Here is a 228,215-nt window from a genome sequence, read left to right as displayed (position 1 = left end):
TGCGGCGTCACGAGCCGAACCATGTCCTGCTACGTGCGACCCGCGCCGATGCGCGCACCGGCATGATCGATGTCGAGCGACTGGCCGAGTTTCTGCGCCGCGCGAAACAGGGTATCCGCCATCGCCGGCTTGATCGGGTATCGCCCCTGGCCGTGCCGATCCTGCTGGAAGTCGGGAAAGAGGCGGTCTACGGCGACGCAGAGGATCAGTTGTTCGACGAACTGGCCCAGGACCTGATCGACGAGGCAATGCACATGGACCCTCAGGGCGGACTTCCGCTATAACGGGCCATGTCCGTGGAAAGCCCGATTCTCCTGAATGGTGCGCGTCTGCATGCCCGGTCCGACGGTGCCCTGTACTGGCCGGATCGCGACACGCTGATCGTTGCCGACCTTCACCTTGAAAAGGGCTCCGCCTATGCATCGGTCACCGGCCAGATGCTGCCGCCCTATGACAGCCGTGCCACCCTGACGGCGTTGCGCGAAGCCATCGCAGCGGCAAGGCCGCGCCGGGTCATCTGCCTTGGTGACAGCTTTCACGACAGCGACGCGGCGCGGCGACTGACCGCGCAGGATCGCAATTGCCTTTCCGATCTGACCCAATCCACGGAATGGATCTGGATTGCGGGCAATCACGACCCCGCCCCGCCCGCGGAATTGGGCGGCACCGTCCAGGAAGAACTGGTCGACGGGCCACTGGTGTTTCGGCACGAAGCAGTACCGCAGGCCGGCGCCGGGGAGGTTTCCGGCCACTTTCACCCCAAGGCGTCGATTGAGACCCGCGCCAGACGCCTGTCCGCGCGGTGTTTCGTCGAGGATGCCCGGCGCCTGATCCTGCCGTCGTTCGGCGCCTATACCGGGGGTCTGTCCGTCTGGAATCCGGCCATAGCCGATCTCTTTCCAAAGGGATTTTGTGTCCACCTTACCATGCGGCGCGGTGTCCTTCGGGTCCCACGATCCCGTCTGCGAAAGGTTGCCTGAACGGAAACGGGCCGAAATCTCTCGATTCCGGCCCGCTCCTGCCATCGGTAGATGTGGGGGGGAGGGGTCTACCGTAGACGACCGGTCGAACCGGTTCGTACACTCGATACGCCGCCCGATCTGAGCCGGATCACCGAAATGATCAAAAAAATTGCCGGTGGCGTCGTAATCCAAAATGCGGCGCCCGCGCGTACCGATTAGTGTGATGAAAAAATCTCGCCGACACATCGTTCGGTAAGCCCGTTTGGAAAGTGTATATGACCGGCCCAAGCCTCGTATGGTTTCGCAAGGACCTGCGCCTCTCTGACAACCCTGCTCTTCAGGCCGCCATTGCGCGCGGTGGACCCGTGGTCTGCGTGTTCATTCGCGATGAGGCGACAAGCGGTGCCCTTCCGGTCGGCGGGGCCGCCGCCTGGTGGCTTCACCACAGTCTTGCAGCACTGGCGGACGACATCGCTGCGCGTGGCGGAACGTTCATCCTGAAATCGGGCGAGCCCCCCACGATCATTCCCGACCTTTGCAGGGAATTCGACATCGAAGCCGTTTTCTGGAACCGATGCTACGAGCCCGAAGCGGTCGCCCGCGACATGAACCTGAAAACCGATCTGAAGGATCGCGGATTCTACGTCGAAAGCTTCAACGGCTCGCTGCTGCGCGAACCGTTGGAGGTCAAGACCAAGGCTGGCGGAGCCTATGGCGTCTTCACGCCTTTCTGGAAGGCCCTTTGCGCCATGGGCGACCCGCCCAGGCCGGTCGCGGCGCCGGACGTTCTACCAGGCCTGCCCACAGACAGGTCCGGGGACGACCTGGAAGACTGGTCGCTGCTGCCGACCAAGCCGGATTGGTCCGGCGGCCTTCAGGAAAGCTGGTCGCCGGGTGAGTCCGGGGCACGCGCGCGGCTGTCGGATTTTCTGGAATCCTCTGTCGCCCGATATGGCGACAGGCGGAACCGTCCCGACCTGGACGGCACGTCACGCCTCAGCCCGCATCTGGCCTTCGGTGAACTCAGCCCCCGGGAAATCTGGCACATTGCCCGCGACGCGGCCCACCGCGAGGGCGGCCAGGCCGAGTCCGGAATCTGGTCTTTCCTGCGTGAAATCGGCTGGCGGGACTTCAACCACAACCTGCTGTTCCACAATCCGGAAATGCCGGTGCGGAACTACAATGAAAAATTCGACGCCTTTCCCTGGCTGGACAATGAGGACGCGCTGAAACGCTGGCAGAAAGGCCGGACCGGCTATCCGATGGTCGACGCCGGCATGCGGGAGCTCTGGCATACCGGTTTCATACACAATCGTGTGCGGATGGTCGCGGCGTCCTTCCTGGTGAAGCACCTCTTGATCGATTGGCGGCACGGCGAGGCATGGTTCCGCGACACGCTGGTGGATGCGGACCTGGCCAACAATGTTGCGAACTGGCAATGGGTCGCGGGCTGCGGCGCCGACGCCGCCCCCTATTTCCGAATCTTCAACCCGATCGGACAGGGCGAAAAGTTCGACCCCGACGGGACCTATATCCGGCGCTGGATCCCGGAGATCGCTGCGCTGCCGGACAAATACCTGAATGAGCCCTGGACCGCGCCCGACAGCGTTCTGGACGAGGCCGGCATCGATCTGGGCCGGACCTATCCAAAGCCGATTGTCGAACACAAGCGTGCGCGGGAGAGGGCGTTGAGTGCATATGATGAAATCAAGGGGGCGGCCTGAAACATGAAAATCGCGGTAATCGGCAGTGGCGTTGCGGGCCTTGGATCGGCCTGGCTCCTGAACCGGCAGCATGACGTTACGGTTTATGAGCGCAACGGCTATGCCGGCGGACATTCCAACACCGTGGACGCCCCGACGCAGGACGGCGGGTCGATACCGGTCGACACCGGCTTCATCGTCTACAATGAACGAACCTACCCGAATCTCATCGGCCTGCTGGACACGCTGGGCGTCGAGCGTATCAAGACCGACATGTCCTTTGCGGTATCCGCGGATCAGGGTCGCCTGGAGTATGGCGGCAGCGATCTGCGTAGCCTGTTCGCGCAGAAGCGGAACATCGTCTCCCCCCGGTTCCTGCGCATGGTCCGGGACATCCTGCGCTTCTACAAGGCAGCACCCGATCTGCTGGCCGACGAAGGATGTGCCGCCCTGACGCTGGACGATCTGCTGAAACGCGACGGCTATTCCCAAAGCTTCATCGACGACCACCTTCTGCCGATGGCGGCCGCCATCTGGTCCTGTCCGGTCAGCACGATGGGCGCCTTCCCCGCCGCCAGTTTCATCCGCTTCTTCGACAATCACGGGCTGCTTCAGGTCAACGACCGGCCGCAATGGTGGACCGTCAGGAACGGCAGTCGAAGCTATGTTTCCCGACTGCGCGCCGACCTGCGGCGGGACATCTGCACCGGTTGCGGAGTCCGCGCCGTGCGACGCGGTCCGAACGGCGTGACCGTGCATCTTCAGGATGGGTCTCAGGCAGTCTATGACCGCGTCGTCTTCGCCTGTCACGGGGACGAGGCAGCCGCCCTGCTGGAGGGACAATCGGCACAGGAACAGTCGATCCTGTCCAGTTTCGGCTACCAGCGGAACCGTGCCGTCCTGCATAGCGATCCCGGCCAGATGCCGCTGCGCCGCAGGGTCTGGTCCAGCTGGAACTATCTGACGGAACGCGGCGGTGCACAGGACGAGAGCCGCGTTTCCGTCACCTACTGGATGAACAATCTGCAGTCCCTCGACCCGGCGCGTCCGCTTTTCGTGACCCTGAACCCCATTCAGGAGGTCCGGGCGGACCACATCGTGAGGGAGTTCGACTACGACCACCCGGTCTTCGATCACGGCGCCATGGCCGCCCAAACCCGCCTGCCCGACATCCAGGGTAGCGGCGGCGTGTGGTACTGCGGCAGCTATTGCGGTTACGGGTTCCACGAAGACGGTTTGGGATCCGCAGTGGCCGTCGCCCGCGCCTTGGGCGTCGATGCTCCCTGGGGTCATCATCCGGTCCATGCGATGCGCGCGGTCTCGCGCAGCGCCGATCCGCTGGGCGGAACGGCAGTTCGAGACATCATTGAGGCCGCAGCATGACCGCCATTCCGGACGCGACCCTCTATTTCGGCAAGGTGATGCACAAGCGCCTGAAGCCGGTCACGCACGAACTGACCTATTCGGTCTTTTCGGTGCTGGTCGACCCGGACCGATTGCCGGACATGGGCCGCGACCTTTCGCTCTTCGGTCACAATCGCTGGGCGCCGGTCAGCATTCACGACCGCGACTACGGTCATCGCGACGGATCGACGATTCGGTCCTGGGTCGAAGCCTCGTTATCGGCTCAAGGCATCGACCTGCAGGGCGGTCCGCTTCGACTGCTTACATTCCCGCGCCTCTGGGGCTATGCGTTCAATCCGCTGTCGCTGCATTTCTGTTATGATCGGGACGAGGTCCTGCGCGCAATCCTGTACGAGGTATCGAACACTTTCGGCGAATCCCACGGCTACCTGATCCCCGTCGACGGGCCGGGATCGGATGTCGTGCATCAGGAAACCCGCAAGGTGTTTCACGTCTCCCCCTTTATCGGGATGGATTGCCGGTATCGTTTCGCCGTGCGTCCGCCGGACGGGAAGCTGGCCGTGCAGATCCGCCAGTCCGATGCATCCGACTCGCCACTTCTGGTCGCCCGGCATACCGGCCGCGGCCGCGCCATGACAGACGGCGCCATTGCCACCGCTATCGCACGTCATCCGTTGATGACGGCAAAGGTCTTTGCCGGAATTCATTGGGAGGCCCTGCGGCTCTGGCTGAAGGGTGCGCGTTTCCATTCCAAACCGCCCCGTCCCGCGCAACATGTCACGCGATGACAGGTCCCCGAGTCAATTGACAGCGAAACATCCTGGTGATCCCATGACGCATATCGACCGCAGCACGGCCTTTACGGATATGGAAACCGATAATGGCTCCGGCCGGCTTTCCCTGGCCAGCAGACTGACCTTCGCGATTGCCGAGCGCATTCGCTTCGGAACGTTCGAAATCACGGTGCCCGAAGGCGTCACGCGCCGGTTCGGCGGTCAGGCGCCGGGCCCGGTCGGCCGTCTCTTCATCCGCAACAACCGGTTCATCCGACGCATGATACTGGGCGGCAATGTCGGTCTGGGTGAGAGCTATATGGACGGGGATTGGGACAGTCCCAATCTGGCGGATTTCCTGACCGTCGGCGCCATGAATTACGAGGCACTGGACGACACGTTGAACGGCAGTGCGATTTATCGGGCGTTCAACCGGCTGGTCCACAACCGCTTCAACGGCAATTCCCGGGAAGGCAGCCGCCGCAATATTGCGCATCACTACGATCTCGGGAACGATTTCTACGAGCGCTGGCTCGATCCCAGCATGACATACTCTTCGGCCCAGTATGCCGACCGCGCACCGGACCTCAGCAGCGCCCAGGCACTCAAATACGATCTGCTGGCGGATCGTCTGGATCTGGGACCGGAAGCGCGGATTCTCGAAATCGGATGCGGCTGGGGCGGATTCGCGGAGCGAGTCGCCAAGGAGCGCGGGGCGCATGTCACCGGCATCACGATTTCGCGCGAACAACACGATTACGCGAAGGCCCGGATGCAGCGGGAGGGGTTGAACGAGAAGGTCGATATCCGCCTGATCGACTACCGGGATCTGGAAGGCAAGTTCGACGGCATCGCTTCCATCGAGATGTTCGAGGCGGTTGGAGAGAAGTACTGGCCGGTCTTTTTCGACACGTTGCGCGAACGGCTGGTCGATGGTGGACGGGCGGCCCTGCAGATCATCTCGATCGGCGAGAAGCATTTCGACAATTACCGGCGCCGTCCCGACTTCATTCAGCGCTACATCTTCCCGGGCGGCATGCTGCCTTCCCCCACCGTGCTGCGGAAATGTGCGGAGCAATCCGGTCTGCGGCAGGTATCCAGCGAGGGCTTCGGGCTGTCCTATGCCCGAACGTTGGCGGAATGGAACATCCGCTTCCAGGACGCGTGGCAGGATATCCGCGAGCAGGGTTTCGACACCCGGTTCAAGCGCATGTGGGAGTACTATCTGGCCTATTGCGAGGCTGGATTCCGCGCCGACAATATCGATGTCAAACGCGTGACCCTGGCCCGCGCCTGACCGGGAGACCGCGCGATGTCGTCCGGAGAAGGCGGCCCGACAATCGGGCTTCGCACCCTCGTACTCTATGGTCTGCCGGGATTGCCGCTCGCGGCGGTCACGCTGCCGCTCTATATCCATATCCCCAATTTTTACGCCGTCGACCTTGGCCTCGGGCTGGGGCTGGTCGGGCTGGTCGTGCTGGCCATGCGGCTGTGGGATGTCGTCACGGATCCGCTGGTCGGCATCCTGTCCGACCGGATCGGCGGGCGCTACGGGCGCCGGCGCCTATGGGTCGCCATCGGGCTGCCTGTGGCGGTCATCGGCGGCTGGATGCTGTTCCGCCCCCCCTCGGATGCGGGTCTTCTCCATCTGCTGTTTGCCGGGATGGTTCTGCATCTGGGCTGGACGCTGGTCATGCTGCCCTATCAGGCCTGGGGCGCGGAGCTCACCGGCGACTATAATCAACGCAACCGCATCACCGCATGGCGGGAAGGCTTCGTCGTGATCGGCACGCTTGTGGCCGGCGGCCTTGTCGCCGCAGCCGGCTCTCCGGAAACCCGGGCCGAGGCTCTGGCGACGGTTGGACTTGTCCTGGCAATCGGGCTGCCGCTTGCGGTGGGACCCGCGCTCCTGCTACTCCCCGACCCCATCATCGTCCGATCCGGCGGCCCAACCGGACGGTCCGAATGGCGCGACGGTTTGCGTCGCATGGCCGGCAACAAACCGTTCATCCGGCTCCTGTTCGCCTGGATCCTGAACGGGATCGCCAATGGTCTGCCCGCGACACTGTTTCTTCTCTATGTGGGTGCGATTCTTGGCCAGCCGGAGCAATCCGGCCTCTTCCTTTCAACGTATTTCCTTGTAGCCATCGCGGGCCTGCCCCTCTGGCTGTGGCTGGCGGGAAAGATCGGCAAGCACCGAACCTGGTGTGTGGCCATGATCTGGGCCTGCGGCTGGTTCGCTCTGGCGCCCTTCCTGGGGCAGGGCGACTCGGTGGCCTACATGGCCTTGTGCATCGGCACCGGTCTGGCGTTGGGCGCCGACCTGGCCCTGCCGCCATCCATGCAGGCGGATGTCGTGGATGTCGACACGGCGCAGCAGGGCGGCCCGGCTCGGACCGGTGTGTACTTCGCCCTGTGGGGCATGGCCACGAAACTGGCCCTGGCGCTGGCCGTGGGAATTGCCTTTCCGCTGCTCGACGCGGCGGGGCTGGATACGGATGCGTCGGCAATTCCGGAAGGCGATGGGACCCTGGTCCTGGCGTTGCTCTACGGGGCGGTGCCGATTGCTTTCAAGCTGGCGGCGATCGCCCTGATGTGGCGGTTCCCGCTCAACGCCGAGACACAGGATGCCCTGCGCGTCCGCATTGAAGGGTCGGATGAATGAGAGCTGGAAAATCCACGGCAGCGATCCTGGCGTTGCTGACATTGATGGGATGTAGCGGGATGAAAATATCGGATTTCGAGAACCAAGAACCGAAATTTGAGCTGGAAACCTTCTTCGCGGGAACGACCGAGGCGTCGGGCATCTTCTACGACCGATTTGGGGATGTCCGCCGCCAGTTCATTGTCGATATCGAGGGTCGGGTCGACGGCGACCAGCTGACGCTCGTGGAAGATTTCACCTATGACGACGGCGAAACGGAACGCCGCATTTGGACCCTCACCCGCCTCGACGAGACACGGTACGAGGGCACTGCCGACGGCGTTGTCGGCAAGGCCCGAGGCCAGATCGCCGGAAACGCCTTCCATTGGGAGTACACGTTCGATCTGAAGATGAAGGACCGAACCCTGCGGGTGGTCTTCGATGACTGGATGTTCCTGCAGCCGAACGGTACGGTCATCAACCGCGCCACCATCTCCAAATGGGGGATCGAGCTGGGAACGGCCGTAATCTCTTTCAGCAAGACCGACGCGTTAAGCCAGGCCGGCGCGCCGCAAGTTGATCAGGCGTTGGTTACTCAGGCGGCGGAGTAGTGACCGCCAGGGCGGCGCGCATCCGGCGCACCGGCCAGCCCAGCACGGGCAGCCTGGCATAGAGCTGCGATGCGCTGTCCCAGTGGTCCAGATGGTGGCGCACCAACCTGTCGTCAGCGAAGAGAATTTCACTCATTCCCTGAAACTCCCACGCCTTGCCGTCCCGCCCCCTGGGCACAAACCGGAAGTGCCAGCGGATGTAGCCGGCGCGCTGCGAAGCGGCGACGTCCAGAATGTCGAAGCGCGCCTGCGTGCACCGTTCGGACATATCCACCAGTACCGCCCTCAGCCCTTCCCTGCCGGTCACATCACTGAACGGATCGGTGAAACGGATATCCGGCGCCGCCAGCGCGAGGAGCGGTTCGATGCCCTCCGGCATCGGGCTGGCAAATGCCTCGGCCCAGCGCCGGGTGCCGTCCAGCAGGAAGTTTTCCGTCATGTCAGTGGCCTGTCGCTTTCCGGATCAGTCGAAAATAGAGGCCGGCAGGCAGCAGCCGCAAGAGTTTGAGCTGCCATACGAAGCGACGCGGGAAGGCAATCTCGAACCGATCGCTCTTCAGGCCCTGGATGACCCGTTCGGCCGCGTCGTCAGGCTCCATCAGGTACGGCATCGGGAAATCGTTCTTGTCGGTCAACGGCGTGCGCACGAAACCGGGGCAGATGACCTGGACACGAACCCCGCGATGGCCGATCTCGGCCGCAAGGGATTCGGCCATCGCAATGACCCCCGCCTTGCTGGCGCAGTAGGCCGCAGCACGCGGCAGGCCGCGATAACCGGCAACGCTTGCCGTCAGGGCGAGGCGCCCGTGCCCACGGCCCAGAAACCGCTTCAGGACCGGTTCTATCCCGTTCGCCAAACCGGTGAGATTCAAATCGAAGACCCGGGCCGCAGCCGCGGAGTCGAACTCGTCCGCCGCCATCTCGGCATGGGTCCCCGCATTCAGGACGACCGTGTCCACCGGCCCCAGATCCTTCTCGATCCGGTCCAGCACGGAGGCATTCTCGTCACGATCCAGCACGTCCAGCGGATAGGCATGGATCGCGTCGTGTTCCGCCTCCAGTTCCGAAAGCTTGTCGCGAGACCGCGCGCTGATGGCCACGATCCAGCCCTCGCGCGCCGCGCGCCGGGCCACGGCCGCCCCGATCCCCATGCTCGCGCCGGTGATCCAGATGACACGTCTTTCGCTATCGCTCATTTCAGTTCCTTCAAGAATCGGGCTGCCGAGTCCGCGATGGCCGCGCGCTTGTCATCGGCCATACGGGACAGGGATTTGTACATCATTGCCATGCGCGGGTTGCCGGACAGGGTATCGGCGTGACGCTCCATGAAGTCCCAGTACAGGTAGTTGAAGGGACACGCGTCCTTTCCGGCAGGCTTCTTCGGGTCGAACCGGCATGCTGCGCAGTAGTCCGACATCCGGTCGATATATTTGCCGCTGGCGGCGTAGGGTTTCGACCCCATCTGCCCGCCATCCGCGAACAGGGCCATGCCATGGGTATTCGGCAGTTCCACCCATTCGTACGCATCGATATAGACGCATAGATACCATTCGCATACGGCCTTTGGCGTCAGCCCCGCCAGCAGCGCGAAGTTTCCGATCACCATAAGACGCTGTATGTGATGCGCGTATGCGTCACCCAGGGTCTGTCCGATGCACTGATGCAGGCAGTTCATCTCGGTTTCGGCGGTCCAGAAGAACTCCGGCAGCGGCCGCTTTGCATTGAGGAAGTTGCTCTCTGCATAATCCGGCATTTTCAGCCAGTAGAGACCCCGAACAAACTCCCGCCATCCCAGGATCTGGCGAATGAACCCTTCGACGGCATTCAACGGTGCTGCGCCGTCCTGCCATGCCTTCTCCGCCCGTCGGCACAGGTCCAGCGGATCCAGCAATCCGGCATTCAGATATTGCGACAGCAGGGAATGATACATCTGCGGCTCGCCGGTCAGCATGGCGTCCTGATAGTCGCCGAACAGGGCCAGCCGCTCCCGAATGAAGAAGTCGGCGCATCGCTCCGCATCCCCGGCGGACGTTCCGATCGTGAAGGGGTCCAGGGATCCATAGTGATCCGGGAAGCGGTCGCGGACCACGTCGATTACCGATTTCGTAATCTCGTCCGGCGCGATTTCAGGAACGGCCGGGGGTCGGAAAAGGCCGTCATCCGGCGGCTGACGGTTGTCCTTGTCGAAGTTCCACTGACCGCCTGCCGGCGATCCGTCATCCTGCATTAGAAGCCCGGTCCGCTTGCGCATTTCGCGATAGAAATACTCCATGCGAAGCTGCTTGCGTCCTTCGGCCCATTGCGCAAAGTCGCGGCGGCTGGCGATGAATCGCGTGTCCTCACGCGTTTCAAGCAATACCGGTCCAGACCAATCCGCGATCGCCTGCTGCAGGCGCCACTCCCCGCACTCGGTGGTAACCACGCGTTGAACGTCCAGGGCCGCGACGGCGCGCCTGAGCTCGCCTGGAATGCTGCCGCTGTTATCCGGGTCACCGAGCTGCACGTACCATACGCGAACACCGCGCTCGCGTAGCGTTTCGGCGAAATGACGCATTGCGGAGAACAGAAAGACGATCTTCTTGGGATGGTGCCGCACATAGGTCGCCTCTTCCGCTACCTCGGCCATCAGCACGACATCGTTTTCGACATCGATATCTTCCAGAGCCGACAGACCCGGCGACAGCTGATCGCCGAGAACCAGACGCAACGTCCCGCGCGCAGTCGACATGTCAGGCCAGCTGATACTCGAACTCGTCCCCCTTCAGCGGGAAGGACAGTTTTGTCCAGTTTCCGGCGCGATCGTACCAGAGACTGAGGGTCATATCGCCCCGGACATCGAAGCGGCGGGCGTCAACCTGGCCGGCGGCGGTTTCCACGGCCTGCCAGTCACCAGCATCGATCTGCACCTCGACGATCTCGCCGTCCTGGGTATTGATCATCCGGGGGCGGTTGACCGTTTCCGGGTTCCAATAGGTCGTGGGCAGGAGGGAAAGGTCGCCGGTCTCGTAATCGTCACCCCGGCTGCGGCTCACACGGATCACGTCGCCATCCCGCTCGGCCCTTATCCGGTAGGTGTCACCGTCGTCATCTGTTTCGGATTCGAAGCTTTGGAACGCGCCGTTCTGCCAGATTTCGCGATTTCGATGAGTGTACCGGTAAAGGATCAGCGGACCGATTCCGACTTCCAGCAATATATCGATATCGACCACCGTCCTTTCGCCCTCAGCCCGGATATCGATCTTGTGATGCCCGATCGGGTCGCCGTTGCGAAAGACCGCAAAGGTCCGATCGGCATCCGGCGTGGTCAGACCGGCCCGAGCGGCACCGATCCCGCCCGATAGGGCTAATCCGGTCAGGCCCAAAAGAATGGTGCGGCGATCAATTGCGGACGGCATGACTTACCCATGATTTGTGAATCGGTACACTGTGCGATACGCGGCGACGGTCACGGTGGATCATTGTGGGGGTCTGTCACCGATCTGTCCTGGCCGGTACACGCGGTGGCAACCATCAAAGAGTAGTGAGATTCAGTACACGTTCCCGATCTTCACAGGCAGGAAACAACCCGGATGGAACGGACGCGCGAACAGGCGATGGAAGACGCCGACGACATTCCCAGCAACCCGAGTGGCAACGAGACCTTCGACGCCATCAACATGCGACGGCTTTCCCGGCGGAGCATCCTGAAAGGCGCCCTGATGGCCGGAACGTCACTTGCCGTCGGCGGCCGATACGCCGCCGCCGACGCAGCGCTCGGCACCCCCTTCGATTTCCAGGAAATACGGCACGGCGTCGACGAAACCCACCATGTCGCACCGGGCCATGATGCGGACGTCCTGCTGCGCTGGGGTGATCCGCTGTTCCCGGATTCACCGGATTTCGACCCCCTCTTTCAAACCACCGAGGCGCAACGCCGACAGTTCGGCTACAATTGCGATTTCATCGGGATCGTTCCCTTGTCGACCGATCGCGCGGTTCTCTGCGTCAATCACGAATACACCAACGAGGAGCTGATGTTCCCGGGCCTCAGCCGCCAGGACAAGGCGGGGTTCGCGGACATGACCGCCCATCTGGTCGCCATTGAAATGGCCGCCCATGGCGGCACCATCGTTGAGATTGCACGCGGGGACGACGGCCGGTGGCGAGTCGATGTGGGGGGTAGGCTGAACCGGCGAATCACGGCGCAGACCCCGATGCGGCTGTCCGGGCCGGCGGCCGGCCATGACCGTGTCAGAACCAAGTCCGATCCGGCCGGCAGGACGGTTCTGGGGACGATCAACAACTGTGCCGGCGGGATCACCCCCTGGGGCACCTACCTTATGGCCGAGGAGAATTTCAACGGCTACTTCTGGGGTAAGGATGCAGCCGACGCCCATCCCGAAGCGGCGATCCTGAAACGCTATGGTGTGCCGGGGGAGTGGTATGCCTGGGGCCGGTTCGAGGACCGCTTCGACATTGCCAAAGAACCGAACGAGGCGAACCGTTTCGGCTGGGTGGTCGAGGTCGATGTGATGGACCCGACATCGATGCCGGTGAAGCGAACGGCGCTGGGCCGCTTCAAGCACGAGGGCGCCGAAACCATCGTCAGCGGCGACGGGCGTGTCGTCATCTATATGGGGGACGACCAGCGGTTCGACTATCTCTACCGGTTCGTCACCAAACACCCCTACGATCCGGAGAACCGAGCGGCCAACCGCGACCTTCTGGATGAAGGCATCCTGTCGGTTGCCCGGTTCAACGAAGACGGCTCGCTGGACTGGTTGCCGCTGGTCCACGGCACCGGCCCCCTGACCGCCGAGAACGGCTTCCGGGACCAGGGGGACGTGCTGATTTCCACCCGGCTGGCGGCGGATCTCCTGGGCCCACCAGGATGGATCGGCCCGAAGACGTGCAGGCCAACCCGCGGACCGGCAAGGTCTATGTGATGTTGACCAACAATACCAAGCGCGAACCGGATCAGGTCGACGGCCCCAACCCGCGGGCGGCGAATGCCTTCGGCCAGATCATCGAACTGACCCCGGCAGATGCCGACCATGGGTCCGGACGCGCTTTCTGGGATCTCCTGGTCGTATGCGGCAATCCGGCAGACTCGGAGGTTGGCGCAAAGTGGAATGCCGCCACCAGCGAGGATGGCTGGTTTGCCTCCCCGGACAATTGCACCGTCGATCCCGACGGCCGTCTGTGGATCAGCACCGATCAGGGCAGCGCCTGGGCCAGGTCCGGCACGGCTGATGGCCTCTGGGCGATGGAAACGGAAGGGCCGCGGCGCGGCACCGGACGCATGTTCTTTCGGGTGCCGATCGGCGCGGAACTGTGCGGACCCGCTTTCGCGCCGGACGGCAAGGCCCTGTTCGTGGCGGTCCAGCACCCGGCGTCAGACGGCACGAAGCACTTTCCCGGCTTTGAGCGCGCCTCCACCTTTGATGACCCTGCCACGCGCTGGCCGGATTTCCGGAACGGCATGCCCCCGCGCCCGTCCGTCGTTCAGATCACCCGACAGAACGGCGGAAAGGTCGGCGGGTAACCAGAGGCAGCGAAAAATCCGCGCGACATTCGCCGCGCGGCCTGCATTCTCTGGGAATCAAACTGGGGGCTATTCCGCCGCTTTGCGGGCGGTCAGCAGGTTCTCCGCCGGCAGATAATCCTCGATATTGACGGGATCGATCTGCGCAGGGTCCAGGAATTCCTCGGCATATTGTTTCCAGACCCCGGTCCGCAGGAACAGGTCGAACAGATCCGGATCGATATGCTGGTCCTGGCACATGAATTTCATGATCTTCAGCGACTCGCTGATCGTCTTCGCTTTCTTGTACGGCCGGTCGGCGGCGGTCAGCGCTTCGAAGATATCGGCAATCGCCATGATCCGCGCGGGGATCGACATGTCGGACTTCTTCAAGCCGCGCGGATACCCGGTCCCATCCATCTTTTCGTGGTGGCCGCCGGCATATTCCGGAACGCGCTTCATCTTCTTCGGGAAGGGCAGCTGTTCCAGCATCTTGATCGTCACGACGATATGGTCGTTGATCTTCTCCCGTTCCTCCGCGGTCACCGTACCGCGCCGGATCGATAGATTGTACAGCTCACCGGCATTGTAATTGCCGACCTTGTGTTCCGGCAGATCGCCGAGCAGCGGCTCGACAGCCGGCGGCGGCGGGGGCGGATTCTTCTCGACGCGCATCGCCTCGGGCGGACTCAGGCCCAGGGTCTTGTCGAAATGCCGCGTCCAGGTCTGTGCCCCGATCTCGTGCAGGCGTTCAATATCCTCGTCGTCCATGAACTCGCCGCCCACATTGGCGGTTGCCACAAAGGCGTATTCCTCGTTCAGGCGCGCGCAGTCGAACTCGAAATCCCGGTCGCAGGTATCCGGGTCCTCTCCCGCCAGCTTTCGCTTCAGGCAGGCGATCTCGGCATCCCGGCGCAGAACCTCGAACCGGGTTCTGATTTCATGAATCCGGTTGTAGATCGTCTCCAGCTTCGATGCCTTGTCGACGACATATTCGGGTGTCGTCACTTTGCCGCAATCGTGCAGCCACGCCGCCACATGCAGTTCGTACCACTGGTCGTCGTTCAGGTCGAAACCGGCGAAGATGCCTTCCTCGCTCTCACAGGCCGCCTTCGCCAAGAGCTTGGTGATCTCCGGCACGCGCTGGCAGTGACCGCCGGTATAGGGCGACTTGTCGTCAATCGACGCGGCGATCATCTCGATCAGCGAGTGCCACAGCATGCGCTGCTGCTGGATCAGCAACTGGTTCTCGAGCGCGACCGCCGCCTGGCTGGTCAAGGCCTCGATCATCGGCTGCATCGACGCGTCGAAGGAAACCGTATCGCCCTTCGGAGACCGCGCATTGATCAACTGCAGAACGCCGATAACCTCGCGTTCGGTATTGATCATCGGCACCGTCAGGAAGGATTGGGAGCGGTAGCCGGTGGTCTCGTCGAACTTCTTGGTGCCGGAGAAATCGAACTCCTCCGCCTCATAGGCGTCGGGTATATTGCTCGCCTCGGCCTGGTGATAGACCGCCGAGGCGACATTGTTCATGTTTTTCGACTGGTCTTCGCGATACAGCGGCACCGGGGGGAACGGGATCTTCTTCCCGGTCGTCCCGCCCATGGCGATGTTCAGCGTATCGTTCCGCATAATCTGGAAGGACAGCCCGGTCTCGTCCTCCGTGACCAGATACAGCGTTCCGCCATCGGCGTTGTAGATGGTCTTCGCCTCGAGGAGAATCATCTCCATGAGGCGGTCATGGTTGCGCTCCGAGGACAGGGCGATGCCCAACTCCACGAGACGATGGATCATCTTCTCGCCTGCGCGCCGGCCGAACGGCGAATACCGCCGGTCGTCGCTGTTGTCCTGGATCGCTTCGGATCCTTGGTCTAGGCCGGTCTCCATTGGTACCTGAATATTACCCATGCCGCGCGACGCCCGAACGCGGAATCCGTGCGTCTGAAAATGTTAACGCCTCAGTCTAGAGTGTTTCACGCCCTTACGGAAGCGTCGACATCGCCGATTCCATCAAACCATAGCGTCAGACGCCGATCGCGCCACCACTTTGTATCCGTCGGTGGATTTCGGTCCGGAGCTACTTGCTGGTCGCCACATAGACACCGTCCCAGTCCCGGGGCGGCGGATCGACCATGTACTCCGCAATACGGGCACCAAGCATGGCATAATAGCCGTCCATCGCCCCGGCCAGCCCGCCGGTGACCTGGCCCAGCAGATCCGTTGCCCTGGTCCAGTGCTGGCCGCGATAGGCATCCAGCAATTCTTCATGCCGCCGGGCGTGATCGACGAAATCCTGACCCTGCCGCATGTCTTTCCGGCCCAGCAACGTAAAGATCGTAACGGCCTCCACCTTGCCCTTCACCGCGATCCGGTCGAGCTCCAGCGTCGCGAAATCGGCCGCCGCTTCGGACTGGGTGTCCTCCCCGATGACAATGCCGACGCCATAGCCTTTCGATTGCCCTTCAAGTCGCGACGCCAGGTTGACCGCGTCGCCCAGCACCGAGTAGTCGAATCGCTGCTCGGATCCCATATTGCCGACAACGCATTCGCCGGTATTCAGGCCGATCCCGATATTGAGCGGCAGGAAGGGCACGCCGTCTGCCTCGGCTTCCCGACGCCGGGTCTCGTTCAGGTCATGAAGCGCCTCGAACATCGACAACGCCGCGTCGCACGCGATGCGGGGGTGCCCCGGAACATCCAGTGGCGCGTTCCAGAACGCCATGATGCAATCGCCCATATATTTGTCGATCGTCCCCTGCCGCTCCAGAATGCAGTTCGTCAACGGCGTCAGGAAGCGATTGATCAGGATCGTCAGCCCCTGCGGATTGCCCTTGAAGCTCTCCGAGATCGTCGTGAAACCGCGGACATCGCAGAACAGGAAGGTCAGGGTCCGGGTCTCGCCCCCCAGGGTCAGGCGTTCCGGTTGTTCGGCCAGTTGTTCCACCAGCGCCGGGGAAAGATACTGCGCGAAGGCGCCGCGCACCTGGCGCCGCTGCACTTCCTCACGAGTATACAGGATGACGGTGCCGGTAAGGTAGATCGCCAGGGATGACAGGCTGGGAAAGACCGGGTCGAAGAGCTGCAGTTCCTCCGTGAACCGGAACCAGGAGAAGTAGAACGCGCCTGCTACGCAGGTTGCGCCCAGAAGGGCGGATTTCGTCGCGCCCAGTTTCGGCATGGCTGCTATCAGGACAAGACCGAGGCCCAGGATGAAGGCGAGTTCGTAGAGAAACGCAATGCTGGGCCGCTGAAGATAGTGGTCGGCGATGATCTGTTCCGCGATCTCGGCATGAATTTCGACGCCCGGATACTGTGACTGCATCACCGTCGACCGCAAATCCAGCAGTCCCGCGGCGCTGGTGCCGACGAACACGATGCCACCCGCCACCATTGCCGGATCGAATTCCCCGGTCAGAACATCCTTGGCGGACAGATACCGTTGCGGCTTGTGACCGGTGGAATGCAGCCACAGGCGTCCGAACGCATCCGTCGGCACGGTCTTCGCGCCGACCTGGATATTGGCCAGACCCCTGACATTCCCCTGTTCCAGTAGTGAAACACCTTCCGTTCCGGCCGCCCGGACAATCATCGTCTCCACGCCCTGCACCGTGCGGAATGCCTCAACCACCAGAGAAGGATAGAGATTGGTCTCCTGACCATCGCCCTTGTCGAGCTGAAAGACGACCGGAACCCGGCGCACCAGACCATCCTGTTCCAGGCGCAGGCTGAACGTCCCGTTGCCCGATGCCGCCTGCTCGAAGATCGGCAGGTTTGTGACGGCACCGTCATAGACCGGTACCAGTTTCCGGCGCACATCGCCGGCGCTCAGGCCCTTGGTGGCGAAGGTGCCGCCGAATTTCGGGACATGCGGCAGTCGGCCGTCCTGGCTGAGGACGAAGCCGAGCACCACGGGATTGTAAGCCTGGAGGTATTGCGCGAAGGCCGCATCGAAGTCGGGCAGTTGCCGGACCTGTTCGATCAGATCGTCCGCCCCGGCCAGGACGGACCATTCCGCGGCGGCATTCGGCGGTGACATCCGATCCGGCTCGGCGAACACCACGTCGAAGGCGACGACGGCGGCGCCAGCCTGACGCAGATTCACGATGAGCTGCGCGATCTTGATACGCGACCAGGGCCATTGCCCCAGCGCCGTCAGGCTGTCTTCATCGATATCGACGATTCGAACCGGAATGTCGGCATCCGGCACATACTCGCGCGGATATTCCCGCTGCATTGTGTCGAATACGAAGAACTGAAGCTGTTCGAGCCAGGCCGGCTGGGTCGCCCGAACATAGAGCGCCGCTGCCAGAATCAGCAGCGGCGCCCAGATCGGTGAATATCGTCCGATATGTTTCATGGCAGCGCCGGGTTACGACCAATCCGGATCGAAGCCCGCTACATCCGATGGCTCAGTTCAGATTGCCGCTCCCCGACCCGGTTTGACCGCCTTCTGTCACGGAGACATTGATACCCGTACCGCCGGTGAACGCGACAGTCCCGCTGCAATTGGTACAGTTCAGTTGGCTGTCAGAGAACGACGCGCCTGTCGAAGAATCGTTCAACTGGGCTTCCTGTCCGCTGATCGTGCTGAAGGAACCACCGGGCATGTTGCTGCCGCTCAAACTCATATGCCGGGCACTGAAACTGATCGAAACGGACGCCGTCGCATTGGGCGCCGAGGCCATCCCGCTCAACGGTACGCTGGCGGATGCCGATCCGCTGCTGCCGAATATCCCGGCGAGATCGCTGAACGTTGTCGATTCGGATGACGGGCTTTCCGGGGCCGGCAGCGGCGTCGACGGGGCATTGCTCTCCAATTGAACCAGCACAACGTCTTTCCCGGCGCCAGAATTCTCGTTGGCATTGCTCAACTGAGTGGACTGACTGTCGCCGCCCTGTTGCTGTGACCCCTGTTGCTGTGATCCTTGCTGTTGCTGTCCGCGCCCGCCAAGGGATGCGGAGACCTGCTGGATGGCCCCAGGAGGCGCGATGAAGAAGACCGGCGGCTGTCCGGGAGTCGCCAGGACGGCACCGCCCGGGCGGTTCAGATCGACACTGCCGTCCGGAGAGCTGAAATTGAACGAGCCTGTATTCGAATTGGTCTGGGTCAGCGGCCCCGGACCGGCAAGCGCAGCAAAGATCACGGGCTGCCCCGGACCGGCGTTCAATTGCGGGGCCTGCCCGGGAAACTGTTGTTGTGCCTGATCCGGGCTCAACACCGCCGCGACGCCGATCGTGCCACGAATCCCGATCGTGCCGACGGGCAGTTTGATGGTCATGTTCTCCGGCGTGCCGTCGGAGATGTTGCCCGTGACGAACCGCATGACGCCCTTGCCCATCGACGCGGCCAACGACCCCTCGCCGGTTGCCGGATCATAGACGAACTCGTCGATGGTCATCTCGCTTTCCGGGCCGATCGTGAATACCGTTTCATCCAGCAGCAGGATCTGCATGCCGGAATCAACCCCGGACGAAATCTGATCCTGGAGAAAGATCGGCTCGGCGCTGACGATTTGCCGCCCGACCGCGTTCGACCGCGCCAGTTCGACCTGGCCGCGCACCGCAGCCGAGACCCCAGCCTGAGCAGCGTCCTGCGCCGCGGCAAGTCCGGAACAAAGGGTCGAACCGAGCAACGCGGTGATCAGGGACTTGGCAATGCGGTTCATGATGTCCTCCCGCCGATGGCCCGTTCGGCCAAATTCAGAAATCCAGCTTTCGGGTCAGCAAGACCGAGACGCGCCTGCTGTCATACTGAAAGTTCGTGATGTTCGAACGCACGAATTTGTACTCACCCGAGAACGCGATATTCGTGCCGTTCAGGAAGTCCTGGATCGAATCGTTGATGTTCACCGACCGCTGCAGATAGTCATCGCCAATCAGATCGACCAGCGGCATGCCGTAGGTCATGCGGGCACGGAACGGACGTTCGATGCGCCTTTCACCGCCGCCGCCGACGACCAGCACATCAGACGCCTTGTATTGGCGCACCCCCATCATCAGGCTGCTGAGCAGATAATGCTCGCCGCCCAAGAGCCAGGTGTGGCTCGCCTCGGCGCGATAGTCCTTATAGGAGTAAATGCGCGCACCGCCATTCGTCTGGTCCGGCGCGGCGGACTTGAACTCGGCCGTTCCGGTCAGGCGCAGATAGTGGTCGGGATCAACCCGCATCCCCGCCCCGGCCATGGTCGTGTACTTGTTTCCGGACCGAAGGGTCAGTGTGCCGAAATTCGGGGTATTGTGGTAATCCTCATCCTGGATGGTGAAGGACGCAAAAGTGTCCAGCCGCGGCAGTTCCTCGAGGCCGACAAGCCGGTGCTTGTGATCGACCCGAAGTTCGAGGCCCTCCGACTGATAGAATTTCGCCCAGTCCAGCCGCATGGTGCGCACGAATACACGGGGCGAGAAGGTCAAGGTCGGGAACCGCAGGCGCATACCCAGATCGAAGGTCGCCGCGTGAACGTCCAGGCGGCTCTGTTCCGTCAGGGTGTCGGCGTAGAGATCGACGCCGCCGAAGATTTCATGCTGGTTCTGGAACCCGGGATCATGCGTGAAATCGTAATTCATGATCGTCAGGATCCCGAGCATGCCTTTCTGGCGATCCTCGGTATTGTTGATCGATGCGCGGACGCCGGCCGCTTCCAGTTCGCCGGAGTGTGGCGCCGAGTTCCGGTTGGTATCGTAATAGGTCCCCAGACCAACCGTCACGGAATGCTTGGTGCGCTGCCGACGCCGCTCGATCTCCGCGAGGTAATCCTGAACCTGCGCCCGGACTTCCGTCGGGATGCCTTCGGCGCGCTCAACCGCGCGGAATTCGCGTTCCGCCTCGTCGATGCTGTCCAGTCGATACAGCGCCAGGGCATAATAGTACCGAACATCCAGCGCGTCCGGGGCGATCAGCAGAATACGTTCCAGCGTGGCGGCTGCGCCGCGCACATCCCCGCGATCGATCTGGGATCGGGCATAGCAGACGTTCAGCGATATGTTGTCCGGGTCAGACAGGATATCGGCGAAGGACACCGGCGGGCATTCCTCGGTCGCCAGGGCGCGGCTCGCCTCGCTCGCGGCGCGGATTGAGGATTCGAAATCCGCCTGACGCGTCTCGGCCTTCTCGACTTCCTGTTCGGGAGACACCTGCTGTGCGCCGGCTCCCTGGAGCAGAAGGAATGCACTCAGCGCGGCGCCCGTCGCGCCGACAACCGCCTTTTGAACAAACCGAGTGCCCATAAAGCTTCCCCCGTAACTCCCCACCGACGACACATACGCCGATCTGCAACTATAGCAAAACTATCAAGCGTCGCGCTTCAGACAAAGCATAAATGCCGGGATTCCGCGACCGGGAGCCCTTTTGTTGCAAAATTGCCCCAAACTCCCGAATGAGGGGCGTCGCGGTAGGGAAATACCCGCCGAACCAGGGGGGCTACAGCAGATTGATTCGCATGTTCTCACGCGCCACGATGGCGCCGGACCAGACTTCGCGTGCCTGAAGCTCCAGCGCCTCCATGAAGGCGTCGTCATGGGTCGGATCGTGATGGAAGATCGCCAGCATCCGGACATTGGCCGCGCGGCACAGACGGATGCCTTCCTCCCAGGTCGAATGCCCCCAGCCCACCTTTTCCGGGAACTCCTCCTCGGTATAGGTGCTGTCATAGATCACCAGATCCGCCCCCTCGATCAGGCCCAGAATGTTCTGATCGGGTTCGCCGGGGACATGTTCGGTATCGGTGACATAGCACACCGATTTTCCGCGATGTTCGATGCGATAGCCGGTCGCGCCGTTCGGATGGTTCAGCGGCGCCGTTCGCACGCGGACATTTTCCGACAGGTTGAAGGTATCACCGGCGCTGAAATCCGAGAAAGTCAGGGATCCGCGCATCGCTTCGAGCGGCACCGGGAAGAAGGGCTGCGCCATCTGGCCGGACAACACCTTGCGGATGCCACCCTGATCGGCCTCGACATGGCCGGCCATGATCTCGAAAGACCGGTCCGGCAGGAAGGCCGGGGTGAAGAAGGGGAAGCCATTGATATGATCCCAATGGGTGTGGGACAGCATCAGATGGGCGTGTTTCACGTCCTTTTTCAGCATCCACTGGCCGAGCGAGCGGATGCCGGTGCCGGCATCGAAGATGATCCGTTCCCCGCCGGCCGCGACTTCGATGCAGCTTGTATTGCCGCCGAAACCGATATGGCGCGGCGACGGACATGCTATGGATCCACGAACGCCCCAGAACTTAACCTTGAACGCCATTCCTAAACCTTTCTTCCGCCCCCGGCTTCAATCACGCACCGCCGCCCCAGCCTCATTCGCTTCATCGCATAAGAGCGATTTGAGCCAAATTTGTCTATTTTTTTAACCAAAATTCTTCCTGTCAGTTCAGAACTTTGGATAGAGACGCAGGGTAATGCGTTCATTCTTTTTCTGGTTGGCCGGGATCGGCTGCTGCGCCACGTCCCGGTTCGGCACTTTCGGTTCGGTATCCGCATATCCGGATGCGTTGAGCCATTTCGGCTGCATCCCCAGCTCTATAAAGGCACGGACGACCCGCGCCGCCTGGGCGGCGGACAGTTCCCAATTGCTCGGAAAACTGCCGTTGGCGGGCGGCAGGTCCGACGTGTGACCTTCGACATCGACGAAGAACACGTCATAGGGCGGCTCTTCCAGTTCGCGCCGAACGGCATCCAGAACGTCGACCGCCCCCGGCGTCAGAACCGTCGTTCCGGGTTCGAAGAAGTAACCGGCCGCGAAGTCGATGACCAACCCCTCGTCGTCAAAGCCGACATTCACCGCGTCCGGCGGGAACGTACTGGCCTCGGACATGACGGAGTTCATCTTGGCTTCCAGCGAGAAGATCGGCGTGTCCTTGTCCGTCGTCCCGCCGATCTTTTCGGCAATCCCGGCCTGAACCTGTTCGAAAACCGGCAGTTCGATTTTCGAGAAAGAGACAAGCATGACAAAGAACGCCATCAGCAGGGTGATGGCGTCCGCGTAGGTCACCATCCAGTCTTCGCCTTCATCATCGGAAGCCGCGGGGCTGGATCTGCGTCGTCTCGCCATCGTCTCGCTCCCCGTACCGCCGCAACCTAGGACTGCTTGTCGATGTCGAAGCGGATATTGGGGTCCAGGAAACTGTTCATTCGATCCGCAATATACCGAGGTGAGCGGCGTTCCGCGAGCATGACCAGCCCTTCCGTGATCAATTCGTGACGAAAGCGCTGTATCTGCTGCCGCTGCGTAAGCTTCGTAGAGGCCGGAATCAGGATCAACCGGGCGAACAGCACGCCGTAGAGCGTAGTGTTCAGCGCCACGGCCAGGCCGGTCCCCAGCGACTTGGGATCTTCACTGAGATTGGACAGCATGATGATCAGACCGACCAGGGTTCCGATCATGCCGAAGGCGGGCGCCGTCGCGCCCATGGCTTTCAGGATATTGGCCGGCACCATGTTGCGCTCGAAGGTCTTCTCCGCTGCGATCTCCATGGATTCGCGCAGTTCCTCGCCGGTATAGCCGCTCAGCAGGTTCTCGACGCCGAAACTGAGGAAATCGTCAGCCTCGATCTTGCCCATTTCCTGTTCCAGGCCGATCAGACCCTTCTGCTGCGCCAGATAGCCCCACTGAATGATGCGGCCGACTTCCTGATTGAGGATGTTTCGTCCGGCACGATGCACCGCGAACATGCTGAAGATCGCCCGCAGGGACAGCATGACATAGCGGTATTCCTGGCCCAGAAAGGTCGCGGCCAGCGTTCCACCAATGACCATGACCGCGCTGAACACGTCGACAAAGATGAAGTAATTGTCGGTGGAGGATACCACCGCAAATACGAACAGGCCGAAGGCCAGGATAAAAGCGAATAAGGTATTGATAGACATAGGCTGTGACTGACTCCCCCGTGAACTCAGCCTGATATCCGGGCTGCCACGCCCAAGCAAATGTGCGACAGTATGCGCGATTCGTTCGATGTCGACCGCAACTAGTTGGCCAACTATGGTCGCCGAATCTCTGAGAACACAAGAAAAGTCGCCCTTGCCGAGGGCAGGAGTTCACCTTGCGCCACCGACACCGCCGCAAATCCCGGTCCGCCCCGCCTCGCCCGGCCGACCCGATTGAACTGACCATCGACCGGATCGGCGCCCGCGGCGACGGTATCGCGGCCGGACTGGACGGGCCGATCTATGTCCCGGGAACCGTTCCCGGCGATCGGGTGGAAGCCATCCCCGGCCCGTCGAGAGGGGACGGCCGCGCCGCCACCCTGAAGGCGCTGCTGCAGGCCGGGCCCGGCCGGGTAGAGCCGGTCTGCCGCCACGCCGCCCATTGCGGCGGCTGTACATTACAGCATGCGTCGGATGCGCTGATTGCCGATCTGAAACGGGACCAGCTGGTCGAGGCACTGGCGCGCAAGAATCTGCCCGTCGATTGCGTCGAACCGACGCGGACGGTCCCGCCCGGTGCCCGTCGGCGCCTTCGGCTGACGGCGTTGCGGCTCTCCGGCCGGACCGTGCTGGGCTTCAACGAACGGGCCAGCAGCAAGGTGATCGATGTCCAGGAATGTCCCGTGGCGCGGCCGGAACTGACCGGCCTGCTGCCGGCCTTGCGGGATCTGGTCGGCGGACTCGGCTCCCTCGGCCGCGGCGCGGATCTTCAGCTCACGCTCAGCGACACCGGTATCGAAATCCTGCTGGTGCCCGCCGCCGGCGGCGACCCGTCCCTGGACGAACGCCAGACGCTCGTGGAATTCGCAGAGCTTCATGACATCGCCCGGATCGGCTGGGAAACCGAAGGCATTGCCGAGCCGCTGGCCGCACGCAGGACGCCGCGCACCGTCTTCGCGGGCGTGCCGGTGGACCTGCCGATCGGCGGTTTTCTGCAGCCCAGCCGCGAGGGTCAGGACATCCTGACCGATCTGGTGCTGTCGGGTGTCCCGGAAGGGGCGGACAGCGTCGCCGATCTGTATGCCGGCTGCGGCAGTTTCTCGATCCCTCTGTCCAGGCGCGGTGCCAATGTCGTCGCCGTCGAAGGGTCGGAACCCGCCGTCGCGGCGTTGCGGCGCGGCGCCGCCGGATTGCGCCTGCAGGCCGAATGCCGTGATTTGGCGCGCAATCCCCTGAGCGCCGCCGAACTGAACCGCTTTCAGGCTGTCGTCTTCGACCCGCCTCGCGCCGGGGCCGCGCCGCAGGCGGAAATGCTGGCCGCCAGCGACGTTGCGACAATTGTCGCCGTTTCCTGCAACCCCGCCACGCTGGCCCGCGACCTGCGCAGCCTGGTCGACGGCGGATATACCCTGACCAACGCCGTGCCGGTCGACCAGTTCACCTGGTCCGGCCATGTCGAAGCTGTCGCGGTGCTGAGCCGCGACGCCTAGAGCACGAAGGCCAGCAGGAAGGGCAGCGTCGCGAAACTGATCGCGGTGGAAACGACGACCAGGCCGGCAACTTCGGCAGGGCTGTTGTCGTAATACTGTGCGAAGAGATAGTTGAACACCGCGACCGGCATCGCCGACTGGATCAGAACCACACCCGCCGCCGGGCCGGTGAGGCCGAAAGCCCAGACCAGCAGGATCCCGACCGACAGGCCCCCGCCGATCCGGACACAGGACAGGATGACGGCCCGCCCGACCCCCTGCACCGTAAGACGGGCCAGCGAGACGCCGAGGAACAGCAGCATCAGGGGAATGGTGAACTGCCCAATCAACTGGACCGTGTTCGATACCCATTCCGGCAGGGTGGTATCCGTCCAAAGCAGCAGGATCGCCAAGGAGACGACGTAGATATGCGGCGACGACAAGGCCCGCTTGACCGACATGCCGCCCGCCGCGATCGAAATTCCCACCGTGAACTGCAGCAGGGCCGAGATCGTGAAATAGGCAATGCCCAAGGCCAGCCCGATATCGCCGAAGGCAAACAGGCAGAGCGGCAACCCCATATTGCCCGTATTGGGCAGCATGAGCGACGGCAGAAAGGCGCGAACGGGGTAACGTCCCGCCTTCAGCACCACAAACCCCATCGCCATTGCGGCCGCGTGAGCCAGAATCGCAATACCGGCGATCTGGCCCAGCAACGCGATATCGACGCCGGATTCCATCAGCGTCGAAAAGACGAGGCAGGGGCTGCCGACAAAGACGATGATCGGCGTGAACTGATTGGTATCCAGTGTTCGCCCGGCCTTGATCCAGGCAAACCCGATGCCGGCCGTCACGAAGACGGGGGCAAGGACCGCGAACAGATCAGCGAGCATTGCCGGGCCGGGTCAGACGCCGAGCTTGTCGCGGACGAGCGCGGCAACGTCTACTTCCGGCCGTGCGCCGTAATGCGAAATCACCTCCGCAGCCATGATGCCGCCAATCCGTGCGGAATCGGCGAGGCTGTGCCCCTGCGTATACCCGTAGAGGAAGCCCGCCGCGTATTGATCGCCGGCGCCGGTCGTATCGACCACCTTCTGCACCGGTTCGGCATCGACGACATGCACTTCGTCCCGTGAAATCACGACGGATCCCTTCTCGGAACGGGTCAGACAGGCGATGCGGCAATCCCGCCGGGCGTGCTGCAGGGCGTCGTCGAAATTCTCAGCCTGATACAGCGAGACGATTTCGTCCTCATTGGCGAACAGGATGTCGACGTGGTTTTTCACCAGCGTCAGGAAGGCATCGCGATGCCGGTCGACGCAGAAGCTGTCGCTGAGGGTCAGCGCGACTTCCCGGCCGGCCGCATGGGCGGCATCCGCCGCGGCGGCGAAGGCCTCTTTCGCAGCATCGCGGTCGAAAAGATAGCCTTCCAGATACACCACCTTGCCGGCTGCGATGGTGTCAGCGGTCACATCCGTGGCAGTGAAATCGGACGCCGTCCCGAGATAGGTCACCATGGTACGCTGAGCGTCCGGAGTGACCATCACCAGGCATTTTCCGGTACCGGGCCCTTCGACCGCCGGCGCCGCGACGAAGTCGACCCCGATGGCCTTCATGTCATGACGGAAGACGTCGCCGAACTGGTCGTCGCGGACCTTGCCGATATAGGCGCCCTTGCCGCCCAGCGCCGACAGTCCGGCCATGGTATTGCCGCAGGACCCGCCGGATCGTTCGATTCCGGGCGGCAGCGTATCGTAGAGAGCATCGGACTGGTCCCGTTCGACCAGGGTCATGCCGCCCTTCGCCATTCCTGCCGCGGCGATCGCATCGTCATCGACCTCGACCAGCACATCAACCAGCGCATTGCCGATTCCGACAACATCATACCGCGTTTCCGTCATGAATTTGGTCCTTTCCCGGGGGCTGTCCGCAATTTTCCTTCGGCCCGCTACTTAACCGCTGACCGGCGGACGGGCAATCCCGCAGGCCGTTTTCAGCCGCTCAGGAGCAGCACAATTGGCAAGCGACGAAACTCTTGGCAATGTTCGTGCTGAGGGCGAATCACGGAAACCGGAGCCGCGACAGGAATGCCGATCGACCTGAGCCAACTGAAAATCATGCTGGTCGAAGACGATCTGGCGATGCGGAATCTGATCAAGCAGCTCCTGCAGGCCTTCGAAGTCGGCCGTATCGAGGAGTTCAACAATGCGCAGGACGCCCTTCGGGAAATCACTGAAAGCAGACCGGACATCGTCATCGCGGACTGGATGATGGAACCGATGGACGGCCTGGCCTTTGCCCGCAACATCCGGATCCTGAAGAACAAGATCGTCCGCACCGTCCCCATCATCATGCTGACGGGGCATACCGAACGCCGCCGGGTCGAACAGGCGCGCGATTCCGGGGTGAACGAGTATCTTGCGAAACCGGTCTCCGCGAGCGCCATGTACGCACGCCTGCAGTCGGTCATCGAGCGGCCACGTGCCTTCATCGACACGCGGACCTATCACGGACCCGACCGGCGCCGGAAACAGATCACCCTGCCGGAAGGCATGGAGGACCGCCGGGGCCGCGCCGGCGATCGGAAAGGCGGGCCGACAGAGGGCATCGTGTTCGAAATCAGCGACGACGAGTGACCGGAAGACGGGCCACACGTACGACATTGGCGAGGTGGAAAGAGGCCTTTCCCAGGACAATGTCAAAAACCTGCTGAAGAGCGACAGGTCCGGCAACCAGCGGTTGACAGGGCCACGCGTGCTTCGTATCCGACCTGAGCGCGTCGCGCGTCGCGGTATCAATTCAATCGGGTGGGACCATCATGAAATCTGTGTTGAAAGGGATTTTTCTGGGCCTTGGGCTGCTCGCCCTCCAGGCCTGCGCCTTTGTCGATCAGGAAATCGAACTCGGCTACACGCCACAGGGATACGAGCCGAAGGGCAGCGGCACCGTCGTCGCCGCCGCACCGAAAGCCGCTTACACGAACGACCTCAATCCGGAAGGCCGGCTGATCATCGGCACCGTCAAGAACGGTTTCGGCGCCCGTACCGCGGACGTCGTGCCGGTTAACGACCCCGCGATCTGGATCGCCAATGCAATCGCCTCGGAGCTCGAGCTCGCCGGATACACCGTCGAGAAATCCGGAAGCACCGTAGTGGACGACGCCGCCCGCGCCATCGAAGTGAAGGTGACCAAGGTTTTCACCGACCAGGATACCGGCATGATGACGATCGGCGCCATTTCGACGCTGTTCTACGAGCTCACGGTGAAGTCGAACGGCGCCGTCGTCGCGACGATCCCGGTCACCTACAGCGCCGACATCTCGGAGCGCAGCCTCGTCGGCACCGGATCGCTGAAAGCCGCGGCCCTAAAAGAGGCGCTGGAGACATCGCTCTCCATCGCGATGCCGCAGGTGCTCGAAGCCCTACAGGACGCGCCGACGAGCTAAGCCGTTCACGGCAGCGGATAACGGAACGGCGCCCGAGAGATCCGGGCGCCGTTTTCGTTTCTGAGACACCGGTCCTAGCCCGGTACTCCCGCAGACCCTGCCCTGGATGCACGTTCCCAATCCGGGTGTCCCCAAGGCGAAGGCCGCCAGGGCCGCGTCGGCGACCGGAAAAACGGGCCGGCGAACGACATCGTACCCGAAATCAGCGGCGACCTGTGACCGGCCTCAATGCAGCATCAGTGTGAGGTAGAACACCACCGCCGACAGACACGCCGCTGCCGGAACGGTCACGACCCAGGCCGCGATGATGGTCAGGAAATGGGACCGTCGTACCAGCTTTCGATGTGCAATCTCGGCTGGCGGGGTCTCGACTTCCGGTTCCGACTGCGTATTGCGCTGTTCCATCTGCCGCCGCTTGCGGCTGCGCCGGGTATAGTATTCCCGGAAGAACCCGACGCCGAAGACGGCACCGACCGCGATATGGGTCGAACTGACCGGCAATCCGAGCCAGGACGCAATGATCACCGTGATGGCGGCCGACAGCGCCACGCAATAGGCCCGCATCGGGTTCATCTTTGTGATCTTCGCGCCGACCATCCGGATCAGTTTCGGGCCATAGAGGAACAGGCCGAGACTGATCCCGAAGGCACCGATCATCATGACCCAGCTGGGGATCGCGACCTTGCCGGCGATCGCACCGGCCTGCACGCTGTGCAGAACCGCGGCCAGGGGGCCGATCGCGTTGGCCACATCGTTGGCACCATGTGCGAAGGACAACAGTGCCGCGGCGCAGATCAGCGGAATCCGGAACAGGATGCGCAATGACTGGTTCCGGTTTTCCATGCCTTCCGACTGACGCCGGATGAGCGGTCGCATGGTCAGCCAGACCGCCAGGAAGGTGCCGCCGGAAACGGCCAGAATGGTCAGGTCATCCGGGCGCCAGATCCGCTTCAGCCCTTTGATGCACAGATACCAGGCAAAGGCCCCCGCCATGATCGCGACCAGCAGCGGCACCCAGCGGCGGGCCGCCGCGATCTTGTCGTCGCGATAGATGACATAGGTCTTCACGAAGGCCAGAAAGGCCGCCGCGATGATTCCCCCCAGCACCGGCGATATGACCCAGCTGGCGGCAATCGCCCCCATCGTGCCCCAATTGACCAGCTGGAAGCCGACGGCGGCGATGCCGGCCCCCATCACCCCGCCGACAACGGCGTGGGTCGTTGAAACCGGGGCCCCGATCCAGGTCGCGAGATTGACCCAGAGGGCAGACGACACCAGCGCGGCCACCATGGCCCAGACAAAGGTTTCGCTGTCCGGGACCAGGGACGGGTCGATGATGCCCTTGGAAATGGTGTTGACCACGTCGCCGCCCGCCAGCAGGGCGCCCGCGCTTTCGAAAATGGCCGCGATCGCCAGCGCGCCGACCATGGTCAACGCGCGGGCCCCGACCGCGGGCCCGACATTGTTCGCGACATCGTTCGCGCCGATGTTCAGCGCCATGTATCCGCCCAGGATCGCCGCGAAGACGACGATGGCGGCGTCGCTGGACACGCCGGAGACCGATCCCGCAATGACGCCGGACAGGCCGAGGAAGATGATCGCCACCCCGAGGGCCGCGTAACTTCCCGACACGGTTCGGGTCGCGGATTCCACGTGGACGATTTTTTCGAGGTCTTTGTCGAGAGAAACCTTAAGGCGCGCCATCCATCATACCTTCCGCCAGCGCCGTCAGGGCGCCGAAGCCGTTTTGCCGCAGCGCCGTGATCAGGGCCGCGAGTTTCTTGTCATCCACGCGTCGCGCGGCCTCTTCCAATGTGCACCAGCGCTGTTTGCGCTGCTTGCGCTCTTCCCAGGTCAGCCGCTGCTCCAGCACCAGCAACGGGTACACGACTGCCGATGCCGGCACCTCGTACCCGGCCGCCATCCGTTTCCTGTAGTCGAAATAGCCGATCGGTTCCGGGGCGATGACTCCGATCACGCCGGCTTCCTCTGCCGCTTCCTGGGCGGCCACGGCGCCGGTCGACCGGCCCTTGACCGGCCAGCCCTTGGGGATGATCCAGCGCTTGCGTTCGCGCGACGTGATCAACAGCACAAGGGGCTCGCCCCCCACGAAAACGAAGGGGAGCGAAGCGACTTGTTGTACAGATTTCGCCTGCAGCAGCATGAACCACCGATCGTCAGCCCTGTGCACGGGCATGCCCCGTCACAAAAGTGCAACAGTGTTTAACGCACGATTCGGATGAGTCAAAAAGGCAATGAAGACTTGCCCTGGAGTTCAGATGCCCCTCAGCCCGTGACGGGCTCGGCATAGAGGTCGTATTCGTCGGCTTCGCGAACTGCGACCCGGACGATGTCGCCCTGTTTCAGGCTTTCCGTGCCCGGACCTTCGACATGGACCAGACCGTCGATCTCCGGCGCGTCGGCATAGGAGCGCGCGGTGACGAATCCGTCCTCGTCCATTGCTTCGTCGACCAGGACGTCCAGCGTACGGCCGACCTTTTCCTGAAGCTTTTCGGCACTGATCTCCGCCTGGGCCGCCATGAAGCGGTTCCAGCGCTCTTCCTTGACCTCGTCCGGCACATGGTCCGGCAGATCATTGGCGGCGGCGCCGTCGACATTCTCGTATTTGAAGCAGCCGACGCGGTCCAACCGCGCTTCCTTCAACCAGTCCAGCAGGAACTGGAAATCCTCTTCCGTCTCGCCAGGGAAACCGACGATGAAGGTGGAGCGGATGGCGATATCCGGGCAGGTCTCACGCCAGGCATGAATGCGGCCCAGGGTCTTTTCCTGATGGGCCGGGCGGCGCATCAGGTTCAGGACCTTCTGGCTGGCATGCTGAAACGGAATGTCGAGATAGGGCAGGATCAATCCTTCCGCCATCAGCGGGATCAGCCGGTCGACATGCGGATAGGGATAGACGTAATGCAGCCGAACCCAGGCGCCCAACGACCCCAGTTCGCGGGACAGGGTCTCGATGTCGGCACGAACCTCGCGGCCGTTCCAGCGGCTTTCCGCCCCTTTCAGATCGATGCCGAAGGCCGATGTGTCCTGGCTGACGACCAGCAGTTCCTTGACCCCGGCCTTCACCAGGCGTTCGGCCTCGTACAGCACCTTGGCGGCCGGGCGGCTCACCAGCTTCCCGCGCATCGAGGGGATGATGCAGAATTTGCAGGCGTGATTGCAGCCTTCCGAAATCTTCAGATAGGCGTAATGACGCGGCGTCAGCTTCACGCCCTGCGGCGGAATCAGATCGAACTTCGGATCGTGCAGCGGCGGCAAGACATCATGTACTGCGCCAACCACCTGTTCATATTGCTGCGGGCCGCTGACCGACAGGACATTGGGGTGGACGGCCCGGATTGCCGCCTCGTCGGCCCCCATGCAGCCGGTCACCACGACACGGCCGTTTGCCGCCATGGCCTCGCCGATCGCCTCCAGCGATTCCGCCTTGGCGCTGTCGAGGAAACCGCAGGTATTCACCACGACAACGTCGGCGCCTTCATAGGAGGGCGACAGGTCGTAGCCCTCGGCCCGAAGGCTGGTCAGAATGCGTTCGGAATCAACCAGAGCCTTCGGACAGCCGAGGCTGACGAAGCCGACTTTTCCGGGTGTGACCCGGGTATCGGATTTGGGCGCAGTGGTCATGGCGGCGGGTCCTATCCCAGAATCGCCCGCCACTCAAGCGTCACCAGCGCCCGACCGATCACGATTCGCCGGCCTTGACCGTCCGGGCGGCCGCTTCCTTCTGCCGGGTATCCTTCGCCAGCTTGCGGCACACCGTGTAGAACACCGGGGTGAAGATCAGACCGAAGAAGGTCACGCCGACCATGCCGGAGAACACCGCGGTCCCCAGAACCTGGCGCATTTCCGCAGCCGCCCCGGTGGCGACCGCCATCGGTGTCACCCCCAGGATGAAGGCAAAGGCCGTCATCAGGATCGGCCGCAGGCGGGCCCGGGCGGCATCGGCGGCGGCTTCGAACCGGTTCATGCCTTCCTCTTCCGCCTGCTTGGCGAATTCGACGATCAGAATGGCGTTCTTGGCCGCCAGTCCGACCAGCACGACCAGCCCGATCTGAACCAGGATGTCATTGGACATGTCGCGCCAGGTGACGCCGTACATCGCTGCCAGCAGACACATCGGCACGATCAGGATCACCGCCAGGGGCAGCAGCCAGCTTTCATACTGTGCCGCCAGCAGCAGGAAGACGAACAGGACGGCCGCCGCGAAGACATAGATCGCGGTATCCCCGGCCTGCTTCTCCTGATAGGCCAGTTCCGTCCACTGATAGCTGAACCCGTCCGGCAGGACCTGATCCGCCAGCGCTTCCATCCGGACAATGGCCTCACCGGTGGAGACCCCGGGCACGGTCGCCCCCTGCACCGCGGCGCCAGGGAAAAGATTGTAGCGCGCGACGCGATACGGGCCCGTCCGGTCCTCAAGCTTCGCCAGGGCGGACAGCGGCACCATGTCGCCATCCAGGTTCCGGGTCCACAATTTCCCGATATCGGACGGATCGTCACGGAATTCCGCATCGGCCTGTACGCGCACACGGAAGGTGCGGCCGAACAGATTGATGTCGTTCACATAGGACGAGCCCAGGAACGTCTCCAGGGTCGAGAAGACACGTTCCAGTGGCACGTTCAGGATTTCCGCCTTATGCCGGTCGATATCGGCGTAGATCTTGGGCGTACGCGTATTGAAGAAGGTAAAGACCTGCGTCAGCCCCGGGTCGGCATTCGCGGCGCCCGCGAGCTGCTGTGCCGCGGCTTCCAGCGCCTCCGGCCCTCGCCCGCGCTGATCCAGCACATACATCTTGAACCCGCCCCCGGTGCCAATGCCCTGGATCGGCGGAGGCTTGATTACGAAAACGACCGCGTCCTGGACCTGCGAGGCGATCCCCCACATCTGACCGTAGATCGCGTTCGCGTCGATACCCTTTTCAATCCGCTCCTTGAACGGCAGCAGCGGGGTGAAGATCGCCGCGGCATTCGACGCATTGGTAAAGGTCGCCCCATCGAACCCCGCAAAGGCAACGGTATGGGAGATGCCGTCGATTCCACGCAGTTTCGTGCTGAGATCCTGGACCACCGTATCGGTTCGGCTCAAGGCGGCGCCGGACGGAGTCTGCACCACGACGATGAAGTAGCCCTGGTCCATTTCCGGCACGAAACCGCCCGGCGTCGTGCGGAAAATGTCGACCGCGGCGTAGATCAGGCCGCCATAGATGATCAACACGATGATCGGGATGCGCACCAGCTTGCCGACCATCGCGCCATAGCCGTTGGCCAGGGAATCGAAGCCCTTGTCGAACAGCCGGAAGAAGGCGTGCACGGGCCGCATGATCAGCGACGGCTTCTCCGAGGCATCCTCCTCCCGCAGCAGCAGCGCCGCCAGTGCCGGCGACAGGGTCAGCGACACGATCAGCGAGATCAGCGTCGAGGTCGCGATGGTGACCGCGAACTGGGCATAGAACTGCCCGGCGATTCCCGGGACGAAGGCGGTCGGGATGAAGACCGCCAGAAGGACAAGGGAAATCGCGATCAGCGCGGTCGAAACCTCGGTCATGGTCTGGCGCGCGGCCTCACGCGGCGACAGGCCCCGGCGCAGGTTCCGTTCCACATTCTCGACCACGACAATGGCGTCGTCGACGACAATCCCGATGGCCAGGACCATGGCAAAGAGCGACAGGCTGTTCAGCGAATAGCCGATCATCGCCATGACCAGGAAAGTGCCGATCAGCGAGACCGGGATCGCAACGATGGGGATGATCGCCGCACGCCAGGTCTTCAGGAACAGCACGATCACGATCACGACCAGTACGACCGCCTCGAAGATCGTCTCGACGACGGCGTCGATGGACTGTTCGATGAATTCCGTCGGGTTGTAGACGATGCTGTAAGCCATGCCCTTCGGGAAGGCCTCGCTCAATTCCTCGAAGCTCTGAATCACCGCATCCGACGTCGCGAGGGCGTTGCTGCCCGGGCGCTGGAAGATGGCGATGGCAACCGCCGGCTTTCCATCCAGATAGGAGTTGGTGGAATAGTCGTATCCACCAATTTCCACCCGGCCGATATCGCGCATCCGGGTGACGCTGCCGTCCTCCCCACGCTTGACGATGATCTTCTCGAATTCCTTCGGCTCGACCAGCCGCCCCTGGGTTTCGACGTTCAGGCGGAAATCGACCGCATTGGGCAGCGGTTCCTCCCCGACCACCCCGGCCGCCACCTGGACGTTCTGGTTCTGCACCGCGGCGATCACGTCCTCGACGATGAGGCCCAGCGACGCCATCCGTTCCGGATCCAGCCAGACCCGCATGGAATATTCCCGCGCACCGAAGATGCGCACGTCGCCGACACCGTCCAGGCGCGCGATCACGTCCTTCACCTGCAGGAAGGCGTAGTTGGAGATATAGAGCTGGTCCAGGGAGTCGTCCGGCGACAGCATATGGACGACCATCATCAGGTTCGGCGAATTCTTGCGCGTCGTGACGCCCAGATTGCGCACCGATTGCGGCAGGCGCGGCAGCGCGACCGCGACCCGGTTCTGCACCAGGACCTGCGCGGCATCCAGATCGGTGCCCAGTTCGAATGTCACCGTGATCGTGACATTTCCATCCCCGGTCGCCTGGGAGGTGAGGTAGAGCATGTTCTCCACCCCGTTGATTTCCTGCTCGATCGGGGCGGCGACGGTTTCGGCAACGGTTTCCGCCGACGCGCCCGGATAGCTGGCCGTGACCTGGATGGTCGGCGGCGCGACTTCCGGATACTGCGAGATCGGCAGACCCAGCATCGATATCCCGCCGAGCACGAGCAGCAGGATCGACAGGACCGCCGAGAAGATCGGCCGGTCGATAAAGAAATGCGAGATTTTCATTGTCGCTCAGCCTTACTGATCGCCGCCGGCGCCCTGAGGTTTCGGGAGCTCGATCCGGCCGTCCTGCGGCGCCACCGTCATGCCCGGGCGGGCCTTCTGGACACCGGAGATGATGATGCGGTGTTCCGGCGTCAGTCCGGAGCGGATGATGCGCAGCCCCAGTTCACGCGGGCCCAGGCGAACCGGTACCGCCTCGACGACATTGTCCTGATTGACCGCCAGAACCAGCTTCTGAGACTGGTCGCTGAGAATGATCGAATCCGGCACCAGAATCGCGTCATAGATCGGCGATCCCGGCAACCGAAGACGGCCGAACAGCCCGGGGGTGATGACCCCATCCGCATTCGGCACGACGGCACGCAGCCGGATCGTCCCCGTTCCGCGATTGACCGTGTTATCGACAAAGTCGATCGCCCCCGCGCGGGTCCAGTCATCCTCATCGGACAATTGCAGTTCGACCTGGACCGAGCCGTCGCGGGCCTGGGCCATGTCGCCCTTCAGCCGTGAGCGCTGGTAGCCCAGGTAATCGCGTTCGCTGAGTTCGAACGTGAAATACATGGGATCGATGGTAACGACACGGGTCAGTTCGGTCGGGTTGTTGTCGCCGATCACGAGGTCGCCGACATCGACGCGCGCATCCGAAATCCGCCCGGAAATCGGGGACCGAACCTCAGTGAATTCGACATCCAGCCGGGCCCGTGCCAGCGTGGCGCGCGCCGCCTGGACCGCGGCATCGGCAGACGCCTTTTCCTGTCGCGCCTGATCCAGCGTGGATTCCGAGATCGTCCGGCCGGAGACCAGTTTCTCGGATCTGTTCAGATTGTCCGTCGCGAGGCGCTGGGCCGCCTGTGCCGACACGAGAGCGGCATTGGCGGCGGCCACGTCGGCTTCATAGGTGCGCGGATCGATGGTGAACAGCAGCTGGCCCTTTTCGACCAGCTGCCCGTCGTCGAAGTGGATTTCCTGGACATAGCCGGTGACCCGCGCCCGGACAACGACATCCTCGACCGCCTCGAAACGGCCGGTGAACTCGTCCCATTCGATCAGCGGCTGGACCAGCGGCGCGGAAACCGTGACCGCTGGAGGTGGCGGCGCACCACCGCCGCCGCCCTGGCTCTGCTGGCTCGCATCGTCACAGGCCGTCGCCAATAGCAAGACGGCGGCCAAAGCCGCCATAGCCGTTTTCCCCATCGTCCTCGTCCTCTCGGAAACCGCGCTCAAAAAAGGAAGTAAACTAGATAGTGTCCTTTGCACTGCAAAAAAGACCCTCATCAAACTTTTCCCACGTTGTTAGTCCCTTGCGAACCGTCGGTTAGGGACGCACACTCGCGACCTTGTTGTTTGCACAGGTTTTTTTTGGGGGAGACGGCGCATGCCATCGCATTCGGTGGAAATCGACGGGGATCAGGCGTTCCGAGCGGAATCGGCCACCGGCCGCGGCCTGGACGGCACCTATTCCGGGGCCCTGAGTTTCCTGCGACGCAAGTATACGCGCGATCTGACGCATGCGGATGTCGCGGTTGTCGGCATTCCCTTCGACCTGGCGACCTCCTATCGGCCCGGTGCCCGGCTGGGCCCGCGCGCGATCCGGGCCGGATCGGTGCAACTGGCCGAACTGAAGGCGTTTCCCTTCGGCTTCGACCCGTTCGACACGCTGGCCGTGGTCGACTGGGGCGACGTCTATTTCGACTGGGGTTACGGCGTCGAGGCGCCCGACGTGATCACCAAGGACATTGCCGGTATCCTGGCCCAGGATACGGCCACCCTGTGTCTCGGCGGCGACCACTTCGTGACCTACCCGATCCTGCGGGCCTATGCGGAAAAGTACGGTCCGGTCCGGCTGGTCCATTTCGACGCGCATTGCGATACCTGGCCGGACGACGGCAAGCGTCTGGATCACGGATCGATGTTTGCGCGGGCCGCCAAGGAGGGCATCGTCATTCCCGAAAAATCCGTCCAGATCGGCCTGCGGACCTGGAATGACGACGATTACGGGTTTACCGAATTGAACGCACCCTGGGTTCACAAGAACGGCGTTCAGGCGGTGATCGATCGCACCTTGGAAATCGTCGGTACAGACGGACCGGCCTATATGACCTTCGATATCGACTGTCTGGACCCGGCCTTCGCGCCGGGCACCGGCACACCGGTGGCAGGCGGCCTGTCCAGCGCCCAGGCCCTGGAGATCGTTCGAAATCTGGGCGGCATAGACTGGGTCGGGGCGGATGTGGTTGAAGTTGCCCCCGCCTATGACAATGCCGAGATCACCGCCATCGCGGCAGCGACGATCGGGCATGACTGGCTGTGCCTTATGGCGCAGAAGAAGGCCGCCGGGTGACGGGCGCGCACCGACGGAAGGCGGGGTCGGCGGAAATGCCGTCGAAGGCACAGAAACTGCATGGCTTCGATCGGGAACCCGGTTAAAGTCCGATTGAACGATGAGCGGTCTGAAACATACCACGATCCTGATCGTCGAGGATCAGATGCAGATTCGGGGCCTGCTGGCCTCGGTCCTGAGGACTTTCGGCGTCGGGAACATCCTGCGGGCATCCAATGGGGCGGAGGCGATCGATCTTCTGCGCACCGTTTCGCGCGACCCGGCCGCGGCCGGGGCCAGCCGGGTCGACGCCATTCTGTCCGACTGGGTGATGCATCCGGTCGACGGCGCAATGTTGCTGCGCTGGGTGCGCAAGCACAAGGAATCGCCGAACCGTTTCCTGCCCTTCGTGATGATCACGGCATTTTCCGATCCGGCGCGCGTGCAGCTGGCCCGCGATCTCGGCGTGTCGGAATTCCTCAGCAAGCCGTTTTCGGCCCAATCGGTTGCGATCCATCTGATGGCGGCGCTGAAGGACAAGCGCCGTTATGTGAAGATCGGCAGCTTCTTCGGTCCCGACCGCCGCCGCCGTGAGGCCCTCAGCCCGGAAGAACGGCGCGATGCGGAGCAATCCGACGAGGCGAAGGGCGTCACCTTCTACGATCCGCCGCAGGATCTGCGACGACGCATGGCAAACGCCACGATCGACATTCAGAAGGTTCTGGACGTCCAGCGGGAGATGGACAACTGGGCCGAGGATTTCCGGGACTGGACGCTGGATTTCATCAAGCAGATCGACGCCGCGCTGGAGGCCTGCCGCGCATCGCAGACGGCCGACCGCCGCAAACCGTTCAATCGGATCAACTTCCTGGCCCACGAGATGCGCGGCCAGGGTGGAACATTCGGTTATCCGCTGGTCAGCCAGGTTGCCCGATCGCTGTTCGACCTGACGCTTCACAATCTGGACCGGTCGGATTCCTGCTGCGACCTGATCGGGGAGCATGTTCGCATCCTGAAGGCCGTCGTCCGGGACAAGATCAAGGGAGACGGCGGCATGATCGGGCGCGAGCTGCTGGATGAGTTGCAGCGCGCCAACGCAAAGTTCCTGCGCAATTCCGCCGGACTGCAATATGTCAGTCGCGATTTTCAGGAGGCCAACAAGCTGGCCCTGGAGGAGCGGGAAGAGTCGAAACTCAAACGTCCGGCGGCGAAGAAGCAGTTGCTTTCGTCCGACGTCGAGGATGTCGAGGTCGAGGTCCTCGACGAGGAATCGGACGCGCCGTCCGACAAGACCGGCGAAGAGCCCGACTGAACCCCGCGTTACAACATCCGTTTTCCAGCGACGCGGTTTTGTGCCATAATCCGTGTTGCGTTGCGAAACGGACAGGCCCTCGAGAAGCCCGACCGCCAGCGGCGCCGGGTCGGAAACGAGAAACGAGACCTTGAGCGGCCCGACGGGTCCAGGAGGGGCTTTATATGGATTGTGCACCGGGGGGACCGCGCGGACGCAACGCGCGTGTATTGATCTATTCCCACGACACATTCGGCCTGGGCCATCTGCGGCGATGTCGCGCAATCGCGCATCATCTGGTCGAAATGAACAAGGATCTGACGGTCCTCATCCTGACAGGATCGCCGATCATCGGCAGTTTCGATTTCCGCAGCCGCGTCGACTTCGTGCGCGTCCCCGGGGTCATCAAACTGCGCAATGGCGACTACACGCCGCTGCAGCTGCATATCGACATCGACGATACCCTGGCCTTGCGCGAATCCATCATTCGGCACACCGCCAGCATGTTCGATCCGGACCTCTTCATCGTCGACAAGGAACCGCTGGGCCTGCGTGGCGAGGTCGAGGAGACCCTCAAGATGCTGCAGGAACGCGGCGTTCCGACAGTTCTCGGTCTGCGCGACGTCATGGACGATCCGGACCTGCTGGAGCCGGAATGGGAACGCAAGAAGGCCATGCCGGCGCTGAAGGATCTGTATGACGACATATGGATTTATGGGCTGCCGCAGATTCATGACCCGCTGGCCGGCATTTCGGTTCCCGATTCCGTGCGCCGGAAGATGACTTACACCGGCTATCTGCGCCGCGAGGTGTCCGACGATGCCGTGGCGCATCAGACAGTGAAGATCCGCAGCCCCTATATCCTGGTGACGCCAGGCGGTGGCGGCGATGGCGAAATGATGGTCGACTGGGTCATCCGCGCCTATGAGGAAGACCGGCGACAGCCCTATCCGGCCCTGGTCGTGCTGGGACCGTTCATGCAGACCGATACGCAGGTCGAATTCATGGAACGCGCATCCCGACTGGACGATGTCGAGGTCATCACTTTCGACGCCCATATGGAAAGCCTGATGCAGAATGCCGTCGGTGTCGTCGCCATGGGCGGATACAACACGTTCTGCGAAATCATGAGCTTCGACAAGCGGGCGCTGATCGTGCCGCGCACCCGGCCGCGCAAGGAACAGTTCATCCGCGCCGCCCGGTTCCAGGAAATGGGACTTGTCTCCATGCTGGGTGACGAGGAAATGCCGGATACGCGGGCCATGGCCACGGCCTTGCGCCATCTGCCGCAGCAGCCGCGCCCGTCGGAAGTCGTGGTGCCCGGCCTGATGGACGGCCTCGACAATGTCGACCGCCTGACGCGGCGATGGATCAAGCGTCAGCGCCGCCCGCTGACCCTGGCCGAAAAGAGAGCCTGACCGGTTCATGTCCGATCCTGTCGCGTTCGTTCTTAAAGGCTATCCGCGCCTGTCCGAGACCTTTATCGCCCAGGAAATCCTGGGCCTGGAGCGCCGTGGGCTGGACATAAGGCTGGTGTCCCTGCGTCACCCCACCGACAAGGCGACGCATCCGATTCATCGCGAAATCCGGGCGCCGGTTCTGTATCTGCCGGAATACCTGCATCAGGAGCCGCTGCGCGTCCTGCGCGGTGTGCGCGCGGCGCGGCGAATGCCGGGCTATTCTGCAGCGCGGCAGGCCTGGCTGAGGGACTTGAAGCGCGACCCGACACGCAACCGGATCCGGCGCTGGGGCCAGGCCTGCGTCCTTGCCGAAGAACTGCCGCCGGGCGTCGGGCGCCTGCACTTCCATTTCCTGCACACCCCGGCCTCTGTCACGCGTTATGCCGCCATTCTGCGCGGCCTGCCGTGGAGTGGATCGGCCCATGCGAAGGATATCTGGACGTCGCCCGATTGGGAAATCCGCGAGAAGCTGGCGGAGATGGATTGGCTGGTAACCTGCACCGCCAGCGGCGCCGACCATTTGCGCGGGTTGGCCGACGATCCGGAACGGGTCGCGCTGCAGTATCACGGAATCGACCTCACACGCTTCGCGCCTCCTCCCTCCGACATAGGGTCAAAGGGCAGTCCCGTCACGATCCTGTCCGTCGGCCGCGCCGTTCCGAAAAAGGGCTATGACGACCTGATCGCCGCGCTGGCGGCGCTGCCGCAGGACCTCAACTGGCGTCTGGTCCATATCGGTGGCGGCGCCCTGCTGAAACAGTTGAAGGAACAGGCGCGCGACGCCGGTATCGGCGACCGCATCGACTGGCGGGGCGCCCTGCCTCAGGAGGCGGTGCTGGCCGCCCTGCGGTCGGCTGATGTTTTCGTCCTGGCAAGCAAGATTGCCGCCGACGGCGACCGGGACGGCCTGCCGAATGTGCTGATGGAAGCACAGAGCCAGGGTCTGGCGACGGTTGCGACAGCGGTCTCCGCCATTCCGGAACTGATCGACGCGGACCGGACCGGGCTTCTGGTACCACCGGGCGATCCCGATGCCCTGGCCCAGGCGCTGGAGCGGGTTCTGCGTGATCCGGACCTGCGCCGGGCACTGGGCCAGGCCGGCGCCGACCGTGTCCGGGCGCATTTCGATGCGGAGCGGGAGCTGGACAGCCTGGCGCGCCGTTTCGGACTGCCGGGGCCTGCGGATACCGAGGCATTGTGAAGGGGACAGCATGACCGATCATGTCGCCTTCTACGCCCCACTGAAACCGCCGAGCCATCCGACACCATCCGGAGACCGGCGATTTGCCAGGCTGCTGCTGCAGGCTCTGCGCCGGGCAGGGTTCGATGCCCGGACGGCCAGCACCCTGCGCAGCCGAAATCCCGACGGAGATACCGAGTTCCAACGGCGTCTGGAGAAACGGGCGGACACAATCGTCGACCGCCTGTTGCAGCGCTACCGCGACGATCGCCCGGCCGTCTGGCTCACCTATCACGTCTATTACAAGGCACCGGACCTTCTGGGACCGCCGGTCGCCAGGGCCCTGAACATCCCCTATGTCATTGCCGAAGCGAGCCGCGCGGCCCGGCGCGCCGATGGTCCCTGGCAACGCGGTCATGCACTGACCGATGAGGCGCTGAGACAGGCCGACCTCATTCTGCAGCCGAACCCGAAAGACCTGCCGGAGGTGACGGCGTTTCTGGGTCCGGGCGCCCCTGTCGTGCGCCTCCCGCCGTTTCTCGATGCCGGGCGCGAAACCCGGGAACGGCGGCACCGCGGGCGATACCGCTCGGAATTCGCAGCGCACTTCGGCCTGAACCCGGATCGGCCCTGGCTGATATCGACCGGCATGATGCGGCCCGGGGCCAAACGGGAATCCTACCGCGTTCTTGCCCGGGCGATCGGCACTCTGGACCGCCAGGACGTCCACTGGCTCATGGTCGGGGACGGCCCGGAACGGCCGGAAATCGAACGGGATTTCAGCGGCGACAGCCGCGTCCGGTTCACCGGCGCACTGCCTGCCCGGGCGTTATCGCAACTGAACGCGGCCGCGGACCTGTTTGTCTGGCCCGCCATCGACGAAGCCTTCGGCATGGCCCCGCTGGAAGCACAGGCCGCCGGCCTGCCGGTCGTGCTGGGCGATCGGCCCGGTACCCGCGCCATGGTTCGGCCGGACGAGACCGGACTGCTGACTCCCGAAGGCGATCCGGATGCCCTGCGACTGGCTGTCCGCAGCCTGCTCGACGCGCCGGAACGCCTTGCGGCAATGTCCGACGCGGCCCATCGTCATGTCATGGAGAACCACGATATCGCCGGGGCTGCAGAGCGCCTTCGGACATGTCTGCAGCCCTTGATCGACGGGCGGAACCGATGACCGCGCTGGTGGCCTTCATCCGTCACGGGCCGACGGGCTGGAACGGCGAGAAGCGGCTGCAGGGTCGCAGCGACCAGCCGTTGAGCGAGGCCGGGCGTGCAGCGGTCGCGACATGGCGACTGCCGCCCGACATCGCGGAGTTCGAGCCCCATTGCAGCCCGCTGCGCCGAACAGTGGAAACCGCCCGCATTCTGATGGACCGGGAGGTCGAGCGGGAACCCGCACTGATCGAAATGAGCTATGGTGACTGGGAAGGCCGCCGGCTGCCGGACCTTCGTGCCGAGTTGGGGTCGACGATGCAGGAGAACGAGGATCGCGGGCTGGATTTCACGCCGCCAGGGGGCGAGAGCCCGCGCATGGTACTGGACCGGGTAGCGCCCCTGCTCATCCGCTGGGGTCTGGAAGGACGCAACCGGATCGCCATCACCCACAAGGGGGTCATCCGCGCGGTCTATGCCGCGGCGGCGCAATGGAATATGACGGGTCGGGCCCCGGACAAGCTGCGCTGGGATGCTGCCCATATCTTCCGGATCGAGCCGGATTCCGCGATCCGAATCCACCACCTGAACCTTCCCCTGCAGCCTGATCCCCGGACCCCCTGACCCGCCATGGCCACCCGATCCGCCCCGAAACTGTTGTTCCATGTTCAGCACATGCTGGGCATCGGGCATCGCGTCCGGGCCGAACGTATCGCCTGCGCCTGCGCGGAGGCGGGGTTCGAGGTCACGTTGCTCGAAGGCGGGGTGGCGGGACAGGTCCCGGATGGCGAGGCGGATCGCCTGACGCGCATTCAACTTCCGCCGGCCCGGGCGGCGGATGCCGCATTCTCCGCCGTGATCGACGCCGATACGGACAGGCCGATCGATGATGCGTGGCGGGATCGGCGCGCCGCCGCGAGCCTGAACGCCCTTCGTGCAACGCGGCCGGACATTCTGCTGGTCGAGGGTTTCCCCTTCGCCCGCCGCGCCTTCCGGTTCGAACTGCTGCCGCTGATCGCGGAAGCCCATCGCATGGGGGCAAAGGCCGCCGTGTCGATCCGGGACATTCTGGTCGCCAGACCGGACCGCCTGAAGACCGCCCAGATTGCCGAAACCGCCCGCGAAAACTTCGATCGGGTTCTGATCCATGGCGACCCGACCTTCGCGCAACTGGCCGACAGCTTTACCGCCGCGCCCAGCCTGGCAGACCGCCTGATCTACACCGGAATCGTCTCTCCGCCGCTGGTCGCCGCCGGGAAGGATGGGCATGGCGAGGTCATCGTCTCGGCCGGCGGCGGCGCGACCGGCGGAGCGCTGATCCGCGCGGCCCTGGCCGCCAAACCCCGAACCGGGCTCGCCGACAGAACCTGGCGCATCCTGATCGGACCCAATCTGCCGCCGGAAGACCGGGTGGTTCTGGAAAACCCGCCACCGGGCATCGTCGCGGAACCGTCCCGGCCGGATTTTCCCAATCTGCTCGCCGTCGCCGCCCTCTCGATCAGCCAGGCTGGGTATAATACGGTGGCCGACCTGGCCGTGACGGGGTGCCCGGCGGTCCTGATTCCCTTCGCGGGTCCGACACGGCAGGAAACCGAACAACCGACCCGGGCCCGCCTGCTGGAGCGGGCCGGCCGCGCCGTCGCGGTTGCGGAGGCAGAGCTGACCCCCGAAAGTCTGGCCGATGCGGTGGACCGGGCGGCGGCCCTGCCGCGGCGCACGGATGCGCCGTACCGCACCGACGGTGCCAGACGCTCGGCCCAGATCCTGCTGGACCTCGTTCCGGAAGGCACACGAACATGACCGATGCACGCACACGCCTGCTGGAGGAGCTGGAAGCCTGGCGCGACCTGCCGCGCCCGCCGCGCCTGTGGTGGCGCGATGACGACGCGGTGCGGCCGACGGGGGCGCTGGGTCGATTGTTCAGCGCAGCGAACGGGCGCCCGCTGGCCCTGGCCGTCATTCCTGAAGGGTTGGAGAACGCTCTGGCCGGCGCGGTGCCCGACAATGTAACCGTCCTGCCGCACGGCTATGCACATCGGAACCACGAACCGGCGGACCGCAAAAAGGCGGAATTCGGTGCCGCCCGCGATCCGGAGGAAGCACGCCGGGAAATCCGCAGCGGCATTCACACCTTGTCCCAGGCATTTGACGGTGCCTTCTTTCCGCTGTTCGTGCCGCCCTGGAACCGGATTGCGCCGGAAGTAGCGGCACTGGCGACAGACATCGGTCTGGCCGGCCTGTCCACCTATAACGACCGGCCGCCCGGCGGCTCCGTGCCCAGCCTGAACACCCATGTCGACATCCTGGACTGGAAGCACAAGCGGCAAACCGGACAGGCCGCCTTTATCGGTGAGACTGCGGCCTTCGACCTTCTGACCGATGCGTTTCAACGGCGCCGCACGGCCGCCGAAGGGACTGACCCGGCCGAACCTGTGGGCCTTCTGACCCACCACCTGGAGCATGATGACGGGTGCTGGGACTTCCTGAGTGACATTGCGGAATGGGATGACTTCGAATGGGTAAGCGCGCGCAAGGGCCTGACGGCGCGATGAAAACGCTGCAATTCGACCGCGGCGCCCTGATCCGGGACGCCCTGCGCGGGATTGCCGGACTGGCGGCGACCGCGGGGCCGGCGCTGCTGGTGGAGGATATTCTGCGCCCGATAGAAATCGTCTGCTGGGGTCTGGCGGCGATTTTTGCGGTCTTTTTGCTGCGCACCGGCCTGCGCCACAAAACGGAAATCCATCTGTCGGAAGATGCGATCGCCGTATCCAACCCCCTGCGACGGCGCAGTCTGCAGTGGTCGGACCTGACCGCCGTCCGGCTGTCCTACTATGCATCGGCGCGGTCACGGCAGGGCAGCGGCATCCTGTCCCTGACCTTGCGGGGGAAGGGCACGAAAATCGTTGTCGAGTCTTCGCTCAGGGAGTTTGATAGGCTCGCGGAGTTCGTGGCGGGTCTGTGTACCCGGCAGGGCATCGACGTCGATCCCGCGACGATGCACAATTTCGAGGCAATGGGAGCGCCGATCCGACGGTAGTCAGGTCGCCCGGGGGAAGGATCGGCGGGAAGTAACTCACCGGGCGCGTTTGGGGGACGCTGGGTTATATGGCCGGGGATCTGCTGAAGGTCGAAGACCTACGGATCGGCTTCCGTCTTCTGGAGGGGTCGGTCGAGGCCGTGAAAGGCGTGTCCTTCCGTGTACCGCCGGGCGGAACGGTCGCGCTGGTCGGCGAATCCGGCTCCGGCAAATCGGTGGTCAGCCAGGCCATCATGGGCATCCTGCCGAAAATCTCCCAGATCACCGGCGGGTCGATCCTGTTCGACGACCCCAGAAAACCGGGCGGACCGATCGACATCGCCAAGCTGGATCGTGACGGTGCGGAGATGCGGGCAATCCGCGGCGGTCGAATATCGATCATCTTTCAGGAGCCGATGACGGCCCTGTCGCCGCTGCATACCGTCGGCAACCAGATCGGCGAGGCGGTGGAACTCCACCGCGATTGCAGCATGGCGGAAGTCCAGGACCTGAGCCGCGACATGCTGCGCATGGTCGGCTTCCCGGACCCCGACCGGGCCATGAAGACCTATCCGTTCGAACTGTCCGGCGGACTGCGTCAGCGCGCGATGATCGCGATGGCCCTGGTCTGCCACCCGGCGCTGCTGATCGCCGACGAGCCGACGACGGCCCTGGATGTGACGATCCAGGCCCAGATCCTGAAGCTGATGCGCGACCTGCAGAAGGAACTGGGCATGGCCGTCCTGATGATCACCCATGACCTTGGCGTGGTCGCGAACATGGCGGAGGAAATCGTCGTCATGTATCACGGCGAGGTCATGGAGCACGGGACCCTGGACCATATTTTCCGTGACCCGCGCCACCCCTATCTCAAGGCGCTGCTGCACGCCGTGCCGCGCTTCGACATGAAGCCCGGCGAGCGCTTGATTCCGATCCGCGAGATCGAGGCCAATGCCGACACCCTGCGCGAAGACCGGCCGGCCCGAAAGGTCGCCGATCCGAACAAGCCGATCCTCACCGTCCGCGACGTCACCAAGACATTCACGATCCGCAAGGGCGGCCTGATCGGCACCTCCACGCCGATCCGCGCCGTAGACGGCGTCTCCTTCGACGTGAAGCGCGGCGAATGCCTGGGCCTGGTCGGCGAAAGCGGTTGCGGTAAGACGACCCTGTCGAAAATTCTGATGCGCGCGCTGACGCCTGATAGCGGCGACGTCACCTATTACGACGGACAGACGGAGACCGACCTGCTGGACCTGACCGGCGGGGCCCTGTTCGATTTCCGACGAACGATGCAGTTCATTTTCCAGGACCCGTTCTCGTCGCTGAACCCGCGCATGACGGTGCTGGACATCCTGACCGAGCCGCTGTCCATCCACGGGGTCGGCACGATCGAAGAGCGGCGTCAGAAAGCCGCCACCTTGATGGAACTGGTCGGCCTGGATATGCGCCACCTGAAGCGCTATCCGCACAGCTTCTCCGGCGGCCAGCGGCAGCGTATCGGGATCGCGCGGGCACTGGCGCTGAACCCGGAAATCATCATCTGCGATGAGCCTGTTTCGGCCCTGGACGTATCGATCCAGGCCCAGATCTTGAATCTGTTGAAGGATCTGCAACGTGATCTGGGGCTGACCTATATCTTCATCAGCCACAACCTGGCGGTCGTCGACTATATCGCCGACCGGATCGCGGTGATGTGCCGCGGCCGGCTGGTCGAGATGGCGCCGCGTGAGGTGCTCTTCAAGAATCCGATGCATCCCTACACGCAGGGTCTGTTGCGGGCCGTGCCGGACCCCAATCCGGACCGGCAGCTGGATTTCGCCCGGCTGATGGACGAGAAGGCATCGAACCCGGCCCTCTGGCCCATGCCGTTCACCGATGACGGCAGCGTCGATGCCGTATTCCACGACCTCGGCGACGGCCATATCGTCCGGGCGCGGGAAGACGCCTCCTTCGGCAGGAGCGCCGCATGATGCCGCGAGTACTCTTCGCGCTGACCCTCGCCGCCCTTGCGGGATTTGCGCCCCCGTCCGCCGATGCGATGGACTATGTCGGCGCGCCGTCCCTGGATGCGGACGTCGCGGCGGGCAAGCTGCCGCCGGTCGAGGACCGCCTGCCGAAGGAACCGCTGGTCGTCGATCTGGAAGCACGGGGACAGACGGCGGGCCGGCATGGCGGCAATCTTGTCACACTGATGCACCGGTCCAAAGACACCCGCTACATGTATGTCTATGGCTATGCGCGGCTGGTGAAATACGATCTGGATTTCAATCTGGTTCCGGACATCCTCAAGGACTTTGAGGTATCCGACGGCGGCCGGACCTTCACGCTGCATCTGCGCGAGGGGCATCGCTGGTCCGACGGACACCCGTTCACCACGGAAGACTTCCTCTATTTCTGGGAGGACATGGCCCATAACGATGACCTTTTCGCGTCCGGCCCGCCATCGCACATGAAGATCATGGGGCATTATCCGAAGGTGGAAGCCCTGGACGAGACCACCATCCGCTATTCCTTCCCGGTACCGAATCCGGATTTCCTGCCCGGATTGGCCCAAGCACGGCCGAACCAGATCTACGCGCCGAAACACTATCTGAGCCAGTTTCACCCGAATTACGTCCCGATCGAGGACCTGCAGCGGGCGGCTGAGGAAGCGGGGCAACGGAACTGGGCGGCGGTCCATATCAAGGCGAACCGCTATTACCGGATGGAGGACAAGGAGCTGCCGACGCTGCAGCCCTGGTATGTCACCAATGAAGCCCCTGCCGACCGGTTCGTCTTCAAGCGCAACCCGTATTATCACAAGGTCGACCGAAACGGCCTTCAACTGCCCTATGCCGACGAGGTCATCTTCAACATTGCCGAGGAGAAGCTGATCTCCGGCAAATCCGCGACGGGGGATGTCGACTTTCAGGGGCGCTATCTGCGCTTCGACGATGTCACGCTGCTGAAGCGGAACGAAAAGGATCACGGATATTCGACCTTTCTCTGGCGCATCGCCAAAGGGTCGCATATGGCGCTCTATCCCAATCTGACCGCCAAGGACCCGGTCTTCCGGAAGCTGATCCGCGATGTCCGGTTCCGCCGCGCCCTGTCACTGGCCATCAACCGGCGCGAAATCAACCGGGTGATCTATTTCGGCCTGGCCCTGGAAGGCCAGAATACGATGCTCCCAAAGAGCCCGCTCTACCGCGAGGAATACCGCACGTCCTACGCCCAGTTCGACCTCAAGACCGCCAATGCCCTGCTGGACGAAATGGGCCTGAAGCGGCGCTGGGACGGCGCCCGGATCGGACCGGACGGGGAACCGGTCGAGATCATCGTGGAGACGGGCGGATCGACGGAGCAGGCGGACATCCTGGAACTGGTCGCCGACAGCTGGTGGGAACTGGGAATCAAGCTCTACATCAAGCCGCTGGGCAAGGAGACCCTGCGTCGGCGCATCTTCTCCGGCCAGACGCAGATGACGATCGAGTCCGGATTCGAGAACGGGCTGGCGACACCGGACATGGCGCCGCATGACCTCGCCCCCGTCACACAGGTCCAGTATCAGTGGTCGGAATGGGGCGAGTATTACGAGACCAACAAGACCGGCGGCGCGGCGCCGGATATGGAAATGGGCATCAATCTGATGAACCTTCGGCGCGACTGGTATCTGGCCGAGACCCGCGACGAGAGAGCGGAGATCTGGCACGAAATGCTGCAGATGCATGCCGACCAGTTGCCCACCATCGGCCTGATCGCCGGGGTGCTGCAGCCCATCGTGGTCGCCAACGGTCTGCGCAACCTGCCGGAAGAGGGGCTGTGGAACTGGGACCCCGGGGCCCATTTCGGGCTCTATGGTCTGGATTACGTGTATTGGGACAAGGACGCCGTGACCGCCCAGGCGGACCAGTAAGCGGACGCGGGAAGAGGGTTTACGCAGCATGTTGGATTACATCGTCCGCCGCCTTCTGGTCATGATCCCGACCCTGCTGGTCATCAGCATCCTGGTCTTCGTGATCATCCAGCTGCCACCCGGCGATTATCTGACCACGCTCATTCAGGAATATCAGGACCGCGGCGAGCAGATCGGCGAGGAGGTCCTGGCCTTCTACCGTGAGAATTACGGCTTCGGCGAACCGATGTGGAAGCAGTATCTGCTGTGGATGAAGGGCATCCTGCTGGAAGGCAATCTGGGCTATTCCTTCGAATATGAACTGCCCGTGTCCGAAGTTGTCGGCGACCGCATGTTCCTGACCATCCTGGTCAGCTTCGTGACCATCATCTTCGTCTATGTCGTCGCCTTCCCCATCGGCGTCTATTCCGCGGTCAACCAGTACTCACCGGGCGATTATGCCCTGACCTTCATCGGTTTCATCGGTCTGGCCACGCCGAACTTCCTGCTGGCGCTGATCCTGATGTATCTGGCCAATGAATGGACCGGCGCGTCGATCGGCGGTCTGGTGGATGACGATCTGCGCGACGCGCCGATGAGCTGGGAGAAATTCGTCAGCGTCCTGCAGCACCTTTGGGTTCCGGTCATCGTCATCGGCACGTCGGGCACGGCGGGCATGATCCGCCGGCTGCGCGCCAACCTGCTGGACGAGCTGCACAAGCAGTATGTCGTCACCGCCCGGGCCAAGGGCGTGCCGCCGAAAAAGGCGCTGTTCAAATACCCGTTGCGCATGGCGCTGAACCCGTTCATCGCCGATATCGGCAATCTGCTGCCCGAGATCATCTCCGGATCCGCCATCGTCTCGATCGTCCTCAGCCTGGAGACCACCGGGCCGATGCTGCTGCGGGCGCTCGAGACCCAGGACATGTATCTGGCCGGGTCCTTCCTGATGGTGCTGGCGCTGCTGACCGTACTGGGCAACCTGCTGTCCGATCTGGCGCTCGCGGCGCTCGACCCCCGGATACGACTGGGTGCGGAGGCGACGAAATGAGCGATACGCCGATGTCCGATTCCGCCCGAAAGCCCCTGGATCACTACGTCAACGAGGCGCCGTTCGATCCGCATTCCGCGACACGCCTGACCCCGGATCAGGAGAAGTTCTATCTGTCGTCCCAATGGCGGCTGATGTGGCTGAAGTTCCGGCGCCATAAGCTGGCGGTATGGAGCGGCATCTATCTGCTGCTGGTCTATTTTTCGATCCTGATTTCCGAGATGCTGGCGCCCTACAGTTTCACCCATCGCCATACCGATTACATCTATGCGCCGCCGCAGGAAGTCCGCCTGTTCCATGAGGGCGATTTTGTCGGACCCTTCGTCTATCCCTATGACGTGCGTCTGGATCTCGAGGAGTTGCGCTGGGTCTATACCGAAAACACGGCGGAACCGAAGCCGCTGCGCTTCTTCTGCACGCAGAACGACTATGATGGCGCGACCTATGAATACTGGGACGCCGTCGAGATGAGCTTTCACTTCGTCTGCCCGGCGGAAGGGTCGCATTTCTTCCTGCTGGGGACAGACAGGCTGGGCCGGGACATCCAGTCGCGCATCATCCAGGGCGCACGAATCTCACTGACGGTCGGGCTGATCGGGGTGACGATCAGCTTCCTGCTGGGCGTCACGCTGGGCGGGATCGCCGGCTATTTCGGCGGGTTTGCCGATTGGTGCGTGCAGCGCGCGATCGAGGTCATCCGGTCCTTCCCGTCCCTGCCGCTGTGGATGGCGCTTTCCGCCGCCATGCCCGTGAACTGGTCCCCCATCCTGGTCTTTCTCGGGATCACGGTAATCCTGGGCCTGCTGGACTGGCCCGGCCTGGCCCGTGCGGTGCGGTCCAAGCTGCTGTCCCTGCGGGAAGAGGATTTCGCGGTCGCCGCCCAGTTGATGGGCGCGAAGCCGAGCCGGATCATCGGCAAGCATCTGCTGCCCAGTTTCACCAGCCACCTGATCGCCTCGGTGACGCTGGCCGTGCCCAGCATGATCCTGGGCGAAACGGCGCTGAGTTTCCTGGGGCTCGGCCTCAAGCCGCCGATCACGAGCTGGGGCGTGTTGCTGAATGAGGCGCAGAACTTCAACGCCGTGGCGCTGTACCCCTGGCTGCTCTGGCCGGCCGTGCCGGTGATCATGGTGGTACTGGCCTTCCAGTTCCTGGGCGACGGCCTGCGCGATGCTGCAGATCCCTACAAGTAGCCCGCCCTAGGCCGACAGAAGGTCGATCACCTGCCGCAGGGCCGGATGGACCGGGCGTACAGAACGCAGGGTCAGCCATTGGCCGGTCGAAACCGTGAGGTCGAACAGACGCACCAGTTCGCCCTTGTCGATCAGCGGCGCGACCAGACAGTCGTGCCCCATCAGCACGCCGCCGCCCGACCGTGCCGCGTCCAGCGCCATGCTGTAGAGTGAATATTGCGGCCCTGTCACGGCGATGGGACGGTTCGGGCTGGCACCGCGCAGCCAGTTCGTCCAATCCGCCTGCCAGTGGCCGTCCCGCAGACAGGGCACCGTTGTCAGATCGTCGATTGTCGAGATCGACCGCGCGATGTCCGGGCTGCAAACCGGGTATATCCGGTCCTCGGCGAGTCTCACTTCATCCTCGCCCGGCGGCGTCTGCGAAAAGAACAGACTGACATCGAAAGCCTCCCGGATCAGGTTCGGCGGCTTCTCCAGCGCCGTTACGGAGATGACGAGATCCGGCAGGGCCCGGCGCAGCGACGGCAGGCGCGGCATCAACCAGCATTGCGCCAGGCTGGGCAGGGCCGCCACGGAAATCCTGGGCGTGCTGGCCCGGGCGCGCAGATGGCCGACCGCCTCCCCCAGCAGGTCGAAGGCGTCAGAGAACCGTCCGGCCGTCGCCAGCCCCAGATCGGTGAGCCGGACGCCCTGGCTGGTGCGCTGAAACAGCGGCTCCCCCAGCCAGTCTTCCAGTTTCTTGATCTGCTGCGCGACCGCGCCGGGTGTCACATTCAGTTCTTCCGCCGCCGCGGTGAATCCACCCAGGCGGGCTGATGCCTCGAAGGCGCGCAAGGCGTTCAGGGAGGGACCCCGAGGTCGAGGCGGTTGGATCGACATCATGCACCATAGATTTTCTATGCCGATTTTTATTTTATCTGCGTTGCAGCCATCCGGGAAGCGCGGCCATAGTCGCCCATCAAGTCATGCCGGTTCAGGAGGATGCCATGCCGATACTCGCCCAGCGCCAATGGGTGCCCGCCGATTGCGAGACCCGCGTCCAGTCCATCGCAACAGTCGCGTCCACGGCAGGATCCGCCGCCATCGACCACCGTCTGCATGCGCTGGCGGCGCAGAACCGGCAGATCCACGAGCGGGACTGCTTCAACCTGAACCCGGCGACGAATGTCATGAATCCCCGCGCGGAAGCCCTGCTATCGAGCGGCATCGGAAGTCGCCCGTCGCTCGGCTATCCCGGCGACAAATATGAGATGGGCCTGGAGGCGATCGAGGAGATCGAGGTCATCTGCGCCGAATTGGCGGCCGAGATCTTTCAGGCCCGTTTCGCCGAAATCCGCGTCGCATCCGGCGCGATGGGCAACCTTTACACCTTCATGGCCCTGTGCCGACCGGGCGACACCATTATCGCGCCTCCGGCCGATATCGGCGGCCACGTGACGCACCACGCTGACGGTTGTGCCGGGCTCTATGGCCTGAACACGATTCCGGCACCGGTCGCTGCCGATGGCTATACCGTCGACATCGAAGCCCTGCGGGATTTGGCGCTCAAGGAACGGCCGAGCCTGATCACCATCGGCGGCAGCCTGAACCTGGAACCGCATCCGGTACGCGAGATACGCGCCATTGCCGACGAGATCGGCGCGAAGGTCCTGTTCGACGCCGCCCATCAATGCGGCATCATCGCAGGGGGTGCCTGGCCGAACCCGCTGCAGGAGGGCGCGCATCTGATGACGATGAGCACCTATAAGAGTCTGGGCGGCCCGGCGGGCGGCCTGATCGTCACGAACGAGGCGGATATCGCCGAAGCGCTGGATCGCATCGCGTTCCCCGGTATGACGGCAAATTTCGATGCCGCAAAGTCGGCGGCCCTGGCGCTGAGCCTGCTGGACTGGCGTGATCATGGGACCGACTACGCGGCGGCCATGATCGCGCTCGCCAGCGCTCTGGCCCAGGGTCTGTCCGATCAGGGTGTGCCTGTGTTCAAGACAGCCAGGGGGTTCACAGGGTCGCACCAGTTCGCGGTGGAGGCCGCGCGGTTCGGCGGCGGTCAGGCCGCATCCCGGCATATCCGCAAAGCCGGATTCCTGGCCTGCGGCATCGGCCTTCCGCGCCCATCGGTCGACGGCGACATGAACGGATTGCGCATCGGCACGCCGGAACTCGTACGCTGGGGCGTTACGCCGAAGGATGTGCCTGACCTGGCCGATCTGCTGGCCCGGGCGCTGAGCAGCGACGATCCGGCAAGCCTCGCCGCGGAAACCGCTGCGCTGCGTGCCCGGTTCGACCGGCTGCACTACATCCGGGGCGCTACCGTCGGCTGAACGATTTCGGTCTCGATCTCCCGCCGCAGGGCGACGACTGCACTGCGCATCGGAATGGCAGGCGCGCGGACGACATAGGCCACATCGGGCGGTTCGGGCAGACCGGTTCGGGCCGGCACCATGTCCTGCCCGATATGACGCTCGTTCAACAGGGCGAGCCCCATGCCAGCGGAAACCGCACTGCGGACACCGCCGATGCTGGCGCATTCCAGCACGGTGCGCAGGCGATAGGGCGTCTCCGTCACAGCTTCATAGGCCCAGTGGCGGTAGAAGCAGTTGGGATCGAAGGAGATGAAGGGCAGCGGCGCATCCGGATTCGGATCGAAATCCCGCGAATGAACCCAAACCAGACGTTCCCGGTCCAGAACCATATCGTCCGGCAGGGTCTCGCGCGCAAAGATCTGCATGACGGCCAGATCGATGGCGGCATCCGCAATCTGCCGTGCCAGGGTCAGGCTCTGTGCCACATGGGTGCGGATATCGACCTTGGGGTGCAGATTGGCGAAGCGCGCCAGGATGCGTGACAGGCCCAGCGTCGTCGTATCTTCCGTCACGCCGAGGCGTATTTCCCCGGCGATCGACTTGCCGCTGAGCGCGGCCACGGCCTCGTCATGCAGTGCCAGTATCCGATCGGCATAGCCCAGCAGCCGCTCCCCGGCGTCGGTCAGGATCGGTGCGCCGGCCCGGCGTGTCAGAAGCTTGCAGGAAAGGCGTTCCTCCAGGCGAAGAATCTTGTGGCTGACGGCCGATTGGCTGAGCGCCAGTGCCGTGGCGGCGCGGGTGACCCCGCCATGGGCCGCCACCGCGGAAAGGGTCAACAGGCCGTCAATATCCACCTTGCTGCGCATAATCGTCCACCGCATGCCAAAAATCGATGAAGTCTATTCATTCATATCGTTTCTGTCATGAGATGTTTTCGAGTTACGTATGGGACGTTCCACTCAAGGAGGTCGCCATGTACTCGCTTGCTCACCAGAATGTCCTGATCGACGAATGCCGCATTGCCTGTGCCACCTATGGCGAGGGGGACCCGGTCATTCTGATCCACGGCACGCCGTCTTCGTCCCTGATCTGGCGGGAGGTCGTGCCGGTCCTGAACGCCGCCGGATACGCCGTTCATCTGTTCGATCTACTCGGCTTCGGCCTGTCGGAGCGCCCCTGGTCCCCTGCCGTGGACACCTCCGTTGCCGGGCAGGTTCCCATTCTGAGGGGCCTGATGGGCCATTGGGGTCTGGACCACGCCCATATCGTCGCCCATGACATCGGCGGCGCGGTGGCGCAGCGATTCACGCTGGAAAATCCCGACATGGTTCGCACCCTGACCCTGATCGATTCCGTCAGCTTCGATTCCTGGCCGTCGGAGCGAACCCGGCAACAGATGCGCGACGGTCTCGAGGCCTTGATCCGGAGCCCCGACATCGACCACCGCGCCCATTTCCGCGACTGGCTGCTGAGCACTGTCGTCGACAGAAAGAAGCTGAGCGACGGGCCGCTGGACGCCTATGTCGACATCATTTCCGGCATCATCGGCCAGGCCAGCCTGTTCGCCCACCAGGTCGGCCATTACGACCCTCGCTACACCGACGAACTGACGCCCGAGCTGCACCGGTTGGGCGACCGTCCGGTCCAGATCCTGTGGGGGGCGGAGGATGCCTGGCAAACAACCAATTGGGCGGAAAAGCTGCATGCCGCCATCCCGGGATCCGCCCTCCACATCATCCCTGATTGCGGCCACTTCGCCATGGAGGACCGGCCGGAAGAAATCGCCAGATTGATTGTCAGCTTCCTGCGCGAAGGTTCAGGCGCAAACGCCAGTCCCGCCGCGGGCCGCGCGTGAGCGGGTCGCCGCGACCTCCACGGCATTAACCATTCCCTAAACAGCGGCGGTTAGTCTTTCCACAGGGATATGATCTGTGGAGGGATGAGCGGTTTCCTGCTACATGCAGTATCGGGCAGCGGGGGCCGATCGACAGGCATTATGAAGAATCGCGACTACGAACGGATTCTTATCCTTGCAGCGGCCTATTTCGCCGCTGGCTATATCGGTCTGAAATTTCCCTATTTCGAAAGCACGGTCACCCTGATCTGGCCGCCTACCGGCATCGCCCTCGCGGCGTTGCTGTGCTGGGGCATGCGGGTCTGGCCCGGCGTCGCTATGGGCGCGTTCGCGGTGAATCTGACCACCGGCGTTCCACTGGAAACGGTCATCCTGATCAGCATCGGCAACACGCTGTGCGGCGCGACCGGTGCGTATCTCATCAGAGAGTTCTCAGCCGGCCGACACCTGAATTCCCTGAAATCCCTTGCCCTGTTCCTGGTGTTCGGGGTTGCGGCCAGCCCGCTTGTCAGTTCGTTGAACGGTGCGGCTACCATCAGCCTGACCCTGAGTGGCGACTGGTCGGGATTCCGGGACGTCTGGTGGGGGTGGTGGGTCGGCGATCTGATGGGCGTCCTGCTGTTTGCGCCCCCCTTGCTGCAGATTGCGAAGCAACCCTGGAAGGGGAAACCGCTCCATTGGCACGCGGAGCTGATGCTGCTCGCCCTCGGCGCCATCGCCCTGTCCGGTCTGGTCCACAGCACCGACATCCTCGCGCGGCAGGAATTCCTGTTCATCTTCGTGTCGGTTCCCTTCGCCCTGTGGGGGGCGCTGCGGTTTGGTGTTCTGGGCGCCGCCATCGTGAACTTGTGCGTCTCGACCGTCGCCATCGCGTTCCTGACCGTCGGCGCCAGTTTCTTTCTGCAGGGCGACCAGCAGGACAACCTGGTCAGATTCTACGGCTATTTCAGCGTCGTGGGCTGCGGCGGCCTGATCCTGGCGGGCGCGATCGAATCCCTGATGGCGCGTCAGGGAGCCGAGGCCGGCGACATTGTCTCCCGCAGGCTGACGCGGTTGCGCATTGCCTTCGCGATCACCGCCGGTGCCTTCGGTCTGGCCTTATCGATCGCCGCGGCAACGGTCACCCATGATCAACTGAATCGCACGACGCAGCTTGAATTTGAGCGGTTCGTGTTGTCATTCGAATCCAACCTTCGACTCACCCTGGAGGATTCGGTCGACCCGCTTTTCGCCATCAAATCGCTCTTCGAGAACCAGGACGACATGTCCAGCGAGACTTTCGACGCGATGGTCACGCCCTGGCTGTCGCGCAATGACACGCTTCTGGCTCTGGAATGGCTTCCCTCGGTCAGCAGCGCGGACAGGACGGCTTTCACCGCCGAAGTGCGAAGCGCGGAACGGCCGGATTTCGACATCCGGGAGAGACGTGAGGGGGCGCTGGTATCCGCCGCAGAGCGCCCGACCTATTATCCCGTTCGGTACGTGGTACCGCTGCGCGGTAACGAGGCGGTCGTCGGGTTCGACCTGGCATCCAGCCCCGAACGGTACGATGCCTTGCAGGCGGCCATCGCCTATGGCGATGCCGCCATGACCGAACCGATTCAGCTGGTGCAGGACGGCGGAACCAGGCTTGGCGTCCTGGTGATGCTGCCCGCCTACGGAGGCGATCTCGATCAGGTATTGGGGTTTGCCCTGGGGGTCTATCGTCTGGACGACCTCCTGAAGACCGTCCACCGGCGATCCGCCATTCCTGACGACGTCGCGATCCATGTCGTGGATGCGGGAGCGTCCGATGATCGCGCACAGATCTACTCCAGCACCGGGCTTGCGCCGAACCAGATCCGTCGCACCGCGGATCGGGTTGCTGAATCAGGCGGCGGCGCGACCGGGGAGCTATCCTTCGGGGCGCGGCGCTGGACCATCGTTGCGGAGCCGAACGCCGGATCCTTCAATCTGATCTGGCATTGGGAGCCCTGGGCGGTCCTGGTTTTCGGCAGCATTCTGAGCGGAATACTGGCCTTCTACCTGCTGTCGCTGACACGCACCGAGGCACAGATCGCGCGTCTGGTCGAAGAGCGCACCCAACTGCTGGAATCGACCAAGCGGGAAGCCGAGGAGGCGATGCGCCAGGCCAAGCTTGCGAGCCGGGCCAAGTCGGAATTTCTGGCCCATATGAGCCATGAGTTGCGCTCGCCCCTGAATGCAATCCTCGGATATGCGGATCTCCTCCTGAAGGGCCCGCCTCTGCACGAGGACCCGAAACGAACCCGGACCCATGTCGAGACGATCATGAGTTCGGGCCGTCATCTCCTCTCTCTGATCGGCGACATTCTCGACCTGTCAAAGATCGAGGCCGGTCAGATGTCGCTGGAGCGCATCGCCTTCGACCTGCGTCAGGTGATCGATGAACTGGTGTCCATCATGGCGCTTCCCGCCGATGAAAGGAACAACACCCTGAGGCTCGAGGTTCCGGACAACCTGCATCGCTGGGTCACCGGGGACCCGGTGCGCGTGCGTCAGGTCCTGATGAACTTCCTGTCGAATTCCGTGAAGTTCACCGACAACGGCACGACCGAGGTCCGGATCGCCCGCAAGAGCGAAGATGATCGCGAGATGCGCCTGCGCTTCTCGATCGTCGATGACGGAATCGGCATCCCTGCGGATAAACAAGCCGGAATCTTCGACGCCTTTTCCCAGGCCGATCTGTCGACGACGCGGCAATACGGCGGCAGCGGCCTCGGTCTCGCGATCAACAAGCAACTGGTCAAGGCGATGGGGGGCGAAATCGGCCTGTGGAGCAAGGAGGGGATCGGCAGTGAATTCTGGTTCGAGATCACGCTGCTCAAGGCCGAGCCGCAGGACCCGGAACAGGAGGCCGAAGACGAGGAAGAGCTGGACGTTCCGCCCATGTCTCTGCTGGTCGTCGAGGACATCGAGGTCAACCGCATCATGGCACAGATGATGCTGGAAAATGCCGGCCATCGCGTCGCGACCGCCGAAAACGGGGCGGTGGCTGTCGAGCAGGTCGAGAAGGATCAATTCGACGCCGTGCTGATGGATGTTCACATGCCGGTCATGGACGGGCTGGCCGCGACGGCTGCGATACGCCAGCTGGAAGACCCGGTCCGGCGCGCCGTCCCGATCATCGCCCTAACCGCCGACATCGCCAGTTCCAACATTCAGACCTGCCTCGATGCGGGTATGAACCATTACTGCCCCAAGCCCTTCAACATGAAAGCCCTGTCGAAAATCCTGCGCAATCTGGACAAGGCGGATAGCACGATCGATACGGCCCGGGTTACCGTTGATGTGCCTGACCCGAAGCCGGTCGCAAAGCCGGTTCCGGAACCTGTGGCGGATGCGGAACTGCCCCTGGTCGACCTGCCGCGATTCAACGAAGTCATGGCAGGTTCGGACGCACTCCTGACCATGTTTGCCCGGAAATCGCGCGAGATCATGGCCGAGATCGATGCGTCCCAAGGGGGCAACGGGGCCGAGTTTCCGGCGCAGGCGGTTCACTCCCTCAAAGGAATGTCAGCCAATATGGGATTCGCGCGACTGGCCGGCGCCTGCGCCGATCTGGAGGTGCGGGCAAAGGACCCCGCCGCCGACCCGGAACGGATTGCGAAAGACTTGACCGATCTGGGCCGGGTTCTGAAGAAAACTGTTCTGGCCGCGAAAGGCGCCATCGAAGACCGTTCGGCGGCGCCCTGACCTCTTCTAAAGCCGCAGTTTCTCGTTTCCGGCATCATAAACCGGATCGGCGAGAACCTTTGCCTTGCGGGCCTCCCCCAGAAGCCAGCAGGTCATTTCCGTTCCAGGCGCGGCATAGTCCGGCTGGACATAGGCGAAAGCGAGGCTCTTGCCGGTTCGGTGACCGTATCCGCCGGACGTGGTCAGACCGATCACCGTCTCCCCGACGGTAATCGCTTCCCCGCCGGTCGTATCGTTGTCGCCCGTTTCCAGTTCCAGATAGACGATCTTACCCTGGGCGCCGTCCTGCTTGCGCTGAAGCACCGCGGCCTTGCCGATGAAATCCTTGTCCAGCTTCACGAAGCGTTCGATATCCGCCTCGACCGGGGTGATCTCGTTGGTCAGTTCGGATCCCCAGCCCTTGTAACCCTTCTCCATGCGCATGGCGTTGACCGCATAAGTGCCGAAATGACCGATCCCGTCAGCCTGGCCCGCTGCCATCAGGGCCTCGTATACCGCCGGCATGCCCGCCATCGGGCAGTGCAGTTCCCAGCCCAACTCTCCGATATAGTTGACCCGCAGGGCCCGGACCGGAACACCGGCAATCTCGATCTCCTGCGCGGTCAGCCAGCGGAACCCGGCATTCGACAAATCCGCGTCGGTGACCCGCGCCAGCACGTCGCGCGATTTCGGCCCCGCAATGACCAGATTGCCGTAATCATCCGAAATGTTGGTGACGCTCACATCCTCGCCCGGCGCGACATGCTGGGTCAGCCAGTCCATATCGCGCACCTCCGCGGCGGCGGCGGACAGAACATAGTAGCGATCGTCGGCCAGCCGCGTCACCGTCGCCTCGCCCTCGATCACGCCATCGTCGTTCAGTATATGGGCCAGCGCGATCCCCCCGGTCTTGCGCGGCATGCGGTTGGCGAAGACGCGGTCCAGCATTGCGCCCGCGTCCCGGCCGGTGACATCGAACTTCGCAAAGGACGACAGATCGGCCAGCGCCACGCCTTCCGAAACCAGCCGGCACTCGGCCGCAACCGCGTCAAAGGCGTTGTTGTGGCGGAACCCGGCCTCTTCCTCCGTGCCGTCGGCGGAATAGTATTTCACCCGCTCCCAGCCGGAGGCGGTGGTGTAGAGGCCGCCAGCCCGTTTCAGCGTGTCGTAAAGCGACGACTTCCGTTTGCCCCGTCCCGCCGGACGTTCCTCGCCGGGCAGGTGCAGGATGTACATATGCTCGTAATCCTCGATCGACCGGGCACGGACATAATCTGCATCGGCCCACCGTCCGAAGCGGCGCGGGTCGAGCCCCGCCATGTTGATCTCGCTCTCGCCATGGACGATCCACTGCGCCAGATACTTGCCGCAACCGGCGCCCTGGGCGATCCCGATGGAAGAGCCGCAGCATTGCCAGAAATTGCGCAATCCACCGGTCGGCCCCAACAGTGGATTGGCATCCGGCGTATGCGGAATGGCGCCATGGACGACGCGCTTGATGCCGCTTTCGGCCCAGATGCCCATCCGCTCCAGGGTCCGTTCGATCCATGGGCTGATGCGGTCCAGCTCGTCGGTGAACAGTTCGTTCTCGCTTTCCCATTCGGGATGGCCGCCGCGATCGGCCCAGGCTTCCTCGGCTCCTTCCGTCTCGTAGATGCCGATCAGGCCTGACTTCTGCTCCTGCCGGTAATAGGCGGACGGATAGGGGTCGCGCATCACCGGCATTTCCGTATCCGATTCCAGGAATTCCCGGATCGGTTCGGTGACGATGTAGTGATGCTTCATATTCGTGATCGGCACGTCGGATCCGACCCACTGGTTGATCAGGCGGGCATAACAGCCGCCCGCATTGACGACATGCTCACAGGTCACGGTGCCCTTCTCGGTTACCACCTGCCATTCGCCGCTCGGCAATTGCTTCACGTCCAGCACGCGATTGTGACGTTCGATCTCCGCGCCCATGTCGCGCGCGCCCTTGGCCAGCGCGTTGCAGCAGCCGGCGGGATCCACATGACCGTCATCCAGGGTCCAGGCGGCGGCCAGCACCCCGGTCATATCGACATGCGGATTGATCTTCCGCGCCTCGTCCGGGCCGATGACCTGCATGCGGAATCCGATCAGCTTCGAAACCCCTTCAACCTTCTTGAAATAGTCCAGTTCCGCCTGATTGGTCGCGAACCGCAGCCCGCCACAGCCGTGCCAGGAGACATACTGCCCGGTCATCTCCTCCAGCCTGGGATAGAGCGTGTTCCCGTAATGATGGATCTTGGCCATGTTGTAATCGGCGATGAAACTGGGGCACTGCCCCGCCGCGTGCCAGGTGGAGCCGGAAGTCAGTTCGCCCTTTTCGATCAGCAGGCTGTCGGTCCAGCCCTCTTCCGCCAGATGATAAAGCAGGCCGCAGCCCATCATACCGCCGCCGATCACCACTACCCGCGCATGTTCCCGCATCGTCCGACTCGCCTCCACTTCCCGCCATGGGCTTATGATGCCCGGATGCTAGGAGATTGTGACGACGCCTGACAACAGTTGACGTCAACATCTCTAAGCCATTGATCTAATTTCTATATTCAAACCATCATGTGAGCTGGATTTACCAATGGGAAAACAGGTTTCATCCGCCGCGCCGAAACGGTTCGATCCTTGAAACCAGGCGCCGGAAGGCGCTTGGAAACCGGCCCACGATGCGGATAGAGTCTGCCCCTCAAGAACGGAATGCGCGGGGGAGACCATCATGAAATTCCGACCGACCTGCGGCGAGGCCATTGTCCGCCTGCTGGAAGATTATGGCGTCGACACGGTCTTCGGCATCCCGGGCGTCCACAATCTGGAGCTCTATCGCGGTTTTGCGGGCAGCAAGATCCGCCATGTCCTGCCCCGCCACGAACAGGGCGCCGGTTTCATGGCCGACGGCTATGCGCGGGTCACCGGCAGGCCCGGCGTCTGCTTCCTGATCACCGGCGCCGGCGTAACAAATTGCGCGACCCCAATGGGCCAGGCCTTCAGCGACAGTGTACCGTTGCTGGTGGTCAGCAGCGAAAATCCGCGTGACACCCTGGGCAAGGGCTATGGCTGCCTGCACGAGATCACGGATCAGGCGGCGGTAACCCGTCCGCTCTGCGCCTTTTCCGAGACACCCCGCGATCCCGAAGAAATCCCCGCGCTGGTCGAAAGGACCTTCAACGTCTTTGAATCCGCGCGTCCGCGCCCGGTTCATCTGTCGCTGCCGCTGGATATGCTGGCGGAGCGCACGCGGGACGATTGGCAGCCGCGCCGGCTTGCCGTCAAACCGGGCCCGGACCCGGAAAATATCGAGGAGGCCGCGACCCTGCTGTCCGAAGCGGCGCGCCCGTTGATCCTGGTCGGCGGCGGCGCGCGGGGCGCGGCGATCGAAATCACCCGCCTGGCGGAACGGCTGGACAGCCCCGTGGTCGGAACCGTCGCGGGCAAAGATGTCCTGCCGTCCAATCATCCGCTGTTCCTGGGCGGCCTGATGCTGTCCTCGATCGGCGAGCAGATCATCGCCGATGCCGACGTGGTCCTGGCCATCGGCACGGAACTGTCCGGCAACGACACCTATAACGACCAGTTCTCCCTGCCGGGGAAACTGATCCGTATCGACATCGACCCGTCGGAATTCGATCAGCGTTATCGAACCGCTGTTGCGATCCGGGCCGACGCGGGATTGGCGGCGGAGGCGCTGCTGAATGCGCTAGGACCGATGGCGGACGAGCGGGACGGCGCCGAACGGGCGGATTCCTACCGCAATGCCGATTTCTACGGTTTCCTGCCGGACCTGGAGCCCCGCCATATCACCGTGCTCAAACAGATCGAAGCGGCCCTGCCGGATGACGGCATCGTGGTCGGCGACATGACACAGGTGATTTACACCGCCATCGCCAAAATGACCCTGCCGCCGCGGGGACGATTTCTCTACCCCTCCGGCTACGGTACGCTGGGCTATGCCCTGCCCGCCGCGACGGGGGCCAAGATCGGCGCACCGGACCGCGCCGTGCTGGCCGTCGCGGGGGATAGCGGCTTCCTCTATACCGCGCCGGAAATGGCGGTCGCCGCGGAACTGGGCCTGAACCTCGTCGCCCTGGTCTGGAACAACCGTGCCCTGGGCCAGATCCGCGACGACATGGTGAACCGTGGTATCCAGACCGTCGGCGTCACGCCCGAGCCGCCGGATTTCGAAGCACTCGCCAAGGCCTTCCGCTGGTCCTATTCCCGCCCGGCCGCCGCGGAGAACATCGGCGCAGCCCTGAAAGAGGCCTTCGCGGCAAAAGGCCCGACGCTGGTCGAGGTTCAGGACGGGATACCGGGCCTCCCGGTCTGACCGACTCCCGTCCACCACAACGCGGTTTCATGAAGGTTCCTGCTTTCGCAGGAACATCAAGCCGGATTGCGGGGGGCGGACCAGGCGTCTCTGAATTCCCGGGCTTGCAAGAAAAGCCCAGATGAACGATATACCGCAGCAGGAAGGTCGGCGGCGGACGGGCGCCTCGCCAACCCGGTCAGGTCCGGAAGGAAGCAGCCGTAACGAGATTTCCGCCCGGGTCGCTTAACGTCGGCCTTCCGCCTTCCTCTCGCATCCCCAGAATCCGATCATCCGGCCTTCGGCACCGTCGCGGCGAAGCTAGGATAGGTCATGGCATTTTCCAGGACGCCCGACACATTCGCGTGCTTGCGCAGGACACGCGCCCCGGCCGGCAGCCGCTTCATGTAGTACAGGATCGGCCACAGGAAGAAATCGGCGGTCATCGGCGTGGCGCCCAGAAAATAGTTCTTTGCCGCGAATGCCTTGTCCAGAACGCCCAAGGCGTGATCGGCATCCTCCGAGGCGCGCTTCAGCTTTTCGGCATCCGGCTTCGTTCCGTTCATCCGGGCAATCACGCTCGGCAGGACAAGCCGCCGGATGACCGCCCGGTCGACATAGGACGCCACGACGCTGATCCACTGGTCGTTCAATGCCGATTCATACGGGTCTTCCGGCATGCATTTGCGGCCGCCGAAGACCGTGTCGATGTAGCGGCAGATCGCCGTCATCTCGAAGATTCGCTTTCCGTCATGTTCCAGGATCGGGATCTTCCGAAACGGATGCCGGTCGATATCGGGCGATGTGTGCATGTCCATCAGACCGGTCGCCCCCGCCATCGACAGATCGTACGGCACGCCCTTTTCCTGCAGCAGGATGCGGGTGGTCCAGACATAGGAGCTTTCCGGAATACCGAACAGGCGCAAGGTCATCTGATCCTCCTGGAACGCGGCAGACATGATGGGACTCGCATCATCTGATCCCAGATCATAATATGTTCAACATCATATTTTGGAGACGGCCCATGCCCTACGCCCCCGAACACCGACAACGCACCCGAAAGCGCATCCTGCATGCGGCCCGGCGCGAGATGAACCGGAAGGGCTATGGCGAGGCGAGCATCGATTCGATCATGGCGGAGGCCGGGCTGACGCGCGGCGGCTTTTACGGCCATTTCAAGGGCAAGGAGGACCTGTTCATCGAGGTTCTGGCCGATCTGGCGGACTCGCCGGTGGATATGACCCGCCGGATACCGTTTACCGGACTGGAGAATTTCGTCGACCGTTACCTGTCGACCGCCCATCGCGACCAGGTCGAGGACGGCTGCTCCGTGCCGCCGCTGTCGCCGGAAATTGCCCGGTCCGGGGACAAGGTGCGCGCCGCATTTTCGGACTTCATCGCCACCATTTCAGACCGCCTGGGCACCCTGATCGATGAGGGTGACAACGATTTGAACGAAGGGACGGCGGCGGACCGTGCCCTGTCCGCGCTGACCGCCTGCGTGGGTGGATTGGTGCTGAGCCGCGCCGTCGGCGACCCGGCCCTGTCGGACCGGATTCTTGCGGCTGCAAGACGCGCGGCAGTACGTGGCAGCACGCCGGGCTGACGGTATCGCGAACTGACCGTACCCCGGTGTTTCGCGGTTGTGCGGACGGGGCCGCCTTGCGAATATGGCGGCCATGACCGACGCGACCGACGATCCATCATACGACAGCGACGACAAGGCCGAAGGCCCGCCTCCGGGACCCGGTCTGGGTCTCGACGAGCCGGCTCAGCCGGCGGCGGCGAAGTCTGCGGCACCGTCCAGGAAGGACGGCGAGGCTTATCGCGTTCTGGCGCGGAAATACCGCCCGTCGAACTTTGCCGAACTGATCGGCCAGGAAGCCCTTGTCCGCACCCTGACCAATGCCATCGAGGCGGGGCGCATCGCCCAGGCCTTCATGCTGACCGGGGTGCGCGGCGTCGGCAAGACGACGACCGCGCGAATCGTCGCCAAGGCGCTGAACTGCGTGGGCCCGGATGGCACCGGCGGTCCGACGGTCAGCCCATGCGGCGTGTGTCAGCACTGCACGGCCATCGCCGGCGACCGCCATGTCGATGTCATCGAAATGGACGCCGCCAGCCGCACCGGGGTCGACGATATCCGCGAACTGATCGACGGGGTGCGCTATCGCCCGGTCTCGGCGCGTTACAAGGTCTACGTGCTCGACGAAGTGCACATGCTGTCGAAGAACGCGTTCAACGCGCTTCTGAAGACGCTGGAGGAACCGCCGGAGCATGTGAAATTCGTCTTTGCGACGACCGAAATCCGCAAGGTGCCCGTGACGGTCCTGTCCCGGTGTCAGCGCTTCGATCTGCGCCGTGTGCCGATCGATCAACTGGCGGCGCATTTCAAATCGGTGGCGGAACGCGAAGGCGTCGAGATCGAGGATGAGGCTCTGGGCATGGTGGCCCGGGCGGCGGACGGATCCGTCCGCGACGGATTGTCGATCCTGGATCAGGCCATCGCGCTGAGCGCCGGTACGGTGACGGGCGAGCGCGTCCGGGACATGCTGGGCCTCGCCGACCGCAGCCGGGTCTACGATCTCTTCGACGCCGCCATGAAGGGCGATGCACCGGGCGCGCTGGACCTGCTGGAGCAGCTTTACGGCGTCGGGGCGGACCCGGCAGTGGTGATCGAGGACCTGCTGGATGTCACGCATTTCCTGACCCGCGCGATCCTGGTGCCGGAGGCCCTGGACCGGCCGACGACGGCGGAGTTGGAGCGCACGCGCGGGCGCGAAATGGCCCAGGCCCTGTCGCTGCCCGTCCTGACCCGCGCCTGGCAGATGTTGCTGAAGGGGCTGGGCGAGGTGCGGGCCGCACCGTCACCGATCCAGGCGGCGGAAATGGTGGTCATTCGCCTGATCCACCTGGCGGACATGCCGACACCCGGCGATCTGATCGAGAAACTGAAGGATTTTCAGCCCGGCAGCGGCAGTGCCGGACCGGCCCCGGGCGGCGGTGGGGGTGGCGGCGGTGGTGGTGGGGCCCAGGCCTCGGCCATGCCCGGACCAACCCTCATTCGCGGCGGTGCCCAGCCGCAGCAGGCGGTGGAAACCGCCTATCACGCCGCGCCGCAAGCCGATCCGGCGGTCCTGAACGCGCCGAAAAGCTTCCTGGAGATCGTCGCGCTGTTCGAGGAAAAGCGCGAGCCGCGCCTGGCCACCCATCTGAAGCGTGACGTGCATCCCGTGCGCGTCGAGCCGGGCCGGTTGGAGTTCCGGCCGGGCCGCAATGCGCCGCGTGATCTGCATGGCGAACTGGGCAAGAAACTGTCCGACCTGACCGGCCTGCGCTGGATCGTCTCGATTTCCAACGAGGAAGGCGCCCCGACCCTGGCGGAGCAGGAAGCCCAGGCAGAGCAGGACCGGCGCAGCCAGGCCGAGAAGGACCCGTTGATCCAGGCGGTTAAAAAAGCCTTCCCCGGCGCCCAGATAACCCGTGTGACCGGCAATGAACCGGACCCGGCCGATCTGGCGGCCGAGGCCGCGGCAATGCCCGACGACGGCATGCCGATCGCGATGGACCCGGACGAGTATCCGGACGAGGAAGACGATCTGTAACCCAAGCGGGAAGCCATTCCCCAAGCAGAGGCAAGGAGCGATACCGCGATGAAGAATCTCGGTGCCATGATGAAGCAGGCCCAGGAAATGCAGACGCGCATGCAGGAGATGCAGGCGCAGATGGAGGATCTGGAAATTGAAGGCGGTTCCGGCGGAGGCCTGATCACCGTCACCGTCACCGGCAAGGGCGAAGTGCGCCGCCTGGCGATCGACCCGAGCCTGATCGTGCCGGAGGACAAGGAAGTTCTGGAAGACCTGATCGTCGCCGCGATCAACGACGCCAAAGCCAAGGCCGACGAAAAGATGCGCGAGGAAACCCAGAAGCTGATGGGTGGCATTCAGCTTCCGCCGGGCATGAAACTGCCGTTCTGATCTCCGCGTCCCCTGAGGGAGTCGCGTGGAAACAACGGAGATTCCTGCCTTCGCAGGAATGCGACAGTGAGGGGGCGATACCGATCCGGCGCCCCATCCCCGTGCTCCTGCGAAAGCAGGAGCCTTCATGGGGTAGGCGCCGGCGACAGGATAACGAAGATTCCTGCAGCCGCAGGACCGGGGTGAGACTTTATCCATGCAGGAAATCGAACGGGTCATCCAACTGCTCGCCCGCCTTCCGGGGCTGGGGCCGCGTTCCGCCCGCCGCGCCGCGCTTCTGCTGATCCGGCGCAAGGAAAGCCTGATGCAGCCGCTGGCCATGGCACTGGCGGAGGCCGCGGAGAAGATCCGGACCTGCCGGAGCTGCGGCAATCTGGATACGGCGGAGACCTGTTCGATCTGCCGCGACCCGGTTCGCGACGACGGGACGATCTGTGTCGTGGAACAGGTCGCGGACCTCTGGGCGCTGGAACGGACCGGCATTTTCCGCGGTCGCTATCACGTCCTGGGCGGTGTCCTGTCAGCCATTGACGGAGTCGGCCCGGAGGACCTCAATATCGCCACATTGCTGGATAGAGTGGGACCCGACAGATCGGTGACCGAAGTGATCCTGGCCATGAACCTGACCGTCGACGGGCAGACCACCGCCCATTACATCACCGAACGCCTGGAGCCGTCCGGCGTGAAGGTCAGCCGCCTGGCGCATGGTGTGCCGGTCGGCGGCGAGCTGGATTATCTGGATGACGGCACCCTGGCCACGGCCCTGAAATCGCGGCAGTCGGTCGGCACTCTGTAACAGTCGGACCCGAGGGAACGGATCACCTTGAAGAAGAAACTCTACTTCCTGGCCCAGATGGGGGCTCCGGGCCGGTACGATCCGGCGGTTTTCGCCAATCAGCCGGGCGGCGACAACGAGATTCACTGGTTCGAGCGTATGCTGGCGGATCTGAACCTGTCCGACCGCATTGCATTCGAGGGGCGCCGCATCTGCTATGGCGAACCGCTGCCGGATCCGGACGACGCCGACGCCATCGTTGTCGGCGGCAGTTTCCATTCCGTTCATGACAAACTGCCCTGGCAGATCGATTTGAAGAACTGGCTGACCGACCTGCGGCAAAGGGAAAACGGCCCGCCGGTCTTCGGCATATGCGGTGGTCACCAGATCATGGCCGTCGTGCATGGCGCGCCGGTCGAGATGCTGGCGGACGGCGCACGGGTCGGGACCTATCCGATCTCGCTGACCGATGCCGGGCGTTACAGCCCGCTGTTCGACGGAGTCGTGCCGCGCTTTCATTTCGGCAACGAGGAACATGTGCCCGTCATCCCCGCCGGCGCGGAGGTCCTGGCGACCGTTCCCGGCATGCCGGCCTGCGCCCTGGATTTCGGTCGCAACTGGATGTCGGTTCAGTTTCACCCGGAAGCGACGGCGGGCTGCATGACGGAATCCTGGGGCCCCAAGGCCCGGGAAATCGCCGATCACTATGCCCCGACGCCGGATTCACCGCTGCTGATATCAAATTTCCTGAAAGCCACGGGAGTATTGTGACGTGCCGCTGAAACACGGACTGCTGGCCGCCGCCCTGACCGTTTCCGCCGCGACGGGCGCTTACGCGCAGTCGGTTGCCGAGCCGGCGCCGGGCGCCGCGATTTCGGTCTATGCCGACGGCCTGTCGGTGATCCGCGAATCCCGCGCGGCAGACGTCCCTGCCGCCGGTGCCGGCATATCCCTGCCCGGCCTGCCGCAATCGCTCGACTGGTCGACACTGTCGGTTTCCATCGGCGGCACCCCGGCTGACAGCATTCACATCCGCCAGGACGACCTGTCACCGCAAAGCCTGCTGCGCCGGTCGATCGGCCGGGAGATCACCTGGCTGGTACCTGCGGGCGACAGCGGCGCGGAACGCGAGATTCGCGGCACCCTGGTCAACGTCGACGGCGGCATCGTCCTGAAGGTCGGCGACCGCTTCGAGGCAATGCCAGATGGCCGCCTGGCCCTGAAGGAATTGCCCGCCGGCATGACCGGCGGCCTGGAAGTGACGGCCGTGTCCGGTGCCACGGCGGGAAACCATCCCGTCTCGCTGGGCTATGTCGCGCCCAACCTCGCCTGGTCCGCCGATTACGAGGCGGTGCTGCTGCCCGACGAATCGGGGCTGGTGCTCAGCGGACAGTATCAGATCACCAACGGCACCGATGCCGGGTTCCAGGAAGCCGCGATCCGGCTCGTCGCCGGCGAAACGAACCGTGCCCAGGGCGGCCCGCGTCCGGAAATGATGGCCATGGCCACGATGGACAGCGCCGCATCGATGAAGTCCGCGCCGCGCGCCGCACCGCCGCAGCCGGCCAGTCTTGGCGACGTCCATGTCTATGACATTGACGGCCGCGTCGATCTGCCGGCGGGGGAGACGGTCCGTCGTGTGCTGCTGGCTCCGGTCGCTGTCCCGGCAGAGAAGATTTATCGCCTGTCCGGATCGGGGCTGGTGCATCCGGGCCAACCGATGCGGCTGCAGGACGGCCTGCGGCCCGAGGTCAACATCCGCTTCGAGAACGCCGAGGATGGACCGCTGGCGAAGATTCTGCCCGCCGGTCCGGTCCGCGTCTATGGCGCATTGGCCGAGGATTCGGAAGCTTCTCCGCGCGTCATCCTGGGTGAGGACCGGCTGTCCCATCTGCCGGTCGGCGGCGACGCGGAACTGCGTCTGGGCCGGGCCTTCGATGTCACGGCCGAGCGGCAGGTCGTCGATTACGAGACCACCGGTGTTGCGGAGCACCGCCACCTGCATCCCTATCGTGCCACCCATGAGATCACGCTGAAGAACGGCCGCGACGAGGCGGTGACGGTGGAGATGACCGAACATCTGTCGGCACAGAGCTGGGAGATCACGGACGCCAGTCTGACGCCCGAATCGCGCGATGCCGGCAGCGCCGTCTGGAACATCACCATTCCGGCAAAGGGTGAAACGGTGCTGCGCTATACCGTGCGGGTTCAACCGTAAGACCGCCTTTCGGCTCTTTTCGCGAGGGACCTGGACAATTAGTCTCGGCGCCATGACCAGCGGGACCGAAAATGCCCAAGTGACGCCGATGATGGCTCAGTATCTGAGCATCAAGGAAGCGCATCCGGATTGCCTTCTGTTTTACCGGATGGGCGATTTCTATGAATTGTTCTTCGACGACGCCAAGCAGGCGGCGGCATCGCTCGACATCGCGCTGACCAAGCGCGGCCAGCATCTGGGCGAGGCCATCCCGATGTGCGGTGTGCCGGTTCATGCGGCCGAAACCTATCTGTCGCGCCTGATCAAGAAAGGCCACCGGGTCGCCGTCTGCGAACAGACGGAAGACCCCGCCGAAGCCAAGAAGCGCGGGTCGAAATCCGTTGTCCGGCGTGAGATTGTCCGGGTCGTGACCCCGGGCACCCTGACCGAGGACACGCTGCTGGACGCGCGGTCGCACAATTATCTGGCGGCCCTGGCCCGCACCGGGGCCGACGGCTATGCCCTCGCCTGGTGCGACATGTCGACCGGCCAGCTGCTGTGCCAGCCGGTCACGGCGGCCGGCCTGGCCTCCGCCCTGTCCCGCATTGCGCCGGGCGAACTGGTCCTGGGTCAGAAACTGGTTGCCGAGGACAGTCGGTTCTACGAACTGTTCCGGGAATGGCAGGACCGCCTGACCCCGCTGCCGGACAGCCGATTCGATTCCGCCAATGCGGAACGGCGGCTGAAAGACGCTTTCGGTGTCGCGGCGCTGGACGCGTTCGGGGATTTCGACCGGGCGGAACTGGCTGCGCTGGGGGCGCTGGTCGAATATCTGGAACTGACCCAGGTCGGCAAGTTGCCGCGCCTGGAGCCGCCCCAGCGCCTGTCTGTCGGCGCGCTGATGGAGATCGATCCGGCGACCCGCCGCAATCTGGAAATCACCCGCACCCTGACCGGCGAGCGCACCGGCAGCCTGCTTTCCGCCGTCGACCGCACGGTGACAGGGCCCGGTGCACGCCTGCTTGCCAGTCGCCTGTCCGCGCCGTTGACCGATCCCATCGCCATCGGCGATCGGCATGACGCTGTTTCCTGGTTCCTGGAGCGTGCCGACCTGCGCGGCGATCTGCGTGAATCGCTGAAGGGGGCACCGGATCTGGAGCGGGCGCTCGGCCGTCTGACCATCGGACGCGGTGGGCCGCGCGATCTGGTCGCGCTGCGCACCGGTCTGGCGCTGACCGCGACATTGAAAACGATCCTGGCAGCCGACGATCCGGTGACGGAAATCGCCCGTGCCCTGGAGGATCTGGGCAATCACGACATCCTGGTCGAACGCTATACCCGCGCCCTGAAGGAAGAGGTGCCGCCCGTTGCCCGCGACGGCGGATTCGTCGCGCCCGGTTATGCGCCGGAACTGGACGAGCAGGTCACCCTGCGCGAGGAAGGTCGCCGCCTGATCGCCGATCTGGAGGCACGCTACCGCCAGGATACCGGCGTCGACGGGCTGAAGGTCAAGTACAACAATGTGCTGGGCTGGTTCGTCGAGGTCACAGCCAAGAATATGGAAAAGATCGGCGAGCCCTTCATTCACCGTCAGACCATGGCCAACGCGGTCCGCTATACGACGGTCGAACTGAACGAACTGGCGCGCAGGATCTCCGAAGCCGGCGACCGGGCCCAGGCCATCGAACTGGAAATCTTCGACGATCTGGTCGAAGAGGCACGGCAACGGGCGCGTGAGATCGGGCTGGCGGCGCGGGCCCTGGCGGCACTGGACCTCTATGCCGCCGCCGCCGACCTGGCCGATGCACGCGATTACCGCCGCCCCCAGGTCGACGCTTCCCTGTCCTTCGAGATCGAGGGCGGGCGTCACCCGGTGGTCGAAGCGGCCCTGGCCGCCCAGGCCGACGGGCAGAGCTTCGTCGCCAATGACTGCGATCTGGGCCGCGACAACCGGTTGTGGCTCGTCACCGGCCCGAACATGGCCGGTAAATCGACCTTCCTACGTCAGAACGCCCTGATCGCGATCCTGGCCCAGGCCGGGCTCTTCGTTCCGGCACGAAAGGCCCATATCGGCGCGGTCGACCGCCTGTTCAGCCGGGTCGGGGCGGCGGACGATCTGGCGCGCGGCCGGTCGACCTTCATGGTGGAGATGGTCGAGACCGCGACCATCTTGAATCAGGCGACCGACCGGTCGCTGGTCATTCTGGACGAGATCGGGCGCGGCACCGCGACCTTCGACGGGTTGTCCATCGCCTGGGCCTGCGTCGAGCATCTGCACGAGGCCGCCAAATCCCGCGCCCTGTTCGCGACCCATTATCACGAATTGACGGCGCTGGCGGAGCGGCTGCCCGCGCTCAGCCCGCATTGCATGCGGGTCAAGGAATGGGAGGGCCAGGTCGTCTTCCTGCACGAGGTCGCGGCCGGCGCCGCCGACCGATCCTACGGCATCCATGTCGCCAAGCTGGCCGGCCTGCCGCCCGCTGTGGTCACCCGCGCCGAAGAGGTCCTGCACGCCCTGGAAAAGGGTGAGCAATCCGGCGCCGTCACCCGTCTGGTCGACGATCTGCCCCTGTTCCGCGCCATGAGCCAACCGGTCCAGCCAATCGCCAGGGAAACCGGTCCAAGCGAGGTCGAGAAGGCCCTGGCCGCCATCAACCCGGACGACCTGACCCCGCGCGAGGCGTTGGATGCGCTCTATCGTCTGCGGGACCTGCTGCAGGATGGCTGAGGCCCGCCCTGTCAACCTCGCCCTGCAGGGCGGCGGCGCGCATGGGGCGTTTACCTGGGGCGTTCTCGACTATCTGCTGGAACACGGGCTGATCCGCATCGACGCGATCAGCGGCACGTCGGCCGGGGCGATGAACGCGGTCGTTCTGGCCTCCGGCTATGAAGCGGGCGGCGCCGACGGCGCGCGGCAGGCCCTCGCGGATTTCTGGGAAGGCGTTGCCGATGTCGGCCGCTGGTCGCCGATCCAGCGCACCTTGATCGACGTCTTCATGGGGCAGTGGAGCCTGGAGAATTCGCCCGGCTATCTGATGATGGATCTGCTGGGGCGGATCGCGTCGCCCTATGACACCAATCCGCTGAACATCAATCCGCTGCGCCCGCTGCTGGAAGAGCATGTCGATTTCGACCGAGTCCGGCGCTGCAGCAAGATGCAGTTGTTCCTGTCGGCAACGAATGTCGAAACCGGCCGTGTCAAGGTCTTCACCGGGGCGCGGATCGACGCCGATGTCGTCCTGGCCTCCGCCTGTCTGCCGTTCCTGTTCCAGGCGGTGGAGATCGACGGCGCGCCCTATTGGGATGGCGGCTATATGGGCAATCCGGTCCTGTTCCCGTTCTTCAATGCCTGCGCCACGAATGACGTGGTGATCGTCCAGATCAACCCGATCGAGCGCAAGGGCGTGCCGCGCAGCGCCCGGGAAATCCTGGACCGGGTCAACGAGATCACCTTCAACGCCAGCCTGCTGCGCGAGTTCCGCGCCATCGATTTCGTCGGACGCATGCTGGAGGAGGGGCGGCTGGACCCGGCGCGCTACAATCAGGTCCGGGTTCATATCATCGGGGATGCCCGCCTGCAGGAACTGGGCGCGTCGTCGAAACTGAACACCGAATGGCGTTTCCTGCAGCATCTTCGCGATATCGGGCGGGACGCCGCCGAAATCTGGACCGAGCGGGATTTGCCTTTCGTCGGGAAACGCGCCACGGTGGATCTGCGTGCCATGTTCCAGGGCGCGCGGGACAGCGCCTTCGAAACCGACGAGACACGCGACACATGATTGGCCGATATCTGAAACGCCGCCGGGAGTTCGCTCACGAACGGGAAGAAGGCAAGGACGAGGAATTGCATCCCGTCGCCAAGGCTGCCTGGCAGGGCTATGCGGACTATCGCAAGGAAATGGACCGTCGGCGCCAGATCCCGGCATGGCGCGACCTGTCGATCAAGACAATGGCGACGATCGCTGCAGTCCTGGTCGCCCTGTTGATGGCCGCGGACTATATCGCCAATCTACTGGGGTGACGGCGCCGCGGGCGCGGGTCTAAACTGCGCCGCGACGACGTAACCCGCCGTAAACCGAACGTCGAACAGGGGAACCAATGATGTTACGACCGTTTCTGGCCGCCGCTGCGATGGTGGTCGCGCTCTCCACCGGGCAAACCGCGATGGCACAGGATTTCGCACCGTTCCTGGGTCACTGGAAAGGGTCCGGAATCTCCGAGACGGAGGACAGCATCTATTTCGCGGTCACCGTGCGCGACATGGATGTCGTCATCGAAAAGGTCAGCGAGACCTCGTTTCGGCTGAGTTGGACCACGATCACCCGGGAATCCGGTGATCCGGACAATCCCGACATCAAGAAAAGCAGCGCCACCCTGGTCTTTGACGCGACCGGGCAGCCCGGGGTGTATCGCACGGCCGAGACCGGCGACCCCCTGAAATCGGAGCCGGTCTGGTGGAGCCGCGTCGAGGGGGATTCGCTGTTCACCTACATGCTGCGCATCCGCGAAGACGGCACCTGGCAGGTTCAGAAATACACCCGCACGGTTTCCGGCCAGGGCATGACCCTGACCTATCAGCGGATCACCGACGGCACCTCCGAAAGACAGGTGCGCGGCCGGTTGGTGAAACACGCCCAGTAGGACAGTCAGTCCTGGAACCAGGCCCGCCAGGCTGGTGAATCCGCGACGATGCGTGCGATACGCTGGTGTCCCGCATCGTCCGGATGCACGCCGTCCCCTGCATCCATGCCGGCGTCCCAGTCCGAATCCTCCGCCAGCATGTCGTGCAGATCGACATACGGGACACCGAGATCGGCGGCGGTTTCCCGATACGCTAGGTTCAGCGCCGCCGTACGCTCCCGGTCGAAAGTGTAGCGTACACCCGGGCCCGGCTGGATGGACGGCGGACTGCGCCGCACCGGCGTCATGCCGATCCACAGTGTTGGCTTCCAGGCCGCGGCCTCCCCGATCATCGTCCTGGCCGCCGCGACGGATTCATCATGCGGCACCCGTACGCCATCGCCGTTAAAGTCAGCGCAATCGTTCAATCCGAACATGAAGACCAGGCGCCCGGCGACATGGTCCGGCAGGCGCGGTCCAACCTCCGCCCGCCAGCGTCGCGCGATGTCCAGGGACGTCTCGGCCCGTATGCCCAGATTGTAGCAACTGATGTCATGGCCGCGTCGGGTGGTTTCCTCGGCGCTGAGATAGGACGGCCAGCCCCGGCAGCCCGCGTCACCGGTCCCGACCGTCACGCTGTCTCCCAGGAAACAGATTCTCACCACCGTCATCGGCTTGCCCCTCCCCTCTCTTTCAATCGTTCCAGCAGGGCCGCGCGATCTTCCATGAAGTCGCCCAGGACCCAATCCTCCTCAATCCGCCGCAAGGTCTCGCCGATGGCCGGGCCCGGTGCCATGCCGACCCCCAGCGCATCGCGACCGGACAGGGGGAATTCGGGCGGTATCCAGTCGGATGCGGCGCGGATCAGATTGTCCCAACGCCGGTCCCCGTCCCGCGCCCGGTTCAATAATGCGCGATCCCGGGCCAGTTCCGTCCCCAGGCGATAGACCCACCGGCGTGCCGCGGCCGGATCGCCGGGCGGCTCCATCGCCGCGGCCATTGCGGCCAACCGATCCCGCTGTCGCCCCGAAAGCTTGAGCCGGTCAGCGACGGCCGCCATGCCGTCGGACCCGACCGGACACAGCACCGCGAGGCGACGCACGGCATCCGGCCGCGGTTCCAGGCGGCACATCTCCGACAATGCGGGTACCGCGCCTGCCTCGGGCAGCCAGTAATCCAGAAATCCGCCTTCGATCAGCCCAGTCATCGTTTCGGCCGGCGCGGCGGCTTCAAGAAGGCGCAGCAGTTCCTTGGCGACACGTTCCGCCGAAAGGTCGCGCAGGCGGTCACGGAAACGACGACAGGCCGCCAGCCCATCCACATCATGCGACGACAGCCCCAACTGGGCATGGAATCGGAAGAACCGCAGGATGCGCAGATAGTCCTCGCGAATCCGCTCCGCCGGAGCTCCGATGAACCGCAGCCGCCCATTGCGAAGATCGTCCAGACCACCGTGGTAGTCCGACAGATCGCCGTGCCGGTCCGCGTAAAGCGCATTCATGGTGAAGTCACGGCGCAGGGAATCCGCGCGCCAATCCTGCGTGAAACGCACGACGGCGCGCCGACCGTCGGTTTCGACATCGCATCGAAGGCTAGTGACCTCGACAGTCCGGCTGGTCAGGACGGCAGTCACGGTGCCGTGGTCGATGCCCGTCGGTACGGATTTGATGCCGGCATCGTCCAATGCCCTGACGACCCCCTCCGGCGCCGCATCGACGGCCAGGTCGACATCATCGCTGGCACGTCCCAGCAAGGCATCCCGAACGCATCCACCGACAAAACGGGCGGTGATGCCGGATGCCTGCAGGGTGTCGATCAGGCGCCGAACCTCGGGCTCAGAGAACCAGGGCTGGGCCTGCAACAGGCCGCGCGGCGACGCAGGCTCCGTCATCATCGTCCCCGTCATTACGGTCCCCGTCAGTCCGGATCAGCGGGTTCCGGAATCGGTTCGAAATGCCCCGGCACGATTTCCCCGTCGACGATCTTGGCCGGAACCCAGCGTCCTTCCGGCAGCGGGTCCTTCTGAAAGAACAGGAAGACCAGAGCTCCGATGGCCAGCGTGCTGCCGGAAATGATCAGTTTCGACCAGGGAAAGGTCTGCCACGCCTCAAGGGGTTTACCGGATTCCTCGCGATCCTTCTTGCGGGACTGAAACCAGAACCAGACATAGTAGCAAAGGAACGGTGTCAGAAACGGCACCAGGATTGTCAGTATGGTTCTAACCATTGGCCCCTCTCAGATCGACGGCGCGGTCCGGTTCCGGCTGTGCGGCGCAGTCGAGAATATCGACAAGGCTGACGATCATGCCGGCGGTCGCCCCCCAGATGTAATAGTCGCCGAAGGGCATTGCGTAGAAACTGCGTGCCACCCCGGAAACCTTGCGTGAATGCCGTTGATGATTGGCCCGGTCCAACAGAAAGGCGAGGGGAACCTCAAAGATTTCCTCGACCTCGAACGGTTCCGGGCGCGGCTGGATCGGCGGTTGCAGGGCGCCGACGATGGGCGTGACCCGATAACCGGTCCGGGTGACATAGGAAGCCAGCCGCCCCAGCACCCGAACCCGGTCGCGCGGGATTGCGATTTCCTCTTCCGTCTCACGCAGGGCGGTTTCGATATCGTCCCGGTCACCGGGGTCGCGTCGGCCACCTGGAAAGGCAATCTGACCGGCGTGATCCTTCATTTGCGAGTTGCGTTTTGTCAGGATCACCGACAAGCCTTCGTCGCGCGGCACCAGAGGGATCAGCACGGAAGCCGGGATCAAGGTCTCGCGCAGCGGCCGCATATCGGGGTTCAGGTCCGAATCGCCACGCTCCGACCCGGGGGTCGAAGCGTCGATCAGGCATTGCGCTATTCGATCCAGATCCATTCCGGAAATCTCTCCCGACAGGTTCATTCCTGGGTAACCCGGCCCAGCGAAAAGCGGACCCCGGCGCTGGCGACCGTCAGTTCGGTCGCATCGCCATGATCGACCGACTCGGCCCGTTCGACCAGATCGTAAAACACCGGCCGCGCGATCAGGGCCTCCAGGCCGTCCCTCACTTCTATATAGGGCGACGGCTCGCCGGTTTCCGCATCGACGGACACTCGGATCGGATGCTCGGCGCCCGCGGTGACCCAATAATCCAGATTGGTCCGGAACCGCAGCACCGATCCCTGATCCGGGTCGACCTCCGCGACCATCTCAACCGCGACGAACGGTGCGTCCTCAACCTGGATTCGGCCCTTCTCCGCCGGCGTGACCAGCCAGAAATCACCGTTCTCATCGCGTTGCAGCACCGTGGCGAACAGCTGGCACAGCTTCTGCCGGCGAATCGGATCGCCCCGATAGGTCCAGGTCCCGTCCCGGCGGATCGCGATGTCGAAATCCACATAGCGGTCCGGCCAGGGAAACCCGGCCAGACCTTCGCCAGATTTCATCAACTCCTTGAGACTTTTGCGTGCCGGGGCTTGTTTCGACATCAAGCAGCCATCATCCTCTTGAATAGTATCCGCCGTGCCGTTTCGAGGCCGGAGCCGAGATCTGAAATACGGTCCGACGCACGGCCGCAACTGTCAACGTCGCCCCGACGGCGGCTTACATCAAGGGAGAGGTCGACCGTGACACAGGATATGGAGCGGATGACAGGCGCCGCCAAGCAGGCATCGATTGAAGCGAGCGCCCAGGACCTTGCCGCCGAGATGGAACAGGTCGGGGAGAAGCTGGGCGCCGTGCGCGCGCAGATCCGTCAGGTCTTTTTCGGCCAGGATCGGGTGGTGGACGAAGTTCTGACCACGTTGCTGGCCGGCGGGCACGGATTGCTGGTCGGCGTGCCCGGCCTCGGCAAGACGCTGCTGGTCGAAACGCTCAGCAAGGTTCTGGGTCTCGATTCACGTCGGGTCCAGTTCACCCCGGACCTGATGCCGGCCGATATTCTTGGATCCGAAGTGCTGGAGGTCGACGATTCCGGAAAGCGCAGTTTCCGCTTCGTGCCGGGCCCGGTCTTCACGCAGCTTCTGATGGGCGACGAGATCAACCGCGCCAGCCCGCGCACGCAATCGGCGTTGCTGCAGGCGATGCAGGAAAATACCGTCACCGTCGCCGGTCACCCCCACGCGTTGCCGTCACCGTTTCACGTGCTGGCGACCCAGAACCCTATCGAGCAGGAAGGAACTTACCCGCTGCCGGAGGCGCAGCTGGACCGATTCCTCTGTCAGATCGACATTCACTACCCGGATCTCGGTTCCGAACGCGAAATCGTCTTGAAGACCACCGGGGTCACGCTGGCGGGGGTGACCGAAAAACTGACCGCGGCCGAACTCAGCCATGCGCAAACTCTGACCCGCCGGATACCGGTCGGCGAGGCCGTGGTCGACGCCATCCTGCGCCTGGTGCGCAACGGGCGGCCGGAGTCGACCGAGCTGGATATCGTTCGGGAACGCGTCTCCTGGGGGCCCGGGCCCCGGGCCAGCCAGGCGCTGATGCTGGCCTGCCGCGCCCGCGCCCTGCTGCAGGGCCGTCTGGCCCCGTCCAGCGACGACATCGCGGCCCTGGCCAAACCGGTCCTGCGCCATCGCATGGCACTGAGCTTTGCCGCCCGCGCGGAAGGGCACGATATCGATCGCACGATCGATAGTCTTGTGGAGGCCAGCGTCTGAGCCGATGAGCGCCGCCACCCCGCCCACCACCACGCCGAATACCGGTGATACTCCGGCCCGGGTCGCCCGGGCGGAGGCCCTTGGTGAAGGGCTGCCGCCGCTGCTGATCGCCGCGGAACGGGTTGCCGCCACGGTGGCGCAGGGCGTGCACGGCCGTCGCCGCATCGGCACGGGCGAGACCTTCTGGCAATATCGGCTTCACGGCACCCACGATTCCGCCCATGCCGTCGATTGGCGTCGGTCCGCGCGCTCCGACGATCTGTTCGTGCGCGAGACGGAATGGGAGGCCTCGCAAAGCGTCTGGATGTGGTCGGACCGCAGTCCGTCGATGCATTACCGATCCCGGAAATCCCGCCCGACCAAAGGGGACCGCGCCACGCTGCTGCTGCTGGCGACCGCGGCGGCACTGCTGCGCGGCGGGGAGCGTATCGGGCTCCTTGGGCATGACAAGCGGGCCAGCGGCGGCCGAACCGGCCTGAAGAGATTGGCGGAGCGCTATCTGGCGCTCGGCGACCTGGATGCCGCCTTTCCGGCATCGGTCGACCTGCCGAAACACAGTCAGGGTGTCCTGATCAGCGACTTTCTGGCGCCGATAGACGTCTGGGAACGGCGTTTCGCGGAGTTTTCGCAACAATTCGTGGGCGGTCTTGCGGTGCAGGTTCTGGATCCGGCCGAGGAAACCCTGCCCTTCACCGGAAGAGCCCGTTTCCTGGGGCTGGAGGCCGAGGGCGAGTTCATGGCGGAGCGGGTCGAGACCCTGCGTCCAGATTACCGCAACCGGCTGGCCGCCCATCGCGACGCCCTGCGCCATGCCGCGCGTGCCGCCGGCTGGGATCTGCTGGTGCACCATACGGACAGGTCGGCGGAACAGGCCCTCATGTCGATCTATGTCGCACTCGCCAGGCAGGGAGGCTGATCCAGCATGCTGAGCCTTGGCCCTCTGGCCTTCACCGCACCCTGGCTGCTGCTCGGCCTGTTCGCCCTTCCACTACTCTGGTGGCTGCTGCGGTTGATGCCGCCGGCGCCCAGGCGCATTCCCTTCCCCGCCATCCGGCTGCTGTTCGGCCTGAAGGGGGAGGAAACCACACCGAAGGCGGCGCCCTGGTGGCTGACCATCCTGCGTCTTGCGATCGCGGCCCTGGTCGTCGTGACGGCGGCGCGGCCCGTGCTGAACCCGGACTGGTCGCTGACCGGAGCCGGCCCTGTGGTGCTCGTCATCGATGACGGATGGTCGGCCAGTCCGGCCTGGGACGCCCGGCTGGCTCGTGCCGAGGCGCTTCTCGACACGGCAGAACGTTCGGACCGCCCGGTCTTCCTGATCCTGGGCGCCCCGCCATCGGATGGTGAGCCGCTTGAAGCAGGACGCCTGCTGTCCGCCGAGGCCGCCCGTCGCATCGTGGCGGCGCTGGAGCCAAAGCCCTGGCCCGTCGACCGCGAGGCCATGACCGCCGCCGCGCGCCGCATCGCACAGGAAGGCGCGTCGGGTGATGTGTTCTGGCTGGCCGATGGGCTGCACTCCGAGAGGACGGCCGATTTTGCCGCCAGCCTGGGGCAGATCGGGTCGCCCACGGTGCTGATTCCGGACCTCTCGCTGGGACCGATGCTGATCGATCCGCCGCCGCGCGGAGAAACCGTGTTGAGCGCGACCCTGCGCCGGCCAGCGGCCAATGCGGAGACCCGGGTTGCCGTGGTCGGATACAGCGAAGACGGCCGCCCGCTGCTGCGGCAGGACGTGACGCTGGCGACCGGAGAGGCCGAAAAGACGGTCGCACTCGATCTGCCCACGGAGTTGCGTAACGATCTGGCCCGGCTGGTTCTGGAGAACCGCCAGGGGGCCGGGTCCGCGGCACTTCTGGATGAACGCTGGAGCCGACGCCCGATCGGTATCATTGCCGATATCGGCAGCCGCGAGGCCTTGCCGCTGCTGTCCGAAATATACTTTCTGGACCGCGCCCTGAAGCCGCTGGGGCAGGTTGACCGCGGCCCGACCGAAATCCTCCTGCGCCAGCAGCAGTCGGTCCTGCTGCTGCCGGATGAAACCGTACTGGAAACCGATGACTTCGGCCGGCTGAACGAGTGGATACAAGCCGGCGGCATGCTGATCCGCTTCGCCGGGCCGCGCCTGGCCTCCGAAGTCGACGACCCGCTGGTTCCCGTCGCCCTGCGCAGCGGCGGCCGGCAATTGTCCGGGGCGATGTTGTGGACCGAACCGGCACGCATCGGACGTGTCGCCGAGGACGGCCCCTTTGCCGGCATGGAGATTCCCGGGGATGTCGCGATCACGCGCCAGGTTCTGGCCGAGCCATCTCTGGAACTGGACCGAAAGACATGGATGCGCCTGGCAGATGACACGCCGCTGGTCACCGCCGACCGGCGCGGCGACGGCTGGCTGGTCCTGGTTCACACCACCGCGAATACCGAATGGTCCGACATGGCGATTTCCGGTCTGTTCGTCGACATGCTGGGCCGGTTGAGCAGTATGGGCCGCGGTGTCCGGGATGCCGCCGGCGACAAGGGCACCGCCGCCCCCTATCGCACGCTGGACGGCTTCGGGCGTCTGGGAGAACCTCAGAGTTCGGCCCGTCCGATCCATGTCGACAACCTGGACATTCTGACCGTTTCCCCCGCTGCACCGCCCGGTTTCTATGGCACGCAGAAAGTCCGGGTCGCGGTCAATCTGGGCGATCGCGTACCGGCCCTGGCGCCGATGGTGGACATTCCGGGCGGCACGGTGACGGCCGGGTTCGAGAAGCAGGAGGAACGACCGCTCGCCCCCTATCTGCTTTTGGCCGCACTGGCCCTGCTGCTGTTCGATACGGCTCTGACGGTCGTGCTCCGCGGATATTCGCTGACCGGATCGCGCGGGGTCACGACGGCTGTCGTCATGACGCTGGTTCTGATCGGCGGCGGTGTCGACCCTGCCGCCGCCCAGGACCCGGTCTCGGAAATCCCCGCCGGGGCCCGCGACACGGTGCTGGCCTATGTCCTGACCGGCGATCCGCAGGTCGATTCCGTCAGCGCCGCCGGCCTGCGCGGATTGAGCGACATCCTGCGTCAGCGCACCGCGGTGGAAACCGGCGATCCTGTCGGCGTCGACATCGACAGCGACGAACTCGCATTCTATCCGCTGCTGTACTGGCCGGTTCTGGAGGATGTCGGAACGGTCAGCGCACCGGCCGCCGATCGCCTGAACCGTTTCATGGCCGGGGGCGGTCTGATCCTGTTCGATACCCGCGACGGCCATCTGGCCGGCAGCCGTATCATGTCCGGATCCGGCGGCCTGCGCCGGTTGGCCGAACAGTTGAACGTGCCGCCCCTGGCAACCGTGCCGCCCGAACATGTCCTGACGCGCAGCTTCTACCTGATGCAGGATTTTCCCGGCCGCTGGGACGGGGGAACGGTCTGGGTCGAAACCGGTGCGTCGATCTCGAACGACGGTGTCTCGCCGGTGGTCGTCGGCGACGCGGACTGGGCCGCAGCCTGGGCGATCGACGAATTGGGCCGGCCGATGTTCCCGATCGGCGACGACGGACGCCAGCGCGAGATGGCCTACCGGTTCGGCGTCAACCTGGTGATGTACACGCTGACAGGGAACTACAAGGCGGACCAGGTTCATATCCCCTCCATTCTCGAACGGCTGGGGCAATAGACGATGAGCGGTTACGCAATCGACTTCGCACCCTATCTGCCGCTCTGGCTTCTGGCCTCCCTTGCCGGTGCCTTGGCGCTTGTCTTCGCCTACCTGGCGCTTCGCGGCATTCCGGGCACGGTGTTCCGCGCCGCCCTCGCCTTCCTGCTGCTGCTCGGCCTGGCCAATCCGTCGATCCTCGAGGAGCGTCGACGGCCGAACTCGGATGTCGCGCTTCTGATCGTCGATGAGACACCGTCCCAGGCAGCCGTCGGGCGCATCGCGCAGACCCGCGCGGCCGCGGACCGGATGGAGGAGGCGCTGACCCGATACGAAGGAGAACTGGAAGTCCGCCGGATCGTCCTGCGCCATGACAGCATTGCGGACGGCGCCGATGGGACCCTGGTCACCGCGGCCGCGCGCGAAGCCTTGGCCGACATTCCGGCACGGCGCTATGCCGGGGCGATCCTGATCACGGATGGCCAGGTCCATGACGCAGACTCCCTGTCGGATCTGCCGCCCGGGCCGCTGCATGCCCTGATCGCGGGAGAGCGCAACACCCCCGACCGCCGGCTGGTCGTGGTCGAAGCCCCCAGCTTCGGCGTCGTCGACGAACAGATCGAGACGATCATCCGGGTCGACGACCCGACGGCCGCCCCGGGCGATACGATACGCCCGACCCTGTCCGTCGACGGAAGCCCGCAGCGCATTACCCGCATTCCTTTCAACGAGGATGTGACCATCGGTCTGACGCTCAGCCATCGCGGCCCGTCGATCATCGAATTGAGCGTCCCGGAACTGCCGGGCGAACTGTCGGTCGACAACAACCGCACCGTCCTGTCGGTCAACGGCGTGCGCGATCGTCTGCGGGTGCTGCTGGTCAGCGGTCAGCCCCATCCGGGTGAGCGGACATGGCGCAACCTCCTCAAATCCGACCCGTCGGTGGATCTGGTCCATTTCACGATCCTGCGGCCGCCGGAGAAACAGGACGGCACACCAATCGACGAACTGTCCCTGATCGCCTTCCCGACCCGGGAACTGTTCGAAGTGAAACTGAACGACTTCGACTTGATCGTCTTCGACAGCTATCGCCGCCGCGGCGTTCTGCCTTCACTCTATCTCGGTAATATCGTCGACTATGTACATGATGGCGGGGCCCTTCTGGACGCGGCCGGACCGGGTTTCGCCGGGCCGTTCAGCCTGTACCGCACCCCGCTGGGCGATGTGCTGCCGCCGGAACCGCTGGGCACGGTCTCCGAACGCCCGTTCCAGCCGACAGTGACGGAACGCGGCCTGCGGCATCCGGTCACAGCCGGCCTGCCCGGCGGTCCGGATCGCAGCGCCGCCGCCACTACCGCCAGTTGGGGAAGCTGGCTGCGTCAGGTCGATGTCGCGCCCCGTTCCGGCGATGCCATCATGACCGGTCTGGACGGTCAGCCGCTGATCACGCTGGACCGGGTCGGCGACGGCCGCGTGGCGCAGGTCAGCAGCGACCATATCTGGCTGTGGGCCCGGGGATATGACGGCGGGGGACCGCATGCGGAGCTGCTGCGCCGCCTGGCCCATTGGCTGATGAAGGAACCGGAGCTTGAGGAAGAGGACTTGAAGGCGGTGGCCGATGGCGACCAGCTGGATATTCGGCTTCGCACCCTTGAACAGCGCGCGGAACAGCCGGTTGCCGAGGTCGTCCTGCCGGATGGTGAACGCCGCGCGGTGCCGCTGGAATCCCTGTCGAACGGGCTGTTTGCCGGGACACTGCCGCTGACGCAGAGCGGATTGTACGAAATCACCGAGGGCGAACGGACAGTCCGCACCGCGGCCGGCGCCCTGAATTCGCTGGAGCAGTCCGACCTTGTTTCCACGGCCGCGATACTGGAGGAACCCGTCTCCGAGAGCGGCGGTCGTCTGCACTGGCTCGCCGATGGCGAACCGCCTGCGATCCGGCGGGTCGAGCCCGGACGTCCGACCGGCGGATCGGGGTGGATCGGCCTGACCCGGAACGGCGACTATACCGTCACCGGTCTCGATACCGCACCACTTCTCCCGGGTTGGTTGCTGATGCTCGCGGCCGGGCTGCTTCTGTCCCTAGCGTGGTACCGCGAGGCCCGATAGTCCGTCCCATTGCGTACTTGACGCCGGTCAGCGCGAATATGACACTTTCGCTCACTTGAGATTGACCTCAGAGACCGGATCCCGTTGAAGACGAACTCCGCCCGGATGGATGACTCAGAGTCGGACCATCCTGAAACCAGTTCCGCCGCCAAGCCACTCGGCCCCGAAGCCCGGGCCGATTTCATGCTGGAGCGCGGACTGACCTATCTGAACCATGGTGCATTCGGCGCCTGCGCCCGACAGGTCATGGCATCGGCACATTCCTTCCGGGAACGCATCGAGGGCCAGCCATCCCGTTTCATGACGGCCGAGTTGACCCCCCTGCTTCGGGAGACCGCAGACCGGCTGGGCCGGTATATGGGCGCGCGGGGCGACGATATCGTCTTTCTGGACAATGCCACGACCGCGATCAACGCCGTCCTGCGGTCCCTGGTACTGTTTCCGGGCGACGACATCCTGACCACGTCCCAGACATATGGCGCGGTGATGCGTACGCTGGAATTCGTCTGCGATCGGGCCGAGGCGCGGCTGATTCCGGTTCATCTGGATTATCCGGCGGTCGATGCGGACAATGTGGTCGAAACCATCGTGGACGCGATCACGCCGCGGACCAAGCTGCTGGTAATCGACCATATCACGTCCAAGACGGCCTCCATCCTGCCGATCGCGGAGATCGCGGCGGAGTGCAGCGAACGTGGGATTCTGGTTCTGGTCGACGGCGCGCATGGGCCGGGCATGGTTGAGACCGACATCGAGACGATGGGCGTGACCTGGTATACCGGCAATTGTCACAAATGGGTCGGGGCGCCGCGTGGCGCGGCCTTCCTATGGACGGCACCGGAGCGGCAGGCCTACCTGCGGCCGACGACGATCAGCCATCACGTCTCCCAGGGCTACAACCCCGCCTTCGACTGGCCGGGCACGAAGGATTTCACCCCCTATCTGACGGTCCCGGCCGCGCTCGATTACCGCGCCGAATACGGCGAGGAGCGCCTGCGGACCTATTGCCGGAACCTGGCGATCGAAGCCGGGGCCCATCTGGCGCGGGAAATCGAAACCGCGGTCGGCGTCCCGCCGGAAATGACAGGGTTCATGACGACGGTCCGGCTGCCGCCGGCCTTCGGGCGAGCCACGCAGGACGCAGCGAATGCCATCCGCCTGAAACTGCGAAACGAGCATGACATCGAGGTCGACATCCAGGCCTTTGAGGGCACGTTGTGGATGCGTCTCTCTTTCTATGTCTATAACGAGATGGAGGACGTCGAGCGGCTGGCCCGGGCGCTGAAGTCGCTCCGCGCCGCCTGATCCGCACCCTTTTTCAGGCTACCAGGTAAATCCGGCGCTGAAATAGGCCGGCACCGCCCCGTGTTCCGCGCCCAGCGCGGCGACCGTTTCCGGCGTCGCCGGTTCCGGCAGGTCCGTTCGGTGAATGCCGCCGGTAATGAACAGCCCATCCATGCCCGCCCCCGCCGCACCGGCAATGTCGTGCGACAGGGAATCGCCGATCCCCAGTCCTGCACCATCACGGATGCCGGTTTCGGCCCGAATTGCATCATAGGCATCCCGGCCGGGCTTCCCATGCCAGCGGACGGACCCGCCCATCGCCTCGTACATCTCGGCAATCGCACCGGGGCAGATTTTCAGCGACCCGTCCGGCTGCACACTGACGCGGTCCGGATTGGCGCAGGTCAGCGGCAGGCCACGGTCGAGTGCCCGGCGCAGGACCGGCTCATACGCGGCCAGGGAATCCCGGTCCGTGCCGGCACAGAGAATGAAATCGGCTTCGTCCACACTGTCCACTTCCTGGCAGTCCGTTCCTTCGACAATGCCGCGATCGGCATCCCAGGCGAACATGAGGAATTTCGGTCCCAGCGCGGCGTAGAACGGATCGTTCTGGTCGCGCAGGCCGCGATGAACCTGTTCGCCGGAGGTGATGCACAGATCGTAAAGCCCACGGTCGAACCCGAGGGCCGCCAGCCGCTTGTAGCTTTCCGCCACCCGCTTGCCGGAATTGGACAGCAACGCCACAGGCGCCCCGGTTGCCTTGAGCCGCGTCAGGGCCTCGACGGCGCCGGGATGGGGCTTCGCGCCGTCGTGAAGCACGCCCCACTGGTCGACCACGAACAGGTCGTAATCGGCAGCAATGTCGGACAATCCGGAAATCGGTCGGGGAATCTGCATGTCGGTCATGCCGGGGCTATGCCCGCTCCCCAGCCGGCGGTCAAGCACCGGCGACGGATCAGGCGCCCGATGGTTCCTTGCTGAGACGCGGCTCCCCGAAAAGATAGCCCTGACCGAAGTCGATGTTGAAATCGAGCAGTTCGACCAGCGTCGCCTCGGTTTCGATCCGGTCGACGATCAGATCGATACCGCGCCCGTCCAGGTCCTGTTTCAGATTGCGCAGTTCCGCGGCTTCCGCGCCGCCCTTGTTGAGGCGCTGCAGGACCGTCTTCGCCTCGATCTTGATATAGGCGAAGTGCTTCTCTTCCAGCATGTCGAGGTCGAGGTCCAGATCACGCACCCCGTCCAGGGAAAACCGGTAGCCCAGGCCGCCCAGCCGCTCAAAGTCCGGCGCCAGGGAGGACAGATCACCCCCGATATCGGTCTGGGAGAATTCGAGGACGAGATTCGGGGCCAGTTCCGAATGCGATTCCATGTATTCTATGAAGTCGCGGAAAAATTCCCGGTCACTCAAGGTGTGCGGCGCGATGTTGCAGAAGAAGGCGGCGGAGAAATCCTTGCGCCGCAGCTTCCGCAGCAGCTGCACACAGCGGAACAGCAGCATGTTGTCGATGGCCGTCAGCAACCCGGCGGAACGCGCGACATCGATATAGCGGTCCGGCCCGATGATCTCGCCATCGGCGGCGCGGATGCGGCTGAAACATTCATAGAAGCGGCGCTTGCGCTGCGGCAGGCTGACAATCGGCTGCAGATAGAGGTCAACCTTGTCGGCGCGCAAGGCCTCCCGGATGGTGGTCAGCAGCGCCTCGTCTTCCTGCAGGGCCGGAACCCGTGCCGCCGCCGTGCCGCGCGCGCCGGCGCCGGATACGACGCGCAGGCCCCCGCGCAGGGCCCGGCCCAGGCCGCCACCGGCCACGGCATCCTCCTGCTCATCCTCGAAGGCCGGGATGTCAGCCCGCGATCGCCCGATGGTCGGTTCCCGTTTCGGCGGCGCTGATTTCAGCGAAACCGACTCCTCCGACAGCGACATGGGCGGCTTTTCGCGCCCGGAATAGAGCTGCTCAACCAGATTGTGCAGAACGCGGACTTCGGCGCTGGCCTCCCGCATCGTCCGGTCGGATGCGGCGGCGCGATCCGGTGGCGGCGGCCGGCGCTCCTTCGCCGGGCGCTGACGCGGCGCGCGGGCCGCGCCCCCTTCATCGTCCGACAAAGCCATGCGTTCCAGCAGCGAGCGGGCGTCCTCTTCGGCTTCGTGACGGGATCGGCGCGACGTTTCCTGCTGCGACGATGCCAGCGCATTGATCGCGGCAGTCATCCGTTCACCGCCACCGTCTTCCACCGCCTCGAACAGGCGACGGATTTCGTCGCGGGCCAGGATCAGCTCTTCCCGGTTCCGGTCCAGCGCCCGCTTCAGGAGCAACAGGCGTCGCATGGATTTCACCGAATCCTCCCGCCGCAGATAACTTTCCTGCAGCAGGGCACAGGCCAGGAAGAAGACCAGCGCGATCAGGAGTGACGCCACCGCGTCCACACCGGGGATCACGCGATGCGCCAGCACGCCGATCGCCGATGCCAGCGTCACGTAGCAGAAGAAAATCAGCATATGCCAAACGCGGCTCATTCGGCTGTCCCGGAAGGCGGCGGTGGCGATTCACGCCGCCGGAAAGATGAAACCTTTATTGCAGTTCCTGAGGGTAGCAAAAATCCAAACTCAAAACACGCCCTTCGATCCGGTTTCGCAACGATCCGGATGGCGATGCCCTAACCCCCTAAAACCACGTAACTTTTAGCGGCTGTCAGCCCCTACGGCATCGGCGATCCGCGCAAACCCGTCCCGTGCCAGCAATTGCGGCAGGTCACGGGTGATTCGCGCGACCAGCCCCGGCCCCTCGAAAACCAGCGCCGAATAAAGCTGCACCAGCGTCGCGCCCGCCCGGATCTTGGCATAGGCATCTTCCGCCGATGCGATACCCCCGACCCCGATCAGCGGCACCTTGCCCCCCGTCAGCGCATAGACCCGACGCAGGACGGCCGTGGACGGCTGAAACAAGGGACGACCGCTCAACCCGCCGGTTTCCCCGGCATGTGCCGACCGCAGATTGTCCGGCCGTGCAATCGTCGTATTGGAAACGATCAGCCCGCCGACCCCCGAATCCATCGCAACCTCCGCAATGTTCTCCAGATCGGCATCCGCCAGATCAGGGGCGATCTTCACCAGGATGGGCGGTACGCAATCCGCAGGATCGGCCGCCTTGCGAACCGCCGTCACCAGATCACGCAGATGGTCGGGCGATTGTAGCGCCCGGAGACCGGGCGTGTTCGGCGACGAGACATTGATCGTGATGTAATCCGCGTATTTCGACAGCGCGGCGCTGCAGGCGGCATAATCCGCCGCCGCATCCTCGCTTGTCTTGTTCTTGCCGAAATTGACGCCCAGCGGCCCGGGCAAGGATCGGCGCCGCAATTCATGCAATCGCGCCGCCGCGGCGGAGGCCCCCTTGTTGTTGAAGCCCATCCGGTTGATCACCGCCTGATCCGGCGAAAGCCTGAACAGCCGCGGCTTTGGGTTGCCGGACTGCGGCAGCGGGGTGATCGACCCGACCTCGACAAATCCGAATCCCATCCCGAACGCCCCGGGCACGACATCGGCGTCCTTGTCGAACCCGGCGGCCAGCCCGACCGGCGACTTGAAGGTCAGTCCGAAGGCTTCGACGGCGAGCCGGGGATCCGGCTGCGCCCGGACCCTGGGCCCCAGACCGCAGCGCAGCGCGCGTATGGTCAGGGCATGCGCGTTCTCGGCATCGAGACACCGCACCAGCGGCAGGACGAGATCATGCAGGCTCATTATCGTCCGGCAGCTCTGGGAACACATGCAGGCCGTTCTGATCGACGGGCAGCGCCGCCGCAAGCCGGACCGCCTCAATCGGCACCGTGCCATAGACATGCGGGAACAGCGCCCCGCCGCGGGATTCCTCCCACACCAGATCGTCGCCCAGTGGCGCCTCGTCAACGCCCAGAAGGACAAGGTCGGGTTCCCCCGCACGATGCTTGCGTGCGCTCTCCACAATCTGGGACGCGGTCGAGAAATGCAGGAAGCCGTCGCCCCGGTCCGCATCGAGTCCGCGGTAGATTCCGGATTGCTGCGCCGCCTGCCATGCCTGTTGTTTTGCAAGATGGTAGATCATGGCGCCACACTATGACCGCCGGTCTTCCCCCGCAAGTCGATGGCACGAGACCGCAGATTTTGCGTGGACCAGAAAACACATTAGTTCTTGACTTGTTCTCATTATTGGTTAAGCTACAGACATGAACAGGGCACAATTGTGCCTGCAATCCGGGACCCGGATCGATCGCCGGACAATCCCCGGATCCACACCCCCGAACCCCTTCACCGACAACCGTTCCGCCCCGCGCCGACCGGGCCGGTGTCGCATGCGTCACAATCGAACCAATCCCGCGCATTGACCGACACCCCCGTAACGGCGGGCGGAACGGCCGGCATTCCCGGCCGCCACACCGATTCCAGGTAGTCCCGCGAATACGGTCTGACAGGCGACAACCGGACCCGGCCCATCACCGCCATTTCCAGATTTCTCTGAAAGGAAACCAGACATGTCCACAACCGTGGAACAGTCCTTTTCCCGGCAGTTCGAGGCTGAAGTCCACCTCGCCTATCAGCGAATGGGATCGAAGCTTCGCAACACCGTGCGAACGAAGGACGGAATCAAGGGCAGTTCAACCACGTTCCAGAAGGTCGGCAAGGGCACAGCCTCGACCAAGGCGCGTCACGGCAAGGTCCCGGTCATGAACATCGACCACGTTCCGGTCGAGATCTCACTGCAGGACTACTATGCCGGTGACTGGGTGGACGCGCTCGACGAAATCAAGCTGCGCCATGACGAACGGTCCGTGGTGGCGAATGCCGGCGCCTATGCGCTGGGTCGCAAGACCGACGAGTTGCTGATCGCCGCAATGGAAACGACGCCGGCGTCCCAGGATTCCGAAGACGGCACCACCGGCCTGACCAAATCCAAGGTCCTGGAAGCCTTCGAAATGCTGGGCGCGCTGGACGTGCCCGATGACGGGCAGCGCTATGCCATCATCGGCTGGAAACAATGGAGCGACCTGCTGGATATCGAGGAGTTCGCCAATGCGGACTATGTCGGCAATGACGACCTGCCCTGGCGCGGTACGCAGGCGAAACGCTGGCTCGGCACGCTATGGATGCCGCATTCCGGCCTGGCCCTCTCTGCGGGCGTTCGCAACGGCTACTGGTATCACAAGACGGCCGTCGGCCATGCCATCGGTCAGGACGTGAAGGCGGACATTACCTGGCACGGCGACCGGGCCGCCCATTTCGTCAACCACATGATGAGCCAGGGCGCCGGTGTCATCGATCCCACAGGGATCGTCCGCCTGCCCTGCCTCGAATCCTGATCGAAAGGACGCCGTATCATGGCATTCAAATCCCAGGACCTGAGCGTCATCGCTTATGCGAACGGATTCACGCTCTGGCATTACACGACCTCCGACCCGGCGACGGAGGTCGACACGACCGGCTACTTCAACGACGCCGCGACGATGCTGCGGGTCGGTGACATGATCCTGGCCAATACCGACACGGATGGCGGTCTGTCCTCCGGCATTCTGCACATTTCGTCGAATGACGACGGCACGGTGGATGTCGACGACATGACCGGCGTCGGAACCGGCGATACCGACTGACACGCACGGACGAATTCATCCCTCCCAACTGGGGCCGCCGGAATACGGCGGCCCTATTCTTTTCTGGAGGCCGCAATGGCATTGAACAGCATCCAACTGGCGAGCCAGGCATTGATCAAGATCGGGGCTTCGCCGATCTCGGACTTCGACGAGGGCTCCGCGGAAAGTACCGTTGCGGCCACCCTCTACGGATCGACCCGCGACGCGCTGCTGTCCGCCCATCCCTGGAACTTCGCCACCGCCCAGCGACAACTGTCCCGGTTGGAGGCTGTGCCGGTCGCCGATTTCGAATGCGCCTATCAACTGCCGGCGGACTTTCTGCGGGCCTTGTCTGCCGGCAGCTCCGATCGCGGGCGTGGCATAGACTTCAGAATTCTGTCGCATCGGCTCCACACCAACGCACCGGCTGTTACGCTGACCTACATCTTCCGGCCACCGGAGAACGCCTTCCCGCCCTTTTTTGATGAAGCGCTGATTGCCAGGCTGGCAGCCGAATACTGCCTTCCGATCACTGAGAGCACCTCACGCGCGGATGCCTTGCACCAGCTTGCGGAAGAGCGTTTCCGGACGGCTCGGCTGATCGACGCGCAGCAGGACACACCACCGCGCATTGACGACTATACGCTGGTCGGAGTGCGCGGGTGATGGCACGGATCAAGTCGATCAAGACCAATTTCACGGCCGGCGAGATATCACCACATCTGCTCGGTCGCGGCGACCTGACCGCCTACCAGAACGGTGCCGCCAAGCTGCGGAACGTCCGCATCTTTCCGACGGGCGGGGTTACCCGCCGTGCCGGCTTGCGCTTCGTATCCCCCGCCACCGGCCCGGGTCGCCTTGTCTCGTTCGAGTTCAATACCGAACAGGTGTACCTCCTGCTCTTCACCGATTTTCTCGTCACCATATTCTCCAACGACACGAGGATCATTGATCTGTCCACCCCATGGTCGGTGGACCAACTGCCCAACCTTACCTGGACACAAAGCGCCGATACGCTGCTGCTGGTGCACCCCGACGTTCCACCCAAACGCCTGACGCGCAAGGGCGCACAGGAATGGACGTTGAGTGACTGGAAATTCTTCGAGAAGGATGGCCGGATCCATCAGCCCTACTATCGCTTCGCCGATGAGGAGATCACGCTTCAGCCCAGCGCCACCTCCGGCCAGATTACCCTGACGGCTTCGTCGGATGTGTTCGAGATAGGGCATGTCGGAACCCGGTTTCGACTGTCCGACCGGGAGGTCCGGATCGATACCGTCATCGATGCCCGGCAGGTGACTGCGACCACACAGGAATCGCTGAGCGGCACCGGTCCGCACAAGGATTGGGAAGAAGCGGCATTTTCGGCCGTTCGGGGCTATCCGGTGTCCTGTTGCTTTCATCAGGACCGGCTGGTCATCGGCGGCAGCCGGGAGCTGACCAACCGCCTGTGGCTGTCCAGATCCGCAGATCTGTTCAACTTCGATCTGGGTGAGGCGGACGACGACGAGGCGATCGAGTTCGCCATTCTGTCCGATCAGGTGAATGCGATCCGCGCCGTCTTTTCCGGCCGGCATCTGCAGGTCTTCACCTCCGGCGCGGAATGGATGGTTACCGGCGACCCGCTGACGCCGTCGGCCATTCAGTTGAAGCGGCAAACACGCGTCGGGTCACCGGTCCACCGCGCCATACCGCCGCGGGACGTCGACGGCGCAACGCTGTTCGTGTCGCGTAGCGGCAAGGAACTTCGCGAATTCCTGTTCACCGATGTGGAGCAGGCCTACCAGTCCAATGACCTGGCAGTATTGGCCGGCGAAATGCTGCGCGATCCGATCGACCAGGATTTCCACAAGAGCGAACGCATCATGTATCTGGTCAACGGCGACGGGACTCTCGCGCTCGTCACCGTCTTCCGACCGGAGAAAGTGACCGCGTGGTCGCTTATCACGACAGACGGCGCCTTCCTGTCCATCGCGGTCGTCGGCGAAGATGTCTATGCCCTGATCGACAGACATGGCCGACATTCGGTCGAACGGTTTGACGACACACTGCTGACGGACTGCGCGTTTGCCGGACGGGTCGGAGATGGAGAGCCCGGGCGGCGCGTTTGGGGTGATCTTCCGCATTTGAACGGCTGGGAAGTCGACATTATCGGCGACGGGATCGTACGGGGACGCGAAACCGTTGCAGGGGACCGGATCACACTGCCCGCCGCGGTTTCCCAAATCGAGATCGGATTGCCCTATAGCCATGAAGTGGAGCCGCTTCCCCCGTTCATCCAAGGGGCGACCGGGGTGAGCCAGGGGACCGCCTTCCGCCTTGTCCGCGCGACTTTCAGGCTGCTCGAAACCGGCGCACTGACCGTCGATACCGGTCACGGGCTGAAACCGCTGTCCTTCGAGACGTTCGGAAACACGCGCTTTGACGAACCGACCCGGCTGATCACCGGCGATCGGACCGTTCGGGCGATTGGCTGGCATCGCGGCGACCCCAAACCACTCTGGCGCATCGAACAGTCCATCCCCCTGCCCTGCACGTTGCTGTCCGTCCTGACAGAAATTTCGTCCAACGGCTGATTGAAAGAAGGAACAAGACATGGCCGCAGCTCCCGCTCTCGCCATTGCCTCTCTCGCACTATCCGCGGCACAGACCGTCGTCAGCGCGAAACAGGCCAGTGCCGGCCGCAAGGCACAGGCCGCGCGCATGGAACAACAGCAGAAACACGCCGCGCTGCAGCAGCGAATTGATGAACGGAATCTCGAGCGCCAGCGAAAACGCGATATCGGCGCCGCAAGGGCGCGCCTGTCCGCCTCGGGCAGCGGCACGTCCGGCGGATCGGGCGCGGCCGCCTTGCGGGGGCTGAATGTCGCCTACGACCAGCGTCTGTCCGACGGGCGTGCGTTGTACATGTCCGGCCGGGCTGCTTCCGACAGCCTTCTGGACGACAGGTATGGCGGCCTTCAGTCAATGCTCTCCACCGGGCAGCAGGCCGTCGGGATCGGTCAGCAGATCGTATCCATGAACGCCGATTAAGTCGCGGCCGTTGGGGTTTTCCATACTCAAAACCGAAATGGATATTCTCATGCAAGATTTGCCAGCCGGTGGCACCGCACCGCGCATCCAGTATGTCCAGACCGCGCCAGGCAGTCAGCGCGAGTTCGGATATCCGTTCAGGGTCCTGTCCGATACCGACATTCGTGTCGCCCAGGACAATTCAATGCTCGACCCGGGAGACTACTCCGTCAGCGGCATTGGCGACCCTAGCGGCGGCACTGTCACCCTGAACGGTGCCCCGCCAGTGGGGTCACGCATTACCGTGTGGCGGCAGATGCCGCTGGTATCCGGGAACGGATTCGCTTCCGGAACGGAGATTGGCGCACCGGCTCTGAACGAGGCCTTCGACCGGCTAGTCATGATGGCGCAGCAGGTCGCCGAGGACGCGTCCAACGCCGTCCGGCCCGCTCTCACCGATGTCATTCGCGATCTCACGCTTCCGCCCCTTGAAGAGCGGGCCGGCAAGTTCTTGAGTTTCGACTCTCAGGGGTGCCCGGAAACCGTCGCAGCACGCTACATTGGAAACCTTCAGAATTTCGGGCTGATCTATCTTGGCAGTCATGCAGGCACGAGTCCGCCGGAATTGAGGCTGAACGGAACCGCTCTCCGATCAGGGGACCTGTACTTCGATAGCGACGACGGGCTCATGAAGGTCTGGCGCGGCAATGAATGGGCTATCGCAGCGACGCCGGACCCAACACTTTTTCGGCACGATGGCAGTCTGTCCATGACCGGCGATCTTGATCTGGGCGGTCACAACATCGTCAATGCAGGTCTGATCGATGGCCGCAATATCGCAACCGATGGCACGATGCTCGATGCCCTCTCTAAGACCATCGCGGACTGGGAACTCGCCTCCCGGATCATCGCATTAAGGAACGCATGGGAAATCGCACGATTGCGCGGATTGACCGCCTACGCACTGTCGAACACATATCTGGATACATTTGAAGACCTGACCGGTCTCGAAACCGGACAAATGGCGATTCCGCCATCGGATGGAACCATCATCCATGGAACCGACGGCACGCTTCAGACAATGGCCGGAATCTGGGGGCCCGAACTTGCCTTCGATCGAAATTCCAGTGGTACCGGCATACAGGCGACCGGCGACGCCACTCAACTCCATGTCGGCAAGGACTGGGGCGATGGGCAGTCCCGAACCGTGACCCGGGTACGAGCATGGGGCGAGCCCACGGAGGGCGGTTTTGCTTCCCAGGCGGCAACCTGTGCCCTCGCCTTCCAGGGCTCTCAAACGGGCGCCTGGGCGGGGGAGGAGATCACGCTTTGGTCCGACCCCACCTTCGAAGATCCGGGTGGGGCACATGTCGAGTTTGACGTCGTCGATACCACCACGGCCTACCGGTTTCACCGGTTTCTGGTCGAAGAGACCCAGACCGCAACCAGTCTCCAGATCATGGAGCTGGAGCTCTTCGCGGGTCATCACGCGCCGTCAACGTCGACCGGCATTAGGCTTGTGGACGGTGAAGGCATTGCAAACGGGGATCCGCCGGCCTCAATCCTATCCACGGAATCCCATTGGCTTCCCCGCGCGGGTTTCGTCCATACCGGCGATTCCCTTGTGATCGACGCAGCTGTCGGTGCCATTCGAACGAAGCTGCCGTTGCGCGGCAATTTTGAACTGACCCTTTCCCTGGGAGCATCGGGCCCGGACCACCTTTGGCAAATCGGCCTCGTCGAGGACGGTGACATCGGGAACTTTGACCCGGCGCAGTCCTTCGGCGGGCTACCGATAGATTCTGGCGCCACCAGTGGATTGGGTGTTGAGAACGGCATCGCCGTTTCGGTTTCTCAGAACCACGTGCGCCTTCTTCGCATTGAACAGAACATCGTTCATGACGACGGGACCGCAGCGACCATCCTCTCGCAGGGAGATGAGGTCTCGGTGGTGCGGCACGGTGTTGAGGTCTCCGTCAAGGTGAACGGCATAGAAATACTCCAATGCGAAACGACGTTGTCCGCATGCTCCTACGGGATTCTTGGCTCACATACGACGCCGTGTGGATATGAAAGCATCGCCTGGAATCTGAACCACGACGATCCGATGACCCTGGTCTCGAAGGGGATTACCGCGGCAACGCCACCGGAGGAACTTCACATCCTGATCGAGGCGGATGGGGTGCATCGGGGCGAGAACAATCTGACACATTCAAACGACTTTCTGGCTTCCGCATGGAACAAGGCGGGCGCAACTGTGCAGGCACACGAGGACCCCGGCCTTGGCCATACAGTCTTTCGCATCGAAGAAACGGAAAGTCCTGGAGTGCATGCGATGATACGGATCGTCTCGATCGTTCCGGGACAAGTGCACACAGCCTCGCTTTTTGCCAAAGCAGCCGAAAGGACGAAACTGCGTCTCCTGTGGGGCAATCAATCCACAAGCCGATATGCCTACGCGATCTACGATCTCACAAACGGCACCGCCTCCAGTCCGGTAACTGTCGACACCGTCGGTGCCTTCAACGCCGAGATCCAGCCAGTCGGCAACGGATGGTACCGATGCGCGATTTCCGGAGAGCTCGACAGCGTCTCCGATCAGGGTCAGCTTAGTTGTTACCTGCTGAGGGAATCCAACTTTACGCACTATCCTGGAAACCCAACCATGGGTGCCGCCGTGTATGGCGCACAGCTCGAATCCGCCCCTTCTCCGGGTCCCTATTTCGAGACGACGGACACTGCGGTGGGGCCCCGTGTCGTGCTGGAACGAGACTTCCTACTCGAAGCCAGTCGCAACGATGGGTTAAGCTGGCAAACAGCGAGCTTGGCAAACAGTCCGGTACCGGCGTTCGATCGATTGATCGCACACTACGTTACGGATTTCTTCGCGGAACCCACAGGACAGACGGTCAGGTTGCGACTGTCGCTGGATCGACCTGAGCCCATACGCATCAATCGTTGGGCCGTTCAAGCGGACTGCCTACTGTCCATCAGCACATAACCACCATCATTCGGGGATATGTTCGCCATGTCGTCAGCATTCGAGGCGCCGGCCTCCTACCACGTGCAGTTCACGCAGCCGGTCGGGTCCAACAACCGGATCTTTCTGGCCGAGATACCGATCTTCAAAGCAAGCAGTATTCATGTCGCGGTCGGCCGTCGCCGACTTGGTGGAGATGAATACGAGATCGTAGAGGCCAATGCGGTCCGCACCGTTGTGAAACTCGCATTCATACCGCGCGCCGGCACCCTAATTACCATCTGGTCGCTCCCTGAGCTCGCTCGAAAGACCAACTTTCTGTCCGGTCAGCCCATCGTGGATCAGGCCGTTTCAACGGAAAGCGCTCAACTGGTAGCATCGATGGCATGCCTGAGCGAAATTCTGGGCAGATCGCTGCGGGTTCACGAGACCGATGCCCTGAGTTCCCAAAGAACCTTGCCTGACGCGCGCCAGAGGGCGGGCCGTTTACTGGCATTCGATTCCAATGGTGACCTGCAAGCGGAGGCAGGCGAACCCGGTGCGCCAATGCATCTGAGCAGTTCGGTCCTGCTCGACGAGACAACAGTGGGTTCATTTCCACAGACTCGTCCGGACGGAACGGCACTGACCGAAGGCGATCTGGTGCGCGACGCATCGGACGGTACGCTCCACGCCTACCACAGCACCGGCTGGGCACCGGTTTTCGCGGCCGCAAGCGACTATCTTTCAAGGTCGGGGGAGAATGCCTTGAGCGGAGCACTGAACCTCGGCGGAGGCGCCCTGACAGGTGTCGCGTCAATAGCCGGCAGGAAGGTTGCGGACGACGGTATCGTGCTGGAGTCGAGCGACCGCCTTTCGCGAAACTTCCTGTCGCGTCTCGCCGAGGTCACTGAGTGGAACAGTTGGAATCTGGAAAGTCTGATCGAATCCGGGCCCGGCAGTATCGCATCGCTCTACCTGGACGATTTCGACACCGTCGCGGGTGTGGCTTCGGGCATGCCGAGAAACCGGGCGATCTGGAACGGCCTGGATTGCGGCGACATAATCGTCCGCAATGCCGGCAGAGACGCGACGCAATCGGGATCGTCCAGCACGTTCCAGTTCATCGCGGCCAACGCGGAGCGGCGTTTCGGTCGCCTTTACGCAGAGATCACCCATCAAAAATCGAAGGCCGTTGCCTCAGCCCACACCTGGCATGGGATTCGGCTGGTCGGCACGACTGATGTGTTCGGCAATCCGCCGCCCAATGGGTATATTCTGTGCAGCAATGACGGCGGCCTCTTTGACGGTCGGGCTGAAGTGCCGCGTCCGGCGAGTTTTGCCGGCTCTTGGCCCCAGAATTACATCATGGATGATACGCGCGGTGCCGTGGCGGTGGATATTGATCGCGGTCTGGTGTGGTTGGGATTTGTCGATTCTTCCCTGACGACGTGGTGGCATGGAGGCGGAGACCCTGAAACCCGGCAGCACCCGAGCGCACGCTTTCAGCCGGGGACACCCGTGACGCTCGCGGGCGGATTGTGGGGCGGGGATGATTTTTCGATCCGCATCAACGCCGGTCAGGACCTGTTTCAGGGTTCGGTGCCGCTCGGTTTTCGGGATGGCTGGCACGACGGCGATGAGGACACTCTGTCTTCGGAACATGTCCTGCATGATGTCAGCAATGGAACCGTTGGGCCGGCACCTCGGCATACCGCCGTACTGGCTCCCTCCACCGACTGGACACAGACGCCGCGTTGGTACGGGTACAGGGATCCTGTCGTCCACGCGCGTTCCTATCTCGGCAGGCCAAGTTGGGTCATGGAAACCGGAGGGGGCGGCTCGCCCACAATGCTCCATTTTGCCTGGACCAACGAGGAGAACCTGAAACTTGTCAACGCGACGACAGTCGAGATCGAAACCACTGTCGCGGCCTCTCACATGACGTCGTCCGGTGCGGGTTACGGCACTCACATTCAGACAAGCTGGGTCGACAATCACGATACACCGAGCCACTTCATGGGACTTGGCGCGTATCTCCTGGGCGGGCGGGTCCAGGCGCTCTACCATCCCGGCACGTCGGTGAGCGACCCCTGCCCGAGCGTTACTTTGGAAGACGACACCTGGTATCGTTTGACCTGGCGTCTTTCAAAGGAACCGGGATTCACGGCCTCCGAGCAACATCTACAGTTCATGATCGACGGCGCCGTGGTGTGGAGCGGTACATTCAACGCCGATGCGAACCGGCCGGTGGAAAACGGTGTCTGGGCGGGATCGAATGACGGGCTGCAGCTCTTCCATCAACATGACGGCTATCCGTTCTGGACCAGTGCGGTCAGCACCTGGACCGTGCGGACCAGTTTCGACCCCGCATACCCGATGGTGCTGTATTCGCGGCGCATCGACTGTGCCGACATGCCGAGCCAGCTGCGGATCGCGGTTGACCTCGACAACTTGAGCGGTCTTCAGGAGAACGATGACTTCATCCTTTCCGTCAGCCGGAACGACGGCGGAGACTGGCAGGACTTGAACCTCCAGCGCAGCACGCACCTGGCACCGGATCGGTGGATCCTGAGCGCTGCGGCGGATCTTCTCGAGGCGCCGAACGGGGATCAGGTGCGCGTTCGGCTGAGGACAGTCAACGGCGTGTCCCCGATCCTGCACAGATGGCGCATTGCCGCCGATCAACCTTTCGTTTCATAAAGAACATATAGGATACAAAATGCCGTACATTGTGGAATCCAACGGTCCCGTCAGTGTCACACGACAGATCCGACTGGAAGCGGAACGGCGCATCGCCAAGGGTATCCTGGTAAACGGCCGGACCTTTCGGGCGGACGATGCCTCCACCCAGCGCATGGGGGAGGTGCTGCAATCCTTCCGGGATGGTTTGATCGATGCGGACGGTGCGACTTTCCGGACAGCGGCTGGAGACATTGTGACCCTCCGTTCTGTCGATGAGGCGCGGCGCGTTTTCGATGCGCAACGGCGCTACCGAACCGCCTGCCTCGCCAGTTCGGCAGCCCTGCAGCAAAACCCGCCGAAGGACATTCCAAACGACCGAAACTGGCCTGCTCCGGAGCGGGTCGATCTCTGACCGCGGTTCCTAAACCGGTTCAGCCATCCCCGCCCACGCGGGGTTTTTCTTTTCCGGCATCGCTCAATAACAAGGATAAAAGACAGTGCAGAAGTCATCTTCGAAACGCGGCCGGCCGCGTCGGGGCCGGGTTCGGAACATGCGATCCCGGCTCCTTCAGAAACTGCCGGCGATGCTGGATGCCGCGATTGAGGCCTATCAACGCATCGCCACCTGTCCCCCCTCTGACGACCCGAAGCTGTTCGCGGCCTCCCAGACCGGAGCCAAGGCAGCCTTGGCCCACATCGAGCAGATCATCGACCTCGCCGAAACCGCATTGAGGCAGGAAGACGCCCAGGCAGGGACCGATTCCGAGAGGATCGAGACCCTGTTGGGAACGGCGCGCAAAGCCTTGGAAGCGGATCGGAAGCAAACCTCGCAGGACGGCGGGAACAGGGCGGATGACTGACTGTACTTTCCCGGAGTTCGTCTGGATCTGGAACCGGCTTCAGGGCCGTGACCTGCCCCTTTTGCATCGACGGATCTGCGATTGGCTCGACCTGTGCTGGCGGCGCCAGGAGAGGCGGCTGCTGCTTCAGGCCTTTCGCGCTGCCGGCAAGTCGACCCTTGTCGGATTGTTCTGTGCCTGGCTGCTGCGCGTGGACCCGAACCTTCGCATTCTGGTTCTGGCCGCCGAACAGGACCTGGCCGGGCGCATGGTCCGAAATGTGAAACGCATCATCGAACGGCACCCTCTGACCGCCGGCCTGAAGCCGGAGCGTATCGATCAGTGGGCATCGGACAGATTCACCGTTCGCCGACCGCTCGAACAGCGCGATCCATCCATGCTGGCGCGCGGCATCGGCGCGAACCTGACCGGCAGCCGTGCCGACGTCATCATCTGCGACGATGTGGAGGTGCCCAATACCTGCGCCAGTGTCGCGAAACGGGTGGAACTGCGCACCCGGCTGGGAGAGGTCGATTATGTACTGACCCCGGACGGGACCATCCTCTTTGTCGGCACGCCGCACAGCCATTACACCATCTATGCCGCAGAGGTCCGGCCCGAATCCGGTGAAGAGACACCGTTCCTGGACGGCTATCACAGGCTGACCATCCCCATACTGTCCGAAACCGGGGAATCGGCCTGGCCGGAGCGATTCGACCACCGGAAGATCGATCAGCTGCGCCGCCGTCATGGTGAGGCAAAGTTCCAGAGCCAGATGATGCTGTGCCCGACAAACAGCACCGAGGCACGCCTGGATCCCGACCGGATGCGCGTCTATGACGGACCGACCGAGCTGATCGATCGAAACGGCGAGACCGTCCTCATGCTGGACGGGGTTCGAATGGTCTCCGCCTCGGCCTGGTGGGACCCGGCCTATGGCGCCTCATCCAGGACGGACTCGTCGGTCGTGGCCTGCGTCTTCACGGGCGAGGATGGCTGTTATCGGCTTCACCGGGTTCAGTACCTCCAGGTCGACCCGCAGGCGGCGCTGGATGAGGCCCGGCAGCAATGCCGCGCCGTCGCGCGTTTCATACGGCGCAATCATTTGCCGTCCGTCACCATCGAGACGAACGGGATCGGCCGGTTCCTGCCCGGCCTGCTGCGTCGGGCGCTGGATGAGGCGCAATTGGCCTGCGCCGTACTGGAACACCATTCGCGAGAGAACAAGGATACACGCATCCTCGCCGCCTTCGACGTCGTTCTATCCGCCGGGCAGATTGCCTGCCATCGCAGCGTTCTGACGACCCCCTTCCCCCTGGAAATGCGGGAGTGGCGCCCGGGTCTCACCAATCGGGATGACGGGCTGGATGCCGTCGCCGGCTGCCTGACCGCGGAACCGGTCCGCCTGCCGCGTACGCCGGCGATGCATGCCCGGCAACGCTGGCGCGGCAGCGGGTCGATCACGGCGGTCACCGACTTCGACGTCTGACCCTTACCCACTGAAAAAGGAAGCTGCCATGAACGGCACGTCGATCGACGTGATCTGGTGGATCACGGTCGTGGAGATTCCAGCCCTGACAGGGTTGTGGTGGCTGGTCTGGCGAACACGCCGCGACCAGGACATCGCCCTCGACCAGCACCGGCGGCGACTGGATGCCTCGGTGGCTCAGGCCCGCGAAGCGTTGGCCGCCTACAAGCTGGAAGTCGCCAAATCCTATGCCTCCACAAGTCAGCTCAAGGACCTGGAGGAACGCCTGACCGACCACCTGTTGCGCATCGAGTCCAAGCTTGATTCCCAAACCCTGACCGCAAGGAGACAACAATGACGGCATTCGATTCGCCGCCACAGATCGCCGCCCAGGAAACGGCGATCGACACCCTGGCCCGCACGATCTGGGGCGAGGCCCGGGCCGATTCGGTGCGCGGCAAGGAGGCCGTCGCCGCCGTGGTCATGAACCGGGTCAAACGGGCCCGCAGCCAGTTCGGATTCGACTGGTGGGGCGGCACGGTCGTTGAAGCCTGCCTCGGGCCGGACCAGTTCGACTGTTGGCGCAGGTCCCCGGAGGCGCGGCGCGACCTGATGAACGTTCGGCCCGACGATCCGGTATTCGCGGTCTGTCGCCGGATCGCCTGCCGGGCGGTCCGCGGTGCGTTGGTCGATCCGACATCCGGCGCGGTCCGCTATCACCGTGCGCATGAGATGCCCTGGTGGGCCCACGGTCTGGAGCCTACCGTTGTCATCGGGCGGCGGCTGTTCTATCGCGACCACCATGCAACCCCGAACGAAGACGAAACGGTCCAGGATATCTTGGATCCGGAGGTGCCGGCATGATCCCGATGCTGCTGGCCCAGATCGGGCTGCCGCTGCTGGTCAAGGCAGTGGGCGGGGCCCTGTCCGAATCCGGCAATCCGGTTGCGAAGGCCGCCGGCGCCGCCCTGACCGAGGTCGAGGCGGAAATCGGCGCCGGCCGGCTGTCCGGCACCGACCTGCAGGAAGCCAACCGCCACGTGGAACGGATCGCGGAACTGGCTGCCCAAACCGACCGGACCTGGTTGGAACAGGTCAACCGCACCATTCGGGCGGAGGCGCAAAGCGACGACCCCTATGTTCGCCGCATGCGACCGACCTTCGGCTATATCATGGCGCTTACCTGGGCGGCACAGATGGGCGCTGTCGCCTATGTGGTCGCCGTCGAGCCGGACAAGGCCGGCCCGGTCATCGCCGCCATCGCCTCCTTGGGCACGATCTGGACCGTCGGTCTCTCGGTTCTGGGCATCTATGTCTACAAGCGGTCGTCCGAAAAACTGTCCGGCCAGGGCGAAAGGCCCGGAATACTGACCGGGTTGATCCAGGGTCTGTCCGGCAGAACCCCGTCGAAGTGACTTTCACACCCGCCGCCCCTTTTCCTCCTGCAAGCCATGGGGCAATGTTCCGGCAACGAAAAAGCATGCCGAGCGCAGCCCATCGGGAGGACCTGGATGACGCACCCGTTCGAAACCGGATTGGACCGGAACGACGCCAATTACACGGCCTTGTCCCCGTTAAGCTTTCTGAAACGCGCCGCCAGGGTCTTTCCCGATGGCGAGGCAGTGGTTCACGGTCCGACCTCCTTCACATGGTCCCAAACGGAAGCGCGCTGCCGGCGTCTGGCCTCGGCCCTGGCACAGCGGGGTGTCGGAAAGGGCGATACGGTCGCGGTCATGGCACCGAATGTACCGGCGCTCTATGAAGCGCATTTCGGGGTTCTGATGTTGGGCGCGGTCCTGAATGCGCTGAATACCCGTCTGGACGCGTCCACCATCGCCTTCATTCTGAATCACGGCGAAGCCAAGGCCCTTATCACCGACCGGGAGTATGCCGACACCATCAGGGCCGCCCTGGCCGAGGCCGGGCGCGACATGCTGGTGATCGATATCGACGATCCATTGGCCGCCGCCCGGGGGGATGCGCTGGGCGAGATGGAGTACGAGGCCTTCTTGGAAACCGGCGATCCGGATTTCGACTACGGCCCGCCCGCCGACGAATGGCAGGCCGTCGCGCTGAACTATACCAGCGGCACGACCGGCAATCCGAAGGGTGTCGTCTACCACAGTCGCGGCGCCTATCTGCTGGCGCTGGGCAATGTCGTGACCTGGGGCATTAACGGCGCCGCGCGCTATCTTTGGACCCTGCCGATGTTCCATTGCAATGGCTGGTGCTTCCCCTGGACGCTCGCCGCCATTGCCGGAACCAGCGTCTGTCTGCGGCAGGTCAGCGGTGCCAACATTTTCAATGCGATCGCTGATCAGGGCGTCACCCATTTCTGCGGTGCGCCCATCGTGCTGGGCATGGTGATCAACGCCAGGCCGGAGGAACGGCGCGACCTGCCGCACAGGGTCGAGGTCATGACCGCCGCCGCGCCGCCGCCCGCCGCCGTGCTGCAGCGCATGGAAGAACAGGGCTTCCACATCACCCATGTCTACGGCCTGACCGAGGTTTACGGCCCCGCGGTGGTCTGTGACTGGCATTCGGAGTGGAACGACCTGCCGCCGGAGGAACGGGCCCGGCTGAAATCCCGCCAGGGCGTGAACTATCATGTGCTGGAGGATCTGATCGTCGCCAATCCCGAAACCCTGGAGCCTGTGCCGCAGGACGGCAAGACGATGGGCGAGGTCTTCTTCCGCGGCAATGTCGTCATGCGGGGCTATCTGAAGAACCCGAAGGCCACCGAAGAGGCCTTCCGTGGCGGCTGGTTCCATTCCGGGGATCTCGGGGTCTGGCATCCGGACGGCTATATCGAGCTGAAGGACCGGTCGAAGGACATCATCATTTCAGGCGGTGAGAACATCTCCACCATTGAGGTCGAGAACACGCTGTACAGTCACCCGAAAGTGCTGGAAGCCGCCGTGGTCGCGAAACCCGACGAGAAGTGGGGCGAAACGCCCTGCGCCTTCGTCACCCTGCGCGACGGCGAGGATGCGACGGCGGAAGAGATCATCGAATTTGCCCGCGAAAATCTGGCCCGGTTCAAATGTCCGCGCCATGTGGTCTTCGGCCCGCTGCCCAAGACATCGACCGGCAAGGTTCAGAAATTCGTGCTGCGCGACCGCGCCGCCGAGATTTAGGGGACGTCATGGAAAGTGTCCGCAACGAGCGCAGCGTCTTTCTGAACGGCGCCTTCGTCCCGGAAAGCCGGGCCCTGCTGTCCTTCCGGGATACCGGTTTCGTCTATGGCGATGCCGTCTTCGACACCGCGCGCACCTTCGAAGGGCGCCTGTTCCGGCTGAAGGAACATGTCGACCGGCTGTTCGACAGCCTGGCCTATTGCCGGATCGCCATCGACATGGACCGGCAGGACATCATCGAGGCTACCGAGGAACTGGTCCGCCGCAACCGCCCGCTGCTGCCACCGGGCGAGGATTACTGGGTGTCGCAGCGCATTTCGCGCGGTGTCATGCCGCTGGACGGGGAGCCGCCGATCCAGGACGGGCCGACAGTGCTGATCGAGTGCACGCCGCTGCCCTTGCGGGCCCGGGCGGCGATGTTCCGGGACGGGATCGAGGCGGTGATCGCACCGCTGAAGCGGGTACCGCCCGAGGCGCTGAGTCCCAACGCCAAGATCAACAACTACATGAATGCCATGCTGGCCCAGCGCGAAGTCACCGCCGTGCGGCCCGGCGCCTGGGCGCTGCAGCTCGACATCAACGGCAATCTGGCCGAGGGGATCGGCTGCAACGTTTTCTTCGTACGCAACGGCAAGGTTCATACCCCGCGAAGCGATTATATCCTGCCCGGGGTCTCACGCGGCGCGGTGATCGATCTGTGCCGAAACAACGGAATCCCGGTTGAAGAGCGCGATATCCCACTCCACGCCGCCACATCCGCGTCCGAGGCGTTCTTCACCTCGACCAGTCTTTGCGTCTGCCCGGTGCGCAGCCTGAACGGCCGGCCCTATCTGGGGTCCGCCGGGCCGGTGACGAAACGGATCATGGGGCTTTTTGCGGATCTTGTCGGTATGGACTATGTCGGCCAGTACCTGAACTTCCTGCGCGACGGGCCAACCCGGACCGGGTTCTGAGACCGTCGCGTCAGCTGCGCGCCAGCGCGCGCATCATTTCCGCGACCTTGGACTGCAGGCGATCATCGCCGATCCGCTGCCAGTCGCGCGCGACCTTGGACGCCTTGACGTTCAACGGACCTTCCTCCGGCACGGCCTCGACGTCCTGCAGGCGGCCCAGGCCTTCGAAGAAGGCCGACACCGGCACGTCCAGGACGTCGGCGATCTGAACCAGGCGCGACGATCCCATGCGATTGGTCCCGCGCTCGTATTTCTGAATCTGCTGGAAACTGACGCCTACCCGTTCGCCCAGCGCCTGCTGCGACAGGCCCTTGCGAATCCGGAATTCCCGGACCCGATTGCCGACGGTAACGTCTACAGGATGCGGCATGTTTTCTTACCCTCTATCTTCTCTTGCTCTGTCCGCATCAGCGCCCCTATGCGCGGCGTGCGGGACATGGCCCTTCCATCATTCGAATTGTCCGAATCGGGAGTTGCCCCATTCATTCAAGGATTCTGCAATTTTTCAAATTGAATTACTTTGAGCATCACGCCTTACAGGTTTGTTTACTCATAGTCGCAACAATCTAAAAATAGATATACTTTTTATGTAACCGCAGACTGACAACCTATACTGATGGAATCCTTATTCTTCACAAGTAACACAACGAATGCGACAGGTCGACAACTCGCAGAAGTCGCACAACCTTGCGTCTCTACTTGCCAGCAGTCGTCAGGGCCGGACAGACCTCTAAGATTGTTCGGTGCGACAAAATCGCAAGATTTCGATTGGGGTAATTTTCGGTCAAAAGAATGACCGCCTCCGCCGCATTCCGGGAAACCGGATGCGCAGACGCACTTCGTCACGGAGACACGGCGTCAGGTGCCGTGTCGACGGGAAAAGGATGGGCCGGGCCGCGCGGGGCGGCCCGGCGCTCACAGGGTCGGACTAGCCGCCGAGCGAATGCAATTCATCCTTGATTTGAAGCTTCTTCTTCTTCAGCGACAAGAGCTTCGCTTCGTCCGGCATCGGCCTGGAGGCTTCCGCCATCAGGTGCTGATCGATCTGAGCGTGCTTGGATTTCAGACTTTCGATGCGGTGGACGGTGCTCATTGCAATGAGTCTCCCTCAGTTTCCAACATGGCCTATCCGGTTCGGCCGCCAGACTGACGGCAGGACGAAGGCCCGATTGGGGAGACCAAGGCGTGCACGCAGAAAAGCGGTGAAGGCGATATGGATCGTCTCCAGCAGCTCAAGTCACGTGCGGATGGGTCGATCCTCCCTTTTACGCCTTGTTGCGTCTCTCGCGGTACCTCGCACGGCGTGCGAAGCGTCGGAACCTGCGCCCGACAAGGCCGCCCTTGCAGCAGAGACCTGAGTCAATGCCCTGGACGGGGCCGAACCGTTCCGGATCCCAGCCGTATCGCCGCCAGTCACAGCTGGCGGATTGCGGCGGCATCGCTATCTTCTAAGATACTATACCCAGTTTCGATGTGAAGGGTGAATCGATGGTGCAGCGCAAACTCGTGGTCGGAATCAGTGGCGCGTCCGGGGTGATCTATGGAATCCGGATGCTGGAAGCGCTGCGCGATGCCGGGGTGGAGACCCATCTGATCCTGTCCAAGGCCGCAGAGATGACCCTGGCCTATGAAACCGACCTGAAGCCGCGCGATCTGCGCGACATGGCGGATGTCTCCTATGCCATCGGCGATGTCGGCGCGCCCTGTGCCAGCGGGTCCTTCCCATCGGACGGCATGGTCGTCGCCCCCTGTTCGATGAAGTCGCTGGCCGAGATCGCCACCGGCGTCACGTCCTCCCTGATGGGCCGCGCCGCCGATGTCGTCCTGAAGGAGCGCCGCCGGCTGGTCCTGATGACGCGGGAAACGCCGCTGACGCTGGTGCATCTGCGCAACATGACGACCGTGACCGAAATGGGGGGCATCATCGCGCCGCCGGTGCCCGCCTTCTACGCACGGCCCGAAAGCCTGGACGCCGTGGTCGACCATTCGGTCGGCCGGGTGCTGGACCTGTTCGGGATCGACAGCGATCTGGTCCGCCGCTGGAAGACGGACGCGCCCGCCCGCGACGCCGCCGGCAGTTGAGCCTGACGCGCCCGCCGGGCCCTCACCCCTTGCCGAAGCCGGCCGGGATTTTGCCGCCGATGGCGCCGGTGATCGCGCGGGCAATGCGGTCGATCAGCCCGCCCAGTTCCGGCAGCCGGTCATCGGGAATGCGGGCCTGGGGTCCGGAGATCGAAATCGCCGCGACCGGTTCGGCATATTCGTTGAAGACAGGGGAGGCGACACAGCGCAGGCCCACGGCATGTTCCTCGTCATCGACCGCATAGGCGCGGGATCGCGCCCGGGCGATGTCCTCCATCAGGGCAACACCGTTGCGGACCGTCTTGTCGGTGTATTCCGCAAAAGTCAGGGATTTGATCTTCTCCCCCGCCGCATCGGGCGCCAGCCCGGCGAGGATCGCCTTTCCGACACCGGAGGCATGGAGCGGCGCGCGGCCCCCGGGGGGTGCCAGGGCCCGCATCATCTGGCGGCTTTCGACCTGGGAAAGGTAGATCGTTTCGCTGCCATCCGGGATCGCCAGATTGACCGATTCCCCGCTCTCCTCCATCGCCTTGTACATGAAGGGCCGGGCAATCCCGACCATGTCGCGGTTGCGCAGGAACCCGGTGCCGACGATGAAGGCCTGCACACCGGTGAACCACAGGCCGCGCTCCGCGTCCTGGGTGACGAAGCGACGGGATTCCAGTGTCTTGAGCAGCCGGTGCGCCGTCGACGGTGCCAGATCCGCCCGCTGTGCCAGGTCGCCCAGGGTCACGCCCTCGGCATGGGCGGCGACATCTTCCAGCAGCGACAGGGCGCGGCTGAGCGAACGCACCCCGCCGTCGCCCCCGCCGGAACCGTTGCCTTCCGCCGCGGGCCGTCCCCGCCGCCGAACCGGTTCCGCGTCAGCCTTGCGCATATCGTCGCCAAGATCAGTCATACCCGATCGCACCCCCGGCTCGTCTTCAGCGGTTATTTTTCCGCTGTATGGAAAATCTTCCTTCTGATTTGCCGCGTCGGGTGGGAATTTTCAAGCAATCATCGGTGTGCTTGATTATAGTGCACCGCAGTATTGATCAGGGGCGGGGATCACCGCCCGAATTTCAGGGAGTTCGCGCCGTTATGCGCCGTCAGCACCGTACCAAGATTGTCGCCACACTGGGCCCCGGAACCGGGGACGCCAAATCGATCGAGACCCTGTTCAACGCCGGCGCGGACGTGTTTCGCCTGAATTTCAGCCACGGCGCCCATGCCGAACACAAGGCGCGGCTGGATGCGATCCGGAATCTCGAGCGCAGCAGCGCCCGTCCGATTGCGGTGATGATGGATCTGCAGGGCCCGAAACTGCGCATCGGCACCTTCAAGGATGGCCCGATTGAACTGAAGGACGGCGCCAGGTTCCGTCTCGACCTGGACGAGACCGAGGGGGATGGCAATCGTGTCACGCTGCCGCATCCGGAAATTTTCCAGGCCCTGGAGAAGGGGGCGGACCTGCTGCTGGACGACGGCCGCATTCGCCTGACCGTGGAGCGCTGCGACGACAGTTCCGCCGATTGCTCGGTCGCGGTCGGCGGCCCGCTGTCCGAACGCAAGGGCGTGAATGTGCCCGGTGTCGTACTGCCGCTGTCGCCGCTGACCGAAAAGGACCGGGCCGATCTGGAATACGGGTTGAGCCTGGGTGTCGATTGGGTCGCGCTGAGTTTCGTGCAGCGGCCGGAGGATATCGAGGAAGCACGGGCCCTGATCCAGGGCAAGGCCGGCATTCTGGCCAAGCTGGAGAAGCCCGCCGCGATCGACAAGCTGGACGAGATCGTCGCCGCCGCGGACGCGCTGATGGTGGCGCGTGGGGACCTGGGTGTCGAAATGCCGCCGGAAGACGTTCCCGTGCAACAGCGCCGCATCATCGAGGCCTGCCGCCTGGCCGGGAAGCCCGTGGTCGTTGCCACCCAGATGCTGGATTCCATGGTCGAGCGCCCGGTGCCGACCCGCGCCGAAGCGTCGGATGTCGCCACGGCGGTCTATTCCGGTGCCGACGCGGTCATGCTGTCCGCCGAAACCGCGGTCGGCGAGTATGCCGAGGAGGCGGTTGCCATGATGAACCGCATCATCGAACGGGTTGAAAAGGACCCGGTCTACCGCAAGGGACTGGAGGCCCAGCGCCAGAAACCCCTGCCGACCACCGCCGATGCGGTTGCGACCGCGGCCGCCCAGATGGCGGCGACGCTGGAGGTCAATGCCATCGCGACCTATACGACATCGGGATCGACGACCCTGCGGGTTGCCCGCGAGCGTCCGCCCTCACCGATCCTGGGCCTGACCCCGCGTGACGACACCGCCCGCCGCCTGGCGCTGGTCTGGGGTGTCCATCCCGCGCGGGTGCCCGATGCCCAGGACCTGGACGACATGTCCGCCACCGCCACGCATCAGGCCAAGATCGACGGTTTCGGCGACGAGGGCGACCGCATCGTCATCACTGCCGGCGTCCCCTTCAGCACGCCCGGCAAGACCAATCTCTTGCGTATCGCCCGTATCGGCGGCGTGACCGAAACCGGCTAAACGCTGGCCGCCAGCATCCGCGCCTTCTGGACCCGCAATTCCACCGGATTGCGGGTCTTTTTCCGTTTTCGGGGAATTTCACTCGTTTATCGGGTATAGTGTCCAAATCATACCTTTGAGGAGAGGAGGGGGTCATGCCAGCACCATCCCATTATTTCGAGCGCCTGTGCGGCGTGCCGGTCCATTACGACCGCCTGCCGGTCGCCGAATATGGCAGCCTGGGCGTACCGCGCCGATTTTATGCAACGCCGGAGACGGAGGCGGCCCTGAATGCGCTGTTCGGGGAGGTCTTTGCCCTGGCGCCGCCGCGTTTCGGCGCGCCGGTGGCGATCCTGAGCGCCGGAGCCTATGTCGACAAGCCGGGCCAGCACGGCTTGGGAAAGGCCTTCGATCTGGACGGCATCCTGTGGCAGAACCGCCGATTCCTCACCAGTCAGCAGCGCCAGGACAAGGTGCTCTATCTCGGCATCCAGGCCTGTTGCCTGCGCCATTTCGGCACCGTTCTGGGCTACAACTACAACCCGGCGCATGAAGACCATCTGCATATCGATCTCGGCCGGCCGGTCGCGTTCCGGGAATCGAAATCGGTGACCTATTTCTATCAGGAGGTCCTGAATGCCTTCTTCGACAAGAACCTGTCGATCGACGGCGAATACGGCTCAGGCACCAACGACGCCCTGCGCGCCGCCCGCCAGAGCATGGGCCTGGGGTCGATCAGCAAGGTCGACAATTACCGCAGCTTCCTGGCCGGTATCGCCACGATCGTGAAGGACACCCTGGCGGTTCAGCCACAGACCGAACTGGTCTGACGGGGGCGCCCTACTCCGCCGCCTCCGCGTGCTGGTCGATGCGGGAGACCTTGGCCGCGCAGAACTTGAATTCGGGGATCTTCCCGAACGGGTCGAGCTGCGGGTTGGTCAGCATGTTGGCCGGGCCTTCGGCGAAGCAGAAGGGGATGAAGACCATGTCCTCGGTCACGTCCCGGTCGGCCCGCGCCTTCACCTTCACGGCGCCACGACGGGTATAGACCTCGACGTAATCCCCCGGCTTCACGCCGTTCTTCGCCATCCAGCGCGGGTGCAGATGAGCCACCGCTTCCGGCTCCAGCGTGTCCAGAACCGCGGCACGCCGTGTCATCGCGCCGGTATGCCAATGCTCCAGCAGGCGGCCGGTGGTCAGGACCATCGGATAATCCTCGTCCGGCAATTCCGCCGGCGGAACCAGATCGGTAGGTACCACCTTCACACGGCCCGATGCGGTCGGGAACCGTTCCGCGAAGATGATCTCGTGGCCCGGATGGGTCTCGTCATCGCAGGGATAGGTGACGGCGTTCTCGTTCTCCAGCCGGTCCCAGGTGATGCCGTTCAGCGACTGCATGATCTCGCCCATTTCGGCGAAGACATCCTTGGGGTGCGTGTAACTCCAGTCGAGGCCGAGGCCACGTGCGATTTCCTGAATCAGTTCCCAGTCCTGGCGCGCCTCGCCGGGCAGGGTCAGGGCCGGGCGGGCCAGCTGCACCTGACGGTTCGTATTGGTGAAGGTGCCCCATTTTTCCGCCTTGGCGGAGGCCGGGAAGACAACATCGGCGTGATAGCAGGTCTCGGTCAGGAAAATGTCCTGGACGACCAGATGTTCGAGCTTCGCCAGCGCCTCCCGGGCATGGCGGGCGTCCGGGTCCGACATGGCCGGGTTTTCGCCCATGACATACATGCCGGTGATCTCGTCCTCCAGGATGGCATGGACGATCTCGACCACCGTCAGGCCGCGGTTCGGGTCCAGCTTGGTGCCCCAGAAATTCTCGTACATCGTGCGGATCTCGTCCGCCTCGACCGATTTGTAGTCCGGATAGACCATCGGGATCAGGCCGGCATCGGACGCGCCCTGGACATTGTTCTGGCCGCGCAGCGGATGCAGGCCGGTGCCGGGCCTGCCGACCTGACCGGTGATGGCCGCCAGCGTGATCAGGCAGCGCGAATTGTCAGTGCCGTGGACATGCTGCGACACGCCCATGCCCCAGAAGATGATCGACTTCTCGGACCTGGCGTAGGTCCGCGCGACTTCGCGGATCGTCTCGGCATCAATGCCGCAGACCGGGGCCATGTCTTCCGGCGAGAAGCGCTTGGCGTTTTCCTTCACCGCCTCGTAATTGTCGACGCGGGCCTGCACGAACTGCTCGTCGACCAGGCCTTCCTCGATGATCGTGTGGATCATCGCGTTCAGCAGCGGCACGTCGCGGCCCGGCGTGAACTGCAGATGCTTCCAGGCATAGCGCGACAGGTTCTGGCCGCGCGGATCCATGATGATCAGTTTCGCGCCGCGCTTCGCCGCCTGTTTCAGATAGGTCGCCGCGACCGGGTGGTTCTGCGCCGGCCGCGCACCGATCACGATCATGCAGTCGGCATCATTGGCCGCCGTGAACGGGGCCGTCACCGCGCCGGAATTGACGCCTTCCATCAGCGCCGCGACCGAGGAGGCGTGGCACAGGCGCGTGCAGTGATCGACATTGTTGGTGCCGAAACCGGTGCGGACCAGTTTCTGGAACAGATAGGCTTCCTCGTTCGAGCCCTTGGCCGAACCGAAACCGGCCAGCGCCCTGCCGCCCTTTTCGTCGCGGATCTTCTTCAGGCCGCTGATCGCGACCTCCAGCGCCTCTTCCCAGGACGCCTCGCGGAAATGGGTCGACGGGTCCATCGGGTCGACCTCGGTATCCCAGGCCTTGCCGACGCCTTCCTTGCGGATCAGCGGCTTGGTCAGGCGCGCCGGGTGACTGGCATAGTCCATGCCGAAACGGCCCTTCACACAGAGCCGCTGCTGATTGGCCGGACCGTTCTTGCCCCGGACCTCGACGATCTTGTTGTCCTTCACATGAATCTCGGTCTGACAGCCGACGCCGCAGAATGGGCAGACGCTGTCGACGACCTTGTCGGCCTTGCCCAGATAGACCTGGTTCTCGTCGACCTTCAGGGCCGGCATCAGCGCCCCGGTCGGGCAGGCCTGGACACATTCGCCGCAGGCGACGCAGGTGCTTTCGCCCATCGGATCGTCGAAATCGAAGACGATCTTCGCCCCGTGGCCGCGATAGGCCATGCCGATGACGTCGTTGACCTGCACTTCGCGGCAGGCGCGGACGCACAGATTGCAGTGAATGCAGGCATCCAGATTGACGCGCATGGCCGGATGGCTGGCGTCGGTCGCCGGTGCGGCGCGGCGCGGGAAGCGCGACGTCTCGACATCCATCCGGTCGATCCAGGTCCAGAACTTGCTGTCGGTCTCATGGGCCTGCTCACGCTCCGGCTGGTCGGCCAGAAGCAGTTCGAACACCATGTCGCGCGACGCCTTGGCCCGTTCGGAGGCGGACCGGACCACCATGCCTTCGCTCGGCTTGCGGATGCAGGACGCGGCCAGGGTGCGTTCGCCCTCGATCTCAACCATGCAGGCGCGGCAATTGCCGTCGGCGCGATACCCCGGCTCCGGCTGCCAGCAGAGATGCGGAATCTCGACGCCCTCGCGCTGGGCAACCTGCCAGATGCTTTCGTCGCCATAAGCGGTCACGTCGCGGCCGTCGAGTTGGAAAGTGACGGTTTTCAACGCGGAATCGGGCATAATCGGTCCTCTGTCAGGCACAGGTGTCACATCGCGGAGACACAGTGTCACCGGACAGGCGGGTCCTGTCCAGCCGAGCCGCAGAGTGCCGCAGGGACGAACGGATTTATAGCCAATATGCGGCGTCGAGGGAGATAGGAGCGTCAAGCATCCCGGCGGCCGGTTAACGACCGCCGGTGCCCGGCACTCAGCTCTGCGGCTCCAGGGCGTAGCCGGCGGAGCGGACGGTGCGGATCACATCGGCCTCGCCGCCCTCGTTCAGCGCCTTGCGCAGGCGCCGGATATGCACGTCGACGGTGCGCAGTTCGACATAAACGTCGCGGCCCCAGACGGCGTCCAGCAATTGTTCCCGGCTGAAGACCCGGCCCGGATGCTCCATGAAATGGCGCAGCAGACGGTATTCGGTCGGGCCCAGCTTGATCTCGCGGCCGGCGCGATGAACGCGATGCGCGGCGAGGTCCATCTGCAGGTCCGCGACGCTCAGCGCCTCGTCCGACAGGGCCGGGCGCGACCGGCGCAGCAGCGCATGGACGCGGGCGGTCAGTTCGGCGGGCGAGAACGGCTTGGTGACGTAATCATCGGCACCGGAATCGAGGCCACGCACCGTATCCGCCTCCTCACCCCGCGCGGTCAGCAGGATGATCGGCAATTGCTTCGTCGCCGGTCGGCGGCGCAGTTGCCGGCAGACCTCGATGCCGGAAAGCTGCGGCAGCATCCAGTCCAGCAGGACCAGATCCGGCGGGTTTTCCTCGATCGCGACCAGCGCTTCCTCACCGTCGGAGACCGCATCGACCTCGAACCCCTGATGCTCGAGATTGTAGCGCAGCAGCGTGACGACCGCGGTTTCGTCTTCGACGATCAGAATCTTGGGCTTCATGCCGCTCATCGGTTTGACCCCTCCGTGATCCCGGATGGCATCAGGCATCGTTCTCATCCTTGTCGTCTCCGGCGTCATCATCATCGTCATCCGCACCGTCTTCGTCTTCCGGCCGCATCGTCGCATAATTGGAAGCATCGGCCTTCGGGCGGCGTTCGCTCAGCGGCACGCCCTCGACCTGGAAATGGATGGTCTCGGCGATGTTGGTGGCGTGGTCGCCGATCCGTTCCAGGTTCTTGGCGATGAACAGCAGATGGGTGCAGGGCGTAATGTGCCGCGGGTCTTCCATCATGTAGGTCAGCAATTCGCGGAACAGGCTGGTATAGAGCGCATCGACATCCTCGTCGGCCTCCCAGACCTCGATCGCCTTGTTGGTATCGCCCTGCAGATGGGCGTCCATGACGTCCTTCAGCATGGTCTGTACCGGACGGCCGATCCGCACCACGCCGCGCAGCAGCGGTTCCGACGGCATCTGGTTGAGGGCCAGCGCGCGCTTCGCGATGTTTTTCGCGTAATCGCCGATCCGTTCGATGTCCGACGATGTGCGCAGGGTCGCCACAATATAGCGCAGATCATTCGCCATCGGCTGGCGCAGAGCCAGCATCCGCACGACCAGACTCTCGATCTCGCGCTCCAGCGCGTCGATTTCCTTGTCGCCGTCCTTGACCGTCTTGGCCAGAGTGTTGTCGCGTTTTTCAATCGCCGTCAGCGCGTTCGCCAGCTGGCTTTCCGCCAGGCCGCCCATACGGGCCAGCAGCTTGGTCAGCTTGTTGAATTCCGCGTCGTAGGCGGCGACAATGTGGCCGTGAGAAACGTCTGCCATGGTTTTCGTACTTTCTTGCTGAAACCTGCCGGACCGCCCCGATGGCGCGCCCGCCCAGAATAACAGGATTCGTCGGTTATCAGCCGAAACGGCCGGTGATGTAGCCCTGGGTTCGCTCGTCTTTCGGGTTGGTGAAGATCTGTTCGGTTTCGCCGTATTCCACCAGAACGCCGAGGTGGAAGAAGGCCGTCTTCTGCGAGACGCGGGCGGCCTGCTGCATCGAGTGGGTGACGATGGCGATCGTGTAGTTCTCGCGCAGTTCGTGGATCAGATCCTCGATCTTCGCCGTGGCGATCGGGTCGAGGGCCGAGCACGGCTCATCCATCAGGATGACTTCCGGCGCGACCGCGATGGCACGCGCGATACAGAGGCGCTGCTGCTGGCCGCCCGACAGGCCGGTGCCCGGCGCGTCGAGGCGATCCTTCACCTCGTTCCACAGGCCGGCCTTCTGCAGCGAGGTCTCGACGACCTCGTCCATCTCCGCCTTGTTGCGGGTCAGGCCGTGAATGCGCGGACCGTAGGCGATGTTCTCGTAGATCGACTTCGGAAAGGGGTTCGGCTTCTGGAACACCATGCCGACCCGGGCGCGCAGATGCACGACATCGACGGCTTTGTCGTAGATGTTCTGGCCGTCCATGGTGATGTCGCCGGTCACACGGCAGATGTCGACCACGTCGTTCATCCGGTTCAGGCAGCGCAGGAAGGTCGACTTGCCGCAGCCCGACGGACCGATCAACGCCGTCACTTCCCGTTCCATGATGTCGATATTGACGTCGAACAGGGCCTGCTTCTCGCCGTAGAAAACGCAGACGTCCCGGCCCTTCACCTTCACTTCGCCGGTGCCGCTCCTGGCGGCCGCGCCGCCGAGATCGGACTCCATGCCGTTGGCGGGCTCGGCGACCGTGTCAGAAATATTCGAAGACATCATATCCTACCATTTTCTCTGAAAGCGTTGACGGAGCACGACAGCGATAAGGTTCATTGCGACCAGGAACCCGATCAGAACCAGGATCGCCGCGGAGGTTCTTGCGACGAAGCCGCGCTCAGGGCTGTCGGCCCAGATAAAGATCTGCGTCGGCAGGGCCGTCGCCGGATCCATGATCCCGCCGGGGTCGGAGGTGATGAAGGCGTTCATGCCGATCAGCAGCAGCGGTGCCGATTCCCCGAGCGCCTGGGCCAGCCCGATGATCGTGCCGGTCAGGATACCCGGCATCGCCAGCGGCAGCACGTGATGCATGATCACCTGCTGGTGCGAGGCGCCGATGCCGAACCCGCCTTCGCGGATCGACGGCGGCACGGCCTTCAGCGCGGCCCGGGTCGAGATGATGATGGTCGGCAGGGTCATCAGCGACAGTACCATGCCGCCGACCAGCGGTGCCGAACGGGGCAGGCCGAAGAACTGGATGAAGACCGCAAGGCCGAGCAGGCCGAACACCACGGACGGCACCGCGGCCAGATTGTTGATGTTGACTTCGATCAGGGCGGTCAGGCGGTTCTTCGGTGCGAATTCCTCAAGATAGACCGCGGCGGCAATGCCGACCGGGAAACTAATCAGGAAGCAGACCAGCAGCGCATAGAACGACCCGACGATCGCGCCGGACATCCCCGCCAGTTCCGGGAACCGGCTGTCGGCGGAGAAGAACAGGGTCCAGTTGAACGGCGTGCTGATCAGCCCCTTCTCGTCCAGGGTGTCCCACAGGCCGATCTGGAAATCGTTCACCTTCCGCTGTTCTTCCGGCACGTCGCGCGGAATGACGCCCTTGTGGAACTGATCGAACGCGTCGGAAACCGGCACCGTGACCGTGATGGTCCGGCCGATCAGGTCGGGATCGTCCAGCACCAGATCGCGGACCTGGTACTGCGCGCCGTTCGACGGGATCTGGTACATCGCGCGCTTGTCGTTGCGGGACTGCACCTCGGGGAACATGTCCTCGAAGGCACGCCGCACGACGACCCGGAAATTGCCCTGCTGGATCTCGTCCGGCTTCACCAGCTCGGGATCGATCGTGACTTCCAGATCGATATGCGTCTGGATGAAGGACGAGGCCCCGGTATAGAGCAGCGACGTGAACAGCACGCCCAGCATCAGGATCGCCAGCGCGATCGCACCGATGCCATAGGCCTGAAGCCGGATATTCGCGTTGCGCCGGCGCTGGTTGTGCTTCTTGCGGGCGCCGGCGACGCCAACATCGGAAACTTGAGTGGCCATTTCTGGATGCCCCCGGATCAATCGTATTTTTCGCGGTATTTGGACACGATGCGCAGCGCAATGACGTTCAGGCAGAGCGTGACCACGAAGAGCACGAGGCCGAGCGCGAAGGCGGCGAGCGTCTTCGGACTGTCGAACTCGGTGTCGCCGATCAGCAGCGTGACGATCTGCACCGTGACCGTAGTCACCGATTCGAACGGGTTGGCCGTGATCTTGGCAATCAGGCCGGCGGCCATCACCACGATCATCGTCTCGCCGATCGCCCGGCTTGCCGCCAGCAGGATCCCGCCGACAATCCCGGGCAGAGCCGCGGGCAGCAGCACCGACACAATGGTTTCCGCCTTGGTCGCGCCCAGGCCGTAAGAGCCTTCACGCATGGAATGCGGCACGGCGCTGATCGCGTCATCGGACAGCGACGAGACGAAGGGAATGATCATGATCCCCATCACCGCCCCCGCCGCCAGCGCGCTGTTCGGCGCAACGTCCAGCCCCATCCAGGCGCCGAAGGAGCGCAGCGCCGGAGCCACCGTCAGAACCGCGAAGAAGCCGTAAACGACCGTCGGGATCCCGGCCAGAATCTCCAGGATCGGCTTCACGACGGCCCGAACGCGGCTGGAGGCATATTCGGCCATATAGATGGCGCTCAGCAGGCCGATGGGCACCGCGACCAGCATGGCGATGATCGAGATCAGGATCGTGCCGACGAAGACCGGCACCGCACCGAAGGCGCCCTCGCCCGCGACCTGGTCCTCGCGCATGGCGATCTGCGGTTCCCAGCTGAGGCCGAAGAGGAATTCGTACCACGGCACCATCTGGAAGAAGCGGAATGCCTCGAACAGAAGCGACAGGATGATGCCGATCGTGGTCAGGATCGCGAAGACGGAGCACAGGACCATCGTCCACTTGACGATCCGCTCGACGCCGGTCCGCGCCCGGAAGTCTGAATGAAGGCGGCTGCGCGTCAGGCCGAGACCGACAATGGCGACAAAGGCGCAGGCCGCGACCATCGCCCAGTCCGCCAGCAGCTGCCAGCCGTTGAGGGCGCTTGCGGCGGCCCGGACATCGGGGCTGGGTTCCCCGAAGATCTGACCGGCGGCGACGGAGCGGACTTCACTGATCAGCAGTTCAAGCTGCGAGTCGCTGCGCCCGGCGAGAGCGGCTTCCGGAAAGGACGCCAGGATCATCGCATCCAGGATGTGCCCTTCCAGGGCGGCCCAGACGAGCAGCAGCAGGACGGCCGGGATCGCCGCCCAGAGGCCGACATAGGCCCCGTGATAACCGGGAAGCGAATTCAGCTGGGCCCCGCCGGCCGGCGCCAGCCGGCGCGCAGCACTCGAGGCCACGATATAGCCCAGCACCGCGAGCGCGACGATAACGATCAAGGAGATACCGAACATTTTGTCCCCCCGGAAGCCGATGTCGGCCGCATGCCGGACCATCGGAACCTGGTACGCATTTCACCGACGGGCACCGCACGCGCCCGATGGGGCGCGTGCGGCTTCCGAAGGTAACGGATGATTACGAGCCGTAGCGCGTCATCATCGCGCCGTCCATGACGGCCTTCTTCAGTTCTTCACGCTTGGCATCGTCGAGAGCGACCAGACCGCGCTCCTTCAGGTAGCCCGCCGAACCCATGGCGTTGTCGCTGACATATTCCGACAGGAATTCGTTCAGACCCGGGATCACACCGCGATGGGCGTTCTTCACGTAGAAGAACAGCGGACGCGACAGCGGGTAGGAACCATCGGCGATCGTGTCGAAATCCGGGGTGACGTCGTTGATCTGGATGCCCTGCAGCTTGTCCTGGTTTTCGTAAAGGAAGGAATAGCCGAAGATGCCGTAGGCGGTCGGATCGGCTTCCAGGCGCTGAACGATCAGGTTGTCGTTCTCACCGGCTTCGATGAACGGGCCGTCCTGACGCATGCGGTGGCATTTCGTCTTGGCTTCGTCCTTGCTCAGCGCGGCGTGTTCCGGCAGCTCTTCACAGCCGACTTCCATCGCCAGTTCGACGAAGGCGTCGCGCGTGCCGGAGGTCGGCGGCGGGCCGAAAACCTGGATGGCGACATTCGGCAGGTCCGGGTTGACGTCGGACCAGGTCTTGTTCGGGTTGGCAACCCACGCGCCGTCGACCGGAACTTCCGCGGCCAGCGCCAGGAACAGGTCCTTCTGGGAGACCGAGATCGCTTCGCCTTCGCGGGAGACCGCGATGGACAGGCCGTCATAGCCGATCAGGGCTTCGGTGATGCTGTCGACACCGTTTTCCATACAGGTCTTGAACTCGGACTCTTTCATGGCGCGCGACGCGCCGGTGATGTCCGGATGATCCGCGCCGACGCCGCCGCAGAAGATCTTCATGCCGCCACCGGTACCGGTGGATTCGACGACAGGCGCCGCGCTGCCGGTCTTCATGGCATATTCTTCAGCCACGGCCTGGGTGTACGGGAACACCGTCGACGAACCGACGATCCGGATCTGGTCGCGGGCCTGGGCGGCACCGGCAAACGCAACGGCACCAAGGGCGGCAACCGCGAGCGTCGTCTTGAAACCTTTCATGTCTTCACTCCATTCTGACTTCGGTCAGGATTAGTTCGGAAGTTTCCGTCGATGGGTAATGACGTCGTGAACTCCTACATGCCCCGGATGGTCTCGCGGCACATAACCACTCCTCGCTTCGCCTTCGGAATTGGCTTGCCGCACGCGAGCCCGTGCGCCTCCGCCCCCATGACGTTGCGGCTTCATTTAAAGACGAGTGCTGACGGTTTTGTGATGCCTGTAAGACGTTTTCGTTACATGAACGAAAATTGGTCTATACAATAATGTGTCATTCCGGAGGGCGACGCGCCCCCAAAGCGCTGGAATCATCGCCTGATCCCAGGGACTTATCCTCCGCGGCTTCGCGCCCTACCGCCACGGGCAGGGTGACGGAGAAGGTGGTGCCCTTGCCGATTTCGCTGGTCACATTCAGACGACCGCGGTGTCGGTTCAGAATGTGCTTCACGATCGCGAGCCCCAGTCCGGTCCCCCCCATTTCCCGCGAACGCGCGGCGTCCACCCGGTAGAACCGTTCGGTCAGACGCGGCAGGTGTTCCGGGGCGATACCGGCGCCGCGATCGATCACATCCACCGTCAGGCGCCGGGGGTCGCGCCGCCGGACACGCACCGTCACCCTTTCGCCCTTGGCACCGTATTTCAGGGCATTGTCCAGCAGGTTCTGGAAGACCTGGAACAACTGGTCGGAATCGCCGCGCACCGGCGGCAATGGTTCCTCCCAGTCGGTTTCGATCGTCACGCCCAGTTTTTCGGCCTTCTGAGACAGCATCTCGATCAGTCTTGTCAGCAGGCCGGGAAGCTGAACCTCGTCGCGCGGGCGACTGTGCTCGTCCATTTCGATCCGCGACAGGCTGAGCAGGTCGGAAATCAGCCGGAACATGCGTTCCGACTGTTCCTGCATGATTGCCAGGAACCGCTCATGGGCCTCCGGATCGCCCTTGGCCGGACCGCGCAGGGTTTCGATGAACCCGGTCAGGCTGGTCAGCGGGGTGCGCAGTTCGTGGCTGACATTGGCCACAAAGTCGACGCGCATCTGTTCCGACCGGCGCAGCGCCGTCACATCCTGAAAGTCGATCAGAATGACCGGCGCGTCCCGGCCCGCCGGCATGCCGGGGGGCGGGTCCACCGGCTCCACACGGACAATGAACTCGGTTTCGACCGGCACGGGCAGCTTCAGGTCGACCGATTGCGGTCCATGGCCCTCGATGGTGCGGTCGATCGCGCTCAGCAAGGCCGGGTCGCGCAGCCCGTCGGCGATGTCACGACCGGTCAGGTCGCTGTCGACCAGCGCATGCGCCACTGCATTGGCGCGCACCACCCGGCGGTCGCGATCCAGGAAGAAGATCGGGTGCGGCAGCGAGGAGACGATCCTGTCCGCCACTGCCGCCTTGTAGCTGAGGGCGTCGAGCTGGGCCTGGGCCTCGGCGGTCAGGCGGTTCAGCCGCCGCATGACGATCGTTTCCGCCGTCAGCCGCCGCCGTACCGCGATGCCCGCACCCAACAGAATCGCGGCGCCCAGAATGATCGCGGCATGCACCGGGATCACGCCCTTCGTCAGCATCAACGCCAGGACGAGCGCCGCCGGGGCCGTGGCCAGCAGTATCGATCTGATCCAGGATCCCGACATGGCGCACCCGCGTCCTAGGCGATGGCGTCGTGCGCAGCCAGTGCCGCCAGCGACACGAGGTCGCTGACGCTGGATCCCATCTGGGCGACCTGAACCGGATGGGCCAGACCGAGCATCAGCGGGCCGATCATCGTGCCGCCGCCCAGGCTCTGCAGCATGCGTGAGGCGATATGCGCGGAATTGATCCCCGGCATCACCAGCACATTAGCCGGGCCGCTGAGCCGGCAGAACGGATAGAGCCGCTGCATCAGATCATAGTCCAGCGCCGCGCTGGGCGAGATATCGCCGTCATATTCGAAGTCGACGCCTTCGGAATCCAGCAGGTCGACCGCATCGCGCACCCGTTTGCCGCCGGGCCGGTCCGGATTGCCGAAATTCGACGCATAGAGCATGCCGACGCGCGGCTCATGCCCCAGGCGGCGGGCATAGGCCGCGGCCTCCTTCGCAATCTCAGCCAGGGTGCGGCCATCCGGCAGCTCGTTGACCGAGGTATCCGCGATGAAGATCGTGCGGCCGCGGGCCACCATGATGGTCAGGCCCATCGCGGTATGGCCGTCGGCCACATCGATGACCTGGCGGATGCCGTCATAGGCGACATTGAAGGCCCGCGTCGCCCCGGTCACCACGGCATCGACCTTGCCCTTGGCCAGCATGCAGGCGGCGAAGACGTTGCGGTCCTGGTTCACCAGCCGCTGGCAGTCGCGGTGCAGATAGCCGGCGCGCTGAACCTTGGCATAGAGGTAGTCGGTATACTCTTCATTGTCGGAGCTGAGCCGCGCATTGTGGATCTCGAACTGGATCGACGCGTCCAGCCCCAGTTCCCGCGTGGTCTCGCGAATGCGGTCTTCGCGCCCGACCAGAACCGGCGTGCCATAGCCCGAGGTCTGGAACAGCGCGGCGGCGCGGATGACGCGCGGATCCTCGCCCTCGGCAAAGCAGACCCGCTGCGGGTTCTGGCGCACACGTTCGAAGATGAAATGCAGCATGTTGGCGGTCGGATCGAGCCGGGCCTTCAGCTCCTGGCGATAACCCTCCATGTCCATGATCGGACGGCGCGCGACCCCCGACTTCATCGCCGCCTCGGCGACCGCCGCAGGGACGCCGACGATCAGGCGCGGATCGAAGGGCACCGGAATGATGTAGTCCGGCCCGTATTGCAGCGCCTGCCCGCCATAGGCGTTGGCAACCTCATCCGGCACATCCTCGCGGGCCAGGCGCGCAATCGCTTCGGCCGCGGCGATCTTCATATCGTCATTGATCGTCGTCGCGCGGACATCCAGCGCGCCGCGAAAGATGTAGGGGAAGCCCAGGACGTTGTTGACCTGGTTCGGATAGTCGGACCGGCCGGTGGCGACGATCGCGTCGGGCCGCACCGATTTGGCGTCGTCCGGCGTGATTTCGGGATCGGGATTGGCCATGGCGAACAGGATCGGCTTGTCCGCCATTGTCTTGACCATTTCCGGGGTCACGGCGCCCTTGACCGACAGGCCGAAGAAGACATCGGCGCCGTCCAGCGCCTCCGCCAGGCTGCGTGCGTCGGTGACCGCGGCATGGGCGGATTTCCACTGGTTCATGCCTTCCTTGCGGCCCTGATAGATCACCCCTTTGGAATCGCACAGGATGACGTTGTCGGCCGGCATGCCCATCGCCTTGATCAGCTCGGTGCAGGCGATGGCCGCCGCACCGGCGCCGTTGACCACCAGCTTGGTGTCCCGGATGTCGCGCCCGGTCAGATGCAGCGCGTTGATCAGCCCCGCCGCCGCGATGATCGCGGTGCCGTGCTGATCGTCATGAAACACCGGAATATCCAGTTCCTCACGCAGGCGCTGCTCGATGATGAAGCATTCCGGGGCCTTGATATCCTCCAGGTTGATGCCGCCGAAGGACGGGCCCAGGAAACGCACGCAGTTCACGAATTCGTCGACATCCTCGGTCCCGACTTCCAGATCGATGGAATCGACATCGGCGAAGCGCTTGAACAGCACGGCCTTGCCTTCCATCACCGGCTTGGAGGCCAGCGCGCCGATATTGCCGAGGCCCAGCACCGCCGTGCCGTTGGAGATCACCGCGACCATGTTGCCGCGTGCGGTGTAGTCATAGGCCGTCACCGGGTCTTCCGCGATGCGCAGGCAGGGCGCCGCCACCCCCGGCGAATAAGCCAGGGACAGATCGCGCTGCGTCGTCAGAGGCTTGGTCGGCGCCAGTTCGATCTTGCCCGGCCGGCCCTGGGCATGGAACTGCAGCGCGTCCTCGTCGGTGATCTTCTTGTCGGCCATACTTCTCCTCCGGGGTTCTTCAGGGTAACCGTCCCCGCGAACCTTGTTCTGTTGTCGCAAACTATAGGTCTAGCATGTGAACGGGATTATGACAGTGTTTCCAATAAGGTTGCGGCAACCGTCTTTTCTTGGCCGTTGAAGCACCCTATCCTGCGGAACAGGGTTAATCGGACGATACAAGAGAAGACGAACGCTGGCGGGAAGAGGCAACGGTACGACATGGCGCAACAATCGGGCATGGCCAGCCAGGAATATCTGCTGCTGGACTACGCACAACGTCTGGAACGCCACCGCGACGGGCGGCGCGGCGTACATGTGCATCTGTCGCGCCTGAAGCCCCAGAACCGCCGCGAACACCATATCCGCATCGCCCTGAACACGCTGGATGATTTCGTCTCGACCTTTGAGGGTCAGTCCTTCCTGCTGGGCAACAACGACCTGATCTTCGTGGTCAAGGGCGCGACCCTGCAACAGATGGACGACGCGGTCATGCGGCTGCGCTATCTGTTCAGCGACGATCCGCTGACCCAGGCCGAGCCGGATTCCGATGAAGGCCACGGCCGATTCGCGACGCTCTACAACATTGAAGGCCAATACGCGAAGTTCATGGATCTGTGCGAGCGTGTCTTCGAGGAGGAACGCGCCCGCCAGAAACGCCTGCAGCAGATGGCCGAACAGTCAGGTGAGACATTCGAGGATGCGCGCCGGCCGCTGAAGCCGGAACAGCTGGGCCGGCTGGAGGAGTTTCTGGAACGCGCGGATCTGTCCAGCGTGTTCCGGCGCCAGGCGGTCAGCGTCGTCCACAAGCAGTCGCCGCCCAAGCCGATCTTCAACGAGTTGTTCATCTCGATCTTCGATCTGGCGAAGACGGTGCTGCCGGATGTCAACCTGGCCGCCAACCGCTGGCTGTTCCAGCATCTGACCCAGACGCTGGACCGGCGCGTGCTGAAGATGCTGGCCCGGGCCGACGACCGGACCCTGCATTCCTCCTTCTCGATCAACGTCAATGTCGGCACGCTGCTGGCGCCGGAATTCCTGGATTTCGATTCCAGCCTGCGCATGGGCAGTCGCGGCACGCTGGTGGTCGAACTGCAGCTGCTGGACATCCTGTCCGACTATTCCTCCTTCGTGTTCGCCCGCGATTTCGTTCGGGAGAAGGGCTATCGCATCTGTCTGGACGGCATCTCGCCGGAACTGACCCGGTTCGTCGACCGCCAGTTCATGGAGGTCGATCTGGTCAAGCTTTCGGCCGGGTCGGTCTTCGATTCCGGTGGCAGCCAGGAGCAGCGGGCGGAGATCGCGAAGCAGGTCGACCGGATCGGCAAGGGCCGCGTGATCCTGTCGCGCTGCGATAACGAGGCGATGGTACGGACCGGTCAGGGCATGGGTATCACCATGTTCCAGGGCCGCTATCTGGACGCCGTGCTGCAACAGATGTCCCGGTCCAAGAACGCGCCTGCTCCGCGCGCGGCGCGCCGCTAGACGGCCCGAAAATGGAACAGGTTGCCGCCTTCCTGGACACCCTGTCCGGGGTGATGCCCCAGACACTGCCGATTGCGCTGATCCTGGCACTGGGCATCCTGTTCGACGCCGTGATCGGCGATCCGCGCTGGTTCTACCGGCATGTCCCCCATCCCGTCGTGCTGATCGGCAAGCCCATCGGGTTCCTGGATCGTCGCCTCAACCGGGAGGGCCGCCCCGAAACCGACCGGATGATCCGCGGCGCCGTCACCGTCCTGTTCATCGTCGGAAGCGTCACCGGGATCGGCTGGGCACTGGCCGCCCTGTTCGCGGGCCATGCCTGGGGCTGGGTGGCGGAGGCCGTGGTCGTCGGGGTGTTTCTGGCGGCCCGCAGCCTGCACGATCATGTCCGCCGGGTCGGCAAGGCCCTGCGCAGCGACGGGCTGGAGGGCGGACGGCGCGAGATCGCCCATATCGTCAGCCGCGACCCGCGCAGTCTGGACCGCCATGGCGTCGTCCGGTCCGGCATCGAATCCCTGTCGGAGAATTTCAGCGACGGCGTCATCGCGCCGATCTGCTTCTATCTGGTCTTCGGCCTACCCGGCCTGCTGGCCTACAAGGCGATCAACACCCTGGACAGCATGATCGGCTACAAGACCGACCGTCACCGGGCCTTCGGTTTCGCCGCGGCACGGCTGGACGATATCGCGAACTGGGTGCCCGCCCGGATCAGCGGGCTGCTGCTCTGTCTCGCCGCCTGCTTCACGCCGACCGCCTATCCGCTGCAGGCCCTGCGCACAATGCTGCGCGAGGCGAAGAAGCATAAATCACCCAATGCCGGCTGGCCGGAGGCTGCGCTGGCCGGGGCGCTGGGAGTTGCGCTGGGCGGCCCGCGGACCTATCCGGGCGGTCAGGTCGTCGGCGTCTGGATCGGCGAGGAATTTCCGGCCCGCCTGGAACCGCGCGACATCGACCGCGCTCGCGCGCTTTACATCGTCGCCAATCTGCTGGTCTGGTTCGCGGCCCTGACGGGGGGCCTGGCGACGCTGCTATGACGGCAGCACGACGGTAAAGCGGGAGCCGTCCCCGGGCGCGCTGTCGACCTCGATCCGGCCGCCATGACATTCGACCAGCTCACGCGACAGACGCAGGCCGAGACCGGTTCCGGTCTCGCCCTCCGTCCCCGGCACCGACTGGGTCCGGTCCAGCGAAAACAGCTCGGCAACCGTCCCGGCATCCATCCCGATGCCGCTGTCGGTCACCGCTATCCGTGTCTCGCCATCCGACCGCAGCGCGGATATCCGCACCGTATCGCCGGATCGGGAGAATTTCAGGGCGTTGCTGACCAGATTGCGCAGCACCGTCTCGATCATCTTCCGGTCGGCCGTCAGCGACAGGGTTCCGGGCAGGTCGGTGACCAGATCGATCCCCTTCTGACGCGCGACCGGGGCGAACAGGTCGGTCACATCCGCGACCGAATCCGCCAGCGCATAGGGGTGCGGATCGCAGGACATCGCCCCCTGCTGCAACCGCGCCCAGGACAACAGGTTCTCCAGCAGCTTGTGCAGGTTCCCCGCCGCCGCGTGGATGTCGTCGCCATATTCCGCAATCTGGTCGCGTGACAGGGTCGCGATCTTCCGGCGCAGCAGATCCGACATGCCGATCAGGACGTTGAACGGGCCCATCAGGTCATGGGCGATGATTGAGAAGAAGCGGTCCTTCTGACCGTTCAGCTCCGCCAGCGCGTCATTGGTCTCCCGCAATTCACGGGTCCGCGCCTCGACCTCGCGTCTCAGTTCGGCCTCGGATCGCTCCAGTATGGTGCGTGCCTGCTGTTCCGCGGCCACCTTCTGACGCTGCAGCAGGCGGATCCGGTCGGCCAGCGCCAGCGCGAACAGCACCGCCTCGCCCAGCAGCCCGATCCAGGCGATGCGCAGGGTCAGATCGTTGGTCGGGGCCAGCCCGACGAAGCGCCCGATCAATAGCGCGACGGAGACGAACCAGACCGCCCAGGCCAGGGTGAAGATGCGGGCCGACTTCACGCCCCGCCACCACAGCATCGCGCCATAGACCGGCAGCATGGTCAGGACCAGACCGCCGATCATGACCGACTGCGCCGCCAACGCCCCTTCCCCCAGCAGATACAACACCGGCGGCAGCACGAAATACGCCATGACCAGGCGCAGCACCGTGTCGAAGCGCGGGGTCAGACGCCAAGTCTCCAGGAAGGTGCGGCTGAACTGAACCACCAGCATGAAGGCCAGGGCGGCAAACAGCGGCGCGCCGAACTCCCCCAGTCCGGGATAGTCTGGCCACAGGAAGCGGTTGCCGAATCCGGAGGCCGACGCAAAGGCCATCTGTGTGGCTGCGAAATAGGCCAGATACCAGAAATAGACCCGATCGCGGACAACCGCGAAGATCACGACATTATAGAGGAACAGCAGCCCGGCCCCGCCGGCAAACACACCCAGCAGCATCCAGATCGCGTGCTGCTTCTTCGAATAGGCCTTGGGCGACGACACCTGAAAATAGACGTCGATCCCGTCCCCGCGTTCATGATGAAGGCGGACATAGAGCGTGCTGGTTTGCCCCGGCCCGGTGGTCAGTGGCGCCGCGAAACCTTCGCCCGGCAGCGGCCGCCGGTCATAGGGCAGGCGGTCGCCCATCGCGATGTGGCGGACCGTTCCATCGTCGAGCCGGTGATAAAGGTCGACATAATCGGTCAGCGGAAAAGGGAAATTCATCACCCAGTCGACAGGGTCCGCGCCGCGATTGACGGCCTCGAACCGAACCCACCAGGCGGATCGGGTGATCCCCATGGAGGTTGACCGATCCCCGGCCGGCACGAACTGGCTATCCATGGACCCGTCCACGATGGCCTCGGCCGGCAGCATTGCATCCGGATCTTCCAGCAGGGCGGCGTGCCCCATCGGCGCCTGGACAGCCATGTCCCGCGATAACTGAAAGGGATCGGCCGCTGCGCCGGTTGCGAGAAAAAGCGCGATCAGCAGCGCAATCGCGCCGCCCGTCGCAGCCCTGAAGCCTGCCATTCCCCCCACCCCGCCTTGTGCCGTTCAGAGCCCGACCGCGGCTTCCTTTTCTGCCCGCAGCGCCTCGAGACGCAGCCGTTCGCGCTTGCCGATCCGTTCGCTTTCCGATTTCAGCTGCCCGCAGGCGGCCAGAATGTCCTGACCGCGCGTCTTGCGGATCGTCGCCACCGTCCCCGCGCGGTGCAGGATCGCCAGGAAGGCCTCGATCCGCGCCGGGTCGGAACAGTCGAATTCACTGCCCGGCCAGGGGTTGAACGGAATCAGGTTCACCTTGGACGGGATGCCCTCCATCAGGCGCAGCAGGGTGCGCGCGTCGGCATCGCTGTCGTTCACGCCTTTCAGCATGACATATTCCCAGGTCACCCGGCGCGACGTGGTCAGACCGGGATAGCCGCGCACCGCCTCCATCAGTTCGGCGATCGGGTATTTCCGGTTGATCGGAACCAGCCGGTCGCGCAGCTCGTCATTCACCGCATGCAGCGAGATCGCCAACGACAGGCCCAGCTCCGCGCCGACACGGCGGATATCCGGCACGACCCCCGAGGTCGAGAGCGTGATCTTGCGCCGTCCGATGGCAATGCCGTCACCGTCGGAGACCAGCCGCATCGCCGCCATGACATTGTCGGTGTTGTACAGCGGCTCGCCCATTCCCATCAGCACGATATTGCTGATCCGGCGGCCGGCCTCTTCCGTCTGGGCCCAGTCGCCCAGCGCGTCGCGCGCCAGCATCACCTGTCCGACGATATCGCCCGGCGTCAGATTCCGAACCAGCTTCTGGGTTCCGGTGTGGCAGAAGGCGCAGGTCAGGGAACAGCCAACCTGGGAGGAAATGCACAGCGTGCCGCGATCCGTTTCCGGGATGAAGACCATCTCGGCCTCGTTCCCGTCCTCATAGCGCAGCAGCCATTTTTCGGTGCCGTCCTTCGATTTCTGATGCATCGAGACCTTCGGCCGGTCGATGCGGCAGGTCTCCTCCAGCTTCGCACGGAACGCCTTGGACAGGTTGGTCATGTCCTCGAACCGCTGGGCGCCGCGATTGTAGATCCAGTGATACAGCTGCTTGGCGCGGAAGGCGGGCTCTCCCATATCCTTGACCAGCGCCGTCAGGCCATCGCGATCCAGCCCGATCAGGTTCGGGCGCGCATCGACCGCCGGCGCCAACTGGCCGCCGGGCATGAAATCCTGCAAGGATGCTGCATCACTCATAATCGAAATCCTGCACGTTTGCGGCAGGTCATACTCCCCCTGCCCCGGTCGTGTAAACTAACAGGCGCAAGAACCGAGGAGAAAACCTATGGCCTTCGAAGACTATAAAGCAGAAATCGCGCTGCTGCTGTCCCAGATCGACAACGATCCGGGGGATGAGCACGAAATCCACATGCGCCTGCACACACTGCTGAACACCCTGCGCGCCGAGGGCCTACCGATCCCCGACGACCTTCGCGATCTCGAAGACTATCTGGACCGGCAGTTCTCGACCGGCGGCTAGTTGACGTTACAGGCCGCGTTGATCGCGTTATTCGCCGCCGTGAAGCCGGACAGGGAATAGGTGTCAGTGGTCTTTGTCCCGCGCGCCGAGGTGCCGACAACGACCATGGTCGAGCCCGCGCGCATCGCACGGATCAGCTTCGGCTCGTCGTCACGCCAGGCATAGGCGCCTTCCCCGCTGGCATAGAGGCGGAACTTGCTGCCGCCGATCGTCACCTCGACCGTGCTGCCGTCCTTGATCGGATATCCCATGTGGAACCCGACCTCGCCGGTAGCCCCCTCCTTCGGACGGTGCATCACGAAGGCCCAGATGTCGCCGCGCTTGCTGTAATCGCCTTCGTCCTTCTGCGGCTGAGAGGCCATGGTGCATCGAGTGCCGCCGCTCTGCGTATAGCTGTAGGCCTGCCAGTCGTTGAACACACCAAGATCTTTGTGGTCCTGCGCCGAAGCGGGCAAGGTAGCCGAGAAACCGATTGTCGCCGGAACCAGCACCGTCGCCAGCCATTTCGCCACCGCGGTACGCATGGGATTCGCCATTGTCACCCTCGCACTCTGAGAACACTATGATAAGGATTGCGTCGGACCGTGCCCCAGAAATAGGACGATTTTTTGACGTTGCCAATGATCCGACGATGAATTCGCCCCGTATCCCCAAGCATGGAACAGGCCGTGCTGACAGTCCGCGACTCCGCCGCCCCGCATATTGCGGCGCGCGCCGCCCTGTCGATGGCCGACAGGACGCCCCCTCGCCGGGCCGGGCGACCGCCGATGACTGACACCGTCATCCCGGACGCCACGGACCTGGCAGCGATGATGCGACGTCTGGCGGAGGACGAGGACCGGGATGCCTTTGCCGCCCTGTTCGAATACTTCGCGCCGCGCATCAAGGCCTACATGATGCGCAGCGGATCGGACGACGTCGCGGCGGAGGAATTCGCCCAAGAGGCGATGTTGATGGTCTGGCGCCGGGCCTCGAGTTTCGATCCGTCCCAGGCGTCGGTTGCGACCTGGGTTTTCACGATCGCGCGGAACAAGCGCATCGACGCCTTCCGCCGGAACAACCGACCGGAACTCGATCCGGACGACCCGCTGCTGCAGCCGGCTGCCGAGCCGATGCAGGACGACAAGATGGAAGAAGACCAGGTTGCGGAAGCCATCCGTACCGCCATGGCGGATTTGCCGGCGGAACAGGTGCGGATGCTGCAGATGGCCTTCTATGAGGACAAGGCTCATAGCGAGATCGCCGAGGAAACCGGCCTTCCGCTGGGCACCGTGAAATCACGCCTGCGCCTCGCGATGGGCAAATTGAAGAATCTGCTAGGAGAGACTGACCTATGACGGCTGCTTTGACATCGGGGGGGGATATGTGGACGGCGGGACCGTCGCATCACCTTTCGGATGACATGCTGTTGGACTACGCGGCAGGTTCGCTGGACGAAGCGACAGGCCTGATCGTGGCGACGCATCTGACCTATTGTGCGGCATGCCGCAAGCGCGCGGCGCGCCTGGACGCGCTGGGCGGCGCGATGCTTCATGACGTTGCGCCGGCGGGCATGTCGCCGGGGGCGCTGAATGCGGTCATGGCGCGCCTTGACAAGGGCACGTCCGAAGGGTCTGCGCCGGTCCGGAAGGATGCCGCGCCGGCGAATGACAATCCCCAGGTGCCGGCGGTTCTCCGCCGGTATCTCGGCGGCGATCTGGATGGCGTGACCTGGAAGAATGTCGGAATGGGGGTCCAGACTTCGGAAATTGCGATCGCATCCCCGGCCAAGCGGGCCTTCCTGCTGCGCGTTCCGGCCGGAAAGGCCGTGCCGCACCATACCCATGCCGGCAACGAATACGTGCTGATCCTGCGCGGCGCCTATAATGATGAAATCGGGCGGTTTGCGCGCGGCGACATGGCGATCAGCGACGGATCGATTCGCCACCAGCCGGTGGCCGAGCCGGATGAAGACTGCATCTGTCTGGTCGTCGTCGACGCCCCGATCCGCCTGACCGGCCCTCTCGGAGCGATCCTGAACCTGTTCGTGAAAGTCTGACGGCGGGCGCGCAGATCGGCGGGGCTCGCGCGGCGGCGGGAGTCACCGTAAGCTTGGGTCATGTTGCGCGCCCTCACCCTCTTCCTCATCTGCCAGTTGCTCGGCGAAACCGTCGCGGTTCTGGCCGGCTGGCCGATTCCGGGCCCGGTGCTGGGCCTCGCCTTCCTGCTGGCCGGCCTTCTGAGTGTAAGGCAGGCGCCGGACTGGCTTCGCGACACGTCGTCCGGGCTGCTGAAGCATCTTTCCCTGCTCTTCGTACCGGCCAGCGTCGGACTGATACAGCATGCCGACCGCCTGCGGGTTGAGTGGCTGCCGCTGGCCGCTGCCGTCCTGATCAGCACGATCGCGGCCATCGCCGCCGGTGCCGTCGTCTTCGTCGCGGTCTCGCGGCTGACCGGAACCCCGGCCGAGGGCGAGGACCGCAAGACATGATCGCGTCGACGCAGGATATCTGGGTCTATCTGTCGGAAACCCCGCTGCTGTGGCTGACCGCCACGCTGATCGCCTATGGCATCGGCCATGTCGCCTTCATCCGCTCCGGCAGCAATCCGGCGGTCAATCCCGTTGCCATTGCCGCCGCCCTTCTGATCGCGCTGCTGGTGGTGACGGATACGGAGTACGATACCTATTTCGAAGGCGCGCAGTTCGTCCATTTCCTGCTGGGTCCGGCCACGGTCGCGCTCGCCGTCCCGCTTTATGTTCACCTGCCGAAAGTGCGCCGGGCGGCGCTGCCGATGCTGGCGGCCCTCGTAGCCGGGGTCGTCACCGCCGTCGGCACCGCCCTGGCGATCGCCGGTCTGATGGGGGCGGGAACGGAGAGCCTGCTGTCGCTCGCCCCGAAATCGGTTACCTCCCCCATCGCGATGGGCATTGCGGAGCGGATCGGCGGCCTGCCTTCCCTGGCGGCCGGTCTTGTCATCGCAACCGGCATTGTCGGGGCGATCGTGGTCACGCCGCTGCTGAACCTGATGCGCATCCGGGACTGGCGTGCCCGCGGCTTCGCGGTCGGGATCGCAGCCCATGGGATCGGCACTGCCCGCGCGTTTCAGGTCAACCCGATCGCCGGTGTCTTCGCCGCGGTCGCGATGGGTCTGAACGGCCTGACCACCGCCCTCCTTGTCCCGCTGATCGCGCATTTGTTACTGTAACCGCGACGATTTGGCGTCTTGAGGCGCGCCCGCGCCATCCGTACCTCTTGAAGCAGTGACATGTACCCTCCGCGGAGGTCTCGTAGACCATGCAGCGCAAAACCATTCCGCTGATCGGCGCCATGCTGGCAGCCCTCGCCGCCATCGGTTTGGCGGCCCTCGTCGTCTGGAATCAGCTTTCCGGCAGTTCCGACCGCGCCGCCCGCGGAGACGGCGAAGCCGTCGTTGCGCCGGGCCTCGAGGTCGGCGGCGATTTCGAACTGGTCAATCACAAGGGCGAGACCGTCACGCAGAATACGTTCGAAGGCGGGTTCATGCTGGTCTATTTCGGCTACAGTTCCTGCCCGGACGTCTGTCCGACGGAATTGTCGAGCATGGCCGCAGCCATCGACATTCTGGCCGAACGGGATGCCGAAGCGGCGCAGCAGATCACCCCGGTCCTGATCACGATCGACCCGGCCCGCGACACGGTCGAGGTTCTGAAGGATTACGCCCCCGCCTTCCATCCGCGACTGGTCGGTCTGACCGGCAGCGACGAGGAGATCGACAAGATCGCCCGGAAATACCGGGTCTACTACGCCCGGGGTCAGCAGATCGACGACGAGTTCTATCTGATGAACCATTCCGGCTATGTTTATCTGATGGGGCCGGACGGCGATTTCATCACCATGTTCCATGGCGGCACCGACCCGGAGTCGATCGCCAACGCGCTGCAGCGCTACGTCGCCGCCGCCGCGACCAGCTGACGGTCGCGGCCCTCGGTTCCGCCCTGCCGCCGCCCAGTACCCACCCGGCCCGGAACGGGCGCGTCGCGCCCATGCCAGTCTCTGTCGGTTGAACGCTTGACCTCCGCGCCGCCGCAGCGGTACTCATTACGCTTGAACATGCGTTTCGGTGCTCCAAAACGGGTCATGAAGGCCCCGGAGCTAAGAGGGAACACGGGAAGGATCTACCCATCAGGGGGTCCAGGCCCGGGCTGCCCCCGCAACCGTGAGCGGTGAGCGGCATTCGCTGCGCCACTGGCCGGGTTTCCGATCGTTTCGGAGATGCTGCCGGGAAGGCTGAATGTCGCTTCGACCCGCGAGCCGGGAAACCTGCCGAGGCGTAAGCGCCATCTCAAGCGACCGTCGGGTGTGACGGGAGGAGACAGAAATGAACGATCGCATTCAGGCCACGACCGCCGATCAGGTTGAAACGGAATCCCGGACCAACGTGCTGGCTGCTGCCGTAGCGGCAGCGCTGTTCGGCACGTTCCTGTTCCTGGGTATGGGCTTCGCGCATTCGGACACGATCCACAATGCGACCCATGACGTGCGGCACGCGCTGGCGCTGCCCTGCCACTAAGCCGCCAGACAATCCGACATGTTCAAGCGCCTTTTCGGCGCGGCATTTGCCGCGGGCATCGTCGCGGGTCTAGCGATCAGCGCGATTCAGGAGTTCACCACCACCCCCATCATCCTCCATGCCGAGGAATACGAGAATGCGGGCGAAGAACAGGCGGCCGTTCAGGACGCTGCGGTCTTCCGCGTCGCCGGCACCGGGGCCTTCCCCGGGTTCACCCTCTACAAGGCCCATAGCGACGAGGCCCATGGCGACGAGGAAGCCTGGGGACCGGAAGACGGTCTCGAGCGCTCACTCTATTCCGCCGGCACCAACATCGTCATGGGCGTCGCCTTCGCCCTGATGCTGACGGCCGCCTTCGCCGTCCATGGCGGCGCGATGAACGGCCGGACCGGCCTGCTCTGGGGTATCGGCGGGTTCACCGTCTTCACCCTGGGCCCGAATCTGGGCCTTCCGCCGGAAGTGCCCGGTAGCATGGCCGCGGAACTGGGCGCGCGTCAGATCTGGTGGATCGGCTGTGCCATCGCGACCGGGATTGGTCTGGCCCTTGCCGTCTTCGGCCGCAAGCTGCCCTTCGTCATTCTGGGCATTCTGCTGATGGCGGCTCCGCATATCGTCGGCGCCCCGCAGCCGGCCGCGGTCGGCGGCGGCGTTCCGCCGGAAATCGCCGGCCATTTCGCGGCCGCCTCCATCGTCGTCGCGGCGATCTTCTGGGCCATGCTGGGCTGGCTCAGCGGGACCTTCTATCAGCGGTTCTCGGGCGCCAGCGCCTGATTTCCAGCGGCCTTGCGCTTCAGGACGCCTTCACCTTCCGGGTGAGGGCGTCCAGGCCGAGCACCAGCAATCCCAGCACCAGCCCCCAGAAGGCGGAGCCGATCCCGAACAGGGAAAGCCCGGATGCCGTGGCCACCAGGGTCAGAACGGCAGCAAAGCGCGTTTCCTCCGGCGCCAGGGCGGCGCTCAGCGATCCCATCAGCGGCCCGACCAGGGCCAGCCCCGCCACCGTCACGATCACCGCCGGCGGCAGCGCGGCAAAGCCGGCGACCAGCGTCACCCCGACCCCGGCCAGGATCAGATAGCCCGCACCATAGAACAGCCCGGCCTTCCAGCGCTGCGCCGGATCGGGATGGGTGTCCGGGCCGGTGCACAGCGAAGCGGTGATCGCCGCCAGGGTCGTGGTATGCGCCCCGAACGGCGCGGTGAACAGCGATGCCAGACCGGTAACCGCCAAGGTCGACCGCGCCGGCGGCGTGTAACCGGCGGCCGAAAGTACCGCGAATCCGGGCAGGTTCTGCGAGGCCATCGACACCAGGAACAGCGGCACGCCCAGCCCGATCAGGACCGCCGGATCGAATTCCGGCGTGATCAGGACGAGCGTCGCCGTCGCCAGTTCGCCCTGGAGCGGTTCGACCCGACCGAGCGCCATGGCCCAGGCCACGCCGGCTGCAATGACGGCCAGCACCGCCCAGGTCGCGCTGAACAGGCGCACGAGCAGAAAGACCGCGACCAGCGGCAACACCAGAAGCGGGTCCCCGGAGGCCGCGTCGAACACCGCGATGGAAAACCCGATCAGCACCCCGGCCAGCATGGCGGCAGCGACCGCGGTCGGAATTCTGGCAATGGCATCCGCCAGCGGCTTGATCGCGGCGCTGAGCACGATCAGCACCGCGGCCAGCAGGAAGGCGCCGACGGCGGCCTCGATCCCGATGGTCGGGGCGCCGGCGACCATGGTGGCGCCGATCAGTGCCGCGCCCGGCGTCGACCAGGCGGTGACGATCGGCATCCGGTGCAGCAGCGACAACAGAGGGCTTGTCACGGCCATGGCGATGCACAGGGCGGTGATCCAGGACGCGGTTTCCGCCGGGGAGGCACCGACCGCGCGGATACCGGCCAGGATGATCGCGATGCTGCCGCCGAAGCCGACCAGAACGGCCACCAGGGCATTGCTGAACAGGGAAAATCTCATCGGGCCGGCTCCGCCTTTTCGAACACCATGAGGAAATTGTTCGCCGGCATCGGATCGTCGGCATGAAGCTGCAATCCGGCGGCGGCGGCGATCGGAAGAAGGTCGCCTTCCAGGTCCCGCACCCCCCAGGACGGGTCCCGCGCCCGCAGCGATGCGTCGAAGTCCGCATTGCTGGGCGCGGTGTGACGGCCGTTCCTTGCGAACGGCCCGTACAGCATCAACCGCCCGCCCGCCGGCAGCAACCGCCCCGCGCCGTCGAACAGGCCTAGCGCCGCGGACCAGGGCGCGATATGAATCATGTTGGCGCAGAAGATCGCATCGATCGCCCGGTCCGGGGCCCAGCCGCGCTGCGACACGTCCAGCGGCTGAGCCGGGGCGATGCGCCCGCAGCCGCTGTCGCGGGCATAGCCGTCGATATCGGCAAGGCTTGCTGGATCCCGGTCACTGGGACACCAGGTTATCCCGGCCCCGAGCCGCGGCGTGAAATAGGCCGCATGCTCTCCCGTGCCGGATGCGATTTCCAGCACCGTGCCGCTATCGGGCAGATGAACGGTCAGTCGGGACAGGATGGCGTCCCTGTTGCGCAACGTCGCCGGCGCGTGGCGCCGCGATCCGGTGGACGACATGTCACGGTCCTGTTGAAAAAAGTTGCGCAGACGGACCTCAGTCTAATATCAGACGGTGGCAAGTAAAGAGAGGGCTGTTCGGGTGCGCCGAACGGGTCCGGAATACGGAAGGGATCGATATGACCTACGTCGTCACGGAAGACTGCATCAAGTGCAAGCACATGGACTGTGTCGAGGTCTGTCCGGTGGATTGCTTCTATGAAGGCGAGAACATGCTGGTCATCCATCCGGACGAATGCATCGACTGCGGCGTCTGCGAACCGGAATGCCCGGCCGAGGCGATCCTGCCCGACACCGAAAGCGAAGCCGAGAAGTGGCTGGAACTCAACAAGCAGTATTCCGAGGTCTGGCCGAACATCACGCAGATCGGGACGCCGCCGGCGGATGCCGCCGAATGGCAGGGCGTGCCGGACAAGTTCAAGAACTACTTCTCTGAAAAGCCGGGCGAAGGCAGCTGATCTGCCGGCGCCCCGGCCTCCCCAGACCGCATTTCATACGCGCGCGACCGGCTTTTTTGCGTGCGCTGCACAAAAAACCCGCGAAAACGGCGATTCCGGACTCGGAAATTCGCAGTTTTTGTGATATATTCTATGCAGATATGGAGAGTTTCCGGCTTCCTGACGCCAATGCACTTGTCCGCGACAGGGCCGATGCCGTCGATTTCTCGACGGTACTTTCCAAAGGCTGACGATCCCAACGTTCGAATCCGCAAAGGTTTCGACGCAGGGATTTTCGGTCGGAATTTCCCGGTATCCGCCGTCGGCCCGGGAAATACCACTGCCGGGTTCGGCATCCGCGATCGGAACCGCGAAGGCAGGCGAGCGCCTGCGGCGGGATCGATGCGGCCATATGGATGGATGTGACGGTAGGGTATAAGGAAGTAGGAATGTCTCAGAAAAATGCCTATACGAAGGGTGATTTCGTCGTCTACCCGACGCACGGCGTCGGCAAGGTGCTGGGCGTCGAAGACCAGGAGATCGCCGGCCAGAAGATCGAACTCATCATTATCGAGTTCGACAAGGACCGGATGACCCTGCGCGTCCCCGTCGCCAAGGCGGACAAGTCGGGGCTGCGCAAGCTGTCCTCGCCGGAGATGATGAAGAGTGCGCTGAAGACCCTGAAGGGCAAGAGCCGCGTGCGCCGCACCATGTGGTCGCGCCGGGCCCAGGAATACGAAGCAAAGATCAATTCGGGCGATCCGGTCGCGATCGCGGAGGTCGTCCGCGACCTGTTCCGCAACGCCAACCAGCCGGACCAGTCCTACAGTGAACGTCAGCTCTATCAGGCGGCCCTGGACCGTCTGGCGCGCGAATTCGCCGCGGTCGAGGACCTGGGCGAAGAAGAAGCGGCGCTGAAGCTGGAAGAAATGATGGAAAAGGCTGCGGCCTGATCCGGACTTTCGCCGTATCGCGAAATGCGGCAGCGAGCGGGCCCCGATGACGGGGCCCGTTTCGATTCCGCCCGCCTGACGGTCGTGATGGCGGATTCCCGCGTCTGGATGCTTCCACCGCCGGAGAATCTCGACTAGGGTCCGGTCAGGCGGGACAGGCCCGCCCTGCAGCTTCCATTTCGGCAACCCGGTTTCCGTTCATCCATGAGTCAATCGGAACGATTCACCGTACTGCGCGCTGTCGACCGCATCTGGGCGGTCGGGGCGATCCATGGCGGGGTCGACGCCCTGATTCAGGTGCATGACCGGATCGTCTCGGATACGCAGCAGGGCGACCGGATCGTCTATCTGGGCAATTATTTCGGGCATGGCGTCCAGGGCAGTGCCGTCCTGGAGGAGTTGCTGAGCTTCCGGCGCTGGTTCCTGTCCTTCTATCCCTTCAGGCATGTCGACGACATCGTCTATCTGCGCGGCGCGCAGGAAGAGATGTGGTGGAAGCTGATGCAGCTTCAGTTCGCGCCCAATCCCCGCGAGGTCCTGGCCTGGATGGGGAACCGCGGCATCGCCGCGCAACTCGCCGGGCTGGGATTCGATCTGGAGGAAGGGCTGCAGAAGGCGGAGGAAGGGACGCTGGCCCTGACCTACTGGACAAACCGTCTGCGCGAAACGGCACGCGCCCTGCCCGGTCACGATGCCCTGATGAACGCGATCAAGCGGGCCGCCTATACCGAGGACGGATCGCTGCTGTTCGTCCATGCCGGGCTCGACATCGAAAAGCCGCTGGCACGCCAGACCGATGCCTTCTGGTGGGCCGCGCGCAGTTTCGACGAGATCGACCGCCCCTATCGCGGCTTCCGCCGGGTGGTGCGCGGCTATGATCCGGATGCCGCGGGCATCGTCGAAGGGGCACATACCCTGTCGCTGGATGCCGGGGCGGGCCGCGGCGGACAGCTGGCGGCAGTGCTGCTGAACGGTGAGGGCGACATTCTGGAACGCCTCGTCGTCTGACACTGGCGACCGGCCGGCCGCGATCTATCTGATCCCCTGCGCGAATTTTTCTTTCGTCGAAGTGTCTATGCCGGGTCGGAACAGCACTTTTCCGATCACGAACGCGTCACATCCCCCTGAATTTCTGCTCCACCCATGATCCGTTAACGGGATCGATCCGTATTGCTGGGTGGGAGTTCAAGATCGCCTCCGCAAATTTCTGCAGGGCGTCATCGCGGATCCGGAGCCGCCACCGTGCGGCCCACGGAAAGGAGCAGGACCATGGCACATCTCGACGATCCGGCAACACAACGCGCGAATGTCCGTTTCATCCGGCAATCCATGAAGCAGCCGCTTCTGACGCGCGAACTGGAAATGGAGCTGGGTCGGCGCTGGCGTGACGACGGCGACGAAGATGCCCTGCACGAACTGGTCAGCTGCTACACCCGGCTTGTGATCAGCATGGCGTCGCGCTTCCGCAATTACGGGCTGCCGATGGGCGATCTGGTTCAGGAGGGCAATGTCGGCCTGATGCAGGCCGCGGCGCGCTTCGAACCGGAACGCGATGTCCGCTTCTCGACCTATGCCAGTTGGTGGATCCGCTCCGCCATGCAGGATTACGTGCTGCGCAACTGGTCGATCGTCCGGACCGGGACGACGGCCGCCCAGAAATCGCTGTTCTTCAACCTGCGGCGGCTTCGGGCCAAGATCACCGATGCCTCGGCGACACAGCTGACGCCGGAGCAGCGCCAGACCATCGCCGAAGAGCTGAGAGTGAATGTCGGCGATGTCGAACAGATGGAAAGCCGGTTGTCCGCCTCGGACCAGTCCCTCAATGCCCAGGTCGGTGAGGAGGGCGATGAGGAATGGATGGGGTTCCTGCCCGATGAGGGGCCGAGCCCGGAAGAGGTCGTCACCGGCCTGAAGGACGCGGAAAGCCGGTCGCGCTGGCTGCGCGAGGCGATCGGGGAACTGAGCGAACGCGAGCAGACCATCATCCACCGCCGCCGTCTCGTGGAAGACGGGGCAACCCTGGAAGAGCTCGGCAAGGTTCTGGGCGTCAGCAAGGAGCGGGTGCGCCAGTTGGAGCACCGGGCGATGCAGAAGTTGAAGGTCTCGATCGAGCGCCGTGTCGACCGTCCGATGGACCTGCTCATGGAAGCGTGAGGCCGGTCGCCTCCCGGATTTCCATGAACGGTCCGTTCCAGGACCGCAGCCAGCCGCGCACCGTCACCTGGCGGCCCGGCAGCGCATCGACATCGTTTCCCTGCGAAGCGAGCACCCTGCGCAGCCGCCGCGCCAGACCCGCGGTGAAATCCACACGCCAATCCGGACCGAATTCCAGATGGTCGCGGTCGCCCACCGGGGTGACCGCGATCACCCTTCCCGTCACGATCTCGAACCGATCCACGCCCGTCGGCGGCGGCACGGCCTGCAGGACCGAGAAGAATCCATCGGACCAGAAGCCTGTACCCGTCTTTCGGGCCCGGGATTCCGCCCGGATCAGGTCGGCGATCCGGTCCGGCGCCGCGCCGGGTTCCGGAAAGACCCGCACCGTGCCCGCTGCGCACAGGGCCTGCGCCAGATCGAGCCCGTCCACCGAAATGCGGGCTCGCAACCGGCCGTACCGGTCCTGCGGCACCGCGGCCAGATCGACCCGCAACTCACGCCCCAGGGCTCGGTCCGCAAGGTGCCGGGCAGCCGCGCGAATCGGCCCTGTATCCGCCATCGGTTCATGCCGGTCGGGACCCGGCGGCAGCACATGGGGCAGGACCACGCGCCGACCGTCCGAAAGCCGCAGCATCCGGCCGTCCTCCGCGGCGATCGCGCGCGCCAGAAAGCTCGGCGGCCCGGGTGGAGCGGCCCCTCCGGCCCGGCCGGTTGCAAACGCAAAGGGGGCCCCCGCCAGCCCCGCGACGAAGCAGCGGCGCGAGAAACGGCTTTGCGCCGCCCGATCCCTGTCGGCATACTGCACCGCGAAAACGCCTTTCCGGTTGTTTCTTATCAGCAGGCCCCGCAAGTACAGGCCCCTCTAGTACAGGACCCTTCATGTCCCGAGACCGGCTTTATCCCGCCATCGAACCGAACCGACGCGGCCACCTGGACGTGGAGTCTCCGCATAGTATCTATTGGGAGGAGAGCGGCAACCAGAACGGGATTCCCGTCTGCTTCCTGCATGGCGGTCCGGGGGCGGGCACGACTCCGGGACATCGGCGCTTCTTCGATCCGGATGCCTACCGCATCGTGCTGCATGATCAGCGCGGCGCCGGACGGTCCCGTCCTTCCGCGGAAATCCGCAACAACGATACCGGCCGGCTGATCCAGGATATCGAGGCGCTACGCAAGATGCTGGACATCGACCGCTGGATCGTGTTCGGCGGATCCTGGGGATCAAGCCTCGCCCTGGCCTATGCCGAGGCGCATCCGGAACGCGTCATGTCGCTGGTCCTGCGCGGGATATTCCTGTGCCGCAAGAAGGAGATCGACTGGTTCCTGCACGGCATGGGCACCTTCTTTCCGGAAGAACATGCCCGGTTCCTGGGCCATCTGGACCCGCAGGAACGGGCCGACCCGCTGGGTGGCTACAATCGGCGTCTGAACGACCCGGACGAGGCCGTGCATGGCCGCGCCGCGGAGATCTGGAGCCGCTACGAGGCGGTCTGTTCGACCCTGCGCCCCAATGCCGACAGCATCCGGTCGGTCGGCTTTCGCGACGCGGCCCTGCCGCTGGCCCGGCTGGAAGCGCATTACTTCGCCCACAATCTGTTTCTGGAAGAGAACCAGCTTCTCGACAATATCGGGCGCCTGTCGGGCATTCCGGGTGTGGTGGTCCAGGGACGTTACGACGTGGTCTGCCCGCCGACCTCCGCCTACGATCTGGTCCAGGCCTGGCCGGATGCGCGGCTGCGCATTGTCGACGATGCCGGCCACTCCGCGACCGAGCCCGGAATCATCCGCGCGCTGGTCGACACGATGGATTCGCTGAAGGCGACTTTCTGAGAACCGGAACCTGGCGCCTTCCCGCGGGATGCGCCTATTTGCCCTGCAACAATGCCGCAATCAGACGCCGCGCCCCGACCGGCGCCGGAGTTTCGCCGTCCGCGACCGCTTTCTGAACCTGGGGCAGCAAATCCCGCACGGCCGGATCGGATTTCAGGCGATGGGCCATTTCGGCCAACAATTCGTCCCACAGCCAGTTGCGCGCCTGTTGCGCCCGCCGATCCGTCAGCGCCCCGCTATCCGCCATCATCGCGCGGAACGCCTCCATGCGTGTCCAGGCATCGGCGATGCCATCGCCGGTCTGGGCGGAAACCGGCAGGACCGGCACGGTCCAGTCGGCCCCGGCCTTGCTGAGCAACCGGAGCGCACCGTGATAATCGGCTGCAGTGCGCCGCGCCTGATCGGCCAGCGCGCCGTCGGCCTTGTTGACCAGGATCATGTCGGCCAGTTCGACGATCCCCTTCTTCAGCCCCTGCAGTTCATCGCCGCCGGCCGGCAGCAGCAGCAGCAGGAACAGGTCCGTCATCTCCGCCACCGCGGTTTCGCTCTGCCCGACACCGACGGTCTCGACCAGGATCACATCGAATCCGGCGGCCTCGCACAGAAGCATACTCTCCCGGGTGCGCCGGGCGACCCCGCCAAGGGTTTCGCCGGCCGGGGAGGGGCGGATGAAGGCGTCGCGGTTGCGCGACAGCAGTTCCATGCGTGTCTTGTCGCCCAGGATCGAACCGCCACCGCGCTTGGAACTCGGATCGACCGCCAGCACCGCGATCCGGTGTCCCAGTTCGGTCACATGGGTGCCGAAGGCTTCGATGAAGGTGGATTTGCCGACGCCCGGCACCCCGGAGATGCCGACGCGCATGGCGCCCCCGGTATCAGGCATGATTTCGGCGATCAGCGCCTCGGCCTGTTCCCGGTGGTCGGCCCGGGCCGATTCGACCAGGGTCACCGCCTTCGCCAGGGCGCGTCGATCACCGGCGCGCAACCGCGCCGCAAGCGTCTGAACCAGATCCGTCATACCCGCGCCGTCACGACCTCTTTTTCGGACCCTGACCGACGCCCAGCGCGCTTTCCGCCATCTTGCGCAGCTTGTCGCGCGACTGGTTGTCCAACCCGTCGAAGGAAGACTGTTTCAGGCGGTGCACCGCCATGGCCGCCTGGATCAGCTGCTTCTTGCGCGCCGCCGCCTGGGCCGGGTCTTCCGCCGGATCGGCAAGGCCGGCATCGGCCCGGCTGCGGGCCTGGCGGCGCAAGGTGTTTTCGCGTTCGGCCAATTCCTGTTTCGCGCTTTCGATCGCCGCCATGACGGTCAGGGCGTCGACCTGATCCTCCCGCAGCGCCCGCTGCCGCTCAGGCGGCGTGCCGGTCTCGTCCGGTGCCATGACCGGCGGCATCGCCGATTTCGCGCGAAGCTTTGCCTTCGCCTCGGCCTTCTTTTTTCCGCCGAACAGGTTCCAGACCATCGGATCGCTCCAGCTCTTGCCAATCAATCGCCGACGGTTATGCAATCGGCGGGCCCGATCCATTTCGCCAAGGCGATCTCGTCGCCATAACGGACCGGTTCGGACGGCCCGTCCGGGGCGTATCGCACCGACCGGACCCGCCGTCCTTCCTCAGAATAACCGAGTCGCCGATAGAAGTCCCGCGCCCGACGATTATGATCCAGCACCGTGAATTCCAGCCGCTCGATCCCGGATTCGACCGCCCGTCGCTCCAGCTCCGCCATCAGGATCCGACCCAGCCCGCGCCCCCAATAGCGTCGCAGGACGCCGATACCCAGCGTCCCGACATGTGCCGTCCGGGCCAGCGCGCCCACCGACAGGACCCCTTCCGCCACCGGTTGCTCCCCGTCCCAGAGATTCAGCATCGCCCAGCCGGGTGTCCGGGCATAATGGTCGACAATGCGCTGCATGTCCGACGGGTCGCCCGCCCGCTCTTCCGGCCGGCGCACGAAATGGTCGGTTTCGCTCAGAAGGGACCGCCCCAGTCGCAGCAGTCCGACGACATCGTCGGGACCCGCCTCGCGCAGCACCATTCCGGGTGGTAACGGCGGCAGGCCCTGGCTGTGACTTGGGTAGGACAAAGGGTGGAATCCCGCTATTGTCACGCCGCCATGGCGGCGATCGGTCCGGGGCTTTAAGATATTCTGCACCAATCGCGAATTATGGTAAACACGGGGCTTGCACCTGAACTGCGGGGCAGTTTAGGTCAGATATTGTGTATTAAAAGCTACTCCGGGACCGCACCTGGAGACGGAGGAATCGGGCGGATGGCCAGGCCGGCAAACGGGGAAACCGCGCCAAAGACCAAGCGTGGCAGCAAGACGCCGCTGCTGCCCGCCACATTTCTGAAACGCGGCACCTATCTGCCGTTCACCACCTCCGTTCTGAGCTATGCCCGCCTGCGCCGGCCGACCGGCGGATCGCTGGAAATCCTGATGCCGGGCCTGGCGGGCGGTGCGGAAACCTATGTCATCCCCTACAAGGTACTGCCGGAAATCATCAACCTGACGGTGCACGACCGGGCGCTGCACGAAGAACTGGCGCATCTGCGCGAGATCACGCCGGCCATGATCCGACAGACCGCCAACCGCGTTGCCATGACGGGCCTCGGCGGCCCGGCGCTGGCCAAGCGTGCCAAACAGGAACGCCTCGCCGACGAGGAACAGCCGGCGATGATCCTGCTGGGCCTGCTGCGCATGGCAATCACGCAGCTGGCGCCGAATCATCCCGGCGTGAAGGATCTGAACGAAAAGACCATCGCCTCCCCGGACGGCATGAAGCTGGCGCGCGATGCCCTGGGCGGCTATGCCCAGTCGATCGGTGAACGCGGTGACAAGATCTATGCCCGGCTGGAAAGCTGGGCCGACCGGATTGCCCCTGTCGGATCGCCCGACGGCAGTGTCGCCGGCTATCTGATGACGCTGCTGGTCACGCTGGAGGGGCTGGCGGACGAGTTGAGCAAATGGCTGATCCAGGAACCGCCGGAAACCGCCGAAATGGCGCAACGGACCGTCACCGCGGCCCGGGGCGCGGCGGAGAAGGCCCGCTTCCATCTGCAGGCCCTGGACGCGCTGGCCGGAAACATGGCGGAACCGCTGCGCGATTTCGACGCCGTCGACAAGACGTTGAAGAACCACGTCCATCGTATGGCGCTGATGTTGGACGGCTGGCAGAGAGTGATCGACACCTGGAATGCGGCGCGGGCCGGAGATCGGTTCCTGCAGCGTGATACGCTGGAAGTCTTCGCCCAGCAGCTGCCGATCCTGCCGGAAGAGGCGGTTGGCGAGCAGATCGGGATGTGGGAAACCCTGCGCGAGAGCCAGACCCGATGGGGCCAGACCAGCCAGCACCGGATCGATTCCGACCTCGATCAGGATACCAAGGACAAGCTCTCACAGTTCCGTAAGGAGCCCTGATGAGCAGCGCGGCAGAACAATTGCGGGCCTTCCTGCACCAGCTTCCCGACAAGGAACTGAAGACACTTGCGGTCAAGATCGAACTGGACCGCGGGGAGAACCGTTTCGGCATCCCCCATGATGCGATCATGGCCCTGTTGCGTCCGCGTCTGGCGGAGATAAGGGCGCCGCGCATCTTCACGCCGCAGCGGATTCTGTGCCTGCCCTTCGAAGACATGCTGGACTTCCGCGATCCCGACCCCAAGCAGACCGGGACAATCGCCCGGGCGTCGATCGGCCCGATGTGGAATCTGGTCCTCGAACGCATCGGAACGGAATGGGAACCGGTCGCCGACGCCTTCGTGCGGGCCCAGAAGAAGGGCGATGACGACCGCAAGAATGCCGCCGCGTCGCAGCTTTGGGCCATGGCCGCCAAGGCACTGAAGACCTGGGACGAAAGCCTCGGAAGCGACCCGGGCGAGATTCGCGCCGCCGCCAAGAAGATCGGCGGCACCCGACGCCTGGAAGATATTCGCGAAATGGCCGCGGTTCTGGAGATCGCTGATATTGTCGAGTCGCTGAAGGAACAACTGCCCCGCAAGCCGATCCTGAATTTCACGCCGGAACAGGTGACCATCGTCAAACGCCATTACGACCGCGTCGTGACCGAGGCGCCGGATCACGAGGTCTATCTGCTGCTGGCCCTGATCGGGCGCCTGCTGCAGCCCTTCCCGGTGCTCAAGGTCTTCCGCGCCCTGTCGCGCAAGCTGGACGACACGCTGACCGCCAATTCGGATCTGGGGATCGCCGGCAACATCGTCATCACGGCGCTGGAGAAGGATGCCGACGCCGTGGCGGAAGCCGCCGACGCCCCGAGAGCGACGGAAACCGATGTGATCGCGAAAGCCAAGCGCTTCGCCGCCGCCTTCAAGGGCATTACCAGCGACATCGGCATCCGGCGCGACGGCGAATGGGGGCAGCGCATGTATGGCTGCCGCGGCAAAGTCAGCGCAGCGGTGGAAAATCTGGTACTTGCCACGGCGCAGGATACCGTTCTGGACATGCTGCCCAACAAGGGGAACGGCACGCCCGATTTCACCACCTTCCCGGACGAGCTGAAGTTCGAGATTTCGGAGCGGCGCGCCCGCGCCCTCGGCGAGGCCTCCCGCATCGCCGAACAGATCGGCCTGCAATCCGCCTGTCAGAGCAAGGTCGGACAGTTGCGCAAGGATCTGGAGAAATACGCCGCCAAGATCATCGAGAAACTGCCCAAGGTCGATCCGGATCATAAGCCCCAGGCCGCGGCGCATCTGGCCACGACCGTGCGCCTTGTCGAACTGATCACGAATTCCGACACCGCCGACCTGTTGCGACGCCGCGGCAACGCCGCCCTGAACAACACGATGCTGAAATAGCCCAGGCGCTTTAGGTTCGGCGACCTGCCAAGGCGTAGGGTTTCAGGCTTTCCTTGAAATACTCCATGAACTCCAACGCGATCAGCGACGGCGTCTTGTGCGTCGGGCGGACAAGGGACAGGGCATGCGGAAGCCGTGGCAGAAACGGTCTGTAGCTCAAGCCCTTGCCGACATATTTGACCGCGTCCAGCTCGCTCACGACGGCCACGCCGACCCGCTCGCAGGTCAACTCACAGGCCGCCGTGAACTGGCGCACTTCGATATGCGAGTTCAACTCGACATGGGCATCCTGAAACGCTTTTGACAGTTGAATGAAGAAGTCGCTGTCGCGCCGGGTGTGGATGATGCTTTCCTTTGCCAGATCCCTGGGGCTGATGCTGTCCCGGGCTTCCAGCTTGTGGCCTGTCGGAAAGACACAGACCGTGTTGACCTCGACCACCTGACTGTCGACGGCGGGATGCCCGAAAAACCCGTCGGTAATGCCGAAATCGTACTGTTCTCCGATCATCCATTCGAGAATCCGCTCAGGGCGATCCGGCTCGATGGTCAGACTGACCCCCGGCCGGTGTTTGAGAAAGCTGGCGACCACGCCCGGCAGATGGCTGGTCGCGAATCCCGGCAGACATGCGATATTGATATGCCCGGCCTTGCGCTTGGTGATGTCCTGACTGACGTCGGAAATCTGCCGCATCAGCTCCAGCACTCTCTTGATGTCGGGCTGCAGGATTCGGACTTCCTGCGACGGCGTCAGTTGCCCGTCCCGTTTGTCGAACAGCTGAAACCCGAGCACTTTCCGCAGGTCGGACAGGAGGCGGCTGACCGCCGGCTGGCTGATGCCCAGCTCTGTCGCCGCGGCGGTTATCGAGCCGTTGGCCGACACCGCCATCAGGGCCTCCAGCTGCCGAATCCTCAATCCCTGCCTCATGGGGTCTCCCTTCTGCACTTTTATAACAAAATGTTATATTTCACTCCAATAGTTGTCACTTGAATTATATCCTGCTTGAATGCCGCCGTAATGAACTTCCAAGGTTCAGTGTGCGCATTCCGCCTGAGGGCGTAACAGACGCATCAAAAAATGATGCAGGGAGGAAACATGAAAAAGCTGCTACTGGGCGCTGTTGCTGCGTCCACGTTACTTCTGCCCGTCACGGCCATGGCCCAAACGGAAATCAATTTCTGGCATGCGTTCACTGGACGGCTTGGCGAGCTTGTCGCCGCCCAGGTTTCGGAGTTCAACGCGAGCCAGGACGATTATGTCGTCGTCGCCAGTCACAAGGGGAACTATTCCGAGACCCTGAACGCCGGCATCGCGGCCTTCCGCGCCGGCGAACAGCCCCACATCCTGATGGTGTTCGAAGTCGGAACCGCGACGATGATGGCCGCCGGCGGCGCGATCAAGCCGGTTCATGAAGTGATGGCCGAAAGTGGCGCAAACTTCGATCCCGACGCCTATATCGGTGCCGTCAAAGGCTATTACACCAGCACGGACGGCCAGATGCTGTCCCTGCCGTTCAACTCCTCCACCCCGGTCCTGTGGGTGAACCGCGATGCGATGAAGGCCGCGGGGGTCGATCCCGATACCGACCTGTCGACATGGGAAAATGTCGGCGAAGTTCTGGACCAGTTGAAGGCGGGTGGCGAGGAATGTCCGCTGGTGACCGCGTGGCAGAGCTGGATCCATCTGGAGAATTTCTCGGCCTATCACGACGTCCCGTTCGCCTCTAAGGACAACGGTTTCTCCGGGCTGGATACGGAGCTGATGCTGAACGGCCCGGCCCAGGTTGCGCATCTCTCCGCGATGGGTGAATGGGCAAAGGATGGCAAGTTCATCTACACCGGCCGTCGGAACGAAGGGGGCGCCAATTTCCGTGCCGGCGAATGCGCGCTGTTTACGGAAAGCTCCGCCGGGTATGCCGGGATCAGCGCGGAAGCGAAGTTCGATTTCGACGTTCGCCCCCTGCCTTACTGGAAGTCCCTGGTGGACGAGCCGCAGAACACGATCATCGGCGGCGCGTCGCTCTGGGTCATGGCCGGCCATGACGATGCCGAATACAAGGGCGTCGGGGAGTTCCTGAGCTACCTCTCGACCTCGGATGTCCAGGCGGCATGGCATCAGAACACCGGCTACCTCCCGATCACGGCGGAAGCTTCGGAAGCGACCCGTGCGTCGGGATTCTATGAGCAGAACCCGGGCACCGACATCGCCGTCATCCAGATGACCGCGAAGCAGCCGACCGCGAATTCCAAGGGTCTTCGTCTTGGTTCCTTCGATCAGATTCGCGGGATCATCGACGAAGAACTCGAGGCGATCTGGTCCGGTGACAAGACCGCACAGGAAGCCATGGACAGTGCCAAGGAACGGGGCGATGTCCTGTTGCGCCGGTTCGAGTCGGCGAACCGCTAAGGCTTGATCTTGAATGCGGGCTCTTCGGAGCCCGCATTTTTCTGGATTCCCGACATGGAAAAGCGCGTAACATTTCGTGGCTGGTGGCTGCCGGTCCTGCTGATTGCTCCGCAGGTGATCATTTCGGCGGTCTTCTTTTTCTATCCGGCCGCCCAGGCAGTCTGGCAATCCCTGTTCATCCCGGATCCGTTCGGCCTTTCGTCCCGATTTGTGGGCCTGGGAAACTTCGAATATCTGCTTAGCGACAAATTCTACCGCGCCTCGTTCCTGACCACGGCGGTATTCTCGATCCTCGTCACGCTCTGTTCGATGGTCCCGGCGCTGTTTCTCGCCGTCGTCGCCGATCGTCTGATCAAGGGATCGGGGGTGTATCGCACGCTCCTGATCTGGCCCTATGCGGTGGCACCGGCCGTCGCTGGCGTTTTGTGGCTTTTCATGTTCAACACCCGGGTCGGCGTCATTTCCTGGTATCTCGGCCAACTCGGCTATGACTGGAACCATGTCCTGAACGGCGGCGAAGCCATGGGATTGGTGGTCGTCGCGTCCGCCTGGGGTCGCATCAGCTACAACTTCCTGTTCTTCTTCGCGGCGCTGCAGTCGGTACCACGCTCGGTCATCGAAGCGGCCGCGATCGACGGCGCCGGGTTCTGGCGACGCTTCTTCACCATCGTTCTGCCGCTTCTGTCGCCGACCACCTTCTTCCTGCTGGTCGTCAATGTCGTCTATTCATTCTTCGAGACCTTCGGCGTGATCCACACGATCACCGCCGGCGGGCCGCAGCAGTCGACGACCATCCTGGTCTACAAGGTCTTCTCGGACGGCTTCGTCGGTCAGGATCTCGGGTCCTCATCGGCCCAGTCGGTGATCCTCCTGGTCGTCGTCGGCCTGCTGACGGTGGTCCAGTTCAAATACATCGAACGCAAGGTGCATTACTGATGTCTCGCCAAGTCAGCGGCATGGTGGAAAAGCGCGGCGCCGGTCTGTGGCTGACCCATGTGTTCATGATCGCGGGCGTGCTGGTCATCTTCTTTCCGATCTGGCTCGCATTCGTCGCCTCCACCGTGACCCAGCCCGATATCGTGTCTCCTCCGATGCCGATCTGGCCGGGCGACCGGTTCCTTGAGAACTACAAGGCGGCGCTCTTTTCCGGGGTGAACGTCCCGGTCATGACGATGTTGCTCAACAGCCTTGTGATGGCGGTCGGCATCGCGGTCGGCAAGATCATCATCTCGCTGCTGTCGGCCTTCGCGATCGTCTATTTCCGCTTTCCCGGGCGTACGACCTTCTTCTGGCTGATCTTCCTCACCCTGATGCTGCCGGTCGAGGTGCGCATCGTCCCGACCTATGAGGTCGTTGCCGGGTTCGGCATGCTGAACAGCTATTCCGGCCTGATCCTGCCGCTGATCGCGTCGGCCACGGCGACCTTCCTCTTCCGGCAGTTCTTTCTGACCATTCCGGACGAGCTGGCAGAGGCGGCCCGGGTGGATGGCGCGCGCCCGATGCGGTTCTTCATCGACATCGTCGTCCCGATGAGCCGGACCAACGTGGCGGCCCTGTTCGTCATTCTGTTCATCTATGGCTGGAACCAATATCTGTGGCCGCTTCTGATCACCACGGACCCGGAAATGAACACGATCGTGATGGGCATCAAGCAGATGTTCCCGTCGGGGGACGATTGGGCGGACTGGCCGGTCATCATGGCAACGTCGATCCTCGCAATGATCCCGCCGGTGATCGTTGTCGTGTCGATGCAGAAGCTGTTTGTCCGTGGCCTCGTCGATAGTGAGAAATAGAACATGGCGACCGTTACTCTGAGAAATGTGAAGAAAAGCTTTGGTTCGACGGAGGTGATCCACGGCGTCGATGTCGCGATCGAGAATGGCGAGTTCATCGTCATCGTCGGTCCTTCCGGCTGCGGAAAATCCACCTTGCTGCGCATGGTCGCCGGTCTGGAAACCGTCACATCGGGCGAGGTCTTCATCGGCGACGATCTGGCGAATGAAAAGGAACCCATGGATCGGGATATCGCCATGGTGTTTCAGAATTATGCGCTCTACCCGCATATGTCGGTGCGCCAGAACATGGGCTATGGGCTGAAGATCAAGGGCCTCCCCAAGGCAACGATCGCCCAGAAGGTTCAGGAAGCGGCAAAGCTCCTGCAGCTGGAGCCGCTGCTTGACCGAAAGCCCCGGCAACTGTCCGGCGGTCAGCGCCAGCGGGTCGCCATGGGACGGGCCATTGTGCGGGAACCGGCGGTCTTTCTCTTCGATGAGCCCCTGTCAAATCTCGACGCCAAGCTGCGCGTGCAGATGCGCCTCGAAATCCGCGAACTGCAGGAAAAACTGGGCATCACATCGCTCTATGTGACCCATGACCAGGTCGAAGCCATGACAATGGCGGACCGCATGATCGTCATGAATGGCGGTGTCGTGGAGCAGATCGGCACGCCGCTGGAAGTCTATGAGACACCGCACACGCTGTTTGCGGCACAGTTCATCGGAAGCCCCGCGATGAACGTGTTTGACGCCCGGCTCGAGGGCGGTGTCGCCCGGGTCGGGGGTGTCGAAATCGGTGCCGCCCCCGATCTGAAGGCCGATGTGAAGCTCGGCATCCGGCCGGAGCACCTGGTGCGTGACGAGCAGGGACCGATCGCGGCGAAGGTCCTGATGGCGGAGCCGCTGGGCGCCAACACGTTGCTGCACGGAAATCTTGCCGCGACGGGAGATGCCATCACGATCAGCATGCCCGGCGTGCACCCGGTCGGCGACAAGGGAATTGAATTGCGGTTCTCGGTTAAGCCCGACCATATCCATCTGTTTGACGGTCAGACCGGGCAAAGGCTTCCGAACTGATGCGTTTCTCTCAGGTCGACGCATTCCGGGGCGGTGACGACATGATCCGCGTCATCGGACATCGTGGCGCACGCGGCATTCTGCCCGAAAACTCACTGATCGGTTTCGAATTCACGCTCTCGACAGGCACGAATCTGCTGGAATTCGATGTCGTCCTGACCGGTGACAATGTGCCGGTCATCACTCATAACCACCGTCTTCATGCCCCGACATTCCGCGGCCCGGACGGCCGGTTTCTTGTCGGCGAGGAACCGAAAGTATCGTCCTTGACCCTGGACGAGATCGGACAGTTCGACATCGGACGGCTGGACGGGCTGACGGATTACGGCCGCCGGTTTCCCGATCAGGCGCAGTTTGACGGCGTTCGGGTCCCCCGACTTTCAGATCTGCTGCGCCTGGTGTCGGAGGCCAGGTTCTCCGATGCGCATCTCATGCTCGAGCTGAAATCCGACCCCGACCTTGCCGGGGACGCCGACTATCGGAAGACGCTGGTGGAGGTGGTTGTAGCGGAGGTGCGGAGCGCGAATCTCGACCGGCGCACGATCCTGCACAGCTTCGACTGGAACCTTTTGGCGGAATGCCAGCGCCAGGCGCCGGACATGCCGGCCTCCTATCTGACAAAGCTTCCGGACAAGGCGGACGATGCCGGGGAAGATTCGTCCAGGACCGTCAGCCCGGATTTCCAGGGGCGGGAAGACGCGGTTCCCGACATGGTGAAAGAGGCCGGCGGAATGCTGTGGTGTCCGTACTATGACGACCTCACCGCCAGGACCGCCGCCCGGGCCAGGGAACTCGGATTGTGCATTGCCGTCTGGACCGTCAACGAGGCCGCCGATATCGACAGGATGATCGATCTCGGCGTCGATGCGATCGTTTCGGACTATCCGGGGCGGGTCCAGCGGCGCCTTTCCGATCGCGGATTCCGCTGGCAGCTAGAACAGCCGGGGCAGCAATAGCGGCCGACGCGGCCGGCGACCGAAAAATCGATGCGCGTCATGCATTTTTCGCATTCCTCCTCCCCGGAAATGAGACATCTCACCGGTCGCGATCGGCTTTATATGCGATCTCGTGTTGACGCTCGACGCACGTGCCACTGGCCCCTGCGATCGGGAGAGGCCTCCAGAACAGTTCTGGTATATCCCGGCCCGCCCCGATCCTGTCCCCCGGTCCGAGTTGGATCGCCGGATGGGTGTATGTAACGACGGAGGCGTCCTTTTTGGACAGCTCGGGTACCGTGCGATCCCCAAGTGGACACCCCATGAGGGACGGCGGAACCCCATCCGGAAGGGAGTGCCGGGATATGGGTATTGTGACGGGCGGCCGTGCGGCCGCCGAGACCGCTATTGTTTCCGAAGATCTGGGTGCCCGCACCCGCCTGCGCATCATCGACGGCGGCCAGCCGGCACCGACCGCGCTGACCGGGCGTCTGGCCGAATTCATGGCCGATGCCCGTTTCGACCGACCGACCCTGGTCATGGACCTGGACGCCGTCGCCGACCGCTACCGCGTGCTGGCGGACGCCCTGTCCCCGGCGCGCATCCACTACGCCGTCAAGGCCAACCCGGCGCCGCAGCTCCTCGCCCGCCTGGCCGCCGAAGGCAGCAATTTCGACGTCGCCAGCCGTGGTGAGATCGAGCAGTGCCTGGCGCTGGGCATCCCCGCGTCGCGCCTGTCCTTCGGCAACACGATCAAACGCCGATCCGACATCGCCTTCGCGCATTCTGCCGGCGTGCCGCTATTCGCCTTCGACAGTGAAGCCGAACTGGAGAAACTGGCGGAAGCCGCGCCGGGGACCGGCGTCTACTGTCGCGTCCTGGTGGACGGAACCGGCGCTGAATGGCCCCTGGGCAAGAAATTCGGCTGTGCCGACACGATGGCCGAAGAACTGCTGGTCCGGGCCGTGGAGCTGGGCTTCCAGCGTCCGGGCATTTCCTTCCATGTCGGATCGCAACAGGGCGATCTGGGCGCCTGGGACCGCTGCTTCGCCCGCGCCCGCGCGCTGATCGACCGCCTGGCGGCGCGCGGCGTCGAAATCGGCCTGGTCAATCTGGGCGGCGGATTCCCCGCCACCATGACCCGATCCGCCGCCCAGGACCCGCGCGACTATGCGGAAACCGTCCGGGCTTTCGCCCTGCGCCATTTCGGCGACCTGAATGTCGCCCTGATCGCCGAGCCGGGTCGCGGCCTGGTCGCGGATGCCGGCTGCATCGCCGCGGAAGTCGTGCTGGTCTCGGAAAAAGGCGACGGCGACGACCGTCGCTGGGTCTATCTGGATATCGGCAAGTTTTCCGGCCTGGCCGAGACCATGGACGAAGCCATCCGCTACCGCTTCGAGACGCCCGATTGTGGCGGCCCGGAGGGCCCGGTTGTCATCGCGGGCCCGAGCTGCGACAGCGCCGATGTCCTGTACGAGAAGACCGCCTACAGCCTGCCGATGAACCTGCAGGACGGCGACCGGATCTGGATCCTGGGCACCGGCGCCTACACGACGACCTATTCGTCGGTCGGCTTCAACGGTTTCCCCCCGCTGGACGCCGTCTGCATCTAAAGTCCCGGCTTATCTGAAGTCAGTGGGCGGCCATGGCACCGGCTGCGCGCCTCAAACGGCGCGCGCCGGTGCCATTTGGTCCCATAAGTGTCCTAATTTCGACAAAAATTCCTAGCCTAATGCCCGCGATCGACATTAGAGCTTTCGCCGATGACGTCTGTTTCACGAACATGGCTTCGCCGGGTCCCCTGTAGCCCATTTCGGCGACGGCTTGCCTCGGCTTTGGTCGTGGCTGCCGGGTTAACGCCTTCATCGGTTATCTCCATTCGTGAGGCCGACGGAACCGAAGGTCTCATGCTATCGGCACTAGTTGTTTTGATCGCACCGGTGATCCCCCTGTTCCTCGTTGTCCTCCACCGGTTCCACCCAATGCTTATGTCGCAGCATTGCGCTTCTTTCCTCGCCGGATGCGTCTGGGTTTTCGGTTCTATTCTGACGCTACTCGCCGCAATGCTGGGCGGCGCCGGAGACGTCCTGGTTCTTCTCCAAGGTTCCGCAATCGGCGCTGCGATCATCGCGGCTCTCCTGGCATTCAGGTCAGAAAGCAGTGGACGGAAACGCCGTTGGATCGCTTCCGGGTGCCAAGCCTTTGCCGTATCCGCAGCTATTTGGTCTTTGTCAGTGGTTGCAATCGTTGTGGTTCAGGCTGAGACCCTGGCCGAAAACCGCCGCTTCTGTATTGGCGGACATTTCCGCGACGACAAGGTGACTTCGTTCCTCGACCTCAGGGGCTTCTCCTTTTTCACCACGGCGAGCGGATACAAAATGGGCCAAGTCTGGTATTTCCACGGCGTTCTTCTGGTGGAAGCCGAAGGTGGGAACGAGGTGTACAATTGGTCGCCGTCGCGCATGCGTTTCGACCAGGTAGAAAACCCGAAGTCGTTTCTGGCAAACCCCGCCCATGCGTGCACCCCACGCATCGACTATTGGACGTCTCTTCTCTGAAATCATCAGGCGTAGACCGTCCGGCGCGCACTTGAAGAACGTGTTGGCAGCAGATTTACCCCAAAAAGTCCCAGTTCTTTTTCGACGGAATTCGGCATCTGGCCCGTCGTTACTCCCGGAATGTTCGGCAACTGGGAGTCAGATCATGACCCGCACCCGTCTTTCGCATCGCGCAACCAGTCTACTCGTGGCCGCCCTGCTGGGCCTCGGCCTGATGCCGGCAGCGGCCTTCGCCGATCCGCCCGGCTGGGCCCCGGCGCATGGCTGGCGCGCGAAACAGCATTATCACGACCATGGCCGCGACAATCATCGCCATGACCACCGCGTCGTGCAGCGCAACGTCACCAACAACTACTATTACGGCCATCCGCAGCAGCACCATACCCGCGGCAACGCCTTGAGCGGTGGCGGATTCGGCTGCAACAGCGATCTGATCGGCGCGCTGATTGGTGGCGCGGCGGGCGCGGCCCTGGGCACCCAGTTCGGCAAGGGCGACGGCAAGACCGTCGCGATCATCGGCGGCGCCATCGTCGGCCTGATCGCCGGCAACAGCATCGGCGGCAGCATGGACGCCAGCGATCGGCGCTGCGTCAGCCAGACGCTGGAGCGGGTCCCCGACGGCCAACCTGTCGTCTGGCAGAACCCGAACCGGCACGGCACCACGACGCCGACCCGGCAGTCGATCACCCCGGTGCGCACCTGGCAGACCAATAGCGGCCGCTACTGCCGCGAATACGTGACCACCGGCACGATCGGCCGTCAGGTTCAGGAGGTCTACGGCACCGCCTGCCGCAACCCGGACGGCACCTGGCAGATCGTCAGCTGACGCCGACCCATGCAATGCGCCCCTGCGAAAGCAGGGGCCTTCTGCGTCCCCGGTCCCGACTTATGGCAAGGAAGGTTCCTGCTTTCGCAGGAACACGGAGGTTGGGTTTTTCGTCATTCCCACCCCACCTGCATAAGCGTGAAAAAATGGCGAGACGTGCTCCTGCGGAAGCAGGAGCCTTCCTTGTTCCGGCAACGCATCCTCTATGGCGAAGGTTCCTGCTTTTGCAGGAACACAATTGTCGAAATCCACGTGCGTCTAGCCTTTCCGCGCCGTGCCTGCTATTTGCACCGCATTCGATGGATCGAATGAAGGAAAACGGTGATGCGGCAGGCGTCGGTCGAGCGCAATACGAAGGAAACTCAGATTTCCGGGTCGGTGAACCTGGATGGGGAGGGCGTCTATGACGTCCAGACCGGAATCGGCTTCCTGGACCATATGCTGGAGCAGCTCTCCAAGCACAGCCTGATCGACCTGACCCTGCGGGCCGAGGGCGACCTGCATATCGATTTCCATCACACCACCGAGGACAGCGGCTATGTCGTCGGCGAGGCCGTGCTGAAGGCGCTGGGCGACCGCAAGGGAATCGAGCGTTACGGCCATGCCTATATCCCGATGGACGAGACCCTGACCCGGGTGTCGATCGACCTGTCCGGCCGGCCCTATCTGGTCTGGAAGGTGAACTTCACCAAGCCGAAACTGGGCGATTTCGACACCGAACTGTTCAAGGAATGGTTCGCGGCTTTCGCCCAGGCGTCGGGCGCGACCCTGCATGTCGAGAATCTCTACGGCGAGAACAATCACCATATCGCCGAGAGCTGCTACAAGGGCCTGGCCCGCGCATTGAAGGCGGCGACCGCCATCGACCCGCGCAAGGCCGACCAGGTGCCCTCGACCAAGGGCACGCTGGGCGAGTCGCTGTAGTCGGCCATGCGGACAACCATCGTCGATTACGGGTCGGGCAATCTGCATTCCGCCGCGAAGGCGTTCGAGCGGATGGCCGGCCCGACGGATAAAATCTCCGTCACGGACGACATCGCGGAAATCGCGGCGGCGGACCGGATCGTACTGCCGGGCGTCGGCGCCTTTGCCGATTGCCGCGCGGGCCTGATGAAGGTCGAGGGGCTGTACGAAACCCTGCAGGACGCGGTGATCGACAAGGGTCGTCCGTTCCTGGGCATCTGTGTCGGCATGCAGTTGATGGCGGGTCTCGGCGAGGAACATGGCGAGACCCCGGGCTTCGGCTGGATTCCGGGCCGGGTTACCCCGATCCGTCCCAACGACCCGGCGCTGAAGGTCCCGCATATGGGCTGGAACGACCTGATCCGTGTCGCCGATCATCCGGTCTTCGACGGGATCGAACCCGGCGCCTATTGCTACTATGTCCACAGCTATCACCTGAAAACGGATCACCCGGACCAGTGTCTGGCCCAGGTCGATTACGGGGAGGCGCTGACCGCCGCCGTTGGCCGTGACAACATGGTCGGCACCCAGTTCCACCCGGAAAAGAGCCAGGCCGCCGGCCTGCGCCTGATTTCGAACTTCCTGTCCTGGAAACCCTGAAGCGAGGCGTCATGATCCTGTATCCCGCAATCGACCTGAAGGACGGCGAATGCGTGCGCCTGTTGCGCGGCGACATGGACGCGGCGACGGTCTTCAACACCGATCCCGGCGCCCAGGCCCGCGCCTTTGTCGACGCCGGGGCGGAGTGGATCCATGTGGTCGACCTGAACGGCGCCTTTTCCGGCAAGTCGGAGAACGCCGACGCCGTCTCCGCGATCCTGGACGCCGTCGGCACCGGCGCGCAGGTGCAGCTGGGCGGTGGCATCAGATCCGTCTCGCATGTCTCGTCCTGGCTGGAACGCGGCGTGTCGCGGGTCATTCTGGGCACCGTCGCGGTAAAGGATCCGGACACCGTCAAGGCTGCCTGCGCCGCCTTCCCGGGACAGGTCGCGGTCGGCATCGACGCGCGCGACGGCAAGGTCGCGGTCGAAGGCTGGGCCGAGGCGACGGAGCTGGAAGTGCTGGACCTGGCACGGATGTTCGAGGACGAGGGCGTCGCCGCGATCATCTATACCGATATCGACCGGGACGGCGCGCTGCAGGGCGTCAATGTGGCATCGACCAAGGCCCTGGCCGACGCGGTGTCGACCCCGGTCATCGCCTCCGGCGGCGTGTCCTCCATCGACGATCTGAAATCGCTGAAGGCGGCGGGCGGCATCGCCGGCGCGATTTCCGGCCGGGCGCTGTACGATGGACGCATGGATCTGGCCGAGGCCATCGCGGTGCTGAAAGGATGATCTCGCCATGCTGACGACCCGTGTCATCCCCTGTCTGGACGTGAAGGACGGCCGCGTCGTCAAGGGCGTGAACTTCGTCGGCCTGCGCGATGCGGGCGATCCGGTGGAGCAGGCGAAGATCTACGACGCCGCCGGAGCGGACGAGTTGACCTTCCTGGACATCACCGCCAGCAGCGACAACCGCGATACAATCTATGACGTTGTCGCGCGCACGGCCGCGGTCGCCTTCATGCCGCTGACCGTCGGCGGCGGGGTGCGCACGGTCGACGACATCCGCAAACTGCTGCTGGCCGGGGCCGACAAGGCGTCGATCAACACGGCGGCCGTCAAGCGCCCCGAATTCGTCCGGGAAGCGGCGGAACGCTTCGGCTCGCAATGCGTCGTCGTCGCCATCGACGCCAAATCCGTCGGTCCGGACCGGTGGGAGATCTTCACCCATGGCGGCCGGGAGCCGACCGGCATCGACGCCGTCGCTTTTGCCCGCCAGGTGGTCGAACTGGGCGCCGGCGAAATCCTGCTGACCTCCATGGATCGCGACGGCACCAAGTCCGGCTTCAACATCCCGCTGACCCGCGCCATCGCGGACGCCGTGCCGGTGCCTGTGATTGCATCGGGCGGGGTCGGGACCCTGGACCATCTGGTCGAGGGCGTGCGCGACGGTCACGCCTCCGCCGTGCTGGCGGCCTCGATCTTTCATTTTGGCGAATATTCCATCGCCGAGGCAAAGGCCCATATGGCCGCCGCCGGCCTGCCCGTCCGTCCGGTCGACGGCGGCAGCGACGCCCCGATTTCAGGAGCAGGCGCATGAGCGAATTCGACGCGACGGTACTCGACCGCCTCTACGCCACCGTGGCATCGCGCAAGGGTGCCGATCCGGACACGTCCTATACCGCCAAGCTGTTCGGCAAGGGCCGCGGCAAGATCGCCCAGAAACTGGGTGAGGAAGCCGTCGAGACGGTGATCGAGGCGATGGCGGACGAGCGCGAGGGCATCGCATCCGAAAGCGCGGACCTGCTGTACCACCTGATGGTGCTCTGGGCCGATGCGGGCTTGAAGCCCGACGAGGTCTGGGCGAAGCTTGCCGCCCGCGAAGGCACCTCCGGACTGACGGAAAAGGCCTCACGCAAGGAAGACTGATCGAAGGGAAAGTCGCATGTCCTGGGAACTCTGGCTGGTCTTCGTCGCGGTCTGGTTCCTGGCAGGCATTCCCCTGGGTCCGAATGCGCTGAACTGCATCGCGATTTCGTCGAATGCCGGATTCCGACGCGCCCTCTGGGCCGTCGCCGGCATCCTGATCGCCGCCTTCCTGTTCATCGCCGCCGTGTCCGCCGGTTTCGCCACCGTGCTGGCGGCCAATGCCACCCTGTTCACGATCCTGAAAATCTGCGGCGGGGCCTATCTGATCTGGATGGGGATTTCGATGTGGCGCAGATCCGGCCGCGCCGTCGCCGTGAAGGCGGAAACCGCGAAGCCCGCCGGACGCATCCTGCGCGATTCCGTGCTCATCTCGCTCAGCAACCCGAAGGCGGTCCTCGCCTATGCCGCCGTCTTCTCGCAATTCGTCGACCCGGCCCGGCCGCTGACCCCGCAGCTGGCGATCCTGGTGCCGACCGCGCAGGCGATCACGGCGGTGATCTATGTCGGCTATTGCGGCTTCGGAACGGCGGTCAGCCGCTTCCTGAAGTCCGCCGGACGGCGGCTGGTCTTCAACCGTTTGATCGCCGGCTTTTACGCCCTGGCGGGCAGCGGCCTGATCGGCGCGGAACTGTCCGGCGCGGTCGGCGGCAGACGGACCTGACCTGTATTCCTGCGAAAGCAGGAACCTTTCTTGATCAGGCACGGAGCAAACTCCCCGAAGGCTCCTGCTTCCGCAGGAGCACGACAGCGGGTCCGTGCGGGAAAACCGAACGCGGTTGCAAAATGGGTGAAGTTTTTGTCCAGTCGCACGGGGCCAACGCCTGACGCTTCAAAAGACCTTGCCCGGGAGACAGACCGAATGAGTTACGACGACCAGAACATCTTCGCGAAGATCCTGCGGGGCGAGATTCCCTGCAACAAGGTTTACGAGGACGATTATGCCCTCGCCTTTCACGACATCGCGCCCCAGGCGCCGGTCCATGTCCTGGTGATCCCGAAGGGCCCCTATGTTTCAACCGCGGACTTCACGGCGAAGGCCAGCGACGAGGAAATCGCCGGCTTCTTCAAGGCCATCGGCACCGTCGCCCGGCAACTGGGACTGGACGAGCCGGGCTATCGCCTGATCGCCAATCACGGCAAGGACGCCCACCAGGAAGTCCCGCATCTGCATTTCCACATCTTCGGCGGCCGCAGCATGAAGGGCATGGTACCGAAGCCTCAGCAGTAATGGCGACCGGCATTCCGCCCCGGACCGGATCCGCCGTGATGAAAGATCACTGAAAATACTGGGCGCAGAACGGCTCCGTGCTGTGGCTCAGGCAGTATTCGAAGATCTTGTAGGGTTTCTCGACCGTCTCACGGTGGTGGGTTTCGGCCGTGGTGCGCAGGGAACTGCCGAAAAAAGCCATCCAACTGCCGGTCAAAGCGATCACGATCAGGATGGAGATCGCAAGCCTGCGGACATCCGGGGGATCGAAAACGGGCGCCGGGGTACCATCCGGCGCAGCGGACGCTTCCTGTCGGCCCAGAATGTACGTCACGAATCCGCCCGCAAGCGTCAGGAAGGCGGGCAGAACGGCGCCGACCACGGGATCGCGACTGGCGCCGGTGAAAAGGCCGATCACGCCGCCGATCAATCCAAACGCCGCGACCGTGCCCAGAAAGGCGGTCTTGTCCCGGATTCTGTGCAGGAACGGCAGGGACGCGGCCACCGCACTCACGGCGACGACCACGACCATCGGCAGCACCACATCCTTGAGCCGGGTACAAAGTATCTCCCAGGGATCGAACTCCATGAACCTGTCCCCCTCAGAACCAGGCTTAACTGCCATACAGGCGTTCGCGGTACAGACCGAAGCCGTCCTTGTATAGCTCGATACCGGTCCGGTATTGCTCCAGCCCGGCTTCATAGGTGTCCCGGTCGATTTTTCCGTTCGTATAGGCGGCGTCCAGGTCGGTGCGAACCTCCTCCAGAACACCACCCCGCAACCGCTCCAGCGTCTGCCGGAAGACTTCCAGCTCCGATGCGGTCATGGTGTCCGGCAAGTCGATCTGCGTCATCGCACTCCACTCATCGTTGGACGCTTGGCGACCGATCCCGAGATGGCGGAAGATCTCATCCAGCGGCTGCGGCAGTTCAACGGCGGAAGGTGGCTTGTCGCCCAGATCCAGGGTCGAAGGGAACAGGAACGGATCAACCTGCCGCAAGGTGGAGGGAACACCGGTCCCTCCTCCCGTACCAGGTTGCGTGCCGCGGCAGCGCGTCTTGCAGGGTTCCGTGTTGTAGAAAACCGCGCAGAAGCAGATGACGTCGGTCTGCTGGGTCTGGGCCGCGACGCGCTCTCCCCAGAACGCAATCACACAGACCGCCAGGATCGGAAGGATGACACGCATAACCGCCTCCCCGAACTCACATCCATTCAGGGTATTATGCACTGTTATGCATTTTTGGGAAGTTGAACAGGGCGCGCTCCGAGACGCCGCCGCCCGGCTATCGTCCCCAGAGCAGCGTCTGGACAAAGACCACGGGGACAAGGATCAGCGCGACCCAGAACACGGCTTCCAGGCCGAACCACAATGTCGCGGCAAACCCCAGAATGACGAGAACACCAGCGAGGGTCAGCAATATCGGTTTCAGGGCTTCCATGGCGATCAATTCCCGGGAAAGACGTTGTAAATCGTCCCGAAACTATCCCGCCGGCCCCTCCCCGTCATTGACCTGGGTCAAGCCGCCATCCCCGCGGCGTCCGTATCATTCCGCCGGTTGAGCCGCGACAGGGGTCGGGCGCGTCAGCACCGTTTCGTTGCCAGCCTCCGGGTCGCGCGGCACCAGCATTGCCAGGATCAGGGAGACCACCGCCATGCCGGCACCCAGGATGAAGACCAGCCCCTCGTCCTCCAGATAGAGGAAGCCGAAAGCGGCGGGGATGCCGACCGCGGCAATGTGGTTGATCGTGAAACTGACCCCGGCCGTCGAGGCGATGTCCTTCGGATCGGCGATCTTCTGGAAATAGGTCTTGATCGCCATGGAGAAGGCAAAGAACAGGTGGTCGACGATGTAGAGGAAGGCCGCGACGGACGCGTCCTCGACCACGGCGTAGCTGCCGAAGACGGCGATCAGGCCGACATACTCGACGATCAGCGCCCGGCGCTCGCCCATCTTCGCGATGAAGCGGCCGATATAGGGCGCGATCCAGATATTCGCCACCAGATTGACCATGAAGAGGAGCGTGATCGCCGTCGCGTCATAGCCGAACTTCTGGACCATCAGGAAACCCGCGAAGACCATAAAGATCTGACGCCGGGCACCGCCCATGAAGGTCAGCGCGTAGTACAGCCAATAGCGCCGCCGCAGGAACAGCGACTTGGTCTGAACCTCTGCCGCCTCGAAGAACGGATAGTAGAGCTTGCAGAACACTGCGATGACGGCGGTCGCCACCCCGGCAAACACATAGATCGGGACATAGCCCAGATTGAAGCCGGTCAGCGGATCGGCGATGCCCAGCCCTTCCTGAATCCGGATGAAGGCGGAATCGTTGAAGAAGGCGATGATGATCACGAAGATGAAGAAAGTGCCGATGGAGGCGGCTTTCAATTGCGTCGCCAGATGGATCGGCGCGTGCTTCTTTTCGATCATCTGCAAGGTCAGCGACTGGTTCATCGTCTCGTAGTAATGGAACCCCGTCGACATCAGCAGCGTCGTCAAATAGAGCCCAAGCTCCGTCGGGAAATACCCCGTCAGCGCGGTGCCGAGCCCCAGCAGGAACAGCGACAGGAAGGCCAGGTTCTGCTCCCGGATGAAGGGCAGCAACAGGACCGCCGCGAAGGACAGAAAGCCCGGGATCTCCCGGATCGACTGCAGGAAGCCGATTTCCTTGCCGGTGAAGTTCGCCCGTTCCACGACGAAATTGTTCAGCAGCGCGAACCAGCCCTGCAGGCTGAGCGCCATCGCAAAGGCCATCAGGATCAGCATGCCTTCGGGGCCCTGCAGGAAACGGGGGACGTAACGGCTCATCGCGCGTGCTTTCTCAATCCGGCCGCCCTGGTTTGGCGGCGTCATTCCGATGAGGCGAGATTTACGCCTCGCCAGCCCGGCTGTCTCTCGCTATTCTGACAAACGATGTCTAGAATCAGCCAAGCGCCCCCACGGAACGCCGTCCCCTCGCACTTGCTTCGACCGGTCGAAGTCCGGGCCATCGACATGAGCGTCGGGGAGGCCGTGACGCCGCACGCCCATGACTGGGGGCAGTTCACCTATTCGGCGGAAGGGGTGCTGACCGTACTGACGCCGCAGGGCCGCTTCACCGCGCCGCCCGCCATGGCGGTCTGGATCCCGCCGGGAATCATGCACGACATCCGTCCGGTCGGCCACGCCAAGTTCCGCAGCCTTTATGTCGGCGCGGAGGCGATGACCGGCATGCCCGATCGCTGCGCTGTCCTGAATGTCGACCCGCTGCTGCGCCAGTTGATCCTGGAAGCCGCCGCCTTCCCGCGTGACTGGCAGGAAGACGGCCCGCAGGGTCGCCTGATGGCCGTCCTGCTGGACCAGATGCGCGCCGCGCCGCCCGCGGAACTGCACCTGCCCCTGCCCGAAGATTCCCGTCTGCGCGCCGTGACCGACGCCCTGCTGGAAGACCCCGCCGATCGAAGGGGTCTCGAAGATTTCGCCAGGATCAGCGGCGCCGCCCCGCGTACCCTGGCCCGCCTGTTCCAGAAGGAAACCGGTATGAGCTTCGGCGTCTGGCGCCGGCAGCGCGTGCTGCTCGCCGCCCTGGAGCGCCTGTCCGAAGGCGTGCCGGTCACCAGCGTCGCCCTGGACCTGGGTTACGACAGCCCGTCCGCCTTCATCGCCATGTTCCGCCGAACCCTGGGCGACACGCCGACGCGGTATCTGCGCGGCGATTGAACCGGGCGCGCGAGGCGCAGATATCGCGAAGGCCCCTGCTTCTGCAGGAGCACGAGGATGCAAACTTGACCTCCCCGTGCAGACGGCCCCGGATTCCCGACTCCGCGGGAATGACGGTCCAGAACACCTCCGTTTTCTGCGGAAGCAGGAACCTTCGACGGGCTCTCGCGGTACCGGAACGATCAACAGTCCTGCTATCGCAGAAGCGCCAGTCCCCTTCCCCCGGGAGAGGGCACCCGGCACGGCTGTGCGGGAAGGTCGCGGGCCGAGGCCGGAGCCTTACCCCCGATGGAGCCACCAGCGGTCTTCGTTGATCGAGAAGATCGGCTTGTAGTGCTTGATGCGGCTGGCGTCGATGACCTGCGGGATCTGGTTGTCGAGGACCAGGGCCTGGCCGTCGACATAAACCACCAGGATCGCATGCGGCGTGTTCAGGTTCAGGTCCTGAAGCACCACGATCCGCATCTGCTCCTTGGGCCAGCCGAGATGCAGCAGCGAGACGTATTTCGAGATCGCGTAATCTTCGCAATCGCCGGTGCGGTACATGAATTCCCGCGGCGTGGCCCAGTAATCCTTCTTCCCGTAGTTGATCGGGTCCAGGATATAGGCGTACTGGTTCAGGTACTTGTTGACGTATTGCAGCTGCTCGACGGGCGGATGGTTCTTCAGCTTGTTCAGGAAGATTCGCCATTTCGCGATGTGGCAGGCCTCGGTCGCGGTGATCTGGCAGGCATTCAGTTCCGCCCCCTTCTCACCGCCGTAGCGGGCCAGGACACCGGTCCATTTCTCGAACTTGTCGAGCTTGCTGGAACTGATCTCCTTGGTCCCGAACAGCTTGACGCTGGCCGCACCGGCATTGGGCGACAACATGACCAGTGCCGAAAAGGCCGCGGCGACCGTCAGTAAGGGCATCCTGCGCATCATGACATCAACTCCACTCCGCCGGAATTCCCGGCATGCCGTGACGTCGCCCGACGCGGCGACACGGCACCCCCGTTGCTGTCGCTTGTCGTCCCGGGGCCCGCAGCCCGCCGAACGACGACGGTAACCATATTTGATAACCCCTGCGGCTGCCAAGCGTACGGATCGGAATTTGCACGAATATCGCTAAAACGTGAGGGTGTACCTTGTCGCGGAATTTGGGCATTATCCGCGTCGATACACGCATCCTTTTGGGATCAGGGGGGAATACCGGTGAGCAGCACGACGAGCGACGGCGGCGCGAAGGACAGCGACAAGGCCGCCAAACCAGCCATGAGCGCGCGGATGAAGATGATTCTGACCGGCGTTGGTGTCGCCATCTTCGTCGCCGTCGGCATCTTCCTGATGCTGCAGTTCAAGGCGTCGGAACAGGCCCGCGAGATGCGGCAATGGCAAAGCCGCATGTCCATCGTCATCGACAGCCGCTTCACCGACATCGAACGCTGGCTGGACGAACAGACCGGCGACCTGCGCGGCATCGCCGACAATGCGTCGGTGCAGCTCTATCTGACCGTCTTCCATGAGGCCGGCGGCGGAGGCGGCGAGGAGGCCCAGGCGGAGCTCGGCTATCTCGGCAATTTGCTGGAGGTAGTGGCCGACCGGGCCGGCTTCCGCACGGAGGATACCGGACCGCAGGTCGGCGCCAACATCGCCAAGGAAGGCACGCACGGCCTTGCCCTGATCGACCTGAATTACGAATACATCGTCCGCACCGAGAACTTCCCCCAGATCAAGGGCGAGGTTCGGACCTTCCTGGACAGCACCGAACGCGGCGTATCGGCGGTCTCCGACATCTTCCTGAATGCCGACGGCAAGCCCTCCATGGCCTTCCTGGTGCCGGTCTATGCCATTCAGGCCGACGAAAGCGCCGAGTCGCAGCTGGGTTACGTGCTGGGCATCAAGGAAATCGCCGACGAGCTCTACCCGCTGCTGGAGCAGCCGGGCGCGACGGAGGAAACCGCCGAGACGCTGATCGTTCGTCAGACCAAGAACCAGATCGAGTATCTGACACCGCGGGCCGACGGCACCGCGCCGCTGAAGAAGCCTCTGGCGATCGACACGCCGAATCTGGCCGGCGCCTGGGCGGTCCGCACCGTGGGCGGCTTCGCGACGGTGACGGATTATGCCGGCAACGAGGTCCTGGCGATCTCCCGCGCCTTCCAGCAGGTTCCCTGGACCCTGCTGCACAAGGTCGACACGGCCGAGGCGCTGAAGGAATCGCGCGAGCGCATCCAGCTGCTGATGGTCGTCTTCGGCGCCATCATCGTGCTGGTGCTGATCGGGATGCTGGCACTCTGGTATTACGGCACGTCGCAGCGCGCGACCGAGGCCGCGCACAAGTTCGAGGAACTGGCCAACCGTTTCCAGGGACAGCGCAACTTCATGCACCTGGTGACGGACAGTCAGCCGAACGCGATCGTCATCCTGGACGAGAACGGTCATTACCGCTGGTTCAACAAGACGGCGCTGGAACTGTCGCGCATGGACCGCAAAGACATGTTCGACAAGCATGTCTCCGCCATTCTGGGTCCGGTCGAAGGCAAGCGCATTGCCGCCTGGGTCAAGGAGGCCCTGGCCAAGAACGAGCGCCTGACCGTCACCCATACGATGGAACTGGGTGAGGATGGGCCGAAAGTCTATCGCTCTGACTTCCAGCCGCTGCCGGCGCGTGAGGATTTCCCGCCCGGCGTCCTGATGGTCAGTCAGGACATCACCGAAAGCGTGAAGGAGCGCGAGAAGCGCGAGGCCGTGATGCGCCAGTTGGTCGGCACCCTGGTCTCGGTCGTCGATCGCCGTGACCCGTTCTCCGCCAACCATTCGGTCCGGGTCGGCGAGGTCGCCCGGGCGGTGTCCAAGGAAATGGATATCGAGCATGTCCTGACCGAAACGGCGGCCATCGCCGGCAGCCTGATGAATCTGGGCAAGATCACGGTGCCGGAAGAAGTTCTGACCAAGCAGGGCGGTCTGACCGACGAAGAAATCAAGATGATCCAGCAGTCGGTGCTGACCAGCGCGGAGCTGGTCTCGAACATCGATTTCGACGGCCCGGTCTACGACACGCTGCGCCAGTTGCAGGAAAACTTCGACGGCAGCGGCACGCCGGATGGATTGTCCGGACAGGACATTGTGGTTACCGCCCGGATCGCGGCCGTCGCCAATGCCTTTGTCGGCATGGTCAGCGCCCGCGCCTGGCGCGCCGGCATGAGCTTCGACAAGGCGCTGGATATCCTGCTGTCCGATGGCAATAAAAAGTATGACAGATCTGTTGTGGTGGCTTTGGCCAACTATCTGGATAACCGGGGGGGACGCAACGAGTGGAAAAGCTACGGCGACCCGCCGGCCGAGGAAGGCAAAGCCCCTGCCGAGTGACGTCCGCCGGAGAGTGAGGCTCTATCAGGACGGCATCCGCCCCGTCGGCCCAACCCTTGAACCGATCCCGCGCACCGGACGGTGTGCGGCTGATCGCCGTTGGCGACGTTCACGGTCATCTGGACCTGCTGGAAGAACTGCTGGCCCGGATCGGCCGCGAAGCCGGCGACAACAATGCCGCCCTGCATGACCGGTTCGTCTTTGTCGGCGACTATATCGACCGCGGCCCGGATTCCGCCGGTGTCATCGACCGGCTGATCGACATGCGCAAGGCGGGGATCGATGCGGTCTTTCTGCGCGGCAATCATGAGGAAATGATGCTGCGTTTCCTCAATGACGGGGATTTGCGTCTCGGCGGGGCCTGGATCGCCAATGGGGGCGACGCGACGGTGCAAAGCTATGGCGTCACGCCGCCGGACGATCCGTTCGACATCGCCGGATTCCAGCGCTGCCGGCGCGATCTGGACGCCGCATTACCGGCCCCCCATCGCCAGTTTCTGGAGGGGCTGTCGACCCTCCATCGGGACGGGGACTTCATCTTTGTCCATGCCGGTCTGCGCCCCGGAATCGCCGTCGACGATCAGACCGACAGCGACATGATGTGGATTCGCGAGCCGTTCCTGGACAGCTGCCACGATTTCGGCGGATTGGTGGTGCACGGGCACACCCCGTCGCCGGACCCGGAGCTGCATCCGAATCGAATCTGCGTGGATACCGGTGCCGGCAAGGGCGGATATTTGACGGCGGGATTGTTCTGGGGTACCGAAAAGGCCTTCCTTCACGCGGGGCCGCGCGACTTTCGCTGACGCGTCTTTCCCCATCGAAATCAAGGACAGTCCGGACATGACGGAGACCGATCTGGCGGCAATTCTGGAGCGGCTGGGCGGGGCCAATGTGCTCTGCGTGGGCGACCTGATGCTGGACCGTTTTGTCGAAGGCAAGGTCGAGCGCATTTCACCGGAAGCGCCGATCCCAGTGCTGTCGGTTCAGCGCGAAAGGCCTGCCCTGGGCGGCGCGGCCAACGTCGCGCGCAACCTTTCCGCACTGGGCGCGAAATGCACCCTGGTCGGCGCGGTCGGCGACGATCCGGCGGCTGAGGAACTGGCCGGGATGCTGGCCGAACTGCCCGGCGTCACGGATGCGTCTATCACCGCGCCGGACCGGCCGACGGCGGTCAAGACCCGCTATATCGCGGGCCGCGCCCAGTTGCTACGAACCGACCGGGAGCGCACAGGCCCCTTCCCTGACGAGACCGCCGCCGCGCTTCGGAATGCAGCCCTGGCGGCCCTTCCCGGCGTCGGCACGCTGATCCTCTCGGATTACGGCAAGGGAGTGCTGTCGGACGCGCTGATCACCGCGCTGATCGACGCGGCCCGGGCGGCGGGCGTCCCCGTCATCGTCGATCCGAAAGGCCGGGATTTCTCCCGCTATCGCGGTGCCGACCTTGTGACGCCGAACCGTGCGGAACTGACCCTGGCCAGCGGCATGTCCGCGGAAGGCGATGCGGCGGTGATCGCCGCCTGCCGCCATCTGACCGACACCTGCGGCCTGGGCGGTGTGCTCGCCACCCGGTCAGAGGAGGGCATGACCCTCTACCGCCACCCCGCGGATGGGACCGAAAGCGCCATCCACCTGCCCGCCCGCGCCCGCGAAGTCTTCGACGTCGCCGGTGCCGGGGATACCGTTGTCGCCGCATTGGCCGCCGGTCTGGCCGCGGGTCTCGACGCCCGGGACGCGGCCGCCCTGGCAAACCGCGCCGCCGGCATCGTGGTCGCCAAGGCCGGCACCGCCGTCGCCTATCCGGGCGAGATCCTGAACGACAGCCATGAGGAGCGCCTGGAAGCCGGGGAATCCAAGGTGCTGACCCAGGCGGAGGCCGTCGACCGTATCGCCGCCTGGCGCCGGGCAGGCAAATCGGTCGGCTTCACCAATGGCTGCTTCGACCTGCTGCATCCCGGCCATGTTTCGCTCATCGCCCAGGCCCGCGCGGCCTGCGATCGGCTGGTGATCGGCCTGAACAGCGATGCCTCCGTCGCCCGCCTGAAGGGACCGGACCGACCGGTTCAGCCGGAAAGTGCCCGCGCGGCGGTGCTGGCCGCGCTGGGCGATGTCGATCTGGTCGTGATCTTCGGGGAGGACACGCCGCTCTCCCTGATCACGGCGCTGGAGCCGGATGTGCTGGTAAAGGGCGCGGACTACACCCGGGACAAGGTCGTCGGCGCCGATGTCGTCGAACGCCTGGGGGGCAGGGTCGTGCTGGCCGATCTGGTCGACGGCCATTCCACCACGAACACGATCGCAAAGCTGAACCGCAGTTGACCTCTAGCTGGCCCGGGCACTCGGCGCGGCCGCTAGGCATCCACCATGCGCATCCAGCGTTCCGCGGCGAGGCGGGCAAACCGCAGGGTCAGGGATTTCCGGCGACTGGCATTCATGCTGCCTTCCGCTGCCGTCCGCTCGATGGATGCGCCATAGGCGTCGGCGATGATCAGGCCGACCTCCTCCGGCAAGATATCGATGGGAAAGTCCGTCGGAACGGCAAAATAGAACCGGTCGCAGAACGGCAGATACTCGCCCCATTTGGAATCGGCCGCATAATCCTCCAGCGAGGATTTGACCTCCACGACCGTCGTCTGCCCTTTCTTGTCCAGGGCCATGATGTCGACCCGGCGGCCAGTCTTCAGCGGCACCTCCGTCAGGCAGGCCAGCCCCATTTCCCGCAGCAGGCGCGTCGTGCCCCGCGTCACCGCGAAGGTCGCATCGGGCCGCGTGCCGAAACCGGATGGCTCGGCTGTCTCCAGGGACAGATCTGACATGGCGCTCTCCTTTCCGGGCACAATAGACGAGTCCGAAAGGAAAACAAACCGGGAACTACTGATGGGATTTCTGGGCGATCCGCCGATAGCTGAGGCCCTGACATTCATAGACGTCTCGGCTCGGATAGATCGATTTGTAGGCCGTCGGTTCGGTCAGCCGGACGGCGTCCATCGGAATGTCGGGAAACTTCTCGCGCAGCGCCCGGATCAGGACCGGGTCCCGGCCCGAGATGCGGGTCTTCTGATCCAGCCTGGACGGGTGCTCCGCCGCGAACACCTGCAGACGGTCGTGCAGATAGGGTGATTGCTCGCACAGGGCATCCGCCGTCGTGCGGTTCGGCAGATCGATCACCGCCACAAGGCCGTCCTTGATCCGACCGGAGACGTTCATCAGCGGGCCGGTCACCAGGCGCACCGGTTCGCCGTCATCCCGCGGTCGGTCGTCGTCGGTGTCGGAGATTTCCTCCACGGCGTCGATGACCTGGTCGCCGAATAACGGCATCAGGATGATCGGCAACGCCCCGAAAAAGGCGATCATTGTATAGAGAAGCAGGCGGTCAAAACCCATCGGGCGTACAGCTTTCGGCGTCACGCGTTGTTTCCAGTCTTCGCTTTTCGGCAACCCCGCTACCCCGTGAACGCGCCGGGGCCGGAGGCTTTGCGTCCCGCCGTTACCGACGGTTTGCCTTGATCGAAAGGCGCGACATCCGCGTCTTCCTACCGATACGCATATAGATAGTATGGGCGATCCCGCGGAACAGTGACGACGGTCACAGCGGGACGATTTTCGACCGCGCCCGGCCCGCGGCACACAGTCGCTCTTTTCTTCGAGATATCAGCGGCTTCCAACGCAGGCCACGCGACCGACCCGGAGCACCGGATCAGAAAATCGAACGACAAGCGCACCCGATAGACGCGCAGTCGGTAGCCCCGGATTTTTCAGAAAGAAAATGGCGCGCCCCGGAGGATTCGAACCCCCAACCTCCTGATCCGTAGTCAGGTGCTCTATCCAGTTGAGCTAGGGGCGCGCTGTGTGGCCGGCCGATGATCGGCGGCGCGGCGCGGTTGATAGGCCAAGCGGGGACGATTGGCAAGGGCCGATTTGCAAGAAAATGACAAAGATGCGCTTCCGGCCGATTTCGCGGCGGCGAACGGGGCGCATGCGGGGCCGGCACCGGGCCGCCCACGCGGGTGAGACCGAGACGCAACGGCCGGAAAAAATCGCGCTAGTCCAATGGGATTCGGCCTATCCTCCACCCAGAATGCGGGTTGTCCCCGAACGCGGGGTCAAGTAGTATCCGCGCTAAGTTTGCCGGGTTCGGCCCGGCGGCGCCGGTTTGGTGGCGCCGCATGAAGGGTCCGGACCGGCATGGGACAACGAGTCGGGGTACGGCCGCGCGGGTGCGGATCGGTATCTTGAGTCGCATGGGGGCATAAACCGCGATAGGCTGGACTGAGGCTGCCCGATAAAGGGCCGGCCCGACGGCCCAGCGGCGGGTCCGAGGAAGACAGGGCGGTACAAGGCATGGTGCAGGGCATGACGACTTCTTTCAGGATGCTTGGACTGATCGGCGCGACATGCGTCATGCTCAGCGGGTGCGACTCGTTGTGGCCGTCACTCGACGCGCAGGATCCGGCGGGCGGCGACACCGCCACCTCGCAGCCGACGACCGCATCGCAGAGCAGCCCGGCCCCGGCAGCCCAGCAGGCAACGGCCCAGCCCGCGGCGGCACCGGTCCCGGCCAGCACCCAGGCCGTCTATTCCGGCACCACGGCGGTCGGCGAACGCATCGCCCAGATGGATCAGGATTTGCGGCAGCTGACCGGGCAGGTCGGCGACCTGAAGGGCCGGCTGAGCGCGATCCGCGGCAACAGCGCGTCGAACGCCAACACCTATCACAGCAACAAGGCCGCGATCACCTCGCGCCTGCAGCTCGGCACCACCCCGGGCAACCCGATCCTGGTCGAGCAATGGAACCAGGCCCAGAACTCCCTGGCCCAGGTCGAGCAGACCATTCCGTCGTTGTCCAAGCTGCACAGTGATGCCTCGGATCAGGCCGCCTTCGGGAAGTTCCTGCTGAGCACGGTTCAGGCGACCTACGGCCTGTCCGGCGCGGTGGATGAGGATCACGCCCGCCTGCGCGTCCTGGAAGATTCCGTGCACCAGTCGCTGGTCGATCTCGACCGGATGCTGACCGACGTCACGCAGGAGATCAACCGGCACAACCTTTATGTCTCCGCCGAGCGCGGCAACATGACGACGCTGGCCGAAGGCATCAAGAACGGACAGCTCTACGGCGCCAATATCGCCACCCGTTCGTTCCAGCTGACCGAGAATGCGGCGGCCCGCGTCGCGGCGTCCGGTCAGGGCATCGACCCGTCGGCCGAGCCGCTGGTCATCATCAAGTTCGATCGCGAGAACGTTCCCTATCAGCAGGCGCTGTTCAATGCCGTGAACCAGGCGATGACGGCCAAGCCGAACGCCGTGTTCGACCTCGTGGCGGTCAGCCCGGATCGCGGCAATGCGGCGCAGGTCGCGCTGAACGGGGCGGCGGCCCAGCGCAATGCCGAGGCGGTGCTGCGCACGCTGACCAGCATGGGCATCCAGCCGGGCCGGGTGAACCTGCTGTCGGATTCGCGCAACGTCGCGCAGAACGAGGTTCACCTCTACGTCCGCTGACGCGGCGACGGCATTCGGATCGGCGGATTCCGGACCGGAAGGGGCCCGCCCGCGAACGACCGAGTGATCCCGACAGCCCTCCGGCGCGTATCCCCTGATAGGGGCCCAACGACGCCGGAGGCCGTATCATGCGGATCTTCTATGCAGTGCTACTTGTCGCCGGCCTGGCGGCGGTCGGCGCGATCACCGCGCAGGCACAGGACGGGGACGGCCGAAACGCCGTTGCCGCCATCATCCAGAACCAGTTGACCGCGATGGCGGAGGGCGATCGGGCCAAGGCCTATTCCTATGCCGCGCCCTTCATCCAGCGGAAATTCCAGAATCCCGACATCTTCATGGACATGGTCAGCCGCGGCTACGCGCCGCTGATCGCGCCGCAGGCCGTCGAGTTTCAACGCTTCGAAGCGGCCGGCAACCGGGCGACCCAGGCGGTGATGCTGGTCGCCAGCGACGGATCGGCCTGGATGGCCTATTACTTCATGCAGCAAATGGAGGATGGCAGTTGGCGCATCGCCGGCTGTCAGCTGGAGAAACTGCCGGGCGGCGCTGTCTGACCGCCGCCCGCAGGATCAGTGCCGACGCCTACCAGGTGCGGACCGGGCCGGTGTCGACATGGACGAAATCGTTCTTGCGGTACAGGCCGACGCCGCCCGCCTGCAGCGCCCGCGCCACCGGATACACCCGTTCGGCCCGGATATTCGGGACCCGAATGTCCACCGCCATGCCCCGCATGTGATAGCTTCGCTTCGCCACGCCGCCGCTCTTCGAGGCCAGGGCCGCATTGGTCGCGGGCGCCCGATAGGCCGAGACAATTTCGAAGGGGCCCTTGCTGTCCAGCTTCTGGCGCAGGCGCACCAGCAGCTCCAGCAGACCGACATCCATTTCCACCGCCTCACCCGTGCGCCAGTCACGCAGGATGTTGTTCAGCGCATCCAGGGCGCCGGGGTCGTAGACCCCATCCTTGCGGAAGGCCAGCGCCAGCTCTTCGCCGGTATGAAGATGAACGAAGGAGAGACGGGCCACCCCTGGAAGCCGGATCGGCGCCGCAGCATGCGCGGTGCCCATCGTGATTCCCGGGAAGGTCCCGGCGGTTGCCGCCGCACCGAACAGGCCAGCGGCGCCGCTGATGAAGCGGCGTCGATCAAGGAATGTCATGAAGCGCACGCTCCGTTTGTCAGCGATCTCTCTCCATATCCCGGAATGTGATCACTGGGCAATCTGTAAAATTCGCATGCGTCGCCGCTCAGCTATGCGCCCAGCGCCGTGCGCAGAATGCCGTCGCGGTCATAGACATCCGGCCGGAACCGCACCTCCGACAGCGGATCCGACAGATCGGCGCCGGGCGGTACCCAGGCGGTCAGATAGGTCAGATGAACCGGCACCGTCTCCTTCAGCAGCACCCGCACGGGCTTGTCCCGGTTCATGGCATCCGCAATGCGTTCCGATGTCCAGTCCGGCTGGTCGCGCAGCAACGCCCGGGCCAGCGCCTCCGGCTTCGATACCCGGATGCAGCCGGAACTGAAGGCCCTTTCCGGCCGGGCATAAAGCTCCTTGGCCGGGCTGTCGTGCAGATAGACATTGTGGGTGTTCGGGAACATGAACTTGACCCGGCCCAGCGCATTGTCGTCGCCCGGACGCTGCTGGATCTGATAGGGGAAGCCCCGCGCCTCCACGGTGGTCCAGTCGATCTGCGCCGGATCGATTTCACGCGGGCTGTCGCCGCCGGTGAAGAAACGATAGCCGAATTTCTCGATGACCGTCGGGTCCTTCTTGATCTTCGGGATCATGTCCTTGACCAGGATTCCCGGTGGTACCGTCCAGGTCGGACTGAAATCGATATAGCGGATGCGGTCGGAGAAGACCGGCGTGCGGCGATAGGGGCGTCCGACCACGACCACCATGTCGAGATTCGGCTGCCCGTCTTCCCAGTATTCCAGATGGAAGTCCGCGATGTTCACATGCACATGGCGCGCGCCGAAATCATCCGGCAGCCAGCGCAGCCGCTCCATGTTCAGGGCCGCGGTCTGCGCCCAGTCCGCCGCGTCCCGATTCAGGGTGGCCAGGGTCTGCTTGCCGACCACCCCGTCGGCGGCCAGCCCGAAGCGGCCCTGGAATGCGGCCACCGCCGCCTGCAGGCCGGTGTCGTAGACCGTGCCCACCGCGCCGTCGATCGGAATTCCCAGATAGGTCAGCCGGTCGGCGATGGCCGACAGGCGCGCATCCTCCATCCCGGGCTTGATCGCCGGTCCTTCGCCGACAGTTGGCGGCGGCTCCTCGCTGGCCTTGGCGCGCCAGGCGGCGTAGGAGGTCCTCAGCGTACGATAGCGTGCCGATTTCGGCGCCATGGTCGCCAGTGCCTCCCGCGGGTCGGCTGCGAGGCCCAGCCGCAGCAGCACCGATTCCGGCTTCGTGTCGCGGGGATAGACGAACAGGTCCGGTTCGGCCCGCTTCGGATCGGCGCGGCCGCTCTGCACATCGATGCCGTAGCGCGCCGCGGAGAAGCTGTAGGCCAGTTCCCGGTGTTCCGGACTGGCATCCCAGTTGGGCAGGCGCGACGGGTCGTAATCCCTTGGGTCCAGCGCGTCGGTATCCGCATGGGCGAGGCCGGCCAGCAAGGCGCTTGCATGACCGTCCGGACTGTCCTTGCCGAACCAGAAGGCCGCGTAGTTGCGCAGCGCATAATGCCGCGCCACGCCATCCCGCAGATAATCGCTGACCGCCGCACGGATCAACGGATCGCTGCCGTCGACCAGCAGGTCCGCCAGCCGGTCGGGATCGACATGCCCGCTCGACGCATTGCCGCTGCGGCTCAGCCATCCGCTGCCCATCGCCGTGCCCAACAGAGCCGCACCGCCACCGAGAACCCGCCTACGATCCATACCGACCTCCACAGCCCCTTTCCCCCAAAAAAAAAGACCCCGTATCAGAATGATACGGGATCAGTCTCTCACGAGTTTGCGCCGGTCGTACAGGGAGATCCGGCGCTGGGCGGTGAAGTGCCGGTGTACCGGCACTTCGGGGGGGATGGGCCGTCGCGGCCGCCCGGCGAGCTTCATGCCGGGCGAAGGGGGCGAATGCCGCGACGGTGTCTCCTACCGCGGGGCCTTTCAGCAGGCCACGCAGTTCGGCGCACGACCCGTCAGGGTCAGATACGGACGCGCCGTAAACAGGTCCTTGAAGGCCGCGGCGACGGAAATGCCGGCATCGCGGAAGGCTTTGCTGCGCGCGCGGCCGGCACGAACCAGGCCTTCGCGGATTTCCGCATCGGTCGGGTGGCGGCGCAACAGGGCTTCGGTCTCGCTCATAACGAAGATCCTTTCCTTGGGTCTGCGCCCGCCCTTCGATCCATCAGGATCGGATTGCGGGTGTCTGGGTATGGCGTTTGTTCCGCCGTGGTAAAAAACTTAACAAGTCGCGCGATCTTTTTTAATCTGGTGGATGGTCCAAGCATCTATTCTTTGACGGCATAGGTCGGACCGTATATAAACCGATCCGTAACGCAACGGACACAAATCAGGGAGTTGCCGGTCCGGCGAGGCGAAAACGCCCGTCTGGCGCTAACGGCCTTTCGGGGGAGCGTCGCAGGAAAATGGACAGAGCGGGTGAAATGGCCGTCTTCACCAAAGTGGTGGAAGAGGGAAGCTTCTCCAGTGCCGCACGGGCGCTGAAACTGACGCCGTCGGCGGTCAGCAAACAGATCGGGCGGCTGGAAGACCGGCTGGGCGTGCGTCTGCTGAACCGGACCACACGGCAATTGTCGGCAACGGAGGAAGGCGACGCCTTCTATCAGCGCTGTGTGCGCATCCTGACCGATATGGAAGAGGCCGAACTGGCCGTCAGCCAGCGCCACAGCGCGCCGCGCGGAACCCTGCGCGTCAATTGCGGCGTCGCCTTCGGCAAGCACCAGATCAGCCCGCTGATCCCGGAGTTCCTGGAACGCTATCCGGAGGTCAATGTCGAAATGACGCTGACCGACGCGCTGGCCGATCTGGTCGAGGAAGGCCAGGATGTGGCGATCCGTTTCGGCAAGCTGCAGGATTCCTCCATGGTTGCGCGCCAGCTCGCGGTCAGCCGCCGGGCGATCTGCTGCTCTCCCGCCTATCTGGAGCGCAAGGGCGAGCCCAAGCATCCCTCGGAACTGACGGAGCACAACCGCCTTGCCTTCGCCACCGCGATTCATCTGAACGAATGGATCTTCCGCCTGCCCGACGGCACCGAGTTTCCGGTCAAGGCCGAGGGCAACTTCACCGCCAATAACGGGGAAACGATCCACGAGATGGTGCTGGCCGGGCTGGGCATCGCGCGGCTGGCCGAATTCCTGGTCGCGCCAGAGGTAAAGGAAGGCAAGCTGGTGCGTATCCTGACGCCATTCTATCGCGACGTCGAAGTGCCGATCAACGCGGTCTACCCGACGCGCCGGCACCTGTCGCCCAAGGTGCGGGCCTTCGTCGACTTCCTGGTGGAAAAATTCAACCCCGTGCCGCCCTGGGAGTCCCTGACCTGAAGCGATCCCGGCCGCCCGACGGCGCGGGGTTGAAAGTTGGGATGGGATAGAAGTGTCTTCCGGGATAGGCCCGGTCGAACGCTTCACCGCTCCGCAGAGCGATGGGGCAAGACTAGGCCGCGCCAAGGCCCCCGGCATTGACGTGAATCAACCTCTGTCCGAATTCCGGAAATCTCAGGCCGCGCGCACCGCATTGAGGAAGGCGGCGATCTTCGCCGGATCCTTCTTGCCCGGCGCACTTTCCAGGCCCGACGACGCGTCGACGCCGGGACAGCCGGTCATGCGGATCGCGGATTTCACATTGTCCGGGGTCAGCCCGCCGGCCAGCAGCCACGGCACGGGCCAGCTGCGCCCTTCCAGCACCGTCCAGTCGAAGGTCTCGGCATTGCCGCCCGGACGGGTCGCATCCGCCGGCGGCTTGGCATCGAACAGCAGCCGGTCGCAGACCTTTGCATAGCGATCGGCAGCGACCAGATCCTCGGCATCGCGCACCTTGATCGCCTTGTGCACTTCGCGGCCGGTACGCGCCTTCAGCCCGGCACAGCGGTCCACCGGCTCGTCGCCATGCAGCTGGATCGCGTCCAGCGGCACCCGGGCCAGGACCTGATCGATCAACTCGTCATCCGGATCGACAAACAGGCCGACACGCGCCACGCGACCCGGCACCCGCGAGGCCAGCATCGCCGCCTCGTCGACGGATACCGCGCGCGGGCTGGGCGGAAAGAACACAAGCCCGATCAGCGCCGCGCCGTACCGCACGGCGGCTTCCATCGCCTGGGGATCGGTAATCCCGCATATTTTCGCATCGACTGCCATGGCCGGATAGATAGAGCGGGATGCCGCGCGCCGCAAGCAGGACAACCGCGAAGGGCGCGAAGCAGGCGCAAAGAACGCCAAGTCGGTTTAACGCAGAGGGCGCGGAGGGATCGCAGAGAACGCGGAGTAGGGTTTGGCATGAGGATCGGCCCGGAACCCACCGTATCAGGTTTCGCTCCGCGACCTCTGCGTCTCTTCAGCGACCTCTGCGTTCAGAAAAGCCCCTTGGCGTCTTCTTCGCGGCCTTGGCGGTTGTCATTTTGGTCAGATCGACGGAACAGCAGAACCGACAGCCACAGCACACCCATCAGCCATGTGTTTTCCAGCAGGATCCGTGCGAGATCCCGGCCAGGCCGGAACAAGTCGATAGGCTCAACGACGCCGCGGAAAAGATCATAGTGCCAATGAGGATCGACCAGGAAGAGCGGACTCCGGAATGCCGTGAACCAGGCGACGAGGACTGTCCCAAACACTAGCCAGACAAAAGGCATGGGATCTCGTTCAACAACCGTCACCCCGCCGTAAGGCCACACGAAGCACCCATCCCGCACCGATCGCCAGAGCGTTGCCAGCGTCAGAAGCTTGGCCCCGGCCAATACAAGATAGAACACGGGTTCGATCCAGAGATAGCTGTCCGTCGACAGCTTCATCACGATCCTGAATCCAAAGTTCCATAGAATGAAATGGACGGCGGAGTAGCACACGAACGCGGCCGCCGCGGTGGCCAGAAACGGCACAGGCGAGACTCGCCGGCCCGATCCTGCCATAAGGCCGAGCACCGTCACGACCGCGGCAGCGTAGGAAACCTCCTGCAGTAGCGGCCATATCCATTCCGGTACGTCATGGAAGGCCAGCGTCGTCCACCCGGTGCTATGCAGCCACCCGCGCCCGTCCTGCGTTCCAAAGATCGCCTGCCCCCACCCGACGAAGGTGAGGGCGATTGCACAGAAGATGGCGGCAAACAGCGCGGAGACCGCGCCATGAAGTTCCGCGTTACGCCCCACCCAGCTCATCCGCGATGGCCTTGGCGGCGGCGGCGGGGTCTTCGGCGGCGGTGATGGGGCGGCCGATGACGATGAAGTCGGCGCCTTCGGCGATGGCCTGGGACGGGGTCATCACCCGCTTCTGGTCACCCAGCGCGGCGCCGGCGGGGCGGATGCCCGGGACGATCAGTTTGAAATCCGGACCGCATTCGGCGCGGATGGCGGCGATTTCCTTCGATGAGCAGACGACGCCGTCGAGCCCGGCCTTCCGCGCCAGGGCGGCCAGGCGCACGGCCTGATCGCCGGACGGGCCGGCCTGCCCCACGGCGGCGAGGTCGGCATCGTCCAGGCTGGTCAGCACGGTCACGGCGATCAGCATAGGCCGCACGGTGCCGAGCTGTTCGGCCTCGAAATTGGCGGCGTCCAGCGCGGCCTTCATCATCGCCGGGCCGCCGCCGGCATGGACATTCAGGATCGCCGGGCCCAGCGGCATGACGGAGCGTACCGCGCCCGCCACCGTGTTCGGAATGTCGTGGAATTTCAGATCGAGGAACAGCCGCTGCTGCACCGGCGCAGCGCCCCGCGGTGTTTCCTCCGGCCCGGCGCGCACCACCTTGCGGACCCCGTCCGGCCCGGCAGCATTGAAGAATTCCAGCCCCAGCTTGATCCCGCCGACATGACCCGCGAGCTGCCGGGACAGGGCGACGGCCTTGTCCGTATCCGGCGTGTCGAGGGCGACGAGAACCCTGTCCTTCGGTTTGACTGGCGTGGTCATCCGGGTCATCGGCGGGTCTCCTCTGTGTGTGTCGGCGGGGGCGTCATACACCGCTTCGGCGGCAATCTCCAGCCGCGAAGAAAACCTCGACGATCAGCCGATTTCCGCCTCCTTCAGCAGCCAGTCGGAAAACGCACGGATCTTCGGACGGTCGGCGCGGTCCTGGGGACAGACGATCCAGTAGGCGAAGTCGCTGGGCAGGGAGAAATCGAAGGGCTTGACCAACAAGCCCTGCTCCAGCGCGTCATGAGCGATGGCACTGCGGCCCAGCGCCACCCCCTCCCCCGCGATCGCGGCCTGAAGGACCAGGTTGGAGAAATTGTAGCGCGGACCCTTGTCCGGATTGACCCCGGTCACACCCGCCGCCTTCAGCCAGACCCGCCAGTCGGTGCGGATGTCGTCATGCAGCAGGGTGTGCTGGGCCAGATCCTCCGGCTTTTCCAGCGGCTTCTCCGGGTCCTCAAGCAGGCGGGGACTGCAGACGGGGAAGACTTCTTCCGTCATCAGGCGGACTTCGTGCAGGTCGTTATAGCCGCCGGTGCCCCAGCGGATCGCCAGGTCGATGTCTTCCGCATCGAAATCCGTCAGTTCGTAATCGGCGGACAGCCGGATGTCGATTTCCGGATGATCGGCCCGGAATCGGGCGAGGCGCGGCACCAGCCAGGCCGAGGCGAAGGACGGCAGGCAACTGACATTCAACGGGCCGGATTCATCCTGCCGTTTCGCCCGGTCGACCCCATCGGCAATCAGATGCAGGGCCTGACGCACGGTGCCGGCAAAGGCCTGCCCTTCCTCCGTCAGCAGAAGCGCGCGGTTCAATCGGCGGAACAGCCGCACCCCCATGGCCTCCTCAAGCTGCTTGATCTGATGGCTGATCGCGGCCTGGGTCACATAAAGTTCTTCGGCCGCCTCCGTGAAGGACAGCAGCCGCGCGGCGGCCTCAAAGGCGGGCAGCGGTTTCAGAGGGGGCAGGCGGGTGCTCACGACAGGCTCCATTCGGATAAATTTTCTTAATTCGATAAATGAAAATATATCCGTTGTGCCGAAAACGGAACCCCCCTATTTCTCCCCCTGTCGGGCAACGGTGCCCGGGATGAACAAGACTTTCGGATAAACTACACCTTTGTGACATCCGGTCGTGTCATCTGTGAACGGCAGTTTGCTATAGGAGAAAGACAATGGCGAACACGCAGCAAATGTACGGGGCCGGCAGCCCGTTTGCGCCGCTGGCTTATCTTCTGGTCGAAGCGACGGATGCGGCCCTGGAAGGCCTGCGCTCGATTGCGATCAACCCGATCGCGACCCTGGCGCAATACCAGGCGCGCGCCGAACAGCGCCGCCGCCTGGCTGAGATGGAAGACCACCTCCTGACGGATATCGGCCTGAACCGCGCCGAAGCCGACAAGGAAGCGAAAAAGCCGATCTGGGTCGCGTAAGTCCCCACGCACCCCCAAACCTGGATCAGCGCCGAAGCCCCCGAGCAATCGCCCGGGGGCTTTTTGGCGTCTTGGGACCGGGGCTTGGTCGCACAGACCGTGCCGACCGCCCTGGCTTCCCGCCTTCGCGCGAATGACGGACAACCCAAAGGCCGTGTTCCTGCGGAAGCAGGAACCTTCCTCGTCCAGGCACGGTGCCGAACCCTCGAAGGCTCCTGCTTTCGCAGGAACACGCCTAGGCGGACGGCCGGGTCAGGAAAAGGCGGGAAAAGCCGTTCAGGGCGGCGAAAAGCTGGGAAAAGCTTTTTTCGAACCGCTGCCAGTCGGGCTGGGCAGGCAGGTCCGCGCGAATCTGCTCCAGACTGCGCACCCCGTCGATCCGATCCAGGATCGGCTTGGCATCGCGCGGCAGCGGCAGGGCGAGGTCGAGGCCGTCGACGGATACCGGCAGCGACGGTGCCCCCGGCGGCATCGCCCGGAACTCGGCTTCGGTTTCCGCGTCCCGGAAAACAGGCACCGCCTCCGGCACGATCCGGGCCACCGGATCGTCCGACCGGTCGGCCCGGGTCAGATAGGCGATATGGACAGGCATGTTTCCGGCCATGGCCTCGGCCAGCGCCGCCCGGTCGTCCGGCGTCATGGCAGCCGCACGGCTCCGCAGATCCTGTTCACGGGTATAGGTTTCCGGCGCATAGCGGGCGGGATCGATATAGGTCACGGTGCGCAGCCCCGCCGCCGCGATCTCCGCCTCCAGTTGCGGTACGGTATAGGCGCGGTCGGTCGAATGCAGCAGCAGGTCGTACAGCCCCGCATCGCCCCCCGTCTTGTGATCGCGCACCAGCGGATTGCGCACCAGCCGGTTGCTGGCGGGCAAGGCATTCAGATAGCGCTTCGCCAGCGCGACCTTTCTTTCCGGGGTCTCGTCGTCCCTCGCCAGAAGGCGCAGCGCCGCCTGGGTCTCGTAGACGCCGGTCCGGCCGGTCTCGCCATAGACCATGATGCCCATGCCGCCCTGTGGCGCCAGCGCATCGGCCAGCGCCCGGAACCCGTCCTGCGGCACCGGCAGATGATGCAGGACGCCGCAGCAATCGATGTAATCGAACGGCCCCCATTCCGCGGCGTCCAGCAGCGACCCCGTCCGGAAGGTTACCCGATCGGTCAGGCCGCGCGCCGCGATCCGCGCCTCGGCGACCTTGCGGGTTGCCTCCGACAGGTCGACATAGTGGATGTCGGCGACGATGCCGGCATCGGCCGTCTGCTGCGCCAGCATGGTCAGCGCGTCGCCACTGCCGCCGCCGGCGACCAGAACCCGAAAGGGCCGATCCCGGGATTCTCCCGCGGCCTTACCCTGGGGCAGGCGCCCGGCGAACAGCCAATGGGTCAGTTCCCGCAACTGGCTGGGTGAGCCGGTGATCAGGCGTTTCGCCTCGTCCCTCGGATCGCGGGCCGGATAGGGATAGACCTCGTACTGGGCCCGGACCGGATCGCCCGACATCTCAGAAGGCCAGCCAGGTCTCGGCCGGGCGGATATCGCCGACGACGGTTTCCATGCGGTTTCTGAGCTTCGGATTGAGCCACGGGGCCATGGCCTCCATGTGCTCGTCCTCGATGACGCCGATTTCACGCAGCAGCGCGGCCATCATGGTTTCCGCCCCCCGGGTTGCGCCGTCATCGCATTTCAACGCGACGCCCAGCCCGTATTCCGGCAGCGCGGCGCAGAACACGCCCTCGGCCCCGGTCTTGATGAAGGCGCGCGTGCCCAGGATCTTCATGACCTCGGTACAGAACCGGTCCGTCCCCGCGACCATGAAGGGATGTGCCATGACCGAGGAGGTGATGCGGCGTACCGCCTTGGCGCGCTCCTCCGGCAGGTCCTTCGGATCGGCCACGCGGGCAAAGCCATAGGCCAGGTTTTCCAGAGGAATCGGCCAGTTCGGCGCGGAACAGCCATCGATTCCGGGCTGCACGCCGGACAGATCGGTGCCGCACATCTGTTCCATCGCGCCCATGATGCGCTGCTGCACCGGATGGGTCTGATCGGTGTAGCCTTTGGTCGGCACGCCGAGCTGCTTGGCCAGCGCCAGCATGCCCGCATGCTTGCCCGAACAATTGTTGTGCAGCTGGTTCGGCTCCACCGCCGCCCGCGCCAAAGCATGGGCGTCGGCCTCCCGATACGGCCAGTGCGACCCGCATTCCAGATCTTCCTCGGACAGGCCCATCTTGGACAGCATCGATGCCGTGCCGTCAGTGTGGCCCTTTTCGCCGTTATGGGAGGCGCAGGCCAGCGCGACTTCGGCATCGGTGAAGCCGAAGGCGTCGGCCGCGCCGGTTTCGACCATCGGCAGGGCCTGGATCGCCTTGATGGCGGAACGCGGATAGGTCGGCCGGGCGATTTCACCCCAGGCGGCCTGCAGCTTTCCGGCCACGTCGACCACAGCCGCGCTGCCGCGATGGCGGCTTTCCACCACGCCGTTGCGGGTGACTTCGACGGTCAGCGGATTGGCATTGCTGCCGGATAGGGTAATGGCGTCGTCGGGCATCGCGCGAGGCTTTCTGTTCCATGTGCTTGGGGGCCGGAAACTTGCCTTGCCCGGACGCTTTGTGCAAGAAGGCCGCGATCCGGTTCACACAAAGTCACGGAACGGCGTCATGGCGCAGACACGCGGATATTTCGGCCTGGGGGTCGAAGGCATCTCGAAACCCATGAATGCGGGCAGCCTGCTGCGCACCGCCCATGCCTTCGGCGCCAGTTTCGTCTTCGCCGTATCGCCCTATGTGAACATGCGCGGGCTGAACAAGTCCGACACGTCGGGCACGGCGAACCAGGTCCCCTATTACCAGTGGGAATCCGCCGGTGAGATCGCGCTGCCGAAGGGCTGCCAGCTGGTCGGGGTGGAACTGACCGAGGATGCGGTGGAACTGCCGTCCTTCCGCCATCCGGACCGCGCCGCCTACATTCTGGGGCCGGAGCGCGGATCCCTGTCGGACGAAATGGTCGGCCGCTGCGACTTCGTGGTGAAAATCCCGATGGCCTTCTGCATCAATGTCGGGATCGCGGGGGCGATCACCCTCTATGACCGGATGATCAGCCGCGGACGTTTCGCCGAACGGCCGGTCAAGGCCGGCGGCCCGCATGCCGCGCTGGCGCCCCATATTCACGGAAAGCAGCGGTTCCGGACCGAGCAGGTGCCGGTGGACGATCCGGACCCGAAAGCCGCAGAATAGCCCTTTCGCCGGTTGAATCATCGGCGAATTATGACAAGTATTTTCCAATAACTGCCGCGCCCTTGCCTTAATTCCGCCCTGTTGCGACGGTGTAAGGGACAGCGTCCGACACCGGTTTCCCAGACGGCTACCGGAAACGGACCCCGGCAACGGGCCCCTGATTATCGCGGTGAACGAGGAAGAGCCGATGTCCCAGCAGATCGCCCTGGTCGATGACGACCGGAATATTCTGACCTCCGTTTCGATCGCCCTGGAGGCGGAAGGATTCAAGGTCACCACCTATACCGACGGCGAGACCGCGCTGCGCGGCCTGACGACGCGGCCGGTGGACCTGGCGGTGCTGGACATCAAGATGCCGCGCATGGACGGCATGGAACTGCTGCAGAAGCTGCGCCAGTCGTCGGAGCTGCCGGTGATCTTCCTGACATCCAAGGATGACGAGGTCGACGAACTGCTGGGCCTGCGCATGGGCGCGGACGATTACATCAAGAAACCGTTTTCCCAACGCCTGCTGATCGAACGCATTCGCGCGCTTTTGCGCCGGGCGGAACTGGAACAGCGCACCGCCGAGGGCGGCAGCAAGTCCCAGGGCGCCTTCACCCGCGGCGAACTGGTGATGGATGGCGACCGCCATCTGTGCACCTGGAAAGGCGAGCCGGTGAAGCTGACGGTGACGGAGTTCCTGCTGCTGAAGGCGCTGGCGCAGCGTCCCGGCCATGTGAAGAACCGCGACCAGCTGATGGATGCCGCCTATGGCGAGAATATCTATGTCGATGATCGCACCATCGACAGCCACATCAAGCGCCTGCGCAAGAAGCTGCGCGCGGCGGACGGAGAATTCGACAAGATTGAAACGCTTTACGGCGTCGGCTACCGCTACAAGGACGAGGATTGACCCCGTACAGCCAGCAAAGGGCGACCGACTTGGGCAGCCTCACCGCCGAGAGACCCGTTTCCCGCGAGGATGAAATCCGTGCCGAAAAGCAGGCGGCGCGCGATGGGAAACGTGCCGACAAGCGTCGTTCCCGGGCGGTCCGGCGCCTGCGGCGGCGTCAGCGACTGTCGCCGCTGACCCGCAAGATCCTGGTCGTGAACCTGCTGGCCCTGCTGATCCCCGTTGTCGGGATGCTGTATCTGGGGCCGTATCGCGAAAGCCTGATCGCGCAGGAAATCGACGCGCTGCGCGAACAGGGGGAAATCTTCTCTGGCGCGCTGGGCGAAGGGGCGATCGGCCTGCTGGACAACGGTCAGGAGGTCCTGAACATCGTCCCGGCGCGCGATCTGGTTCGCCGCCTGTCGGCTGCCAGCGAGGTCCGTGCCCGATTCTTCCTGGCCGACGGGTCCCTGGCCGTCGACAGCCGTCAGCTTGGGTCGACCGGCCAGCAGATTCTGGTCGAGGAACTGGATGACCCGATTTCCGACGACCCGATCGAACCCGTGGTGAACCCCGTCCTGTCCTGGCTGGACAGCCTGTCGCACTGGATCGAGAACCGGGATTATCCGCTCTATCGCGACCATCTGAACCCGACCGTCACCGATTATCCGGAATCCGTCCGCGCCCTGCAGGGTGAAAGCGCCTACGCTGTGCGCCGTACCGAAGATCGCAATCTGGTCCTGACCGTCGCCCTGCCGGTTCAGCGCTACGTCCATGTCTTCGGCAGCCTGATGCTGTCCCGCGACGGCGCGCGAATTGACGAGGCGATGCGCGATGTCCGGCTGACCATCCTGGCGGTGTTTGCCGGCGCGCTGGTCATCACGACCCTGGTGTCGTTGTATTTCGCCAGCACCATCGCCCGGCCGCTGCACCGGCTGGCGGAGGCCGCGGAGAAGGTACGCCATTCCGTCGGCCGCGATCCGGACACCATTCCGGACCTCACCGGACGGCGGGACGAGATCGGCGATCTGTCGGCGGTGCTGCGGGAGATGACCTCGGCCCTGACCATGCGGATCACGGCAATCGAACGATTTGCCGCCGATGTCAGCCATGAGATCAAGAATCCGCTGACCTCCCTGAAAAGCGCGATCGAGACGGTGCAGCGGGTCAAGGACCCCGACCATCAGCGCGAATTGCTGCGCATCGTGAAGGAGGATGTGGAGCGCCTGGACCGGCTGATTACCGATATTTCCGACGCGTCGCGCCTGGATGCCGAGCTGGGCCGGGTCCAGACCGAGGAAATCAACCTCGCCGAGATGCTGGAGATGCTGGTCGGCATGCACCGCACCGCGCGCGGCGAGGACGTGCCGGACGCCAGGGGTCAGGGACCCGTGGTCCGGTTCACCCGCCTGAGTGACGGACCGTTCCGGGTCGGCGGCATGGAAAGCCGGCTGGTCCAGGTCTTCCAGAACCTGATCGGCAACGCCGAAAGCTTCAGCCCGCGCGACGGCACCATAACGGTATCCATCGCCCGCGAAGGCGGCTGGATCGTCGCGACCTGCGAAGACGAGGGCCCCGGAATCCCGCCCGCCAAGCTGGAGGAGATTTTCAGCCGCTTCTATTCCGAGCGCCCGCAGCACGAGAAGTTCGGCGCCCATTCGGGCCTGGGCCTGTCGATCTGCAAGCAGATCGTCGAGGCCCATGGCGGCGCCATCCATGCCGAAAACCGCACCGGCGCGGACGGCAATCCGAAAGGCGCCCGCTTCGTGGTACGTCTGCCCGCGGTTTGACCCGCCTCATCCCCTCTCCCCCGCCCCTCTCCCCCGCCCCTCTCCCCCCGCGACATCGTCGAAGGGGAGAGGGTGGTGCAGCGCCGGATGAGGGAAGCGCCCGACGGCCTTAATACATGTGCTGGCCACCGTTGATCGACAGGGTCGAGCCGGTGATGAAGCCGGCATCGTCGGCAACCAGGAACTTGACGCCGCGGGCGATCTCCTCGGCATGACCCAGACGGCCGACCGGGATGCGGGCGACGATCTTTTCCAGAACCTCCTCCGGCACGGCGCGGACCATGTCGGTGTCGATATAGCCCGGCGCAATGGCGTTGACCGTGATGCCGGCCCGCGCGCCTTCCTGGGCAAGCGCCTTGGTGAAGCCGTGGATGCCCGACTTCGCAGCGGCATAGTTTACCTGACCGTACTGACCGGCCTGGCCATTGACCGAGCCGATATTCACGATGCGGCCGAATTTGCGCTCACGCATGCCGTCGATGACGGCACGGCAGCAGTTGAAGCAGGATCCCAGATTGGTATCGAGAACCGCCTGCCATTGTTCGGCCGACATGCGGTGCATGGTGCCGTCGCGCGTGATCCCGGCATTGTTCACCAGAACCTCGATCGGCCCCAGATCCGCCTCGATCTTCTTCACCGCCGCCTGCACGGCGTCGAAATTCGAGACATCGAACTTGTAGACCGCGATGCCGGTTTCCTTGTTGAAGGCATTCGCGCGCGCATCATCCCCGCCGTAATTCGCCGCGACGGTATAGCCCGCGTCCTTCAAGCCGGTCGATATCGCCGCGCCGATACCGCGTGTGCCGCCCGTAACCAGTGCCACTCTGCTCATGAGACTCCTCCTTCTGAGGCTTGTTTGTACCGTTGCTTCTTAAAAACGCTCTCTTAGCTCCCGGCGCCGCGTCGCGCCCTCCCCGACATCAAACGCGTTGCCATCACCACTTTTCCACATCCCGGCCCCGGATGCGACCGGGTCGGGTGCGCTTCGTCACCGCTGCGGCTTTCCGGATCCCGTTTTGCCGCCCGGTTTCCGACCGCCGAACGATTTGCCCCCGAAGGATTTGCCGGTGGCCCGCTTCGCACCGGGCGCCTTGCCGGCCGCTCCCTTTCCAGGGGCCGGCGCCTTCCCCGTCAGGGAGCGGATGGTCAGCACCAGTTCGTCACGCTCGAAACTCAAATCCTCGACCTCACCAGGATCGTCGGTCTGGGTCAGGCGCGCCTTGATCTGACGCAATACCTTTTCCAACTCCTGGGCAACCAGCTCCTTCTCGCGGGGCGTGATCTCCTCCAGCACGACTTCCTGATCCATCATCAGATCGGCGAAGGCATCCATGTCGTGCTTGCCGAGGTCGATCAGTCTTGCATCCAGATCGACCCAGAGATCCTCCCACTTGTCGTAAAGCTTCTTCAAATCCGACCCGCGGCCGCCGCCATGGGCGTTCAGCGTGTCTTCCATGCCCACCATCAGGCGGACGAACTGCCAGACATCGAGTGTCAGGTCGGCCATCGGAACCTCTTTCTCGCCAAGGGTTTCCCTGCAGCCTACGTCAGGCGGCGGGACGGTAAAAGGGGGTGCGTTCGATCCGAAGACGTCGCCGAAGAGTCAGCAAAGGGACGCCGTTTCGTAACACAAGACTGTTAATCCCATGCCCTGCACCCCATGTGGGACCGAAGCGAAGGATTGAACACCATGATCGACGCCAACCGCTTGGATTACAGCGACTTTGACGGGCGCGATTTCGCCGTCGCCATGGCCGATATCGAAGGCGAGGTCCAGGCCGCCGTGGATTGGGTCGAGGACGCGTTCGGCGAAATCGAGGCCGATGCTTCCAGGCTTGCCCCTGTACGGGCGGTTAAGGCCGTTTTCCGCACCCTTTTCCGCCAGGGCTGAACCCGACAGAGAACGACCGAGGCTCCTGCCTTCGCAGGAGCACGCGAAAAGTAACAGGAACGGCTCTGTGTCCTCCGCGTTCGTCCTTTCCCGTTTCGACCAACCCGCCTTTCCGTCCGGAGAAAACCGCACTAATCTCGCGCCATGCCGGTTCGGAACATCCTATTCATCATGGCCGATCAGTTGCGCGCCGATTCCTGGGGCGCGGGAATCGGCGTGCCCGGCGCAAAGCTTGAAACGCCGCATCTGGAAGCGCTGGCCCGGCGCGGAACGCGCTTTGATCGGGCCTATTGTCCGGCCCCCATCTGCGGGCCGTCGCGCATGGGATTCTATACCGGACTCTATCCCTCTACCCATGGCGCGACCGTCAATCAGGCGCCGCTGCCTGTCGGCACGGTGACGCTCGGCGACCGGATGCGGAAGCTGGGCCTGCGCACGGCCCTGGCCGGCAAGACCCATATGAAGGCCGACCGCGAGGGCATGATGCGGATGGGCCTGTCCGACATTTCCGATCAGGGCGTGCTGGCGGCGGAGTGCGGCTTCGAACCCTTTGCCCGCGACGACGGGCTCCACCCATTGGATAAGCCGCCGAACAAGGGCTACAATGCCTATCTGCGTCAGAAGGGCTATGACGGCGACAATCCCTGGCACGACCATGCGAACAGCGCATTGGGGCCGGAGGGCGAGATCCTGTCCGGCTGGTATCTGCGCCACGCCGACAAGCCGGCCCGCGTCGCGCCGGAGGATTCCGAGACCGCCTGGACCACCGACCGGGCTATGGCCTTCATCGACGAACAGGGCGATGCGCCCTGGTGCCTGCATCTCAGCTATATCAAGCCGCACTGGCCGTATATCGCGCCGAAACCCTATTGCGGACTGTTCGGGCCGGACAGCGTCTGGCCGGCCCCGCCAGTCGCGGACGACCCGCATCCGGTCTACCGCGCCTTTCTGGATCATACGGAAAGTGTCGGTTTCCGACGTGACGGCGCCCGCGAGCGCGTGATCCCGACCTATCTGGGCCTGATCCGGGAACTGGACGACCATATCGGCCGCCTGACGGCCTTTCTGGCGGATCGCGGACGGCTGGACGACACCCTGATCGCCTTCGTCAGCGATCACGGCGATTATCTGGGCGATTACGGGCTGGGCGAGAAGCAGCTGTTCCACGATGTCTCCGCCCGGATTCCCTTCTTCATCGTCCATCCCGATCTGCCGGGCGATCAGGTTTCCGACGCGCCGGTAGAGGGAATCGATCTGGTTCCGACCTTCCTGGACGCGCTGGGCGGCGACCCGGACGACATCCAGATGCTGGATGGATATTCCCTGATGCCCTTCCTGAAGGGGGAGGCACCGGCCCACTGGCGCACGGCCGCCTGCTGCGAGCTGGACTACGCAACGCGGGAGGCCCGAAAGGCGCTGGGCATCGCGGCGAGGCGGGCGCGGGGCTGGATGCTGCGCGGGCCGCGCTGGAAATACGTCCATTGGCTCGACCTGCCGCCGCAGCTTTACGATATGGTCGACGATCCGCAGGAACTTCACGATCTGGGCCGCGACCCGAACCATGCGGAGACCGTTCGGGAGATGCGCGATCTGTTGTTCGACCACTTTGCACAGCGCCTGACACGGACCAGTTTCACCGCCGCCGAGGTCGAGGCCGAAACCGCCGATTACACCTTTGGCGGCCGCATCAAGATGGGTGTCTGGTGACTTTGCTTCCCCGCCGTCGGAAATGCTGTGCCGAAGCGAAGGTTTCGCCCGGGACGCGAAAGGATTAAGTCGCGCCAATGGCCTTTTCCACAGATACTCTCGGCATCCCGCCGAACTGCTCCGGCGCAAGCTTTCTTGCGGGAATCCGCGACGCGTCCGGCATGTTCTTCGGCGCTCTGCTGTTCGGCATGCTGTTCGGATCGGCCGCCAGCGTCGCGGGGCTGGACATGGGACAGACCGTCGCCATGAGTGCCTTCATCTTCGCCGGCACGGCCCAGTTCGCGACCCTGGCCCTCTGGTCGGATCAGATGCCCTATTTCGCCGTCCTGATTTCCGCCGCCATGGTGACCAGCCGGCTGACCCTGATGGGGCTGTCGCTGGGCCCGACGATTCGCGGTCTGCCCGGTCCACTGCGCCCGCCTGCGGTCTTCGTGATCAACGACGCGGCCTGGGCGCTGACCCTGCAGGCGCGGTCGATTCCGAACAAGTCAGCCTATTACATGGGTGTCTCGGCGCCGATGTATGTGATCTGGGTCGCGGCAACGGCGGTCGGAGTGTTCTCCGCCGGGCTGATCGATCCGGTAACCGCGCAGAGCCTCGCCTTTGCCGGGATCGTCTTTCTGGCCAGTCTGGTCGGCGTCGTCGTGCGCGGCGTCGATGCGCCGCGCGCGCCGCTGGCCGTCTCCGCCGGGGTCGGTATCGCGCTGGACGGCGTGATCGAGCCGGGCGCGGCCATCCTGGTTGCGGTTGCGGCCGGGGCCGTCACCGCCCTGGCATCGGAGGTCATGCGCGATGCCCGATAATTATACCGCCTATCTGACCATCGCCCTGGTCGCGCTGACCGTCTTCGGCATGCGCATCGGTGGCATGATCCTGGGCGCGGCCCTGTCCAGCGGCGGCGCGAAGACCCAGCGCATCGTCAATGCACTGCCCGGCTGCGCCATGGCCGCCATCGTCGCACCCGCCGCCATGCGCGGCACCCCGACCGACATCGCCGGCGTGGCACTGACCTTCGGTCTCTACCTTTGGACCGGCCGCACCATCCTCAGCCTGATTGCCGGCGTTTCGCTGTGCCTGCTGGGCGCCCATTGGCGGGCGGGCACGTTCGGGTAGAACTCCTAGGCTGCCGCCGGGCCCGTCACTTCGATGACGCCGATCAGGCTGTCGCGTGTCACCAGTGCCGCCAGTTCTTCCTCGGTCATGCCGTCGGTGCCTTCGGGGCGCATGGGCAGGATCATGTAGCGCATGTCGGCGGTCGAATCGTGGACGCGAACCTCGCGGTCGGGTGCGATCTCGGTGCCGAATTCGGCCAGGACGGCGCGCGGTTCGCGGACCATGCGGCTGCGGTATTCGCGGCTCTTGTACCAGTCCGGCGATTTGCCCAGCAGGAAAACCGGATAGCAGCTGCACAGGGTGCAGACGATGACATTGTGGACGTCCGGCGTGTTTTCCATGACCAGCAGCGGCGCCGGGCCGGTATCGATGCCGATTTCGGCGGCGGCCTCTTTCGCGTTCGTGGTCAGTCGTTTCTTGAAATCCGGATCGGTCCAGGCCCGGGCGGTCAGTTTGGCGCCCAGATCCGGGTTGCGGCCCTGCATGTATTCGATGGTCTCGCGCAGCTCACCGCCCGAAAACACGTTCTTTTCGATCAGCAGCTCCGCCACCGCGTCGGCCATGGCCTGGTAATAGGTCGGCGGCGAATCCTCCAGATCGGGCTGGTTCGGATGCCGGTGCGGGTGATCGTGCCCGTGATCGTGCCCATGGTCATGCGGATGCGTGTGATCGTGGCTCATCGCGGCGGCTCCAGCCAGTGTTCGTACAGTTCGATTTCGACGGTATCCGTCACCGGCCCGGTATAGTCCGGCCACAGGTCACGCTGTCGGAACCGCACGCGGTAGAGGGTCAGCAGGTTTTCGCCCGCACGGCCATAGGCCAGCTCTTCCGGATTGTGGAACCGGCCGCAGACCCGCTCCACCGTGCCGGCACGGCCGCGGCAGTAATAGGGGGTACGGACATGACCCGGCGGGGTCGCGTAGCGGACCTGGACGGTTTCTCCGACGCTGTAGGGCATGGCGTCAGCCCTCCGCAGGCGCGCCGTTCGGGGGCACGCCGTTCGGGGGCGCGTGGCGGGCCTTGACCTCTTCGATCTTGCGACCCAGCTCGTCCACGGTGATCACACCCTTTTCCAGCAGGATGTTGGCAATCGACGCGATCCAGCGCTCGTAATAGGTCAGTTCGTCATAGACGCCCGGCCCCATCTCCTCGATCCCGCGGCGCAATTCGTCGATCCGCATCAGCGGCCCGCGCTGCGGTTGCGACAAAAGGCGCACGATGGCGTCCGTCTTGTTTTCCCAGGGTTCGAACTTGTGCTCCGTCCGATGCACCGGACCGGCATCCAGCCCGCCCATGTCATGATGACGCCGTTCCGTGGTCATCCTGTCACCTGCCATTCATACCAAGTTTTGAAACGAATTCGCGTACGGTCGTGCCGTGATGCGGGATCTTGCAGCTCATCGAACAGCCGATACGCGTGCCCTCGATCCGCCGAACCACCAGATGCACGGGCATCTCGTATTGCTCTTCGGCATCCTGGAGCACCAGAAACCCGTCGATTTCCTGTTCAACGGCGAAGGTTTCGGGCGCTTCGGCATGGAACCCGAGACCGCTCACGCTCAGGTCGTCGAGCGCCAGCGGCTTGTCGTCGATTTCGATGAAACCCGCAGAGAACGGGTATCTCGGCTCTGCCCGAGCCTCGGTGAATCGCATGGGTTTCCTCTGCCTTTCGCCCCCAACCCGGACATTAACCATAACGTCCGTTTACCATGTGCCCGGCCTTGTGTGCCGACCGTTTGTATACATAGTATAAGAGGCGTTTCGCGGGGTGGAAAACCCCCGATCCGCGACGCGGTTGCGAAGTTACGAATTCAAAGTAGCGGTTTCGAAGTTTCAGGGCAGGTGTCGCCGAGGCGACGATTGGGAGAGGCGCTCGGCCGGATGAATCGCCGCGCATTGAAAACGTTGTTGCGTTCGGGTCGCTTTCTCTGTTTTGACGCCCGTGCGGTTTATCTGGATCTGAAAGTCGGCCTGCCCGAGGACGAGTTTCCGAAAACCAAGCTGTTCGACCTGTCGACGCTGAATCTGGGCATCTTCTTCAAGGAAGTGACCCTGGACGACGACGAAGAGGTCCTGGTCTCGACCCGTGTCTATTTTCCGTATAACGACGACGAGGTCGATCAGGGCGGTGAATCGACGCAGGCCGATCCCGACCGCATCGTGCGCGTCCTGGCCAAGCGCGGCGCGATCCGACGCGACGAAAGCCTGAGCGCGCATGATCAGAAGGTGCTGGACATCCTGACCAAGGTGCCGACCTTCGATCCGTTCCTGCTGCTGTCCCAGCGCCGGGAACTGGAGGTCGAACGCAGCATTTCCGCGAACTACTTCGAGATCACCGAGGCGGACTGGATGCTGATCCGCCGGCCGGTGCTGGAAAAGATCAGCGTTCTGGTGGCCAAGGCGAATTCCGGCAACAAGCTGGACGTCTACAAGGAATATGTCGGCGGCGAAGCCGATGCGCAGGACGACGAAGACAAGCGCCTGATGACCAGTGCCGTCGTCGACGCCATCTGGCAGGGTGAGGAAACCGAAGGGTCGCGCAGCCTGATCCGCAGCTTTCGTCTGAACGAAACACAGACGAAACAGTTCCTGTTCGCCTGGAAAGGCATCAACTACTACGAATTCCAGTACTCGCGGCACAAGGATCTGTTCTATCAGTTCTTCGAGTGGCTGGGCTCCACCGCGTCGCTGCCGCGCGACCGCGAGAGCATGACCGATTCCGCCATGGACCGGTTCAAGTTCCGCCGCGACCGGGCGCGCCAGTTGATCCGCGCCACCCATTCGACGGTGATCCGCATCATCAAGAACTACAACGAAGCCTTCGATCAGTTGATCCAGCATGACGACCCGCGGCCGTTTCAGGCCTTTCTGCGCGATGCGCCGAAGAACTTCCTGACCGTCGGTCTGGCAATCGGTGTTCTGGCCCATACGGCGAATGCCTGGGCCAATGTGACCGGGAAGAAGAGCAAGCCGCTGAAATCGATCGATCTGGAGCCGTTCTACGACTTCATCATCGCGATCAACGGTCAGGATTTCCAGACGCCGCGATAAGTCCCATCACCAGGTCCGACCTCAGGCGCCAGGCTTGCGCGCGGCGATCATCGCGTAGCCGATCTTCCCCGCTTCCGCCAGTTCCGCCCCCCATCGCCACATGTCGGCATTTTCGTCCAGCAGGGTGCTGTCGACATCCCGGGACAGGGCCCCGCGGTGGGACACAAGCCGGCCATGCAGGGCCCGGAAGTGACGCGCCATGTGACCTGTCCAGTCTTCATGAACCACGATCTCGAACCCCGCCGCGCTCAGCCCGGCCTCGAAATCGGCCGCCGACCACAGATCGCCACTGCCGTGCCGCGCGGCGATCCGCCCGGCCTCCGCCTGCGTCAGCCGGTGACGCAGGGTCATCTGGTCCGTGAAGACCATCACGCCGCCCGGTTTGAGAACGCGGTACGCCTCCGCGAAGACGCGGGCCTTGTCGCGGGCATGGACCAGGGATTCCTGGGACCAGTGCGCATCGAACAATGCATCGCGAAAAGGCAGTGCGTGATAATCCGCCATGGCCGGCCGGATCGTACCGGCAGCGATCTGCGCGGCGCAGCGCGCGGCGGCGATCCCGGCCTGTCGATGGGCGTAGTTTGTCGCGACGACGGTGCAGCCGATCTCGTCGGCGAGGAAGCGGGCCGCCGCGCCCCAGCCGCTGGCAACCTCCAGAACCAGATCGCCGGATGTCAGCGATGCCGCGCGCGCCATGGCCCGCTTTGCCGCCAGCACGGCGGCGTCGAATCCGGTCCACCGATCCGCATAAAATCCGAAATGAATGCTGTCGCCCCAGACAGTCGCATATAGCCGGTCGAACTGATCGAACTCGTACCGCTTCATAACCCCAATCTTTTCTATAAAAAGACGTAATAACGGGGCACTCGCTACTCCAGGCAATAAACCACAAGGAGAAGCGAGATGTCAGTTCAATTCGATCAGTTGAAGGCCTCGTGCTATGTCGCACGGCAGGTCGAAGCCGCGCAGCACCAGGGAATCACCCTAGAATTGTTAAGCGATTTCGACCGGCTGCGTCAGGTGGTCGCGGAGACCGAGGGGCGGGCGCCCCTGACCCCGATTTTCGACAATACCGTCAGCGATGTGTCCGGGGAGAATGCCTTCTGGATTCTCGGCCGATGTCCCCGGGGTTCCGTCGTTCATGTCCAGGCAGTCCGAAAGGACGATCTGGGGGAGGAAAACCTGGCCGAGCATCTGGAGCGGCGCGGCGGGCTGTTCCTGTCGCCGCATATCCCGGCGACCCCGGAAGGATCCAACTATCGTGCCTGCCGCTACATGCGCGAGATGGCGGGGACGGTCTGTTATCACGGCGAGGTCTGGCTGAGCCCCAGCGGCAATGTCCGCGGCCGGGGTCTGGCCATTACCCTGCCGCGGATCGCGGTGGCCGTCGCCCTGATGCGCTGGGCCCCGGATTACATCTACGGGCTGGTGCATCCGGATCTGGTGATGAAGGGCATCCCGGCGCGGTATGGCTACAACCATTTCCATCCGCACGGCGTGCGCTGGCGCCGGACGGACGGGGCCGGAACGCTGGATGAATACATCACCTGGATGACCGGAGACGACATGCGCGACCTTGTCGAGGCCGCATGACTCCGGGCGGCGGCCAGGCCGGGCCGCCGCCATTCCGCTTGCCCGGGCCTGCCGGGCCTGCTGCATTATCGGCCGGAATGCCGAAACGACCGTTGCACGGAACTCAAGACGCCATGGCGATCAGCAAATACACCTGGGATACGCGGCCGCAACGCCCCGAACGCCTGCCCGAGGCCCGACGGCCGGTCGGGCTCAGCCTGTCCTCGCTGGTCATGCTGCGCTGGATCGCGGTCGCGGGCCAGATGGCCACCCTGATGGCGATCCACTATGCCTTCGGCTTCGACGTCGCGATGTTTCCCTGCCTGATGGCGATCGGCGCGCTGGCGGCTTCGAACCTCGCCCTGATGGCCTCGAAGCGGCGCCGGCTGACGGAGCTGCGGGCCGCGACGCTGCTGGGTTTCGACCTGCTGCAGCTGGCGACGCTGTTCGGTCTGACCGGCGGGTTGCAGAACCCGTTCGCCCTGCTGCTGCTGGCACCGGTCACCGTTTCCGCCACCATCCTGTCGCGCCGCTCGACGGTCGTTCTGACCACGCTGGCCGTCGCCTCCGCCACCTTCATCACCTTCTTTCACCTGCCGCTGCCCTGGCGCGGCGACGAGGGATTGCAGCTGCCGCTGGTCTACCTGCTGGGCATCTGGACCGCGCTGGCCATGTCGATCGTCTTCATGGCGACCTATGTCTGGACTGCATCGGAGGATTCCCGGCGTCTCAGCGAGGCCCTGTCGGAATCGGCCGCCGCCCTGGCACGCGAGCGGGAGATGTCTGCGCTGGGCGCGCTGGCCGCCGCCGCCGCCCATGAGCTCGGCTCGCCGCTGGCCACCATCGCCGTGGTCTCCAAGGAGCTGATGAGTGAGGTCGACAAGGACAGCCCGCTCTATGAAGACGTCGAATTGCTGAAGAGTCAGTCCGACCGGTGCCGCGAGATATTGGTCGGATTGTCGCATGAGCCGGACGCCACCGGCGACCCGTTCGACATCCTGCCGCTGTCGAACCTGGTCGAACTGGCGGTCGACGAACATGTACCCGATCATGTCGAACTGGACATCCTGATCGATGAATCCTGCGAAGGGCCGGAACCGATGGTGCGGCGGACGCCGGAATTCCTGCACGGCCTGGGCAATTTCGCCTCCAATGCCGGGCAGTATGCCAAGGAACAGGTCTGGATCCGCATCTACTGGACCTCGCGCGATGTCTGGATTTCGGTCCATGACGACGGGCCGGGCTTCTCTCATTCCGTGCTGCAGATGCTGGGCGAGCCCTACATGTCGACCCGCGCCGGGCAGGACGGCCATATGGGTCTGGGCGTCTTCATCGCGACGACGCTGCTGGAACGGATCGGCGGTCGTACCGCCTTCCGCAACCGCCGCGGGGCCGAGGCGCTGGTCCATTGGGATCGTGACGACTTGGAAGCCCCGGCGGAAACGCTATTATAGCCGGCGTACAAGAGCGCCGATTTCGTAAGGATAGCCCGCATGGCCGAACCGATGCCCAATCACCTCCGGGAAAAGACCCTGCTGATCGTCGATGACGACAGTCCGCTGCGCAACCGGCTGAGCCGCGCCATGGAACAGCGCGGCTTCGTCGTGACCGGCGCAGCCGGTGTGGCCGAGGGGCTGGAGGCCGCGGCCGAGCGTCCGCCCGCCTTCGCCATCGTCGACATGCGGCTGGAGGACGGCAACGGCCTGGATGTGGTCGAGGCGCTGCGCGACGCGCGCCCGGATATCCGCATCGTGATGCTGACCGGCTACGGCAACATCGCCAGCGCCGTCACCGCGGTGAAGAAGGGCGCCGTCGACTATCTGGCCAAACCCGCCGATGCCGACCAGATCGCCGCCGCGCTGCTGGAGGAAGACCGGCCCCTGCCGCCGCCGCCGGAAGACCCGATGTCCGCCGACCGAGTGCGCTGGGAACATATCCAGCGCGTCTTCGAACAGTGCAACCGCAATGTCTCTGAGACTGCGCGCCGCCTGAAAATGCACCGCCGCACCCTGCAGCGCATCCTGAACAAGCACGCCCCGCGGGGGTGAGACAGCCGCGCATCTAGTCGCGATTTCAAAACTCTTCGGCGGTTTTGGGGCTGACGGGCGTCGGGCGCTCTGTTAGGTCTTTCGCTTATGAGCACCCTACCGGACGCGGGGGCAAATGCGGCGCCGGATGAACCATAATGCGAACCCACAGGTCAGGACGGGGGCAAATATGTCCGTAGCAAGCGCGCCGGTGACGGCGTCCGCCAATGAAATTCCCACCCATATCGACGGCGAGAAGGTCGGCATCATGGTCTGCGGCCATGGCAGCCGCGATACCGGGGCCGTTTCCGAATTCCAGCAGATCGGCGAGACGCTGAAGGCACGCTGGCCGCATCTGCCGGTCGAGTACGGCTTTCTGGAATTCGCCACGCCGATCATCCGCACTGGGCTGGACAAGCTGCGCGACCAGGGCGTGACCAGGGTTCTGGCGGTGCCGGGCATGCTGTTCGCCGCCGGTCATGCCAAGAACGACATTCCGTCGGTGCTGAACACCTATCAGGCACAGAATCCCGGTCTGACCATCACCTATGCCCGCGAACTGGCGGTCGATCTGAAGATGCTGCAGGCGGCGGGCGCGCGCATCGAGGAAGCGCTGGCCAAATGCGACGACAGTGTCGCGCGTCACGATACGCTGCTGTGTGTCATCGGGCGCGGCGCGTCGGACCCGGACGCGAATTCCAACGTCGCCAAGGTCGCCCGCATGCTGTGGGAGGGCCTGGGCTTCGGCTGGTGCGAGGTCGGCTATTCCGGCGTCACCTTCCCGCTGACCGAACCGGCGCTCGAGCATTGTGCGCGCATGGGCTACAAGCGGATCGTCGTTTTCCCCTACTTCCTGTTCACCGGCATTCTGGTGAACCGGATCTATGACTACACCGACAAGGTCGCGGAACGGCATCCGGAGATCGAATTCGTCAAGGCGGGCTATCTGAACGACCACCCGTCGGTGATGGATACCTTCGTCGAACGGGTGATGGAGATCCTGCAAGGCGCGAACAACATGAACTGCCAGATGTGCAAGTTCCGCGCCCAGGTCCTGGGTTTCGAGGACGAAGTCGGCCTGCCGCAGGAAAGCCACCACCATCATGTGGAAGGCATCGGCACCGGCCCGGCCCAAACGGATCACCATCATGACCATGGGCACGATCACCATCACCACCATCACGGCCATTCGCATGATCACGATCACGGGCATGACCATTCCCATGGGCATTCCCACGGGCATGGGCATGGGCATGATCATGGGCATGGGCACGACCACCATCATCACCCCTATCCGCAGGCGGACCATCCCCATGGGCCGCGCAGCATGAAAGAGGGCGTGAAACTGCCGCAGTCCGACTAGGCCGGAACGCAACCGTCATGCCCGCTTTCGACAGCTACATCATGGTCGACTGGTCCGCCGCCACCGTGCCGCGTCGGGGCAAGGATTCGATCTGGATCGCCTGTGTCGACCGCCTGTCCGACGGGCGGGTCCGGCGCAGCGTTCTGGAAAATCCGGCGACCCGTGCCGAGGCCACGGACCGTCTGGCGGGGCTGATCGCGGACCGGGCCGACCGGGGTAAGCGGGTATTGACGGGCTTCGACTTCCCCTTTGGCTATCCGCGCGGCACCGGGGCGGCGCTGGGCCATGACGGGCTGGTCTGGCGGCGGATCTGGGCCCAGATCGACGCGCTGCTGGACGATACGGCAGACAATGCCAACAACCGCTTCGATGTCGGCGAAGCGCTGAACCGGGCGCTGACCGGCGAAGCCTTTCCCTTCTGGGGCCATGACGGCAACAAGGATCGCCCCTACTTGCTGCGCCGGGACCGGCGCCGGCATGGGCCGGAGGATCTGTCCGAACGCCGCCTGTGCGAAGCGCGGGTGCGCACCACCCAGCCGGTCTGGAAACTGGCCTATACCGGATCCGTCGGCAGTCAGGCGCTGACCGGTATTCCCCGGGTCTGGGCCCTGCGCACCGACGGGCGGCTGGCCTTCCGCACGCAGATCTGGCCGTTCGAGACCGGGCTGGCGGATTGCCCGGAGGCGCAAGTGATCCTGGCGGAAATCTATCCATCCCTGGTGCCGCCTGAGGCGCTGCCCGGCCTGCCGAAGGATGCGGGCCAGGTCTCCGCCATGGCGAAGGCGCTGGCGCGCTGGGATGCGGCCGGACGTCTGCCCGCCCTGTTCGCCGCCGACCCGGCCCTGACCGACGCGGAACGCCGGGCCGTCGAGACGGAGGAAGCCTGGATCCTGGGCGTGACCGACCGGCCGGAACCCCTGGAGGCCGCCGCATGAAGCCGCCCTACGACTACATCAAGGACCCGGCCGCGATCTATCGCGAAAGCGCGCGGCTGATCCGCGAGGCGACGGATCTGAGCGGCGTGCCGGAGGACCTGCACACGGTTGCGATCCGACTGGTCCATACCGGCGGACGGCCCGATATCCTGGCCAACCTGACCGCCAGCGACGGTGCGGTTACGGCGGGCCGGGACGCGCTGAAGACCGGGCGACCGATCCTGTGCGATGTGGAGATGGTCAGCAAGGGCGTCATCCGGTCCCGGCTGCCCGCCAAGAACGATGTGCTGTGTACCCTGTGTCTGGGCGCTGTCGCGCCGCTGGCCCAGCGCCTGGGCACGACCCGATCGGCGGCGGCGGTCGACCTGTGGGAGCCCTGGCTGGAGGGTGCGGTTGTCGCCATCGGCAACGCGCCGACCGCGCTGTTCCACCTGCTGGAGCGCATCGATCAGGGCTTCCCGAAGCCCGCCTTGATCCTGGGCTTTCCCGTCGGCTTCGTCGGCGCGGCGGAATCGAAAGAGGCGCTGGTCGCCAGCGGCCTGCCCCATATCGCCCTGACCGGCCGCGAAGGCGGCAGCGCCTATGCGGCGGCGGCGGTCAACGCCCTGTGCGGAGAACTTGAGACATGAGCGACGCCTGGCTGTCCATCGTCGGGATCGGGGAAGACGGTCTCGACGGCGTGCCCCCGGCGGGCCGTGCGCTGATCGACGGCGCGGAGGTCCTGCTGGGCGGCAAGCGCCATCTGGCGATGATCCCGGAAACGCATCCGGCCGAGCGCCTGACCTGGCGCGTGCCGCTGACGGACACCGTCGGCGACATCGCGGCGCGCAAGGGCAAGGCGGTCTGCGTCCTGGCGACCGGAGACCCCATGAGCTACGGCATCGGCGTCACTTTGGGTCGGGAATTCGGGCGCGAGGCGCTGACCGTGCTGCCCGCGCCAGGCGCCTTCTCCCTGGCCGCCGCACGGCTGGGCTGGCCCCTTGAAGACGTGACGCGGATGACCCTGCACGGCCGACCGCTGAGCCTGCTGGCGGCGCATATCGAGCCGGGCGCGAAACTGTTCATCCTGTCCGAAAACGCCCGGACCCCGGCAGAGGTCGCCGGGATGCTGACCGCCGAAGGCTATGGCGCCAGCCGAATCTGGGTGCTGGAACATCTGGGCGGCGCGAAGGAGCGGATATTCGACGGCACCGCGCGCGGATGGGACGCGGCGCCCGGCGCCGATTTGAACACCATCGCTGTCGAATGCCGCGCAGAACCGGGTACGCGCATCCTGTATCGCGGCCCGGGCCTGCCGGACGACGCCTTCCACCATGACGGCCAGTTGACCAAGCGAGAAGTCCGCGCAGCGACCCTGGCGAAGCTGATGCCCCGGCGCGGCGCCACCCTGTGGGATGTCGGCGCGGGCTGCGGGTCCATCGCCATCGAATGGATGCGCGCGGGCGGCCACGCGGTCGCCTTCGAACGCGACAAGACGCGCTGCCGCCTGATCGCCCGCAACGCCGCGACATTGGGCGTCCCGCATCTGGATCTGATCGAGGGCCCCGCACCGGACGCCCTGGACGAGGCCGAGGACGCGCCGGATGCGATCTTCATCGGCGGCGGTCTGACCGGCCCGGACATGGCGGCGCGCTGCTGGGAGCGGCTGGCCCCCGGCGGCGTGTTGGTCGCCAATGTCGTGACCCTGGAAGGCGAGACGATCCTGACCCGGCTGCAATCCGATTGGGGCGGAGACCTGGCCCGCATCGCCGTTTCGCGGATGGAGCCGGTCGGCCCCTATCGCGGCTGGAAGCCCCTGATGACAGTGACCCAATTCAGCGTAAGGAAACCCGTTTGAGCACCAAAGGCACCCTGTATGGCCTGGGCGTCGGCCCCGGCGACCCGGAACTGATCACGCTGAAGGCCCTGCGCATTCTGCGCGAAACGGATGTTCTGGCCTGGCCCGCGCCGCTGGAGGGCGAGTCCATGGCGCGCGGGATCGCCGCGCCGCATCTGGACGGCCATCACCGGGAAATCCCGATCCGCATGCCGATGGATGTGAAACGCTTCCCGGCACAGCAGGTCTATGACGAGGCCGCGGTCGAGATCGCCGCCGAACTGGATGCCGGAAACGACGTTGCGGTCCTGTGCGAGGGTGACCCGTTCTTCTATGGCTCTTTCATGTACCTGTTCGGGCGGCTGTCGGAGGCCTATTCCGTCGAGGTCGTGCCCGGCGTCTCCAGCCTGATGGCGACCGCCGCCGCGACCGGCGCGCCGCTGGCCGCCCGAAACGACGTGCTGACCGTCCTGCCCGCGCCGCTGGAGGAGGACGAATTGATCCGCCGCCTGAGCCAGATCGACGCTGCGGCGGTGATCAAGGTCGGCCGCCATCTGCCGAAGCTGCGCCGCGCCCTGAAGGCGGCGGGCCTGATGGATGCCGCGCGCTATGTCGGACACGCCACGATGGGCGACCGGCAAACCGTCTGCCCGCTGGCCGACTATCCCAACGAGACGGCGCCCTATTTCAGCATGGTTCTGGTCCATCGCCGCAAGGACGCCTGGATCGACGGCAAGGGGGAAGCGGCGGAATGATTGCGATCCTGGCCCTGACCGCGCGCGGCGGCGAGACCGCCCGGCGCGTCAAATCCCTGATCCCAGACGCGGTGATCTTCGGACGGGCGGGCCGTGTCGACGGCGCGGATCGCGAATTCGACGATGCCATGTCCTGCATCCGGACGCTCCATGCCGAGGGTTGGAGCATCATCGGCCTCTGCGCGGCAGGCATCCTGATCCGGGCCCTGGCGCCGGTCCTGAACGACAAATGGCAGGACGCGCCGGTGCTTGCCGTCTCGGAAGACGGCGCGACCGCCGTCCCGCTGCTGGGCGGTCATCGCGGCGCGAACGCGCTGGCGGAAAGACTGGCACAGGGGTTGGGCGGCGCGGCAGCCGTGACCACCGCCGGAGATCGGCGCCTGGGCTTCGCCCTGGACGATCCGCCCGACGGCTGGACCCTGAAGACGCCGGGCGCGGTCAAGGGCGTCACCGCGCGCCTGCTGGCCGGGGAACCCGTCAGCCTGCGCCGCGAATGCGGGGCCACCGATTGGCCGGACGACGCTTCCTTCTCTCCGGCTGGACCGGGCGACTCCCCGAATGTGCTGATCACCGACCGGACCGTCACCGCGACGGACGGGCAGGTTGTTCTGACCCCGCCGACACTGGCGCTCGGGATCGGCTGCGAACGCCATGCCCCGGCGGAGGGGCTGATCGATTTCCTGAACGATGTCTTTGCGGAGGAAGGGCTGGACCCGTCCGCCGTCGCGGCCATCGGAACGGTCGATCTGAAAGGCGACGAAGCGGCGTTGAAAGCGGCCTCCCGGCATCTGGATCGCCCGATCCGCCTGTTCAGCGCCGTGGAATTGGAAGCCCTGACGCCGCATCTGCCGAACCCGTCCGATGTGGTCTTTCAGGAAATCGGCTGTCACGGCGTGGCCGAAGCCTCGGCCCTGGCGCTGGCCGGGCGCGATGCCCGTTTCGCGGTCGAGAAGAAGCGGCGCGGCCCCTATACCTGCGCCATCGCCCGGTCGCGGGACAAGGCGGTCGATGTGGCTGCGGGCCGGTCGCCGGGCCGCCTGTTCGTGGTCGGTATCGGGCCGGGCGATGCGGAGTACCGAACCGGCGCGGCGGCACGGGCGATCCTCGCCTCTGACGCGGTGGTCGGCTATAAGCTGTATCTCGACCTCGCCGCCGATCTGATCGGCGACCGCCCGACCCATGACAGCGATCTGGGCGCGGAGGAAGCGCGCGCAGCCAAGGCCCTGGCCCTGGCTGCCGAAGGACAGACGGTTTCGCTGATCTGTTCCGGCGATCCCGGCATCTACGCCCTGTCGACCCTGGTGTTCGAGCTGACCGAGAAATCCGAAGACCGGGCCCTGCGCGGCGTCGATGTCGAGGTTGTCCCCGGCATTTCCGCCTTCCAGCTGGCCGCCGCGCGGCTGGGCGCGCCGATGGGCCACGATTTCTGCCTGATCAGCCTGTCCGACCTGCTGACCCCGGTCGCGGCGATCCGAAAGCGCCTGGACGCCGCCGCGCGCGGCGATTTCGTCACCGCCTTCTACAACCCGCAAAGCCAGCGCCGCCGTACTCTGCTGCCCGAAGCCCGGGAGGCCTTCCTGGCCCATCGCCCGGACGACACGCCGGTTGCGCTGTGCCGCCAGCTCGGCCGGCCGGAAGAAAGCGTCACGGTCACCACCCTGCGCGAATTCGACCCCTCGGTGGTCGACATGTTCACCCTCGTCGTCTTCGGCTCCAGCGAAACCCGCGCCTTCAACCATTCCGGCACCCCACGCGCCTTCACCCCACGCGGCTATGCCGGGAAGTGGGACGGGGAAGAGAACCGCGAAGAACGCCAAGAATGGCGCAAAGGACGCTAAGGGAATGGAGAATGAGATCGGCCGTTCCGTCGTCGACGCCGCCCTGACGGTTCACAAGGCTCTCGGTCCGGGGCTGCTGGAAAGTGCGTATGAGGCATGCCTGTGCCGAGAATTGGAACTGCGCAATTGGCAGGTCGAGCGTCAGGTCGCGATCCCCATTCGATACCAGGATATCGAAGTGGATCAGGGATATCGGCTCGACCTCCTGATTAACCGATCGGTCGTCGTCGAAATCAAATCTGTTGATAGGATCGTCGACGTCCACAGGGCGCAGATTCTCAGTTACCTGAAACTCGGCGACTTCAAACTGGGCTTCCTGATCAATTTCAATTCGTCCCGAATCCGGGACGGCATTCAACGCTTCGTCAACGGGCTCGACGAGCGCTAGGGCCCCTTGGCGTCCTTGGCGCCATCCTTGGCGACCTTAGCGGTTTTCTTGGAGGTATATCATGACCGTTCACTTTATCGGCGCGGGGCCGGGGTCGCCGGATTTGATCACGGTGCGGGGGCTGAAGCTGATCCAGTCCTGTCCGGTCTGTCTCTATGCCGGGTCGCTGGTGCCGGAGGAAGTGGTCGCCGCCGCGCCCGATGGTGCGCGGGTGCTGGATACGGCGCCGATGAACCTGGAAGAGATCATCGCCGAGATCGAGGCCGCCCATGCCAAGGGCCAGGACGTGGCCCGGGTGCATTCGGGCGACCCGTCGATCTATGGCGCGACGGCGGAGCAGATGCGCCGGCTGGACGTGCTGGGCATTCCCTATGACGTGACGCCGGGCGTGTCGGCCTATGCCGCTGCCGCCGCCGCGCTGAAGACCGAACTGACCCTGGCGGGTGTCGGCCAGACGGTCATCCTGACCCGGACGGCAGTCCGCGCGTCGGGCATGCCGGAAGGGGAGGATCTGGAAACGCTGGGCCGCAGTCGCGCGACCCTGGCGATCCATCTGTCGGTCAACAATCTGGCCAAGGTGGTCCGCGAACTGGTGCCGAATTACGGTGAAGATTGCCCGGTCGTCGTCGCCTATCGCGTCGGCTGGCCGGACGAGGCCTTCATCCGCGGCACGCTGGGCGACATTCGTCCCAAGGTGAAGGCGGCGGGCTTCACCCGCACCGCGCTGATCCTGGTCGGCCGGGTGCTGAACCCGGAAGGCTTCGACGACAGCAAGCTCTACGATGCCGCCCATCACCACGTGCTGCGCCCGAAGGCCTAGGATCCGTCTTCCAGCTTCGCCAGCAGTTCTTCCGCCTCGGCCAGGTCTTCCGGGCGGTTGGCGTTGAAGAACGGGTCGACCGGATGGGTCGAGAAGTGGACGACGGCCAGATCGTAACGGCTGGTCCATTTGTCGACCTTACGGATATCCTCCTCGACCATGGCATGGCGCAGTTCCTCCGCCGCGTCGACGGGCCAGAGGCCGACCACCGGATGGTCCCGGCCGGAAGAGGCGGCACAGGCCATGTCCGCCCCGCCCTGCTCGACGGCGCTCAACAGGTTCTCGACCAGATCGAGCGGCAGGAATGGCGCATCCGTCGGGAAGGTCGCCAGATACTCGCAATCCGGCGCTTCCCTGGCGGCCCATTCCAGTCCGGTCAGAACCCCGGCCAGCGGCCCGGCGAACCCGTCAACCGCATCCGGCAGGACGGGCAGGCCGAATTCCGCGAAACGGGCGGGATCGCCATTGGCGTTGAGCGCCAGCGGCCCGACCTGCGGGCGCACCCGGTCGATGATCCGGGTCAGGATCGGCACGCCGCCAAGTTCCCGCATGCCCTTGTCGCCACCGCCCATACGCCGCGCCAGCCCGCCCGCCAACAGCAATCCCGCTGCCTTAGTCATCCGCGTCCTTACTTTCCGAATAGCCGACGACCCGGTTCCGGCCCGCCTGTTTGGCGCGATAGAGCGCCTGATCCGCCTGTTCGATCACCTGCTTCAGCGGCACGCCGCCATCGATTTCGCAGTACCCGAAGGACGCCGTGACGGGCAGTTCCCGCCCGTCCTGCAGCGGAATCGGCTTTCCCGCCAGCGTCTCGCGCAGCCGTTCCAGCACATTCTTCGCCGTTGCCGGATCGGCATTGGGCAGGCAGAGCAGAAACTCCTCCCCGCCATAGCGATAGATCAGGTCATAGGGCCGCATGCGCGACAGGAACCGCCCGGCCGTTGCGGCCAGGACCTCATCGCCGACCGCATGGCCATAGGTGTCGTTGACCTTCTTGAAATGGTCGATATCGGTCAGCGCCAGACAGCAGGGCGTCTTCGACCGCACCGCGCGCTGATACTCCGCCGTCAATTCCGCCGTCATCGTGGTCCGGTTGCTCAGCCCGGTCAGCGGGTCTAGGTCGGAGACCGCCTTGCGGAAGGCATCGCGGATGCGCCGCGCCTGGGTCAGGAAATCCTCCGCCTTCGCGATGACATCGTCGTATTCCGCAGGGTCGGGGTCCCGCGCGGTATCCGCCGCGACCAGCCGGGCCGCCCTGTGCATGTCCAGATAGCTCTGCCACAACTCGCGGAAGGCGGCCTGGGACATCAGCGGATCGTCGCGATGGTCGTGATGCCAGCGCCCGAATTCCGTCAGCTCGTCGGATCGCGGATCGACCAGTTCCGGCTCTGCGGGCAGGCGACAGACCAGCGCCCGGTGCCACCGGGTCATCCAGCGTCCCTGCTCCTCGATCGCGGCATCGACGGCGCGCAGGATGTCGGCCGGTACCAGCGGGGTCGAACCGTCAGGCGGCATCCGGCGGCAGGCTCCCCTTGCGGCGCAGACGGACCGGCTCTTCCTCACCCGCATCCGCCGTCGCGTCGAAAACGATCCGGTCGAGGCCGGCCAGGGCGGTGAAGCGCTTGCCGCGCGCGCGCCCGATCAGGGTCAGGTTGGTCTCCCGCGCCAGTTCCACGCCCCAGGCCGTGAAGCCGGAGCGCGAGATCAGGATCGGAATGCCCATCTGTACCGTCTTGATTACCATTTCCGAGGTCAATCGCCCGGTCGTGTAGAAAATCTTGTCGGCGGCGGCGATGCCGTTGAGGAACATGTAGCCGGCGATCTTGTCCACGGCATTGTGGCGGCCGACATCTTCCATATAGACCAGCGGCCGGTCTTCCTGACACAGCACGCAGCCATGAATGGCGCCAGCCTGGAGATAGAGGCTGTCCGTGGTGTTGATCGCCCTGGTCAGGGTCTGCAGCCAGGAGGTCCGCAAAACCGCGCCGTCCGGCAGCCGGGTATCCTCGATCTTTTCCATAAGATCGCCGAACACCGTGCCCTGCGCGCAGCCGGAGGTTCGGACCTTCTTCTTCAGTTTCTCTTCGTAATTCGTCTCGCGCTCGGTGCGGACAATGACGGTTTCCAGGTCCTCGTCATAGTCGATGGCGGTAATCACATCGTCCTGACGCAGCATGTTCTGGTTCAGCAGATAGCCGACCGCCAGATAATCCGGGTAATCGCCGATCGTCATATTCGTGACGATCTCCTGCCCGTTCAGGAACAGGGTCAGGGGGCGTTCCACCACGACCGCGGCGGTCACCGGATTGCCGTCCTGGTCGACGCCGTCGACCTGGCGGGTCAGCTTCGGGTCAGCCGGATCGGGTCCCAGGATGTAATCGGTCATTGCTGCCCCGGTTCCGCCGTCAGCCGCCGGCGCCGGTCTGAGACCGGACGGCCTTCGCGACCTTTTCGGGGTCTTCGAAACTGTCGCCAACGCGCACGTCGATCGAGCGGATCACCCGGTCACAGCGCACATTCGCCGCCGCACAGGCCGCGATCTTGAGCTTCGGATGATAGAACCCGCCGCGGGAGATCGTCCGGACCGATCCGGGATTGTAGAGATTGGAATACTCGCAGTACCAGCCGGGCACCGAATAGACCCCGGACCCGGTGATGATGCGATAGCAGATCAGGGCGGCGACCTGTGCGTTGCACAGGTTCTTCGCGGTAATGGTGCGGATACCGCTGTCATTGAATTCCTTCACGTCCATGCAGCGCGACGCGTTGTAGAAATCCTGCTGAAATTCCGGCTTCGACTGGGCGGAGGCGGGCCCGGATGCCAGTGCGAATCCCAACCCTGCCAACAATGCCAATGCGGCCACGCTTGCGAACCGTCGCATCGCCGTCTCCATTCCTGCCCCCGTTATCGTTAACCAATCTAACCCAATGACGTGTTCGGGCAAAGATCGGATCACTTTCAATTGACGCTGCGGCCGGAACCCGCGTCGGCCTCCGGTTCCGGCGGCGCGCCGCGCACCGGTCCGGCCTGATGATGAACGATCCGCCATTCGCCGTCTTCGCGACGAAACAGATTGGTTGCGATCAGGAATTCGCCACCGATTTCTTCCCAGCAGATCACCGCACCGCCGTTTTCACCCGCCGGAACCGTGCGCGGGTCGACGCAACGTACCGGCGGCGGCGACTGCAGAATCGCGCGCCAGCTGGCCAGGATTCTGTTGAAACCGAACAACGGTTCCCATCCCGGATGCAGGCAACAGGTCTCACCCGACCGGCCCCAGAGCCGCGCCATCTCCTCCGCATCGCCCCCGGCGAAGGCGGTATAGAACCGTTCGTTGGCAAACAGGATCTCCGCATCGTCTCTCTGTGTCATCGGGTCCCTCCTGCGGCGGTCACTGGACCGGCGGGTCGAGATAGATACGATGCGCCACTTCCCTTCCGTCCGAAACCGTCACCTGCTCAAAACCGATCAGGTATATCAGGTCCAGGAAGGTCAGGTTCTCCGGGTTCGGGTGACTGTTGAAGGCCGGGCTGGACCGGGCATAGGCGGTCAGCATGGCCAGCAACGCCCGCAACCGGTAGAGCGTATTGAAGGCATCGTCCTGCAGACCGACGATGATCAGCTTCTCCGCGTCGCTGCCCTTGGCGAAAATCGCAAAGCGCGGTGGCGACGGGGCGGCCAGCATCTGGGCCGTGAGGCCGGTCGTGAAGGCGATGCGCGTTCGGCGGTCCGCCTTGCCCGCATTGCCGACCCGGGCGGCGTAACGCTCCTCGGTCTGAGGCGACGGATAGTAGTATCCGTCATGGCGTTGTTCCTGCGCCGCAGCCCCCCCGGCGACCAGCAACAGAATGGCAGCGCAGACCAGGGCCGGTCCGATCCCGCGCGGCGCAAATGATTGGAACATACGGCGTTTCCCCCTGTCGGAAATTCCTCTAGTGTGGCCGCGACACGGGACGCCTGGCAAGCACGCATGGGCGATTTCTTGGAGGAAAACAGGGAAGACCGACCCGATGGCGGACCCGAAACTCGCCTTTGTGGCGTCCGATGCCCCGCGCGCCAAGGAGGCGCTGTCGCGCCTGCGGCGAACCTATTCGGGTGTCGAGAATCCGAAGGATGCGGACGTCATCGTCGCGCTGGGGGGCGACGGGTTCATGCTGCACACGCTGCGCATGTTCATCGGCAGCGGCAAGCCGATCTACGGCATGAACCGCGGCACGGTCGGGTTCCTGATGAACGAATTCGTGCACGACACGCTGATGGAGCGGATCAAGCGGGCCACCGCCCTGCGCCTGCATCCGCTGCGCATGCGCGCCACCCGCGTCAGCGGAGAGGTCGAGGAAGCGCTTGCCATCAACGAGGTCTCGATCTTCCGCGAAACCCGGCAGGCGGCCAAGATCGATATCCGCGTCGACGGGGTCGCGCGGCTGAACGGGCTGGTCTGCGACGGCGTTCTGCTGGCCACGCCGGCGGGCAGCACGGCCTACAATCTGTCCGCCCACGGCCCGATCGTGCCGCTGGGCGCGGGCGTGCTGGCCCTGACGCCGATCAGCGCCTTCCGGCCGCGGCGCTGGCGCGGCGCCCTGCTGCCGCAATCGGCGAAGGTCGAGTTCGAAATCCGCGACACCCGCAAGCGGCCGGTCAGCGCCGTGGCGGATTCGGCCGAAGTGCGCGATGTGCGCCATGTCGAGATTGTCGAGGACCGCGACATGGCGGCCACGATCCTGTTCGATCCCGAGCATAATCTGGAAGAAAGAATCCTGAAGGAGCAATTTGCCACCTGATCCTGCTATAGTGCGGGACGGGGCACGGGACTGGACGCAAGACGGGGCAAGGAGGCTTGTCGGATATGGCATATCGACGCGCGGGCGGGGTGATCTCGCTTCTGATCGGAACGGTGGCCTGGGCCGGAATCGCGGGCGCAGACGAACCATCCGCGATGGTGGAGGATATCTCCAGCGACCGCGACGATGTCCAGATGATGGATTATCTGGAGCCGGGACAGATCATCCAGCTGGCCCCCGGCGAGGTTCTGACGATCGGCTATTTCATCAGTTGCGCCCAGGAGACCATTACCGGCGGGACGGTCACGGTCGGCGATATGCAGAGCGACGTTGCCGGCGGGACGGTGGAAACCGCCTATGTGTCCTGCGACGATCAGGTCGTCACCCTGTCCAGCGCGCAGCAGCAGGAAGCCGGCACGACGGTCATGCGGCCGGGCAATCCCTGCGACAGTCTGGTGCCCGATGTTGTCGTCTATGACGTCAGCCCGCTGGTCCGCCTGACAGAGCCTGCGGCGGCAGTCGATTATATCGACGCCTGCGAAGCCGGGTCCGGGACCTGGGCCCGGGTCGGCGCCTCGGACGGGCTGGCCGACTTCCGCGACGCCGGCATCGCCCTGACACCGGGTCAGACCTATCTGATCCGGCGAGGCGATCGAACCCTGACCGTGCTGGTTTCCAAGCTTGCCGAAGAACGGTCGCCCGCGCTGATCGCCCGCCTCGTCCCGCTCTGACGGAAACCGAGGGGGTGAACGGGGACGGGGAATCGCGACCGACGGCCCGGCGCCAGTTCCGGCGCTGGCGCAATCCGACGGCCTGCCTCATCGCGGCCGCGATCGCGGCCTTGGCCACGGCCATTCCGTCCTTTGACCGGTTCCATCCGCTCGACGAGGATATCCTGCACCTGCTGCGCGATACCATCGGCGCCGGGCGGATCGAACAAGACAGCCCCGTCGCGGTTGTCGCGATCACCCCCGAAACCTTTGCCGCGGACGGCCTGTCCGGCATTCCCCGCATCCTTTGGACCGACCAGATGGCGGCGGTGCAGGCAAAAGTCCTGGAGGCCGGGGCGACGGTCTTCGCCTGGGACGTGATCCTGCAGAACAGCGCGGCCAAATCCATGTCCGACATTCTGGGCGGGCGCGTCGATCTGGACAGCGGTTCGGAACGGGCCCTGCGGCGGCTGGACCGGGACCTGCTGATCGGCATGAAGACCTATGGGCGCGGACAGGGCCGTATAGTCCTCGGATATGCCGATCTGGCGCAGGGGCCGGTGCTGCCGCATCAGGGCCTGCGCCAGATGATCGGGCGCGGCGCGGCGCTGCATTCCGTCAACGCCTATGTCGACGCCGACGGCATCGTGCGCGGCGTCCCGCTGCTGGCCGATACGGCGGATGGCGGGCTGCACCCTTTCTTTGCGCTGGAAGTCGCGCGGCGTCACAGCGGCCAGGATTTCGAATGGTCTCCGCCGAGGCGTTTCGTCTTCGGGGGAAAATCCGTTCCGGTTCTGGCGGATGCGGAACGCGGCACCAATATGGTGGTGAATTTCGACCCGACACCCGGCGCTGTGCCGTCCTATACCTTCCACGACATTCTGGCCTGCGACGACGCGGAGTATCTGCGCCGGGCCTTCGAGGGACGGGCGGTTCTGTTCGGTTTCGTCACCGATCTCGAGGACCGCAAGCTGATGTCAAACCGTCTCGTGCGCCGCCCGGATTTCGCGGGCGCCCCCGAAGCCTGCGACGGTGCACCGGCCCCGGTCGCCGCCCTGACCCGCAATACCGAAGCCGGCGTCTATCTACATGCGCATGCGGTGCGAAATCTGCTGGACGGCGAGGCGGTCGACCGGCCCGGGCCGGGGCTGCGTTTCGGTGCCGCCTTCGCGCTGGCCCTTGTCGCGGCAGGGCTGGCGGCCTGGCGCCGCCCGTCGGTCGCCCTGGGCGCCACAATCGCGATCGGGGGCCTCTATGCGCTGGGTGCGGCATTCCTGTTCAGGGACGGAACCGTCCTACCGCTGACCGACCCCGGCGCCGCGGCGCTGCTGGCGCTGGGCGGCATGGTGGGATTCCGCTTCGTCACCGCGGACCGCGAACGCCGTCATGTGCGTCAGACCTTCTCGCAATATCTCGACCGCAAGGTCATCGAGGCGATGATCGATGCCGGCGATGTGCCGGAATTGGGCGGGGAAAGCCGCGAGCTGTCCTGTTTCTTCTCGGACATCGAAGCGTTTTCCGGCATTTCGGAGAAGATGGGGCCGCCGGAACTGGTCACTTTCCTGAACGAGTATTTCAAGATCATCGGCCGCGAGATCGAGGCCCATGGCGGCATCATCGAACGTTTTCTGGGGGATGCGGTCTGTTCGGTCTTCGGCGCGCCGGTACGGGATGACAACCACGCCGTCAGCGCCGTTCGCTGTGCCCTGGCGATTGATCGGGGCCTGGCCGCGGCGCAGGACCGGTTCGATGTGCCGGAAGGCCGTGTTGTACGGACCCGGATCGGCATCAATACCGGCTTCATGACAGCGGGCAATGTCGGGGCGGAGCGGCGCAAGACCTATACCGTCATGGGCGATTCCGTAAATCTGGCGGCGCGGCTGGAAAGCGTGAACAAGCAATACGGCACCCTGCTGATGGCCGGCGAAGACACGGTAAGGGCCACCGGCGACCTGTTCGAGTGGCGGATGATCGACCGGGTTCGCGTCGTCGGCCGAGACTCCCCGGTCGGCCTCTACGAGCCGCTGGGCGAGGCCGGGTCGGTGAAGGACGAGACACTGGCCCTGCGCGATGCCTATGAGGCCGCCCTGCACCGGTTCCAGGCCGGCGACTTCGCGGCCGCGCGCGACGCGTTCCGGACGCTGGCCCAGGACGGGGACCCTGCCTCCGCCAAGGCCGTGGAACGCTGCGAAATACGGCTGCAGGAGCCGCCGCCGCCCGGATGGGACGGCGTCACGGACCTGACCAGGAAATGAGGCAATTCCGGGTGACAAGCTTGACTAGGCAGACACGACAGGTCGCAATGGGGGTCAGCGAAGGTGGCGGCGTTTGGGGAGACCCGGTACCGGTCGGCGTGGTCACCGCTGGGGGGCAGTACTGACATGCATAAGTCGATGTACGGCTATATCTGGGCGTACTCGAAGCGCGAGCAATTGCTGGCGCTCGCCCTTACGGCCATCTCGTTTCCGTTTCTGTACTTTTCCTTCGATCTGCCCAAGACCATCGTCAACAAGGCGATCAAGGATCCGACCCAGGCCGACGATGCCAGCGTACCGGTACCGGAAGAGGTCGTTCCGGTCGAAATCTTCGGTTTCGACCTCACCGCGATGTTCGGCATCGAGATGGAGCGGCTGCCCTATCTCTTCCTGCTCTGCGCCCTGTTTCTGGCACTGGTCTGCATCAACGGCGTATTCAAGATGCGGATCAACACCTACAAGGGGATCATGGCGGAGCGCCTTCTGCGCCGCCTGCGGTTCATCCTGATCGAGCGCACACTGCGTTTCCCCCTGCCGCAGTTCCAGAAAACCTCGTCCGGCGAGGTCGTGACCATGGTCACCGCCGAGGTCGAGCCCCTGGGCGGGTTCTTCGGCGATGCCATCGTGCTGCTGGCCTTCCAGGGCGGCACATTCCTGACGATCATCGCCTTCCTTTTCGTGCAGGACCCGATGATGGGACTGGCGGCCACGGCCCTGGTGCCGGTGCAGGGCTACATCATTCCGAAGCTGCAGAAGCGGATCAATCAGCTCGGCAAGGAGCGGGTGAAGCACGTCCGCAAGCTGTCGAACCGCATAGGTGAAGTCGTCGGCGGCGTTCAGGATGTGCGCGCACACGACAATACCGGCTTCGTCCTGTCCGACATTTCGCGCAGTCTCGGCAAGATCTTCTGGGTCCGACTGGAGATCTACGAACGCAAGTTCTTCATGAAGTTCGTGAACAACTTCATCAACCAGATGACGCCGTTCCTGTTCTATGCCATCGGCGGTTATCTGGTCCTGTTCGGCGACCTGTCCATCGGGGCGCTGGTCGCGGCACTTGCGGCCTACAAGGATTTGGCGGCGCCGTGGAAGGAACTGCTGGGCTGGTACCAGCGGCTGGCGGATTCCAAGATCAAGTACGATCAGTTGATCAGCCAGTTCGAACCGCCCGGCATGCTGCCGGAAGACCTGCAGCGCGATCCCCCGTCCGATCTGCCGCGGCTCAAGGGTGCGGTGGAGGCCAACGGCCTGACCTGGGCCGATGAGGACGGCGTGCGCGTCATCGACAATTCCAGCTTCTCCGTCGAGGAGGGCGAGGCCGTCGCCGTGGTCAGCCCGAACGGTACGGCGAAGGAAATTTTCGCCCGGCTGATGGCGCGCGTGCTGATGCCGACGGGCGGCAGCCTGACCATCGGCGGCGACAAGGTCGAAGGCCTGCACGAGGCCGTGACCGGCGCGCGGATCGGCTATGTCGTCAGCGACCCGATCTTCTTCAACGAATCCATTGCGGACAACCTGCTGCTGGGCCTGCGGCGTTTGCCCCCGGTCAAGGAACTGGAAAGCCAACAGGCCGACGAGGACCGGCTGAAGGAGATCGAGGAAGCGGTCGCGTCCGGCAACAGCCCGTTCAGCCCGACGGCGGATTGGCTCGACTATCACAGCGCCGGGGCGGAAGACCGGACCGGCGTGCTGGACAAGGCCCTGGACCTGTTCGAGACCGTCGAGCTGCGGGACGACATGTACGCCCTGGGCCTGCGCCAGAGCATCGATCCGAAACTGGTTCCGGACCTGGCCGAGCAGATCGGGTCGGCGCGCGAGCGCATCCGAGAGCTGCTTGATGCGCGCGGCATGGACGACCTTGTCCAGGCCTATGATTTCGAGCGCTACAACACCTATGCCTCCGTCGCGGGCAACATCATCTTCGGCAAGCCGGTCAAACCCGAATGGGAATACGAGAACTGGCCGAAAAACACGATCATCCGCGAAATGCTGGAGAAGCATGGATTGATCGACGACTTCTTCGACATCGGACTGCGCTGCGCCGAACTGATCGTCGACCTGTTCCGCGACGTGCCGGCCGGCCATTCCTTCTTCGATCAGTACAGTTTCGTGAACGAGGAGGTGCTGCCGGAACTGAAGGTCGTGATCCGCAAGGTCCAGAAGGAAGGCGGCGTGTCGGAACTGACCCCGTCGGAGCGCCAGGTGATCATCAGCCTGCCGCTGAATCTGACCGTGCAACGCCACCGCCTGGGCCTGATCGACGACGCCATGCAGCAGCGGCTGGTTGACCTGCGCCATGATCTGCATGCCACACATCCCGAGATCTTCGAGCCGGGCGGGGGCGTCGACCCGTATCGCGACGACCAGATCAACCGCGGTCTCAGCATCCTGGACAACATCCTGTTCGGGCGCATCGTCCACGGCCGCGCCGATGCCATGGAGAAGGTCGGCGCCCTGGTTCAGGAGGTCGCGCATGATCTGGGCCTGGAGCCCGCCATTCTGCGTACCGCACTGAATTTCCAGGTCGGCATCGGCGGCGGACGCCTGTCCGGCATCCAGCGCCAGAAGCTCAATGCGGTCCGGGTCGCGCTGAAGCGTCCGGACATCCTGGTCATGGCAGACGGGCTGAACAATATCGAGCCGGGCCAGCGCAAGCGGATTGCCCGGAAACTGCACGATGCGCTGGACGGTACGACCCAGATCTGGGTCGGCTCCTCACCCCAGGAGGGCATCGACTTTGCCCGGACCTTCGACATCAAGAACGGGCGCGTCCTGACCCGAACCGACGGCGAGGCCGCCAGCCCGGAAGAACAGCGCGCCGCCCCGGCGGCCACAGCCAAAGCCAGCGAGGCGCTGAGCGCCGAGGCACGGCTGCTGCAGGAATTGCCGCTGTTCTCGAATCTGGATGCCACGAAGCTGAAGTTCCTGGCCTTCACCAGCGAACGGATGACCTACAAGCCGGGCGAGATCCTGATGCAGCAGGGCGATGACGGGGAAGACGCCTATGTCATCCTGGACGGCGCCGCCGAAGTCGTGATCGAGACGGAGGATTCCGAGCAGGTCCTGTTCGAACTGGGGGCGAACAAGCTGGTCGGCGAACTGGCCCTGCTGTGCGATTCAAAACGTACCGCCACCGTCCGCGCCCGCATCACGACGACGGCGCTGCGACTGAACCGCGAAGTCTTTTCGGAAATGGCCCGCCAGGACCCGCAATTCGCCTTCGAAATGACCCGGGAACTGGGCCGCCGCCTGATCCTGACCACCAGCGAGCTGAACCGCGCCCGAAACGAACTGGTCCACGCCCAGAACGGGGAGTAGGGCTTCACCTCCCGGCAGTACCCTTTATCGCGGCGACCAGAGTCGGGATTATGTCCGCATGAAGGGGGAGAGTCGGATCGGTATAGGTTGCGTAGGGATTCCCGGGAACATCTGCCTTCAACATATGGGTCACACCGCCCAGTATCCGACAGTCGGCCTGGGGCAGGGCGGCGTTCAAAAGCTGCGCATCCAATGGTTTGACCTGGAGATCGGCATCGCCCTGCAGGATCAGGGTGGGCCCCGACCAGTGTTTTGCCAGCGCGACCGGGTCTTTGGCGAACAGATCGACCAGATAGCCCTGCAGAGTGTCTGAAAACAGGCTTCGCAGCGGCGGTGAAAGGCTCGATTCCGGCAGTCGCCGGCCGGATTCCAGCGCATCCACGGTTGCTTCAATTTCCGGCATCAATGCGGCGTTTCCCGGCACGACGCGTAATTGCTCGACCAGCAAACGGCCCATCGGCCGACCCGCCGTGGCCAGCAGCATCAGACCCCCCAGGGCCCCGTTCGGTGCCCGGCGGGCGGTTTCCAGGGCCACCAGACCGCCTTCGGAATGGCCCGCCAACCAGACCATTGGTGCCCATTCGGTGGCGCGACCGATCCAGGCCAGCGCATCATCCGCATAGGCGCCGATCGTGACATCGTTCGGATCCGTCCCAGGTGCAGCGCTGCCGAACAGACCGCGCTTGTCGACGCGGATCGATGCGATCCCTTCGGCCGCCAGTCCTTCCGCCAGAAGTCGGTAGCTATCGGTCGCAAGCTCCAACCCCGGAGAGTTGCCGTCCCGATCAACCGGTCCTGATCCGGGTATGATCAAAACGATATGCCCGGCATCATCGACAGGCTGCAGCGTCCCCTCCAATGGTCCGGACGGTCCATCGATCCGGATCGTTTCGGCAGATCTTAAAGGGGATTTCATGGTTCGTGCACCGGTGAAACGGAACAACCGGGCGGTACCCCGACAGCGCTCACACGGCGTGGCTGGATTCTGCGTGAAAGTCGAGCTGCCACTGCATCGCTTCCGGTGACATCGGCCAGCGGTTTTCGTCGACGCGCACGATCTCACTCGGGCTCAGGCCGACCAGCTGCGATTGGAGCTGCGAGGCGAAATGCGGTTTCAGACCGGCCTTCCAGGTCAGGGCAACCACTGCCTTGGCACTGCGATTGGCAATGATCCGGTTGACGGTCTGAACCGGAATGTCGCCCAGCTTGGCAAGTGCCTTCAGCACGAACCGCTTTTCGCCCTGGGCCAGTGCCTTTTCCAGGGCGCGCGCGTTCAGCCCGCCGGTCTTGTGCAGACGCTCGATCTGCGAGTCGATATCGTCCTTCTCCGCCCATTGCGGCTCTGCCAGCTTCTGCTTGGTATCCTCCGCCAGGCGCTTCTCGACCGCGTCCGCCACGGCAACCAGGGTCTCGTCGTCCAGGTCCAGGCGCTTCTGAACACGGTCCAGCAGATTCATCGCAACGAAGCTGGCCAGTCGCTGGACGGCACGGGGCGACAGTTTCGGACGCATCACCAGGGGTTCGTGCCAGACCAGATGGTTCGGCGCCCGGTCGATGATGAAATCCAGCGTATCCTCGCGGATCTGGGCGCTGCCATTGGCGAGCAGGTTCGAGATCGCCTCCTCATCGCCGGATCGGGCGATCGCGTCGGAAACGCTGGCCTTGAGGGATTGCCGCTTTGCAATGGCATTCATCGCGCCCTGGATCGGACCCGAATTGATGACTTCCAGCAGATCGGCGTCGGACAGGACGGGCGAAAACTCCAGGACCGGGCTGGACACGGTCAGGGAACGGTCCTTCGCCAGGGTCAGGATCACATTGGGCGGCGCCTTGGCCACATCTTTCAGGGCATTGGACAGGATTTCGCGCACCCGGACCAACTGATCCTCGGCCAGCGCCTCCAGCGCCTGGACCGTCAACTTGTACAGCGCCGTCCGACGATCGTCCGGAAGGTCCGGGGTCAGCCGGGCGATCTTGGCGGCCAGGTCGGTACGGATTCCTTCATCGGCATCCTGAGTGAGCAGCAGATCCGCCTGGCGCGGCGACCCTTCGTTCAGGGCAACCTGACGCCGCACGGACGCATCCGCATCCTCGGCCAGGAAGTACAGGATTTCCGGCCGCGTCTCCGGATCGGCCGCCAGAGCCGCCCGGACCTCAGGGTCCGGATCGCGCGCCAGCCGCTTCTGATCCTCATACGTCGCCAAGTTGCCGTCGTCCTTTTCCGTCCGTTTGCAGCCGACAAGGCTGGAGCGCCTGGGGAATTCCCTCTTTTCATCCGCGCTAAGCATCGGCAATGCGGGATTCCGCGAACACGATCCGGTTCTTCCCACCCTTCTTCGCATCGTACATTGCCGCATCGGCCCGGGCGATCAAGCCTTCAACCGTCTCTCCGGTGCCCGGTTCGAACATCGCAACCCCGATCGACATGCCGAAGCCGATTTCGGGGTCCAGATGCTCGGCCTTCCAGACTTCAAGGCTGGATAGGAACTTCTCGGCGCGCGCCTCACCGATCTCCCGGTCGGCCCCTTCGATCCAGGCCGCGAACTCGTCGCCGCCCAGCCGACAGGTCAGGTCGTAGGTCCGTGTCGCACCCGACAGGATGTCCGCAATCGCCTTCAGCGCCTCGTCGCCCTTTTCATGGCCGAAGCGATCATTGATGGGCTTGAAATTGTCCAGATCGACAAACAGAAGCGCCCCCGGTTCCCGATAGCGCTCATATCGCGCCATTTCGCGCGACAGATCTTCCATGAAGGCGCGGCGGTTGCGCAGGCCCGTCAGATCGTCCGTGCGCGACAGATGCTCCAGCTGGTGCTGGTCAGCGATCTGACGGAACACAATGCCGAATTGCGGCTCGACCGCCTTCAGCAGGGCATGCTCCTCGTCATCCCAACCCTGTCCGTCATCGTCGCGCCACAGGACGATCCCACCGTTGGTTTCGCCACGATAGTCGGTGGCGATTCCCAGATATTTGTGCGGACCGATCCCGCCCTCCACGGCGCTGCCGTGCTTGGCCAGGATGGCGTTCATCGCTTCTTCCGCCAGATCGGGGTCCGGCGCGGTGCCGAAAGCCGCGATATCCAGCGGCGTGCCATGGGGCCCGCGGACCTGCACGATGCAGGCCGATGCCGATGTCGATCGGCCCAGCGCCGTAGCCGCGGAGTGCAGCATCTCGGTCGGCGTGACCTCATTGCGCAGGGAATCGACGATATAGGAGACCAGCCGCTCACGGATCTTCAGGCGCGCCAGTTCGCTCTGGCGCTGGCGTTCCTCGGTCACGTCGATGGCAATGCCGCGCGTCCCCGACAGAATGCCGTCCTTGTCGAGGACCGGAATCGCCGAAACCAGGATGCAGGCCGGCTCGCCACCGCGGGTACGAACCCAGACCTCGACATTGCGGACGATCACGTCGGCCAGAAACGGCAACGGCTTCGGGGCGGATTCCGGGGCCAGCAGGAGCGTTTCCGGCGCCTCGCCCAGAAGTTCCTCCGGCGCGTAGCCGATGGCACCGCGCGGCGAGATATAGCAGATCAAACCGTCCCGGTCCGTTTCCCAGGCGAAATCGGCGGCGACCTCCACCAGATCCTTGAACCGGGTTCGGGATTCCGCCAGGGCGGACCGAATGCTGACTTCAAGCGTCGCGTCCCGGCCGATCAGCAACTGCGATCCGTCGGACTGCGGCAGCATGATGAACTCGACCTGACGGCCGGTGCTGGGAAGGGTGAAGGTGCGGGTCTTGGCGCGGTTCTCGCTGCGGGTCTTTACCGCCAGTTGTACCATGGCGGGCATCAGCGAAACCCCGGTGTCGCCGTTCAGATCGTCGGCAACGGGAATCGCCGCGGCATTCAACGGCACCAGCCGCGCGTCCTCGTCCAACGCCAGAACCGGGCCGGGATAGCTGTCGAAAGCGCCGGTCAGCGCCGGGAGGTCCAATTTGCCCGTCCGTTCTGCCACTGCCATGCCTGATCCGACCCTGCCGGGCGATGACCCGGCCTTTTGAAACTGTTCCGTGGCAACCATGCGGCTACCGTTTCATACCCTTATACCTATAACTGGTGAAGAAAGGGTAAATCGGTATGGTTTAATTTGCCTATAAATCGAGACAGTTCGGGATTGCCCGCACAGGGTTTGCACGCCATTTTCACCCTCATGACAGATCAATCGACCGCCGATGCGAACCGAACCGACGCCGGACCAATGCCCGGTCCTGCGAAGGAGCCCGCCAGGGACCCCGCCTCCGACCCCGCCCTCGCGGAGGCGCGTGACTGGATTTTCGACCTCGACAACACGCTCTATCCCGCCGAGTGCAACCTGTTCCACCAGGTCGACCTGCGGATGGGCGGATTCATTTCGGATCTGCTGGGCATTACCTATGACGAGGCACGGGCGATCCAGAAGCGGTATTTCCGGGAACACGGAACGACACTGCGCGGATTGATGCTGCATCATTCGGTGGATCCCCACGCCTTTCTGGGCCATGTCCACGACATCGACTACAGCCCGGTCCCGGCCAACGCAGCCCTGGGCGCGGCGCTGGATCGCCTGCCCGGCCGGAAGCTGATCTTCACCAACGGCACCGTCGCCCATGCCGAGGCCGTGCTGGCGCGGCTGGGGATCGCATCACATTTCGACGACATCTTCGACATCGCCCATGCGGAGTTCGTGCCCAAGCCGGACCCCGCCCCCTATCACGCCATGGTCCAGCGCCACACGGTGCGTGCTGACCGCGCGGTCATGGTCGAGGATATCGCCAAGAACCTGATGGTGCCGGCCGCGCTCGGCATGCGCACGGTCTGGGTCAGGACCGACCACGCCTGGTCCGGTACCGGCGGAGAGGCGGAATACGTGCATCATGAAACCGACAACCTGACCGCATGGCTCACAGGTCTGGCGGACAGTCTGGAACGGGCCTGATACAGGCCGCCATCCGGCCAGGACCTATCGGGCCATGCCGGCCGGGTCGATCGGGCCTTGCAAGCCCGTCGCCGCCCCGGTATAAGCCCGCGTTCCCGGTTTCGGCCGGGGCAGTGTAGCGGCGCGTCCGGGCCTGATGGGTATGCCCGGCCGCCAGACGAAAAAGCGGCCCTGATCCCCGGCTTCCGGTCGGACGGTCATCCGCCCACCGACGGAGTGTGAAATGCCCAAGATCAAGACGAAGAGTTCCGCCAAAAAGCGGTTCAAGATCACCGGTACCGGCAAGGTGCGTTTCTACAGCGCCTACCTGCGCCACAACACCTCGAATCGTCCGACGCAGATGAAGCGCCAGAACCGTGGCGGCCAGATCATGTGCGACGCGGATGCGACGGTGGTGAAGCGCAACTGGCTTCGCGGCCAGTAAGCGCCCCGTCCCCACAGAAATTCGACTTCGAGGAGCCTTGAACCATGGCACGCGTCAAACGGGGTGTGACCACCCACGCCAAGCATAAGAAGATCATCAAGCAGGCCGACGGCTATCGCGGCCGCCGCAAGAATACGTTCCGCACTGCCGTCCAGGCGGTGGAGAAGGCCGGCCAGTACGCTTATCGCGACCGCCGCGCCCGCAAGCGGGACTTCCGCAAGCTCTGGATTCAGCGCATCAACGCCGCTGTCCGGGATGCGTCCGATCACAGCATGACCTACGCCCGTTTCATCGACGGCCTGAACAAGGCCGACATCGAGCTGGACCGCAAGGTTCTGGCCGATATCGCGGTGCACGATCCGGAAGCCTTCAAGGCTCTGGTCGGCCGGGCGCAGGAAGCTCTGACCGCGAACTGAGCCGGCGGCACTTAGCCGACCACAGGCGACAGGTTCGAAGACGCCGGCTCTCCCATCCCGACAATCGGGGACAGAGAGCCGGCGTTTTTGTTTCGGGGCCTAGCCTTTTGTTTTGGGGACTGAGGATACGATGACGATCGATGCGCAGGCGTTAGGCGACGAACTGCTGGCCCGGGTGGACTCGGCCGGCGATCTGAAGGCGCTGGACGAGGTCCGGGTCGAGGCCCTGGGCAAGAAGGGCCGCATCACCGCCGAGATGAAGGGGCTGGGCAAGCTGGACCCCGACGCGCGCAAGACCGCCGGTCAGGCGCTGAACGCCGTCAAGGACCGGATCGCGGAAGCGATCGAGGCCCGCAAGGGTGCGCTGGAACTGGCCGAGATGAATGCCAGACTGGCCGGCGACCGGGTCGATGTCTCGCTGCCGCCGCGGCCGGGCCAGATGGGCCGGCTGCACCCGATCAGCCAGACCCTGGACGAGATCGTCGCGATCTTCGGCGAGATGGGCTTTGCCGTCGCCGAAGGCCCGGATATCGACGACGATTTCCACAATTTCACCGCCCTGAACATGCCGCCGGAACACCCGGCGCGTCAGATGCACGACACGTTCTACATGGCCGACGAAAACGGCGGTGTGGACATGTCGACGGTGCTGCGCACCCATACGTCGACCGTGCAGATCCGCACGATGGAAAAGCAGAAGCCGCCGATCAAGATCATCGCGCCGGGCCGCACCTATCGCTCCGATAGCGACATGACCCACACGCCGATGTTCCATCAGGTCGAGGCACTGGTCGTCGATAAGAAGACCCATTTCGGACACCTGAAGGGCTGCCTGCAGGATTTCTGCAGCGCCTATTTCGAGGTCGAGGACGTGCCGCTGCGCTTCCGTCCCAGCTATTTCCCCTTCACCGAACCGTCGGCGGAGGTCGATATCGGCTGCAACCGCAAGGATGGCGGCCTGACCATCGGCCATCAGGGCAATGACGGCGACGGCTGGCTGGAAATCCTCGGCAGCGGCATGGTGAACCCGAAGGTCCTGACCATGTCCGGTGTCGACCCCGACGAATATCAGGGTTTCGCCTTCGGCATGGGGATCGAACGCATCGCGATGCTGAAATACGGCATCCCCGACCTGCGCACCTTCTTCGACGCCGACCTGCGCTGGCTGAAGCATTACGGCTTCGTCCCGCTGGAAGCCGCAAGCCTGGTGCGGGGACTGACGCCGTAAGGCTTGCCGATTTCCGATCATTGCCAATTTTTGCCATCGCCCCTATTT

The 228,215-nt window shown here is 64.2% G+C and carries 214 protein-coding genes, 1 tRNA gene, 1 other RNA gene, 1 pseudogene and 2 riboswitches (1 of these 219 cut by a window edge); of the genes and pseudogenes, 130 read left to right on the top strand and 87 right to left on the bottom strand.

What is annotated here, in order from left to right:
• The 8 genes from R8L07_09710 to R8L07_09675 form a co-directional block, all read left to right on the top strand.
• Positions 1-284, top strand: the 3' end of a protein-coding gene (locus R8L07_09710) for a ligase-associated DNA damage response DEXH box helicase (GenBank protein ID MDW3205811.1). The gene continues 2,164 nt to the left of window position 1, outside the view; 284 of the gene's 2,448 nt are visible here — the last part of the coding sequence; its start codon lies beyond the left edge, outside the window; the stop codon is at positions 282-284.
• 6 nt (positions 285-290) lie between these two features.
• Positions 291-980 carry a ligase-associated DNA damage response endonuclease PdeM gene (gene pdeM / locus R8L07_09705; protein MDW3205810.1) on the top strand — a complete coding sequence of 230 codons (690 nt, stop codon included), beginning with the start codon at positions 291-293 and terminating at the stop codon, positions 978-980.
• Between the two features lie 257 nt (positions 981-1,237).
• Positions 1,238-2,686, top strand: a complete 1,449-nt coding sequence (locus tag R8L07_09700) for a deoxyribodipyrimidine photo-lyase (protein MDW3205809.1) — start codon at positions 1,238-1,240, stop codon at positions 2,684-2,686.
• A gap of 3 nt (positions 2,687-2,689) precedes the next feature.
• Positions 2,690-4,048 (top strand): FAD-dependent oxidoreductase, encoded by a 1,359-nt coding sequence (locus tag R8L07_09695; GenBank protein MDW3205808.1) that lies wholly within the window; start codon positions 2,690-2,692, stop codon positions 4,046-4,048.
• Positions 4,045-4,818 carry a DUF1365 domain-containing protein gene (locus R8L07_09690; GenBank protein ID MDW3205807.1) on the top strand — a complete coding sequence of 258 codons (774 nt, stop codon included), beginning with the start codon at positions 4,045-4,047 and terminating at the stop codon, positions 4,816-4,818. The genes R8L07_09695 and R8L07_09690 overlap by 4 nt, the downstream gene beginning before the upstream one ends.
• 43 nt (positions 4,819-4,861) lie before the next feature.
• Positions 4,862-6,100, top strand: coding sequence for a cyclopropane-fatty-acyl-phospholipid synthase family protein (locus R8L07_09685; GenBank protein ID MDW3205806.1), 1,239 nt, complete (start codon positions 4,862-4,864; stop codon positions 6,098-6,100).
• 15 nt (positions 6,101-6,115) lie between these two features.
• On the top strand, positions 6,116-7,468 hold the full coding sequence (locus R8L07_09680; protein ID MDW3205805.1) for an MFS transporter: 1,353 nt from the start codon (positions 6,116-6,118) through the stop codon (positions 7,466-7,468).
• Positions 7,465-8,058, top strand: a complete 594-nt coding sequence (locus tag R8L07_09675; protein ID MDW3205804.1) for a DUF3833 domain-containing protein — start codon at positions 7,465-7,467, stop codon at positions 8,056-8,058. Before R8L07_09680 ends, R8L07_09675 begins: the two co-directional genes overlap by 4 nt.
• Here R8L07_09675 and R8L07_09670 read toward each other — a convergent pair.
• From R8L07_09670 to R8L07_09655, 4 genes are read right to left on the bottom strand one after another with little or no spacing between them, the layout of a single operon-like run.
• Positions 8,039-8,497, bottom strand: coding sequence for a nuclear transport factor 2 family protein (locus R8L07_09670; GenBank protein ID MDW3205803.1), 459 nt, complete (start codon positions 8,495-8,497; stop codon positions 8,039-8,041). The genes R8L07_09675 and R8L07_09670 overlap by 20 nt on opposite strands.
• A 1-nt stretch (position 8,498) precedes the next feature.
• A complete protein-coding gene (locus R8L07_09665) occupies positions 8,499-9,254 on the bottom strand; it encodes an SDR family NAD(P)-dependent oxidoreductase (GenBank protein ID MDW3205802.1) in 756 nt (251 codons plus the stop codon).
• Positions 9,251-10,786, bottom strand: a complete 1,536-nt coding sequence (locus R8L07_09660; protein ID MDW3205801.1) for a cryptochrome/photolyase family protein — start codon at positions 10,784-10,786, stop codon at positions 9,251-9,253. The genes R8L07_09665 and R8L07_09660 overlap by 4 nt, the downstream gene beginning before the upstream one ends.
• Position 10,787: 1 nt before the next feature.
• A complete protein-coding gene (locus R8L07_09655; GenBank protein MDW3205800.1) occupies positions 10,788-11,453 on the bottom strand; it encodes a DUF6134 family protein in 666 nt (221 codons plus the stop codon).
• A 174-nt stretch (positions 11,454-11,627) separates the two neighbouring features.
• On the opposite strand from R8L07_09655, the pseudogene R8L07_09650 reads away from it, so the two are divergent.
• A pseudogene (locus R8L07_09650) lies at positions 11,628-13,582 on the top strand (PhoX family phosphatase).
• Between the two features lie 69 nt (positions 13,583-13,651).
• Here R8L07_09650 and R8L07_09645 read toward each other — a convergent pair.
• The 7 genes from R8L07_09645 to R8L07_09615 all read right to left on the bottom strand — a co-directional run bounded on the left by R8L07_09645 (position 13,652) and on the right by R8L07_09615 (position 23,431).
• A complete protein-coding gene (locus R8L07_09645; GenBank protein MDW3205799.1) occupies positions 13,652-15,472 on the bottom strand; it encodes an HD domain-containing phosphohydrolase in 1,821 nt (606 codons plus the stop codon).
• 169 nt (positions 15,473-15,641) lie between these two features.
• Positions 15,642-17,921, bottom strand: coding sequence for an adenylate/guanylate cyclase domain-containing protein (locus R8L07_09640; protein ID MDW3205798.1), 2,280 nt, complete (start codon positions 17,919-17,921; stop codon positions 15,642-15,644).
• Positions 17,922-17,973: 52 nt separating this feature from the next.
• Positions 17,974-19,230: a FecR domain-containing protein gene (locus R8L07_09635; protein ID MDW3205797.1), complete on the bottom strand. Its 1,257-nt coding sequence runs from the start codon at positions 19,228-19,230 to the stop codon at positions 17,974-17,976.
• Between the two features lie 34 nt (positions 19,231-19,264).
• The gene (locus R8L07_09630; GenBank protein MDW3205796.1) at positions 19,265-20,788 is read right to left on the bottom strand and encodes a tetratricopeptide repeat protein; all 1,524 of its coding nucleotides are present in this window, start codon (positions 20,786-20,788) and stop codon (positions 19,265-19,267) included.
• A 193-nt stretch (positions 20,789-20,981) separates the two neighbouring features.
• A complete protein-coding gene (locus R8L07_09625; protein MDW3205795.1) occupies positions 20,982-21,809 on the bottom strand; it encodes an MBL fold metallo-hydrolase in 828 nt (275 codons plus the stop codon).
• 126 nt (positions 21,810-21,935) lie between these two features.
• Positions 21,936-22,616 carry a flagellar motor protein MotB gene (locus R8L07_09620; protein MDW3205794.1) on the bottom strand — a complete coding sequence of 227 codons (681 nt, stop codon included), beginning with the start codon at positions 22,614-22,616 and terminating at the stop codon, positions 21,936-21,938.
• A 26-nt stretch (positions 22,617-22,642) separates the two neighbouring features.
• Positions 22,643-23,431, bottom strand: coding sequence for a MotA/TolQ/ExbB proton channel family protein (locus R8L07_09615; protein ID MDW3205793.1), 789 nt, complete (start codon positions 23,429-23,431; stop codon positions 22,643-22,645).
• Between the two features lie 176 nt (positions 23,432-23,607).
• Here R8L07_09615 and R8L07_09610 point away from each other — a divergent pair, with 176 nt between their 5' ends.
• Positions 23,608-24,921, top strand: coding sequence for a methyltransferase (locus tag R8L07_09610; protein ID MDW3205792.1), 1,314 nt, complete (start codon positions 23,608-23,610; stop codon positions 24,919-24,921).
• On the opposite strand, the gene R8L07_09605 is transcribed toward R8L07_09610, so the two are convergent.
• Together R8L07_09605 and R8L07_09600 are read right to left on the bottom strand one after the other, a co-directional pair.
• On the bottom strand, positions 24,918-25,793 hold the full coding sequence (locus R8L07_09605; protein MDW3205791.1) for an AEC family transporter: 876 nt from the start codon (positions 25,791-25,793) through the stop codon (positions 24,918-24,920). The genes R8L07_09610 and R8L07_09605 overlap by 4 nt on opposite strands.
• A gap of 12 nt (positions 25,794-25,805) precedes the next feature.
• Entirely contained in the window at positions 25,806-26,801 is a 996-nt protein-coding gene (locus tag R8L07_09600; protein ID MDW3205790.1) for an adenosine kinase, read from the bottom strand.
• 186 nt (positions 26,802-26,987) lie between these two features.
• On the opposite strand from R8L07_09600, the gene R8L07_09595 reads away from it, so the two are divergent.
• Both R8L07_09595 and R8L07_09590 read left to right on the top strand, forming a co-directional pair.
• Entirely contained in the window at positions 26,988-27,536 is a 549-nt protein-coding gene (locus R8L07_09595) for a response regulator (protein ID MDW3205789.1), read from the top strand.
• 182 nt (positions 27,537-27,718) lie between these two features.
• The gene (locus tag R8L07_09590; GenBank protein ID MDW3205788.1) at positions 27,719-28,345 is read left to right on the top strand and encodes a YajG family lipoprotein; all 627 of its coding nucleotides are present in this window, start codon (positions 27,719-27,721) and stop codon (positions 28,343-28,345) included.
• A 225-nt stretch (positions 28,346-28,570) separates the two neighbouring features.
• On the opposite strand, the gene R8L07_09585 is transcribed toward R8L07_09590, so the two are convergent.
• The 5 genes from R8L07_09585 to R8L07_09565 form a co-directional block, all read right to left on the bottom strand.
• A complete protein-coding gene (locus R8L07_09585; protein ID MDW3205787.1) occupies positions 28,571-30,049 on the bottom strand; it encodes an anion permease in 1,479 nt (492 codons plus the stop codon).
• Positions 30,036-30,509 carry an NUDIX hydrolase gene (locus R8L07_09580; protein MDW3205786.1) on the bottom strand — a complete coding sequence of 158 codons (474 nt, stop codon included), beginning with the start codon at positions 30,507-30,509 and terminating at the stop codon, positions 30,036-30,038. The genes R8L07_09585 and R8L07_09580 overlap by 14 nt, the downstream gene beginning before the upstream one ends.
• Positions 30,510-30,631: 122 nt before the next feature.
• A complete protein-coding gene (gene rimO, locus R8L07_09575) occupies positions 30,632-31,990 on the bottom strand; it encodes a 30S ribosomal protein S12 methylthiotransferase RimO (GenBank protein MDW3205785.1) in 1,359 nt (452 codons plus the stop codon).
• Between the two features lie 58 nt (positions 31,991-32,048).
• Complete coding sequence (locus R8L07_09570; GenBank protein MDW3205784.1) at positions 32,049-35,219, bottom strand: multidrug efflux RND transporter permease subunit; 3,171 nt, start codon at positions 35,217-35,219, stop codon at positions 32,049-32,051.
• Positions 35,220-35,231: 12 nt separating this feature from the next.
• A complete protein-coding gene (locus R8L07_09565; GenBank protein ID MDW3205783.1) occupies positions 35,232-36,410 on the bottom strand; it encodes an efflux RND transporter periplasmic adaptor subunit in 1,179 nt (392 codons plus the stop codon).
• 181 nt (positions 36,411-36,591) lie between these two features.
• On the opposite strand from R8L07_09565, the gene speB reads away from it, so the two are divergent.
• The 13 genes from speB (at position 36,592) to R8L07_09500 (ending at position 51,759) form a co-directional block, all read left to right on the top strand.
• Complete coding sequence (gene speB, locus R8L07_09560) at positions 36,592-37,557, top strand: agmatinase (GenBank protein ID MDW3205782.1); 966 nt, start codon at positions 36,592-36,594, stop codon at positions 37,555-37,557.
• A gap of 100 nt (positions 37,558-37,657) precedes the next feature.
• Entirely contained in the window at positions 37,658-38,848 is a 1,191-nt protein-coding gene (locus R8L07_09555) for a response regulator (protein ID MDW3205781.1), read from the top strand.
• A 164-nt stretch (positions 38,849-39,012) separates the two neighbouring features.
• Positions 39,013-40,245: a glycosyltransferase gene (locus R8L07_09550; GenBank protein ID MDW3205780.1), complete on the top strand. Its 1,233-nt coding sequence runs from the start codon at positions 39,013-39,015 to the stop codon at positions 40,243-40,245.
• A gap of 7 nt (positions 40,246-40,252) precedes the next feature.
• Positions 40,253-41,488, top strand: a complete 1,236-nt coding sequence (locus R8L07_09545) for a glycosyltransferase family 4 protein (GenBank protein ID MDW3205779.1) — start codon at positions 40,253-40,255, stop codon at positions 41,486-41,488.
• Positions 41,489-41,498: 10 nt separating this feature from the next.
• Positions 41,499-42,641 carry a glycosyltransferase family 4 protein gene (locus tag R8L07_09540; protein MDW3205778.1) on the top strand — a complete coding sequence of 381 codons (1,143 nt, stop codon included), beginning with the start codon at positions 41,499-41,501 and terminating at the stop codon, positions 42,639-42,641.
• Positions 42,638-43,243 carry a histidine phosphatase family protein gene (locus tag R8L07_09535; GenBank protein MDW3205777.1) on the top strand — a complete coding sequence of 202 codons (606 nt, stop codon included), beginning with the start codon at positions 42,638-42,640 and terminating at the stop codon, positions 43,241-43,243. Before R8L07_09540 ends, R8L07_09535 begins: the two co-directional genes overlap by 4 nt.
• A 6-nt stretch (positions 43,244-43,249) precedes the next feature.
• Positions 43,250-44,419, top strand: coding sequence for a glycosyltransferase (locus R8L07_09530; GenBank protein ID MDW3205776.1), 1,170 nt, complete (start codon positions 43,250-43,252; stop codon positions 44,417-44,419).
• Positions 44,416-45,171, top strand: coding sequence for a hypothetical protein (locus tag R8L07_09525; GenBank protein MDW3205775.1), 756 nt, complete (start codon positions 44,416-44,418; stop codon positions 45,169-45,171). The genes R8L07_09530 and R8L07_09525 overlap by 4 nt, the downstream gene beginning before the upstream one ends.
• A complete protein-coding gene (locus R8L07_09520; GenBank protein MDW3205774.1) occupies positions 45,168-45,659 on the top strand; it encodes a PH domain-containing protein in 492 nt (163 codons plus the stop codon). The genes R8L07_09525 and R8L07_09520 overlap by 4 nt, the downstream gene beginning before the upstream one ends.
• A 68-nt stretch (positions 45,660-45,727) precedes the next feature.
• Positions 45,728-47,611: an ABC transporter ATP-binding protein gene (locus tag R8L07_09515; protein MDW3205773.1), complete on the top strand. Its 1,884-nt coding sequence runs from the start codon at positions 45,728-45,730 to the stop codon at positions 47,609-47,611.
• Positions 47,608-49,536, top strand: coding sequence for an ABC transporter substrate-binding protein (locus R8L07_09510; protein MDW3205772.1), 1,929 nt, complete (start codon positions 47,608-47,610; stop codon positions 49,534-49,536). Before R8L07_09515 ends, R8L07_09510 begins: the two co-directional genes overlap by 4 nt.
• 28 nt (positions 49,537-49,564) lie before the next feature.
• A complete protein-coding gene (locus tag R8L07_09505; protein MDW3205771.1) occupies positions 49,565-50,566 on the top strand; it encodes an ABC transporter permease in 1,002 nt (333 codons plus the stop codon).
• Positions 50,563-51,759, top strand: a complete 1,197-nt coding sequence (locus R8L07_09500; GenBank protein MDW3205770.1) for an ABC transporter permease — start codon at positions 50,563-50,565, stop codon at positions 51,757-51,759. Before R8L07_09505 ends, R8L07_09500 begins: the two co-directional genes overlap by 4 nt.
• 6 nt (positions 51,760-51,765) lie before the next feature.
• Here the strand turns inward: R8L07_09500 and R8L07_09495 are convergent, their stop codons facing one another.
• Complete coding sequence (locus tag R8L07_09495) at positions 51,766-52,641, bottom strand: LysR substrate-binding domain-containing protein (protein MDW3205769.1); 876 nt, start codon at positions 52,639-52,641, stop codon at positions 51,766-51,768.
• Between the two features lie 104 nt (positions 52,642-52,745).
• On the opposite strand from R8L07_09495, the gene R8L07_09490 reads away from it, so the two are divergent.
• Positions 52,746-54,080, top strand: a complete 1,335-nt coding sequence (locus R8L07_09490; GenBank protein MDW3205768.1) for an aminotransferase class I/II-fold pyridoxal phosphate-dependent enzyme — start codon at positions 52,746-52,748, stop codon at positions 54,078-54,080.
• On the opposite strand, the gene R8L07_09485 is transcribed toward R8L07_09490, so the two are convergent.
• Complete coding sequence (locus tag R8L07_09485) at positions 54,053-54,943, bottom strand: LysR family transcriptional regulator (protein ID MDW3205767.1); 891 nt, start codon at positions 54,941-54,943, stop codon at positions 54,053-54,055. The two genes, R8L07_09490 and R8L07_09485, sit on opposite strands and share 28 nt — an antisense overlap.
• A gap of 92 nt (positions 54,944-55,035) precedes the next feature.
• Between R8L07_09485 and R8L07_09480 the strand changes: the two genes are divergently transcribed.
• Positions 55,036-55,917: an alpha/beta hydrolase gene (locus tag R8L07_09480; protein ID MDW3205766.1), complete on the top strand. Its 882-nt coding sequence runs from the start codon at positions 55,036-55,038 to the stop codon at positions 55,915-55,917.
• A 141-nt stretch (positions 55,918-56,058) separates the two neighbouring features.
• Positions 56,059-59,631 carry a CHASE domain-containing protein gene (locus tag R8L07_09475; protein MDW3205765.1) on the top strand — a complete coding sequence of 1,191 codons (3,573 nt, stop codon included), beginning with the start codon at positions 56,059-56,061 and terminating at the stop codon, positions 59,629-59,631.
• 6 nt (positions 59,632-59,637) lie between these two features.
• On the opposite strand, the gene R8L07_09470 is transcribed toward R8L07_09475, so the two are convergent.
• Positions 59,638-62,061: an FAD-dependent oxidoreductase gene (locus R8L07_09470; GenBank protein MDW3205764.1), complete on the bottom strand. Its 2,424-nt coding sequence runs from the start codon at positions 62,059-62,061 to the stop codon at positions 59,638-59,640.
• 283 nt (positions 62,062-62,344) lie between these two features.
• On the opposite strand from R8L07_09470, the gene R8L07_09465 reads away from it, so the two are divergent.
• A complete protein-coding gene (locus R8L07_09465; protein MDW3205763.1) occupies positions 62,345-63,949 on the top strand; it encodes a 5-guanidino-2-oxopentanoate decarboxylase in 1,605 nt (534 codons plus the stop codon).
• A gap of 144 nt (positions 63,950-64,093) precedes the next feature.
• Positions 64,094-64,190: signal recognition particle sRNA small type (gene ffs, locus R8L07_09460), an RNA gene on the top strand.
• A 28-nt stretch (positions 64,191-64,218) separates the two neighbouring features.
• On the opposite strand, the gene R8L07_09455 is transcribed toward ffs, so the two are convergent.
• Positions 64,219-64,887 (bottom strand): glutathione S-transferase family protein, encoded by a 669-nt coding sequence (locus tag R8L07_09455; GenBank protein ID MDW3205762.1) that lies wholly within the window; start codon positions 64,885-64,887, stop codon positions 64,219-64,221.
• 65 nt (positions 64,888-64,952) lie between these two features.
• Here R8L07_09455 and R8L07_09450 point away from each other — a divergent pair, with 65 nt between their 5' ends.
• The 10 genes from R8L07_09450 to R8L07_09405 all read left to right on the top strand — a co-directional run bounded on the left by R8L07_09450 (position 64,953) and on the right by R8L07_09405 (position 75,518).
• Positions 64,953-65,534 (top strand): TetR/AcrR family transcriptional regulator, encoded by a 582-nt coding sequence (locus R8L07_09450; GenBank protein ID MDW3205761.1) that lies wholly within the window; start codon positions 64,953-64,955, stop codon positions 65,532-65,534.
• 73 nt (positions 65,535-65,607) lie between these two features.
• Positions 65,608-67,533 carry a DNA polymerase III subunit gamma/tau gene (locus R8L07_09445; protein ID MDW3205760.1) on the top strand — a complete coding sequence of 642 codons (1,926 nt, stop codon included), beginning with the start codon at positions 65,608-65,610 and terminating at the stop codon, positions 67,531-67,533.
• A 48-nt stretch (positions 67,534-67,581) separates the two neighbouring features.
• Positions 67,582-67,905 (top strand): YbaB/EbfC family nucleoid-associated protein, encoded by a 324-nt coding sequence (locus R8L07_09440; GenBank protein MDW3205759.1) that lies wholly within the window; start codon positions 67,582-67,584, stop codon positions 67,903-67,905.
• A 196-nt stretch (positions 67,906-68,101) separates the two neighbouring features.
• Positions 68,102-68,701: a recombination mediator RecR gene (recR, locus tag R8L07_09435; GenBank protein ID MDW3205758.1), complete on the top strand. Its 600-nt coding sequence runs from the start codon at positions 68,102-68,104 to the stop codon at positions 68,699-68,701.
• 27 nt (positions 68,702-68,728) lie between these two features.
• The gene (locus tag R8L07_09430) at positions 68,729-69,451 is read left to right on the top strand and encodes a type 1 glutamine amidotransferase (GenBank protein MDW3205757.1); all 723 of its coding nucleotides are present in this window, start codon (positions 68,729-68,731) and stop codon (positions 69,449-69,451) included.
• A gap of 1 nt (position 69,452) precedes the next feature.
• Complete coding sequence (locus R8L07_09425) at positions 69,453-70,898, top strand: DUF4139 domain-containing protein (protein MDW3205756.1); 1,446 nt, start codon at positions 69,453-69,455, stop codon at positions 70,896-70,898.
• A gap of 52 nt (positions 70,899-70,950) precedes the next feature.
• Positions 70,951-73,605: a DNA mismatch repair protein MutS gene (mutS, locus tag R8L07_09420; GenBank protein MDW3205755.1), complete on the top strand. Its 2,655-nt coding sequence runs from the start codon at positions 70,951-70,953 to the stop codon at positions 73,603-73,605.
• Positions 73,598-74,656, top strand: coding sequence for a patatin-like phospholipase family protein (locus R8L07_09415; protein ID MDW3205754.1), 1,059 nt, complete (start codon positions 73,598-73,600; stop codon positions 74,654-74,656). Before mutS ends, R8L07_09415 begins: the two co-directional genes overlap by 8 nt.
• Positions 74,653-74,898, top strand: a complete 246-nt coding sequence (locus R8L07_09410; protein MDW3205753.1) for a hypothetical protein — start codon at positions 74,653-74,655, stop codon at positions 74,896-74,898. Before R8L07_09415 ends, R8L07_09410 begins: the two co-directional genes overlap by 4 nt.
• A 77-nt stretch (positions 74,899-74,975) precedes the next feature.
• Entirely contained in the window at positions 74,976-75,518 is a 543-nt protein-coding gene (locus tag R8L07_09405) for a hypothetical protein (protein MDW3205752.1), read from the top strand.
• Positions 75,519-75,523: 5 nt separating this feature from the next.
• Here the strand turns inward: R8L07_09405 and R8L07_09400 are convergent, their stop codons facing one another.
• From R8L07_09400 to R8L07_09380, 5 genes are read right to left on the bottom strand one after another with little or no spacing between them, the layout of a single operon-like run.
• Positions 75,524-76,168 (bottom strand): GDSL-type esterase/lipase family protein, encoded by a 645-nt coding sequence (locus tag R8L07_09400; protein ID MDW3205751.1) that lies wholly within the window; start codon positions 76,166-76,168, stop codon positions 75,524-75,526.
• On the bottom strand, positions 76,165-77,403 hold the full coding sequence (locus R8L07_09395) for a CCA tRNA nucleotidyltransferase (GenBank protein MDW3205750.1): 1,239 nt from the start codon (positions 77,401-77,403) through the stop codon (positions 76,165-76,167). Before R8L07_09395 ends, R8L07_09400 begins: the two co-directional genes overlap by 4 nt.
• A gap of 11 nt (positions 77,404-77,414) precedes the next feature.
• The gene (locus R8L07_09390) at positions 77,415-77,723 is read right to left on the bottom strand and encodes a DUF6111 family protein (GenBank protein MDW3205749.1); all 309 of its coding nucleotides are present in this window, start codon (positions 77,721-77,723) and stop codon (positions 77,415-77,417) included.
• The gene (locus R8L07_09385) at positions 77,716-78,363 is read right to left on the bottom strand and encodes a CoA pyrophosphatase (GenBank protein MDW3205748.1); all 648 of its coding nucleotides are present in this window, start codon (positions 78,361-78,363) and stop codon (positions 77,716-77,718) included. Before R8L07_09385 ends, R8L07_09390 begins: the two co-directional genes overlap by 8 nt.
• 23 nt (positions 78,364-78,386) lie before the next feature.
• Positions 78,387-78,956, bottom strand: a complete 570-nt coding sequence (locus R8L07_09380; GenBank protein MDW3205747.1) for a DUF1285 domain-containing protein — start codon at positions 78,954-78,956, stop codon at positions 78,387-78,389.
• Between the two features lie 159 nt (positions 78,957-79,115).
• On the opposite strand from R8L07_09380, the gene R8L07_09375 reads away from it, so the two are divergent.
• The 5 genes from R8L07_09375 (at position 79,116) to R8L07_09355 (ending at position 87,177) form a co-directional block, all read left to right on the top strand.
• Positions 79,116-80,132, top strand: a complete 1,017-nt coding sequence (locus R8L07_09375) for a MoxR family ATPase (GenBank protein MDW3205746.1) — start codon at positions 79,116-79,118, stop codon at positions 80,130-80,132.
• 4 nt (positions 80,133-80,136) lie between these two features.
• On the top strand, positions 80,137-81,048 hold the full coding sequence (locus tag R8L07_09370; protein ID MDW3205745.1) for a DUF58 domain-containing protein: 912 nt from the start codon (positions 80,137-80,139) through the stop codon (positions 81,046-81,048).
• A 6-nt stretch (positions 81,049-81,054) separates the two neighbouring features.
• Complete coding sequence (locus R8L07_09365) at positions 81,055-83,781, top strand: DUF4159 domain-containing protein (GenBank protein ID MDW3205744.1); 2,727 nt, start codon at positions 81,055-81,057, stop codon at positions 83,779-83,781.
• A gap of 3 nt (positions 83,782-83,784) precedes the next feature.
• Positions 83,785-85,872, top strand: a complete 2,088-nt coding sequence (locus R8L07_09360) for a hypothetical protein (protein ID MDW3205743.1) — start codon at positions 83,785-83,787, stop codon at positions 85,870-85,872.
• A 105-nt stretch (positions 85,873-85,977) separates the two neighbouring features.
• A complete protein-coding gene (locus R8L07_09355) occupies positions 85,978-87,177 on the top strand; it encodes an aminotransferase class V-fold PLP-dependent enzyme (GenBank protein ID MDW3205742.1) in 1,200 nt (399 codons plus the stop codon).
• Between the two features lie 18 nt (positions 87,178-87,195).
• Here the strand turns inward: R8L07_09355 and R8L07_09350 are convergent, their stop codons facing one another.
• The 4 genes from R8L07_09350 to R8L07_09335 form a co-directional block, all read right to left on the bottom strand.
• On the bottom strand, positions 87,196-88,062 hold the full coding sequence (locus R8L07_09350; GenBank protein MDW3205741.1) for a TIGR01459 family HAD-type hydrolase: 867 nt from the start codon (positions 88,060-88,062) through the stop codon (positions 87,196-87,198).
• 49 nt (positions 88,063-88,111) lie between these two features.
• Positions 88,112-89,674: an EAL domain-containing protein gene (locus R8L07_09345; protein ID MDW3205740.1), complete on the bottom strand. Its 1,563-nt coding sequence runs from the start codon at positions 89,672-89,674 to the stop codon at positions 88,112-88,114.
• Positions 89,675-89,839: 165 nt separating this feature from the next.
• Positions 89,840-90,898 carry a quinone-dependent dihydroorotate dehydrogenase gene (locus R8L07_09340; protein ID MDW3205739.1) on the bottom strand — a complete coding sequence of 353 codons (1,059 nt, stop codon included), beginning with the start codon at positions 90,896-90,898 and terminating at the stop codon, positions 89,840-89,842.
• Positions 90,885-91,238: a DUF952 domain-containing protein gene (locus R8L07_09335; GenBank protein MDW3205738.1), complete on the bottom strand. Its 354-nt coding sequence runs from the start codon at positions 91,236-91,238 to the stop codon at positions 90,885-90,887. Before R8L07_09335 ends, R8L07_09340 begins: the two co-directional genes overlap by 14 nt.
• Positions 91,239-91,665: 427 nt before the next feature.
• On the opposite strand from R8L07_09335, the gene R8L07_09330 reads away from it, so the two are divergent.
• The 15 genes from R8L07_09330 (at position 91,666) to R8L07_09260 (ending at position 107,810) form a co-directional block, all read left to right on the top strand.
• Positions 91,666-92,490 carry a phage capsid protein gene (locus R8L07_09330; GenBank protein ID MDW3205737.1) on the top strand — a complete coding sequence of 275 codons (825 nt, stop codon included), beginning with the start codon at positions 91,666-91,668 and terminating at the stop codon, positions 92,488-92,490.
• 18 nt (positions 92,491-92,508) lie between these two features.
• On the top strand, positions 92,509-92,778 hold the full coding sequence (locus R8L07_09325) for a hypothetical protein (GenBank protein MDW3205736.1): 270 nt from the start codon (positions 92,509-92,511) through the stop codon (positions 92,776-92,778).
• Between the two features lie 75 nt (positions 92,779-92,853).
• Complete coding sequence (locus R8L07_09320; protein MDW3205735.1) at positions 92,854-93,423, top strand: hypothetical protein; 570 nt, start codon at positions 92,854-92,856, stop codon at positions 93,421-93,423.
• Positions 93,423-95,333 carry a hypothetical protein gene (locus R8L07_09315; protein ID MDW3205734.1) on the top strand — a complete coding sequence of 637 codons (1,911 nt, stop codon included), beginning with the start codon at positions 93,423-93,425 and terminating at the stop codon, positions 95,331-95,333. The genes R8L07_09320 and R8L07_09315 overlap by 1 nt, the downstream gene beginning before the upstream one ends.
• A gap of 19 nt (positions 95,334-95,352) precedes the next feature.
• The gene (locus R8L07_09310) at positions 95,353-95,790 is read left to right on the top strand and encodes a hypothetical protein (GenBank protein ID MDW3205733.1); all 438 of its coding nucleotides are present in this window, start codon (positions 95,353-95,355) and stop codon (positions 95,788-95,790) included.
• A 379-nt stretch (positions 95,791-96,169) separates the two neighbouring features.
• Positions 96,170-98,770: a hypothetical protein gene (locus R8L07_09305; protein ID MDW3205732.1), complete on the top strand. Its 2,601-nt coding sequence runs from the start codon at positions 96,170-96,172 to the stop codon at positions 98,768-98,770.
• Between the two features lie 27 nt (positions 98,771-98,797).
• Positions 98,798-101,431, top strand: a complete 2,634-nt coding sequence (locus tag R8L07_09300; protein MDW3205731.1) for a hypothetical protein — start codon at positions 98,798-98,800, stop codon at positions 101,429-101,431.
• Positions 101,432-101,450: 19 nt separating this feature from the next.
• Entirely contained in the window at positions 101,451-101,825 is a 375-nt protein-coding gene (locus R8L07_09295; GenBank protein MDW3205730.1) for a DUF4376 domain-containing protein, read from the top strand.
• 139 nt (positions 101,826-101,964) lie between these two features.
• Positions 101,965-102,273: a hypothetical protein gene (locus R8L07_09290; protein ID MDW3205729.1), complete on the top strand. Its 309-nt coding sequence runs from the start codon at positions 101,965-101,967 to the stop codon at positions 102,271-102,273.
• On the top strand, positions 102,266-103,741 hold the full coding sequence (gene terL, locus R8L07_09285; GenBank protein ID MDW3205728.1) for a phage terminase large subunit: 1,476 nt from the start codon (positions 102,266-102,268) through the stop codon (positions 103,739-103,741). Before R8L07_09290 ends, terL begins: the two co-directional genes overlap by 8 nt.
• A gap of 28 nt (positions 103,742-103,769) precedes the next feature.
• Entirely contained in the window at positions 103,770-104,078 is a 309-nt protein-coding gene (locus tag R8L07_09280; GenBank protein ID MDW3205727.1) for a hypothetical protein, read from the top strand.
• Positions 104,075-104,584 (top strand): cell wall hydrolase, encoded by a 510-nt coding sequence (locus R8L07_09275; GenBank protein MDW3205726.1) that lies wholly within the window; start codon positions 104,075-104,077, stop codon positions 104,582-104,584. The genes R8L07_09280 and R8L07_09275 overlap by 4 nt, the downstream gene beginning before the upstream one ends.
• Positions 104,581-105,135, top strand: coding sequence for a 3TM-type holin (locus R8L07_09270; protein MDW3205725.1), 555 nt, complete (start codon positions 104,581-104,583; stop codon positions 105,133-105,135). Before R8L07_09275 ends, R8L07_09270 begins: the two co-directional genes overlap by 4 nt.
• Before the next feature lie 96 nt (positions 105,136-105,231).
• On the top strand, positions 105,232-106,857 hold the full coding sequence (locus tag R8L07_09265; GenBank protein MDW3205724.1) for an acyl-CoA synthetase: 1,626 nt from the start codon (positions 105,232-105,234) through the stop codon (positions 106,855-106,857).
• A gap of 8 nt (positions 106,858-106,865) precedes the next feature.
• Positions 106,866-107,810, top strand: a complete 945-nt coding sequence (locus R8L07_09260) for an aminotransferase class IV (protein MDW3205723.1) — start codon at positions 106,866-106,868, stop codon at positions 107,808-107,810.
• Positions 107,811-107,820: 10 nt separating this feature from the next.
• Here the strand turns inward: R8L07_09260 and R8L07_09255 are convergent, their stop codons facing one another.
• Both R8L07_09255 and R8L07_09250 read right to left on the bottom strand, forming a co-directional pair.
• On the bottom strand, positions 107,821-108,180 hold the full coding sequence (locus tag R8L07_09255) for a helix-turn-helix transcriptional regulator (GenBank protein MDW3205722.1): 360 nt from the start codon (positions 108,178-108,180) through the stop codon (positions 107,821-107,823).
• A 558-nt stretch (positions 108,181-108,738) separates the two neighbouring features.
• Positions 108,739-108,903, bottom strand: a complete 165-nt coding sequence (locus R8L07_09250) for a DUF465 domain-containing protein (protein MDW3205721.1) — start codon at positions 108,901-108,903, stop codon at positions 108,739-108,741.
• Between the two features lie 395 nt (positions 108,904-109,298).
• Here R8L07_09250 and R8L07_09245 point away from each other — a divergent pair, with 395 nt between their 5' ends.
• Complete coding sequence (locus R8L07_09245) at positions 109,299-109,892, top strand: UbiX family flavin prenyltransferase (GenBank protein ID MDW3205720.1); 594 nt, start codon at positions 109,299-109,301, stop codon at positions 109,890-109,892.
• A 22-nt stretch (positions 109,893-109,914) separates the two neighbouring features.
• Here R8L07_09245 and R8L07_09240 read toward each other — a convergent pair whose 3' ends face one another.
• On the bottom strand, positions 109,915-110,790 hold the full coding sequence (locus tag R8L07_09240; GenBank protein ID MDW3205719.1) for an IclR family transcriptional regulator C-terminal domain-containing protein: 876 nt from the start codon (positions 110,788-110,790) through the stop codon (positions 109,915-109,917).
• A 182-nt stretch (positions 110,791-110,972) separates the two neighbouring features.
• Between R8L07_09240 and pyk the strand changes: the two genes are divergently transcribed.
• Together pyk and R8L07_09230 are read left to right on the top strand one after the other, a co-directional pair.
• Positions 110,973-112,406: a pyruvate kinase gene (gene pyk / locus R8L07_09235; GenBank protein ID MDW3205718.1), complete on the top strand. Its 1,434-nt coding sequence runs from the start codon at positions 110,973-110,975 to the stop codon at positions 112,404-112,406.
• Between the two features lie 134 nt (positions 112,407-112,540).
• Positions 112,541-113,215 carry an extensin family protein gene (locus R8L07_09230; GenBank protein ID MDW3205717.1) on the top strand — a complete coding sequence of 225 codons (675 nt, stop codon included), beginning with the start codon at positions 112,541-112,543 and terminating at the stop codon, positions 113,213-113,215.
• A 10-nt stretch (positions 113,216-113,225) separates the two neighbouring features.
• On the opposite strand, the gene fdhF is transcribed toward R8L07_09230, so the two are convergent.
• The 9 genes from fdhF to R8L07_09185 all read right to left on the bottom strand — a co-directional run bounded on the left by fdhF (position 113,226) and on the right by R8L07_09185 (position 126,371).
• Positions 113,226-116,009, bottom strand: a complete 2,784-nt coding sequence (fdhF, locus tag R8L07_09225; protein MDW3205716.1) for a formate dehydrogenase subunit alpha — start codon at positions 116,007-116,009, stop codon at positions 113,226-113,228.
• 187 nt (positions 116,010-116,196) lie between these two features.
• The gene (gene phoB / locus R8L07_09220) at positions 116,197-116,934 is read right to left on the bottom strand and encodes a phosphate regulon transcriptional regulator PhoB (GenBank protein MDW3205715.1); all 738 of its coding nucleotides are present in this window, start codon (positions 116,932-116,934) and stop codon (positions 116,197-116,199) included.
• Positions 116,927-117,709: a phosphate signaling complex protein PhoU gene (gene phoU / locus R8L07_09215; protein ID MDW3205714.1), complete on the bottom strand. Its 783-nt coding sequence runs from the start codon at positions 117,707-117,709 to the stop codon at positions 116,927-116,929. Before phoU ends, phoB begins: the two co-directional genes overlap by 8 nt.
• Before the next feature lie 79 nt (positions 117,710-117,788).
• Positions 117,789-118,589, bottom strand: coding sequence for a phosphate ABC transporter ATP-binding protein PstB (pstB, locus tag R8L07_09210; GenBank protein ID MDW3205713.1), 801 nt, complete (start codon positions 118,587-118,589; stop codon positions 117,789-117,791).
• A gap of 51 nt (positions 118,590-118,640) precedes the next feature.
• Positions 118,641-119,918 (bottom strand): phosphate ABC transporter permease PstA, encoded by a 1,278-nt coding sequence (gene pstA / locus R8L07_09205; GenBank protein MDW3205712.1) that lies wholly within the window; start codon positions 119,916-119,918, stop codon positions 118,641-118,643.
• A 17-nt stretch (positions 119,919-119,935) separates the two neighbouring features.
• Positions 119,936-121,315 carry a phosphate ABC transporter permease subunit PstC gene (pstC, locus tag R8L07_09200; protein MDW3205711.1) on the bottom strand — a complete coding sequence of 460 codons (1,380 nt, stop codon included), beginning with the start codon at positions 121,313-121,315 and terminating at the stop codon, positions 119,936-119,938.
• 121 nt (positions 121,316-121,436) lie between these two features.
• Positions 121,437-122,471 (bottom strand): substrate-binding domain-containing protein, encoded by a 1,035-nt coding sequence (locus tag R8L07_09195; protein MDW3205710.1) that lies wholly within the window; start codon positions 122,469-122,471, stop codon positions 121,437-121,439.
• A 268-nt stretch (positions 122,472-122,739) separates the two neighbouring features.
• Positions 122,740-124,095 (bottom strand): ATP-binding protein, encoded by a 1,356-nt coding sequence (locus tag R8L07_09190; GenBank protein MDW3205709.1) that lies wholly within the window; start codon positions 124,093-124,095, stop codon positions 122,740-122,742.
• A gap of 14 nt (positions 124,096-124,109) precedes the next feature.
• Positions 124,110-126,371 (bottom strand): NADP-dependent malic enzyme, encoded by a 2,262-nt coding sequence (locus R8L07_09185; GenBank protein ID MDW3205708.1) that lies wholly within the window; start codon positions 126,369-126,371, stop codon positions 124,110-124,112.
• A 219-nt stretch (positions 126,372-126,590) separates the two neighbouring features.
• On the opposite strand from R8L07_09185, the gene R8L07_09180 reads away from it, so the two are divergent.
• Together R8L07_09180 and cbiB are read left to right on the top strand one after the other, a co-directional pair.
• Positions 126,591-127,853 (top strand): EAL domain-containing protein, encoded by a 1,263-nt coding sequence (locus tag R8L07_09180; protein ID MDW3205707.1) that lies wholly within the window; start codon positions 126,591-126,593, stop codon positions 127,851-127,853.
• 11 nt (positions 127,854-127,864) lie between these two features.
• Positions 127,865-128,887: an adenosylcobinamide-phosphate synthase CbiB gene (gene cbiB / locus R8L07_09175; protein MDW3205706.1), complete on the top strand. Its 1,023-nt coding sequence runs from the start codon at positions 127,865-127,867 to the stop codon at positions 128,885-128,887.
• On the opposite strand, the gene R8L07_09170 is transcribed toward cbiB, so the two are convergent.
• On the bottom strand, positions 128,882-130,882 hold the full coding sequence (locus R8L07_09170; GenBank protein MDW3205705.1) for a sensor histidine kinase: 2,001 nt from the start codon (positions 130,880-130,882) through the stop codon (positions 128,882-128,884). The two genes, cbiB and R8L07_09170, sit on opposite strands and share 6 nt — an antisense overlap.
• Before the next feature lie 24 nt (positions 130,883-130,906).
• Positions 130,907-132,058: a 23S rRNA (adenine(2503)-C(2))-methyltransferase RlmN gene (gene rlmN / locus R8L07_09165; GenBank protein ID MDW3205704.1), complete on the bottom strand. Its 1,152-nt coding sequence runs from the start codon at positions 132,056-132,058 to the stop codon at positions 130,907-130,909.
• Positions 132,059-132,176: 118 nt separating this feature from the next.
• Here rlmN and R8L07_09160 point away from each other — a divergent pair, with 118 nt between their 5' ends.
• The gene (locus tag R8L07_09160) at positions 132,177-132,371 is read left to right on the top strand and encodes a hypothetical protein (GenBank protein MDW3205703.1); all 195 of its coding nucleotides are present in this window, start codon (positions 132,177-132,179) and stop codon (positions 132,369-132,371) included.
• Here R8L07_09160 and R8L07_09155 read toward each other — a convergent pair.
• Entirely contained in the window at positions 132,368-132,907 is a 540-nt protein-coding gene (locus tag R8L07_09155; GenBank protein ID MDW3205702.1) for an invasion associated locus B family protein, read from the bottom strand. The two genes, R8L07_09160 and R8L07_09155, sit on opposite strands and share 4 nt — an antisense overlap.
• 231 nt (positions 132,908-133,138) lie before the next feature.
• On the opposite strand from R8L07_09155, the gene R8L07_09150 reads away from it, so the two are divergent.
• The 5 genes from R8L07_09150 to R8L07_09130 all read left to right on the top strand — a co-directional run bounded on the left by R8L07_09150 (position 133,139) and on the right by R8L07_09130 (position 136,303).
• Complete coding sequence (locus R8L07_09150) at positions 133,139-133,708, top strand: sigma-70 family RNA polymerase sigma factor (GenBank protein MDW3205701.1); 570 nt, start codon at positions 133,139-133,141, stop codon at positions 133,706-133,708.
• Positions 133,705-134,409, top strand: coding sequence for a ChrR family anti-sigma-E factor (locus R8L07_09145; GenBank protein ID MDW3205700.1), 705 nt, complete (start codon positions 133,705-133,707; stop codon positions 134,407-134,409). Before R8L07_09150 ends, R8L07_09145 begins: the two co-directional genes overlap by 4 nt.
• A gap of 60 nt (positions 134,410-134,469) precedes the next feature.
• Positions 134,470-134,841, top strand: a complete 372-nt coding sequence (locus R8L07_09140; protein ID MDW3205699.1) for a CidA/LrgA family protein — start codon at positions 134,470-134,472, stop codon at positions 134,839-134,841.
• Entirely contained in the window at positions 134,838-135,557 is a 720-nt protein-coding gene (locus R8L07_09135; GenBank protein ID MDW3205698.1) for an LrgB family protein, read from the top strand. Before R8L07_09140 ends, R8L07_09135 begins: the two co-directional genes overlap by 4 nt.
• A gap of 89 nt (positions 135,558-135,646) precedes the next feature.
• Positions 135,647-136,303 carry an SCO family protein gene (locus tag R8L07_09130; protein MDW3205697.1) on the top strand — a complete coding sequence of 219 codons (657 nt, stop codon included), beginning with the start codon at positions 135,647-135,649 and terminating at the stop codon, positions 136,301-136,303.
• Here the strand turns inward: R8L07_09130 and R8L07_09125 are convergent.
• Entirely contained in the window at positions 136,276-136,470 is a 195-nt protein-coding gene (locus R8L07_09125) for a hypothetical protein (GenBank protein MDW3205696.1), read from the bottom strand. The two genes, R8L07_09130 and R8L07_09125, sit on opposite strands and share 28 nt — an antisense overlap.
• Positions 136,433-136,674: riboswitch (cobalamin riboswitch) on the top strand. (Overlaps the previous gene by 38 nt.)
• 35 nt (positions 136,675-136,709) lie before the next feature.
• Between R8L07_09125 and R8L07_09120 the strand changes: the two genes are divergently transcribed.
• Entirely contained in the window at positions 136,710-136,901 is a 192-nt protein-coding gene (locus R8L07_09120; GenBank protein ID MDW3205695.1) for a CbtB domain-containing protein, read from the top strand.
• A gap of 18 nt (positions 136,902-136,919) precedes the next feature.
• Complete coding sequence (locus R8L07_09115) at positions 136,920-137,672, top strand: CbtA family protein (protein MDW3205694.1); 753 nt, start codon at positions 136,920-136,922, stop codon at positions 137,670-137,672.
• Between the two features lie 19 nt (positions 137,673-137,691).
• Here R8L07_09115 and R8L07_09110 read toward each other — a convergent pair whose 3' ends face one another.
• Both R8L07_09110 and R8L07_09105 read right to left on the bottom strand, forming a co-directional pair.
• Entirely contained in the window at positions 137,692-138,864 is a 1,173-nt protein-coding gene (locus tag R8L07_09110; GenBank protein MDW3205693.1) for a benzoate/H(+) symporter BenE family transporter, read from the bottom strand.
• The gene (locus R8L07_09105) at positions 138,861-139,490 is read right to left on the bottom strand and encodes a DUF938 domain-containing protein (GenBank protein MDW3205692.1); all 630 of its coding nucleotides are present in this window, start codon (positions 139,488-139,490) and stop codon (positions 138,861-138,863) included. The genes R8L07_09110 and R8L07_09105 overlap by 4 nt, the downstream gene beginning before the upstream one ends.
• Positions 139,491-139,609: 119 nt before the next feature.
• On the opposite strand from R8L07_09105, the gene R8L07_09100 reads away from it, so the two are divergent.
• The 4 genes from R8L07_09100 (at position 139,610) to R8L07_09085 (ending at position 143,034) form a co-directional block, all read left to right on the top strand.
• A complete protein-coding gene (locus R8L07_09100; GenBank protein ID MDW3205691.1) occupies positions 139,610-139,948 on the top strand; it encodes a ferredoxin family protein in 339 nt (112 codons plus the stop codon).
• Positions 139,949-140,376: 428 nt separating this feature from the next.
• The gene (locus R8L07_09095; protein MDW3205690.1) at positions 140,377-140,880 is read left to right on the top strand and encodes a CarD family transcriptional regulator; all 504 of its coding nucleotides are present in this window, start codon (positions 140,377-140,379) and stop codon (positions 140,878-140,880) included.
• 204 nt (positions 140,881-141,084) lie between these two features.
• Positions 141,085-141,888 carry a hypothetical protein gene (locus R8L07_09090; GenBank protein MDW3205689.1) on the top strand — a complete coding sequence of 268 codons (804 nt, stop codon included), beginning with the start codon at positions 141,085-141,087 and terminating at the stop codon, positions 141,886-141,888.
• 261 nt (positions 141,889-142,149) lie between these two features.
• Complete coding sequence (locus tag R8L07_09085; protein MDW3205688.1) at positions 142,150-143,034, top strand: RNA polymerase factor sigma-32; 885 nt, start codon at positions 142,150-142,152, stop codon at positions 143,032-143,034.
• Here the strand turns inward: R8L07_09085 and R8L07_09080 are convergent.
• Positions 143,021-143,842 (bottom strand): thermonuclease family protein, encoded by an 822-nt coding sequence (locus R8L07_09080; GenBank protein MDW3205687.1) that lies wholly within the window; start codon positions 143,840-143,842, stop codon positions 143,021-143,023. The genes R8L07_09085 and R8L07_09080 overlap by 14 nt on opposite strands.
• Before the next feature lie 74 nt (positions 143,843-143,916).
• Between R8L07_09080 and pip the strand changes: the two genes are divergently transcribed.
• On the top strand, positions 143,917-144,867 hold the full coding sequence (gene pip, locus R8L07_09075; protein ID MDW3205686.1) for a prolyl aminopeptidase: 951 nt from the start codon (positions 143,917-143,919) through the stop codon (positions 144,865-144,867).
• A gap of 34 nt (positions 144,868-144,901) precedes the next feature.
• Here pip and meaB read toward each other — a convergent pair whose 3' ends face one another.
• The 3 genes from meaB to R8L07_09060 are packed head-to-tail and all read right to left on the bottom strand — an operon-like array spanning position 144,902 to position 146,950.
• Positions 144,902-145,885 (bottom strand): methylmalonyl Co-A mutase-associated GTPase MeaB, encoded by a 984-nt coding sequence (gene meaB / locus R8L07_09070; GenBank protein MDW3205685.1) that lies wholly within the window; start codon positions 145,883-145,885, stop codon positions 144,902-144,904.
• A 10-nt stretch (positions 145,886-145,895) separates the two neighbouring features.
• A complete protein-coding gene (locus R8L07_09065) occupies positions 145,896-146,330 on the bottom strand; it encodes a hypothetical protein (GenBank protein MDW3205684.1) in 435 nt (144 codons plus the stop codon).
• Between the two features lie 23 nt (positions 146,331-146,353).
• Positions 146,354-146,950: a GNAT family N-acetyltransferase gene (locus tag R8L07_09060; GenBank protein MDW3205683.1), complete on the bottom strand. Its 597-nt coding sequence runs from the start codon at positions 146,948-146,950 to the stop codon at positions 146,354-146,356.
• A gap of 186 nt (positions 146,951-147,136) precedes the next feature.
• Between R8L07_09060 and R8L07_09055 the strand changes: the two genes are divergently transcribed.
• On the top strand, positions 147,137-148,285 hold the full coding sequence (locus R8L07_09055) for a hypothetical protein (protein ID MDW3205682.1): 1,149 nt from the start codon (positions 147,137-147,139) through the stop codon (positions 148,283-148,285).
• Positions 148,285-149,679 carry a hypothetical protein gene (locus R8L07_09050; protein MDW3205681.1) on the top strand — a complete coding sequence of 465 codons (1,395 nt, stop codon included), beginning with the start codon at positions 148,285-148,287 and terminating at the stop codon, positions 149,677-149,679. The genes R8L07_09055 and R8L07_09050 overlap by 1 nt, the downstream gene beginning before the upstream one ends.
• Positions 149,680-149,689: 10 nt before the next feature.
• On the opposite strand, the gene R8L07_09045 is transcribed toward R8L07_09050, so the two are convergent.
• The gene (locus R8L07_09045) at positions 149,690-150,604 is read right to left on the bottom strand and encodes a LysR substrate-binding domain-containing protein (protein ID MDW3205680.1); all 915 of its coding nucleotides are present in this window, start codon (positions 150,602-150,604) and stop codon (positions 149,690-149,692) included.
• A gap of 168 nt (positions 150,605-150,772) precedes the next feature.
• On the opposite strand from R8L07_09045, the gene ugpB reads away from it, so the two are divergent.
• The 15 genes from ugpB (at position 150,773) to R8L07_08970 (ending at position 163,919) form a co-directional block, all read left to right on the top strand.
• Positions 150,773-152,083, top strand: coding sequence for a sn-glycerol-3-phosphate ABC transporter substrate-binding protein UgpB (ugpB, locus tag R8L07_09040; GenBank protein ID MDW3205679.1), 1,311 nt, complete (start codon positions 150,773-150,775; stop codon positions 152,081-152,083).
• 54 nt (positions 152,084-152,137) lie between these two features.
• Positions 152,138-153,019: a sn-glycerol-3-phosphate ABC transporter permease UgpA gene (gene ugpA, locus R8L07_09035; GenBank protein ID MDW3205678.1), complete on the top strand. Its 882-nt coding sequence runs from the start codon at positions 152,138-152,140 to the stop codon at positions 153,017-153,019.
• 20 nt (positions 153,020-153,039) lie between these two features.
• Positions 153,040-153,876 (top strand): sn-glycerol-3-phosphate ABC transporter permease UgpE, encoded by an 837-nt coding sequence (gene ugpE, locus R8L07_09030; GenBank protein MDW3205677.1) that lies wholly within the window; start codon positions 153,040-153,042, stop codon positions 153,874-153,876.
• Between the two features lie 3 nt (positions 153,877-153,879).
• On the top strand, positions 153,880-154,935 hold the full coding sequence (ugpC, locus tag R8L07_09025) for a sn-glycerol-3-phosphate ABC transporter ATP-binding protein UgpC (protein MDW3205676.1): 1,056 nt from the start codon (positions 153,880-153,882) through the stop codon (positions 154,933-154,935).
• Complete coding sequence (locus R8L07_09020; protein MDW3205675.1) at positions 154,935-155,891, top strand: glycerophosphodiester phosphodiesterase family protein; 957 nt, start codon at positions 154,935-154,937, stop codon at positions 155,889-155,891. The genes ugpC and R8L07_09020 overlap by 1 nt, the downstream gene beginning before the upstream one ends.
• 458 nt (positions 155,892-156,349) lie before the next feature.
• Positions 156,350-157,483 (top strand): type III PLP-dependent enzyme, encoded by a 1,134-nt coding sequence (locus tag R8L07_09015; GenBank protein MDW3205674.1) that lies wholly within the window; start codon positions 156,350-156,352, stop codon positions 157,481-157,483.
• A 294-nt stretch (positions 157,484-157,777) separates the two neighbouring features.
• Positions 157,778-158,428, top strand: coding sequence for a hypothetical protein (locus R8L07_09010; GenBank protein ID MDW3205673.1), 651 nt, complete (start codon positions 157,778-157,780; stop codon positions 158,426-158,428).
• Between the two features lie 145 nt (positions 158,429-158,573).
• Positions 158,574-159,254 carry an RT0821/Lpp0805 family surface protein gene (locus R8L07_09005; GenBank protein MDW3205672.1) on the top strand — a complete coding sequence of 227 codons (681 nt, stop codon included), beginning with the start codon at positions 158,574-158,576 and terminating at the stop codon, positions 159,252-159,254.
• Between the two features lie 324 nt (positions 159,255-159,578).
• Positions 159,579-160,178, top strand: a complete 600-nt coding sequence (hisB, locus tag R8L07_09000) for an imidazoleglycerol-phosphate dehydratase HisB (GenBank protein MDW3205671.1) — start codon at positions 159,579-159,581, stop codon at positions 160,176-160,178.
• 6 nt (positions 160,179-160,184) lie between these two features.
• Positions 160,185-160,817, top strand: a complete 633-nt coding sequence (gene hisH, locus R8L07_08995) for an imidazole glycerol phosphate synthase subunit HisH (GenBank protein ID MDW3205670.1) — start codon at positions 160,185-160,187, stop codon at positions 160,815-160,817.
• 11 nt (positions 160,818-160,828) lie between these two features.
• Positions 160,829-161,554, top strand: coding sequence for a 1-(5-phosphoribosyl)-5-[(5-phosphoribosylamino)methylideneamino]imidazole-4-carboxamide isomerase (gene hisA, locus R8L07_08990; GenBank protein ID MDW3205669.1), 726 nt, complete (start codon positions 160,829-160,831; stop codon positions 161,552-161,554).
• Positions 161,555-161,561: 7 nt separating this feature from the next.
• Complete coding sequence (hisF, locus tag R8L07_08985; GenBank protein ID MDW3205668.1) at positions 161,562-162,362, top strand: imidazole glycerol phosphate synthase subunit HisF; 801 nt, start codon at positions 161,562-161,564, stop codon at positions 162,360-162,362.
• A complete protein-coding gene (locus R8L07_08980) occupies positions 162,359-162,691 on the top strand; it encodes a phosphoribosyl-ATP diphosphatase (protein MDW3205667.1) in 333 nt (110 codons plus the stop codon). The genes hisF and R8L07_08980 overlap by 4 nt, the downstream gene beginning before the upstream one ends.
• Positions 162,692-162,707: 16 nt before the next feature.
• A complete protein-coding gene (locus R8L07_08975; protein MDW3205666.1) occupies positions 162,708-163,352 on the top strand; it encodes a LysE family transporter in 645 nt (214 codons plus the stop codon).
• A gap of 198 nt (positions 163,353-163,550) precedes the next feature.
• Entirely contained in the window at positions 163,551-163,919 is a 369-nt protein-coding gene (locus R8L07_08970) for a histidine triad nucleotide-binding protein (GenBank protein MDW3205665.1), read from the top strand.
• Between the two features lie 46 nt (positions 163,920-163,965).
• On the opposite strand, the gene R8L07_08965 is transcribed toward R8L07_08970, so the two are convergent.
• The 4 genes from R8L07_08965 to R8L07_08950 form a co-directional block, all read right to left on the bottom strand.
• On the bottom strand, positions 163,966-164,487 hold the full coding sequence (locus R8L07_08965; protein MDW3205664.1) for a hypothetical protein: 522 nt from the start codon (positions 164,485-164,487) through the stop codon (positions 163,966-163,968).
• A 25-nt stretch (positions 164,488-164,512) separates the two neighbouring features.
• Positions 164,513-165,085, bottom strand: coding sequence for a hypothetical protein (locus R8L07_08960; GenBank protein MDW3205663.1), 573 nt, complete (start codon positions 165,083-165,085; stop codon positions 164,513-164,515).
• Positions 165,086-165,182: 97 nt separating this feature from the next.
• Positions 165,183-165,338, bottom strand: coding sequence for a hypothetical protein (locus R8L07_08955; protein ID MDW3205662.1), 156 nt, complete (start codon positions 165,336-165,338; stop codon positions 165,183-165,185).
• A gap of 105 nt (positions 165,339-165,443) precedes the next feature.
• Complete coding sequence (locus R8L07_08950; GenBank protein ID MDW3205661.1) at positions 165,444-166,706, bottom strand: MFS transporter; 1,263 nt, start codon at positions 166,704-166,706, stop codon at positions 165,444-165,446.
• A 186-nt stretch (positions 166,707-166,892) separates the two neighbouring features.
• On the opposite strand from R8L07_08950, the gene R8L07_08945 reads away from it, so the two are divergent.
• Positions 166,893-167,597 carry a helix-turn-helix transcriptional regulator gene (locus R8L07_08945; GenBank protein MDW3205660.1) on the top strand — a complete coding sequence of 235 codons (705 nt, stop codon included), beginning with the start codon at positions 166,893-166,895 and terminating at the stop codon, positions 167,595-167,597.
• Positions 167,598-167,876: 279 nt separating this feature from the next.
• Here the strand turns inward: R8L07_08945 and R8L07_08940 are convergent, their stop codons facing one another.
• Entirely contained in the window at positions 167,877-168,521 is a 645-nt protein-coding gene (locus R8L07_08940) for a transglutaminase-like cysteine peptidase (GenBank protein ID MDW3205659.1), read from the bottom strand.
• A gap of 270 nt (positions 168,522-168,791) precedes the next feature.
• Between R8L07_08940 and R8L07_08935 the strand changes: the two genes are divergently transcribed.
• From R8L07_08935 to rfaE1, 3 genes are read left to right on the top strand one after another with little or no spacing between them, the layout of a single operon-like run.
• Complete coding sequence (locus R8L07_08935; protein MDW3205658.1) at positions 168,792-170,948, top strand: HD domain-containing phosphohydrolase; 2,157 nt, start codon at positions 168,792-168,794, stop codon at positions 170,946-170,948.
• A 56-nt stretch (positions 170,949-171,004) separates the two neighbouring features.
• Entirely contained in the window at positions 171,005-171,754 is a 750-nt protein-coding gene (locus R8L07_08930) for a metallophosphoesterase family protein (GenBank protein MDW3205657.1), read from the top strand.
• A 37-nt stretch (positions 171,755-171,791) separates the two neighbouring features.
• The gene (gene rfaE1, locus R8L07_08925) at positions 171,792-173,267 is read left to right on the top strand and encodes a D-glycero-beta-D-manno-heptose-7-phosphate kinase (GenBank protein ID MDW3205656.1); all 1,476 of its coding nucleotides are present in this window, start codon (positions 171,792-171,794) and stop codon (positions 173,265-173,267) included.
• Positions 173,268-173,299: 32 nt separating this feature from the next.
• Here the strand turns inward: rfaE1 and R8L07_08920 are convergent, their stop codons facing one another.
• The 3 genes from R8L07_08920 to R8L07_08910 form a co-directional block, all read right to left on the bottom strand.
• Positions 173,300-173,764: an MmcB family DNA repair protein gene (locus R8L07_08920; protein MDW3205655.1), complete on the bottom strand. Its 465-nt coding sequence runs from the start codon at positions 173,762-173,764 to the stop codon at positions 173,300-173,302.
• 55 nt (positions 173,765-173,819) lie between these two features.
• Positions 173,820-174,356 (bottom strand): hypothetical protein, encoded by a 537-nt coding sequence (locus R8L07_08915; GenBank protein ID MDW3205654.1) that lies wholly within the window; start codon positions 174,354-174,356, stop codon positions 173,820-173,822.
• A gap of 22 nt (positions 174,357-174,378) precedes the next feature.
• Positions 174,379-174,461: riboswitch (cyclic di-GMP riboswitch) on the bottom strand.
• Between the two features lie 254 nt (positions 174,462-174,715).
• A tRNA-Arg gene (locus R8L07_08910) sits at positions 174,716-174,792 on the bottom strand.
• Positions 174,793-175,301: 509 nt separating this feature from the next.
• Here R8L07_08910 and R8L07_08905 point away from each other — a divergent pair.
• Both R8L07_08905 and R8L07_08900 read left to right on the top strand, forming a co-directional pair.
• Positions 175,302-176,444 (top strand): hypothetical protein, encoded by a 1,143-nt coding sequence (locus R8L07_08905; GenBank protein ID MDW3205653.1) that lies wholly within the window; start codon positions 175,302-175,304, stop codon positions 176,442-176,444.
• Between the two features lie 128 nt (positions 176,445-176,572).
• Positions 176,573-176,998, top strand: a complete 426-nt coding sequence (locus tag R8L07_08900; protein ID MDW3205652.1) for a DUF4864 domain-containing protein — start codon at positions 176,573-176,575, stop codon at positions 176,996-176,998.
• A 28-nt stretch (positions 176,999-177,026) separates the two neighbouring features.
• Here R8L07_08900 and R8L07_08895 read toward each other — a convergent pair whose 3' ends face one another.
• From R8L07_08895 to R8L07_08885, 3 genes are all read right to left on the bottom strand, one after another.
• Positions 177,027-177,599 carry a DUF882 domain-containing protein gene (locus tag R8L07_08895; GenBank protein ID MDW3205651.1) on the bottom strand — a complete coding sequence of 191 codons (573 nt, stop codon included), beginning with the start codon at positions 177,597-177,599 and terminating at the stop codon, positions 177,027-177,029.
• A gap of 92 nt (positions 177,600-177,691) precedes the next feature.
• A complete protein-coding gene (locus tag R8L07_08890; protein ID MDW3205650.1) occupies positions 177,692-179,323 on the bottom strand; it encodes a L,D-transpeptidase family protein in 1,632 nt (543 codons plus the stop codon).
• A 228-nt stretch (positions 179,324-179,551) separates the two neighbouring features.
• Positions 179,552-179,749: a hypothetical protein gene (locus R8L07_08885; GenBank protein MDW3205649.1), complete on the bottom strand. Its 198-nt coding sequence runs from the start codon at positions 179,747-179,749 to the stop codon at positions 179,552-179,554.
• A gap of 284 nt (positions 179,750-180,033) precedes the next feature.
• Here R8L07_08885 and R8L07_08880 point away from each other — a divergent pair, with 284 nt between their 5' ends.
• Positions 180,034-180,948, top strand: coding sequence for a LysR family transcriptional regulator (locus tag R8L07_08880; protein ID MDW3205648.1), 915 nt, complete (start codon positions 180,034-180,036; stop codon positions 180,946-180,948).
• A gap of 174 nt (positions 180,949-181,122) precedes the next feature.
• Here the strand turns inward: R8L07_08880 and R8L07_08875 are convergent, their stop codons facing one another.
• From R8L07_08875 to R8L07_08860, 4 genes are all read right to left on the bottom strand, one after another.
• Positions 181,123-181,764 (bottom strand): phosphoribosylanthranilate isomerase, encoded by a 642-nt coding sequence (locus R8L07_08875; protein ID MDW3205647.1) that lies wholly within the window; start codon positions 181,762-181,764, stop codon positions 181,123-181,125.
• Between the two features lie 212 nt (positions 181,765-181,976).
• Positions 181,977-182,777: a hypothetical protein gene (locus R8L07_08870; protein ID MDW3205646.1), complete on the bottom strand. Its 801-nt coding sequence runs from the start codon at positions 182,775-182,777 to the stop codon at positions 181,977-181,979.
• Complete coding sequence (pyrF, locus tag R8L07_08865) at positions 182,758-183,522, bottom strand: orotidine-5'-phosphate decarboxylase (protein MDW3205645.1); 765 nt, start codon at positions 183,520-183,522, stop codon at positions 182,758-182,760. Before pyrF ends, R8L07_08870 begins: the two co-directional genes overlap by 20 nt.
• Positions 183,523-183,615: 93 nt before the next feature.
• Positions 183,616-184,506 (bottom strand): transcriptional regulator GcvA, encoded by an 891-nt coding sequence (locus R8L07_08860; protein ID MDW3205644.1) that lies wholly within the window; start codon positions 184,504-184,506, stop codon positions 183,616-183,618.
• A 194-nt stretch (positions 184,507-184,700) separates the two neighbouring features.
• On the opposite strand from R8L07_08860, the gene R8L07_08855 reads away from it, so the two are divergent.
• Positions 184,701-184,958 (top strand): DUF1127 domain-containing protein, encoded by a 258-nt coding sequence (locus R8L07_08855; protein ID MDW3205643.1) that lies wholly within the window; start codon positions 184,701-184,703, stop codon positions 184,956-184,958.
• A gap of 235 nt (positions 184,959-185,193) precedes the next feature.
• Here R8L07_08855 and R8L07_08850 read toward each other — a convergent pair whose 3' ends face one another.
• Complete coding sequence (locus R8L07_08850; GenBank protein MDW3205642.1) at positions 185,194-186,453, bottom strand: class I SAM-dependent methyltransferase; 1,260 nt, start codon at positions 186,451-186,453, stop codon at positions 185,194-185,196.
• A 1-nt stretch (position 186,454) separates the two neighbouring features.
• A complete protein-coding gene (locus tag R8L07_08845) occupies positions 186,455-187,498 on the bottom strand; it encodes an asparaginase (protein MDW3205641.1) in 1,044 nt (347 codons plus the stop codon).
• 109 nt (positions 187,499-187,607) lie between these two features.
• Here R8L07_08845 and R8L07_08840 point away from each other — a divergent pair, with 109 nt between their 5' ends.
• The 3 genes from R8L07_08840 (at position 187,608) to R8L07_08830 (ending at position 190,847) form a co-directional block, all read left to right on the top strand.
• Positions 187,608-188,183 (top strand): RNA methyltransferase, encoded by a 576-nt coding sequence (locus tag R8L07_08840; GenBank protein MDW3205640.1) that lies wholly within the window; start codon positions 187,608-187,610, stop codon positions 188,181-188,183.
• Between the two features lie 187 nt (positions 188,184-188,370).
• Positions 188,371-189,078, top strand: a complete 708-nt coding sequence (locus R8L07_08835; GenBank protein MDW3205639.1) for a response regulator transcription factor — start codon at positions 188,371-188,373, stop codon at positions 189,076-189,078.
• Complete coding sequence (locus R8L07_08830) at positions 189,075-190,847, top strand: sensor histidine kinase (GenBank protein MDW3205638.1); 1,773 nt, start codon at positions 189,075-189,077, stop codon at positions 190,845-190,847. Before R8L07_08835 ends, R8L07_08830 begins: the two co-directional genes overlap by 4 nt.
• Positions 190,848-190,956: 109 nt before the next feature.
• Here R8L07_08830 and phbB read toward each other — a convergent pair whose 3' ends face one another.
• Together phbB and R8L07_08820 are read right to left on the bottom strand one after the other, a co-directional pair.
• The gene (gene phbB / locus R8L07_08825) at positions 190,957-191,679 is read right to left on the bottom strand and encodes an acetoacetyl-CoA reductase (protein ID MDW3205637.1); all 723 of its coding nucleotides are present in this window, start codon (positions 191,677-191,679) and stop codon (positions 190,957-190,959) included.
• A 156-nt stretch (positions 191,680-191,835) separates the two neighbouring features.
• Positions 191,836-192,354 (bottom strand): hypothetical protein, encoded by a 519-nt coding sequence (locus R8L07_08820; GenBank protein ID MDW3205636.1) that lies wholly within the window; start codon positions 192,352-192,354, stop codon positions 191,836-191,838.
• 183 nt (positions 192,355-192,537) lie between these two features.
• Between R8L07_08820 and R8L07_08815 the strand changes: the two genes are divergently transcribed.
• The 4 genes from R8L07_08815 (at position 192,538) to R8L07_08800 (ending at position 195,558) form a co-directional block, all read left to right on the top strand.
• Entirely contained in the window at positions 192,538-192,738 is a 201-nt protein-coding gene (locus R8L07_08815; GenBank protein MDW3205635.1) for a hypothetical protein, read from the top strand.
• A 144-nt stretch (positions 192,739-192,882) separates the two neighbouring features.
• Positions 192,883-194,445, top strand: coding sequence for a sulfatase-like hydrolase/transferase (locus tag R8L07_08810; GenBank protein ID MDW3205634.1), 1,563 nt, complete (start codon positions 192,883-192,885; stop codon positions 194,443-194,445).
• Between the two features lie 77 nt (positions 194,446-194,522).
• Entirely contained in the window at positions 194,523-195,248 is a 726-nt protein-coding gene (locus R8L07_08805) for an AzlC family ABC transporter permease (GenBank protein MDW3205633.1), read from the top strand.
• Positions 195,238-195,558 carry an AzlD domain-containing protein gene (locus tag R8L07_08800; protein MDW3205632.1) on the top strand — a complete coding sequence of 107 codons (321 nt, stop codon included), beginning with the start codon at positions 195,238-195,240 and terminating at the stop codon, positions 195,556-195,558. Before R8L07_08805 ends, R8L07_08800 begins: the two co-directional genes overlap by 11 nt.
• A 5-nt stretch (positions 195,559-195,563) precedes the next feature.
• Here the strand turns inward: R8L07_08800 and R8L07_08795 are convergent, their stop codons facing one another.
• Genes R8L07_08795 through R8L07_08780 form a run of 4 tightly spaced genes read right to left on the bottom strand, consistent with a single transcriptional unit; the run spans position 195,564 to position 197,211 of the window.
• Complete coding sequence (locus tag R8L07_08795) at positions 195,564-196,238, bottom strand: nitrile hydratase subunit alpha (protein ID MDW3205631.1); 675 nt, start codon at positions 196,236-196,238, stop codon at positions 195,564-195,566.
• Complete coding sequence (locus tag R8L07_08790; protein MDW3205630.1) at positions 196,235-196,516, bottom strand: nitrile hydratase subunit beta; 282 nt, start codon at positions 196,514-196,516, stop codon at positions 196,235-196,237. Before R8L07_08790 ends, R8L07_08795 begins: the two co-directional genes overlap by 4 nt.
• 4 nt (positions 196,517-196,520) lie before the next feature.
• Entirely contained in the window at positions 196,521-196,880 is a 360-nt protein-coding gene (locus R8L07_08785; protein ID MDW3205629.1) for a nitrile hydratase subunit beta, read from the bottom strand.
• Between the two features lie 4 nt (positions 196,881-196,884).
• Positions 196,885-197,211 (bottom strand): PilZ domain-containing protein, encoded by a 327-nt coding sequence (locus tag R8L07_08780; GenBank protein ID MDW3205628.1) that lies wholly within the window; start codon positions 197,209-197,211, stop codon positions 196,885-196,887.
• A 228-nt stretch (positions 197,212-197,439) separates the two neighbouring features.
• Between R8L07_08780 and R8L07_08775 the strand changes: the two genes are divergently transcribed.
• Positions 197,440-198,609 (top strand): hypothetical protein, encoded by a 1,170-nt coding sequence (locus R8L07_08775; protein MDW3205627.1) that lies wholly within the window; start codon positions 197,440-197,442, stop codon positions 198,607-198,609.
• A gap of 21 nt (positions 198,610-198,630) precedes the next feature.
• On the opposite strand, the gene R8L07_08770 is transcribed toward R8L07_08775, so the two are convergent.
• Positions 198,631-199,434 carry a methyltransferase domain-containing protein gene (locus R8L07_08770; protein MDW3205626.1) on the bottom strand — a complete coding sequence of 268 codons (804 nt, stop codon included), beginning with the start codon at positions 199,432-199,434 and terminating at the stop codon, positions 198,631-198,633.
• Between the two features lie 78 nt (positions 199,435-199,512).
• Between R8L07_08770 and R8L07_08765 the strand changes: the two genes are divergently transcribed.
• The 11 genes from R8L07_08765 to cobM all read left to right on the top strand — a co-directional run bounded on the left by R8L07_08765 (position 199,513) and on the right by cobM (position 210,123).
• Entirely contained in the window at positions 199,513-200,202 is a 690-nt protein-coding gene (locus tag R8L07_08765) for a hypothetical protein (protein ID MDW3205625.1), read from the top strand.
• Between the two features lie 113 nt (positions 200,203-200,315).
• Positions 200,316-201,635 (top strand): ActS/PrrB/RegB family redox-sensitive histidine kinase, encoded by a 1,320-nt coding sequence (locus R8L07_08760; protein MDW3205624.1) that lies wholly within the window; start codon positions 200,316-200,318, stop codon positions 201,633-201,635.
• A gap of 39 nt (positions 201,636-201,674) precedes the next feature.
• Positions 201,675-202,229 (top strand): ActR/PrrA/RegA family redox response regulator transcription factor, encoded by a 555-nt coding sequence (locus tag R8L07_08755; protein ID MDW3205623.1) that lies wholly within the window; start codon positions 201,675-201,677, stop codon positions 202,227-202,229.
• 247 nt (positions 202,230-202,476) lie between these two features.
• Complete coding sequence (locus R8L07_08750) at positions 202,477-203,571, top strand: sirohydrochlorin chelatase (protein MDW3205622.1); 1,095 nt, start codon at positions 202,477-202,479, stop codon at positions 203,569-203,571.
• Positions 203,572-203,588: 17 nt separating this feature from the next.
• Entirely contained in the window at positions 203,589-204,506 is a 918-nt protein-coding gene (locus tag R8L07_08745) for a cobalamin biosynthesis protein CbiG (GenBank protein MDW3205621.1), read from the top strand.
• Positions 204,503-205,135, top strand: coding sequence for a precorrin-8X methylmutase (locus R8L07_08740; GenBank protein MDW3205620.1), 633 nt, complete (start codon positions 204,503-204,505; stop codon positions 205,133-205,135). Before R8L07_08745 ends, R8L07_08740 begins: the two co-directional genes overlap by 4 nt.
• On the top strand, positions 205,132-206,343 hold the full coding sequence (cbiE, locus tag R8L07_08735; protein ID MDW3205619.1) for a precorrin-6y C5,15-methyltransferase (decarboxylating) subunit CbiE: 1,212 nt from the start codon (positions 205,132-205,134) through the stop codon (positions 206,341-206,343). Before R8L07_08740 ends, cbiE begins: the two co-directional genes overlap by 4 nt.
• Complete coding sequence (gene cobI / locus R8L07_08730) at positions 206,340-207,077, top strand: precorrin-2 C(20)-methyltransferase (protein ID MDW3205618.1); 738 nt, start codon at positions 206,340-206,342, stop codon at positions 207,075-207,077. The genes cbiE and cobI overlap by 4 nt, the downstream gene beginning before the upstream one ends.
• On the top strand, positions 207,074-208,915 hold the full coding sequence (cobJ, locus tag R8L07_08725) for a precorrin-3B C(17)-methyltransferase (GenBank protein MDW3205617.1): 1,842 nt from the start codon (positions 207,074-207,076) through the stop codon (positions 208,913-208,915). Before cobI ends, cobJ begins: the two co-directional genes overlap by 4 nt.
• Before the next feature lie 4 nt (positions 208,916-208,919).
• Positions 208,920-209,303, top strand: a complete 384-nt coding sequence (locus tag R8L07_08720; protein MDW3205616.1) for a GxxExxY protein — start codon at positions 208,920-208,922, stop codon at positions 209,301-209,303.
• 61 nt (positions 209,304-209,364) lie between these two features.
• Entirely contained in the window at positions 209,365-210,123 is a 759-nt protein-coding gene (gene cobM, locus R8L07_08715) for a precorrin-4 C(11)-methyltransferase (GenBank protein ID MDW3205615.1), read from the top strand.
• Here cobM and mobA read toward each other — a convergent pair.
• The 6 genes from mobA to R8L07_08685 all read right to left on the bottom strand — a co-directional run bounded on the left by mobA (position 210,120) and on the right by R8L07_08685 (position 214,028).
• Entirely contained in the window at positions 210,120-210,743 is a 624-nt protein-coding gene (gene mobA / locus R8L07_08710) for a molybdenum cofactor guanylyltransferase MobA (protein ID MDW3205614.1), read from the bottom strand. The genes cobM and mobA overlap by 4 nt on opposite strands.
• Complete coding sequence (locus R8L07_08705; GenBank protein ID MDW3205613.1) at positions 210,736-211,638, bottom strand: diguanylate cyclase; 903 nt, start codon at positions 211,636-211,638, stop codon at positions 210,736-210,738. Before R8L07_08705 ends, mobA begins: the two co-directional genes overlap by 8 nt.
• Entirely contained in the window at positions 211,628-212,509 is an 882-nt protein-coding gene (gene fdhD, locus R8L07_08700) for a formate dehydrogenase accessory sulfurtransferase FdhD (GenBank protein ID MDW3205612.1), read from the bottom strand. Before fdhD ends, R8L07_08705 begins: the two co-directional genes overlap by 11 nt.
• A 19-nt stretch (positions 212,510-212,528) precedes the next feature.
• On the bottom strand, positions 212,529-213,005 hold the full coding sequence (locus tag R8L07_08695) for a hypothetical protein (GenBank protein ID MDW3205611.1): 477 nt from the start codon (positions 213,003-213,005) through the stop codon (positions 212,529-212,531).
• A gap of 77 nt (positions 213,006-213,082) precedes the next feature.
• A complete protein-coding gene (locus tag R8L07_08690; protein ID MDW3205610.1) occupies positions 213,083-213,496 on the bottom strand; it encodes a nuclear transport factor 2 family protein in 414 nt (137 codons plus the stop codon).
• Between the two features lie 19 nt (positions 213,497-213,515).
• On the bottom strand, positions 213,516-214,028 hold the full coding sequence (locus tag R8L07_08685; protein ID MDW3205609.1) for a hypothetical protein: 513 nt from the start codon (positions 214,026-214,028) through the stop codon (positions 213,516-213,518).
• Between the two features lie 106 nt (positions 214,029-214,134).
• On the opposite strand from R8L07_08685, the gene R8L07_08680 reads away from it, so the two are divergent.
• From R8L07_08680 to R8L07_08665, 4 genes are all read left to right on the top strand, one after another.
• A complete protein-coding gene (locus R8L07_08680; protein MDW3205608.1) occupies positions 214,135-214,905 on the top strand; it encodes an NAD kinase in 771 nt (256 codons plus the stop codon).
• A 65-nt stretch (positions 214,906-214,970) separates the two neighbouring features.
• Positions 214,971-215,636 (top strand): hypothetical protein, encoded by a 666-nt coding sequence (locus R8L07_08675; protein MDW3205607.1) that lies wholly within the window; start codon positions 214,971-214,973, stop codon positions 215,634-215,636.
• 14 nt (positions 215,637-215,650) lie between these two features.
• The gene (locus R8L07_08670) at positions 215,651-217,870 is read left to right on the top strand and encodes an adenylate/guanylate cyclase domain-containing protein (protein MDW3205606.1); all 2,220 of its coding nucleotides are present in this window, start codon (positions 215,651-215,653) and stop codon (positions 217,868-217,870) included.
• Positions 217,871-217,996: 126 nt separating this feature from the next.
• On the top strand, positions 217,997-221,188 hold the full coding sequence (locus R8L07_08665; GenBank protein MDW3205605.1) for an ABC transporter transmembrane domain-containing protein: 3,192 nt from the start codon (positions 217,997-217,999) through the stop codon (positions 221,186-221,188).
• A 4-nt stretch (positions 221,189-221,192) separates the two neighbouring features.
• Here the strand turns inward: R8L07_08665 and R8L07_08660 are convergent, their stop codons facing one another.
• From R8L07_08660 to R8L07_08650, 3 genes are all read right to left on the bottom strand, one after another.
• On the bottom strand, positions 221,193-222,104 hold the full coding sequence (locus R8L07_08660; GenBank protein ID MDW3205604.1) for an alpha/beta fold hydrolase: 912 nt from the start codon (positions 222,102-222,104) through the stop codon (positions 221,193-221,195).
• A gap of 49 nt (positions 222,105-222,153) precedes the next feature.
• On the bottom strand, positions 222,154-223,392 hold the full coding sequence (locus R8L07_08655) for a DUF2336 domain-containing protein (protein MDW3205603.1): 1,239 nt from the start codon (positions 223,390-223,392) through the stop codon (positions 222,154-222,156).
• Between the two features lie 76 nt (positions 223,393-223,468).
• The gene (locus tag R8L07_08650) at positions 223,469-225,145 is read right to left on the bottom strand and encodes a diguanylate cyclase (GenBank protein ID MDW3205602.1); all 1,677 of its coding nucleotides are present in this window, start codon (positions 225,143-225,145) and stop codon (positions 223,469-223,471) included.
• Positions 225,146-225,382: 237 nt separating this feature from the next.
• Here R8L07_08650 and R8L07_08645 point away from each other — a divergent pair, with 237 nt between their 5' ends.
• The 4 genes from R8L07_08645 to pheS all read left to right on the top strand — a co-directional run bounded on the left by R8L07_08645 (position 225,383) and on the right by pheS (position 228,167).
• Complete coding sequence (locus R8L07_08645; protein MDW3205601.1) at positions 225,383-226,099, top strand: pyrimidine 5'-nucleotidase; 717 nt, start codon at positions 225,383-225,385, stop codon at positions 226,097-226,099.
• 223 nt (positions 226,100-226,322) lie between these two features.
• A complete protein-coding gene (gene rpmI, locus R8L07_08640; protein MDW3205600.1) occupies positions 226,323-226,523 on the top strand; it encodes a 50S ribosomal protein L35 in 201 nt (66 codons plus the stop codon).
• A gap of 44 nt (positions 226,524-226,567) precedes the next feature.
• Positions 226,568-226,939, top strand: a complete 372-nt coding sequence (rplT, locus tag R8L07_08635) for a 50S ribosomal protein L20 (protein MDW3205599.1) — start codon at positions 226,568-226,570, stop codon at positions 226,937-226,939.
• Between the two features lie 130 nt (positions 226,940-227,069).
• A complete protein-coding gene (gene pheS / locus R8L07_08630; protein ID MDW3205598.1) occupies positions 227,070-228,167 on the top strand; it encodes a phenylalanine--tRNA ligase subunit alpha in 1,098 nt (365 codons plus the stop codon).
• Positions 228,168-228,215: the final 48 nt, after the last annotated feature.

The organism is Alphaproteobacteria bacterium (assembly GCA_033344895.1).
Lineage (GTDB): Bacteria > Pseudomonadota > Alphaproteobacteria > UBA8366 > Aestuariispiraceae > Pacificispira.
The sequence above is the reverse complement of the archived record's forward strand: the minus strand, read 5'-3'. Positions and strand labels throughout refer to the sequence as shown.

Bases quoted from the DNA above. Each gene is read 5' to 3' on its own strand.
- pdeM (MDW3205810.1), top strand. From the start codon at position 291: ATGTCCGTGGAAAGCCCGATTCTCCTGAATGGTGCGCGTCTGCATGCC.
- R8L07_09700 (MDW3205809.1), top strand. From the start codon at position 1,238: ATGACCGGCCCAAGCCTCGTATGGTTTCGCAAGGACCTGCGCCTCTCT.
- R8L07_09695 (MDW3205808.1), top strand. From the start codon at position 2,690: ATGAAAATCGCGGTAATCGGCAGTGGCGTTGCGGGCCTTGGATCGGCC.
- R8L07_09690 (MDW3205807.1), top strand. From the start codon at position 4,045: ATGACCGCCATTCCGGACGCGACCCTCTATTTCGGCAAGGTGATGCAC.
- R8L07_09685 (MDW3205806.1), top strand. From the start codon at position 4,862: ATGACGCATATCGACCGCAGCACGGCCTTTACGGATATGGAAACCGAT.
- R8L07_09680 (MDW3205805.1), top strand. From the start codon at position 6,116: ATGTCGTCCGGAGAAGGCGGCCCGACAATCGGGCTTCGCACCCTCGTA.
- R8L07_09675 (MDW3205804.1), top strand. From the start codon at position 7,465: ATGAGAGCTGGAAAATCCACGGCAGCGATCCTGGCGTTGCTGACATTG.
- R8L07_09670 (MDW3205803.1), bottom strand. From the start codon at position 8,497: ATGACGGAAAACTTCCTGCTGGACGGCACCCGGCGCTGGGCCGAGGCA.
- R8L07_09665 (MDW3205802.1), bottom strand. From the start codon at position 9,254: ATGAGCGATAGCGAAAGACGTGTCATCTGGATCACCGGCGCGAGCATG.
- R8L07_09660 (MDW3205801.1), bottom strand. From the start codon at position 10,786: ATGTCGACTGCGCGCGGGACGTTGCGTCTGGTTCTCGGCGATCAGCTG.
- R8L07_09655 (MDW3205800.1), bottom strand. From the start codon at position 11,453: ATGCCGTCCGCAATTGATCGCCGCACCATTCTTTTGGGCCTGACCGGA.
- R8L07_09645 (MDW3205799.1), bottom strand. From the start codon at position 15,472: ATGGGTAATATTCAGGTACCAATGGAGACCGGCCTAGACCAAGGATCC.
- R8L07_09640 (MDW3205798.1), bottom strand. From the start codon at position 17,921: ATGAAACATATCGGACGATATTCACCGATCTGGGCGCCGCTGCTGATT.
- R8L07_09635 (MDW3205797.1), bottom strand. From the start codon at position 19,230: ATGAACCGCATTGCCAAGTCCCTGATCACCGCGTTGCTCGGTTCGACC.
- R8L07_09630 (MDW3205796.1), bottom strand. From the start codon at position 20,788: ATGGGCACTCGGTTTGTTCAAAAGGCGGTTGTCGGCGCGACGGGCGCC.
- R8L07_09625 (MDW3205795.1), bottom strand. From the start codon at position 21,809: ATGGCGTTCAAGGTTAAGTTCTGGGGCGTTCGTGGATCCATAGCATGT.
- R8L07_09620 (MDW3205794.1), bottom strand. From the start codon at position 22,616: ATGGCGAGACGACGCAGATCCAGCCCCGCGGCTTCCGATGATGAAGGC.
- R8L07_09615 (MDW3205793.1), bottom strand. From the start codon at position 23,431: ATGTCTATCAATACCTTATTCGCTTTTATCCTGGCCTTCGGCCTGTTC.
- R8L07_09605 (MDW3205791.1), bottom strand. From the start codon at position 25,793: ATGCTCGCTGATCTGTTCGCGGTCCTTGCCCCCGTCTTCGTGACGGCC.
- R8L07_09600 (MDW3205790.1), bottom strand. From the start codon at position 26,801: ATGACGGAAACGCGGTATGATGTTGTCGGAATCGGCAATGCGCTGGTT.
- R8L07_09595 (MDW3205789.1), top strand. From the start codon at position 26,988: ATGCCGATCGACCTGAGCCAACTGAAAATCATGCTGGTCGAAGACGAT.
- R8L07_09590 (MDW3205788.1), top strand. From the start codon at position 27,719: ATGAAATCTGTGTTGAAAGGGATTTTTCTGGGCCTTGGGCTGCTCGCC.
- R8L07_09585 (MDW3205787.1), bottom strand. From the start codon at position 30,049: ATGGCGCGCCTTAAGGTTTCTCTCGACAAAGACCTCGAAAAAATCGTC.
- R8L07_09580 (MDW3205786.1), bottom strand. From the start codon at position 30,509: ATGCTGCTGCAGGCGAAATCTGTACAACAAGTCGCTTCGCTCCCCTTC.
- rimO (MDW3205785.1), bottom strand. From the start codon at position 31,990: ATGACCACTGCGCCCAAATCCGATACCCGGGTCACACCCGGAAAAGTC.
- R8L07_09570 (MDW3205784.1), bottom strand. From the start codon at position 35,219: ATGAAAATCTCGCATTTCTTTATCGACCGGCCGATCTTCTCGGCGGTC.
- R8L07_09565 (MDW3205783.1), bottom strand. From the start codon at position 36,410: ATGGGGAAAACGGCTATGGCGGCTTTGGCCGCCGTCTTGCTATTGGCG.
- speB (MDW3205782.1), top strand. From the start codon at position 36,592: ATGCCATCGCATTCGGTGGAAATCGACGGGGATCAGGCGTTCCGAGCG.
- R8L07_09555 (MDW3205781.1), top strand. From the start codon at position 37,658: ATGAGCGGTCTGAAACATACCACGATCCTGATCGTCGAGGATCAGATG.
- R8L07_09550 (MDW3205780.1), top strand. From the start codon at position 39,013: ATGGATTGTGCACCGGGGGGACCGCGCGGACGCAACGCGCGTGTATTG.
- R8L07_09545 (MDW3205779.1), top strand. From the start codon at position 40,253: ATGTCCGATCCTGTCGCGTTCGTTCTTAAAGGCTATCCGCGCCTGTCC.
- R8L07_09540 (MDW3205778.1), top strand. From the start codon at position 41,499: ATGACCGATCATGTCGCCTTCTACGCCCCACTGAAACCGCCGAGCCAT.
- R8L07_09535 (MDW3205777.1), top strand. From the start codon at position 42,638: ATGACCGCGCTGGTGGCCTTCATCCGTCACGGGCCGACGGGCTGGAAC.
- R8L07_09530 (MDW3205776.1), top strand. From the start codon at position 43,250: ATGGCCACCCGATCCGCCCCGAAACTGTTGTTCCATGTTCAGCACATG.
- R8L07_09525 (MDW3205775.1), top strand. From the start codon at position 44,416: ATGACCGATGCACGCACACGCCTGCTGGAGGAGCTGGAAGCCTGGCGC.
- R8L07_09520 (MDW3205774.1), top strand. From the start codon at position 45,168: ATGAAAACGCTGCAATTCGACCGCGGCGCCCTGATCCGGGACGCCCTG.
- R8L07_09515 (MDW3205773.1), top strand. From the start codon at position 45,728: ATGGCCGGGGATCTGCTGAAGGTCGAAGACCTACGGATCGGCTTCCGT.
- R8L07_09510 (MDW3205772.1), top strand. From the start codon at position 47,608: ATGATGCCGCGAGTACTCTTCGCGCTGACCCTCGCCGCCCTTGCGGGA.
- R8L07_09505 (MDW3205771.1), top strand. From the start codon at position 49,565: ATGTTGGATTACATCGTCCGCCGCCTTCTGGTCATGATCCCGACCCTG.
- R8L07_09500 (MDW3205770.1), top strand. From the start codon at position 50,563: ATGAGCGATACGCCGATGTCCGATTCCGCCCGAAAGCCCCTGGATCAC.
- R8L07_09495 (MDW3205769.1), bottom strand. From the start codon at position 52,641: ATGATGTCGATCCAACCGCCTCGACCTCGGGGTCCCTCCCTGAACGCC.
- R8L07_09490 (MDW3205768.1), top strand. From the start codon at position 52,746: ATGCCGATACTCGCCCAGCGCCAATGGGTGCCCGCCGATTGCGAGACC.
- R8L07_09485 (MDW3205767.1), bottom strand. From the start codon at position 54,943: ATGCGGTGGACGATTATGCGCAGCAAGGTGGATATTGACGGCCTGTTG.
- R8L07_09480 (MDW3205766.1), top strand. From the start codon at position 55,036: ATGTACTCGCTTGCTCACCAGAATGTCCTGATCGACGAATGCCGCATT.
- R8L07_09475 (MDW3205765.1), top strand. From the start codon at position 56,059: ATGAAGAATCGCGACTACGAACGGATTCTTATCCTTGCAGCGGCCTAT.
- R8L07_09470 (MDW3205764.1), bottom strand. From the start codon at position 62,061: ATGCGGGAACATGCGCGGGTAGTGGTGATCGGCGGCGGTATGATGGGC.
- R8L07_09465 (MDW3205763.1), top strand. From the start codon at position 62,345: ATGAAATTCCGACCGACCTGCGGCGAGGCCATTGTCCGCCTGCTGGAA.
- R8L07_09455 (MDW3205762.1), bottom strand. From the start codon at position 64,887: ATGTCTGCCGCGTTCCAGGAGGATCAGATGACCTTGCGCCTGTTCGGT.
- R8L07_09450 (MDW3205761.1), top strand. From the start codon at position 64,953: ATGCCCTACGCCCCCGAACACCGACAACGCACCCGAAAGCGCATCCTG.
- R8L07_09445 (MDW3205760.1), top strand. From the start codon at position 65,608: ATGACCGACGCGACCGACGATCCATCATACGACAGCGACGACAAGGCC.
- R8L07_09440 (MDW3205759.1), top strand. From the start codon at position 67,582: ATGAAGAATCTCGGTGCCATGATGAAGCAGGCCCAGGAAATGCAGACG.
- recR (MDW3205758.1), top strand. From the start codon at position 68,102: ATGCAGGAAATCGAACGGGTCATCCAACTGCTCGCCCGCCTTCCGGGG.
- mutS (MDW3205755.1), top strand. From the start codon at position 70,951: ATGACCAGCGGGACCGAAAATGCCCAAGTGACGCCGATGATGGCTCAG.
- R8L07_09415 (MDW3205754.1), top strand. From the start codon at position 73,598: ATGGCTGAGGCCCGCCCTGTCAACCTCGCCCTGCAGGGCGGCGGCGCG.
- R8L07_09410 (MDW3205753.1), top strand. From the start codon at position 74,653: ATGATTGGCCGATATCTGAAACGCCGCCGGGAGTTCGCTCACGAACGG.
- R8L07_09405 (MDW3205752.1), top strand. From the start codon at position 74,976: ATGATGTTACGACCGTTTCTGGCCGCCGCTGCGATGGTGGTCGCGCTC.
- R8L07_09400 (MDW3205751.1), bottom strand. From the start codon at position 76,168: ATGACGGTGGTGAGAATCTGTTTCCTGGGAGACAGCGTGACGGTCGGG.
- R8L07_09395 (MDW3205750.1), bottom strand. From the start codon at position 77,403: ATGACGGGGACGATGATGACGGAGCCTGCGTCGCCGCGCGGCCTGTTG.
- R8L07_09390 (MDW3205749.1), bottom strand. From the start codon at position 77,723: ATGGTTAGAACCATACTGACAATCCTGGTGCCGTTTCTGACACCGTTC.
- R8L07_09385 (MDW3205748.1), bottom strand. From the start codon at position 78,363: ATGGATCTGGATCGAATAGCGCAATGCCTGATCGACGCTTCGACCCCC.
- R8L07_09380 (MDW3205747.1), bottom strand. From the start codon at position 78,956: ATGTCGAAACAAGCCCCGGCACGCAAAAGTCTCAAGGAGTTGATGAAA.
- R8L07_09375 (MDW3205746.1), top strand. From the start codon at position 79,116: ATGACAGGCGCCGCCAAGCAGGCATCGATTGAAGCGAGCGCCCAGGAC.
- R8L07_09370 (MDW3205745.1), top strand. From the start codon at position 80,137: ATGAGCGCCGCCACCCCGCCCACCACCACGCCGAATACCGGTGATACT.
- R8L07_09365 (MDW3205744.1), top strand. From the start codon at position 81,055: ATGCTGAGCCTTGGCCCTCTGGCCTTCACCGCACCCTGGCTGCTGCTC.
- R8L07_09360 (MDW3205743.1), top strand. From the start codon at position 83,785: ATGAGCGGTTACGCAATCGACTTCGCACCCTATCTGCCGCTCTGGCTT.
- R8L07_09355 (MDW3205742.1), top strand. From the start codon at position 85,978: ATGGATGACTCAGAGTCGGACCATCCTGAAACCAGTTCCGCCGCCAAG.
- R8L07_09350 (MDW3205741.1), bottom strand. From the start codon at position 88,062: ATGACCGACATGCAGATTCCCCGACCGATTTCCGGATTGTCCGACATT.
- R8L07_09345 (MDW3205740.1), bottom strand. From the start codon at position 89,674: ATGAGCCGCGTTTGGCATATGCTGATTTTCTTCTGCTACGTGACGCTG.
- R8L07_09340 (MDW3205739.1), bottom strand. From the start codon at position 90,898: ATGAGCCTGCATGATCTCGTCCTGCCGCTGGTGCGGTGTCTCGATGCC.
- R8L07_09335 (MDW3205738.1), bottom strand. From the start codon at position 91,238: ATGATCTACCATCTTGCAAAACAACAGGCATGGCAGGCGGCGCAGCAA.
- R8L07_09330 (MDW3205737.1), top strand. From the start codon at position 91,666: ATGTCCACAACCGTGGAACAGTCCTTTTCCCGGCAGTTCGAGGCTGAA.
- R8L07_09325 (MDW3205736.1), top strand. From the start codon at position 92,509: ATGGCATTCAAATCCCAGGACCTGAGCGTCATCGCTTATGCGAACGGA.
- R8L07_09320 (MDW3205735.1), top strand. From the start codon at position 92,854: ATGGCATTGAACAGCATCCAACTGGCGAGCCAGGCATTGATCAAGATC.
- R8L07_09315 (MDW3205734.1), top strand. From the start codon at position 93,423: ATGGCACGGATCAAGTCGATCAAGACCAATTTCACGGCCGGCGAGATA.
- R8L07_09310 (MDW3205733.1), top strand. From the start codon at position 95,353: ATGGCCGCAGCTCCCGCTCTCGCCATTGCCTCTCTCGCACTATCCGCG.
- R8L07_09305 (MDW3205732.1), top strand. From the start codon at position 96,170: ATGATGGCGCAGCAGGTCGCCGAGGACGCGTCCAACGCCGTCCGGCCC.
- R8L07_09300 (MDW3205731.1), top strand. From the start codon at position 98,798: ATGTCGTCAGCATTCGAGGCGCCGGCCTCCTACCACGTGCAGTTCACG.
- R8L07_09295 (MDW3205730.1), top strand. From the start codon at position 101,451: ATGCCGTACATTGTGGAATCCAACGGTCCCGTCAGTGTCACACGACAG.
- R8L07_09290 (MDW3205729.1), top strand. From the start codon at position 101,965: ATGCGATCCCGGCTCCTTCAGAAACTGCCGGCGATGCTGGATGCCGCG.
- terL (MDW3205728.1), top strand. From the start codon at position 102,266: ATGACTGACTGTACTTTCCCGGAGTTCGTCTGGATCTGGAACCGGCTT.
- R8L07_09280 (MDW3205727.1), top strand. From the start codon at position 103,770: ATGAACGGCACGTCGATCGACGTGATCTGGTGGATCACGGTCGTGGAG.
- R8L07_09275 (MDW3205726.1), top strand. From the start codon at position 104,075: ATGACGGCATTCGATTCGCCGCCACAGATCGCCGCCCAGGAAACGGCG.
- R8L07_09270 (MDW3205725.1), top strand. From the start codon at position 104,581: ATGATCCCGATGCTGCTGGCCCAGATCGGGCTGCCGCTGCTGGTCAAG.
- R8L07_09265 (MDW3205724.1), top strand. From the start codon at position 105,232: ATGACGCACCCGTTCGAAACCGGATTGGACCGGAACGACGCCAATTAC.
- R8L07_09260 (MDW3205723.1), top strand. From the start codon at position 106,866: ATGGAAAGTGTCCGCAACGAGCGCAGCGTCTTTCTGAACGGCGCCTTC.
- R8L07_09255 (MDW3205722.1), bottom strand. From the start codon at position 108,180: ATGCCGCATCCTGTAGACGTTACCGTCGGCAATCGGGTCCGGGAATTC.
- R8L07_09250 (MDW3205721.1), bottom strand. From the start codon at position 108,903: ATGAGCACCGTCCACCGCATCGAAAGTCTGAAATCCAAGCACGCTCAG.
- R8L07_09245 (MDW3205720.1), top strand. From the start codon at position 109,299: ATGGTGCAGCGCAAACTCGTGGTCGGAATCAGTGGCGCGTCCGGGGTG.
- R8L07_09240 (MDW3205719.1), bottom strand. From the start codon at position 110,790: ATGACTGATCTTGGCGACGATATGCGCAAGGCTGACGCGGAACCGGTT.
- pyk (MDW3205718.1), top strand. From the start codon at position 110,973: ATGCGCCGTCAGCACCGTACCAAGATTGTCGCCACACTGGGCCCCGGA.
- R8L07_09230 (MDW3205717.1), top strand. From the start codon at position 112,541: ATGCCAGCACCATCCCATTATTTCGAGCGCCTGTGCGGCGTGCCGGTC.
- fdhF (MDW3205716.1), bottom strand. From the start codon at position 116,009: ATGCCCGATTCCGCGTTGAAAACCGTCACTTTCCAACTCGACGGCCGC.
- phoB (MDW3205715.1), bottom strand. From the start codon at position 116,934: ATGCCTGATGCCATCCGGGATCACGGAGGGGTCAAACCGATGAGCGGC.
- phoU (MDW3205714.1), bottom strand. From the start codon at position 117,709: ATGGCAGACGTTTCTCACGGCCACATTGTCGCCGCCTACGACGCGGAA.
- pstB (MDW3205713.1), bottom strand. From the start codon at position 118,589: ATGGAGTCCGATCTCGGCGGCGCGGCCGCCAGGAGCGGCACCGGCGAA.
- pstA (MDW3205712.1), bottom strand. From the start codon at position 119,918: ATGGCCACTCAAGTTTCCGATGTTGGCGTCGCCGGCGCCCGCAAGAAG.
- pstC (MDW3205711.1), bottom strand. From the start codon at position 121,315: ATGTTCGGTATCTCCTTGATCGTTATCGTCGCGCTCGCGGTGCTGGGC.
- R8L07_09195 (MDW3205710.1), bottom strand. From the start codon at position 122,471: ATGAAAGGTTTCAAGACGACGCTCGCGGTTGCCGCCCTTGGTGCCGTT.
- R8L07_09190 (MDW3205709.1), bottom strand. From the start codon at position 124,095: ATGTCGGGATCCTGGATCAGATCGATACTGCTGGCCACGGCCCCGGCG.
- R8L07_09185 (MDW3205708.1), bottom strand. From the start codon at position 126,371: ATGGCCGACAAGAAGATCACCGACGAGGACGCGCTGCAGTTCCATGCC.
- R8L07_09180 (MDW3205707.1), top strand. From the start codon at position 126,591: ATGGCGCAACAATCGGGCATGGCCAGCCAGGAATATCTGCTGCTGGAC.
- cbiB (MDW3205706.1), top strand. From the start codon at position 127,865: ATGGAACAGGTTGCCGCCTTCCTGGACACCCTGTCCGGGGTGATGCCC.
- R8L07_09170 (MDW3205705.1), bottom strand. From the start codon at position 130,882: ATGGCAGGCTTCAGGGCTGCGACGGGCGGCGCGATTGCGCTGCTGATC.
- rlmN (MDW3205704.1), bottom strand. From the start codon at position 132,058: ATGCCCGGCGGCCAGTTGGCGCCGGCGGTCGATGCGCGCCCGAACCTG.
- R8L07_09160 (MDW3205703.1), top strand. From the start codon at position 132,177: ATGGCCTTCGAAGACTATAAAGCAGAAATCGCGCTGCTGCTGTCCCAG.
- R8L07_09155 (MDW3205702.1), bottom strand. From the start codon at position 132,907: ATGGCGAATCCCATGCGTACCGCGGTGGCGAAATGGCTGGCGACGGTG.
- R8L07_09150 (MDW3205701.1), top strand. From the start codon at position 133,139: ATGACTGACACCGTCATCCCGGACGCCACGGACCTGGCAGCGATGATG.
- R8L07_09145 (MDW3205700.1), top strand. From the start codon at position 133,705: ATGACGGCTGCTTTGACATCGGGGGGGGATATGTGGACGGCGGGACCG.
- R8L07_09140 (MDW3205699.1), top strand. From the start codon at position 134,470: ATGTTGCGCGCCCTCACCCTCTTCCTCATCTGCCAGTTGCTCGGCGAA.
- R8L07_09135 (MDW3205698.1), top strand. From the start codon at position 134,838: ATGATCGCGTCGACGCAGGATATCTGGGTCTATCTGTCGGAAACCCCG.
- R8L07_09130 (MDW3205697.1), top strand. From the start codon at position 135,647: ATGCAGCGCAAAACCATTCCGCTGATCGGCGCCATGCTGGCAGCCCTC.
- R8L07_09125 (MDW3205696.1), bottom strand. From the start codon at position 136,470: ATGACCCGTTTTGGAGCACCGAAACGCATGTTCAAGCGTAATGAGTAC.
- R8L07_09120 (MDW3205695.1), top strand. From the start codon at position 136,710: ATGAACGATCGCATTCAGGCCACGACCGCCGATCAGGTTGAAACGGAA.
- R8L07_09115 (MDW3205694.1), top strand. From the start codon at position 136,920: ATGTTCAAGCGCCTTTTCGGCGCGGCATTTGCCGCGGGCATCGTCGCG.
- R8L07_09110 (MDW3205693.1), bottom strand. From the start codon at position 138,864: ATGAGATTTTCCCTGTTCAGCAATGCCCTGGTGGCCGTTCTGGTCGGC.
- R8L07_09105 (MDW3205692.1), bottom strand. From the start codon at position 139,490: ATGTCGTCCACCGGATCGCGGCGCCACGCGCCGGCGACGTTGCGCAAC.
- R8L07_09100 (MDW3205691.1), top strand. From the start codon at position 139,610: ATGACCTACGTCGTCACGGAAGACTGCATCAAGTGCAAGCACATGGAC.
- R8L07_09095 (MDW3205690.1), top strand. From the start codon at position 140,377: ATGTCTCAGAAAAATGCCTATACGAAGGGTGATTTCGTCGTCTACCCG.
- R8L07_09090 (MDW3205689.1), top strand. From the start codon at position 141,085: ATGAGTCAATCGGAACGATTCACCGTACTGCGCGCTGTCGACCGCATC.
- R8L07_09085 (MDW3205688.1), top strand. From the start codon at position 142,150: ATGGCACATCTCGACGATCCGGCAACACAACGCGCGAATGTCCGTTTC.
- pip (MDW3205686.1), top strand. From the start codon at position 143,917: ATGTCCCGAGACCGGCTTTATCCCGCCATCGAACCGAACCGACGCGGC.
- meaB (MDW3205685.1), bottom strand. From the start codon at position 145,885: ATGACGGATCTGGTTCAGACGCTTGCGGCGCGGTTGCGCGCCGGTGAT.
- R8L07_09065 (MDW3205684.1), bottom strand. From the start codon at position 146,330: ATGGTCTGGAACCTGTTCGGCGGAAAAAAGAAGGCCGAGGCGAAGGCA.
- R8L07_09055 (MDW3205682.1), top strand. From the start codon at position 147,137: ATGGCCAGGCCGGCAAACGGGGAAACCGCGCCAAAGACCAAGCGTGGC.
- R8L07_09050 (MDW3205681.1), top strand. From the start codon at position 148,285: ATGAGCAGCGCGGCAGAACAATTGCGGGCCTTCCTGCACCAGCTTCCC.
- R8L07_09045 (MDW3205680.1), bottom strand. From the start codon at position 150,604: ATGAGGCAGGGATTGAGGATTCGGCAGCTGGAGGCCCTGATGGCGGTG.
- ugpB (MDW3205679.1), top strand. From the start codon at position 150,773: ATGAAAAAGCTGCTACTGGGCGCTGTTGCTGCGTCCACGTTACTTCTG.
- ugpA (MDW3205678.1), top strand. From the start codon at position 152,138: ATGGAAAAGCGCGTAACATTTCGTGGCTGGTGGCTGCCGGTCCTGCTG.
- ugpE (MDW3205677.1), top strand. From the start codon at position 153,040: ATGGTGGAAAAGCGCGGCGCCGGTCTGTGGCTGACCCATGTGTTCATG.
- ugpC (MDW3205676.1), top strand. From the start codon at position 153,880: ATGGCGACCGTTACTCTGAGAAATGTGAAGAAAAGCTTTGGTTCGACG.
- R8L07_09020 (MDW3205675.1), top strand. From the start codon at position 154,935: ATGCGTTTCTCTCAGGTCGACGCATTCCGGGGCGGTGACGACATGATC.
- R8L07_09010 (MDW3205673.1), top strand. From the start codon at position 157,778: ATGCTATCGGCACTAGTTGTTTTGATCGCACCGGTGATCCCCCTGTTC.
- R8L07_09005 (MDW3205672.1), top strand. From the start codon at position 158,574: ATGACCCGCACCCGTCTTTCGCATCGCGCAACCAGTCTACTCGTGGCC.
- hisB (MDW3205671.1), top strand. From the start codon at position 159,579: ATGCGGCAGGCGTCGGTCGAGCGCAATACGAAGGAAACTCAGATTTCC.
- hisH (MDW3205670.1), top strand. From the start codon at position 160,185: ATGCGGACAACCATCGTCGATTACGGGTCGGGCAATCTGCATTCCGCC.
- hisA (MDW3205669.1), top strand. From the start codon at position 160,829: ATGATCCTGTATCCCGCAATCGACCTGAAGGACGGCGAATGCGTGCGC.
- hisF (MDW3205668.1), top strand. From the start codon at position 161,562: ATGCTGACGACCCGTGTCATCCCCTGTCTGGACGTGAAGGACGGCCGC.
- R8L07_08980 (MDW3205667.1), top strand. From the start codon at position 162,359: ATGAGCGAATTCGACGCGACGGTACTCGACCGCCTCTACGCCACCGTG.
- R8L07_08975 (MDW3205666.1), top strand. From the start codon at position 162,708: ATGTCCTGGGAACTCTGGCTGGTCTTCGTCGCGGTCTGGTTCCTGGCA.
- R8L07_08970 (MDW3205665.1), top strand. From the start codon at position 163,551: ATGAGTTACGACGACCAGAACATCTTCGCGAAGATCCTGCGGGGCGAG.
- R8L07_08965 (MDW3205664.1), bottom strand. From the start codon at position 164,487: ATGGAGTTCGATCCCTGGGAGATACTTTGTACCCGGCTCAAGGATGTG.
- R8L07_08960 (MDW3205663.1), bottom strand. From the start codon at position 165,085: ATGCGTGTCATCCTTCCGATCCTGGCGGTCTGTGTGATTGCGTTCTGG.
- R8L07_08955 (MDW3205662.1), bottom strand. From the start codon at position 165,338: ATGGAAGCCCTGAAACCGATATTGCTGACCCTCGCTGGTGTTCTCGTC.
- R8L07_08950 (MDW3205661.1), bottom strand. From the start codon at position 166,706: ATGAGCCGTTACGTCCCCCGTTTCCTGCAGGGCCCCGAAGGCATGCTG.
- R8L07_08945 (MDW3205660.1), top strand. From the start codon at position 166,893: ATGAGCGTCGGGGAGGCCGTGACGCCGCACGCCCATGACTGGGGGCAG.
- R8L07_08940 (MDW3205659.1), bottom strand. From the start codon at position 168,521: ATGATGCGCAGGATGCCCTTACTGACGGTCGCCGCGGCCTTTTCGGCA.
- rfaE1 (MDW3205656.1), top strand. From the start codon at position 171,792: ATGACGGAGACCGATCTGGCGGCAATTCTGGAGCGGCTGGGCGGGGCC.
- R8L07_08920 (MDW3205655.1), bottom strand. From the start codon at position 173,764: ATGTCAGATCTGTCCCTGGAGACAGCCGAGCCATCCGGTTTCGGCACG.
- R8L07_08905 (MDW3205653.1), top strand. From the start codon at position 175,302: ATGACGACTTCTTTCAGGATGCTTGGACTGATCGGCGCGACATGCGTC.
- R8L07_08900 (MDW3205652.1), top strand. From the start codon at position 176,573: ATGCGGATCTTCTATGCAGTGCTACTTGTCGCCGGCCTGGCGGCGGTC.
- R8L07_08895 (MDW3205651.1), bottom strand. From the start codon at position 177,599: ATGACATTCCTTGATCGACGCCGCTTCATCAGCGGCGCCGCTGGCCTG.
- R8L07_08890 (MDW3205650.1), bottom strand. From the start codon at position 179,323: ATGGATCGTAGGCGGGTTCTCGGTGGCGGTGCGGCTCTGTTGGGCACG.
- R8L07_08885 (MDW3205649.1), bottom strand. From the start codon at position 179,749: ATGAGCGAGACCGAAGCCCTGTTGCGCCGCCACCCGACCGATGCGGAA.
- R8L07_08880 (MDW3205648.1), top strand. From the start codon at position 180,034: ATGGACAGAGCGGGTGAAATGGCCGTCTTCACCAAAGTGGTGGAAGAG.
- R8L07_08875 (MDW3205647.1), bottom strand. From the start codon at position 181,764: ATGGCAGTCGATGCGAAAATATGCGGGATTACCGATCCCCAGGCGATG.
- R8L07_08870 (MDW3205646.1), bottom strand. From the start codon at position 182,777: ATGAGCTGGGTGGGGCGTAACGCGGAACTTCATGGCGCGGTCTCCGCG.
- pyrF (MDW3205645.1), bottom strand. From the start codon at position 183,522: ATGACCACGCCAGTCAAACCGAAGGACAGGGTTCTCGTCGCCCTCGAC.
- R8L07_08855 (MDW3205643.1), top strand. From the start codon at position 184,701: ATGGCGAACACGCAGCAAATGTACGGGGCCGGCAGCCCGTTTGCGCCG.
- R8L07_08850 (MDW3205642.1), bottom strand. From the start codon at position 186,453: ATGTCGGGCGATCCGGTCCGGGCCCAGTACGAGGTCTATCCCTATCCG.
- R8L07_08845 (MDW3205641.1), bottom strand. From the start codon at position 187,498: ATGCCCGACGACGCCATTACCCTATCCGGCAGCAATGCCAATCCGCTG.
- R8L07_08840 (MDW3205640.1), top strand. From the start codon at position 187,608: ATGGCGCAGACACGCGGATATTTCGGCCTGGGGGTCGAAGGCATCTCG.
- R8L07_08835 (MDW3205639.1), top strand. From the start codon at position 188,371: ATGTCCCAGCAGATCGCCCTGGTCGATGACGACCGGAATATTCTGACC.
- phbB (MDW3205637.1), bottom strand. From the start codon at position 191,679: ATGAGCAGAGTGGCACTGGTTACGGGCGGCACACGCGGTATCGGCGCG.
- R8L07_08820 (MDW3205636.1), bottom strand. From the start codon at position 192,354: ATGGCCGACCTGACACTCGATGTCTGGCAGTTCGTCCGCCTGATGGTG.
- R8L07_08815 (MDW3205635.1), top strand. From the start codon at position 192,538: ATGATCGACGCCAACCGCTTGGATTACAGCGACTTTGACGGGCGCGAT.
- R8L07_08810 (MDW3205634.1), top strand. From the start codon at position 192,883: ATGCCGGTTCGGAACATCCTATTCATCATGGCCGATCAGTTGCGCGCC.
- R8L07_08805 (MDW3205633.1), top strand. From the start codon at position 194,523: ATGGCCTTTTCCACAGATACTCTCGGCATCCCGCCGAACTGCTCCGGC.
- R8L07_08800 (MDW3205632.1), top strand. From the start codon at position 195,238: ATGCCCGATAATTATACCGCCTATCTGACCATCGCCCTGGTCGCGCTG.
- R8L07_08795 (MDW3205631.1), bottom strand. From the start codon at position 196,238: ATGAGCCACGATCACACGCATCCGCATGACCATGGGCACGATCACGGG.
- R8L07_08790 (MDW3205630.1), bottom strand. From the start codon at position 196,516: ATGCCCTACAGCGTCGGAGAAACCGTCCAGGTCCGCTACGCGACCCCG.
- R8L07_08785 (MDW3205629.1), bottom strand. From the start codon at position 196,880: ATGACCACGGAACGGCGTCATCATGACATGGGCGGGCTGGATGCCGGT.
- R8L07_08780 (MDW3205628.1), bottom strand. From the start codon at position 197,211: ATGCGATTCACCGAGGCTCGGGCAGAGCCGAGATACCCGTTCTCTGCG.
- R8L07_08775 (MDW3205627.1), top strand. From the start codon at position 197,440: ATGAATCGCCGCGCATTGAAAACGTTGTTGCGTTCGGGTCGCTTTCTC.
- R8L07_08770 (MDW3205626.1), bottom strand. From the start codon at position 199,434: ATGAAGCGGTACGAGTTCGATCAGTTCGACCGGCTATATGCGACTGTC.
- R8L07_08765 (MDW3205625.1), top strand. From the start codon at position 199,513: ATGTCAGTTCAATTCGATCAGTTGAAGGCCTCGTGCTATGTCGCACGG.
- R8L07_08760 (MDW3205624.1), top strand. From the start codon at position 200,316: ATGGCGATCAGCAAATACACCTGGGATACGCGGCCGCAACGCCCCGAA.
- R8L07_08755 (MDW3205623.1), top strand. From the start codon at position 201,675: ATGGCCGAACCGATGCCCAATCACCTCCGGGAAAAGACCCTGCTGATC.
- R8L07_08750 (MDW3205622.1), top strand. From the start codon at position 202,477: ATGGTCTGCGGCCATGGCAGCCGCGATACCGGGGCCGTTTCCGAATTC.
- R8L07_08745 (MDW3205621.1), top strand. From the start codon at position 203,589: ATGCCCGCTTTCGACAGCTACATCATGGTCGACTGGTCCGCCGCCACC.
- R8L07_08740 (MDW3205620.1), top strand. From the start codon at position 204,503: ATGAAGCCGCCCTACGACTACATCAAGGACCCGGCCGCGATCTATCGC.
- cbiE (MDW3205619.1), top strand. From the start codon at position 205,132: ATGAGCGACGCCTGGCTGTCCATCGTCGGGATCGGGGAAGACGGTCTC.
- cobJ (MDW3205617.1), top strand. From the start codon at position 207,074: ATGATTGCGATCCTGGCCCTGACCGCGCGCGGCGGCGAGACCGCCCGG.
- R8L07_08720 (MDW3205616.1), top strand. From the start codon at position 208,920: ATGGAGAATGAGATCGGCCGTTCCGTCGTCGACGCCGCCCTGACGGTT.
- cobM (MDW3205615.1), top strand. From the start codon at position 209,365: ATGACCGTTCACTTTATCGGCGCGGGGCCGGGGTCGCCGGATTTGATC.
- mobA (MDW3205614.1), bottom strand. From the start codon at position 210,743: ATGACTAAGGCAGCGGGATTGCTGTTGGCGGGCGGGCTGGCGCGGCGT.
- R8L07_08705 (MDW3205613.1), bottom strand. From the start codon at position 211,638: ATGCCGCCTGACGGTTCGACCCCGCTGGTACCGGCCGACATCCTGCGC.
- fdhD (MDW3205612.1), bottom strand. From the start codon at position 212,509: ATGACCGATTACATCCTGGGACCCGATCCGGCTGACCCGAAGCTGACC.
- R8L07_08695 (MDW3205611.1), bottom strand. From the start codon at position 213,005: ATGCGACGGTTCGCAAGCGTGGCCGCATTGGCATTGTTGGCAGGGTTG.
- R8L07_08690 (MDW3205610.1), bottom strand. From the start codon at position 213,496: ATGACACAGAGAGACGATGCGGAGATCCTGTTTGCCAACGAACGGTTC.
- R8L07_08685 (MDW3205609.1), bottom strand. From the start codon at position 214,028: ATGTTCCAATCATTTGCGCCGCGCGGGATCGGACCGGCCCTGGTCTGC.
- R8L07_08680 (MDW3205608.1), top strand. From the start codon at position 214,135: ATGGCGGACCCGAAACTCGCCTTTGTGGCGTCCGATGCCCCGCGCGCC.
- R8L07_08675 (MDW3205607.1), top strand. From the start codon at position 214,971: ATGGCATATCGACGCGCGGGCGGGGTGATCTCGCTTCTGATCGGAACG.
- R8L07_08665 (MDW3205605.1), top strand. From the start codon at position 217,997: ATGCATAAGTCGATGTACGGCTATATCTGGGCGTACTCGAAGCGCGAG.
- R8L07_08660 (MDW3205604.1), bottom strand. From the start codon at position 222,104: ATGAAATCCCCTTTAAGATCTGCCGAAACGATCCGGATCGATGGACCG.
- R8L07_08650 (MDW3205602.1), bottom strand. From the start codon at position 225,145: ATGGCAGTGGCAGAACGGACGGGCAAATTGGACCTCCCGGCGCTGACC.
- R8L07_08645 (MDW3205601.1), top strand. From the start codon at position 225,383: ATGCCCGGTCCTGCGAAGGAGCCCGCCAGGGACCCCGCCTCCGACCCC.
- rpmI (MDW3205600.1), top strand. From the start codon at position 226,323: ATGCCCAAGATCAAGACGAAGAGTTCCGCCAAAAAGCGGTTCAAGATC.
- rplT (MDW3205599.1), top strand. From the start codon at position 226,568: ATGGCACGCGTCAAACGGGGTGTGACCACCCACGCCAAGCATAAGAAG.
- pheS (MDW3205598.1), top strand. From the start codon at position 227,070: ATGACGATCGATGCGCAGGCGTTAGGCGACGAACTGCTGGCCCGGGTG.